Origin of the sequence: Pseudomonas sp. B21-040 (genome assembly GCF_024748695.1) — a bacterium.
Classification (GTDB): Bacteria; Pseudomonadota; Gammaproteobacteria; order Pseudomonadales; family Pseudomonadaceae; genus Aquipseudomonas.
In genome coordinates this window covers 5689111-5913859 of sequence record NZ_CP087176.1, presented here as the reverse complement: position 1 = coordinate 5913859, position 224749 = coordinate 5689111, and the positions used below count along the sequence as shown (strand labels likewise).

The following is a 224749-nucleotide window of genomic DNA, read 5'->3' as shown; positions in this document are numbered from 1 at the left end:
TACTGGACTTGCCATCGTTAAAGCCTTCCACGCGAGTTTCCGTCGCTGAATTGCTCAAGGTGCTGGCCGTGATGCCGGCGCAGGATCAGGCGCGGCGAGTGTTGCTGGACGTGGTGCTCAATGCCGCTGATGGCAATGTCGTGGGGGAACTCGGGGGCCGCTTGCGGGTGAAAACCTGGAGCTGGTTGGGCGATCAGGACCCGTCGTCGCGTCAGGGCGGGTTTGCCGGTTGGACCGCTGCTGGCGCGCCGATCTGGGCCGGTGGGCGCGGGACCAGTCAAATGGTGCTGCGCCATTACGGTCAGGCGTTGTCGTCGGTGTTGCCGGTTGATTGGCCCCTGGAGGCGGGGCGCTGCGTTGAAGTCGGGCTATTTTCTCGCTACCCGATCGGGCGCGTTCTGGCGGGTGATCGTGTTGTTGATTCGGGGCCATTGCAGGGCGACTATCGCGTTGAATTCAGCAACGGCAACCAACTCGATATTCACAGCGACGGCGAACTGTTTCTGCTCAAGGACAAGCTCGTCGCCCGTCTGGATCGTGAAGAGTACGTCGCTCGTGTCCTTCAGCGTGAAGCCAAACCGGAACCCCTCGAAGCCGCCAAAGCCCTGGCCATTGCCATCCGCACCTACTTGCTGCAAAACGCCACCCGCAACGGCGACTGCCTGAGTATCGACGACAGCAGCAGCCGTCAACGCGTCGCCCCGCGACCAGCCACCGCCGAATCGCGCCACATCGCCGCCTGGACCAGCGATCTGGTGCTGGCCGGCAGCACCGTCACCTACCACTCCGACCAACCCGGTCCGGACAAACTCTCCTGGACACACGCCGTCGAGCAAGCCAACGCCGGCCAACGCTTCGACGCCATTTTGCTGCACGCCTACCCACGCGCCAGTCTCAGCCGCTGGGACAACCCCGTCGCCTCCTGCGAAGCGCTGCCCGCCGCGCAAGACTGGCTGCAAAAGCAGCGTCGCGGCTGGCGCCTGCGCCTCGAAAGCGAAGTCGGCTACAACGAAGTCAGCACCTTCGCCGTCTGTCGCCTGGCCTTCGGCCGGCCCTATGTCGACCGCGAACGCCAGCGCATTTACGTGCGCGGCGTGCTGTCGCTGCAAGACCGCCTCGACCTGACTCACGAATACCTGCACCTGGCCTTCGAAGCACACCCCAACGGCCAGGATGAAACCTACATCGAAGGGCTCGCCCGCCACCTCTTGCTGGAATAGGCCATGAAACTCCGTTATCCACAGGTCCTCCTGTTCCTTTGTTCTTTTGGCGTACTGCCGACGATTTTCGCGGCCGCCGTCAACCTTGACACTCCCGTCGGAGGTTGGCGCACAGGCGCGGTTGAAGGCGAAGGTGAAAACTTCCGCCAGACCGTCAACTATCCCGCTTCGTCGGTGAACACCCCCGTAGGCCAGGCCAACACCGCGCGCATCAGCGGCCAGATCAAAGCCACGCCCAAGTCTGCGGAGCCTGGCCGATTGATCGTCAATGGCGTGAGCATGCCGCTGAAAATCGACCCGACGGGCCGCTTCGATCGCCCGTTCTCGTTTCCGAACGGCAGCAACAGCGTTGAAGTGCGCAGCCCTGATGGGCAGCAGCGGCATCGCACGCAGTTTCTCAATGCCAGTGGTGGCGCAACACCGGCCAAGTTGCGGGTGTTGTTGTCGTGGGACAGCGACGGCACCGACCTGGACTTGCACCTCATCACCCCGGATGGCGCGCACATCTGGTACGGCGACCGGGTCGCACCTAACGGCGCTGCGCTGGATGTTGACGTGACCACCGGCTACGGCCCGGAAATCTTTGCCATGCCGGCACCGATCAAGGGGCAGTATCTGGTGTATGTGAATTACTTTGGCGGCGGGTATCGCAGTGATGAAGAGGGGGAAGAAGATGCGGTTCAGCCGCTGACGACTGCGCAGGTGACGGTGATTACGGAGGAGGGGACGCCGAGCGAGAAGATGGAGACGTTTCTGGTGCCGATGCGGGCGGTGGGGGAGTTGACGTTGGTGAAGTCGTTTAGTTATCCGTGAGGGGGTAATTGAGCATTGCATAGCGTCCTTGGTAGAACTACAAGCCAGTCCATTAGTGGGGTTTTCAGGCCTGTTCCGTCATTGCGCGTCGTCCTTCATAGATGCGTCATCACTGGCCAATTCGCGCTCAATCTGTTCGATGCTGGGCAGGCTCGTTTGCAGTTCCGTCGGCAGAGACTCCACTAATTGGTATTCGGCCACGCCGATAGGGCGAGCGTTATCGCGCAAGGCATATTCGGCCACTATCTTGTTCTTGTTCTTGTTCTTGTTCTTGTTCTTGTTCTTGCTCTTGCATAGCAAAAGGCCGATGGTCGGGCCATCCTGTGGGTGCTTGAACTGAGCATCCACTGTAGTGAGGTAAAAACTCAGTTGCCCCAAATGCTCTGGCTTGAACTTGCCAGCCTTGAGTTCGATCACCACATAGCAACGAAGTTTTAGGTGATAAAACAGCAGGTCGATAAAGAATTCGTCACCGCCGACATCCAGCAGCACTTGCTGGCCGACGAAGGCAAAGCCCGCGCCTAGCTCCAGTAAGAACTCGGTGACATGCTTGACTAGAGCGTTTTCAATCTCGCGCTCCTGAGCATCAAGAGTCAGGCCGAGGAAGTCGAAGCGGTAAGGATCCTTCAGCGACTCGCGGGCCAGATCGGACTGCGGTTTGGGCAGGTGGCTATCGAAGTTACTGACTGCCTTGCCGCTACGCTCCAGCAGACGGGTCTCTATCTGCATCACCAAAATGTTGCGCGACCAGTTGTGCTCGATGGCTTGGGCTGCATACCAGCAGCGGGTTTCTGGGCTGGGCAATTTGTCCAGCAGCGCTAACTGGTGATACCAAGGCAATTGTGCAAGCACCTCTTGCACAAATTTGGCGTCCGGCCAGGCTTCAGCAAACGCGCGCATGTACTTGAGGTTGCGAGGGGGAAAACCTTTCATATCAGGAAAGGCTGTGCGCAAATCCTGAGCCAAGCGGTCGATCACCTTGGCTCCCCAACCTTGTTGTGCTTGCCGGGACAAAATACCTTGACCGATCTGCCAATAGAGCAGCACCAGTTCACGGTTCACCGCAAGAGTGGCGCGTTGTTGGGCACTATGGATGCGACCTTTGAGCTCGCTCAGCCAATCGCCATAACCTTCGGGTGGCATGCTCAGGCTGACAGGGGTGTCGCTCATGCGTTGTTCCTCGTGGCTTTTTTGGCGCGATTTCGTTGCGTTTGCCGGGATTCCGTGAAGAACCATAAAAAAAGCGCATGCGAATGGGGAGCAATCTGTCCGACTCAACCGGTGGGATGGTGAATCCAATGCTGGTTTGGCAGGGACGGTCGAAGATAAGTCAGCGCAATTATCCGGCGCAAGCAGGTTGGATTTTCCGGATGTTTCCTTCGATAGAAAGCTGCTTGCTTATTAACCCTCTATCGCCTGCTGGAAAAGAGTGCCAGCACTGCTGACGCTGGATAAGAGTTTTTCTACAGGCATTAAAAAGCCGGCTTGTGGCCGGCTTCTCGGGGACTGGCTTGGATCATTTTTGGTAAACCGCGCCAGCCTTCAAAACGTACACCCGGATCTTGCGTCCGGCTGTGGGACTTGGCGAGAAAGTCATCTGCCGTGTCGGTGCGATCAGAGCCGCGGGGCGGGTTGATGCGCAAATGTGGGGCGCAGCATACTGATTTTTTGGGGAAATTCCCAGTGTGGTGTGCGGGGTAGAGCGATTGCGGTGATGTGTAGCAGCTGGCGAAGCCTGCGTCCGACTGCGCAGCAGTCGTAAATCGATACCCGCGGTGAACCTGAAACATCGGGGTGAATGGTTGTACGACTGCTGCGCAGCCGGACGCAGGCTTCGCCAGCTGCTACAGGGGTTGTGTGTTTACAGGAACGGCACCGTCGGTCGACGTTTGTTCAGCGTCGACCACCAAAACACCCACCCCAACACCCTGATGTTCTGCTTATCAATCTGCTCGGCGCTGAAAATCTCATCCGGGTGCTCGGTTTTGTTGTAGCTGCGCAATCGCAGCGCATTCCCGGGCATGCGGTGCAGGTATTTGATGCGCAGCATCCCGTCATGGTCGAGGGCGTAAATTTCCCCATCAATCACCTTGGTCAGCCCACGGTCGATGGCGAGGGTGGAGCCGTCCTCAATCCTCGCGCCCATGCTATTACCGAGCATGTGAATGCCGATCGCGTCAGCATGGTTGATTTCCAGGGAGTCGAGGTGGCTTTTGGGCAGGCGGATAAATTGGCCGGTGTCTTCCACGATGTGGGTTTTGTGAGACCCCGGGGCGATGGGGGATTCTTTGTAGAGGGGCAGTTCGACGTCGCTCGGCTCGATGACCGTGTAGATGCCACGAATCGCCTGGGCGTCGAAGGTGTTGCCTGACTCGTCGAGCAGGCGCAGGTGTTTGGAGTCTTGTGGACCCTCACCGGTCTTGAGCCAGTCGCTGTTGACCGACAGCAGTCTGGACACCTCTTCCATGCGGTAGGCGGGCACGCCGCGGGTGTACCAGTTGTGGATGTTTTGCGCTTCCGTGTCGAAGAAAGCGGCAAATCCTGTCGTCGTTATGTTCGCTTTTTCGAGGAGCGCTTTAAACCGTGGGCCGCTAGTGTTCTTTTTCATAAACACGAGTCTACGGGCGCAGGGTGGGCGTTTGAATAAACGAACCGTTCAAATTTCGAGGGAAATTTACGACCGGATGTAAGACGTATTTTGAACAAATTAAACAAGAAAAAACCGTGGCGAGCGCGAGATAAACGTCCTGTTTAAAAACCACTTTGTGAGCGCGCACAAAAAACCCCGGATCAACCGGGGTTTTTTCTAGTCGTCAGTGGCGCAAGGCCAAAGGCGTCTTAGCCTTTGTAGGCTGCAACCGACTTGGTGATCGCGTCACGAGCGGCGTCTGCGCCAGCCCAGCCTTCGATCTTCACCCATTTGCCTTTTTCGAGATCTTTGTAGTTCGCGAAGAAGTGCTCGATCTGCTGGATCAGCAGCGGCGGCAGATCGGTGTATTCCTTCACATCGACGTACAGCTGGGACAGCTTGTCGTGCGGAACTGCGATAACTTTGGCATCGCCGCCGCCGTCGTCGGTCATGTTCAGGATGCCGACCGGACGGGCGCGGATTACCGAACCTGGAGCAACCGGGTAAGGGGTCACGACCAGCACGTCGAGGGGATCGCCGTCGTCAGCCAGGGTGTTCGGGATGTAACCGTAGTTGGCCGGGTAGAACATTGGGGTGGCCATGAAACGGTCAACGAACAGGCAATCGCTGTCTTTGTCGATTTCGTATTTGATCGGCGCGTGGTTGGCCGGAATCTCGATCGCGACATAGATGTCGTTCGGCAGGTCTTTGCCAGCCGGAATCTTGCTGTAGCTCATTGGGCGTTGCCCCCGTTAGTTGACCAGAAATACTTGGCCGGATTGACCAAAAAGTGGCGGCGATTATAGGCATATTCCGCCGATGACGCTATGTACCAGAGGTCGTGTAGACCTTAGTCGTGGTCCCGGTAGACCGGATCTTCAGCCAGAAGTTGCCGTAACCGGCTCAGCGGATCCTGCCGGTAGAAAAGCTTCAGTTGTTCATACACCTGTGGATAAGTCTCGTGCAGCAAATCCGGGGCGCTGAAGAAGTATTCACTGGTGACGGCAAAAAACTCGGCGGGGTTTTCTGCCGCGTACGGGTCGATGGCGGTTTCGGCATCCGGGTTGCGCTCCAGTTGCCCGTCGAGGTCATTGTAGGCCTCTTGCATCACCTTGGCCCATTCGCTGACCCGCATGTCGGGGTGCAGCGGCGGCAGGCCGTTGGCGACGCCGTTGAGCATGTCGAGTTTGTGCGCCAGTTCGTGGATCACCAGGTTGTAGCCTTCCCAGCCACCACTGGCCATTACGCCAGGCCAGGCGAGAATGATCGGCCCTTGCTGCCACGCCTCGCCACTGTGTTCGCCGTCCCACTCATGCTCCACGCCGCTGGCATCGCGATGGCGCTGGGGGCTGAGGAAGTCATCGGGGTAGAGGATGATTTCGTGAAAACCTTGATACCAGTTCAAGTCGCCCAGATTCAGCAGCGGCAATTGCGCTTGCGCTGCCAGCAACAGGCGTTGCTCCTGGTGCAGTTCGACGCCGGGCAGGGCGGTCAGGTGTTTGTCTTCGAGGAACAGCACGCAGGCTTCGCGCAACCACTGGTCTTCAGTGGCGCTGATGCCATCGAGGAAGCTCAAGTGCTGGCGCACCCGCTGCCACATGTCGTCGGCAATCGGGTGCTTGGCCAAGGTGCGCTGGCGGCGCCAGGCGCTAAGCGACCACATCGCAGTTCAGCGCGATTGGGCTTTGGACGCGGCGTTGGCGAGGCGGCTGCGGACCATGCCGATGATCATTGGAACCAGCGACAGCAGGATGATGCCCACCACCAGGAGCGACAGGTTTTTCTTGATGAACGGTACGTTGCCGAAGAAGTAACCGAGGGTCACCAGGCCGCCGACCCACAGGATCGTGCCGAAGACGCTGAAGAAAAAGAAACGCGGGTAAGGCATTTTCCCGACACCGGCGACGAACGGTGCAAAGGTGCGGATGATCGGCAGGAAGCGCGCCATCGTTACGGTTTTGCCGCCGTGCTTGTCATAGAACTCGTGGGTTTGTTGCAGGTAATCGCGGCGGAAAATTTTCGAGTTCGGGTTACTGAACAGCTTTTCGCCTGCCGTTCGACCGATGAGGTAGTTGGTGCTGTCACCGAGAATCGCCGCCAGCATCAGCAGGCCGCCGAGCAATACAGGGTCCATGCCGCCACCGGCTGCAACAGCACCCGCGATAAATAGCAGAGAGTCGCCTGGCAAGAACGGCATCACCACCAGGCCGGTTTCACAGAAAATCACCAAAAAGAGAATGGCGTAGATCCAGGCCCCGTAGTTGCTCACCAGCATGTCGAGGTAAACGTCGAGATGCAGCACGATGTCGATCGGGTTGAAATCCATATAAAGCACCTGTGGTGATGGCCCGGCTCTGCAGGCCTGTGCGGATGACTTGGTATTTAGACTACTGGTAGATGTAGTTTTTCTTACAAGCCGGAAAGGTCGCGATTATACGGACTGAAAAGTGAAAAGAGCGTTCAGTTTGTAGCGAGGGATGTCGCGGGGGGATGGATGGTTGATGCGGATTTTTTGTGGGAGCCAGGGAGGGCTCCCACAGTCGATCGGTGCGGTCAGAGTTCGTCGCTGATCGGCAGCACGTAGTTCTTGAACTCGGTGTCTTCCTTGAATCCGATGGATTCATAGGTTTTGCGCGCGACTTCGTTGTGGCTGCTGGTGGAAACACGCATGCGTACGGCATTGGTTTCCTTGGCCATCTTCTTCGCGGTGCGGATCAGGTTATCGGCCACCAACTGGCGGCGGGCATCTTCGGCGACATAGATGTCGTTGAGGATCCACACGCGTTTAAGCGAAAGGGACGAAAAACTCGGATACAGCTGACAGAAACCCATCAGTTTGTTGCTGTCGTCATCGGACAGCGCGAGATAAATCACCGATTCCTTGCGACGCAGGCGCTTTTCGAGAAAGGCACGCGACGAGTCCGGGTAAGGCAGGGATCCATAAAACTCACGATACTTCACGAACAGTGGGGCCAGAAGGTCCAGGTGCTCAAGGGTCGCTTGAATAATCCGCATGGTAGGTCTCGTCTTCAAATGGCTGTCTTACGTTGATGACGGCGATGGGAAACCCGGGCGGCCGTTCGTCGATCCTGCCTGAAACCGGCGCGCAAACGCAATGCGGAAACGGTTCAGGCATCAGGCTGACCCAACAGGAAGTTTCGTTTCAGGTCCGCGCGGGTGTCCGAATCCAAGGTCTGGAGTTGCGCTTCATCCTTTAAATTGACCCCCGACAACTGTCTGCGACAGGCCTCGCGCATCAAATACACCAAGCGGTGAGCGGCCATGCCATAACTCAGCCCTTCGAGCCGGACGTTGGAGATGCAATTGCGAAAAGCATCCGTCAGCCCGACCTTTGGATTGTAGGTGAAATATAAACCCAGGCTGTCTGGCGAGCTGAGTCCAGGGCGTTCGCCGATCAGGATCACCGTCATTTTCGCCCCCATCAGCTCACCGATTTCGTCGGCCACCGCGACGCGGCCCTGTTCCACCAGCATCACCGGCGATACGGACCAGCCTTCGGCCAGCACCTGTTCCTCCAGGCGCTGCAGAAACGGCAGGGTATGGCGATGAACGGCCAGTGCCGACAGCCCATCGGCCACCACGATGACCAGATCGACCCCGCCGGGATTGGCCGCCGCATAATTGCGTAGCGTCTGCGCCGACGGATCACTCAGTTTTCGGCCCAAATCAGGGCGTTGCAAATAGCTGTTGCGGTCTGCGGCGGCGCTGTGCAGCAACACACTGGCGCGTCCGATCTCAGCCAATTGCGTGCTGAGCCCCGCGTGGTCGAACGGCAAATGCACCGCGTCCCGCGCCTGCGCATGGGCGTACTGGAAATCCAGTTGAGCGCTGGTCGGCATGCTCGTGCCAGTGCGGCCCAAGGCAATGCGCGCCGGTGTCAGGCGGCGCAACTCCAGCAACGGGTTTTGTGGATCAACAGTTGGCTTATCCATAAAAGCACTCATCCCAGTTGCGCCATCGCTTGGCGGAAGGCCGGTGGCAGGCTGTCGCCGAAGTGAATCTTGCCGTCGGCCTGGGTAAAAATGCCCATTTTTGCCAGCCACTGTTCGAATTCCGGTGCTGGTTTCAGTCCCAGCGTCTGGCGGGCGTAGAGGGCATCGTGGAACGAGGTGGTCTGGTAGTTGAGCATGATGTCGTCGGAGCCGGGGATGCCCATGATGAAGTTGATCCCGGCCACACCCAGCAGGGTCAGCAGGGTGTCCATGTCGTCCTGGTCGGCCTCGGCGTGGTTGGTGTAACAGATATCGCAACCCATCGGCACGCCCAACAGCTTGCCGCAGAAGTGGTCTTCGAGGCCGGCACGAATGATCTGTTTGCCGTTGTAGAGGTATTCCGGGCCGATAAATCCTACAACCGTGTTCACCAGGAATGGCTTGAAATGTCGTGCCACCGCGTAGGCGCGGGTTTCACAGGTTTGCTGGTCGATACCGTGGTGGGCGTTGGCTGACAGCGCGCTGCCCTGCCCGGTTTCGAAATACATCAGGTTCTGGCCCAGTGTGCCGCGATTAAGGCTCAAGCCGGCGTCATAGCCTTCGCGTAAAACGTTCAGATTGATGCCAAAACTGGCGTTCGCCGCTTCGGTGCCGGCGATCGACTGGAACACCAGGTCCAGCGGAACACCGCGATTGATCGCCTCGATCGACGTGGTGACATGGGTCAGCACGCAGGCCTGGGTCGGGATTTCGTAGCGCTGGATGATCGCGTCGAGCATTTCCAGCATGGCGCAGATCGAGGCGATGCTGTCGGTGGCCGGGTTGATGCCGATCATCGCGTCGCCGTTGCCATACAGCAGGCCGTCGAGAATGCTCGCGGCAATACCGGCGGGCTCATCGGTGGGGTGGTTGGGTTGCAAGCGGGTGGATAACCGGCCACGCAAACCCAGGGTGCCGCGAAACTTCGTGACCACGCGGATCTTCTGTGCCACCAGGACCAGGTCCTGGACGCGCATGATTTTCGACACGGCGGCCACCATTTCCGGCGTCAGGCCGGGGGCGAGTGCACGCAGGCTCAGTTCATCGGCAGCGTCGCTGAGCAGCCAGTCGCGAAAACCGCCGACAGTGAGGTGGCTGACCACGGCGAAGGCGTGTGTGTCGTGAGTGTCGATGATCAGTCGGGTGACTTCATCGGCCTCGTAGGGAATCAGTACTTCCTGCAGGAAATGCGTCAGCGGGATGTCAGCCAGGGCCATCTGCGCAGCCACCCGCTCGCCATCATTGAGCGCAGCGACGCCCGCCAGGAAATCACCGGAGCGCGCCGGGCTGGCCTTGGCCATGACGTCCTTGAGGCTCTCGAAGCGATAGGTCAGAGCGCCGATGGAGTGGGCAAATGCGGCCATGGGACAGTGTCCTCCTGATTCTGAAATGATGACCTGTAGGAGCAAGGCTTGCCCGCGATGGCATCACCGCGGTGTAGCTGTCCGATCGCAGTGATGCCCTCTCGGGCAAGCCTTGCTCCTACAGGGCAGGGTTGTCGACCCCAAATAGGGCAGGCGCCGGGGGATTGGCCCGGCGCCGGTGCATCTCAAATACCTTCGAGCATCGCGTCGGCTGGCGCATCGGCGCGTTGCCTGGCGGTCAATTGGAAATACAGGTAGCCGGCCGCCATGAAGCCGAGAAACACACACCCGATCAGCGTGTTGAACCAGGCCATCGCTACCAGGCACACCACCGCCAGAAACAGCGCAATCCCCGGCACGATCGGATAGCCCGGCGCGCGGAAGGTGCGCTCCAGGTTCGGTTCGGTTTTACGCAGTTTGAACAGGCTCAGCATACTGATGATGTACATCACAATGGCACCGAATACCGACATGGTGATCATCGCCGCCGTCAGGGTCATGCCTTGCAGGTTGACCAGGCCATCGCTGTAAATCGCCGCAATACCGATCACGCCGCCGGCCAAAATGGCCCGGTGCGGGGTCTGGAAACGCGAGAGTTTGGCCAGGCTGCTTGGCAGATAACCGGCACGCGCCAGGGCGAAGAACTGACGGGAGTAACCGAGGATGATCCCGTGGAAGCTCGCCACCAGGCCGAACAGGCCAATCCAGACCAGCATGTGCATCCACGTGGAGTTGTTGCCGACCACGGCTTTCATCGCCTGCGGCAGCGGGTCGTTGATGTTCGACAGTTGGCGCCAGTCGCCGACGCCGCCGGCCATGACCATCACGCCGATGGCCAGGAACACCAGGGTCAGAATGCCGCTGACGTAAGCCTTGGGAATCGTGCGTTTCGGGTCCTTGGCCTCTTCGGCTGCCATTGCCGCGCCTTCAATTGCGAGGAAAAACCAGATCGCGAAGGGAATGGCGGCGAAGATGCCGGGAATGGACGCGATCGTGAACTCGTTGGACCCTGACCAGCCATTGAGCACAAAGTTACTGAAGCTGAAACCCGGCGCCACCACGCCCATGAACACCAGCAGTTCGGCGACCGCCAGCACGGTGACCACCAGTTCGAAGGTCGCAGCGATGCTGACCCCGAGGATGTTCAGGCCCATGAACACGAAATACGCACCAACCGCCGCGATTTTCGGATCAAGTTCCGGGTATTGCACGTTGAGGTAGGCGCCGATGGCCATGGCAATGGCCGGTGGCGCAAAGACGAATTCAATCAGGGTGGCGATGCCGGCGATCAATCCGCCTTTCTCACCAAACGCCCGCCGGCTGTAGGCAAAGGGCCCGCCAGCGTGGGGAATTGCGGTCGTCAGTTCAGTGAAACTGAAGATAAAGCAGGTGTACATCGTCGCCACCATCAGGGCGGTGACGAGAAACCCCAGTGTTCCTGCGGTGCCCCAGCCGTAACTCCAGCCGAAGTACTCGCCGGAAATCACCAGGCCGACGGCAATGCCCCATAGATGCAGGGTGCCGAGTGTGGGTTTGAGCTGTGTAGAAGAAGTCATAAGTCCTCGCTGTCTTTTTTATTGTTTGATCTTTTGGACTTGCGGTACGACGTTTCAGGTGAGAAGCGGGCACGCAAAGCCCGTGCCAGAGCGGCCAGGGCAATGTTCGGTGTGTTATTGAGGACGCCATCGCTGGCAAGCCATGCTCCTGTAGGAGCCGAGCTTGCTCGCGATGGCCGTTACGCGATATCGCGCCGGGTTAGAAGAAGCCCAGCGGATTGATGTCGTAGCTCACCAGCAGGTTTTTGGTCTGCTGATAGTGATCAAGCATCATCTTGTGGGTTTCACGGCCGACGCCGGACTTTTTGTAGCCACCGAACGCGGCATGCGCCGGGTACAGGTGGTAGCAGTTGGTCCACACACGACCGGCCTTGATGGCGCGGCCCATGCGGTAGGCGCGGTTGATGTCGCGGGTCCAGAGGCCGGCCCCCAGGCCGAACTCGGTGTCGTTGGCGATGGCCAAGGCTTCGGCTTCGTCCTTGAAGGTGGTGATGCTCACCACCGGGCCAAAGATTTCTTCCTGGAACACGCGCATTTTGTTGGTGCCCTTGAGCAGGGTCGGCTGGATGTAATACCCGGTCGCCAGGCTGCCCTCGAGTTTTTCTATCTTGCCGCCGGTCAGCAGCTCGGCGCCTTCGCCCTTGGCGATTTCCAGGTACGAAAGAATTTTGTCGAATTGCTGCTCGGATGCCTGGGCGCCGACCATGGTGTCGGTGTCCAGCGGGTCGCCACGTTTGATCGACAGGACTTTTTTCATCACGACTTTCATGAAGTCGTCGTAGATCGACTCTTGCACCAGCGCGCGGGACGGGCAGGTACAGACTTCGCCTTGGTTGAAGAAGGCGAGCACCAGGCCCTCAGCGGCTTTTTCGATGAAGGACGGTTCGGCCTTCATGATGTCTTCGAAGAAGATGTTCGGCGATTTGCCGCCCAGTTCCACGGTGGACGGAATGATGTTTTCGGCAGCGCATTTCATGATGTGCGAGCCGACCGGGGTCGAGCCGGTGAACGCGATCTTGGCGATGCGCTTGCTGGTGGCCAGCGCTTCGCCGGCCTCTTTGCCGAAGCCTTGCACGATGTTCAATACGCCGGGTGGCAGCAGGTCGCCGATCAGCTCGACCAGCACGGTAATGCCCAGCGGAGTCTGCTCGGCAGGCTTGAGCACTACGCAGTTACCGGCGGCCAGGGCCGGGGCGAGTTTCCAGGCGGCCATCAGGATCGGGAAGTTCCACGGGATGATCTGCCCGACTACGCCCAGCGGTTCATGGATGTGATAGGCCACGGTGTTGCCGTCGATCTCGGCGGCGCTGCCTTCTTGGGCGCGGATGCAACCGGCGAAGTAGCGGAAGTGGTCGGCAGCCAGTGGGATGTCGGCGTTGAGGGTTTCGCGAACGGCTTTGCCGTTGTCCCAGGATTCGGTGATTGCCAGCAGTTCCAGGTTTTGCTCGATGCGGTCGGCGATTTTCAGCAGCACCAGCGAGCGCGCCTGGGCGGACGTGGCGCCCCAGGCATCGGCGGCGGCATGTGCAGCGTCCAGGGCCTTGTCGATGTCTTCGGCGGTGGAACGTGGGAATTCGGCAATCGGTTGGCCATTCACTGGCGAGGTGTTGGTGAAGTACTGACCTTTGACAGGCGCGACGAACTCGCCGCCGATGTAGTTACCGTATTTGGCCTTGAACGAAACGATAGCGCCTTCAGTACCGGGGTGAGCGTAACGCATGATGTTGTCTCCTTGGCTTTTGTATTTATAAGAAGAGGCGCATGTGCGCTTGCTTTAAGCGTAGAGCAAGGGTCGGGCCAGCGCCTTGCATGTCAGGCAAATCAAGGCCTTGCGCGGTTTTTGTCGGACAGGCGGGCGGCGCCTGTGACGGTTTCGGTACAGCGTGCGTGACACTTTGTACCGCTAGTGGCACAGCCTGTGACTGACGGGTCTTGCCAGCATTGCAATGCAGGCTAGGCTGGAGGATGCTCGGACTCGCGCACTCTGTAGCAGCTGCCGAAGGCTGCGTCAGAGTGCGAAGCGCTCTCTTGGGTTTGGCACTGAAATACGGGATACCGGTTTACGACCGCTTCGCGGCCGGACGCAGCCTTCGGCAGCTGCTACACGGGGCGAGCCAGACCCTGCGGGGAGAATAATAAGAAATGCACGACAATCATTTGAGTCGCCATGCCCAGCAAGTCTTGACCGTTACCCAGGGCAAATCGCACCTGCGCGGTCCCGGCAGCGATCCGTCCATTGCCCGTTCCTGGCTGCGTTGTCTTGAGGACTATCACCTCGACCCGGCCTTGACCATGGCGCCGACGGTGCTGGAACACGGTCGAGTGCTGGAAAGCCGTGAACGCTTGCAGCAAGTGCTGCACATCGCCGGCAATGAAATGACCAGCCTCCACCAACAGCTTTCCGGCGCTGGCCATGCCGTGTTGCTGACCGACGCCCGTGGCGTGATCCTCAATTGCGTCACCGCGCCCGCCGAGCGCAAGATTTTCGAGCGCGCCGGCCTGTGGCTCGGCGCCGACTGGAGTGAAGCCTGCGAAGGCACCAACGGCATCGGCACCTGCCTGGTGGAGCGGCAGTCGCTGACCATCCATCAGGACGAACATTTTCGCGGACGCCATACCGGCCTGACCTGTTCGGCGAGCCCGGTGTTCGATCCCCATGGCGAACTGCTGGCGGTGCTCGACGTGTCTTCGGCGCGCCACGATGTCTCCCGGCAAAGCCAGTTTCACACCATGGCCCTGGTCAATCTGTCGGCGAAGATGATCGAGAGCTGCTATTTCCTGCGCTACTTCGACAATCAATGGTTGTTGCGCTTTCATTTGCAGGCCGAATCCGTCGGGCTGTTCAGCGAAGGGCTGCTGGCGTTCGACGGAGAAGGGCGGATCAGTGCAGTCAACCAGAGCGCGCTGAACTTGCTGGGGCATATTCGCGGCGGCTTGCTGGGTAAGCCGGTAGAGGCGTTTTTCGACTGTTCGCTGGATGAGCTGCTCGGCCGCGCGAGTGTCAACGCCAGTGCCAGTTGGCCGTTGCGCACCCGAGACGGGCGAAGTCTGTTTGCCGTTTTGCGCGGGCAGCCACGCAGCATTCCGGTGCCTGTTGTGCAAAGCCCGGTACTTGCCGAACGTGCGCCGCTATCAGGCATCTGTCTCGGTGATACGGCGTTGCAAGAGGATTTTCGCAAGTCACTGAGGGTGTTCGAGCGCGACGTGCCGCTGCTGATCAACGGCGAAACCGGTTCCGGCAAAGAGGCATTCGCCAAAGCCGTGCACCAGGCCAGTCAGCGCTCAGAAAAAGCCTTCGTCGCCCTTAACTGCGCGGCCATTCCTGAAAGCCTGATCGAGAGTGAGTTGTTTGGCTATCGCGGTGGCAGTTTCACCGGTGCGCGCAAGGAAGGCATGCGTGGCAAGTTGCAGCAGGCCGATGGCGGAACACTGTTCCTCGACGAAATCGGCGACATGCCCCTGGCCCTGCAGACTCGGCTATTGAGGGTGTTGGAGGATCGACAGGTGGTGCCGATTGGCGGGGAGCCGGAGGCGGTCAACGTACGAATCATCAGTGCTACGCACCGTAATCTGTTGGAACGGGTGCAGGACGGCGGCTTTCGTGAGGATTTGTATTACCGGCTCAATGGGCTGGAAGTTGCGTTACCGGCGCTAAGGGATCGCAGTGATAAATCCCAATTGCTCGACTTCTTGCTGGAACAAGAGACGGGCGGTGAAGCGGTGCAGATCGATGCGGCAGCGCGTCAGGCGTTGCTGGGCTTCAACTGGCCGGGGAATGTGCGGCAATTGCGTAACGTGTTGCGCACACTGGCCGCGCTGTGTGAGAACGGGAAGATCGGGTGGGAGGATTTGCCAGCGATGATTCGACAGGCGCGGCCGGCGCCGGTGATGACTGTTGAAGCATCGTCGGATCATCCGCTGGACGATGCCGAACGGGTGGCGTTGTTGAATGCGCTGGAACACACGCGTTGGCACATGACGCATACCGCCGAGCAGTTGGGGGTCAGCCGAAATACGCTTTATAGAAAGCTGCGTAAACACGGCATCGCCCGCTAAATCGCGTCGCCCCCCATCGAGGGTAAGCCCGCTTCCACAGGATTTTCGGTGACCTGTGGGGGTGGGCTTGCCCGCGATGGCGTCTGTGAGACCGAAACACAAGGTGCGATTTTTCCCTCCCTACGCTAACCTGCGGCCATGTTTTACGAGGTCGACTATGCACATTCATATTCTGGGTATCTGCGGCACCTTCATGGGTTCGATGGCGGTTCTGGCCAAGGAACTGGGCCATCACGTCACCGGCTCCGATGCCAACGTCTATCCGCCGATGAGCACACAGCTTGAAGCTCAAGGCATTGAGTTGACCCAAGGCTACGATCCTTCCCAGCTCGATCCGGCTCCGGATCTGGTGGTGATCGGCAACGCCATGTCACGCGGCAACCCGGCCGTCGAGTACGTACTGAACAAAGGCCTTCCTTACGTTTCCGGCCCGCAGTGGCTGGCCGATCACGTGCTGCAAGGTCGTTGGGTGCTGGCCGTTGCCGGTACTCACGGCAAAACCACCACTAGCAGCATGCTCGCCTGGGTGCTGGAGCACGCGGGCATGAGCCCCGGCTTCCTGATCGGCGGTGTTCCGCAGAATTTTTCGGTGTCGGCGCGTTTGGGCGGTACGCCGTTCTTTGTGATCGAAGCCGACGAATATGACAGTGCATTCTTCGACAAGCGTTCCAAGTTTGTTCACTACCGCCCGCGCACGGCGATCCTGAACAACCTTGAGTTCGATCATGCAGATATCTTCCCCGACCTGCCGGCTATCGAGCGACAGTTCCACCATCTGGTGCGGACCATTCCAAGCGAAGGCCTGGTGATCCATCCGACCACCGAACCGGCGTTGCAACGTGTCATCGACATGGGCTGCTGGACCCCGGTGCAAACCACCGGCGCGGGCGGCCAATGGCAGGTCAAGCTGCTCAGCGAAGACGGTTCGAAGTTTGAAGTGATGTTCGAAGGCGTCGCCCAAGGTGTGGTCGAGTGGGACATGACCGGCCAGCACAACGTCGCTAACGCATTGGCTACGTTGGCGGCGGCGCGTCACGTCGGCGTGGTGCCATCGATGGGCATTGCTGCATTGAGCGCGTTCAAAAGCGTCAAGCGCCGCATGGAAAAAGTCGCCGAAGTGCGCGGGATCACCATCTACGACGATTTCGCCCACCATCCGACCGCTATCGCCACCACCCTTGATGGCCTGCGCAAACGCATCGGCGACGCGCCGTTGATCGCGATCATCGAGCCGCGCTCCAACTCGATGAAGCTGGGCGCGCACCGAGACGGTTTGCCGGAAAGCGTGGTCGATGCCGATCAAGTGATCTGGTACGCACCCGCCAACCTCGGTTGGGACCTGGCCGGCACCGCCGCGCTGTGCACCGTGCCATCGATTGTCAGCGACTCGCTGGAAGGCATCATTGAGCGCGTGAAAAGCCAGGCGCAGCCCGGTACTCACGTCGTGATCATGAGCAACGGCGGCTTCGGCGGCCTGCACGGCAAACTCGCCGAGGCCCTGCGATGAGCAGTGGTCCGGATCGCGTCACGCTGGCCATGACCGGCGCTTCCGGCGCTCAGTACGGTTTGCGTTTGCTCGATTGTCTGATTCGTGAAGACCGCGAAGTGCACTTCCTGATTTCCAAGGCAGCGCAACTGGTGATGGCCACGGAAACCGACGTTACGCTGCCGGCCAAACCGCAGATGATGCAAGCCTTCCTCACTGAGTACACCGGTGCAGCGGCCGGGCAAATCAAGGTCTATGGCAAGGAAGACTGGATGTCGCCGGTGGCTTCGGGCTCCGGCGCGCCTGCGGCAATGGTGGTGGTGCCGTGCTCCACGGGGACGCTGTCGGCCATTGCGACCGGTGCCTGCAACAACCTGATCGAGCGTGCCGCCGACGTGACCCTGAAAGAGCGTCGCCAGTTGATTCTGGTTCCGCGTGAGGCGCCGTATTCGAGCATCCATCTGGAGCACATGCTCAAGCTGTCGAACATGGGCGTGACGATATTGCCGGCCTCGCCAGGCTTCTATCACCAGCCACAGACGATTGATGACCTGATCGATTTTGTCGTGGCGCGGATTCTCAATCTGTTGAACATCCCGCAAGACATGCTGCCACGCTGGGGCGAACACCATTTGAGCAGCGATGAATAAGCTGCTGATCATTCTGCTGGCATTGCAACTGACGGGCTGCGCCACCGCGCGCACCCTTGATGCGGCCAAACCCGGAGCACCCCTGGTGTATGCGGGGACGCGTCTGGATTTGTACGCCATGAACGGCGGATGCTGCGCCAAGGACCGCTTTGGTGCAGACGCGCCGAGCTATCCCGGCGTTGACCTGCCGGCCAGCGCGTTGCTCGACACGCTGCTGTTGCCGTTGTCGGTGCTGACGGTGATCGGGGTGAGTTTTCAGGCAACGGGCGGGTTGTAGCTAGAGGCTATTGTGGCGAGGGAGCAAGCTCCCTCGCCGCAGATTTGCGGATTATTTACCGAGCTTGCGCAACTCATCCGACTCCACAATCCGCACTCCATCCTGCTCTTCCAGCGCCAATCGCCACATCGCGCGCGCCAGTTGGCAGGCTTCGATACCGTGGTATTTGCCGGGGATCAGGCGTGACAGCGGACCGGCGATTTTCTCGCCCAGGCGTGGCGCGACACGATCACCCAGCAGCAGAGAAGGGCGGCAAATGGTCAGTTGCGGCCAGTCCTGCGCACGCAATGCGTGTTCCATCTCGCCTTTGACCCGGTTGTAGAAAACCGAGGATCTACGATCGGCGCCCAAGGCGCTGATCACGATCAGGTGGCGTGCGCCCATTTCCCGCGCACGCTTGGCAAACGCCACGACCATGTCCAGGTCAACCGCACGAAACGCGGGTTCCGAGCCAGCCTGCTTGATGGTAGTGCCGAGGCAGCAGTAGGCAATGTCGACGCGACCTTGCAGCTGTGGAAGAAACACCTCCGGATCGCCGACAGGGTTTTCCAGGTGCGGGTGTTTGGCGAGTGGACGGCGTGAAGGGGCCAAAACCCTTGAGATCGTTGGCTCATTGAGCAGGCGATCCAGCAGATGTTCACCGGTCAGCCCGGTAGCTCCGGCAATCAAGACATGCTGAGGCGTCAAGTACATAGTGTTTCTCCCTTGATACTGTTCAGCTTAGTTGCTCTTTGTATCCTTGCTGTCGATAGAGACACTTTGTAGTGCTTTTCGTGCCTGCTGCTTGCGTAACAACTGCCAGTGGGAGAGGACGGTTTTCGGCGCCCAGATCTGTGGCTCGGAGGCTTCGAAGCTGTCGGCCAGTTCGCGCTCGGCGACGGTGGCCTTGGCCAGTTTGAAGGCTTGCTCCAGGTCATCGGTCTGGTTCAATGCCTGGGCGAACAGTGCGTCGCCGAAGTAGGTGAAATTGGCTTCTTCGGCGCAGCCGAAGGACACACGGTCTGCCCGCGACGCGGTCATGATCAGGGTGCGCTCGTCCTTGAGGGCGGGAATGAAACCGCCGGAATAGCAGGACGAAATCACAATGATCTTGTCGCGATTTTTCAAGGGAGCAAGCACTGCGGCGAGTTCGTCGGCCGGCAGGTCGGCCAGCTCCATGCGCGGTTGATCGAGCACCAGTTGATGTTCGCTGGTGCCGTGGCTGGTCAGGTAAATGAAAATCAAGTCTTCCGGGCCGCTGCGCTCAGCCAGGGTAGCGGCAGCGCGGCGCAGGTTTTCCCGGGTAGCCATCGGGCGGTCCATTAGGTGGTCGCGGTGATTTACCAGGCGGATTTGCCCGAACGCGCCGAAGCGGCTGCTGAGCATGTTGCTGACGTAATCGGATTCGCGCAGGAACACGCTTTGCTTGCCGTCGCCGCCCAGGGTCAGGGTGTACAACTCGACGGCTGGAGTCGAGGCCGGCACGTTGAGCAGGGCGTCCTCGAGCAAGCGGCCTTGAGCCAGCAAGCCGAGCTCCAGGCTGTCAGGCAGCAGCTTGCCGTCGGCGTCACGTACGCGCTGGCCATTGAGCCATGTGCCGCTTTGCACGGTGCCGTCGGTGAGCACCAGCGTGCCGCGTCCCGAGTAACTGTCACTGTCAAATTGACCGGTGTAGAAGCTGCCGTCCGGCAGGTTTAATCGACCTTGGCCGGTGAAGCGCCAATCACTGAACTGGCCGGTGTAATGGCTGCTGTCGGAGCCGATCAACTCGCCCTTGCCGTTCAGGGATCCTTCCTTGAATTGACCGAGCCAGACATCGCCGTCGGCATTTTCGTAGCGGCCCTTGCCGTGCAGTTGATTGTTCTTGAAACCGCCGACATAGATGTCGCCGTCGGCGCTGTTGAAAGTCCCGTTGCCTTCCAGCTGACCGTTGACAAAGTGCCCGGTGAATTGATTGCCGCTGGCGTCGCCGCGCTGGCCTTCCCCGTTGGGTTTGCCGTGGGCGAACTGACCCTGGTACGAGCTGCCGTCATCGAGTTCGAGACGACCGAGCCCTGAATATTGATCGGCCTTGAATTCGCCGCGATAGCTCATGCCGTTTTCTTTGAGCGTGCCTTCACCCTCGCGCCGGCCGAGTTTGAAACCGCCGGTGTAGCTGCTGGCCGGTGTGGTCAGCGAGCCCTGGCCGTCGAACAGGCCCTGATTGAACAGCCCGCGATAGACCTCGCCATTGCTGCCATGCCATTCGCCCTGGCCGTGCCATTGCCCCTTGTCGAACTCGCCGGCGTACCAGCTGCCATTTGGATAGTCGATGCGGCCCTGGCCTTGCAGCAAACCATTGACCAGATCACCGCGATAGCGCCCGCCATCCGGCAGGCGGGCATCCGGGGGCAACAGCGATTCGCCGTCGCCGCAAGCAGTGAGCAAAAGGGTCAGGGCAAGGAGTGCAAGTGAGCGCATAGCGGGATCCGGGCAATTAGGCGAGCGAGTATGCCGCAGCTATGTGTCGTATATATAGAGAGGGGTGCGAAACAGCGTGAGCTGCTTCGCATCCGCGAGGGTTACACGAAACAGAGGGACAGGGGTTCTGCGATATAGGCCGGTTTGTCCGAGCCTTCTATCTCAAGGGTGGTAGTTGCTTTGAGCAGCCATTGACCGGGTTTTTTCTCGATGACGTCGGTCAAATCAACTTTGAGGCGCACTTTCGAATTGACCTTGACCGGTTGAATAAAACGCACGCTGTCGAGGCCGTAGTTGACCACCATCTTCACGCCTTCGGGCATGACGAGGATGTCTTCCATCAACTTCGGGATCAGTGACAGCGACAGGAATCCATGTGCGATGGTGCTGCCAAATGGCGTTTGCGCGGCTTTGACCGGGTCGACATGAATAAACTGATAGTCACCTGTGGCTTCTGCGAACAGGTTGATCCGCTCCTGATCGATGGTGAGCCATTCGGAACGTCCGAGTTCCTTGCCGACATAATCTTTGAGCTCTGCAACGGGAACCTGGGGCATTGAGACTCTCCTTGTGTTTCATCGGATTTATAGTTTTTCGGGTGGGGGGATTTGACCTCCCTGCGAACCACTGTAGATCAACATGGCCGATTGCTCCGGTCAACTGACCATGCTTTTGGCGAATGCCGATCCATAGCGTTGACGTGCTTATAATACGCGGCCCCTTTTTGGGTGGGGCGAGCGCGGGAGATGCCGGATGTTGTTACGTGGCCTGACCTGGCTGGTGCTGTTCCAATTGCTGGGCACAGCCATCAACCACTTGTTTTTACCGGTGCTGCCGGGGCCGATTGTCGGCTTACTGCTGTTGCTGGTGTATCTGATTTCACGCGGGCAAGTCGGCGAACCGCTGAGCCTGGCGGCCAGCAGCCTGCTGCGGTACTTGCCGTTGCTGCTGGTGCCGCCGGCCGTGGGCGTGATGGTGTATGCCAAGGATATTGCCGCCGATTTCTGGGCCATCGTCGGTGCGTTGGTGTTGTCGCTGCTGCTGTCCATGGCGTTTGCCGGGGTGCTGATGCAACGCATGGTCAAGCGCCATGCCCATCGCGGAGATGACCAATGACCCTTGATTGGCACGGCGCACTCGACTCGGTGATCCATCATCCGCTGTTCGGCATCGGTATTACATTGGGTGCTTATCAACTGGTGCTGGCGGCTTTTGAGAAAACCCGCTGGATCTTTTTGCAGCCAGTGCTGGTCTCCATGTTGGTGGTGATCGGTGTCCTGCTGACCTGCGGCCTGACCTACGCGGAGTACCGCAAGAGCACCGAGATCCTCAGCATCCTGCTCGGACCCGCAACGGTTGCACTGGCCGTGCCGCTGTACCTCAATCTGCGAAGGATTCGGCAGTTGTTCTGGCCGATATTTACTACGCTGGTGATAGGTGGCGTGGTGGCCACGGGCATGGGCGTGTTGCTGGGGTGGTGGTTCGGTGCCGAGCACATGATCCTGATGACCATGGCGCCGAAGTCGGTAACGTCGCCGATTGCCATGCTGGTGGCCGAGCAGATCGGTGGTGTCGCGGCGCTGGCGGCGGTGTTCGTGTTGATCACTGGCGTGATCGGTGCGATCTTCGGCCCTGGTCTGTTGACGCGGCTCGGTGTGCGCAGCCCGGAAGCGCGCGGCATGGCATTGGGAATGACGGCCCATGCGGTCGGCACTTCGGTAGCCCTGCAGGAAAGTGAAGAGTGCGGCGCCTTTGCGGCGCTGGCGATGAGTCTGATGGGTGTGGCCACAGCGGTGTTCCTGCCGTTGGCGGTGTCGATGGTGGTGTAAGGAAATGTCTATGAACTTACCGCTTTTCCCGCTGAACACGGTGCTGTTTCCTGGCTGCATCCTCGACTTGCAGATCTTCGAAGCGCGCTACCTGGACATGATCGGCCGCTGCATGAAACAGGGCGGCGGCTTCGGTGTGGTGTGCATCCTCGACGGCGAAGAAGTCGGCATCGCGCCGGCAGGGTATGCCTTGGTGGGGTGCGAAGCGCGGATCACCGATTTCAAACAGCAGGACAACGGCTTGCTGGGTATTCGGGTGCAGGGCGGGCGCCGTTTCCAGGTTTTGCGCACCGAGGTTCAGCGTGATCAGTTGACCGTCGCTGAAGTCGAATGGCTGGAAGACGAACCCGAGCAACCCTTGCAGGACGAGGACGCCGACCTGGTTGCGTTGCTCAAGGCCTTGGCCGAACACCCGATGGTCGAGGCCCTGAACATGGGGACCGAGGCAACCGGGCAGCAGTCGCTGGCCAATCAACTGGCGTACCTGCTGCCATTTGCCGAGGTCGACAAGATAGACCTGCTGCAACTCGACGATCCGCAGCAACGGCTGGATGCGATTCAGGCGTTGCTGGATGAGTTGCAGGGTGAGTTGTTTGCCTGATCAGTAGGCATACCGCAACAACGTATGTGGCAAATGCCGCAACACAAAGAACCCGAACAACGCCACCAGTACTGGCAGCACCAGCCACCAGACCTTGGGTGGCATGGCATTGAGTGGCGCCTTGCGCTGAGTCAGCCACAAGCTCGCCGCACACACGGCCGCCGCCAGCACCGCACCCGCCAGTACATCCGTCGGCCAATGCGCGCCCAGATACACCCGCGACAGGGAAATTGCCAGCGCGGGCAAGCAGCCCAGCAGCAACCAGGTCAGGCGCATCCGTGGCGGTTGCCCTCGGCCCGCCAGTACGGCGAGGGTCAGGAACAGCGCGAATGAGCCGGAGGCGTGACCGCTGGGCATGCTGTAACTGGTCAATGGATCACTCAACACTTCCGGGCGCAGGCGGGCGAAAAAGTGTTTGGTTGCGGTGTTGGCCAGCGCGGTGCAGAGCAGGGTGCTGCCGGCGAAAATCGCCTGGCGCCATTGCCGCGCAATCAGCAAAAGGCCGGTCAGCAGCGCGCTGAATACCAGCATGTTGCGAAATTCGCCAATCAGTGTGAAGACGACGGCGACTTCGTCGAGCATCGGGCCGCGGTGTTCCTGCACCAGGGTCATTACGCCTTGATCGAGTGCGGTCAGGTGCGGGTAGCCGATAAACAGTCCCACCAGAATCAGAAAACTCATGCCGGCAATCAGCGTCGTCGCCTGGCGATGGCGGCGCAGACTGCTGGTGACGCTCAAGCCCACCAAGACGGCAATACTGCCTGCGACGATCCCGGCTTCAGGCCAGAAACCTTCCGGCAGTGGCAGGCGAATCGCCGCCCCTGTGGCCCAACCGGGTAGCAAATAGGCAACACTCCAGCCAGCGGCGGCCAACACGCTGACTGCGGCAAAGCGCGGAAACGGCATGTCGAACATCCCGGCGACCATCGGCAGCATCGGTCGCAACGGCCCGATGAAGCGCCCGACCAGCAGGCTGGCGATGCCATAGCGTTGGAAATAGGACTCGGCGCCGGCGATCCACTCGGGGTGATGACGCAACCCCGGCAAACGACGGATATTCTGGTGGAAGTGCCGGCCGACGAAGTACGAAACAATGTCACCCAGCACACCGGCAACGAACCCCAGCAACAGCGTTTCACTCAGTGACAACGCACCGCTCCCGGCCAATACCGCCACAGCAAACAGCAACACTGTGCCGGGTACGATCAGTCCGGCAATCGCCAGGCATTCCACAAAAGCCACGATGAACACTGCTGCAGCCAGCCATTGCGGATTAGCCGCCAACCAGCCGGTCACGCTATCGAGCCATGGGCCCATAAAAAACAACTCCATCGAACGTTCAATTGGCCACAGGTGGGCAAATACAATTTAAGCAACACCACAGAATCCCTGTGGGAACTGCTTTGCATCAAGATTTCGCTACTGTCATGGCAGCAAAAAATAATCGCGACCTTCGACCTGTCCCCGGCGCAGAGGGTTGCGTGTGCAATACGGCGCGTAGGCCGCATCGACAAAGCGGTACATCAAGTGTTCATCGCGTCCGTGAGGGATGCCCAGGCGCGTGGTCTGGATGATGTGGGTGGGCGCCGGGCCGATGTCTTCGACCAGCAGCACGTCGTGGTCGAAGCGCTTGGCGTCCCAGACCGGCACCTTCAAACCCAGCGACTTGCAGAGCAATGTTTGCCCGGCACACAGCTTTTGCGAGGGACGAGGGCGGCCCTGTGCATCGGGGTTGTTCAGCAGCATTTGCGCCAGACTCGCCGGCCCGCTCAATTCATCGACCCATGGATAGGCCGATTTGATCAGCACCGCGTTGCCGGGGCCTTGGGCGCTGAAGTTCAGGGAATCGCCGCCGCGGGCGTAATACATATAGATGTGGCCGCCATCCAGAAACAAAGCCTTACGCTTTTCTGTGTAGCCAAGGGAGGCGTGACTGCCTTTTTCTTCGAAGTAATAGGCTTCGGTTTCGATAATTCGGGCGCTGAACCACAGGTCGCCCACTCGATGGCGGATGACTTTACCGAGTAGATCCTGGGCCAGCGTTTGCGCGTCGCGGTCGAAAAACGCATCCGGGAGCCCGATGGGCCGGCTCGCAGCGGACGCTCGAACAGTCAGGTTGGACATGATGAACGGCGTTTATCAGGGCTGATAGAGCGGTGATGATAACAATTTGCAGCTTAATCACGGCTGAACGTCGGCAAATTGCTCTTGATTTCGACCATCCGCCCGTCACCGCTGTTAGTCGGGGGACGCGACAGCTATAATCTGCCGCTTTACTCTTTACCAAGACCTTAGCAAAGACCACTCCAGACCATGACTGAGTCCGTTCTTGACTACATGACCCGCCTGGGCCGCGCTGCTCGCGAAGCCGCTCGCGTCATCGGCTGTGCCAGCACCGCGCAGAAAAACCGCGCCTTGCAAGCCGCCGCTGATGCGCTGGACGCTGCACGCGCCGAGTTGACGGCGGCCAATGAACTGGATTTGGCCGCTGGTCGGGCCAATGGTCTTGAACCGGCCCTGCTGGAGCGTCTGGCGCTGACCCCGGAACGCATCGACGGCATGATCGTCGGTTTGCGCCAGGTAGCTGCATTGCCGGACCCGGTAGGCGCGATCCGCGACATGAGTTTCCGTCCGTCGGGCATCCAGGTTGGAAAAATGCGCGTGCCGCTGGGCGTGATCGGGATCATCTACGAATCCCGTCCCAACGTGACCATCGATGCCGCCAGCCTGTGCCTCAAATCCGGCAATGCAACCATCCTGCGTGGCGGTTCCGAGGCGATCCACTCCAATCGCGCCATCGCCGCCTGCATCCAGCGCGGCCTGGCTGAAGCCGAACTGCCTGGCGCTGTGGTGCAAGTGGTCGAAACCACCGATCGTGCCGCCGTTGGCGCGCTGATTACCATGCCGGAATACGTCGATGTCATCGTGCCCCGTGGTGGCCGTGGCCTGATCGAGCGCGTCAGTCGTGACGCCCGCGTGCCTGTCATCAAGCACCTGGATGGTATTTGTCACGTCTACGTCAGCCCTCACGCCGATCTGGCGAAAGCCCAGCGCATTGCGTTCAACGCCAAGACCTACCGTTATGGCATTTGCGGCGCGATGGAAACGCTATTGGTCGATCAAAGCGTTGCCAAAGATTTCCTGCCATCGATGGCTGCCCAGTTCCGCGAAAAAGGCGTCGAGCTGCGCGGTTGCGAGCGCACGCGGGCGATTATCGATGCTGCGGCGGCGACCGAAGACGACTGGACCACCGAATACCTGGCACCGATTCTGTCGATCCGCGTGGTCGACGGCCTCGATCAGGCCATCGACCACATCAATCGGTACGGCTCCCATCACACCGACTCGATCGTCAGCGAAAACCTCGCTGATACCCGGCGTTTTGTGGCGCAAGTCGATTCATCGTCGGTCATGATCAACACGCCGACATGCTTCGCCGATGGCTTTGAATACGGATTGGGTGCCGAGATTGGCATTTCTACTGATAAGCTGCACGCCCGCGGCCCGGTGGGCCTCGAAGGTTTGACGTGCGAGAAGTACATCGTGGTCGGTGATGGCCAGTTGCGCGGCCAGGCGTCGGTCTGACTTGAGCGACCTCGCCCCGACAACCCCAGCCACCGCCGACACGCCTCAACCTCGGCGCATTGGCATGCTGGGCGGCACGTTCGACCCGGTGCACATCGGCCATTTGCGCAGTGCGCTGGAAGTCGCCGAGTCGCTGGCGCTCGATGAGTTGCGTCTGACACCCAGTGCCAGGCCTCCGCATCGTGATACGCCGCAAGTGTCGGCAAAAGACCGTCTGGCGATGGTCGAGTGCGCGGTGGCCGGTGTGGCGCCGTTGGTGGTGGACGCCCGCGAATTGCAGCGGGACAAACCGTCCTACACTATCGATACCCTGGAATTGATGCGTGCCGAACTGGCCGCGCAGGACCAGGTATTTCTACTTCTGGGCTGGGACGCATTTTGCGGCCTGCCCACTTGGCACCGCTGGGAAGAGTTGCTCCAGCATTGCCACATCCTGGTGCTGCAACGCCCGGATGCCGACAGCGAACCGCCGGATGCCTTGCGCAACCTGCTGGCAGCGCGCTCGGTGAGCGACCCGCTGGCCCTCAATGGGCCGAGCGGACAGATTGCATTCGTCTGGCAGACACCGCTCGCGGTATCCGCCACCCAGATCCGTCAACTGCTGGCCAGCGGTAAGTCGGTACGTTTCCTGGTGCCCGACGCGGTCCTGGCCTACATCGATGCGCACGGACTTTACCGTGCGTCGAACTGAAAAGAGGCGCGCTTCAAGGCACGTGACCACGTGTATCGAAGCCCCCGAACATACGAGCAAAACGAGTTTTATATGACTGACAAAGACGTAGCTAAAGTAAAGCGCAAAGGCACATTCAAGAGCGCCCCGCTGCCAGAAGTAGTTCCAACCGGCGCACCACTCGCTGGCGAAGAGCTGGTCAAGGTTGCCGTAGCGGCCCTGGAAGACGTCAAGGCCCAGGACATTCAGGCGATCGACGTTCGTGAAAAGCAGAGCATCACTGACTTCATGATCATCGCTACCGGTACCTCCAACCGCCAGATCGGCGCGATGCTGGACAAGGTCCGCGAAGCGGTCAAGGCTCAGGGTGTCAAGCCGCTGGGTGAAGAAGGCAAGGGCGACAGCGACTGGGTCCTGCTGGACATGGACGATGTCATCGTTCACATGATGACCGCCTCGGCTCGCCAGTTCTACGACCTGGAGCGTCTGTGGTCCGGCGCAGAGCAGAGCCGTGCTCTGAACGCGGCCCACCACAGCCCGGAAAACACCCACGAGCATTTCATCAAGCTCAACAAAGACCAGCAATAAGGGCCCGCTGTGCGACTGCGACTGATCGCCGTCGGTTCACGGATGCCCAAGTGGGTGGAAGAAGGCTGGCATGAATATGCCAAGCGTCTTCCGTCCGAGCTGGCGCTGGAACTGGTGGAAATACCGCTCAATACCCGTGGCAAGAACGCCGACGTGGCGCGCTTCATCCGTCAGGAAGGCGAAGCCATGCTGGCCAAAGTCGGGCCGAACGAGCGTATTGTCACTCTCGAAGTCCACGGCAAACCCTGGAGCACTGAGCAGCTGGCGGTCGAACTCGATCGCTGGCGCCTGGACTCGCGCACGGTCAACTTCATGGTCGGCGGCCCCGAAGGGCTGGCGCCGGAAGTCTGTGCCCGAGCCGATCAGCGCTGGTCATTGTCGCCGTTGACGTTGCCGCACCCATTGGTGCGAATTCTGATCGGCGAACAGCTGTACCGTGCCTGGACAGTCCTGTCCGGCCACCCATACCACAAGTAGTTCTGCCCTCATGTCTCAGCCGATTCGCATCAAGGACCACGAAAAAGACGCCCGTCTGGTGCGTGGTCGCGTCGTGTTCGGGGCAATTGCGGTCGTAACGCTGATCTGCGTACTGATTGCGCGGCTGTATTTCCTTCAGGTGATCCAGTACGAGTACCACTCGACCCTCTCGGAAAACAACCGCGTCCATGTGCAGCCGATTCCGCCCACGCGCGGGTTGATCTTCGACCGCAATGGCGTGGTAATCGCCGACAACCGACCCAGCTTCAGCCTGAGCATGACCCGCGAACGCTCTGGTGAATGGCAACAAGTGCTCGACGTGATCGTCCAGGTGCTGGAGTTGACTCCAGAGGATCGGATGATTTTCGAGAAGCGCATGCGGCAGGGGCGCCGGCCGTTCGAGCCAGTACCGATCCTGTTCGAGCTGACCGAAGAACAGATCGCCCGTATCGCGGTGAATCAGTTCCGTCTGCCGGGCGTGGAAGTGGTCGCGCAGCTGGTTCGTCACTATCCGCAGGGTGCGCATTTTGCGCACTCGGTAGGTTATATGGGGCGGATCAACGAGAAAGAGCTCAAGTCTCTGGATCCGGTGAGTTACAGCGGCACCCATCAAATTGGCAAAACCGGCATCGAACGCTTCTACGAACCCGAGCTGCACGGTCAGGTCGGTTACGAGGAAGTCGAAACCAACGCTCGGGGCCGCGTATTGCGCGTGCTCAAGCGTACCGATCCGATTCCTGGCAAGGACATCGTCCTGAGCCTGGACATCAAATTGCAGGAAGCCGCCGAGACCGCACTTGGCGGACGTCGTGGTGCCGTCGTGGCACTGGACCCAAAAACCGGTGAAGTGCTGGCGATGGTCAGTCAGCCGAGTTTCGATCCGAACCTGTTCGTCACCGGCATCAGCTCCAAGGCCTATTCCGAGCTGCGCGACTCCATCGACCGGCCGCTGTTCAACCGCGTGTTGCGCGGCCTGTACCCGCCGGGTTCGACCATCAAGCCGGCGGTGGCGATTGCCGGTCTGGATTCGGGGGTGGTCACCGCGTCGACCCGAGTCTTCGACCCCGGTTACTACATGCTGCCCAACTACGATCACAAATACCGTAACTGGAACCGTACGGGTGATGGTTACGTGGATCTGGACACGGCAATCATGCGGTCCAACGACACCTACTTCTATGATCTGGCCCACAAGCTGGGGATCGACCGGTTGTCGTCGTACCTGGGCAAATTCGGCATTGGCCAAAAGGTCTCGCTGGACATGTTCGAAGAGTCGCCGGGCCTGATGCCGTCCCGTGAATGGAAACGTGCGACCCGGCGCCAGGCGTGGTTCCCGGGTGAAACCCTGATTCTGGGGATCGGGCAGGGCTACATGCAATCCACGCCATTGCAGCTGGCCCAGGCCACTGCGCTGGTGGCCAACAAAGGCGTGTGGAACCGGCCGCACCTGGCCAAGACGGTTGAGGGCGTGAAGCCCAAGGATGAAAACCCGATGCCGGACATCGTCCTGCGCGATCCGTCCGACTGGACCAAGGTCAACCACGGTATGCAGCAAGTGATGCACGGCGCTCGCGGTACGGCGCGCAAGGCCTCGATCGGCGCGCAATACCGGATCGCCGGCAAAAGTGGTACGGCCCAGGTGGTCGCGATCAAGCAGGGCGAGAAGTACGACCGCTCCAAAGTGCAAGAACGCCACCGTGACCACGCCTTGTTTGTCGGCTTTGCGCCGGCCGACAACCCGCAAATCGTGGTGTCGGTCATGGTCGAGAACGGCGAGTCCGGTTCCGGGGTCGCCGCGCCTGTAGTGCGTCAAGTCATGGATGCCTGGCTCCTGGACCAGGACGGCCATCTCAAAGCCGAGTACGCCAGCCCTATCAGTGCGGAGGCTACGGCCCGTGAAGAATAATTTCGACCGCATGCTCTCCAGCGAGGATGTGATGCGTCGCCGTGCGACGCTGTTGCAGCGCCTGCACATCGATGGCCCTTTGTTGATTCTGCTGCTGACCCTCGCCGCCGGCAGTCTGTTCGTGCTGTATTCGGCCAGCGGAAAAAGCTGGGACCTGCTGGCCAAGCAAGCCACTTCGTTCGGCATCGGCCTGGTGTCGATGATCGTCATCGCGCAGTTCGAGCCGCGCTTCATGGCGCGTTGGGTGCCGGTCGGTTACGTGCTGGGTGTGCTCTTGCTGGTGGTGGTGGACGTCATGGGCCATAACGCCATGGGGGCCACGCGCTGGATCAACATTCCCGGCGTGATTCGCTTCCAGCCGTCGGAATTCATGAAAATCCTGATGCCGGCCACCATCGCCTGGTATTTGTCCAAGCGCACCTTGCCGCCGCAGCTCAAGCACGTAGCGGTCAGTCTGTTTCTGATTGGTTTGCCGTTCATCCTGATCGTGCGTCAGCCGGACCTTGGTACCTCGCTGCTGATCCTGGCAGGCGGTGCGTTCGTTCTGTTTATGGGTGGTTTGAAATGGCGCTGGATCATCAGCGTGCTGGCGGCGGCCGTACCGGTGGCCGTGGCGATGTGGTTTTTCATCATGCACGACTACCAGAAGCAGCGAATCCTGACCTTCCTTGACCCTGAGAGCGATCCGCTGGGCACTGGCTGGAACATCATTCAGTCCAAAGCTGCCATCGGTTCGGGTGGCGTGTTTGGCAAGGGCTGGCTGCTGGGCACCCAGTCGCACCTGGACTTCCTGCCGGAAAGCCACACCGACTTCATCATTGCGGTCATGGGTGAAGAGTTCGGGCTGGTCGGCATTTGTGCGCTGCTGCTGATTTACCTGCTGCTGATCGGTCGCGGGTTGGTGATCACCGCCCAGGCCCAGACATTGTTCGGAAAATTGCTTGCGGGCAGTTTGACCATGACGTTTTTTGTTTATGTTTTCGTCAACATCGGTATGGTCAGTGGCCTGTTGCCGGTGGTGGGGGTGCCGTTGCCGTTCATTAGCTACGGTGGAACTTCGCTGGTGACGCTGCTGTCAGCGTTTGGGGTTTTGATGTCGATCCATACCCATCGTAAGTGGATCGCACAGGTTTGAATAAGGTGAAGATTTCAATGCAAGTAATGCGTGGCTGGGCGACTCGATACGCGCCATGGGTCGGCCTGGTAAGCATCCTTGGCATAACGCAGGACGCGTTGGCCGGCGATTACGAAGGTTCACCCCAGGTGGCCGAATTCGTCGGTGAAATGACCCGCGACTACGGTTTCGCTGGCGAACAGCTGATGGGCGTGTTCCGCGAAGCCGAACGCAAGCAGTCGATCCTGGATGCGATCTCCAAGCCCGCCGAACGGGTCAAGCAATGGAACGAATACCGTCCAATGTTCATCACCGACGCGCGCATTGCCCGTGGTGTGGACTTCTGGCGTCAGCACGAAGCAGTGCTGGCGCGTGCCGAGCAGGAATATGGTGTGCCGGCCCAGGTGATTGTCTCGATCATCGGAGTTGAAACCTTTTTCGGCCGTAATACCGGTAATTACCGGGTGATCGACGCGTTATCGACATTGGGTTTCGACTATCCTCCCCGTGCCGAATTCTTCCGCAAGGAATTGCGTGAGTTCTTGCTGCTGGCCCGTGAAGAACAGGTCGATCCGTTGACCCTCAAAGGTTCCTACGCAGGCGCCATGGGCTTGCCGCAGTTCATGCCGAGCAGTTTTCGCGCGTATGCGGTGGATTTCGACGGTGATGGTCACATTAATATCTGGACCAATCCGGACGATGCCATTGGTAGCGTCGCCAGTTACTTCAAGCTTCACGGCTGGGTTGCCGGCGAACCGGTGGTCAGCCGCGCCGATGTACGAGGCGAGCAGGTGGACGAAGGGTTGACCACGGGCATCGAGCCGACTAAAACCGCAGGGGAGTTGCGGGCTCTAGGGTGGTCAAGTCATGATGCGCTGCGCGATGATATGCCGGTCACGGCTTTCCGCCTTGAAGGTGACAATGGCCCCGAGTACTGGATGGGCCTGAAGAATTTTTACGCAATCACGCGTTATAACCGCAGCGTGATGTACGCCATGGCCGTACATCAACTGTCTGAGCAACTGGTCCAAGCACGGGGCGTCAAGTAATGCGGGCATCGCCTATGGATAAACCCCTCAAGCTCATGGCTTTCGCCGCATTGGCGGTGCTGCTTGCCAGTTGCTCGACCAGTCGCGCGCCGGCTCAGAAATCCTCGTCCACTGCCGTGCGCGCTACGCCGGGGCTGGACATCAACCGCGCCCACAAAGATGGCGCGCCGTGGTGGGATGTCGACGTATCGCGCATCCCGGATGCCACGCCGACCCTGCACAGCGGTCCTTACAAGGCCAACCCGTACACGGTGCTGGGCAAGACCTATTTCCCGCTGCAAGAATCCAAGACCTACGTCGCCTCGGGCACGGCGTCCTGGTATGGCACCAAGTTTCACGGTCAGAACACCGCCAATGGCGAGGTGTATGACCTGTACGGCATGAGTGCCGCACACAAGACATTGCCACTGCCAAGTTACGTTCGGGTGACCAACCTGGACAACAACAAGAGCGTGATCCTGCGGGTCAACGACCGTGGGCCGTTCTATTCGGACCGCATCATCGACTTGTCCTATGCCGCTGCCAAAAAACTCGGTTACGCCGAAATCGGCACCGCGCGGGTCAAGGTCGAGGGTATCGACCCGCAACAGTGGTGGGCACAAAAAGGCCGTCCGGCGCCTTTGATGCTCAACGAGCCGCAAGTCGCGCAAAATAGCGCCCCGGTGATTACGGCCTCGGCCGGCACCGTCGAGCAATGGACGCCGCCACCGCAGCAACACGCCGCGGCCGTCGTGCCCGTTCAGCTTGATGCAAAAAAAAACGCTTCTGTACCAGCCTCTGGCCAGTATCTGCAGGTGGGCGCGTTCGCCAACCCGGACGCTGCAGAACTCCTGAGATCGAAGCTCAGCGGGATGGTGAGCGCTCCGGTGTTCATCAGCTCGATAGTGCGCAACCAACAGACACTGCATCGGGTGCGCCTGGGGCCGATCGGTTCTCCGGGTGAAATCCAGCAAGTGCAGAACAGTGTGCGCATGGCCAACCTCGGTTCGCCAAGTGTGGTAACAGAGTAAACGTAGGACTTGATTGACGGTTCATCTGCGGTTTTGGGGGGTGAACCAGGTTGTTGGCTCGATACAGAACAAAAGCCCGGCAAGGGTTACAGAGTGAGCAACTGAACACGCGATAACCCGTTAGAAGGTTATTTGATTAGTTTTGCCCCTGGGCAAGTTTCCATTAGCGATTTCGAGAGACGGATGAACATCACCACCTTTGCCAAACGCCTGTTCCTGCTAGTCCCGCTGCTTCTCTCACCTGCCGCTTTCGCGGTCGAGGTGATGCCGTCGCCACCACAACTGGCCGCCAAGGCCTATGTGCTCATGGATGCCAGCAGCGGCAACGTGCTGGTCGAGAACAACGGTGACCAGCGTCTGCCACCGGCCAGCCTGACCAAGCTGATGACCGCGTACATCGCGACCCTGGAAATCCGTCGTGGCCAGATCGGCGAAAACGACCCGGTGACCGTCAGCGAAAACGCCTGGCGTACCGGCGGTTCGCGGATGTTCATCAAGGTGGGTTCGCAGGTTACTGTCAGCGACCTGCTGCACGGCATCATCATTCAGTCGGGTAACGACGCCAGTGTTGCGCTCTCCGAGCACATCGCCGGCAGCGAAGATGCATTCGCTGACGTGATGAACAAAACCGTGGCCGACCTGGGCATGACCAACACCCACTTCATGAACCCGACTGGTCTACCGAACCCGGAGCACTACTCGTCGGCTCATGACATGGCGGTGCTGGCTCGCGCAATCATTCACGAAGACCCGGCTCACTACGCGATCTACTCGCAGAAAGAGTTCTTCTGGAACGGCATCAAGCAACCTAACCGCAACCTGCTGCTGTGGCGCGACAAGACCGTCGACGGTCTGAAAACCGGCCACACCGATGAAGCCGGCTACTGCATGGTGTCTTCGGCCGTACGTGATGGCATGCGCCTGATCGCGGTGGTGTTCGGCACCAACAGCGAAGTGGCTCGTGCCGCCGAAACCCAGAAGCTGCTGACTTACGGTTTCCGCTTCTTCGAAACCCAGACCTTCTATCAGAAAGGCGCCGAGCTGGCTCAAGCCCCTGTCTGGAAAGGCGCGACCAATCAAGTCAAGGCCGGCCTGGCTGAAGACCTGACCATGACCCTGCCAAAAGGCCAGCTGAAAAAGCTTGCTGCCAGCATGACCATGAACCCGCAACTGGTTGCGCCAATCGCCAAGGGCGACGTGATCGGTAAAGTCGAAGTGAAACTGGACGACAAGGTGGTGCACAGCGCCGATCTGATCGCTCTGGACGCGGTCGAGGAGGGTGGTATCTTCCGCCGCATGTGGGATAGCATCCGTCTATTCTTCTACAGCATGTTCAACTGATAGTGTGCTCCTGCAAGGCCCCGTGCTGATCCGGCGCGGGGTTTTGCTGTCGCCACGGCTTACGCTTACGAGGCCGTTACGCCATGACCGATACCGAAGTAAAGGCACCAAAGATCGAATTTCCCCAAGTTGATTATCCGGTTAAGGTGATCTGCGATACGGGCGTCGGCAACAAAGACAAGATCATTGAAATCGTCAAGAAATACGCGACCATCAACGATGAGCGTGTCGATGAGCGTCAAAGCAGCAACGGCAAATACACCACCATTCAGTTGCACATCGTCGCGACCGACCAGGACCAGCTGTACAACATCAACAGCTATCTGCGGGCGACCGGCTTCGTGCACATGGTGCTGTGATGTCTGGCACGCTGGGCTTTCGTGAGCTCGGCCAGATGGCTTACGAGCCGGTCTGGCATGCCATGCAACGCTTCACCAACGAACGCGGCACCGATGCCGCCGACGAGATCTGGCTGGTCGAGCACCCGCCGGTGTTCACCCAGGGGCAGGCTGGCAAGGCTGAGCATCTGCTGCTTCCCGGGGATATTCCGGTGGTGCAGGTCGATCGGGGCGGTCAGGTGACCTATCACGGCCCTGGCCAACTGGTGGCCTATCTGCTACTGGACGTACGCAAGCTGGGGTTTGGCGTGCGTGACCTGGTCAGCCGCATGGAGCAATGCCTGATCGAGTTACTGGCCAGCTACGGCGTTACTGCCGCCGCCAAGCCGGACGCACCGGGTGTCTACGTCAACGGGGCGAAAATCGCATCTCTGGGTCTGCGGATCCGCCACGGTTGTTCCTTTCATGGCCTGGCCCTGAACGTGGACATGAACCTGGAACCGTTTCGACGGATTAATCCCTGCGGCTACGCCGGGCTGGCGATGACCCAGCTGAGCGATCACGCAGGATCGATTGAATTTGCCGAGGTAAGTGCCCGGCTGCGCGCGCAGCTCGTCAAACACCTCGACTATGCTGAGCAGACGACCCTAACGGGCGGAATCGACTGATATGACTACTGATGCAGTGCAAACCATGATCCCGACGCTTGATGTCACCGAGCGTCCGGCCCCGCGTGCCAAGGTTGAAGCCGGCGTCAAGCTGCGCGGCGCCGAGAAGGTTGCACGTATCCCGGTGAAGATCATTCCGACCACCGAACTGCCAAAGAAACCCGACTGGATTCGTGTACGCATCCCGGTTTCCCCGGAAGTCGACCGCATCAAGGCCCTGTTGCGTAAACACAAGCTGCACAGCGTGTGCGAAGAAGCGTCCTGCCCGAACCTGGGCGAGTGCTTCTCCGGCGGTACCGCGACGTTCATGATCATGGGCGACATCTGCACCCGTCGCTGCCCGTTCTGCGACGTCGGCCACGGCCGTCCGAAACCTCTGGACGTGAACGAGCCGGAAAGCCTGGCCATCGCCATCGCCGACCTGAAATTGAAGTACGTGGTGATCACCTCGGTTGACCGCGACGACCTGCGTGACGGCGGTGCCCAGCACTTTGCCGACTGCATCCGCGAGATCCGCAAACTGTCGCCGAACGTGCAGCTCGAAACCCTGGTCCCGGATTACCGTGGCCGTATGGACGTGGCGCTGGAAATCACCGCGGCCGAGCCACCGGATGTGTTCAACCACAACCTGGAAACCGTGCCGCGTTTGTACAAAGCAGCGCGTCCGGGTTCGGATTACCAGTGGTCGCTGACCCTGCTGCAGCGTTTCAAGCAAATGATGCCGCACATTCCAACCAAGTCCGGCTTGATGCTGGGCCTGGGCGAAACCGACGAAGAAGTCATCGAAGTCATGAAGCGCATGCGCGAGCACGACATCGACATGCTGACGCTGGGCCAATACCTGCAACCGTCTCGCAGCCACTTGCCGGTGCAGCGTTTCGTGCACCCGGACACTTTCGCCTGGTTCGCCGAGGAAGGTTACAAGATGGGCTTCAAGAACGTCGCTTCCGGCCCGCTGGTACGTTCGTCGTACCACGCCGACGAGCAGGCGAAGCTGGTTAAAGCCGAGCTGATGTCGTCCCTGTAATTTGGCGATGACATAAAAGACGCCCGCATGGCTTTCCAGGCTTTGCGGGCGTTTTTTTGCCTGGCCTACGCCAGCCAGCGTTTTTTCCTGCAACCTGCGGGCGACTGACCCTCTTCTGTTTGTCCCCGTACCTGACTACTGTGTGCTGAAGTGTTCACGCAGGGAGATTCATGGATGACCGTTCGACCGACCCATACGCTGTATCCACATAAACCTGTTCCGGCGTTGCCGTCGCAAGGGCTGATCGGCGTCATTGCACCAGCAGGTCCCGCCGGGCTGGACACTGACAAAGCCATTGCCTGGATGCACGCTCGCGGTTATGCGTTGCGGGTGTATCCCGGGGTGTATGAAAAGGACGGTTACCTGGCCGGCAGTGACGAAGTGCGGCTCAATGATTTGCACGCGGCATTCGCCGACACCGAGGTCGACGCGATCATCTGCCTGCGGGGTGGTTACGGCACACCGCGTTTGCTCGACCGCATAGATTTCGAACTGCTGCAAAACAACGCCAAGCCGTTCATCGGCTACAGCGACATCACGGCGCTGCACGTGGCGATCAGCCGTTATGCCGGTTTCGTGACCTTTCATGGTCCGCTGCTCAATGCCGACTTGTTGGGCGACAAGCGAAAACCGACCGAGTCTTCGTTTTTCAACATGCTCCGTGGGCAGGTGAAGGCCGGCAGCGTGTTGGCTCATCCGGCGGCTTACCCGTTGACCACTATCGAACCCGGCGTCGCGCATGGGCGCTTGCTGGGGGGCAACCTGTCGATGATCGCCGCGACCATGGGCACGCCTTACGAGCTGGAGGCCGAGGGCGTCATCCTGTTGATCGAGGACATCAACGAGCCGTTGTATCGCATCGACCGGCTACTGACCCATCTGCGTCTGGCCGGAACGCTGGGCAAGCTGCGCGGGGTGCTGGTGGGAGATATCGCGGGGGTCGAGCCGGCGGCGCTGGAGCGGTTGCTCAAGCAGACGTTCGAGCCGTTGCGGATACCCGTGCTGGCCGGATGGCGCAGTGGGCATTGCGACCCGAACCTGACGCTGCCGATGGGGGCGTTGGTCAAGCTGGATGCGGGGAACAGGGTGTTGGTGTTGGAGCAGGATGTGGTGGTCAGGCGCTAGAGTTTCGTCGCCTGATGGTCAGTCATCGCGAGCAAGCTCCCACAGGTTTTGTGTCGTTCACAAATCCAATGTGCGAGCTTGCTCGCGAAGGCGGCAGTCGCCATACGGCTGACTAGCGGTTACGCAACCCTTCCAGCAACTTGTGCGTCGGATACCCGTCCGCCGGCCAGCCAAACGACTGCTGGGCGCTGCGGATTGCCTTGCGGGTGTTGGCGCCGATAATCCCGTCAGGGGTGCCCGCATCGTAGTTCTGGGCACTCAGCAGGCTTTGCAGTTCCATGCGCTCGGTACGGCTCAATGGCAAATCATCTTTCGGCCAAGTGCCGCTGATCAGCCCCGCACCATTGAAGCGTTCGGACAACAGACTCACCGCCAACGCATAGGACGACGAGTTGTTGTACTTGAGAATCGCGCGGAAGTTGTCGAGCACCAGAAATGCCGGGCCACGATAACCGGCCGGCAGCAGCAGGGCCGCAGAAAGGTGTTCAGAGCCTGGCGGGACCCGAGCGCCAGCGGGCAGCGAAACCCCCAGTTGCATCCACTCGGCGACACTTTTGCGAATCGTGCCATCGGCCAGAACGTAGTTGAAACTGCCTGGCAGTTGCACTTCGAAGCCCCATGGCTGGCCTTTCTGCCAGCCGGAGCTTTGCAGGTAATGCGCGGTCGAAGCGAGGGCGTCGGCGGGGCTGTTCCAGATGTCACGGCGCCCGTCACCATCGAAGTCGACCGCGTGGGTGTTGTAAGTCGTCGGGATGAACTGGGTCTGACCCATGGCGCCGGCCCAGGAACCGAGCATTTTCTCGGGGGTTATATCGCCCTGTTGCAGGATTTGCAGGGCGGCGATCAGTTGATCGTGGGCAAAGCCCGGGCGTCGGCCTTCATACGCCAGCGTCGCCAGGGAGTTGATGACCGACTTGCTGCCCTGGAACTGACCGAAGTTACTCTCCATGCCCCACACCGACACCAGTGCCTGGCGGTCGACGCCATAGCGCTGTTCGATGCTTTGCAGGATGGCCGCGTTTTCGCTGATCAGCGCTTGGCCTTTACGTACTCGCAGCGGAGAAAGGGCGCCGTCGAGGTATTCCCATACCGGGCGGGAAAACTCCGGTTGGCTGCGGTCGGCCCGGATCACGCTCGGGTCGAAGCTGACATCGGCAAAGGCGCGGTCGAACAGATCGGCGCGGATACCGGCGGCCAGCGCGTCTTTACGGAATCCCGCCTGCCATTCGGCGAACGTCTGGGTGGGCTGGATATCGAGGTTTTCACCGGTCGGCACCACGGGCGGAATGACCGCTGGGGCTGTCGCGACAGGCTGGGATTGCAGCGGTTGGGCGTCGGCGGCGGTTGGTTTTTCCGCGCAGGCGACAAGCAAAATGAGGCTGGAGGCAGCGATCAATTGGCGAACGGGCCAACGACGGGAAAGACAAAGGGGCATGCACAGGTCCAGGGCAATCGATTCAGGTGCAGACCTTAACATGTAGAAGGGGTGTTCTGCTTTAAGCAGCCAGAAAGTAAGAAGCCTCCCAGCTATTAGACTGGAAGGCTTCGCGGCGGTAGCTGCCTTTGCCCTTGCCGGCTCGTTCCTGACGGCTGCGGAACAGTGGCTGGGCGATGATGGATTTGGCCTTGTTGGGGCCATGCTTTGATGGCTTTTTGCTCATGATGATTTCTCGCAAGTGAGTGGGTTTTGCGGGGCAAATCATCGGCCGAAGTTGGGGTTCTGTCTAGTCCCCGGGACGTGTAGGACCTTTCGCTGATCACAGAACCTGTAGCAGCTGGCGAAGCCTGCGTCCGGCTGCGCAGCAGTCGCCAAATCAAGCAATGAGTTTCTTCAGGATGATAGTGGATTCAGAGTTTACGACTGCTGCGCAGCCGGACGCAGGCTTCGCCAGCTGCTACAAGGGCGTGTTTATTCGGCGGGTAAGGTCAGGCGTTGGCCGGCCATCAACAAAGACAGTCGACTGAGGCTCATCCATGGCGAACCCGCTGCTTGGCCTTTGATTTGCGCATCGATGCGCTGGGCCTCCAGCAGCAGCTGCGCCCAGCGTTGCGCCGAATAACGTTGCAGGGCCTTGCTCATCAGCGGTTTGCGTTTGTCCCAGATGGGCGGTCGAGCCTGGCTGAAGGCTTTGTCCAGTGGCACACCCTGGCTGTATTGCAGTGACAGGTTGGCCAGCAGGCGCAGTTCCCGGGCCAGCGCCCAGAGAATCACCGGAGGTTCGACACCCTCACCGCGCAGCCCTTCGAGCATGCGCAAGGCGTGGGCCGCTTCGCCATTGAGGATCGCGTCGGTCAGGCCGAATACGTCGAACCGCGCACTGTCGGCCACGGCGGCCTGTACGGTTTCGACGGTGATCTGCCCACCTTCGGCCATCAATTTCAGCTTTTCGATTTCCTGCGCGGCGGCAAGCAGGTTGCCCTCGACGCGGGCGGCAATCAATTCGACCGCGTCCTGGTTGGCCGACAACCCGGCCTGAGACAGGCGCTGGCGAATCCAGCTTGGCAACTGATTGGCATCCACCGGCCAGATTTGCACGAACTGCGTGTGCTGGCCTTCGACCAGCGCCTTGCCCCACTTGGTCTTCTGCGCACTGCCATCGAGCTTGGGCAAGCTGATCAGCAATATCGTGTCTTCGGCCGGGCGAGAGCAGTACTCGATGAACGCGGCGGCGCCTTTGTCACCGGGTTTACCGGAGGGCAGGCGCAGTTCCAGCAAGCGCTTTTCGGCGAACAACGACATGCTTGCACCGGCTTGCAACAACGTACCCCAGTCGAAACTGGCGTCGGCGGCAAAGACCTGACGTTCGTCAAAGCCTTGCTGGCGGGCGGCTGCACGAATGGCATCGGCCGCTTCCTGACACAGCAACGGGTCATCGCCGCTGATGATGTAGACGGGCGCGAGGGCACCTTGCAGGTGTTTACCGAGTTGGGCGGGGGCAAGTTTCATAAGAGAGGGCCAACGGGGCGCCGGAGCGCCCCGAAAGTCTTACTGTTGCGGGATCTGGACAGGCGACTGGCGCGGAGTATTCGCTTCAGCCTTCTGAGCGGCTTCCAGCGCCTGTGCTTCGGCCTTGGCCTTGGCTTCGGCAGTCTGTTGCAACTGATCCAGCTGGGTTGGCGTGATCTGCTGCAGGCGCAGCATCATGCGTTGAATCAGTTCGCGACGGGTTTCTACACGGGCTGAGGAGGCTTCCTGATCGGAACCCACCAGGTTGTTGCCGTCGTGCAAAAAGATCTTTTGTACCTGGATTTTATCGCTCAACAGTGGCATGTCATGTGCGCCACGAATGTCGTAGTTCAGGACGGTGGTTATTTCATACTCGCCAGTACGGCCGGCACCTGCGTAGCTGAGAATGCGCTGGCTTTCCTGCTCGTCGGTCAGCACCAATTTGTAAGGCGCGCCGATGTAGACCTTGACGCCGCTGCTTTCCAGCAGCTGACGCAGTTGCACCACGGTTTGGCCGTAGGCATTGCGGGCGCTCACGTCGAGCTCCTTGATCGCCAGTTCAGTGGTGCCGGTGCCGCGCAGCTGGAAACCGCAGGCGCTCAACAGGACCGCAAGGCCCATCACCAGCAGATTGCGTTTGATCATTTTGTTGCTCCCCTTGAAACCATGTGGGCCGATCTTGCGGCCCGAAAGGTTTTACTCGGCGCCGGGCATGGCCCGGCGCCTGATCCAATTAGCTGGCGACGATGTTGACCAGTTTCCCGGGCACGACGATCACTTTGCGAATAGTCAGGCCGTCGACAAAACGCAGCACGTTTTCATTGGCTCGTGCAGCGGCTTCGACTTCTTCGCGGGTGGCACTGGCCGGCATTTCGATGTGGCCACGCAGCTTGCCGTTGACCTGAATCACCAGCTGCAAGCTGTCTTGTACCAACGCGCTGTCATCCACCGCCGGCCAGCCGGCGTCGATCACAGGGGCAGCGTGGCCCAGTTGATTCCACAGCTCGTGGCTGATGTGCGGCGTGATTGGAGCCAGCAGCAGCGTCACGGTTTCCAGACCTTCGTGAATCAGAGCGCGATCCTGTTCGGTGGCTTGTGCAGCCTTTTCCAGCACGTTCATCAGCGTCATCACCTGGGCGATGGCGGTGTTGAATTTGTGATTCTGGCCGACGTCCTGGCTCGCTTGCTTGATAGCCAGGTGGATCGAGCGGCGAACGGCTTTCTGCTCGTCGTTCAGGGCGGCGATGTCCAGCTTGCCCGGCAGGCCCTGGGTGACGTGTGCTTGAGCCAGACGCCAGACGCGCTTGAGGAAACGGTGCGAACCTTCGACGCCGGAGTCAGACCATTCCGCACTCATGTCGGGTGGCGAGGCGAACATCATGAACAGGCGGCAGGTGTCTGCGCCGAACTGGTCGATCATCGACTGTGGGTCGACGCCGTTGTTCTTCGACTTGGCCATCTTCTCGGTGCCGCCGATTTCCACCGGCAAGCCGTCAGCTTTTAACTTGGCGCTGATAACCTTGGCCTTGCTGTCACGCTCAAGTTCGACGTCCGCCGGGTTGAACCAGGTGTAAGCGCCGTTGGCTTCGCGACGATAGTAAGTCTCGGCGATCACCATGCCCTGGGTCAGCAGGTTCTTGAACGGCTCGTTGGAGCTCACCAGGCCTTCGTCGCGCATCAGCTTGTGGAAGAAGCGTGCGTAGAGCAGGTGAAGAATCGCGTGCTCGATACCGCCGATGTACTGATCCACCGGCAGCCAGTGGTCAGCCGCGGTTTTTTCTACCAGGCCACCTTCATAGTGCGGCGAGGCGTAACGGGCGTAGTACCACGAGGACTCGACGAAGGTGTCCATGGTGTCGGTTTCACGCTTGGCAGGCTGGCCGCATTTCGGGCAGCTGCACTCGTAGAACTCGGGCATGCGCGCCAGTGGCGAACCCGCGCCGTCCGGCACGACGTCTTCCGGCAGTACCACAGGCAACTGGTCTTCCGGCACCGGCACATCACCGCAAGTGTTGCAGTGGATGATCGGGATCGGGCAGCCCCAGTAGCGCTGGCGGCTGATGCCCCAGTCGCGCAGGCGGAACTGGGTGCGTGAGGCGCCGAGGGTTTTCTTGATCAGCGCCACTTCAATGGCGTCGAACGCGCCTGCGAAGTCCAGACCGTCGAACTCGCCGGAGTTGATCAGCGTGCCGTGCTCGCCATAGGCGTCTTGCCATGGGGCAGGGTGGGTGTCGCCAGAGCTTGTGCGCACCACGGACTTGATCGGCAGGTTGTACTTGGTAGCGAACTCGAAATCACGTTCGTCGTGGGCCGGCACAGCCATGACCGCGCCATCGCCGTAGTGCATCAGCACATAGTTGGCGACCCACACCGGCAGTTTTTCACCGGTCAGCGGGTGCTCGACGAAAAGCGAGGTCGGCAGGCCTTTTTTCTCTTGAGTGGCGACGTCGGCTTCAGCCACGCTGCCGCCCTTGCATTCAGCGATGAACGCTTGCAGCTCAGGGTTGTTCTGTGCGGCCAGGGTCGCCAGGTGGTGTTCGGCAGCCACGGCAACGTAAGTCGCGCCCATCAGGGTGTCCGGACGGGTGGTGAAGACTTTCAGCGCGCCGGTTTCGCCGATGGAATCGACGTTGTACGGGAACTGCACTTCCATGCCGCGCGATTTGCCGATCCAGTTGCGCTGCATGGTCTTGACCTGTTCAGGCCAGCCCGGAAGGTCGTCGAGGCTTTCCAGCAGCTCATCCGCGTAAGCGGTGATCTTGAAGTAGTACATCGGGATTTCGCGCTTTTCGATCAGCGCGCCGGAACGCCAGCCGCGACCGTCGATCACCTGCTCGTTAGCCAGAACGGTCTGGTCGACCGGGTCCCAGTTCACGGTGCCGCTTTTCTTGTAAATCACGCCTTTTTCGAACAGGCGAGTGAACAGCCATTGTTCCCAGCGGTAGTAATCGGGCTTGCAGGTGGTCACTTCGCGCGACCAGTCCACTGCCAGGCCCAGGCTGCGCAGCTGGCTTTTCATGTAGGCGATGTTTTCGTAGGTCCACTTGGCGGGCGCTACGTTGTTCTTCATCGCGGCGTTTTCCGCCGGCATGCCGAAGGCGTCCCAACCCATGGGTTGCAGAACGTTTTTGCCTTGCATGCGCTGGTAGCGGGAGATCACGTCGCCGATGGTGTAGTTGCGCACGTGCCCCATGTGTAGTTTGCCGCTGGGGTAAGGGAACATCGACAGGCAGTAGAAAGTCTCCTTGCCTGGCTGTTCACTGACTTCAAAGGACTTTTGCTCGTCCCAGAATGACTGGGCGGCGACTTCGATTTCACGGGGCTGATATTGTTCGTGCATGGCTACTTTTGAACTGAATAGGGGTGGCCTAATCCTCTTCAATGCAACGCTGGACGGTGAACACGCCAAATCGGCGTTTCGGTGCCCAGACGAGCTGGAAGTGGAGTTACAGGAAGCGCCGTAGCATACATGACCGCGCTCTACCGAGGGAAACCCTGATTACTGCCGTGCGTCCTTCAAAAACAGCTGCGAGGGCCGTTGGTCGCGGCGTTCAGCCGGTTTGTCCATGGAAGCTAAGCTCTAAATGGGGAGTAGGTCTTATCTTCCAATGAGGTGAGGGATGGTTGAGTCACAGCAAAAAGTCACAAAACCGGAGTTGTACGAACGACTGATCGATCGTCTGGGAATGGCCCTGGATGCTGCAAAAACTGCAGGCCGGCTGCGCGATGAGCGTCCCTTGGAGCTGGAGTTGCGCGGCCTTAGCCCCGCAGAGTTTGAATTGGTCAAAGCCTATCTGGATCGCAGTGAACGTGAAACACACGGATGCTTGTCAGCAGCAGTGAAGCAACTCGACGCACCACGTTCGGCCAAAATCATCTGGCTCAAGGATAAAGTCCCGGGCAAGGACGCGGTAAAGGCCCGGTCCCTGCAATTCAAGTAACGGCTCCACGCCATGAAACGTGGTTTTTTAAAGCATAGTCTTCGCGCATTTCTTGTCGCATTGCGTCAACCCACTTAGGCTTCGGGCATCTCAGGAGATGCTCGATGCCTTTTCGTTATTTTGTGAAACAACTTTTGTTGCCTCCCGGCATTCTTTTGCTGTTGCTGGTTCTTGCGTGGTGGTTGCGCCGCTCAAGGCCAAGGCTTGCGGCTGCCTGCTTCGTATTGGGGGCCGGCGGCTTCTGGCTGATGAGCTTGCCGGTGATGGTGGAGTGGAGTGCCAGGGCGCTGGAGCGAAACCCACCGTTGGCGTTCGACGAATGGGCGACCCTGGCGCAGCGCGCGGACGCGATTGTGGTGTTGGGCTCTGGACGTGAACGTGGCGATATTGCCTGGGGGACTGACCAGCCAACCGGCATTGGCCTCGAGCGTGAGCGTTATGCCGCGCGGCTGGCCAAGGCGTCCGGTTTGCCGATTCTGACCAGTGGTGGCCTGCACTACGGCACGCCGCCGACTGAAGCGAAGATGATGGCGGACTCGCTGCTGGATGATTTCGGCGTGTCGGTGCGCTGGCAGGAAGGACGCAGCCGCACGACGTGGGAGAACGCGCAGTTCAGTGCCGAGGTGTTATTGCCCCAAGGGATCAAGCGGGTGGTGGTCGTGACCCATGCCTGGCACATGCCGCGATCTGTCTGGAGTTTCCAGAAGGCAGGATTTGAAGTGGTGCCCGCGCCGGTGGGCTTTTTAGGCGTGGACAATGCGCGACCGCTGGGTGGCTGGATGCCGGAATTCAAGTCGATCTGGCAATCCGGTCAATTGCTGAACGAGGCGGTGGGGCAGGTCGGGTATTCGATGTTTTACCGCTGAAGATCAAAAGATCGCAGCCTCGTTTCACTCGACAGCTCTTACAGGGGATTGCGTTCTCTGTAGGAGCTGTCGAGTGCAACGAGGCTGCGAATTTTTCAGGCGCCGCAATACTTAAACGGTTTTCGCCATCCGGCTGGCAACCAACGCCCAGCCAAACAACAGCACGCAAACAATGATCAGCGGCCACGAGCGCCATTGCAGGTACGGCGTCAGGTTGTGCATCGGTACGACTTCGCCGTACAGGATGCCGCGTTCGAACTGTGGGATCTGCGCAGTAATCTGGCCAAACGGGTTGATCAGGCCGGACACGCCATTGTTGGTGGCGCGGATCATCCAGCGGCCCGCCTCAAGCGCGCGCATCTGCGCCATCTGCAAATGTTGCAGCGGGCCGATGGAGGTGCCGAACCAGGTGTCATTGCTGATGGTCAGCAACAAATCGCTGCGAGCCGCGAGGCTGGCGGCGAATTCCGGGTAGACCACTTCGTAGCAGATGAACGGCGCAATCTGATAACCCTTGGCCTGCAGCATCGGCTGATCGGAGGGGCCTCGGGCGAAATCGGACATAGGCAGGTCGAAGAACGCGATCAGTCCGCGCAGCACATCCTGCAACGGCACGTATTCGCCGAACGGCACCAGTTTCTGCTTGAGGTAGGTGCCATCACCTTCGCCAACCACGGTGATGCCGTTGAAGAAGCGCTTCTCATGGCGTACTTCCATGCGCACCGGCACACCGGTAATCAGCGCGGATTTACGATCGGCGGCGAAATCGCCCATCATGTTCAGGTAGCCTTCGGCGGACGACTTGAGCACCGGAACGGCGGTTTCCGGCCAGATCAGCAGGTCGACGCGTTTGGAGGTAAAGCTCATGTCGCGGTACAGCTCCAGTTGCGCGTTAAGCTGCGCCGGGTCCCACTTCATGCTTTGTTCGATATTGCCTTGAATCGCCGCAACGCTCAGCGCTGGACCGGATGGGCTGGTCCAGGCGTGACCTTTGAGCGCAATGCCGACAGCCCAAGGGCCGATCAACAGCAACACACCGGCTGCGATGAAGCCTTTGCGACCTGTCTTGATCAGGCGCGAGGCGTTGTAAATCAGTGCCGCCGTCAACGCAAGGGTGAACGACACCAGCCACATCCCGCCCAGTGGCGCGAGCCCGGCCAGCGGGCCATTAAGCTGGCTGTAACCGGAGTAAAGCCACGGGAAACCGGTGAGGAACCAGCCGCGAAACGCTTCCTGACCGACCCACAACGCCGCAAAGGCCAAGGCATCGGCCAGCGGCGCTTCGTTGCGACGCAGCCAGCGCGCCCAGATCCAGGCAGGCAGGGCAAAGAACCAGGCAATCGCCGCGGTGAACGCCAGCATCAGCAAGCCGGCCAGCAATACCGAAGCGCCGCCGAAGTTGTGAATGCTGTAGTAGATCCAGCTGGTACCGGCGCCAAACAGGCCGAAACCAAAACACCAGCCACGGCCCAGCGCCTGACGAGGGTTCAGTTCCCGTAAACCGGCATAGAAGAAACCGACTGCCAACAACGCCAATGGCCAGATGTCGAACGGCGCCAGCGCCAGGGTGGTGAGTGCACCGGCCGCCACGGCCAGCAGGTTACCGGGCCAGCCGGGGCGGGTTACGCGGAGCATGTCAGTCCTTAACGGGCAATTGGAGTCAGGCGCAGCAAGTGAATTCGACGGCTGTCGGCGTTCAGGATGCGGAAACGATAAGGGCCGATTTCAGTGATTTCGTTGCGCTTTGGCAAGTGCCCGAACGCGCTCATCACCAAACCACCGACGGTATCAAACTCATCGTCGGAGAATTCACTGTCGAAGAACTCGTTGAAGTTTTCGATCGGCGTCAGGGCCTTGATCAGGAAGTCACCGCTGGGCAGCGGCTTGATGTAGCTGTCTTCTTCGACGTCGTGCTCGTCTTCGATGTCGCCGACGATTTGCTCCAGCACGTCTTCGATGGTCACCAGGCCAGCCACGCCGCCGTACTCGTCGATGACGATGGCCATGTGGTTGTGGTTGGCGCGAAACTCACGCAGCAGCACGTTAAGACGCTTGGACTCGGGCACGAAGGTAGCCGGGCGCAGCAGGTCCTTGATGTTGAAGCTGTCGCCGTTCTCCCTGAGGATCAATGGCAGCAAGTCCTTGGCCAGCAACACGCCCATCACGTCATCGTGGCTTTCGCCGATCACCGGGTAGCGGGAGTGGGCCGAGTCAACCACGGCAGGCAGGAACTCGCGAGGTGTCTGGGTCGCCTTGATGCTGACCATTTGCGAGCGCGGGACCATGATGTCCCGTACTTGCAGGTCTGCAACCTGGATGGCGCCCTCGACGATGGCCAGCGCTTCGCTGTCCAGCAACTTGTTCTGGTGTGCATCGCGCAGGAGCTCCAGCAGCTCCTGACGGTTTTTCGGCTCGTGGGCAAAAGCCTGGGTGAGCTTACCCAGCCAAGACTTCTGCCCGTTGCTCGATCGATCTTCGCTCATAGCGATTACTCTGAATCCTTTGTTGTAACGATAGGGGATGTTTCGGTTTCGTCGTCCGCATAAGGGTCGGGATAGCCCAACTCTGCAAGCAACGTTCGTTCCAGTGCTTCCATTTCTTCGGCTTCGTCGTCATCTATATGGTCGTAACCCAGCAGATGCAAGCAGCCGTGAATGACCAGATGTGCCCAATGGGCCTTGAGTGCCTTGCCTTGCTCGGCGGCTTCGCGCTCGACCACGGCCACGCAGATCACCAGATCGCCCAGCAACGGGATGTCCAGAAACTCGTCGGGCACATCGGCGGGGAACGACAGCACGTTGGTGGCGTAATCCTTTTGCCGCCAGGTGTGATTCAGTTCGCGGCCTTCTTCTTCATCGACCAGGCGAATGGTCATTTCCGAATCGGCAGTGCGCTGGCGCAGGGCCAGTTCGCACCATTGGCGGAACTCGGCTTCGCTGGGGGCAGACGCTTGTGTCGCTAGTTGCAGATCAAGCTCAAGCATCGCGGCGGTTGTCCTTCGGGGCTTCTTCGGTCACGCGATTTTCGAAGCGCTCGTAGGCTTCGACGATGCGCTGCACCAGTGGATGGCGCACAACGTCCTTGGGCATGAAATGGGTGAAGCTGATGCCCGGCACGTCTTTGAGCACCTCGATCACATGGTGCAGCCCGGACTTGGTGCCTTTCGGCAAGTCGACCTGGGTGATGTCGCCGGTGATGACCGCGGTGGACCCAAAGCCGATACGGGTCAGGAACATCTTCATCTGCTCGACGGTGGTGTTCTGGCTTTCGTCGAGGATGATGAAACTGTTGTTCAGCGTGCGACCGCGCATGTAAGCCAGCGGCGCAACTTCGATGACCTGGCGCTCGATCAGCTTGGCGACGTGTTCGAAGCCGAGCATTTCGTAGAGCGCGTCATAGAGCGGGCGCAGGTACGGGTCGATCTTCTGCGACAAGTCGCCGGGCAGGAAGCCAAGCTTTTCGCCCGCCTCAACCGCCGGGCGCACCAGCAGGATGCGGCGAATCTGTTCACGCTCCAGCGCGTCTACCGCGCAGGCAACGGCCAGGTAGGTCTTGCCGGTACCGGCAGGGCCAATGCCGAAATTGATGTCGTTACCGAGAATTTCCTTCACATAGCGCACTTGATTCAAGCCACGAGGGCGAATCATGCCTTTTTTGGTGCGCAGTGCGACGGAGGGTTCGGCAGGGGAGTGGTTATCCAGCTCTTCGACGGCCGATTCCTGCAGGAACAGGTGAACCATGTCCGGCGACAGCTCGGTACCTTTGGTTTCCCGGTACAGGCGGCGCAGGAGGTTTTCCGCGGAGGTGGTGTGTTTGGGCTCGCCGATCAATTCGAACTGGTTTCCGCGATTGCGGATCTCGATGGTCAGGCGCTGTTCGATCAAGCGCAAATGCTCGTCGAATTGCCCGCACAGATTGGCGAAGCGGCGAGCCTCAAAGGGCTCGAGGATGAAACGATGCGGTTCTATGGGTGCGTTCAAGGTCGTATTTAGCCGCCCTGGGGCAATTAAGATGAAATCAAGGATAACGCCAGTGGCTTGGGTGCGAAAGCTCTTAAATATCCCATTTTCAAACACCGCCCCGTAGGAGCAAAGCTTGCTCGCGATGGCTGTCTGGCATTCAACCTTTAAGTTGTCTGACTTGGCGCCATCGCGAGCAAGCTCGGCTTCTACAGTGATGCGCAGTGTTACTGGATCAGCGAGCCCCGCAGCGAGTGCGGTTGTGCGGCGTCAATGTGCACGTCGGCGAACTGTCCGATCAGCGTTGGATTGTCGCAGCGGAAGTTGACGATACGGTTATTCTCGGTCCGGCCTTGCAGCTCGCCGGGGTCTTTTTTCGAATAGTCGGTGACCAGAATCCGCTGGACCGAACCGACCATTTGTCGGCTGATCTCGAAACCTTGCTGGTTCAGGCGATGTTGCAGGGCATTCAGTCGCTCTTTTTTCAGCTCTTCCGGCGTCTCGTCGGCCAGGTCGGCCGCTGGGGTGCCCGGGCGCTGGCTGTAGACGAACGAGTAGGAAAAGTCGAAGCCGACGTCTTCGATCAGCTTCATCGTTTGTTCGAAGTCTTTCTCGGTTTCGCCCGGGAAGCCGACGATGAAGTCCGAACTGATGCAAATGCCCGGCACGGCGGCCCGCAGCTTGCGCAGTTTGGATTTGTATTCCAGCGCGGTGTGGTTCCGTTTCATTGCCGCGAGAATCCGGTCCGAACCCGACTGCACCGGCAAGTGCAGGTGTTTGACCAGTTCCGGCACATCGGCGTGGGCCTGGATCAGGCTGTCGGAGAACTCCAGCGGGTGCGACGTGGTGTAGCGAATCCGGTCGATGCCATCGACAGCGGCCACGACACGAATCAGCTCGGCCAGATCGGCCAGGCGACCGTCATGGGTGGTGCCGCGATAACCGTTGACGTTCTGACCCAGCAGCGTCACTTCGCGTACGCCGTTTTCGGCCAGGTGGATGATCTCGGCAATCACGTCGTCGAACGGGCGGCTGACTTCTTCACCGCGGGTGTACGGCACCACGCAGAACGTGCAGTACTTGCTGCAGCCTTCCATCACCGAGACATAGGCGCTCGGACCGTCGATGCGCGGTTCTGGCAAATGGTCGAATTTTTCGATTTCCGGGAACGAGACGTCGACTTGCGGCAGTTTGGTGGCGCGAGCAGCGTCGATCATTTCCGGCAGGCGGTGCAGGGTTTGCGGGCCGAACACCACGTCGACGTACGGGGCACGATCGCGGATGGCGGCGCCTTCCTGACTGGCCACGCAACCGCCGACGGCGATCACCATTTCAGGGTTGGCGAGTTTCAGTTCACGCCAGCGGCCGAGCTGGGAGTACACCCGGTCCTGGGCGCGTTCGCGAATGGAGCAGGTGTTGAGCAGGATCACGTCGGCATCTTCAGCGCGAGCAGTGACTTCCAGGGCCTGGTGTTCACCCAGCAAGTCGACCATGCGCGAGCTGTCGTACTCGTTCATCTGGCAACCGTGGGTTTCGATGTAAAGCTTCTTGGCCATGGATACAGTCATCACGTGATTCAAAGAACCGCGCATTATAGGGAACATGTCCCAAGGTTCCTACCGTTGTGCGTCCGGTGGCTATGCTATAGTTCGCGCCCTCATTTTTATCCCCGATGTGTTGCCCGCCCGCCATGACCAAACGTGAAGCCCCAATCTACAAGGTGATTTTCCTCAACCAGGGCCAGGTGTACGAAATGTATGCCAAGCAGATCTACCAAAGTGATCTGTGGGGGTTTCTGGAAGTGGAAGAGTTCGTCTTTGGCGAGCGCACGCAAGTGGTCGTCGATCCGAGCGAAGAGAAGCTCAAGGCTCAGTTTGAAGGCGTTGTGCGCAGCTTTGTGCCGATGCATTCGATTGTGCGCATCGATGAGGTAGAGCGTCTGGGTACGCCGAAAATCAGCGAAGCCCGTGGCGCGGTCGGCAATGTCATGCCGTTTCCGATGCCGATGCCTGAAAAGTAGGCATTGAAACCGAGGTGACACAATCGCGGGCAAGCCTTGCTCCTACAGGTTCACCACTGCTCTTGTAGGAGCAAGGCTTGCCCGCGATTGCGTCAGAGAGGTCGGTAAAGAAATCAGGGAAGAGGCGAAAACGGCGTACGCCCATCGGCGCTCTGCAATTCCATCAGGTATTTACGGAAAATTTGCCCCAGTACCTGGGTGGCGACTTCCAGCTCTTCGCGCGGCATTTTCTCAGTGACTTCGTCGGCGGTGTCCAGCGCCTCTTCAGCGCCGTTGACCGCCGCCATTTTCAGCAGAATGTAAGCCTGGACGTTATTGGCCGGCACACCTTCGCCATGGAAGAACATGGTGCCGAGTTTGAATTGCGCCTGGGCATGGCCTTGCAGCGAGGCTTTTTCGAAATAGCTGAGGGCTTTATTGAGGTCGCGTGGCGCGTTTTTGCCTTCGTAGTAGAACTCACCCAACTCGTATTGCGCTTGCGCATCCCCTTCATCCGACGCTTTTTGGCAGGCGGCGAGCGCTTGCGTCAGGTCTTGCGGCTGAGTATTGAGGGTGCAGCGACCCATCGCTGGGATTAACAACGAGTTGCCGCCTGCTTGTGCGAGCGCGAGCAGGGGCTGAAGGAGCAACAGGCAGCCCATTGCAAGGGCGCGGCCGGTGCGGTTCATGAGAATCGACTTACCTCTGAAGGGCGCGCGGACCCATCGAGGGGATCCAATAAGCGCGCATTATGAAATAAGCAGGGCCAACCTTACAAAGTCTTTACTCGTTTTTCTGCTGCGTGGGGAATATATCGCCCAATTTGCGGGGGATTATTAGCGCAAGCGTCGGAATAACAGTGCGGATGTAGGTGAAAGCTGACGTCGGCAGTCGCCAACGTCAGCAGCAAAACGTTATTTCAATGCGGCGAATGCACGCTCGGCAGCGTCCAGTGTCAGTTTCAACTCGGTTTCGCCATGAGCGATCGAGGTGAAGCCGGCTTCGAACGCGCTCGGCGCCAGGTAAACCCCGCCTTCGAGCATCAAGTGGAAGAAGCGGCCGAACAGGGCGGCATCGCTCGCCATCACGTCATCGAACGTCACGATATCGTCGGCGCCACTGAAATACAGGCCGAACATGCCACCGGCTTGCGTGGTCACGAACGGAATGCCCGCGGCATCGGCGCGTTGTTGCAGGCCGTCGAGCAGACGCGTGGTGTAGTCGGTCAGTTCGGCGTGGAAACCCGGACGGCTGATCAAGCGCAAAGTGGTCAGGCCGGCGGCCATGGCCAGCGGGTTGCCCGACAACGTGCCGGCCTGGTACACCGGGCCCAGCGGCGCAATGTGCTGCATGATTTCGCGTTTGCCGCCGAAGCAGCCAACGGGCATGCCGCCACCGATGATTTTGCCGAAGGTGCTCAGGTCCGGCGTTACGCCGTAGTAAGCCTGGGCTCCGCCGAGGGCAACGCGGAAACCAGTCATCACTTCGTCGAAAATCAGCACTACGCCGTGCTTGTCGCACAGTGTCCGCAGGCCTTCGAGGAAGCCTGGCGCTGGCGGTACGCAGTTCATGTTGCCGGCCACTGGCTCAACGATGATGCACGCCACGTCCTGGCCGACTTCGGCGAGCATGGTTTCTACCGCGTTGATGTCGTTGAACGGCAGGGTCAAGGTGTGTTTGGCAAAGGCTGCCGGCACGCCGGCCGAGCTCGGTACGCCTTGGGTCAGCGCGCCAGAGCCGGCCTTGACCAGCAGGCTGTCGGAGTGGCCGTGGTAGCAGCCTTCAAACTTGATGATGCTGTCGCGGCCGGTGAAGCCACGGGCCAGACGGATCGCGCTCATGGTCGCTTCGGTGCCGGAGCTGACCATACGCACCATTTCCATCGACGGCACGATCGAGCAGACCAGGTCTGCCATCTCGGTTTCCATCGCGGTCGGGGCGCCATAGGACAAACCGTGTGCCAGTTGTTTGCGCACCGCGTCCAGCACGTCCGGATGGCTATGGCCGAGAATCATCGGCCCCCAGGAGCCGACGTAATCCACATAGCGCTTGTCGTCTTCGTCGGTAACGTAGGCGCCTTCAGCGTGTTTGAAGAACAGCGGGGTGCCGCCGACGCTTTTGAACGCGCGCACAGGCGAGTTCACGCCACCGGGAATGTGTTTCTGGGCATTGGCAAACAGGGTTTCGGAACGAGACATGGTCGGGCTCTCAAATCAGATTTTAAGTAGTTCGTTAAAGGCGCGGGCACGGCGTGTCACTTCAGCCGCACTCTCGGCGCCGAACAGGCCGTGGACTACCGCCAGTAGATCAACCCCGTGGGCCACCAACGGGGCGGCGTTTTCCAGGGTGATGCCGCCAATCGCGCAGATTGGCAGGTGCAATGTGCGGCGAGCCTGGTCGAGCAAGTCAAGGCTGCAAGTGGGTGCGCCGGGTTTGGTGTTCGAATTGAAGAAGCGGCCGAAGGCGACGTAGCTCGCACCTTCTTTGGCGGCTTGTTCGGCCAGTTCGAGTTGCGCATGGCAGGTCGAACCGATGATTGCCTTGGAACCGAGCAGGGCGCGGGTCGGAGACAGCGGACCATCGGTCTGTCCCAGGTGCACACCCACGTTCAGGCGGGCAGCGAGTTCGGCGTCGTCGTTGATGATCAACTGGGTCTTGTAGCGATCGCACAGATCGCGCAGTGCTTCGGCTTCACGCAATCGGCGGGCCTCGTCACTGCTTTTGTCGCGGTACTGGAGCAAGGTGACGCCGCCTTCCAGCGCCGCCTCCACGTACGAAAGAAATTTACCGGCCAGCAACTGGCTATCGGTAATGGCGTACAGGCCACGTAGTTTCATCGGACAAGCCTCGGCGCTTTACGCATCAAAAGTTACGAACAGAAATCCAGAGGCAGGCGGCGCGGCACGAACTGGCCTTTGCCCAGTTGCTCCGCATCACGCAGGGTTCGCCATGTGTAGTTAAGCGCGGTCTGCACGGCGCTGGCGAGGTTTTCACCCAGGGCCAGACGACCGGCCAACGCGCTGGCCAGCGTGCAACCGGAACCGTGATAGCTGCCGGGCAAGCGCTGGCAGGTAAAGGTTTCGCGGTGGCCGTCGCGGCTGTAGAGGCGATTGTGGATTTCGTGTTCGTCGCCATGACCGCCGGTGATCAGCAGGTGTTTGACGAACGGCAACAGTTTTTCGGCGCATTCGTCGGCCGTGCCTTCTGGCAGTTCGGCGAGGATGCGCGCTTCGGGAAGGTTAGGGGTGGCGATGATGGACAGGGGCAGCAGGCGTTCGCGCATGGCGTAGCCGACTTCGTCCTTGCCCAGTCGTCCGCCACCGCCGGCGCGCAGCACCGGGTCGCAGACGACCGGCAGGTGCGGGTGCGCCTGAAGCAGTTCGACCACGGTGTCGACCATCTCCAGGGAACCGAGCATGCCCAGTTTGACGGCGGCGACTTCGGAGTCGTTGAGCACGGCATTGGCCTGGGCCAACACCCACTCACGGTCGAGGACGCGGAAGTCAGTGACGTTGACCGTGTCTTGCACGGTCAGGGCGGTGACGGCCGGGGCCGCATGGCAACCCTGCGCGAGCAAGGCTTCGATATCTGCCTGCAAGCCGGCGCCACCACTTGGATCGTGGCCGGAGAGACAGAGGACAACGGGGCGAGAGCTGTAGATATTCATGGTGCGCGAGCTTACCACCAGTCGACCAGCGAGTCATGAGACGGACTTGTAGCAGCTGGCGCAGCCTGCGTCCGGCTGCGCAGCAGTCGTAAACCCAGACAACGCGGTCAATCAGACAGACCGCGAATTCAGGTTTAACGACTGCTGCGCAGCCGGACGCAGGCTTCGCCAGCTGCTACAGGAATGTGTAAAACGGCCGATGCATTGATACAGCCTGACCAATCAAGCTGGTTTTGCGCAAAATTTGTCGCTGGAACGCCCGTGCTAGAGCCTCTGCGAAAAAAATTCAATGGTGTTCAATGGCCATCAACGGCTATGCTAGAGTGGATCCAAACCAATAACAGGTAATGCCGGTTTTACGTCTACTCAAAGGGAATGAGGGGCTTCCTGAGATAACCGGACAGGCCACGCTGGGGCTTAAATGCGCTATTTGCTGATGTTGCTGCTTTGCTTGCCCCTCATGGCGAGCGCCATCGAGTTCGATGAATCTACCCAGAGCCTTCCCCTGGGCCGAGTCATGCAGGTGTACGAAGACGCGGGCGGTCAGGCGACCATCGCCGATGTTCGTGCGCAAGCTGCAGCTGGAAACTTCAAACCCCACGATAAAGCCACCCTTAACGCCGGGTACTCGCGTTCAGTGTTCTGGCTGAAAATCGACCTGCATTACCGTCCGACCAACCCGTCAGTACAACGCACCTGGCTTCTTGAACTGGCCTATCCGCCGCTCGATCACCTTGATCTGTACTTGCCCGATGCCGGCGGTGACTATCGCTTGGCCCGGCAGACGGGCGATGCCTTGCCGTTTGCCACGCGTGAGATCCGCCAGAACAACTACCTGTTCGATTTGAACTTCACACCTGACCAGGCACAAACGGTGTACCTGCGCCTGCAAAGCGAAGGCTCCATCCAGGCACCGGTGACCTTGTGGTCGAGCACCGCTTTTCTCGAAGAGCAGCCCGTGCGGCTTTATGTGCTGGGGCTGATCTACGGCGTGTTGTTGGGGATGCTGGTTTACAACCTGTTCATCTACCTGAGCGTGCGTGACACCAGCTATCTCTATTACATCTTCTACATCGCCTCGTTCGGTCTGTACCAACTGTCGGTCAATGGCGCGGCCGTGGAGTATTTCTGGCCGGACAATCCTTGGTGGGCCAACGCGGCAACACCGTTCTTCATCGGCTGCGCCGGACTGTTCGGCAGTCAGTTTGCTCGAAGCTTCTTGCAGACCGGGTCCTATGGTCGCTGGCTCGATCGCTTGTTGCTGGCCTTGATTGCATTCAGCGCGACGGTGATCGGGTTGTCGTTGATGGCCAGCTATGCCCTGGCCTTGCGCCTGGCCACCGCCCTGGCCTTGTCCTTCACCGTGGTGATTTTTGCCGCCGGGCTGTGTGCCTGGTTGCGCGGCCTGCGTGTGGCGCGGTATTTCATCATTGCCTGGTCGGCGTTTTTGCTCGGTGGCATCGTCAACACGATGATGGTGCTGGGTTATCTGCCCAACGTGTTCCTGACCATGTATTCAAGCCAGATCGGCTCGGCGATTGAAGTCGCACTGCTGTCGCTGGCCTTGGCCGATCGCATCAACGCCATGCGCGAGCAGCAAGCACAAACGCTGTTTGATGCGGGGCAAAAGCTCGAAGTGTTGAACCAGCAATTGGCTCACAGTAACAAGCTCAAGGATGAATTCCTTGCCACCTTGACCCACGAATTGCGCACCCCCATGAACGGCGTGATCGGTTCGCTGGAGTTGATGCAGACCGTCGAGATGGACCCTGAGCTGGAGCAATACCAGCAAACCGCTGCCGGTTCGGCGCGGGACATGATGCGCATGGTCAACGGCATCCTGACGCTGACCGAATTGCAGGCCGGCAAGCTCAAGGCCACCCCGGCGGCGTTCAGCTTGCGGGGTGTGGTCGATGGCTTGCGGGCGCAGTTCGAGGGCAACGCATCGAGCAAGTCGCTGGATTTCAAAGTCGACGTCACGCCCGGACTGCCGGATCGCCTGCACGGCGACAGCGCAAAGCTGGCGCAATGCCTGGAATGCCTGCTGGACAACGCAATCAAGTTCACCCGGGTCGGCGGGCTGGCGCTACGGGTGACGGGCAAGCCGGTGGAAAACGGACGCCTGTCGTTGTCGTTTGCAGTGATCGACACAGGCATCGGTTTTACCGATCTGGGAGAGGCGACCATGTACCAGCGTTTCTTCCAGCTCGACGGTTCGATGACCCGCGAATATGGCGGTTTGGGCGTAGGGTTGGCGATTTGTCGGCAACTGGTCGAATTGCTCGGTGGGCGCCTGACTCACCGCTCCGAACCCGGCAGTGGCAGTCGTTTCCAGCTGGATGTCGACGTAGAAGTGACTGTCGTGGAACGCCCGGCCTTACCGTCGATGAATCGCGAGGTCCCGGGGTTGCGCTTGCCAAAGGATTGCAACGTGTTGCTGGTGGATGACAACAGCGTCAATCAGTTGGTGATGCGCGGCATGTTGCTCAAGCTCGGGTTCCGGGTGCGTTCGGCCGACAACGGTCTGGCCGCCCTCGACCAGTTGCAGCTTGAAACCTTTGATGCGGTGCTGGTCGATTGTCAGTTGCCACCGCTGGACGGTATCTCCCTGTGCTGCCAGATCCGCGCCTTGCCGGGCTGTGCTCATTTGCCGGTGTTCGTGGTGGCGCTGAGTGTTGATCGTGAACGCTGCCCGACCGGTGACATGATCGACTACCTGAATAAACCGGTGAAATTCGAGGACTTGCAGGCCGCGCTCTATCGTCGGGTGCTGTGTCCAAGGCAGGGCGAAAGCGCCGACAGTTAGGCGGATATGCCACTTTGTTCAGCCTCGGGGCAGTGCTTAACTGAACCCCTTGGCTGACCCAAAGGAGCCCCCGTCATGAACCTGCATCAGTTCGCTGAAACCCACGAAGTCACCAACCAGCCACCGTCGCTGGACGGTACCAACCTCTATCGCATCGACCTTCCGCTGCAGGAATGGTCGCGGCGTTTCGGGGCCGGTTGGGCCGAATCGCGGATCGACGCCTATGGCGCCTTGGCGGGCGGGCCACTGATGGACGCCGGGTTCCTGGCCAATCAGAACAAACCGGTGTTCGTCAGTCATGACCGTTATGGTCATCGCATCGACCTGGTGGAATTCCACCCGGCCTATCACCAATTGATGCGCACCGCCGTCGAACACGGGCTGACCTCGTTGCCCTGGGCGCATCCGCAGACAGGGGCGCATGTGGCCCGTGCGTCCATGAGTTATCTGCACAGCCAGGCCGAAGCCGGCAGTGGCTGCCCTTTGACCATGACCTTCGCCAGCGTTCCGGCGATGCGCCTGCAACCGGATCTGGCCGATCAATGGCTGCCGAAAATCCTCGCCACCGAATATGACCCGCGCAACGTTGGCATGGCGCACAAGGCCGGTGTGACCATCGGCATGGCCATGACCGAAAAGCAGGGCGGCACCGACGTGCGCGCCAACACCACCAAGGCCTATCCGGTGGGCGCCAGTGGTCCGGGGCAGGCTTACGAGTTGGTGGGGCACAAGTGGTTCTGCTCGGCACCGATGTGCGATGCCTTCCTGACCCTGGCGCAAACGGACAAGGGCCTGACCTGTTTCCTGCTGCCGCGCCACCGGCCGGACGATACGCGCAATCAGTTCTACATCCAGCGCTTGAAGAACAAATTGGGCAACTGCTCCAACGCCTCCAGCGAAGTGGAATTTCGCGGGGCGCTGGCCTGGATGGTCGGCGAAGAAGGGCGGGGTGTTCCGACCATCATTGAAATGGTGGCCATGACCCGCTTCGATTGCATGGTCGGTTCCAGCGCACTGATGCGCCAGGCCCTGACCCAGGCCAGTCACCACTGCGCCCACCGTACAGTCGGTGGCAAGGTGCTCAGTGAACAACCCTTGATGCAAAACGTGCTGGCCGATCTGGCGCTGGAAAGTGAAGCCGCCCTGGCTTTGAGCCTGCGCATGGGCAAGGCACTGGACCATCTGGACGATAGCCACGAAGCCAAATTCGCCCGGCTGGTTACCGCGGTGGGCAAGTACTGGATCTGCAAACGCGCGCCCGCCATGATCAACGAAGCGGCCGAATGCATGGGCGGCGCTGGCTATGTCGAAGAAAGCATCCTGCCGCGTCTGTACCGAGAGGCGCCGGTCAATTCGACGTGGGAAGGTTCCGGCAACGTGCAGTGCCTGGATGTGCTGCGAGCCTTGTCCAAAGAACCGGGTGTGCTTGATGTGCTGTTCAGTGAACTGGGCGACGGTCATGGCGATAAACGCTTGGCCGCGCACATCCAGCAATTGCAGGCGCAGTTCAAAGACACCAGCGACATTCAATACCGCGCCCGCCAGTTCACCGAAGACATTGCCTTGGGGCTTCAGGCCAAGCTGTTGCTGGAGGCGGGCAATGCGGCGGTCAGTGATGCGTTTATCGTCAGCCGGCTCGGTTCGGCCGGTCGGGTGTATGGCGCGTTGCCACGTGGGCTGGATGTGGAAGCAATCGTCGCCCGGTCGACCCCGCAGGGTTTTTGACCGTTGCAAAACCCTGTGGGAGCGGGCTTGCCCGCGAATGCGGTCTGACATTCAACATTAATGGTGTCTGACACACCGCTATCGCGGGCAAGCCCGCTCCCACAGGTTCTGCCTGTGCCTGACTATTGATGTATTGCCCAAACACGACTGTTCCCGTGAAGCGACGATGCAGGCAAGATGAAGGTCTGCAAGTCAGAACACAGGATGCTGATCGTGACCGAAGCTTTTATTATCGTTCAAACCGCCGAGCAAGCCGTGGACCGGCTTGCGCTCTTGCACAATCGTGCAACCACCGCGTTGAATCAGGCGCTCAAGCGATACCTGAAGGATCGTGTCGAGCCGGACGCCGAGCAGCGTGCGATGTTCCGTTATCCCGAACTGCGTCTGACTTATCACTGCCAGGGCGAAGTCCCGCAGACCACGCGCGCCTACGCCAAGGTTCAACTGCCCGGAACCTACAGCGTCACCGTCACCCATCCGGCCGCCTTCCGCAAATACCTGCTGGAACAGCTGGTGCCGTTGATGCACGACTTCACCGTGACCGTGGAAGTCGGTATCAGCCAGCAAAACATTCCTTACCCGTACGTGGTCGAGCAGGGCGATGAGCTGGCCGGTTCCGGCGTGACCGCTGCCGTGCTGGCGCGGGTGTTCCCGAGTACCGACCTGTCCGCTGCCACCGACGGCATTGCCGATGGCTTGTACGATTGGGAAAACACCGACCCGCTGCCGCTGGCGCTGTTCGACGCCGCGCGGGTGGACTTCTCCCTGCGCCGCCTGGTGCATTACACCGGCAGTGATTGGCGTCATGTGCAACCCTGGATCCTGCTGACCAACTACCACCGCTATGTTGACCAGTTCATCGTCCATGGCCTGGAGCAATTGCGCAGCGACCCGCGTTTTGTGCGCATGATCTTGCCGGGCAACGTGATCATCGAAAAGAGCATGGACCACGGCGAAGCATCGGCGATTGCCGCCGGTGTGGTGTGGCACCGTTACCAGATGCCGGCCTATCACCTGATCGCCAGCGATGGCCATGGCGTGACGCTGGTGAATATCGGCGTCGGCCCGTCCAACGCCAAGAACATCACCGACCACTTGGCGGTGCTGCGTCCGCATTGCTGGCTGATGATCGGTCACTGCGGCGGCTTGCGTCAGTCGCAGACCATTGGCGACTACGTGCTGGCTCACGCGTACATGCGCCGCGACGGGATTCTCGACCGGGTCGTGCCACCGAACATTCCGATACCGGCGCTGGCGGAAGTGCAGATGGCATTGCAGCAAGCGGCGGCCAACATCACCGGCGAGAAAGGTGACGAGCTGAAGAAACGCCTGCGCACTGGCACCGTACTGACTTACGACGACCGTAACTGGGAGCTGCGCTGGGCTCAGGAGCGTCCGTTGATCAACCTGTCTCGCGCCGTGGCGGTGGACATGGAAAGTGGCACTATCGCTGCCCAGGGTTATCGCTTGCGGGTGCCGTATGGCACGTTGCTCTGCGTCTCGGACAAGCCGCTGCACAGCGAAATCAAGTTGCCGGGCTCGGCCAACGCCTTCTATGAACGTGCGGTCAGCCAGCACTTGAAGATCGGCATCGAAGCGGTGGATCTGCTGCGTACCGAGCTCAACTCGCTGCACTCGCGCAAGCTGCGCAGCTTCGACGAGCCGCCGTTCCGCTAACGGTTGTCATGGTCATTTGGCGGTCAGGGCACTAGCATTAGCAGCCCTGACCGTTAGATGTTCCTTTCCCCATGCCTCGTCCACAACGTCCCGCACCTCGCCGTCCTGGCGCGAATACTCCTTCCTCAGCCCCGCGCCGTGTCGCCAAGGCGCCGCCGGCCGAGCCGAAGCTGATCCTGTTCAACAAACCGTTTGATGTGCTGACGCAATTCAGCGACGGCGAAGGGCGGGCGACGCTCAAGGATTACATCGAGATCCCGGGGATTTACCCGGCCGGACGCCTGGACCGCGACAGCGAAGGCTTGTTGCTGCTGACCAACGACGGTCAGTTGCAAGCCCGTATTGCCGATCCGAAACACAAACTGGCCAAGACGTATTGGGTGCAGGTAGAAGGCGAGCCGAGTGCCGAGCAGTTGCAGCGTTTGCGTGACGGCGTCGAACTTAACGACGGGATGACTTTGCCGGCCGAGGCGCGGCAACTGGAAGAACCGGAGCTGTGGCCACGCAACCCGCCGGTGCGCTTTCGCAAGAGTGTGCCGACAAGCTGGCTGGAGCTGGTGATTCGTGAAGGGCGCAATCGTCAGGTGCGGCGCATGACGGCAGCGGTCGGCTTGCCGACATTGCGTCTGGTGCGGGTCAGAATTGGCGACTGGACGATCGAAGGGCTCGATCAGGGCCAGTGGAAGGAAGTGCCGGCGCGTTTATAACGTGCCGGATTCAATCAGGCCGATCACCACGCTTTTGATCACGAACGCGGCCACGCCCAGACCCAGTACAAAGAACAGAATGAACGAGCCAAAGCGCCCGGCCTTGGACTTCTTCGCCAGATCCCAGACGATGAAACCCATGAAAATGATCAGAATGCTGACAAGGCCAGTCATCATCCACTCTTCAAATACTGCAGGATCCATCGAACATCTCCAGCGCGGGCGGGGCTAAAAGGGCGCGGGGAGTATACGCCTCGCTGGCTGCGTACAGTATTGACCTGCGGCGGTGTGTCGCAGCTATTCGTCGCCTGTGCCGGCCCCATCGCGGGCAAGCCATGCTCCTACGGGTTTGCATCTGCCACGAATCCGCACCAGATCTGTAGGAGCAAAGCTTGCTCGCGATAGCGTCTTCAGTTACGCAGATGAGTCAGGGGCAATTCAGTGCTGTTGAGTACCTGGTTCAGCACAAAGCTCGAACGAACGCTGGTGACCCCTTCAATCCGGGTCAGGTGCCCCAGCAGTAACTTCTGATAGTGATCCATGTCCGGCACCACCACCTTGAGCTGATAGTCGGCGTCCATCCCGGTCACCAGGCTGCATTCCAGCACTTGCGGCAATGTACGAATCGCCGCTTCGAAGTTCTCGAAGCGTTCCGGGGTGTGCCGGTCCATGCCGATCAGCACGTAAGCCGTCAGGCTCAAGCCGAGCATTTTACGGTCCAGCAGGGCGACCTGGCGGGTGATGTAGCCGTCGTCCTCCAGTTGCTTGACCCGGCGCGAGCAAGGCGAGGGGGACAAGCCGATGCGTTCGGCCAGCTCCTGGTTGGAGATGCGCGCATCACGCTGCAATTCCGCCAAAATGCTCAAGTCGTATCGGTCGAGTTTGCTCATCAATGAGGCCTTTGTCGTAACTATTGCGGCAGATTATCTATCCAAGGTTAAAAATTGCGCAAGTGATGTTTATTTGAGCAATCTTCGCAATCCTCTGCCGGCGCCCCAGGCCTATTCTTATCACCAGAATCACTGCTCGGACAAACAGTCCACAGCGGCTCGCCCAATCAGGCCAGCCGCGGCCGCCACCCCCACCGGGGATGTGCCGGCCCCCGAGCTGCACACTGTCCAGAAGACGGGGTGAGGTGAGCCGACGTCATAAGCGTCGAGCACGGACGAAGTTCTCAAAGGGAGGCCGACGGGTCTCCCTTTTCTTTTGCCTGCGATTTCTGCACAGCCCTCAATAAATAAGTTTCGCGACTGATAACCTGTTTCAGAACCGGCCTGAACTTTCCCAGTCTTACGTACAGGCCCTAACCCGTAGTGAGGAAAAGCATGAAGTCGCGCATCTGGCGTTTGGCCGGTGTTGGTTTGTTGTGTGTCGGAGTCACTGCGCAATCACTGGCCGATGATCAACAAAACCGTGGTCCCGAAGGCGGGCAGCATGAGGGCGGCGGTCATCAGGGCAACGGTCAGGGGCATGGCGGTAACAATCAGCCGCACCCGCAGAACAACGACATCATTCGTGGCGACAACAGCCGCCAGTTCGAGCACAACGGTCAGGGTCAAAATAACGGCCAGCGGGAAAATCAGAACCATCCTGCGCCGGACTTCAACAGCCGGGTTCGCTCGCCGCCACCGCCGCCGCAATTGCCAGCGAATGACCTGCCGATTGACCCGCCGATCCACAGCCGCCCCGACACCGTGCGCCAGACCCAGCCACCGCAGCGTGGTTACTATCAGGATGTGCCTCGGCGTAACGATTACAACCAGCACTGGAATGGTTACACCGGTGCGCCGACCAATGACAATCACTGGCAGGGCGGTCGTCCGCCGGGGCATGGCAATGGCTGGGGACCAGGGCCGCGATACCGTCCGGGTCAGGAAATTGATCGCTTTCCAGACCGCGAATACCGCGTGCCTTACCGTGGCATGGATTACTTCTATTCCGGCGGTTACTGGTATCGCCCGCTGGGGCCGCACTATGTCGTGGTGCAACCGCCGCGCGGGATTCGTGTCAGCTATTTGCCTGACTATGCCGAGCAAGTCTTGATTGGCGGGTCGATGCTGTTTCTGGCGGCCGGCTCGTATTACGCCTATCAGGAGAGCACTCAGGATTACATGGTGGTCGAGCCTCCGGTTGGAGGCCCGCAAGCGCAACAACCGGCCAGCAATAGTTATGACGTGGAGGCGTATCCGGCCAACGGGCAGTCGCCGGAGCAGATCAGTCGAGACGGTTACGAGTGCTACCAATACGCGGTGCAGCAGAGTGGCTTCGACCCGCGAACCGCTACCTACCAACCGGACTCAGCGGTGGTCCAGGCCTACCGACAAGCCGAGGGCAATTGCCTCGGCAGTCGCGGTTATCAGGTCACGTTCTGAGCCTTGGCGGCCAGCACCACTTCCTGCGGGTCGGCGTGCACCAGCACTTCGGCTTTCGGGTAGGCGGCATGAATCGCATCGGCCGCCTGGTCGCTGATGCCGTGGGCGACAGACAGCGTCAAACTTCCCGGCAACTCCAGGTGCAATTGCACGAACCACTGGTTGCCGGAAATCCGCGTGCGCAGGTCATGCGCCCCTAAAACCCCCGGCACACTGCAGGCCAGTTCGAGCATGTGCTGGCTGACTTCGGGCGGCAGTTCTTCATCCATCAACACCGTAAAACTTTCCCGTGCGATCTGAATCGCGCTCCACAGAATGTAGATGGCAATGCCCAGGCCAAACCACGCATCCAGCTGATGCCAGCCAAACCCGGCCAGCACCAGTGCCACCAGAATGCTGCCGTTGAGCAGCAGATCCGAACGGTAATGCAGCGAGTCCGCACGCACCGCGTTGGAGCCCGTCGCCTTGACCACCCGGTGTTGAAGCATCAGCAATGCCAGCGTCAGCACCAGGGAAAACACGATCACCCCGATGCTGATCCACGGCGCTTCCACCGGTACGGGATGCTGGAGCCGATCAAAGGCCTGCAGGGCGATCAGCACCGCACTGCCGCCAATGAACAGCGCCTGAGCCATGCCCGCCAGCGACTCGGCCTTGCCATGCCCGTAACGGTGATCGTCATCGGCCGGGCGCAAGGCGTAATGCACCGCCAGCAAGTTGAGCAGCGAGGTGACGCCGTCGAGCGTCGAGTCGGTCAATCCGGCGAGCATGCTCACCGAACCGCTCAACCACCAGGCGATGCCTTTGGCGACGATCAGCGTACAGGCCACCGCCACCGAGGCACGGGTCGCCAGCCGCAGCAGGCGGGCGTGTTCGGAGCTGGAATTCATAGGGGCGGCATTTTCCTTTGGGGGCATCGATTACGCGGCAGGTTGCAGGCCGAACATGGCCAGTTGCTGGGCGCTGCCCTTGTGTTGAATCAGGCGTGGGTCGTCCAGCGGAAAGCTGCGGCCCAATTCTGTTTCGAGAATAGTCTGCAACTTGTGATTATCGACCTTGCCGTCGGCGCCGATCGCTTCCTTGAGTTTTTCCGGTGCAACCTGCGCGGTCTTGCCCGGCTCGAAATAGATCGCCCCGGTGGCGAAGTCCACGGCAAAGGCGATCAGGCCGGGGATGATGTAGAACAGCAGGCCCACAGCATCCAGCGCCGCGACAGCCGGGTCGATCTTGCCGTCAATTTGCCCACGGCGATCGGGATAGAAAATCGAGCCGCACGCCGTAACCTGGGTCAGCAGGGTCGCGACCAATACACCGCCAATCAAGCGAAAGGGAACACGCATGGAAAAACTCCTGAGTCATCTGGAAAACGAAGCATCGTTGTTATGAATTAGGACCGCGACAAACACCGAGCAGTTCGTCGTTATACTCGCCGCTCTGTTTGGGAGCCAGCATGAATTCTTTGCCGATTGATGAAGTTTTACCCGCCCTGCGTGAAGCCTTGGCGACACGCCACGAAGCCGTGCTCGAAGCACCGCCCGGTGCCGGTAAAACCACGCGCGTGCCCTTGGCCTTGCTCAATGAGCCCTGGCTGGCCGGGCAGACCATCCTGATGCTTGAACCGCGTCGTTTGGCGGCGCGGGCGGCGGCAGAGCGCTTGGCCAGTGAGTTGGGCGAGAAGGTCGGTGAAACCGTCGGCTATCGGATTCGGCTGGACAGCAAAGTCGGGCCCAACACCCGCATCGAAGTGGTCACCGAAGGCATCCTCACGCGGCGCCTGCAAGATGACCCGGCGCTGGAAGGCGTGGGTTTGCTGATCTTCGACGAATTCCACGAACGTAGCCTCGACGCTGACCTGGCGTTGGCCCTGAGCCTGAATGGCCGGGAGTTGTTTCGCGACGATCAACCGCTGAAAATCCTCTTGATGTCCGCAACCCTGGAAGGCGAACGCCTGGCCGGGTTGCTGGACGACGCGCCGATCCTGCGCAGTGAAGGGCGCATGTACCCGGTGGCGATGCGCTGGGGCCGGCCGTTTCAGTCAGGTGAGTTCATCGAGCCGCGCCTGGTGCAAACCGTCCTCGAGGCCTTGAACGATGAAACCGGTAGCCTTCTGGTGTTCCTGCCGGGGCAAGCGGAAATCCGTCGAGTCCATCAACAATTGGCCGATGCGCTGGGCGACAACACGCCGGTGCTGCTTTGCCCATTGCACGGCGAACTGGACCTGGCCGCGCAGCGAGCCGCGATCGACCCGGCACCCGCAGGCAAACGCAAAGTGGTGCTGGCGACCAACATCGCCGAGACCAGCCTGACGATCGATGGCGTGCGCGTGGTCATTGATGCCGGGTTGGCGCGAGTGCCGCGTTTCGACCCCGGCAGCGGCATGACCCGCCTCGATACCCAGCGCATTTCCAAAGCCAGTGCCACTCAACGCGCAGGCCGGGCCGGGCGGTTGGAGCCGGGCGTGTGTTATCGCCTGTGGTCGCAGGATCAACACGAACAACTGGCGGCGTATGCCAGTGCGGAAATTCTCTCGGCCGATCTCGCGGGCCTGGCGTTGCAACTGGGGCGCTGGGGCGTGACACCGGGTCAGTTGGTTTGGCTGGATGTACCGCCGGCCGCTGCTTATGCACAGGCGCAGGATTTGCTGGATCGTCTGGGCGCGCTGGATGGCGACGCATTGACCCGTCACGGTCAGGCCATGGCCGAACTGCCGGCGCATCCGCGCATCGCGCATTTGCTGTTGCGCGGGCAGGCGCTCGGTTTGGCCGACATGGCCTGCGATGTCGCGGCATTGCTCGGCGAGCGAGATATCTTGCGCGGTGCCGGGGCGGATCTGCACAGTCGTCTGGTGTTGTTGTCCGGCGAAGAGCGAGCCGCGCGGGGGGCGCAGGGCGGTGTTCAGCGCGCCCGGCAACTGGCGCGGCAATATCGTGGTTATTTGCGCGGCAAAGCGTCGGAACCGGTCAGCGATCCCGATCATTCACGCTGGCTCGGTGCGTTGCTGGCGCTGGCCTATCCCGACCGCGTGGCCCAGCAACGACGGGCCGGTGGCGCGGAATATCGCCTGGCCAACGGCCGTGCGGCGCTGTTCGCCGAAGCGGACAGTTTGATGAAGCAACCGTGGCTGGTGATCGCCGATCTCGGCAGTCGTCAGGGCCAGCGTGAAGAGCGAATTTATCTGGCGGCGGATTTCGATCCGGCACTGTTCGACACGGTGCTCGCCGAGCAAGTGCGCAACGTCGATCAACTGGATTGGGACGAGCGCGAAGGCGTGTTGCGCGCCGAGCGTCAGCGCAGGGTGGGTGAGTTGATCCTCAGCCGCGAACCGTTGACCGGCCTTGATGAAACCGCTCGCAGCCAGGCTTTGGTGAACCTGGTGCGGCGCAAAGGCCTGGAGCTGTTGCCATGGACGCCGGAGCTGCGTCAGTGGCAGGCGCGGGTCGCGTTGTTGCGCCAGTTGGACCTTGCCGGCAAGGGCGACAGTGAGTGGCCGGATGTCAGCGACGTCGCCCTGCTGACAAATCTTGAACAGTGGCTGATGCCGTATCTGGGCAAAGTCTCGCGACTGAGTCATTTCGCCAATCTGGACTTGTCGAGCATCGTCCACAACCTGCTGCCGTGGCCGCTGCCGCAACGGCTGGATGAGCAGGCGCCGCATCATCTGAGCGTACCGTCGGGTTCTTCGATTCGTCTGGACTACAGCGAACAGCCACCGATTCTGGCGGTGCGTTTGCAGGAACTGTTTGGCCTGGCCGAGACACCGCGCATTGCCGGTGGCCGGCAAGTGGTCAAGCTGCACCTGCTGTCGCCTGCGCGGCGCCCGGTGCAGGTGACGCAGGATTTGGCGAACTTCTGGCGCAGCACCTATGCCGATGTGAAGAAGGATTTGAAGGGGCGGTATCCGAAGCACTATTGGCCGGACGATCCGCTGGTGGCCGAAGCGACGGCGCGGATCAAACCCCGTAAGTAACGTTTACTCTGATCGTTCCCACGCTCTGCGTGGGAACGCCGCCATGGACGCTCTGCGTCCGCCTTTGTGACGCGGAGCGTCACGGGATCCATTCCCACGCGGAGCGTGGGAACGATCAAATAACGATCAAGGTTTGGTCTGGGCCTTGGCGGTCAATTGCTCCCGGCAATAATCGGCAAACAACTGCGCCGGTTTGGTCAGTTGCCCGCGCTTGAGCCACGCCGCCACCAGCCCTGAGCCGGTGACGTCTTCGACGATGTCCACGCACACCACTTTCTGGCCGTCGTAGGTGCACTCCGAATGCGGCCGCGTGACCAGGATCGAAAAGCCGAACCCTTGGCCGACCATGCCCCGGACCATCTCGATTGACGGTGAGCTGAAGGCAATGTTCGGCGACAGGTTCAATTCTTCGAAGAGGCTGACGAAGTAGGTCCGGCTCGGTTGCACATCCAGCAGAATCATCGGCTCCAGGCACAGATCGCGCAGCGACACTTGCTTGAGCTGGGCAAAGCGATGATCCGCCGGCAGCAGCGCATAAGGTCGCTGCGCCGGCATCAGCGGTTCGGTCTGGATGGTGGCGTCGAGGTCGTGCTCGTACAGGATTGCCAGGTCGAAGGTGCCCGACGTCAGGCCTTGTACCAGCTCTTGCTGCTCGCCGTCGCGGATGCGGATTTTCACCCCCGGATACAGCGCCGAGAACCCGGCAATCAATTGCGGCAGGTACAGCGGCGCGACCGTTTCGAAGCAGCCGATATCGATTTGCCCGGCCACCACGTCGTTGTCGGCCAGGGCGTTCTGTTCGAACTCCTTGGCCATGCGCAGCAGCTCCTGAGCCTTGCGGTAGAAGCGCGCACCGCTCGGGGTCAAGGACACGCCCTGGGCGTGATGACGGATCAGCAGTTGCACGCCGAAGCTGTCTTCCAGGCCTTTGATCGCCGTGGAAATCGCCGGCTGGGCGATGTACAGCTTGCGCGAGGCCTCGGCGACGCTGCCGCATTCGACGGTGGTGATGAAGTATTTCAGTTGACGCAAGTTGTAGGCAGCCACGGCAAACCTCGGGGTGGATGATCCAGGCATCCAGGCAATATTCGCGCCGACTGCGTCCGTTCTGACGACGGTGTTGTTGTGCCTGAACAATAACCACATACCGCGCCACGGGGGAGGTTGGCTGCCCAGTTTTTTCATGGTCTGCGAAAACATTTTTACTATTTTTCGTGGACACGGGGCTGGGCCACCATCCAATCACAAGAAAAGCCCCTGGAGCATCTGAACGTGTTCGAGCTTGCATATTGGCAACACAAAGCCGCTGCGCTGCAGTTTCCCGACCGGGCCGTGATCGACGGCAAACTTCGTGCTGCGCAGTCCGGCCAGACGTTCGCCGCGATCAACCCCGCCACTGGCCAATGCCTGGCCAACGTCACCGCGTGCGGCGACGAAGAGGTCAACGCTGCGGTCAGCAATGCACGACAGGTGTTCGACGCCGGCACGTGGTCGGCGCGTTCGCCCATTGAGCGCAAGCAAGTGCTGCTGCGCCTGGCTGACCTGATCATGACCCACCGCGAAGAACTGGCGCTGCTGGACTCGCTGAACATGGGCAAACCGGTGATGGACGCCTACAACATCGACGTGCCGGGCGCCGCCGGGGTGTTTCGCTGGTACGCCGAAAGCCTCGACAAACTTTACGATCAGGTGGCTCCCAGCGCGCAAAACGTCCTGGCGACCATCACCCGTGAAGCACTGGGCGTGGTCGCTGCCGTGGTGCCGTGGAATTTCCCGCTGGACATGGCCGCGTGGAAACTCGCGCCGGCCTTGGCCGCTGGCAATTCGGTGATTCTCAAACCCGCCGAGCAATCACCGTTCTCTGCGTTGCGCCTGGCCGAACTGGCGCTCGAAGCAGGCTTGCCGGCAGGCGTGTTGAACGTGCTGCCCGGCCTCGGCGAGCAGACCGGCAAAGCCCTCGGTTTGCACCCGGACGTGGATTGCCTGGTGTTCACCGGTTCCACCGAAGTCGGCAAATACTTCATGCAGTATTCCGCGCAATCGAACCTGAAACAGGTGTGGCTGGAGTGCGGTGGCAAGAGCGCGAACCTGGTGTTCGCCGATTGTCAGGACCTTGACCTGGCCGCCGAGAAAGCCGCATTCGGGATCTTCTTCAATCAGGGCGAAGTCTGCTCGGCCAACTCGCGATTGCTGGTGGAGCGTTCGATTCATGACGAATTTGTCGAGCGCCTCATGGCGCAGGCCGAACGCTGGCTGCCGGGTGATCCGCTGGACCCGGCGAGCGGCGCCGGAGCGATTGTCGACAGCCGCCAGACCGCGCGCATCATGAAGTTCATCCAGCAAGCCGAACGTCAGGGTGCGACTAAGGTGTGCGGTGGCCGGCAGTCGATTTTCAACGGTTCAGACAACTTCATTCAACCAACGATTTTTACGGGCGTGAGCCCGGACATGCCGCTGTTTCGCGACGAGGTGTTCGGCCCGGTGCTGGCCGTCACGGCGTTCGATGACGAGGCACACGCCTTGCAACTGGCCAACGACAGCGTCTACGGTCTGGCCGCTTCGCTGTGGACCGACGACCTCAATCGCGCCCACCGTGTGGCGCGGCAATTGCGAGCGGGCACCGTGTCGGTCAACAGCGTCGATGCGCTGGACGTGACCGTGCCTTTCGGTGGCGGCAAACAGTCGGGCTTCGGCCGTGATTTGTCGCTGCACTCATTCGATAAATACACCCAGTTGAAAACCACCTGGTTTCAGCTGCGCTCATAACAGCCGCTAATAACAAAACGGAGAACTGGCGATGACATCACCACGTGAAACCCGCGACTACCAGGCCGCCGACGCTGCGCACCACATCCACGCATTCGTCGATCAAAAGGCACTCAATGACGAAGGACCCCGGGTGATGGTGCGTGGCGAGCGCCTGCACCTGTGGGACAACGACGGTCGGCGTTATCTGGACGGCATGTCCGGGTTGTGGTGCACCAACCTTGGTTACGGGCGCAAGGATCTGGCGGCGGCGGCGACTCAGCAGCTTGAACAACTGCCGTACTACAACATGTTTTTCCACACCACCCACCCACAGGTCATCGAGCTGTCGGAGCTGCTGTTCAGCCTGCTGCCGGGGCACTACAGCCACGCGATCTACACCAACTCCGGCTCCGAGGCCAACGAGGTGTTGATTCGCACCGTGCGCCGTTACTGGACGATCCTCGGCAAGCCCGAGAAGAAAGTCATGATCGGGCGCTGGAACGGTTACCACGGTTCGACCCTGGCCGCGACGGCGCTCGGTGGCATGAAGTTCATGCACGAAATGGGCGGCATGCTTCCCGACATCGAACACATCGATGAACCGTACTTTTTCGCCCACGAAGGTAACCTGACGCCGGCTGAATTTGGCCTGCGGGCCGCGCAGCAACTGGAAGCGAAGATTCTCGAACTGGGCGCCGACAAGGTCGCAGGTTTCATCGCCGAACCGTTCCAGGGCGCGGGCGGGATGATCTTTCCGCCAGAGAGCTACTGGCCGGAAATCCAGCGTATCTGCCGCAAGTACGACGTGCTGTTGTGCGCCGACGAAGTGATCGGCGGCTTTGGTCGCACCGGCGAATGGTTCGCCCATGAACACTTCGGTTTCGAGCCGGACACCTTGTCCATCGCCAAGGGCCTGACTTCGGGTTACATCCCCATGGGCGGGCTGATCCTGTCGAAGAAAATGGCCCAGGTGCTGGTGGAGCAGGGCGGGGTATTCGCCCACGGCCTGACCTATTCCGGGCACCCGGTGGCGGCGGCGGTGGCGATAGCCAACCTCAAGGCGTTGCGCGATGAAGGGGTGGTGACGCGGGTCAAGGATGACATCGGCCCGTACCTGCAACAGTGCTTGCGCGAGGTGTTCGGCAATCACCCGTTGGTGGGCGATATTCAAGGCGTCGGCATGGTCGCGGCGTTGCAATTGGCCGAGGACAAAACCAGCCGCAAGCGCTTTGCCAACGAGAACGACATCGCCTGGCGTTGCCGCACGATCGGCTTTGAAGAGGGCGTGATTATTCGCTCGACGCTGGGGCGGATGATCATGGCTCCAGCGTTGATTGCCACTCGGGAAGAGGTTGATGAGTTGGTGGGTAAAACCCTGAAAGCGGTGGATCGCACGGCTCAGGAATACGGCCGGCTCTGATATTGCCGGAAGGTCCTGCGGACCTTATCGCGGGCAAGCCCGCTCCCACAGAAATGTGTGTCGGTTGCGAAAATTTGGTACGGCACAGGACCTGTGGGAGCGGGCTTGCCCGCGATAGCTATTGTCCAATCGCTAGACTTTTTCAGTCTTGCACCCTCCTTGGGCATCCCCGCCCGCAATGCCCTTTGACCGTGCGCACTACCCAGTTTTTTCATCACTCCCAACGACATATTTCCTGATTTTCCTATTCCCGGCCTTGGGCCAACATCGACTTCGCCAGTCAGCCGAACGCTGCTCACCAAGAGGTCCATCAGAGACCACCGGTAGCCGCTTCAATCAGGCTCCTGGCCGTACTGCCCATCAAAACTAAATCAACAGCTTTGGGAGTGCTCCATGATCAAGTCCTTGCTTACCCGTTTCGCTCATCCCCTGGCGGTCACCGCCATTGCCGCCACGGTCGCGACCAGTGCCCAGGCCGGCACCCTGTCCATCGGCCATACCACGTGGGTCGGTTACGGCACCCTCTACCTCGCCCAGGACCTGGGCTACTTCAAGGAAAACGGTTTGACCGTTGAATTGCCCGTCGTCGAAGAAGCGTCGATGTACATGGCCGCCCAAGCCTCGGGCGAATTGTCGGGCTCGGCGTCGACCATCGACGAAGTGCTGAAATACCGTCCGCAATTCTGCTTCAAAGCGGTCGCCGCACTGGATGACAGCCATGGTGGCGACGGCGTGCTGGTGGGCAAGGACGTCAAGAGTTTGCAGGAGCTCAAAGGCAAGGCGGTGGCGGTGAACGAAGGGTCGACCTCGCAGTTCTGGTTGTCGTATCTGCTGAAAAAACACGGCATGACCATGAGCGACATCACCGTGCAGAACATGACAGCTGACGACGCCGCGACCGCGTTCATCGCCGGTCGCGTGCCGGCCGCCGTGACCTGGGAGCCGCATCTCTCGATGGTCCGTGACAAGCAGCAAGGCAAGGTGTTGATCGACAGCAGCAGCACGCCGGGCGTGATTGTCGACGTGGTTGCGCTGAACTGCTCGGTCATCGAGAAGCAGCCAGAAGACGTAAAAGCCTTGGTCGCCGGGTTGTACAAAGCGGTGAAATACACCCAGGAACACCCAGAAGAAGCCTACAAAATCATGGCCAAAGGCGTCGGCGGTTACCTCGCCGATCCGAAGGAACTGGCCGCCGCCGCGCAAGGCGTGCGCTTCTACGATCAGGCCATGAGCGAAAAACTGCTCGGCTCGCCAGGCAAGCCGGGCGACAGCGCACCGTTGATCAAACTGGCCAACGAAACCGCCAGTGAATTGCAGGGCAAGCCCTACAACGTCAGCAATGACGACCTGATCGACAACCGTTTCGTCAGCCCGCTGTAGGAGGTTTGCATGTTCAAGCGCAATTCATGGCTGAGCCGCTGCATCACGCCCAAGACTGGCCTGCCGGTGCAGGTCATCTGGAGCGCGAGCGGTCTGGCCTGGGTTCTATTGATCGGTCTGTGGGCCGGGTTGTCTTACGGTGGCGTGGTGCCGGGGATGTTCCTGCCGACGCCGGGCGCGGTGGTTGAGGCCGCCGTGCGCCTGAGTCGCGACGGCACACTCGGTCTGCATGTGTGGGCCAGCCTCGAAGTGGTGGTGGTCGGTTTTGTTGTCTCGTCGCTGGTGGCGGTGCCGCTGGGGTTGTTGATGGGCAGCTTCCGCATCGTTCAGGCCTTCCTTGAACCGATGGTCAATTTCATCCGCTACCTGCCGGTGACCTCGTTCGTGCCGCTGTTCATTTTGTGGATTGGTATCGGCCTGGAGCAACGAGTCTCGGTGATCATCTTTGGTGTGTTCTTCCAGCAACTGGTGATGATCGCGGACGTGTCCAAGGGCATCTCCAAGGACCTGATCAATGCGTCCTATACCCTCGGTTCCAATCGTCGCGATGCGGTGCTGCATGTGATCGCCCCGGCGTCGTTGCCGGGTGTGCTCGACACCTTGCGCGTGACCATGGGCTGGGCCTGGACCTACCTGGTGGTCGCTGAGCTGGTCGCCGCTTCCAGTGGCCTGGGTTACTTGAGCCTCAAAGCCATGCGTGGCTTTCAAGTGGATGTGATTTTCCTGGCAATCGCGATCATCGGCCTGTTGGGCCTGGTCACCGATCAACTGTTTCGTTTCCTACGTCTGAGGATCGCCGCATGGGCTCAGTAAGCGCCGTCAACCCTCGCTTCGTCACACCCTCGGCCGCGCCGGTACAGGCCGCCCCAAGGCTGCAAGTGGACAAGGTCAGCCTGCGCTATCAGAAACCTGACGGTGGCATGTTCACCGCACTGGAGCAGGTGTCGTTCGAGGTGCCGGATCAACAATTCGCCGTGCTGGTCGGGCCTTCGGGTTGCGGCAAGTCGAGTCTGCTGTACCTCACCGCCGGCCTCAACGAACCCACGGAAGGCGAGATCTACGTCGGTGGCCAGCAAGTTCAGGGGCCGGGCGCGGATCGCGGCATGGTGTTCCAGAGCTACACGTTGTTCCCGTGGCTGACGGTTCGCCAGAACGTCGAGTTCGGTCTCAAACGTCGCAGCATGGCGGCGGCACAGCGCAAGGAAATCGTCGACTACTACGTCAATGAAGTCGGCCTCACCGGGTTTGCCGACAACTACGCCAAGCAGTTGTCCGGCGGCATGATGCAGCGTGTGGCGATTGCCCGGGCGCTGGCCAATGATCCGCAGATCCTGCTGATGGATGAACCGTTCGGCGCGCTCGACAGCCAGACCCGCCTGCAAATGCAGCAGCTGTTGCTGCGGGTTTGGGGTAACAGCAAGAAGACCGTGTTGTTCGTGACCCACGATATCGACGAGGCGGTTCTGCTCGGCGACCGGGTCTACGTGATGGGCGCCAGGCCTGGGCGGATCAAGCAGATTCTCGACGTGCCGATCGAACGCCCACGGACTCTGGACATGGTCATGGAGCGCTCGTTCATCGACATGAAGCGCAAGATCTTCGGGCTGCTGCATGACGATCTGGAAGAGGTTCATTGAACCTGCGCGATCCCTGTGGGAGCGGGCTTGCCCGCGATTGCATTCTGTCAGTTGGCATGTATTTAACCTGACACACCGCTATCGCGGGTAAGCCCGGCTCCTACAGGTTTTGCATTGTCAGTTGGCGGGCAAAAGGAACCTTGCGATCACCGGCAAGTGATCGGAGATGCGCAACGTATCGTCCTGCCTCACCGTTGCTTCGACCCGTTTGATGCTCGGGCTGTAGAACAGGTAGTCGACCGTCCGGTCCGGGCCGCTCAAGCCTGGATCATTCGGGTAATGCGTCAGCCACTGTGCCCGATCGACGCCGCTGGCTTCGTTGTTGGTCGGAATCATCGGGTACTTGTCCCACAGCACATGCAGTGCACTGTCGGCGGAGTAGGGGGTGCGTTGCTCGTCGGGCAATCGGCGAAATTGCCCCAGCGGCAGCAGGTTGAAGTCGCCACCAATCAGCCATGGCGTGCCACGGCTTTCGAACTTGTCGAGGACTTTGGCGACGGCTGTCACTTGGGCTTGCAGTGTTTCGTCGGGCTGGGTGGCGCGGTCCAGATGGGTATTGAGCAGTGCCATCTGCCCGCCGTCGTTCAGCGGCAGATAAGTGACCAACACGGCGTTTTTCGGTTTGAATTGTCGGCTGATGAAATTGGCCGGTTCGACCGGCAATTGCAGGCGTTCGGCGTGTTCGATCTGGTAACGGCTGAGCGTTGCCAGTTGCCGACCGACACTGCCGGAGATGTGTGGGTCAGGCACGAAGTCGGCCTTCCAGTCGAAGGCACGGGCGCTGCACGGGTACAGGTCGGCGACCCGTTCTTGCAGGAGCTTGAACTGGTTCTGGTAATCGCTGGCCTTGGCGCCGTCATCGAGTTCCTGCAACAACACAACGTCGGGGTTTTCGTCGCGAATCACCCGCGCCACTTCATCGAGGCTGAAGGCCATGTCTTCAGGGGTGGGGCTTTCGTCATCGCCCTGGGCCAGATCGTTCCAGAACACATAGCGCTTGCCCGCCAGGTACTGAACGTTCCAGGTCATCACTTTCAAGGCCTGGCCGGGCACCAGCGTCGGTGCATGGGCATTGCAACTGACCGGCAATACTTCCTTGGCGTCGGGGCGCCACGTCAGGTTGTAGATCAGCAGTGCGAAAAAGCCGATGACTGTCAAAAGGCTTAGCAGGGTGTAGCGCAGTAGACGGGGCATGGCTCGGCTTATAGCGTTACAAAAGATGGCCCGAGCATAACCGAGCGTCGGACGTAAGCCCAAGGGCCAAACGCAATAGCCGTAACACGCACCTGTAGCAGCTGGCGAAGCCTGCGTCCGGCTGCGTAGCAGTCGTCATCCAGCGCGTGCGGTTTACCTGATGCACCGTGGGCACCGATTTTACGACTGCTGCGCAGCCGGACGCAGGCTTCGCCAGCTGCTACAGGGGTGTCAGTCAGAGTGGCCGGTCAATCTGCTCGGGTGCATCGCCGATCAGCATGAACAAACGGAACAGCACCACGCTGGTGAACAGTTGCAGGAAGCTGTGAGCACTGTCGATCAGCAGGGAAATCACCGGGTTCTGTGGCTCCGGGTACACCGCGAGGGTGGCACCCTTGAGCAGCCACAACGGGGCCATCACGCACAGGATGCACACCAGAATGCGCATGAAATGGCCGCGGGTCAGGCGCAGGCTTTCTTTCATGGCCGCCAGTGGGGCCATGCCGCGCAGCACCAGCAAATACTCGCCGAACGCCAACGTCACCATCAGCCAGATGCCCGGCAGGAAATACAGCGAAAGGCCGAGCAGAATCAGCAGGGTATTGAGCGCCGTCAGCAGGGCGAAGCGCGGCCACAAGTAGGCGGACCTCGCCAGCAGGTCGCGATTGCGCGGGGATTCGCCCCGGCTGCGGGCGTCGAGAAACAGGATCAGGGCGGCGGTGTACAGCGGATAAACCAGCAAGCCGACGATCACGCTGACGCCGGGAAAACTGTCCGGTTCGGTGGAGTGGTCGACCACTTGTTGCAGCAGCGCCTCGAAGATCACCAGCGGCAGGCACAGTTGCACGATCTGGCCCAGATTGCGCTTGAAGAAATACAAGGAGTCACGCAGCACGTCGAACGGATTCATCAGTCGGTATCGCAGGTTGGAAGCAGTGGTCCACTTTAACCGATGAAACACTTGGAAACGCAAACGTAAACGTTAGGTAAAGCTCATTGAAACAACTTGTTTCAGCCTCCATTAAGGTCGAGCACCTTATCCTCTTTGGAAAAGGACAACGATTTCCCCGGCAATCTACGAGGTCGCCATGAACAGCGAAGAACAAACCCTGATCGATGGACTGTTTTCCCGGCTGCAACAGGCCGAAACGGATTCAGCCCCGCGCGACGCCCAAGCCGAGGCGCGGATCAAGGAGCACCTGACTCGCCAGCCCGCGGCCGGCTATTTCATGACCCAGGCCATTCTGGTTCAAGAAGCCGCCATCAAGAGCCTCGACGAACAGAACAAACAACTGACCCGGCAAGTGCAGCAATTGCAGGCCGAACTGCAATCGGCCAAGGCACAGACAGCGGCCCCGGCCCCGAGCAGTGGTGGCTTTTTGTCGAGCATCTTCGGCAGCAGCGCCCGTGATCCGCAGCCGGCCCCGACCCAGAGCGCACCGCCGTCCACCGGTGGCTGGCGTGAACCGGCACGGCCATCGTTCAACTCACAAGCGCCACAGCAGAACTTTGGTACCGCACCACCCCAACAAAATTACGCCCCTCAGCAGCAAGCGCCGGCGGCGGGCAGCGGTTTTCTCGGCGGTGCGCTGAAAACGGCGGCGGGCGTGGCGGGTGGCGTGATGCTGGCACAAGGCATCAGCAGCCTGTTCCATCACAATCAGCAACCGGAAGTGGTTGAAGTCATCAAGGAAGAGCCAGCCCAGGTCAATGACCAAGGCAACAATGGCTGGGGCGATGACCAGCGCATGGCCGACAACTCCAACGATCAGGGCGGTTTTGCCAACACTGACTACAGCGATGACGACTCATCGTTCTTCGGCAGCGACGACGACTCCTTCGTCTGATATGCCATTCGTCCGGGGCGCGACCGTGCCCCGGGCCGATTATTCGCGGAACAATCCTTCGGGCTGGCATACTGGGCAACTTTTCGGGCCAGGTGCCTGATCTCGCCTGCGCGCCTGTGCGCCAAGAGGAAGCCCGCGGTGAAAAAAATCGCAGTGTTCGCCGATGTTCAAAACCTCTATTACACCGTGCGTCAGGCCTACGGTTGCCACTTCAACTACGCCGCGTTGTGGGCTGATATCAGCAAACAGGGCGAGATCGTCGAGGCCTATGCCTACGCGATCGATCGCGGTGACAGCAAGCAGCAACAGTTTCAGCAGATCCTGCGCAATCTCGGTTTCACCGTGAAGCTCAAGCCCTATATCCAGCGCAGCGACGGCTCGGCCAAGGGCGACTGGGACGTAGGCATCACCCTCGACATCATGGACGCCGCCGATCATGTCGACGAAGTGGTGCTGGCCTCCGGTGACGGTGATTTCGACATGCTGCTGGAACGCATCATCAGCAAACACGGGGTGCAAGCGGTGGCCTATGGCGTACCGGGCCTGACCGCCAACTCGCTGATCCGCGCCGCCAGTCGTTATGTGCCGATCGAAGGCGCCTTGCTGCTCAAGAATTGATTTTTACGGAGTTGAAACAGGTTTGGAACGCATCGCAGTCATCGACTTTGAAACCACCGGGATCTCCCCGAGCAGCAGCTGCCGGGCCACGGAAATTGCCGTGGTCATCCTTGAAGAGGGGCGCATCGTCGAGCGTTACCAAAGCTTGATGAATGCGGGCGTGCGCGTCCCGGCGTTCATCGAGCAACTGACCGGCATCAGCAACGCCATGCTGCGCACCGCGCCGTCGGCGGAGCAGGTGATGAACGAGGTGAACGAGTTCGTCGGCTGCACTCCGTTGCTCGCGCACAATGCGGCGTTCGACCAGAAGTTCTGGGACTTCGAACTGGGGCGGATCAAACGTACGCGTTTGCAGAACTTTGCCTGCTCGCTGCTGCTGGCCCGGCGCCTGATGCCCGCCGCGCCGAACCATAAGCTCGGCACGCTCACCACATTTGCCAACCTGCCCGATACGGGCAAGGCTCACCGGGCCATGGCTGATGCCGAGATGGCCGCGAATCTGACGACGCACTTGATGGAAGAATTGCAGCGCAGGCATGGGCTGCGTGAGTTGTCCCATGATTTGCTGTGCGGCTTGCAGAAAGTGCCGGCGGCGAAGATCAACGAACACCTCAAGCGCCATCGCGGATTCTAATACCACCGCAAACTCCCCTGTCCCTGATCGTTCCCCTGTAGGAGCCGAGCTGAACTGGTCAAGTAATCTCGGACACCGATTACGGTGTTTATGCCGCTTTTTGCTCCATGGCTATTGGCGACAGGTAGTCGTTATAGCTATGGAGTCTGGTGCGGTTGTAGTACATGAAGAAGCGCACGATATCGGTTTTGGCTTCCTCGATCAGGCTGTAACCGCCACGAGGCACCCACTCTGACTTGAGCGTGCCGAAAAAGCGTTCTGTCGGCGCATTATCCCAGCACTGCCCGCGATGACTCATGCTTTGCAAAATGTCGTGTTGCAGCAGCTCTTCTTGAAACTTGCGACTGGTGTACTGACATCCCTGATCTGAGTGAAACATCAGCCCAGGAGGACACGTTCGTACCTCTGTCGCCATACGCAGCGCTTTGCTGACCAAGTTGGCGTCATTGACCAGAGAAAATGCCCAGCCAATAACCCTTCGGGCATACAGATCGATCACGATGGCCAGATGAACCCAACGTTTGCCCACCATCAAACTGGTGACGTCGCCACACCAAACCTGATCGATTGCAGTCGGTTTGAAGTTGCGCTTGAGCCGATTGGGCGCGACAAATGCTTCCACTCCTTTGGATCTGAAAGGGTGAGGCTGGCGTTGTTTACTGACGATATTGGCCTCTCTCATCAGCGCTCTGACAAGACTCCTTCCAGCTGTAATGCTTTGGGATTTCAGGCCTTTACTGATCATTCTGGAGCCCATGGCTTCGCGGCTTTCGCTGTGCAGCTCAACTACTTTCAGCTTGAGCTCTTCGCGTTTGCGCCTCGGTTTGGCGCGTCGCTGAATCCACTCATAAAAGCTGCTGCGCTTCACACCGAAAACACGACACACCACAGCCGTCGGGAATGACTCTCTTAGCTCTGCGATCATCGAAAACGATCGGGATCCGACATCAAGAGAGCGGTAGCCTTTTTTAGGATATCGGCTTCCATCTCCATGCGCTTGATCTTGGCTTTTAGTTCCTGGATCTGGCGCTGATCTTCGGTGATTGCCTTGGTGCCTTTGACTGGCTGCCCTTCACGTTCCTTACGAACCTGATCGACCCAGCGCCGTAAAGCGGTGGGCCCGATATCCAGCGATGCACAAACATCTGAAACCGGGCAGTTATCATCAAGCACCATGCTGGCAGCATGAAGCTTGAACTCGCGCGTATAGACCTTTCTTTCGTTCATGGAGCCTCCAAGTTGGCGAAATCATATCGCCCTTAAGAGGTGTCCGAAATTATTAGGCCAGTTCAAGCTTGCTCGCGATGGCGGCATGTCAGTCACCCTCAATGTTGACTGTTAAACCGCCATCGCGAGCAAGCTCAGCTCCTACAGCCATTGCCTTCGATGTGCCCCAGCGGCACGCGCTTCTCTATCGCACTCGACAACACAATCGACGTCTTGCTGAAGCCAAACGTGGCAATCCGGTTGATCAACTCCTCCAGCTCCGGCATCGAGCCCACCGCCGCTTGCATGATCACGCACGGATCGCCGGTCACCCGGTGGCATTCGGTCAGTTGCGGGATTTTGATCAGGTCGTCGTAGGCCTTTTGATTGCCATGCTGGTTCAAGCGCAGCTCGATGACGCACTGGATCGGCAAGCCGAGCTTGGCCATGTCGACTTTTGCCTGATAACCGGTGATCACACCGCTGGCTTCCAGCTTGGCCACACGCTCGGCCACGGCCGGGGCGGACAGGTTGACCTTGCGCGCGAGGTCGGCGTAGGACGCACGACCGTTTTCCAGCAGGGCACTGAGCAGCATGCGGTCGTATTTGTCCATGGTCGTCTTCCTGAAAAGTGACTGACTTTCGAAAGCACGGTTTATATCGATAACCACCGTTCTTTGAAAAGTGTACCGGCGCTATAAACAGGTTTTGTAACTTATTTTTAGCCGTTGGCCTTTCTAGAATAGCGGTTCTCTTGTCTTTGCCTGCGAGCGCACCATGCCTGGCCTTCGTCGCTTTCCCTTACCGTTGATCGCTGCCTTTTTCGCCTTGTACGTGATTTGGGGCTCGACGTACCTGGTGATTCGCATCGGCGTGGAATACTGGCCGCCGCTGTTGCTCGCCGGGGTCCGCTTCGTGATCGCCGGGTCGTTGATGTACGCCTTCCTGCGCTGGCGCGGGGCGCCGGCACCCACCTGGGCGCAGTGGAAAGCGGCGGGGATCATCGGGATCTTGCTGCTCAGCTGCGGCAACGGCGCGGTCAGCGTGGCGGAGCACACGGGCGTGGCCTCTGGTGTCGCGGCGTTGGCGGTAGCGACGGTGCCGCTGTTTACCTTGCTGTGCGGCTATTTCTGGGGCGCGCGTAATACACGTCTGGAATGGGCCGGGATTGTGCTCGGACTGATCGGCATCGCCATGCTCAACCTCGGCTCCAATCTGCAATCGAGTCCGTTGGGCGCGGCATTGCTGATATTTGCCGCTGCCTCCTGGGCTTTCGGCTCGGTGTGGAGCAAACATTTGCCGTTGCCCCAGGGTGCCATGGCCAGTGCCGTGGAAATGCTGGTGGGCGGCGTGGTGTTGCTGATCGGCAGCGCGGTCAGCGGTGAGCATCTGCAGGGCATGCCGCCAATTGAAGGCTGGGCGGCGCTGGCGTACCTGACCGTCTTCGGTTCGATCATCGCGTTCAACGCCTACATGTACCTGCTGAAAAATGTGCGTCCGGCGGCTGCCACCAGTTATGCCTACGTCAATCCGGCGGTGGCGGTGTTGTTGGGGATCGTGTTTGTCGGCGAGACCATAGGGATCGAAGAAGGGCTGGCGATGCTGGTGATCATCAGCGCCGTGGTGTTGATCGGTTTGCCGCAGTGGCGTCGTACGCCTGTGCAGCCGACTGTAGCCGCGCCGACAGAATCGCGAGTGAATTAGGGTAAACTGCGCGCCATTGCATCTTGTTTTGCACACTTGTTTTGAAAAACCCGCGCTGAATTTTCCTACGGTACTCCCATGACTTTCGCCACCCTTGGCCTGATCGAACCCTTGCTGCGCTCTCTCGAGACGCTCGGCTACCAGACCCCGACGCCGGTTCAGGCGCAAGCCATTCCGGCGGTGCTGGCCGGTCGCGACCTGATGGCCGCCGCTCAGACCGGCACCGGCAAGACCGCCGGTTTTGCGCTGCCGCTTCTGCAATTGCTGGCCATGGAAGGGCCGAAAGTCACCGCGAACTCGGTGCGCGCACTGATTCTGGTGCCGACCCGTGAGCTGGCGGAACAGGTTCACGAAGCCGTGAGCCAGTACGCCGAGAATCTGCCGTTGCGCACTTACGCGGTGTACGGCGGTGTCAGCATCAACCCGCAAATGATGAAACTGCGCAGCGGCGTCGATCTGCTGGTGGCGACGCCGGGCCGTTTGCTCGACCTGTTTCGTCAGAACGCGCTGAAGTTCAATCAGCTGCAAACCCTGGTGCTGGACGAAGCGGATCGCATGCTCGATCTGGGCTTTTCCGAGGAGCTGGGGAACATTTTCAAGGCGCTGCCGAAGAAGCGTCAGACGCTGTTGTTCTCGGCGACGTTCTCCGATGCGATCCGCACGCTGGCCGGGCAAATGCTCAACGACCCGCTGAGCATCGAAGTCAGCCCGCGTAACGTGGCCGCCAACACGGTGAAACAGTGGGTCGTGACGGTAGACAAGAAGCGCAAGCCGGAGTTGTTCATTCACTTGCTGCGCAAGGGCAAGTGGAAGCAAGTGCTGGTGTTCGCCAAGACCCGTAACGGTGTGGACGCACTGGTGGAAAAACTTCAGGGACTGGGCGTCAATGCCGACGGCATTCACGGCGACAAACCACAGGCAACGCGCCAGCGCGCACTGGACCGTTTCAAGGCCAGCGAAGTACAGATCCTGGTGGCGACGGACGTCGCGGCCCGTGGTCTGGACATCGAAGACTTGCCGCTGGTGGTCAACTTCGACCTGCCGATCGTGGCCGAAGACTACATCCACCGCATCGGTCGTACCGGCCGTGCGGGCGCCACTGGGCAGGCCATTTCGTTGGTATGTGCCGATGAAGTGAATTTGCTGTCGGCCATCGAGACGTTGACCCGTCAGACATTGCCTCGGCAAGTGGAGCACGACTTCGAACCAGAACACCGCGTGCCGGACACCGATGCCAGCGGTCAGGTCGTCAAGAAGCCGAAAAAACCGAAGAAGCCAAAGACCTCCGGTGGCGGCAAGCGCAACCTGGGCAAGTGGGTTGAGAGCGGGGATGCTTCGGCGCCGGAGCCTTCGATCAAACCTGTGCGTAAAGTGCCGGTGTTCAACACCGGGCCGCGTAAGCGTAAGCCTTAACAGCTGTGGCGAGGTGATCGTTCCCACGCTCCGCGTGGGAATGCCTCAATGGACGCTCTGCGTCCGCTGTTGGGACGCAGAGCGTCCCGGGCTGCGTTACCACGCCCCGCGTGGGAACGATTATCCGTGGCGGTGTTTCAACCACTCCACCATCCCCATCCCCGCCGCACGCCCGCTGGCGAAACACGCGGTCAGCAGGTAGCCGCCCGTCGGCGCTTCCCAGTCCAGCATCTCCCCCGCGCAGAACACGCCAGGCATTTGCTTGAGCATCAATCGCTCATCCATTGACTCGAACAACACACCGCCAGCACTGCTGATGGCTTCGTCCAGTGGACGGGTTTTTACCAGCGTCAGTGGCAACGCCTTGATCGCTTTGGCCAGCAGCGCCGTGTCGCTGAAGCAGTCGGCCGGGGTCTGTTCACGCAGTAACGCTGCTTTGACCCCATCAATGCCCAGCTGACTGTGCAGGTGTTTGGCCATCGAGCGTGAACCGCGAGGTTTGCTCAGTGCCGCCTGCACTTTATCCACAGGCCTGCCGGGCAGCAGGTCGAGATGAATAGTTGCGCAGCCGTGCTGGTTGATGGCATCGCGAATCGGTGCCGAGAGGGCGTAGATCAAACTGCCTTCAATCCCGGTGGCGGTGATCACGCATTCGCCGAGCCGTGGAACGTCGTCATTGAGGCCGATGGCGATGTTTTTCAGCGGGGCGCCGGCGAATTTACTGACCATCAGTTCGCTCCAGGCCTGCACCTCGAAGCCGCAATTACTCGGTTGCAATGGCGCCAATCCTACGCCGCGCTGATCCAGTGGCAGCATCCAGGCACCGTCCGAACCCAGGCGCGACCAACTGCCGCCACCGAGGGCCAGCAGCGTGGCGTCCGGCGCCAGGTTTTTTTCACCCTCGGGACTTGAGACTCTCAGGCTGCCATCGGTATTCCAGCCGAGCCAGCGGTGGCGGGTGTGGATAACTACGCCGGCGTCTCGCAGGCGTTTGAGCCAGGCCCGCAACAGCGGCGCGGCTTTCATGTCGGTCGGAAACACCCGGCCGGAACTGCCGACAAAGGTTTCGATACCCAGGTCATGAATCCATTGGCACAGCGCGTCGGCGCCAAAGGAGCGCAGCAGCGGTGCAATCTGCGGGGCGCGCTCGGCGTAGCGCGAAAGAAACGCCGGATAGGCTTCGGAGTGGGTGATGTTCATGCCGCCGACACCGGCCAGCAGGAATTTTCGTCCCACTGAAGGCATGCCGTCGTAGAGGTCGACCTTGATCCCGGCCTGGCTCAGGACTTCCGCCGCCATCAGGCCGGCAGGGCCACCGCCGATGATGGCGACTTGAGGGGAGGGTGGATTCGACGGCTGGGTCATGATGAGCGCTGCAGTGTGGCGGAATAGCCGCGCATTCTAGCAGTACCCAATTACTGTGGGAGTGGCGGTGCGGCGATCCGACTTGCCCGCGATAGCGGAGTGTCAGTCAACAAAGACTTTGAATTTGCCGGCCTCATCGCGGGCAAGCCCGCTCCCACAGTTGATCTTCGATGGTTTCAGAAGAGCTGTTCAAAAAACAATCATCAAGTTGTAGCCCATGCCTGGTATGGGCTGCAGGCCCTTTCACTCAGGTTATCCACAGGCAGTTCCACAGGCATTGTGGGTAAAGGCTCACGACTCAGTGACAACCTGATGACTGCCAGACCCGTTGAGCGCTGTGATGCAGGATGCCGTGCCGGCGTGCCAGGGCTTTGCGGTCCTTGCTGTAACCGCCGCCAATCACTCCGACCACCGGAATATCCCGGCCCAGGCAATGGCGCATCACGCTTTCATCTCGCGCCGCCACGCCTTCGTCCGTCAGCTTCAAGTAACCCAGTGCGTCGTCCTTATGCACATCGACCCCTGCGTCATACAGCACCAGGTCCGGTTGATAGAGCGGCAGCAAATAGTTGAGCGCATCGTCGACCACGTTCAGGTAGTCGGCATCGCCCATGCCTTTGGGCAGCGGGATGTCCCAGTCACTTTCGGCTTTGCGTGCAGGAAAATTCTTTTCGCAATGCAGGGAAACCGTCACTGCGTCCGGGGTGTTGTGCAGGATACGTGCAGTTCCGTCGCCCTGATGCACGTCGCAGTCAAAGATCAGCACCCGATTCACTCGGCCACTTTCCAGCAGGTAACGGCTGATCACCGCCAGGTCGTTGAAAATGCAGAACCCGGCCGGGTAGTCGTAATGGGCGTGATGCGTGCCGCCCGCCAGGTGACAGGCCAGACCGTGCTCCAGCGCCTGTTCCGCCGCCAGCAATGAACCGCCTACCGCGCGCACCGTGCGTCGCGCCAGGGCTTCGCTCCAGGGCAGGCCGAGGCGACGTTGGTCTTCACGGGACAACTCGCCACTCATGTAGCGTTCGATATAGGCAGTGTCATGGGCGAGGGCGAGTATGTCCGAGGGGCAGAGCTGCGGGCGCAACAGATCGGCGTCCTTGGTCAGGCCGCTGTCCACCAGGTGATCGCGCAGCAGGCGAAACTTGTCCATGGGGAAGCGGTGATCCGCCGGGAACTCGGGGCTGTAGTCTTCGTGATAAATCAGCGGCAGCGGCATGATGATTTCATACAGGAATGAGAGAAGGATCCTACCAGCGATGTAGACTTGCGGCATGGAAACAGGGGGGCACCATGGAGCCAATACTGCAACTCGAAAGTGCGCGACTGCTGTTGCGGCAGTGGCGCGATGAGGATTTGCCGGAATTTGCGGCGATGTGCGCCGACCCGCAGGTGATGCGATATTTTCCGGCACCGTTGAGCCGTCTGGAAAGTGCCTCGCTGATCGGGCGTATTCGCGGGCATTTTGCCGAGCATGGTTTCGGCCTGTGGGCACTGCAACGCAAAGACACTGGCCAATTCATCGGATTTACCGGGCTGGGTGTGGTGGGCTTCGACGCACCATTTACCCCCGCGACCGAAATCGGCTGGCGCCTGGCCCGTGAACATTGGGGCCTGGGGTATGCCAGTGAAGCGGCATGGACCGCTCTGCGTTGCGGGTTTGACCGGTTGGCGCTGACCGAGGTCGTGTCCTTCACCGCCAAAAACAACACGCCCTCCGAGAAAGTCATGCAGGCCATCGGCATGCACCATGATTCAGCCGATGACTTTGAGCATCCCAGGCTCGCGGCCGATCATCCCTTGCGTCACCATGTGCTTTACCGCATCACCCGTGAACAATGGCTGCAAACCTTGCATGGATAAGCCGGCGCGCACGTTTACAATGGCGCCCATGGGGCCTGTCCCGAAAGTGTATCGACCGTGCCAGCCAAGACTGCGCGGCAATGTTTTGTGTGAGGAGAGTCTGAATGAGCCAAGTGTTGGATGATCTGGTCGACCTGCTGACCCTGGAACCGATCGAAGAAAACCTGTTCCGCGGCCGCAGCCAGGACCTGGGTTTTCGCCAGTTGTTCGGCGGTCAGGTGATCGGTCAGTCGCTGTCGGCAGCCAGTCAGACGGTTGAAGCAGCCCGGCATGTGCATTCCATGCACGGGTATTTCCTGCGACCGGGCGATTCCGCGTTGCCCGTGGTTTATCAAGTGGACCGGGTGCGCGATGGCGGCAGTTTCAGCACGCGCCGGGTGACGGCGATCCAGAAGGGCAATCCGATTTTCACCTGCAGCGCCTCGTTCCAGTACGACGAAGAAGGCTTCCAGCACCAGACCGAAATGCCACAAGTGGTCGGCCCGGAAAATCTGCCGACGGAGCTGGAAATCACCAAGAGGCACGCGCACCTGATCCCCGAGCACATGCGCGAAAAGCTGCTGTGCCCGAAACCGATCGAATTCCGTCCGGTGACCGAAAAAGATCCCTACAACCCACTGCCATCCGATCCGATCAAGTACGTCTGGTTTCGCGCCGACGGTGCGCTGGCTGACTCGCCGGCGCTGCACAAATACCTGCTGGCCTATGCCTCGGACTTCGGTCTGTTGGTCACCTCGATGCAACCTCATGGCAAATCGGTCTGGCACAAAGACATGCAGGTCGCCAGCCTCGATCACGCGCTGTGGTTCCATCAGGACCTGCGCGCAGATGACTGGTTGCTCTACGCGATGGACAGCCCTTGGGCCGGTAATTCCCGTGGCTTCAACCGTGGCAGCGTGTTCAACCGTGCAGGACAACTGGTGGCCTCGGTCACGCAGGAAGGCCTGATTCGTCATCGCAAGGATTGGGCATGAGCCTGGCCGAGGTGCGTCACTGGGTGTTCGACATGGACGGCACCCTGACGGTGGCCGTGCATGACTTCGCGGCGATTCGCGTGGCGTTGGCGATCCCGGCTGAAGACGACATCCTGACCCACCTCGCCGCACTGCCGGCCGATGAAGCGGCGGCTAAACATGCGTGGCTGCTGGAGCATGAACGTGATCTGGCGCTGGGTTCGAAGCCGGCGCCGGGTGCCGTGGAGCTGGTGCGAGAATTGGCCGGGCGCGGCTATCGCCTGGGGATTCTCACGCGCAATGCCCGGGAGTTGGCGCATGTGACGCTGGAGGCGATTGGCCTGGCCGACTGCTTCGCGGTGGAGGATGTGCTGGGGCGTGATGAAGCGCCGCCCAAGCCGCATCCCGGTGGTTTGCTGAAACTGGCCGAGGCCTGGAAGGTGCCCGCTAGCGAAATGGTGATGGTCGGTGATTACCGCTTTGATCTCGATTGCGGGCGAGCGGCAGGGGCACGGACGGTGTTGGTGAATCTGCCGGATAACCCGTGGCCGGAACTGACGGACTGGCATGCGGCGGATTGTGTGGTGTTGCGGCAGATGCTGTTGGCTTGAGGGCCTCTTCGCGAGCAGGCGCCTGCTAAAAATCTACGGTGGGAGCCGGGCTTGACCGCGATGGCGTCAGCTCAGGCCCCCCTACACTCACTGCCCAAACAACGCCTTGATCCCCTCCGGCGAAGTCAACATTTCATCCCCGTTATGCCCGACGCCTGGCACTTCAACCAGTCGCTGGTTCACTCCTCGCGGATTGCGACGCAGCAGATAATCAAAGTAAAAGTGCCCACGAGCCAGGCGATTCGCGCCTTGGGCCTCTGCTTCACACCCCTTGTCCAGTGCAGGCTGTTGCGGGTCGATGTCTTGCTGCCCGAGCAGATAAGTCACGTCACGTTTGACGTAATTGCCTTCAATCTGCGGTGACGTTTGCCCACTGCCATAGAGGGGTAAATCTATCAGACCATACTTCCAGCGATTGAACCCCGGACAGTTCGCGTGGTTGAACACCACGGGCCGACGCTCATCGAAATACGCGTACGAGGAAGGGTTGGCGACAACATAGCGAACCTTAATGCCTGCGGCCGACAGCTCCGGTTGCTCGTGAGCGAGCAATGCATAACGCTGGACGACCTGGGCGCCACCGGAATGTCCGGCGATGACGATCTCTTTCAAGTCCGGAAACTGCTGGCGATCACTGACCCTCGCGATGATTTGATCCAGCGCCGCATAGGAACTCACCGCAAAGGGCGCGGTGGACATCCCGCCCGCCATCCAGTCATTGCCCTGCCAGCGCAACACAGTGTCTGCCACGGGATGCAGTGCTACGTCGGTTTCATTGAGAAATTGCGGGGCGATCACCAGCGTGGATGCACTTTGGCCCGCCCACTCTGCCGCTTGCTCGGCGCTTTGCCGATAGGTTTCTGCGTTGCGCAAGCGACCATGGAGGATGATCAGCACACGTTCGATTTTCGCCGGAGCCGGGCCGATGCCCACCGCCATCTCGCCTTCTTTGAGCAACAGCCGACCGGGGCTTACTGCCTTGACCGCATGCTCGGCGGCCTGGGTTGTTGCACAGGTAAACAGTAGAGCTAACAGCCACTTATTCATTTACAAATTTTTCGCCGCAAAGGTATCGCACTGGCCCACCTGGCCTTGCGCAAATCCGGTTTTGAACCAGCGCACCCTTTGCGCTGATGTGCCATGGGTAAACGAGTCCGGCACCACGCGACCCTGACCTTGCTGCTGCAAGCGGTCGTCGCCGATGGCGTTGGCGGCGTTCAAGGCTTCTTCGATGTCGCCCGGTTCCAGCCAGTTCAGACGTTTCTGCGCGTTGTTGGCCCACACCCCGGCCAGGCAATCCGCTTGCAGTTCCTGGCGCACGAGCAAGCCGCCATCGCCTTCCATTTGCCGGCCTTGGGCACGGGCTGCCTGAATTTTCGCTGAAACGCCGAGCAAGGTCTGAACGTGATGTCCGACTTCGTGAGCAATCACGTAGGCCTGCGCGAAGTCACCGGCGGCGGAAAAGCGTTGCGACATTTCCTGGAAGAACGCCATGTCCAGGTAGACCTTCTGGTCCGCCGGGCAATAGAACGGGCCGGTTGCCGACGTCGCCAGACCGCAGGCGGAGTTGACGCGATTGCTGAACAGCACCAGCGTCGGGTCCTTATATTGCCGACCTGCCTGCTGGAAAATCTGACCCCACGTGTCTTCGGTGTCACCGAGGATCGAGCGGACGAATTCGGCGCCCTCATCGTTTGCCGGTGGCGCCTTGCGGGTCTGGTTAGTGGCTGGCGCCGATTGCTCGCTCATTTGACCCGTGAGTTGTCCGAGGATTTGTAGCGGATCCTGGCCCGTGATCCAGCCGATGCCGACAATCAGAATGATCGCGGTCAGGCTCAAGCCCTTGCCGCCACCGAAACGCACTCCGCCCCCACCGCCACCGCCGGCATCATCGCCACGGGCATCGACCACGTTGTCGCTGCGTCGGCCTTTTTTCCATAGCATGTGGGAATCCTCTGATTGTCCGTGGGGGTGAGTGTTGCTGGTGTGAGGGAGCGGCGCCAGTCCGATCGTCCGGGTTTCGGCTATTCCCGGCGTTCGCCTGCAGTATTCCAGACTTGTATGAACGTGGACTCCCCATCGAATTCCGTCAGGTGCCGGGTTTTTATCGAATGAACCTGGCGATCGACGAGTTCCAGATTTCGCATTACCGGGTTCATCTTCTAGAATCAGGCAAATTGTGTGTGGAACCTCCCATGGCCGGCAGTCAGATCGAACGTGTTTTCAGCGTGCTGGAAAGCCTTACCAGTGACCCGCGCGGACTGCCGATGCAGACCCTGGCGGAACAACTGGACATCCCGAAAAGCGCGACCCATCGCTTGCTCGCCGAGCTGATTCGGTTGGGCTATGTGCGACAGAATCCAGAGAACCTGCGCTATCACCTGACCACTAAATTGATCGCGATGGGGTTTCGTTATCTCTCGGGCAGCGGCGCCGATATCGTGCAGCCAGTGCTGGATCGCCTCGCGCAGGAGACCGGTGAACTGGTGCGCCTGGGCGTCATTGAAGGCGAGCGGCAGATCTGGATCGCCAAGTCGCAAGGTGCCCGGTCCGGCCTGCGTTACGACCCGGACATGGGCCGCGATGCGCCGTTGTTCTACACCGCATCGGGCCACGCCTGGCTGGCGTGCATGAGCGATGCCGAGGCGTTGTCGCTGGTAGAACGCCAGGGCGGGGAGCGGCCCAAAGACCTGGGGCCGAATGCGCCGCGTTCCAACATTGAACTGCTGGAGCGCTTGCGTCTGGCGCGTGAGCAGGGTTATGCCTGGGTTGAAGAGAGTTCGGCGGTGGGCACCTCGGCGATTGCTGCCGTGGTGCGCCATCCGAGCGAGGGGCGGGTGATGGGGGTGCTGAGCATCGCCGGGCCGAGCGCACGTATGCCGGGTGCTCGGTTGCATGAGTTGGCGCCGCTGTTGTTGAGGTATACCGAGGAGTTGTCGGCGGCGAGCCTTGCTTCAGAGTTGTTCAGCTGATTCGAACACACCACCCATCCATTGTGGGAGCTTGCTCGCGATGGCGGAGTGTCAGTCGACATCAATGTTGAATGATGAATGGCTATCGCGAGCAAGCCCGCTCCCACAGTGAAACCGTGCGATGTTCGAACACTTTCGGCCTATGCTTGTATTGGAATCTGGAACCAGGTTCTAAATTATTGGAATTCGCCAGGCACAAGGGAACCCCATGACCGTCAGCACTCCGCTCTCCGGCGTAAACCAGCCCTTCAAAGGGATTTTGCTGATCGTCGTCGCCACGTTCCTCTTCTCCAGTCACGACGCCCTGTCCAAATACCTCTCCGGTTTCTATCCGATCGTCATGGTGGTTTGGGCGCGCTATGTGGTTCACACCTTGTTGATGGCGGGGATTTTCCTGCCGCAATCCGGATTGCGCGTACTGCGAACCAAGCGGCCATGGCTGCAAGTGATGCGGGCGTTGTGCCTGTTGGGCACCAGTCTGTTTTTCACCACCGGTTTGCAATACATCCCGTTGGCCGAAGCCACGGCGGTCAACTTTCTTGCGCCGGTATTGGTCACCGCGCTGTCGGTGCCGTTGCTGAAGGAACACGTCACCCGCGGCCAATGGATCGCGGTAATTTGTGGATTTAGCGGCGTGTTGATCATCGTCCACCCCGGCGGTGATCTGTTCACGCCAGCGGTGCTGCTGCCGCTCTGCTCGGCGCTGTTCTTCTGCTTCTATCAATTGCTCACCCGCAAGCTCAGCAACATCGACAGCCCGACCACCAGCAACTTCTTCGCCGGACTGTGCAACACCCTGGTGATGAGCGCGCTGGTGCCGTTCTTCTGGCAAGTGCCGAGCCTAGGGCATGGCTTGATGATGGTCGCGTTGGGCGCGTGCGGGATGACGGCTCACTTGTTCCTGACCCAGGCGTTTCGCTACGCTGCGCCGGCGTTGCTGGCGCCGTTCGGTTATTGCCAGATTGTGTTTGCCGGTCTGCTGGGCTGGCTGCTGTTTGCCCACACACCGACCCTGACTACGGTGATCGGGATCGCGGTGATTTGCTGCAGCGGATTGGCGGCGGCGTGGCAACAGAGTCGCCGATAAACAGCTATCGATGAACGACCTGTGGGGGCGAGCCTGCTCGCGAAGGCGTCAAGTCAGTCAACGTTAATGTTGAATGACAGAACGCTTTCGCGAGCAGGCTCGCTCCCACAGGGATTGTGATTAGCTTTTTTATTTGGTGACGGCAGGAATCTTGCGCGGCGCCATGAAGTACATCCAGGTCAGCGCGATGAAGTACATCGCCGGGATCAGGGTGAACAACACGGTGTAGTTATTGTTGGTGACGGTCAGGATATGGCCGACCAACTGCGTCATGAACATCCCGCCGATGGCTGCGCACATGCCGCCAAAACCAAACACCGTGCTCATCATGTGCTTGGGCGTGTAGTCCATCACCAGGCTCCAGATGTTTGCAGTCCAGGCCTGGTGAGCACCGATGGCCAGGGAGATGGCGGCCACTGCGACCCACAGATTGCTGGCGCCGGCCGCCATGACCACGCCGACGATGCAGCAGGCGAACAGGAACATGGACATCAACCGCGCCTTGATCGGGTTGATACCGCGACCGATCAGGAACGAGGAGAGGATCCCGCCGCCGACGCTGCCGAAGTCAGCGGTCAGGTAAATGATGATCAGCGGAATGCCCATCTGGGTCACGTTGATTCCCAGGTTGTATTGCTGATTGAGGAACGGCGGCAGCCAGTACAGGTAGAACCAGAACACCGGCGCGGTCATCGAGTAGGCGAGGGCGAAGGCCCAGGTGCCACGCATGCGCAGGATTTTCGAGAACGGCACGCGGGCTTGTTCCGGCTCGACTTCTTTCTGGATGTAGTCCAGTTCCGACTGTTTGACGCTCGGGTGATCTTCCGGGTTGAAGTACTTCAAGCCCCAGAACAGCAACCAGATCCCGCCCAGTGCCGACATGCACAGGAACGCGGCTTGCCAGCCCCAGACATGCAGGATCAGCGGCAGCAACATCGGGGTGAACATCGCACCGACGTTGGTCCCGGCGTTGAAGATGCCGGTGGCCACGGCGCGTTCACCGGCCGGGAACCACAGGCGGGTGGTTTTCACGCAGGCGGGGTAGTTGGCGGCTTCGGTCAAACCAAGGATGAAACGGCAGACCATGAAGCCGACGGCTGAAGTGGCCAGGCCGTGGGCACCGGTGGCGACGCTCCAGAGCAGCACCGCGCAGAAGAACACGCGCTTGACACCGACCCGGTCGATCAAGCGGCCCTGCAACACGAAACCGATGGCGTAACCGACCTGGAACCAGAAGTTGATGTTGGCGTAGTCCATCGCCGTCCAGCTCATTTCCTTGGCGAGGATGGGCTGCATGACGCCCAGGGCGGCGCGGTCGATGTAGTTCAGGGTTGTCGCGAAGAACACCAGCGCCAGCATGCCCCAACGGGTTTTGCCGACCGCCATGGCGCCGCGGATTTTGTCGCCGATGCCGCCGGCAGTGACGCTCATGGCCGGAGCCATGCGTGAGCTTTGGGAAGGAATCATGTAGGCCACCGATTGTTTTTATGTGGTGTTCTGGGTCTTTTGTAACCGAGTCCGATGTTTCATGACCGGGCTCAATGTGGAGTTGATGTTGCGCAGTGGACAAAAAATCGTCAATTCGCCAAAGGCCATTGTGTTCGATAATCGCACGCAAAACTAACCGGATAGTACACTTTGAATTGCTGTTCGATTCTGCCAGGCCAATAATTCCCCTCAAGTTAAACGCGGACCCTGTAGCAGCTGGCGAAGCCTGCGTTCGGCTGCGAAGCAGTCGCATGCGGTTTATCTGTAAGACCGCATCGCCCGATTTCACGACTGCTGCGCAGCCGAACGCAGGCTTCGCCAGCTGCTACATAAAGCGAAGCGTGCGATATCGATAACAAGAGTGTCTCCACCACCGGGAGTCGAAATATGCAGCGTTCCATTGCCACCGTTTCCTTGAGCGGTACCCTGCCGGAAAAGCTCGAAGCCATTGCCGCCGCCGGTTTTGACGGAGTGGAGATTTTCGAGAATGACCTTCTTTACTACGACGGTAGCCCACGGGAAATCAAACAGATGTGCGCCGATCTCGGGATCGCGATCACACTGTTTCAACCCTTCCGGGATTTCGAAGGCTGCCGCCGTGACCGCCTGTCACGCAACCTCGAGCGGGCCGAGCGCAAATTCGACTTGATGCAGGAGCTGGGCACTGACCTGGTGCTGGTGTGCAGTAACGCCTCGGCTGATTCGGTCGGTGATGAACAGATCCTGGTCGACGATTTGCGCCTGCTGGCCGAACGTGCTGGCGCGCGTGGTCTGCGAATCGGTTACGAAGCCCTGGCCTGGGGCCGGCATGTGAACACTTATCAACAGGTGTGGAACATCGTTCGCCAGGCGGATCACCCTAGCCTCGGCGTCTTGCTGGACAGCTTTCACACGCTGTCGCTCAAGGGCGATCCGAGCGCCATCGCCGAAATTCCGGGCGACAAGATTTTCTTCGTGCAAATGGCCGATGCACCCATCCTGGCCATGGACGTGTTGGAGTGGAGCCGGCATTTCCGCTGCTTCCCTGGCCAGGGTGAATTCGACCTGCCGGGCTTTCTTGCGCCGATCATCCAGAGCGGTTACACCGGGCCGCTGTCACTGGAAATCTTCAACGATGGTTTCCGTGCCGCGCCGCCTCGGGCCAATGCCGCCGACGGTTTGCGTTCGCTGCTGTACCTGGAGGAGAAAACCCGTCAGCGTCTGGAGCAGCAAACCAAGCCCTCGGCCAACCTCGACATTTTGTTCGAGACGCCAAAGGCCAGCGAATACAACGGCATCGAGTTTCTCGAGTTTGCAGTGGACGAAAGCCTCGGTGCCAAGCTCTCGCATTGGCTGGAACGGTTGGGTTTCGTCAAGGCCGGGCAGCATCGCTCCAAGAGCGTTAGCCTACTGCGTCAGGGCGATATCAACCTGATCCTCAACTCCGAACCGTATTCGTTTGCCCATAGTTTTTTCGAAGCCCATGGCCCGTCGTTGTGCGCGACGGCCGTGCGGGTCAAGGACAGCGCCAGTGCGCTGGCCCGGGCCGTGGCCTACAAAGGTCAGCCGTATCGCGGGCTGGTGGGCCCCAACGAATTGGAACTGGCGGCGGTTCGAGCCCCGGATGGCAGCCTGATCTATCTGGTGGATCAAGACGCCGATGTCTATGGCACCGATTTCCATCTGTTCCCCGACGCCGTGGCCAGCGGCGGCCTCAAGCGTATCGACCATATGGCCATGGCATTGCCGGCCGACAGCCTCGACAGTTGGGTGCTGTTTTATAAGAGCCTGCTGGACTTTGAAGCTGACGATGAAGTGGTGCTGCCCGACCCTTACGGCCTGGTAAAAAGCCGTGCGCTGCGCAGCCGCGACAGTTCGATCCGTTTGCCGCTGAACATTTCCGAGAACCGCAACACCGCCATCTCACACGCGCTGTCGAGTTATCGCGGCTCCGGTGTGCATCACATCGCGTTCGATTGCGACGATATCTTTGCGCAAGTCAGCCGGGCCAAGGAGGCGGGTGTGCCGTTGCTGGACATCCCGCTCAATTACTACGATGACCTCGCCGCACGGTTTGATTTCGATGACGAGTTCCTCAGCGAACTGGCGTATTACAACGTCTTGTACGACCGCGATGCTCAGGGCGGCGAACTGTTTCATGTGTACACCGAGCCGTTTGAAGGGCGGTTCTTCTTTGAAATCATTCAACGCAAGAACGGCTACGCGGGGTACGGCGCAGCGAACGTGGCGGTGCGACTGGCGGCGATGGCCAAATCTCGCAGCGGTGCGATCCGTCAGGCCAAGTTGTAGGAAAATCGTAAGCGCCGATACAAACCGCTGCCACGCGGCTTCCTTCACTGTGCGCAGCGGCCCATAATCGCCAGCCTGTGCAGTGATGGCCGTGAGCCCGTAATGACAATGACTTCAGAACGCTCCGCAGTGCCCGACGATGTGATCGTCGAGCCGCGCAAGGGCCGCAAAAACAACCCGGAAAAGACCCGCGAAAACATCCTTCAAGAGGCGATTGTCGAGTTCGTCCAGCAGGGGCTTTCCGGTGCTCGCGTCGATGCAATCGCCGAGCGCATTCACACCTCCAAGCGCATGATCTACTACTACTTCGGCAGCAAGGAGCAGCTGTACGTTGAGGTGCTGGAAAAACTCTACGGAGACATTCGCAGCACCGAAAACCGCTTGCACCTGACCGAACTGGCGCCGGTCGAGGCGATCCGGCGCCTGGTGGAGTTCACCTTCGATCACCATGATCGCAATGTCGATTTCGTGCGCATTGTGAGCATCGAGAACATTCACAATGCCGAGTATGTGAAGCGCTCCGATGCGATCAAGGCGATGAACAACACGATCCTCGATTCACTGGGCGAAATTTTGCGTCGTGGCGCCGAAGAAGGTCTATTCCGCGCGGGGCTCGTGCCGCTGGATGTGCATTTGCTGATCAGTTCGTTCTGCTTCTATCGCGTGTCGAACCGCCATACCTTTGGTGAGATTTTTCAGATCGACCTGCCGGACGACGCCATCAAGCAGCGTCATCGCGAGATGATTTGCGAGTCGGTGTTGCGCTATCTGCAGGCCTGACCTTGTGTGAGGGGGTTATCCCCCTTCAACCCTTCATGCTCTGAAAGTGCGCCAGCATTCGCTGCGCATCCGGCACTACGTTGCTGAACAATTCAAATGCCTTCACGGCCTGAAACACTGCCATGTTGCCGCCATCCAGGGTCCGGCAACCGAGGGCTCGGGCGTTGCGCAGCAGTTCGGTTTCCAGCGGAAAGTACACGATCTCGGCCACCCACAATTCGGCGCGAAGCAACTCCGCCGGCACGGGCATGCCCGGGAGTTTTTTCATGCCCATGGGTGTGGTGTTCACCAAGCCGTCAGCCAGGCCCAAAGTGCTCGGCAAATCATGCCCGGCCACCGCGCGACCGGCCCCGAAATGTTGATTGAGGTTGTCCGCCAAGGCCTGCGCGCGGCTGATCTCCACATCGAAAATGCTCAACAGCTGTACACCTTCGCTCAATAGCGCGTGGGCCACCGCCGCGCCTGCACCGCCGGCACCCATTTGTACGACACGCTCACGGGCAACGTCCTTCAGGCCACGGCGAAAACCCTCGGCGAACCCCAGGCAATCAGTGTTGTGGCCGATTCGTTTGCCATCTTTCAAGACCACGGTATTCACCGCGCCAATGCCGCGGGCTTCTGGTGACAGTTCGTCGAGCAGCGGGATGATCGTCTGTTTGCACGGGAAGGTGATGTTGAGCCCGGTGAAATTCATCCGTTCGGCCGCCAACAGCAAATCGGGCAGGGCGCTGCTGTCGAGCTTCAACTGATCCAGATCGATCAAACGGTAGAGATAACGCATGCCCTGCGCGTCGCCTTCATGCTCGTGCAGTGCCGGTGTGCGGGAGGCTTGAATCCCGGCGCCGATCAGCCCGGCCAGTACGCTGTTGTGCTGAGTCATCGCTTTCATCCCTTCAATTTCAGACTGAAATGTTCCAGTGCCAGGCGATAGCCGTGGCTGCCGAAACCGGCCATGACCGCGGTGGCGATGGCCGAGACGAACGAGTGATGCCGGAACGACTCGCGGGCGTGGACGTTCGACAGGTGAACTTCGATCACCGGCAGTTCGCTGGCAACGAGAGCGTCGCGGATCGCCACCGAGGTGTGAGTCCAGGCGGCCGGGTTGATCACAATCCCGGCGCAACGCCCACGAGCGGCATGAATCCAGTCGAGCAATTCGCCTTCGTGGTTGGTCTGGCGAAATTCCACGACCAAGCCGAACTCTTCGGCGGCGCGGCCGCACAGCGCCGAGATATCCGCCAGGGTTTCGTGGCCATAAGTTGCCGGTTCACGGGTGCCGAGCAGGTTCAGGTTCGGGCCGTTGAGCACCAGAACGATAGGGGGCATGGGAAGTCTCCACTTATTATTTTTGGAATCGGCTGGTGTCATCAGCCTGTGGAGATAAATTGTACTAGCTGGTTAATTTGGTCAATTAAAGAGGCGGGTTGGTCGTGTTTTGTGTGCGGTGATCGGACAGTGGCGACGATCAGCGCGGCAGATGTTCGACCAGAAAGTCGATAAACGCCCTCAACCGAAGCGGCATGTGCCGGCTTTGCGGATACAGCAACGTGAACGGCCGCGAACGCCTGCCGAAAGGCTTGAGCACCTCCACCAGAGAGCCATCGGCCAATTCGTTTTCGACGATAAACCGGTACGTCTGAAACAGTCCCGCCCCATGTCTGGCCAGGGTAACGCCACCCAGCACATCGTCCGAGCAACTGAAACTGCCCTCGGCCAAAATCTCTCGCGGCACGCCATTGTCATTGAACAGCCAGGCAATTCGCCGGCCGCTGCTGGGCAATTCGTATTGAATGCATTCGTGTTGCGCCAACTCATCCAGCGTTTGTGGAACGCCAGCGCGCTTGAGGTACTCGGGACTGGCAATCATCACCAGTTCGGCGTCTTCCAGGTGACGGGCGATCAAGCCGGAGTCGGGGATGGCCCGCACGCGAATCGCCATGTCATAGCCTTCGCCGACGAAGTCGATGTTGCGATTGCTGATGTGCGACTCGACCTTTACATCGGGAAAGCGCGCCCGAAATTCCGGCAGCAACGGCAGAATTCTGTGGTGCGCATAGGTCGTTGGAATGCTGATACGCAACGTGCCGGACGGTTGCTGCTGTTGGCCCATGACCTCGCGCTGAGCCTCGATCAATTGCGCCAGCGCCTGACGACATTCTTCGTAATAACGGCGGCCGCTGTCAGTCAACTTCACGCTGCGGGTGGTGCGCGCGAATAAGCGCACGCCCAGGCGTTCTTCCATGCGCGACACCGAACGGCTGACGGCGGCCGGCGTCACACCTGCCACCAGCGCGGCGGCGGTAAAGCTCCCGGCTTCCGCTGCGAGGCAAAACAGTTCGATGCTGCCCAACTGAAGATCATCGAAGACTCGCTGCATGATTGATTACACCGGGGATCAAATGAGGACTGAATGCCGACACTGTAGATGAAATCACCGCCGCAGTGCTTTACTGGCGTTTCATCCAGATTTGATTACCGGACAGGAGCAGCATCATGCCTTTCGTCAGCGTGCGTATTACCCGTGAAGGCGTTACCCGTGAGCAGAAAGCCCAGGTCATCGCTGAAATTACCGAAACCCTGCAGCGTGTCCTCGGCAAGCCTCCGGAAGTGACCCATATCGTGATCGAAGAGGTGGATACCGATAACTGGGGGCATGCGGGGCTGACCGTTACCGAGCATAGAAAGCAGTCGTAATGATGGGGTGCAACTCAAGACAGCCGTCCTCGTGACGGCTTTTTTGTGGGTGTGGTGAAAGGATTGCTTACTATTTTGGGCGGCAATCGACAAGTCGAAAAGCTCTCGGAAGCTAGTCTCAATCCTGAATTGTTCATCAAGCAATCAGCGCCAGTTATCGGGTTCTTCAAGGAGTGGAGAATCTTTGCAATCTATAACCTAACGGATGGGTTAGCATGAACGTATGCCGCTACAAAGGCTTGTCATTGGTCATCATGCTGCGCGACGAACATTGTCCGCCTCATGTCCATGTAGATGCAGGAACATGGGGCGCACGCTTCAAATTCAGTTTCTGGCACAACGGCGTCGAACTCTGGGATGTCGTTCCTCTTTCACAGCGGCCACCTTCAGCGGTACTGGAAGGATTACGACAGGCGCTTCGGCAGCCTGCGCATTTACGGAGAGCTCGTGGCATCTGGTGGAGCAGACTGCATACAGCGTGCCTGGACAATCAGTTGTGGGATTGGGAGGGCAATGAAGTGGTCGTGATGAAACGAATCGCCAGCACGACATACATGATTGGCTCGGCCTGTTACGAGCCTGAGGCGAACAAGACTCTGTTGGCCCTGGTGGGGGCTGCGGAGGGAGTGGAAATTGAATTATGAAAACGATAAAGGCGAAAAACCAGGCGGATAGCCCCGTCACTGAAGCTGCACTGGAGCAGGCGCTTCAGCGAGGCGAGTTGAGTCGTCGTAGCGGATTGAATGCGACTGCAGTGGCTTGGTCAGGACATTGCCTGGTCATCAGCTTTGAGGACGGCAGCGGCGTGCTCCTTCCGGTGAAGAGTTACCCGGAATTTGATGGCTTTGACGCTGGAGAATTCGCTGATTTGAAGGTTGGCTTTTCGGGAACCGCTTTGTGCCATGAAGGCAGGGATTTACAGGTCTCCATTGCCGGGTTGATTTCGGCGAGCAAGTCGCTGATGGACATGGCCTCTTCAGTCGTCGCCTCACGCAATGGTCGTCAGAGTAGCGCTGCCAAAAGCGAGGCTGCACGGGCCAATGGCAAAAAGGGCGGTCGTCCGCGCAAGGTCGACGCGGCTCTTTGATCCGCCCACAAAAAAGCCGTCGTGATGACGGCTTGTTTGTATCGGCTGCAATCAACGACGGGTCAACAACACCCCGGATTCCATGTGATGGGTCCACGGGAACTGATCGAACATTGCGCACTGAGTGATGCGGTGCGTGTCGTGCAACTGGGCGATGTTCGCCGCCAGGGTTTCCGGGTTGCAGGAAATGTAGAGGATATTGTCGAAGCGTCGAGTCAACTCGCAGGTGTCCGGGTCCATGCCGGCGCGGGGCGGGTCGACGAATACGCTGCCGAACTCATAGCTCTTGAGGTCGATGCCATGCAAGCGACGGAAAGGGCGGACTTCGTTCAGCGCTTCAGTCAGCTCTTCGGCAGACAAACGCACCAGCGTGACGTTATCCACCGCGTTTTCGCTGAGGTTGCTCAACGCCGCGTTGACCGAGGTCTTGCTGATTTCGGTGGCCAGTACTTTGCGTACACGGGTCGCGAGCGGCAGGGTGAAGTTGCCGTTGCCGCAATAGAGCTCCAGCAAATCGTCCGCGCGGTCGCCCAGTGCGTCGTAAGCCCAGTTGAGCATCTTCTGATTGACGGTGCCGTTGGGCTGGGTGAACGCACCTTCCGGTTGGCGGTAGCTGAAGGTACGACCGCCGACTTCCAGTTTCTCGACCACATAATCGTGACCGATCACTTCGCGCTTGCCCTTGGAGCGGCCGATGATGCTGACGTTCAGGTCGGCGGCCAGTTTCGTTGCCGCCGCATGCCAGTGTTCGTCCAGCGGACGGTGATAGCACAGGGTGATCATCGCATCGCCGGCCAGGGTAGTCAGGAACTCCACCTGGAACAGCTTATGGCTCAGGGGCGCACTGGCTATCCAGGCCGCCTTCAGCTGGGGCATCAATTCATTGATGCGCAGGCTGGCAATCGGGAATTCTTCGATCAGGATCGGCGTGCGCTTGTCTTCCTGGGAAAACATCGCGTAGTGCCGCTCACCGCCTTCACGCCACAGGCGGAATTCGGCGCGCAGGCGGAAGTTTTGCAGCGGCGAGTCGAAGACGGCCGGTTCAGGTGCATCGAACGGGGCCAGCAGGTCACGCAGGCGCGTGACCTTTTCTTCGAGCTGAACGGCGTAGGCCTGGGAATCAAAAGTCATGCGTTGAACCAACCCAGCTTGATCACGAACAGAATCGACAGGATCACCAGCGCCGGGTTCAGTTCACGGCCGCGACCGGACATCAACTTGATGGCGGTCCACGAGATGAAACCGAAGGCGATGCCGTTGGCGATGGAATAAGTGAACGGCATGGCCAGCGCAGTGATCACCACCGGTGCGGCAACGGTAATGTCGTCCCAGTCTATTTCGGCCAGGCCGGAGGTCATCAATACGGCGACGAACAGCAGTGCCGGTGCCGTGGCAAACGCCGGAACGCTGGCCGCCAGTGGCGAGAAGAACAGCGCCAGCAGAAACAGAATCGCGACCACGACGGCCGTCAGGCCGGTGCGGCCACCGGCACTCACGCCGGCTGCGGATTCGATGTAGCTGGTCGTGGTCGAGGTGCCCAGCAGCGAACCGGCCATGGCCGCGGTGCTGTCGGCGATCAGGGCGCGACCCATTTTCGGCATGTGGCCGTCCTTGCCCATCAGGCCGGCACGCTTGGCAACGCCGATCAGGGTGCCGGAGTTGTCGAACAGGTCGACGAACAGGAAGGCAAAAATCACGCTGACCAGACCGATGTCCAGTGCGCCTTTGATGTCCAGTTGCATGAAGGTCGGGGCCAGCGACGGTGGCATCGACATTACGCCGCCGAACGGGGTGAAGCCCATTACGATCGAAACGATGGTGACCACCAGAATGCCGATCAGTACTGCGCCGCGCACGGCCAGGGCTTCAAGGGCAACGATCAGGGCAAAACCCAGGGTCGCAAGGATCGGGGCGGGTTGTTTCAGGTCACCGAGGCCGACCATGGTCGCCGGGTTGCTGACCACGATACCTGCGTTATGCAGGGCGATCAGTGCCAGGAACAGGCCGATACCAGCGGCAATCGCCGAGCGCAGCGGCAGCGGGATGCTATTGATGATCCATTCACGGATGCGGAAGATCGACAGCAGGAAGAAGCACACCGCCGAAATAAACACCGCACCCAGCGCCACTTGCCAGGTGTGGCCCATGTGCAGGACCACGGTGTAGGTGAAGAAGGCGTTCAAGCCCATGCCCGGCGCGAGCGCAATCGGGTAGTTGGCGATCAGGCCCATGATCGTGGAGCCAATGGCGGCGGCCAGACAGGTAGCGACGAACACCGCGCCCTTGTCCATGCCGGTCTCGCCGAGGATGCTCGGGTTGACGAATAGAATGTAGGCCATGGCCAAGAAAGTCGTGACGCCCGCCAGAATCTCGGTCCGCACGTTGGTGTTGTGAGCCTTGAGTTGAAACAGCCTTTCCAGCATGTCTGCTCCCCGTGGCGCGCCGGGCGCCGTGAATGTATCGACCTCAACAGCAAAGCACAGACCGCTGAACGCGCCTGGGAAATTACTGTGGGCCGGAAAAAGCCGCGCATCATACCAGCAGCGTGGGGTTATGGCTGCTTATGGCTGTGATCGTCGTCGATGTTTTGCCGTCAAGCGAAGTGAGCCATACTGCGCGCCGGTTTTGGGGGGCACTATGTATTGCATGAAAACGCGTGTAATCGCTGTCATTGGTGTCATGGCTGCCTTGCTTTTGGGAGCACAAAGCGCCTTGGCCGCAATGGCGCCACCGTTGAGCCAGTTGAAGGTGCTGAAGGTCGAATCACCCGGTTGTGGCTTTGAAGACATCGCCGAGGGGCAGGATCAGACGCGCTGCGACCACAGCGGGCCGAACATCAAAGTCTACGTGCTGGAAATCGGCTACGGACGAGAGGCCCATGTCGCATTGGACGGGTTTGAAGTGAACGGCACTCGCACGCCGGTCTGCGCTTTTGATACCGGTAATCTGACTGAGTGCACCGTGGGGCGAAAAACCGTCGGTTATCTGTACATTCTGGATCTGGCCGGCAAGCAGGATGGCGTCTTCACCTTTAGCAATACCTCGATCAACGCGCCGGGCAATACGATGTCGACACAGCTCTACATCAAATAACGGCCGCAAGTAACGGCTGCGCCCGAAAGCTGACTACGCTTTAAAGATCACCCTGTGGACTGTCCCCATGACCTTTAGAGCTTTGATTACCCTCGCCGAGGGCATCGATGACCTGCAAACAGTGACCCTCGTCGATGTGCTGCGCCGCGCCAAGGTTGAAGTGGTAGTGGCCAGCATCGAGGGGCGGCGCATGCTCACCTGCGCCCGTGGCACCCGGCTGACGGCCGATGCCATGCTCGTGGACTTGCTGGCCCAGCCGTTCGACCTCATCGCCTTGCCCGGCGGCGCCGTGGGCGCGCAACACTTGGCGGCGCACCAACCCCTGCAACAATTGATCAAGGATCATGCCGCCGCCGGACGCCTGTTCGCGGGCATCGCCGAAGCCCCGGCGGTCGCGTTGCAACACTTTGGCGTATTGCGCCAGCGACGCATGACCTGCCTGCCGTCGGCCAGCCATCAATTGTCAGGTTGCAACTTCGTCGATCAACCAGTGGTGGTCGACGGCAACTGCATAACCGCCCAGGGTTCCGGGGCCGCGCTGGCATTTGCCTTGACGCTGGTGGAACAACTCTGCGGCAAAGCCACGCGAACGGCGGTGGCGGGGGAGTTGTTGGTTTAGAGGTTCAGACCTTCACTTCTTCCACCGGCACATGCATGCGGTCACGGTTGGCCAAGGTCGGGAACAGTTTCACCCAGGTCCCGGTCACCACCAATGTGCCGATCCCGCCCATGACCACTGCCGGCACGGTGCCGAACCAGTGGGCGGTCAGGCCGGATTCGAATTCGCCCAGCTGGTTCGAAGCGCCGATGAACAAACCGTTGACGGCGCTGACCCGGCCGCGCATTTCGTCCGGTGTTTCCAATTGCACGAACGAGGCGCGGATCACCATGCTGATCATGTCTGCCGCGCCCAGCACCACCAGCACCGCGAGTGAGAACCAGAACGAAGTCGAGAGACCGAACGCGATGGTGGCCACGCCGAACACCCCGACAGCCGTGAACATCACGCGTCCGACGTTGCGTTCAACCGCAAATCGCGCCAGGAACAGCGACATCAACAGCGCTCCGACTGCCGGCGCGGAACGCAGCAGGCCTAGCCCCCACGGGCCGGTCAGCAGGATGTCTTTGGCGAACACCGGCAGCAATGCTGTGGCGCCACCGAGCAAGACCGCAAACAGATCCAGAGAAATCGCCCCGAGAATGTCCGGGCGACTGCGAATGAAGCGGATGCCCGCCAGCAGCGAGTCCAGGGTTGCCTTGCCCTTGTTCAATGGCGTTTGCCGGGCCGGCAGGTTGAGCATCAGCACGCACGCAATGATGTAGAGGATCACCGTCGGGCCATACACCCAGACGCTGCCGAAGGCATAGAGCAACCCCCCGAGCGCCGGGGCGACGATGGTGGCGGACTGCTGCGCCGATTGTGCGGCGGCCACCGCGCGAGGAAACAGCGCACTGGGCACGATGCTCGGCAACAGGGCTTGAGTGGTGGGCATTTCGAAAGATCGCGCGGCACCCAGCAGAAACGCGAGGATGAAGATCATTTCCCGGGTGACATGATCGGTCGCGCTGCCAATGGCCAGGGACAAGGCGATCAGCGCTTGCAAGGACTGACAGATCGCAGCGACTTTGCGCCGGTCATAGCGGTCGGCGACATGCCCGGTGTGCAGCATGAACAGCACGCGCGGTGCGAACTCCACCAAGCCGACCAAGCCCAGGTCGAGCACGTTGCCGGTCAGTTGGTAGAGGTTCCAGCCAATGGCCACGGTGAGCATCTGAAAACCACTGGCGGTAAACACCCGGGCCAGCCAGAACGCAAGGAAAGGGCGATGATGACGTAACAGCAAGGGCGCTTGGCTGGGCATCTGGAGGCAAATCTGGAGAGTGGAGCGGCGAGATTATCACCAAGCTGTAACAGGAAGTTGCCACGAGCGAAAAAATCGTTAGCCAGACATCGATTTCATTCACCTTTGGCTATCTATGACCATGGAATGTATTTCAGCCCGTGACCAATACCATGAGGCAACTTGTCACGCGGCAAAAGACCACGCGGTTCATCAACAGAATTGGGACTACTCTTTCAACGTTGATTGACCCAGATCAAAACTCCCCAGGGAATTGATCCGGCGGCCAGCCAGAATGCCTGCGTTGCGATGCTTGTAAAAAAAAGAACGAATTTGAATTCGCCGCACTCCATACCCGTGGGAACCGTGGATGCAGGCTTCCAGCCAGCAGCCGTATTACCTGACAGAGGATGACTTATGTTCGGTTTAGAGGCACTTGATCTCGCCCGAATTCAGTTCGCGTTTACCATCTCGTTTCACATTCTGTTCCCGGCCATCACGATCGGCCTGGCGAGTTACCTGGCGGTGCTCGAAGGCCTGTGGCTGAAAACCCATAACGATACCTACCGCGACCTGTATCACTTCTGGTCGAAGATCTTTGCCGTCAACTTCGGCATGGGCGTGGTCTCCGGGCTGGTCATGGCGTATCAGTTCGGCACCAATTGGAGTCGCTTCTCGGACTTCGCCGGTTCGGTGACCGGGCCATTGCTGACGTACGAAGTCCTGACGGCTTTCTTCCTCGAAGCGGGTTTCCTTGGGGTCATGTTGTTTGGCTGGAACAAGGTCGGACGCAAACTGCACTTCTTCGCCACGGTCATGGTGGCCATCGGCACGCTGATCTCGACGTTCTGGATTTTGGCATCCAACAGCTGGATGCAAACGCCTCAGGGTTTCGAAATCGTTAATGGCCAGGTGATTCCAACCGACTGGCTGGCGGTGATTTTCAACCCCTCGTTCCCCTATCGCCTGATGCACATGGCGACCGCAGCGTTTGTGGCCACGGCGTTTTTCGTCGGCTCCTCGGCGGCCTGGCATTTGCTGCGCGGCAAGGACAACCCGGCGATCCGCACCATGCTCTCGATGGCCATGTGGATGGCCTTGATCGTGGCGCCGATTCAAGCCGTCATCGGTGATTTCCACGGCCTCAATACGCTCAAGCATCAACCGGCGAAAATCGCTGCGATTGAAGGCCACTGGGAAAACAAGGGTGATGAGCCGACCCCACTGATCCTGTTCGGCTGGCCGGACATGAAAGAAGAAAGAACCAAATTTGTCGTCGAGATTCCGTACCTGGGCAGCCTGATTCTTACTCACTCGCTGGACAAGCAGGTGCCGGCGCTCAAGGAGTTCCCGCCTGAAGACCGGCCGAATTCGACGATTGTGTTCTGGTCGTTCCGGATCATGGTCGGCTTGGGCATGCTGATGATCTTCACCGGTTTGTGGAGCCTGTGGCTGCGCAAACGCGACAAGCTTTACACCTCGCGACCGTTCCTTTACCTGGCGTTGTGGATGGGCCCGTCCGGTCTGATCGCCATCCTCGCGGGTTGGTTTACCACGGAAATCGGCCGCCAGCCTTGGGTGGTTTACGGTCTGATGCGCACGGCGGATGCCTCCTCCAACCATAGCTTCGTGCAGATGAGCATCACGTTGATTCTGTTCGTCGTGGTCTATTTCGCGCTGTTCGGTGCCGGCCTGGGCTACATGATGCGACTGGTGCGCAAAGGGCCGAAGATCGACGAAGGCAAGGAAACCAACGACGGTGGTCCTGGCCAGAAACGCACGCCGGCACGTCCCCTGTCTGCCGCTGACGACAGCGTTGAAAGCGACCACAGCCACAGCCTGACCAAGGAGATTTGAGTCATGGGTATTGATCTTCCGCTGATCTGGGCCGTGATCATCATCTTCGGCATCATGATGTACGTGGTGATGGACGGCTTCGACCTGGGCATCGGGATTCTCTTCCCGTTCATCCCGGGCAAGACCGACCGCGACGTCATGATGAACACCGTTGCACCGGTGTGGGACGGAAACGAAACCTGGCTGGTACTGGGCGGCGCGGCATTGTTTGGCGCCTTCCCGCTGGCGTATTCGGTGGTGCTTTCGGCGTTGTACCTGCCGCTGATCCTGATGCTGATCGGGTTGATTTTCCGTGGTGTGGCCTTTGAATTTCGCTTCAAGGCCAGGGACGACAAACGCCATCTCTGGGACAAGGCATTTATCGGTGGGTCCGTCACCGCGACCTTCTTCCAGGGCGTGGCGTTGGGGGCTTTCATTGATGGGTTGCCGGTGGTCAATCGCCAGTTTGCCGGTGGTTCGCTGGACTGGCTGACACCGTTCACCCTGTTTTGCGGTGTGGCGCTCGTGGTGGCTTATGCGCTACTCGGCTGCACCTGGCTGATCATGAAGACCGAAGGCAAGCTGCAAGAGCAAATGCACGACCTGGCACGGCCGCTGGCTTTCGTGGTGTTGGCGGTGATCGGTATCGTCAGCATCTGGACGCCCTTGGCCCACGCCGAAATCGCCGCACGCTGGTTCACGTTGCCCAACCTGTTCTGGTTTATGCCTGTGCCGATTCTGGTGCTGGTGACCATGTACGGTTTGATCCGCGCCGTCGCCCGCAATGCGCACTACACGCCATTCCTGCTGACGCTGGTGCTGATCTTCCTCGGCTACAGTGGTTTGGGCATCAGCCTGTGGCCGAACATCGTGCCTCCGTCGATCTCGATCTGGGACGCCGCCGCACCCCCGCAAAGCCAAGGCTTCATGCTGGTGGGCACGTTATTCATCATCCCGTTCATCCTGGGCTACACCTTCTGGAGCTACTACGTGTTCCGCGGCAAGGTGACCCACGAAGACGGTTATCACTAGCACTGTGGGCGAGCTTGCTCCGGGCGGCGTTCCGACGATGGCGCCCTCACCGGCGCCATCGACCTGACTGAGGATCGATGCAATGAACGGCAAACATTCCCTGCACGACATTGAAGAAGCCGAAAAAAAGCCGCTGTGGCAGCGGCTTGGATGGCTGGCCCTGATCTGGGTCGGTAGCGTCGCAGCCCTGTTTATTGTGGCGAGCCTGATGCGCATGTTCATGAATGCTGCGGGGCTGACCACACACTGAAGATCCCATCCCGTTGCCTTGGAGGCACGGACTTGCAACCCTCCCGCGTGGAGGGTTTTTTTTGCCCGCGCTTATTTGCGGGCTTTGAGAATCACGAATTTTGGGGTGGCGGCCACTTGCTCGACGCCACGGAACAGTCGGGCGAGCTTGCTGTGGTAACCCAGGTGACGGTTGCCGACGATGTACAGCGCGCCACCGACCACCAGCGCTTCACGGGCTTGCTGGAACATGCGCCAGGCGAGGAAGTCGCCGACGACTTGTTGCTGGTGGAAGGGCGGATTGCACAGCACTACGTCCAGGGATTGCGGTTCTTGCCCCGCCAGGCCATCGCCTGCCCGCACTACGACCGCTCTGTCACCCAGCGCCGCGTGCCAGTTTTCGGCGGCCGATTGCACCGCCATGAACGACTCGTCCACCAACGTGTACTGCGCCTCAGGGTTTTGCAGCGCACTGGCAATGGCCAACACGCCATTACCACACCCGAGGTCGGCCACTCGCGCGGTGCCAAGGTTTTTCGGCAAGTGCGGCAGAAAGGCCCGCGTGCCGATGTCCAGGCCTTCGCGGCAGAACACATTGGCATGGTTGAGCAGCTCAATGGCCGGGTCATCGAGTTGGTAGCGCGAAGGGTAGGGGGACACGGCAGGCGCTTTTGCTTCAGGTGTGGCGATCAATAGCCGGGCCTTTTTCACCGCCAGGGAGGCTTGCACCGGGCCGATGTAGCGTTCCAGCAGATCACCGGCAGCACGTGGCAGATGCTTGATCATCGCCGCCGCAATCACCTGCGCGCCCGGCGCCAGTTGGCTTTGCAGGCGAATCAATTGTTCCTCCAGCAACGCCAGGGTTTTCGGTACGCGGATCAATACCCGGTCAAACGGGCCACTGAGCACTTCGCTGGCAGGCACATGGGGCACCGCGTCAAACGCCTGGCCGTTACGGATCAGGTTTTTCTCCAGTCCCTGAAAGGCCAGGAATGAGTCGCCGCTGCTGATGACCCGGACCTTGCCCGCGAGGCTGGCAGCCAGCGCGCCAAAACTGTCGTTGAGCACCAATACCCGAGTCTCGGCCGTGGGGTGTTGTTCGGCCAGATGGTTGAGCAGGTATTCGTCAGCCGCATCGAAAGCTTGCAGCGGTTCGTTCTGCTGCTCTGGCTGACGGATCAGATCGAGTTGGGCGAAGGGCGTTTCGAGCAGGGGCATGAGGCGGGGCTCTGGGTAGTCAACGGGTGTGGTGTCCCGCTGCCGAAGGCGTTGTAGCGGGCGGGACCGTCCGAGTGCACATCGACGAGATGTTAAACACGTCATCACTCAGGGGGGACCGCAAATGGTACTTTTTTTTCGGTTGGATTACTCGCGGGTTTTCCATGAACCGGGTGGATTCAGATGGCGCCCGTCCTCACCGCCTTTATCACCGCTGCAATCTTGTTGTTCACGCCAAACTTCTGGATCGCGCTGCGCACATGGAAATTGATGGTGCGTTCGCTGATGCTGAGAATTCTGGAGCATTCATAGGCGGTCTTGCCGTCGGCCGACAATTTCAGGATTTCGACTTCACGCGTCGACAAATGAGGTGTGCAGGCTGCCGGCAGGCGATGCCGCAGTTTTTGAGCCGCGAGATCATGCATATGGTGGTTGATGAAAATGACGTAACCCAGATGTCCATACAGTTCCTCGGCAGTGATCGGGGTGCTGCTTCTGGCCAGGCTAAACATACTGCGCAGACCGCTACCGTCGTGTAACGATTGTGACCAGCCATACTGCAAGCCTTGTTTTTTTTGCGCCTGTCTCAACTGAGGAGCCTTTGAAAAGACCTCATCCTCCCAAAGAATTGGCAGCTCTGATTGATTGCAATGAGCTAGTATTGGATCTATGTCACCAAAATGTTCATGTTCATACTTCGTGTTCCAATCGGGCGGATAATTGTTAAAACTTACCGTGTCGCAATTAAGTCCATCCGCGGAGGATGTAATTGAAAAAGCACAGAAATTGAAGCCAAGACACTGGATCAGATCGAGTGAGATTTCATAGGCGGATTTAATTTCCTTGGCGTCGTATATCTGTCGTAACTGCGACTCCTTCCACATTTTCATTGCGGTAACTCCATGCGAACATCTTGGGGGTGCATGTTTGGATCCGAGATCCAGCACGTGCCGAGTGTAGGAGTAATCCTACATAAGTGCTGCAATTTTTTGCTCTTGAAAACTATCGGAAGTGCATATCTGGTTCTTAGCTTTGGGAGGCGCAGATAAAACTATCTAGCATGGTGGATGTAATTCTATTTATTGTTTTTTGTACAAGTTTTTGTATGTCATATACGATGTATAAGCAGTTGTACAACTCAGTGCGACTAACAGCGGATCTCATTTCTAAAGACACTACAAATTATCAGTGTTTACATCATCTGCTTTGCGCGACACTGGCGGTATCAGTTCAATGGAGCGACCCATGACCGCCAGTGCCGAAAAGTTCACTCGCCAAACCTTGCTCGACGTCCAGCCGTTGACCCCGAATCTCTTTACCCTGCGGGTTACCCGGGATCCGGGCTTTCGTTTCAGGGCGGGGCAGTTTGCCCGGCTAGGCGTTACCAAGGCGGATGGCGGTACGGTCTGGCGTGCCTATTCGATGGTGTCCTCACCGTATGACGAGTTTCTCGAGTTCTTCTCCATTGTGGTGCCAGGCGGGGAGTTCACCAGCGAGCTGAGTCGCCTGGACGTTGGCGATACCTTACTGGTCGACCGCCAGGCCTTTGGTTATTTGACCCCTGACCGCTTTGTCGATGGGCGTGACCTCTGGTTGTTATCCACAGGCACCGGCATTGCTCCGTTTCTGTCGATCCTGCAGGACTTCGAAGTGTGGGAGAAATTCGAGCGCATTCTCCTCGTCTATAGCGTACGCGAAGCCCGGGAACTGGCTTATCAGGCGCTGATCGCCGAGTTGGGGCAACGCGATTATCTGGCCGAATACGCCCACAAGTTGCAGTTCATCGCCACCGTCACTCGCGAGCAACACCCTGGCGCCCTGAATGGACGGATCACTACGCTGATCGAAAATGGCGAGCTGGAACGGGCAGCAGGCGTGGCGCTGACGGCCGAGCATTCGCGGGTCATGTTGTGTGGTAATCCGCAGATGATCGATGACACGCGTAAATTGCTCAAACAGCGTGACATGCACTTGAGCCTCAGTCGACGACCCGGCCAAGTGGCTGTGGAAAACTTCTGGTAAAAAAAAACGGCGCCCCAACAGACTGTGTGAAAACCTAGCAATCTGCGCAAAGCTCAAAGAAAATGCTCCGTATCGAAAGATACGGAGCATTTTTCGTTATGGCTTACATCCAAGGTGAGTCCCGTAGCCAGACCAGTCTGTTCCCGGTCTCGCTGGAAGAACTGATCCCCGAGGATCATCTCGTTCGGGTTATTGACCTGTACGTCGCCAAGCTGGATCTGGTGCAACTGGGCTTTGATAAAGCGCTGCCCAAAAGCACAGGTCGTCCTTCTTATGATCCTGCCGATCAGCTCAAGCTCTACCTCTATGGCTATTTTCAGCGGATTCGCTCATCGCGGCGTCTCGAAGCCGAGTGCCAGCGCAACATCGAAGTGATGTGGCTGATCAACCGGCTTAAGCCCGACTTCAAGACCATCGCCGACTTTCGCAAAAACAACAAATCCGCCTTTGTGGCGACGTGCGGTGCCTTCGTCCGGTTTTGCCGCATGGCCGGTCTGATCGCAGGAGACTTGGTGGCCATCGACGGCAGCAAGTTTCAGGCAGTCGCTTCCTCGCGGCGCCATATGAACCTCAAGCAACTCAAGCGTCAGGAAGAAAAACTGGATAAGCGCATCGCTCAGTATCTGGCCGAACTGGATGAGGCTGACAGGCTCGATGCGGGAGAGGTGATTGATCGCGGCGCGATCAAAACAGCACTGGTGCAGCTTAAAGTTCGCCAGCAGGACAATCAGAGCTGCCAAGCGCTGATGAACTCGATGGGCCTGGAGCAGTTCAACACCCACGAAAGCGATGCCCGAATGATGCGCACGCCCAAGGGGCCGCGTGTGTCCTATAACGTGCAGAGCGCCGTGGATGCCAAGCATTGCCTGATTCTGCATCATGAGGTTACCCAGGATGGCGACGACCGCAAGCAACTCGAACCAATGGCTAAAGCCGCCAAAGAACAGCTGGAACAAGATGCCCTGACCGTGACTGCCGATGCCGGCTACTCCAACGGCCAGCAGTTTCAGGCCTGCGAGGAGGCTGCGATTACCGTTTATGTGCCGCCCAACCGCTCGGTCAATCCTGGTGGTGAGGACTTTTTTGAGCGCAAAGACTTTATCTACGAAGCCGAACACGATCGTTATCAGTGCCCGGCAGGCAAGTGGTTAACGCTCAAACAGCGCCACAAGGGCGATCGGATCTATCAGGCAGATGTCAGCGACTGCGCCGCCTGCCCGCTCAAATCCCAATGCACTGGCGCTCAGCGCCGCTACGTCTCACGCCACGCCCATGAAGAAGCCTTTGAGCGAATGGAGCAACGAATGCTGGCCCATCCGCAGATGATGGCCAACCGAAGATCCATTGTTGAGCACCCCTTCGGCAACCTGAAGCAATGGCTGTTTGGCAATGCTCGCTTCCTGTTGCGTCAACTGGAGGGCGCGAGAGCGGAAATGGCCTTGGCAGTGAGTGCCTACAACCTAAAACGCGCAATTAGTGTGCTCGGGGCCCGCCAATTGATGGCGTTAATGGGCTGAAAGGCTTTTTTCGCCTGTCGCCCGCACCAAAACAAACGCCCCGAACAAGTCGGGGCGTTTGTTGGGCCGGCCTTCAGCGCGTTTTCACACAGTCTGCCAAAGGCGCCGTTTCTTGTTGCAGCCAGCCTGTCAGGGCCGATTGTTCTGGGCTTTGAGAAGGTCGCGGATTTCGCTCAACAACTCTTCTTCCTTGCTCGGAACCGGCGGCAGTGTCGGGGCGGCGGCCTCTTCGCGCTTCAGTTGGTTGATCGCTTTGATCCCCATGAAAATCGCGAGCGCGACAATGACGAAGTCAATCATGCTCTGGATAAATTTGCCGTAGGCCATCACCACGGCCGGGGCGTTGCCTTCGGCGGCCTTAAGCGTAATGGCCAGATCACTGAAGTCGACCCCGCCGATCAACAGGCCAATGGGCGGCATGACCACGTCACCGACAAACGACGTAACGATCTTGCCGAAGGCCGCGCCGACGATGATACCGACCGCCATGTCGATCACATTACCTTTGACCGCGAAGGCCTTGAACTCACTTATCACGCCCATAGGTTATTTCCTTGTTACAGATGAGGTTGGTGAACGCAGTGTAAATCAGCAAAACGACTCGTGCTCGAAACACCTAATTACAATGCTCGATGTAATTGACCTGTTTGCCGGCAATTAAAAGGCAAAGTGCCAGCAGTCGCGCGCAAAATACGCGTTAAGTAACTGATTGGCGACATAAAATTCTGAATCGTCACGTTGCGATATTTCTATTTAAGTTTTACCGCTTCGGTCCCTAGCCTCTGGTCCACGCACTGGGAGTGCGTCTTGAAAACAGAGGAACCTGATATGACTTCGACCATCGGCCTGGGGACTTTTCCCCATCGGCGTACCTTTGGCGTTTTAACCGCCACTCTACTGTCCTTCTCCGTCCATGCTGCAACACTGACCCGCGATAACGGTGCTGCCGTGGGGGATAACCAGAACTCACAAACCGCGGGTGCCACTGGCCCGGTGCTGTTGCAGGACGTGCAACTGATCCAGAAGCTGCAGCGCTTTGACCGTGAGCGCATTCCTGAGCGTGTGGTGCATGCTCGTGGCACCGGGGCCCATGGCACGTTCACCGTGACCAATGACCTGAGCGACCTGACCAAGGCGAAAGTGTTTGCTGGTGGCCAGAGCACACCGGTGTTCGTGCGTTTCTCCGCCGTTGTTCATGGCAACCATTCGCCGGAAACCCTGCGCGACCCTCGCGGTTTCGCCACCAAGTTCTACACCACCGACGGCAACTGGGACCTGGTGGGCAACAATTTCCCGACCTTCTTCATCCGTGACGCGATCAAATTTCCAGACATGGTCCATGCGTTTAAACCAGACCCTCGCACCAACCTCGACGATGATTCGCGGCGTTTCGACTTCTTCTCCCATGTCCCGGAAGCCACTCGCACCCTGACCGAGTTGTATTCCAACTCTGGTACTCCCGCCAGTTATCGGGAAATGGATGGCAACGGTGTGCACGCCTACAAGTTAGTTAACGCCAAAGGCGATGTGCACTACGTGAAGTTTCACTGGAAGAGTTTGCAGGGGATTAATAATCTCGATCCAAAGTCCGTGACAGAAGTTCAAGGTAAAGATTACAGTCATATGACAAATGACTTGGTTGCGCATATTAACAAGGGCGACTTTCCGAAGTGGGACTTGTACGTTCAGGTTGTAAAATCACAAGATCTGTACAAGTTTGATTTCGATCCATTGGACGCGACCAAGATCTGGTCCGGAGTTCCTGAACGAAAAGTTGGACAAATGGTCTTGAATCGTAATCCTTCGAATGTCTTCCAGGAAACCGAACAAGTCGCCATGGCCCCCGCCAATCTTGTTCCCGGTATCGAGCCTTCGGAAGATCGCTTATTGCAAGGGCGAGTGTTTTCCTACGCCGATACGCAACTCTATCGTCTGGGCGCCAATGCGCTGCAGTTGCCGATCAATGCGCCAAAAGTTGCCGTGAATAACGGTAATCAGGACGGCGCGATGAACATCGGTCAAAGCAGTACAGGCGTGAATTATCAGCCGAGTCGTCTAATGCCCCGCGAAGAACCGCAAGCCGCGCGCTACAGCCAATCGGCGCTGACGGGCAGCACCCAGCAGGCGAAGATCCAGCGCGAGCAAAACTTCAAGCAGGCTGGTGATCTGTATCGCTCCTTCAGCAAAAAAGAGCGAAATGACCTGATCGAGAGTTTTGGCGGTTCGCTCGCGACAACCGATGACGAGAGCAAGCACATCATCCTGTCGTTCCTCTACAAGGCCGACCCGGAATACGGGACGGGCGTGACCAAGGTGGCCAAGGGTGACCTGAGCCGGGTCAAGGCGCTGGCGGCCAACCTGGTCGACTGACCGCGTTTGCCTGAAAAGCGGGACCTCAGGTGAGGTCCCGTCGAGCCAAGGAGATTGCGATGCGTGATTATCTGTTTCTGGTGCTGGCGTTGCTTTCGACCAGTGCCTTTTCCTCCACAAGTGACGATGCGGCCGAGCTGTCTGCTCAATTGCAGGATTACTACTTCGACGCCGCCCGCCGTGGTGATGTGCCAATGCTCGACACGTTCATCGAGGCTGGATACTCGCTCGATACCCGCGATGGCAAGGGTTATACCGCGTTGATACTGGCGGCCTATCACGGCCAGACCGGCGCAGTCGATCGCTTGCTCGCCGCCGGCGCGGATGCCTGTGCTCAGGACCAGCGAGGCAACACGGCATTGATGGGGGCGATTTTCAAAGGCGAAGTGCAAATCGCCCGGACCTTGTTGTCGGCCGGTTGCAGTCCGGACCAGCGCAACGGTGCGGGGCAGACTGCGGCGATGTACGCCGGATTGTTCAAACGTGCCGAGCTGCTCGATGCACTCAAGGCCAAAGGCGCGGACCTGAACGCCGAAGATCCGTTAGGCAACAGCGCCACGCGTCTGGCCAGCGGCGAAATCCGTACCGCCGCGCCGCGCTGATCGGTGTCAGCTGAGCTATCATCGCGGTTTTTGCCGGGAGTTCAGATGGCCAAGGCCAAGCGCATGTACGGCTGCACCGAGTGTGGCTCAACCTTCCCCAAGTGGGCCGGCCAATGCGGCGAGTGCGGGGCCTGGAACACGCTGACCGAAACCATGGTGGAAAGCGGTGGCGCCGCCGCCCCGAGCGGTCGCACTGGCTGGACCGGTCAGCAGGCCCAGATCAAGACACTGGCCGAAGTCAGTGTCGAAGAAATACCGCGGTTTTCCACAGCCTCCAGTGAACTCGATCGGGTGCTGGGCGGTGGCCTGGTCGACGGTTCGGTAGTGCTGATCGGCGGTGACCCTGGCATCGGTAAGTCGACCATCCTGTTGCAAACCTTGTGCAACCTCGCCAAAAGCATGCCGGCGCTGTACGTCACCGGCGAAGAATCGCAGCAACAAGTGGCCATGCGCGCCCGCCGGCTGGGTTTGCCGCAGGACCAACTGCGGGTGATGACCGAAACCTGCATCGAAACCATCATCGCCACGGCCCGGGTGGAAAAACCCAAGGTCATGGTGATCGACTCGATCCAGACGATCTTCACCGAACAACTGCAATCGGCACCGGGCGGTGTCTCGCAGGTTCGCGAGAGCGCAGCGCTGCTGGTGCGTTATGCCAAGCAAAGCGGCACGGCGATTTTCCTGGTCGGCCACGTGACCAAAGAAGGTGCGCTGGCCGGTCCGCGCGTGCTGGAGCACATGGTCGACACCGTTCTGTATTTCGAAGGCGAATCCGATGGGCGTCTGCGTTTACTGCGGGCGGTGAAAAACCGTTTTGGCGCAGTTAACGAATTGGGTGTGTTCGGCATGACCGACAAGGGCTTGAAAGAAGTCTCCAATCCCTCGGCGATTTTTCTCACCCGCGCTCAGGAAGAAGTTCCGGGCAGTGTGGTCATGGCGACGTGGGAAGGCACACGACCGATGCTGGTGGAAGTCCAGGCCTTGGTGGACGACAGTCATTTGGCCAACCCGCGCCGGGTAACACTGGGGCTGGATCAGAATCGCCTGGCGATGCTGCTCGCGGTTTTACACCGTCATGGCGGCATTCCGACCCACGATCAGGACGTATTCCTCAATGTGGTGGGCGGGGTGAAGGTGCTGGAAACAGCATCAGACCTGGCGTTGATGGCGGCCGTCATGTCCAGTTTGCGTAACCGGCCACTGCCGCATGATCTGTTGGTGTTTGGCGAAGTCGGCCTGTCGGGCGAAGTGCGCCCGGTGCCAAGCGGTCAGGAACGCCTGAAAGAAGCCGCCAAGCACGGCTTCAAGCGCGCCATCGTGCCCAAGGGCAATGCGCCGAAAGAATCACCGCCGGGGTTGCAGATAATTGCAGTGACCCGTCTGGAACAGGCACTGGACGCGTTGTTCGAGTAACCCGCAATTCCTGTAGGAGCCGGGGGTGAATTCAGATCTCGATCAACGCCCCCAGCTCACGTTCCAGCTCTTGCGAGTCTCCCACGTTGAGTTCAATCAACCGCCGCAGGCGTTCAATCGATTCCAGGCTGATGTGTTTGCAGACGAAGCCAAGCTGGCCATGATCATCGTGGGTCAGTTGCACATCCATCTTGATGGCAACGTCATCGGTGAGGTGAATATCGACCAGGAAATGCCACTCTCGATTACCCAGCCACGGCTCGGGCTTCTCGATCAGCAGTCCCTTGAGCGACAGGTCGATCAGCTTCACCGGCCAGATGTATTCCCCTTGGCTCAACTCGGTTTTGGCATCGAACGCGATACGTTTGAAGCGGCGGCGATCGGCGGCGTGCTCGCTCATGGCGTAATCCTCGAAAAGGTACGCTGACTATAGACCCGCAATATCAAAGCCTGCCAGCGCAGACAGGCGTTTAGACCAATGTTGGGGTATGGCCTTTGCCGTCAGGAGAGCTAAACTCGGGGTGGCTTTCTTTCTTGTCCACTCTGGCTGGAATCATAAAATGAAAAATAATAATAGCCTGCTAAGCCACTTACCCTGGCTGCTGCTGGCAATCGTCGGTGCGTGCGCACTTGGGGTAGTGGCACTGCGCCGCGGAGAGGCAATCAACGCCTTGTGGATTGTGGTCGCGGCGGTGGCCATTTATCTGGTTGCGTATCGCTACTACAGTCTGTTCATCGCTAATAATGTGATGCAACTTGACCCGCGACGGGCGACCCCCGCCGTACTCAATAATGATGGTCTGGACTACGTGCCGACCAACAAACACATTCTTTTCGGCCACCACTTCGCGGCCATCGCAGGCGCTGGTCCTCTGGTCGGTCCGGTATTGGCGGCGCAGATGGGTTACCTGCCGGGTACTCTGTGGATAATCGCGGGCGTGGTGCTGGCCGGTTCTGTTCAGGACTTCATGGTGTTGTTCATGTCGACCCGCCGCAACGGTCGGTCCCTGGGCGACATGGTCCGTGAAGAAATGGGCCGCATCCCGGGCACCATCGCACTGTTTGGCTGCTTCCTGATCATGATCATCATCCTCGCGGTGCTGGCACTGATCGTCGTGAAAGCCCTGGCTGAAAGCCCTTGGGGCATTTTCACGGTGATGGCGACCATCCCGATCGCGATGTTCATGGGCATCTATATGCGCTACATCCGCCCGGGCCGCATCGGTGAAATCTCCGTGGTCGGCGTGTTGCTGCTGCTCGGTTCGATCTGGCTGGGCGGGCAGATTGCCGCTGACCCGGTCTGGGCCAAGGCGTTCAGCTTCACCGGCATCCAGATTACCTGGATGTTGATCGGCTACGGTTTTGTGGCCGCCGTGTTACCGGTGTGGCTGATTCTGGCCCCGCGTGACTACCTGTCGACCTTCCTGAAAATCGGCACCATCGTCGCCCTCGCGATCGGCATTCTGGTGACCATGCCCGAGCTGAAAATGCCCGCGCTGACCCAGTTCATCGACGGCACCGGCCCGGTGTGGAAGGGCGGTCTGTTCCCGTTCCTGTTCATCACCATCGCCTGTGGCGCGGTCTCGGGTTTCCACGCGCTGATCTCTTCCGGCACCACGCCGAAACTGCTGGATAACGAAACCAACGCCCGTTACATCGGTTACGGCGGCATGCTGATGGAGTCCTTCGTGGCGATCATGGCCATGGTTGCGGCCTCGGTGATCGAACCAGGCGTGTACTTCGCGATGAACAGTCCGGCGGCCGTGGTCGGCGGTGATGTGGTAGCGGTGGCGCAAGCGGTCAGCGGCTGGGGTTTTGCCATTACCCCGGAAGCCCTGCAAGCCGTGGCCCATGACATCGGCGAAACCACCATCCTGGCCCGTGCCGGTGGTGCGCCGACCCTGGCGGTCGGTATCGCGCAGATCCTGCACAGTGTCCTGCCGGGTGAAAACACCATGGCGTTCTGGTACCACTTTGCGATCCTGTTCGAAGCGCTGTTCATCCTGACGGCTGTCGACGCCGGTACCCGTGCCGGTCGTTTCATGCTCCAGGATTTGCTGGGCTCTTTCGTGCCGGCGCTGAAACGTACGGAATCCTGGACCGCCAACCTGATCGCCACCGCCGGTTGTGTAGCGATGTGGGGTTGGTTGCTGTATCAGGGCGTCATCGATCCGTTGGGAGGCATCAACACCTTGTGGCCGCTGTTCGGCATCTCCAACCAGATGCTGGCCGGTATCGCGCTGATGCTCGGCACCGTTGTGCTGATCAAAATGAAACGCCAGCGCTACATCTGGGTGACGTTGGTGCCAGCGGTCTGGCTGCTGATCTGCACCACCACCGCAGGCTTCATCAAGCTGTTCGACGCCAACCCGGCGATCGGCTTTCTGTCGCTGGCCAAGAAGTACAGCGATGCGCTGGCCAACGGTCAGATCCTCGCCCCGGCCAAGGACATCACGCAGATGCAGCACGTGATCTTCAATGCCTACACCAACGCTACGCTGACGGCGCTGTTCCTGTTCGTGGTATTCAGCATCCTGTTCTATGCACTCAAGGTCGGCATTGCCTCCTGGGGTAAAAAAGAGCGCACGGATAAAGAATCACCATTCCACGCTCTGCCTGACGCGTAATCGAGGATTGCAAACATGTTCAATGACCTGAGTCGCCTCGGTAAATACCTCGGTCAGGCCGCGCGCCTGATGGTCGGCATGCCCGACTACGACACCTACGTCGAGCATATGCAAACCAAACACCCGGACAAACCGGTGATGAGCTACGAGATGTTCTTCCGCGAACGTCAGGAAGCGCGTTACGGTGGCAAGGGTGGGCCGAAGTGCTGTTGATCCGACAGCCAGATTGATGCAACCCCTGTGGGAGCGGGCTTGCCCGCGATGACGGACTATCAGTCAGCATTGATGTTGAATGGTAAATCGCTATCGCGGGCAAGCCCGCTCCCACATTTGTTTTTGTGTTCACTTTTTATTTTATGAAGCAGGAGATTCAGTTTGTCCTCTCCCATCCCCGTCACGATCCTCAGCGGCTTCCTTGGCGCCGGCAAGACCACGCTGTTGCGTCACCTGTTGAAAGCAGAGCACGGCCTGAAAATAGCCGTGATCGAAAACGAATTCAGTGATGCCGGTATCGATACCCAACTGTTGGGCGACGAGCCGGTACAAGTCATGACGCTGTCCAACGGCTGCGTCTGCTGCACCATCCACACCGACCTGACCAAGGCGCTGTACCTGTTGCTCGAACGCCTGGACAGCGGCGACATCGCCTTCGATCGCCTGGTGATCGAATGCACTGGCTTGGCGGACCCGGCTCCGGTGGCGCAAACGTTCTTCATCGACGAAGAACTGCGTGAACGCTACCTCCTCGACGGCATCATCACCCTGGTCGACGCGGCGCATGCCGACACGCACCTGGCTCAAACCATTGCCCAGGCGCAAATCGGTTTCGCAGACCGCTTGCTGGTGAGCAAGCGCGATCTGGTGGATGAGCCGACGTTCATCGCATTGAGTGAACGGCTGACCCGTATCAACCGGCGTGCGCCGATCCGCGTGGTCGATCACGGCCAGATCGATCTGGCCGAATTGCTCGACGTGCGCGGTTTTAATCTGAATGCCGACCTTGGCGGTGGCGTGAGTCTGCGTCCGGTAAGCAAGGCGCCATCCATCGACCGTATCTCCAGCCTGGTGCTGCGCACCGACAAACCGCTGGATATCGACAAGCTCAGCGAGTTCATGAATGAATTGCTCGAAGAGCATGGCAAGCAACTGCTGCGCTACAAAGGTGTATTGAACATCCTCGGTGAGTCTCGGCGCATGGTGTTTCAGGGGGTGCTGAAACTGTATGGTTTCGATTGGGATACCGAGTGGGCAGACGATGAGGCCCGCGAAAGCGTGATCGTGTTTATTGCCGATGACTTGCCGCAAGAGAAGATTCGCGAAGGATTTGCACGGGTGGCAGCGCAGTAGTGTGCAGAATTTGGGTTGTTTTCAGGTGAGGCGGCGGTGATCACCGCCTCACCCCGACTATGCCCCTCCCGGTTTTGAGTCGGGAGGGGACGTCCGCCGCGGCTCAGCGGTATTGAATGCCTGGATCGTCAGACCTCATCGGGGCTGCTGACGTAAGGGGCATTTCTTTCCAGGATGTGCAGATTGAAAGCCAAGGGGGAACCCCCTTTGTCTGCGACATAAAGATAGGTTGAATCATGCTCTTTGTGTTGATGTAGAAGTCCAGACTCCTTCGGCTGCAGATAAATACTGAGCGATTCACTTTTTATAGTATCAAGGGTCAGCATGTTTCCGCGTTCGTCTCTCAGCGCAAAGATGTTCGAGTCATCAGAAGGGAATGCCCCAAGTAATCCGTTGTCACTCATGCTGAGACATTTTCCATAATAATCTCCTGCTGTTCGGACATAGAGCCTGTAATGACGTTGCGTATGCCTGAAATAAAGCTGTAGGCGAGGTTTGGCGTCTACCGGGACATCGGGGCGAAAACCAATTAAGTGTGAATCATCCCGGCTTTGACGCTTTCCGGTGAAAAATCCACCGCTGGCAAGTCCTGAGTTGACTATTGCCCGTTTGCCAAGTGCGATGTCCAGGAAATTCAATAACGTTGTTTCTGTGCCAAAGGTTGCGGTGAAAGATAGTTGTCGGTCGGTTTTCATTTCAGGCAGTCCATGCTTGATTTTAGTTCGTCCATGTTGATTTTTTTGCATTCAATATTGGCAAGTCGGGAGAATGACTCAGAGAGTGCCTCGGGTCAGTATTTCAAGTTTGAAGTCCAGAGGCTGTGCTGTGACTTTGCCTGTGCAAACCAGGCCGCCTACCGCTGTATTGCCCCGTACGCTGAGCGTCCGGCCGCCCCGCGTCTGAATCCTGAGTGTCGGAGTGTCGTTGTCGATCTGGTCGAGGGTTATGATGTTTCCGTTTTTATCTAGCAAGTTAAAGGTTGTCTGGTCATGGTCAGGGCGGAAGGCGCTGATGAAATCTTTGTCTTCATTGCTCAGTGCATACCGGTGATACGGGCCGTCAGTGATCAGATAAATGGAGTAATAGTCGTCGATGCAATGAAACTCGAATTTTAGCTGCTTGGGTGCAGTGTTTGCTTTAACGCAAAGATAACTGGATACGTCCATGTTGGCTTCAAAAGACCATGTGTCAAAATCAAGTTTTTTGATGCGTGTTGTTTTACCGTGGGTGATACCTGGTAAATGCAAGTTGCCATGGCTGGTTGTCATTGTGGCAATAAAGGACCGCTCTTTGTTTTGGCTCATGTTGTTCATTCCCTGTGTGTGGTTTTAATTTGTAAAGTTTGCCGAAGTTGTCGGCTGGTTATTAAGCTAACAGTCGAGGGACGAGAATGAGTAGTTGTTTTTGGACTTTGATGTTTCAGTAGTTTTCAATTAAAGAAGTGTCGAAGTTTGCAGGGGTGCAAAAATAACAGGCAAAAAAAACCCGGCTGTCAGGCCGGGTTTATTCAAGCTGCTGCTATCAAGCGCCGTAAACCGGCAACTTCTTGCAGATGGCCTTGACCTTCTCACGAACGGCGTCGATCACCGCTTCGTTGTTCAGGTCAGCCAGGATGTCGCAGATCCAGCCGGCCAGTTCCTTGCACTCGGCTTCCTTGAAGCCGCGAGTGGTCACAGCCGGAGTGCCGAAGCGCAGGCCGGAGGTGACGAACGGGGAGCGTGGATCATTTGGTACGGAGTTCTTGTTCACGGTAATGAATGCTTTGCCCAGAGCGGCGTCGGCGTCTTTACCGGAGATTTCCTGCTTGATCAGTGACAGCAGGAACAGGTGGTTTTCAGTACCGCCGGAAACGACGTCGAAACCGCGTTCGATGAACACGCCGGCCATGGCCTTGGCGTTTTTCACCACTTGTTGCTGGTAGGTCTTGAACTCAGGCTGCAGTGCTTCCTTGAAGCAGATCGCTTTAGCGGCGATCACGTGCTCCAGCGGGCCACCCTGGGCGCCCGGGAATACCGCGGAGTTCAGCTTCTTCTCGATGTCGGCATTGGCGCGAGCCAGGATCAGGCCGCCACGTGGACCGCGCAGGGTCTTGTGCGTGGTGGTGGTCACGACGTCAGCGAATGGCACCGGGTTCGGGTAGACGCCAGCGGCGACCAGACCGGCCACGTGGGCCATGTCGACGAACAAGTAGGCGCCAACCTTGTCGGCGATTGCACGGAAGCGCGGGAAGTCGAGGATCTGCGAGTAAGCAGAGAAACCGGCCACGATCATTTTCGGCTTGTGCTCAACTGCCAGGCGCTCGACTTCGTCGTAGTCGATCAGGCCGTTGGCGTCGATGCCGTACTGGATGGCGTTGTACAGCTTGCCGGAGGACGAAACGCTGGCGCCGTGGGTCAGGTGACCACCGTGGGCCAGGCTCATGCCCAGGATGGTGTCGCCGGCTTGCAGCAGTGCCAGGTAAACCGCGCTGTTGGCTTGCGAACCGGCGTGTGGCTGAACGTTGGCGTAATCGGCGCCGAACAGTTCTTTTGCACGGTCGATGGCCAACTGCTCAACGACGTCGACGTACTCGCAACCACCGTAGTAGCGCTTGCCCGGGTAGCCTTCGGCGTACTTGTTGGTCAGAACCGAGCCTTGAGCCTCCATCACCGCTGGGCTGGTGTAGTTTTCCGAAGCGATCAGCTCGATGTGTTCTTCCTGGCGCTGAGCTTCTTGCTCCATGGCGGCAAAAAGATCGGCGTCGTACTTGGCAATAGTCAAATCACGGCTGAACATGGCGGTCCTCAAGGATCGGGGGCAGAAAAGGGGGGCATTCTAACCCAACGGGTTTTGGATGGCATATGAAACGACATCATGTCGCAGACAAGTGGGCTTCATGAAGGGATCAGCGGTGATCATGCAGGCCTCATCGCGGGCAAGCCCGCTCCCACAAGTTCTCGGGTGTACATAAAATGCGCGAACACTGAAGGTCCACTGTGGGAGGGAGCTTGCTCGCGATGGGGTCATCAGCCTCTCAGCAGGACTTCAGTCGAGCATGAAGAGGGCATCATTGCTGAACTGTGCTTCAAAGCGGCTGGGTGGCATCGGCCGGCCGAACAGATAGCCCTGAACCTCATCGCAACCATGCTCGCGCAGGAAGTCGAGTTGCTCTTGGGTTTCCACGCCCTCGGCGATCACCGCCAGGTTCAGGCTGTGTGCCATGGCGATGATCGCCCGGGCAATTTGCGCATCCTGTTCACCGGACGGCAGGCCATCGACAAACGTGCGGTCGATTTTCAGAACGTCGATCGGGAACTGCTTGAGATAGTTGAGCGATGAGTAGCCGGTGCCGAAGTCATCGACCGCAATGCTCAGACCTAGGTTTTTCAACCCGGCGAGAATCTGCATCGCCTCGCTGACTTCGCGCATCAGGATACTTTCGGTCAGCTCCAGCTCCAGGCACGCCGGCGGCAGGCCGGTTTCCTTGAGGATGGTGGCGATCCGCGTGCCCAACTGGCCGTCGGAGAACTGCCGCGCCGAGATGTTCACCGATACTTTTGGCACGCGGACTTTCGTCTGGTGCCAGGTCTTGAGCTGGCGGCACGCTTCGCCGATGACCCAGTCGCCGACATCCACCACCAGGCCGAGCTCTTCGAGCACCGGAATGAAATCCCCCGGCGGCACCAGCCCGCGTCGTGGATGACTCCAGCGCAACAGGGCTTCGGCACCGGTCAAGCGTTTGCCGTCGCCGCTGAATTGCGGCTGGTAATACAGCACGAATTCGTTCTGTTCCAGGGCGTGTCGCAGATCACTTTCCAGCTCCAGGCGTTCCAGTGCGCTGGCGTTCATGTCCGCCTGATAAAACTGGAAGTTGTTCTTGCCGCGTTCCTTGGCGTGGTACATCGCCGTGTCGGCATTTTTCATCAATTGGCTAAGTTCATTGCCGTCCTGCGGGCTCAGGGCGATGCCGATACTGGCCGTGACGAAGAACTCGCGGCCCTCCAGTACAAAGGGTTTCACCAGGCTGGCCAGAATCTGTTCCGCCACGTGGATCGCCCGGTTCAGCGCGATTTCGCGGTTGACCCGGGGTTGCAGCAGCAAGGTGAATTCGTCGCCACCCATGCGGGCCACGGTGTCGTCATCATCGACGCAGCCGAGCAGGCGCGTGGCCATTTCCTTGAGCATGCGGTCGCCGGCGGCGTGGCCGAGGGAATCGTTGATCGGCTTGAAACGGTCGAGGTCGAGGAACATCAGCACCACCCATGACTTCTGCCGGTCCGCCGATTGCAGCGCCGTGTGCAGGCGATCCTGGAACAGCGTGCGGTTGGGAAGATGAGTCAGGGCGTCGTAGTAGGCGAGGCGGTGAATCCGCTGTTCACTGGCCTTGCGCTCGCTGATGTCGCTGAAGAAGCACACATAACTGGCCAGGTCGCCTTCGTCGTCCAGCACCGCCGTGATTCCGACCCAGGCCGGGTAGTGTTCGCCGTTGCGGCGCTTGAGCCAGACTTCGCCTTCCCACGTACTGTTCTGATGCAGTTGCTTGAGCACGTAGCGCAGATGAGCGTCCTGCTGCTCGTCGACAGTCAGCATGTTCGGTAACTGGTCGAGCACTTGTTCCACGGCATAGCCGCTGACGCGACTGAACGCTTCGTTGGCCTGAACGATGTAACCGGCCGGGTCGGTGATCAGAATCGCCGAGGTCGAGTGTTCAAATACCGTGGCCGCCATGCGCAGGTCTTTCTCGGCGCGGCGTTGCTGGCTGATGTCACGACCGACCCCCAGCACGCCTTCAAACGCGCCGTGTTCGTCCCAGACCAGCACCAGTCGCAACTCGATGGGAATCTTGCGGCCATCGGCGCGCAGGCAATCGAACAGGAACAGTTGGGTCTGCACCTGGCTGCGCAACAGCGCCAGTTGCTCGGGTTTATCCAGCGCTTTGCTGACCCGGTCCATCAGGTGGAAGATGCCGGTCAATTGTTGCGGGTTGGCGACGATCGATTGCCAGCCGTTCTGGAAGATCCACTCTGCGTCATAACCCAGCACGGCTTGCACCGAGGGGCTGACGTAGTTGAGCGACAGTTTGCTGTCGGTGGAGAAAATCACGTCGCTGATGCTTTCGGCGAGCATCCGGTAACGCTGTTCGCTGTCGCGCAACGATTCACTGGCTTCGATCTGATCGGTGATGTCCTTCGCCACCCCGATGATGCGCGTGACCTGATTGTGCTTGTCCCGTGCCAGGGCCTGTTCACGAATCTCGAACCGCCGCCATTTGCCATCACGATGACGGAAGCGCAGTTGGCACTGCATCAATTGGCTGTAACCCGCCTGACGCTGGATCTGGCGCGAGCGATGGTAGAAATCGGCATCCTCGGGGTGCAGCAGGATTTCCCAGAAATACTCACCCATCTGATGCAGTTCGGTAGGGTCGTATCCGAGGGTCTGGCCGAGGTGGTGGTTGCTGAAAATCATCCGCTGGCTGATTACGTCCTGCACGTACAGGTGATCCGGCACGGTGCGCACCACATCGGACCAGAACCCTTCGCGTTCCAGCAGTGACAGCTCGATCAGCTTGCGGCTGGTGATGTCGGTAATGCTCAGGATCACCGCTTTATAGTCGTTCTGATCGACCGGCAGGCGCAGGACCAGCCACAAGTGCTGATCGCGGTCGTTGGCACCCTGCAGTTTGATTTCCAGCTCAAGCTGTCGCTGCTGGTTAAACACCGCTTCGAGCACTTGATTGCCAATGGCCGTGCCGTTCTGTGCATTGCCGTCGATCAACAGGTTCCAGGCCTGCCCGCAAGCGTTGACGTTGAGCAGTTGCAGGGCAACCTGGTTGACCTCGGTGATGCGCAACTCCTGAAGCAGTTGCCGGCGTTGTTCCGGGCGCTCAAGCCAGGCCTGCAATTGTTCGTTGCTCTGCAACTGCGCCTTGTCGAAAGCGCCCTTGAGCCCCGATACGTCGAGTACACAGAGTGCAACGCCGGTGCCTTCGAAAATGTCCTGGTAGCGTCGACGCCCCTCATTCAACTGGCGTTGGCGGCGGCGCATGTTCAGCAGCGCAATGAACGGTAGCAGCGAAAACGCCAGGCCCAGCAGGCATTTGCCAATGAACGCCGGCAGCAGCTCTTCGAGCACCCGTTGCCGATCGAACAACCCGCGCATTTGCCAGTCGCTGCTGCTCAACGGCACGGTCAGCACACTGCTGGCCAATTCATCCGGCGTCAGCACGGCTGGCGTGCTGGAGGGCACGGCATCATCGCGGCTGATGATCTGGCGATTAATGCGGTTTTCCACCAGCCACAGCGGACGGATGCCGGCCTCGCTCTGTTTGGTCAGCGTCGATAAAAAGGTCGGTGTCAGGCGCAGGGCCCAATAGCCTCGGGAGCTGCCGCTGGCTTGATGCAGCAGTAGATGCACCACCGAACCGTCATCGGCGTTGCTGAAGTAGTGGGCCTGGGCATGACTGCGCCGGACCAGTTCACTCAGGTAGTCGGCGTCCTGACTGTCATCGGCGCTGTCGTTGAGGATTTTCCCGGAGGGGCTGAGCAACGCCAGGCTGCGTAGTTCCGGTAATGACTGTTGCAGCTTGCGCAGTAACGCCCGCTGTTCGTCGGCGCTTTGCGGTTGTTCGACGATCGGTAGCAGGTTGAGGGCGATTTGCGCGTTGAGCGCCATGTTCAGGCTGACTTGCGCAGCCAGGTCGGCGGTGTAATCGATGGTGTATTGGCGCTGGTGTTTCTGGGTTTCGCGAAGTTGATCCAGCAACTGCCAGAACAGCAGGGCGAGCAGCAACAGAACAAGTGTCGCCAGCGCGCCTTTCAGGGTTCCACGCAGGGGCGAGCCGGTCGCAGGACTGGGAGCGCTCACGAAAGCTGGCGGAGTGGCATTAGACAAACTGGAATCCTGCGGTTTGACTGGACTGGCGCGACGTGCACTATAAGCCTGACGCCCGAAGGGCGGCTAGCATGCCTTGAGTTGTGGCTAAGTGCCAGCCCCTGTCGGCTGGACTGCCTTCCGTCAATCAGGTAGCTTTGCCGGTTACGCGGGAGCGTTCCAGCTCCTAGACTCAGACTTTTTCAGCGTGCACGTATTGATCGCCATCAATCGGACGACGCGCACAGTCTGGCCAGGCTTCGCCTGCGCTCCAATCATTCATCTGTCACTGACCCAAGGTTCTCCATGGCTCAATAACGCTATCTGCCCTATTAACTTTTAGTCACGTTTACGACTCTGCGGTCAATCCCGCACAGCCAATGGCTTTCCAGTCTCTCCAGTATGTTTTTTCTCTAAATCCTGCCTCGACTCAGGAGTTTTAGTTAGCTTTTGCTCATTTTGGTCAAATTTAGGCTCCAAAACTTAACTTTTTCGAAATGTTCCTGTGATCGCTTCTTGCCAGGTATCGCGCGCAGATTTCCTGTTATGAGGCAGCAATAAAGATCTTCTTATATAAGAGGCTCATTACTTTTCAGGGCGATTCACCAACCTGGCTTCCGCGACGCTATTGAGAAAATTCTAGCGGTGCAGGTGAAGTGATCACGGACGTCTAGGGTAGACTCGGGCTTTTGCATGCCTTTCTAGGAGCAGTTGCGTGAAGACGGAAAATCATTCCCAGACGGCCGCCTTTTTGTGGTCCATTGCCGATCTGTTGCGCGGTGACTTCAAGCAGTCGCAGTACGGCCGCATCATCCTGCCTTTTACCTTGTTAAGGCGGATGGAGTGCGTGCTTACGCCGACCAAGGATGAGGTGATTAAACAGACCTTCGCCCAGGAAGGCCGCCCCGACACCGTGCGCTAGATGATACTGCTGCGCGCGGCCGGTCAGCAGTTTTTCAACGCCTCGCCGCTGACCCTCGGCACGCTGTCCGACACGCAAACCGCCGCCGACTTGATGAGCTACGTGCAGGCCTTCAGCAAGGACGCGCGCGAAATTTTCGAGCACTTCCACTTCGAGGATTTCGTTCAGCAGCTGGAAACCGCCAACCTGCTGTACCAGGTGGTGCAGCGTTTCGCCGCCACGGATCTGAGCCCCGAGTTCATCAGTAACTTCGGCATGGGCATCATCTTTGAAGAGCTGATCCGCAAGTTCGCGGAAAGCTCCAACGAAACCGCCGGGGAGCACTTCACCCCGCGCGACATCGTGCACCTCACCACCTCGCTAGTGATCACCAACCAGGACCACAAGCTCGCGCCCAACAGCATCGTCACCATCTATGACCCAACCGCCGACACCGGCGGCTTTCTGTCTGAGGGTGATGAGTACATCCAGTCCATCAGCGAAAAGGTCAGCGTTTCTCTGCACGGCCAGGAGCTTAACCCCGAGTCCTACGCCATCTGCAAGGCGGACATGCTGATCAAGGGCCAGGATGTGGCCAGCATCAAGCTCGGCAACACCCTGTCCAACGACCAACTGGCCGACAAGCGCTTCGACTTTATGTTGAGCAACCCGCCGTTCGGCGTGGAATGGAAGAAGGTGCAAAAGCAGATCACCGACGAGCACAGCCACAAGGGTTTCGACGGCCGTTTCGGCCCCGGCCTGCCGCGCGTATCCGACGGTTCGCTCCTGTTCCTCCTGCACCTGGTCAGCAAGATGCGTGACCCGCGCGACGGTGGCTCGCGCATCGGCATCATCCTCAACGGCTCGCCGCTGTTTACCGGCGGCGCGGGTTCCGGCGAGTCGGAGATTCGTCGCTACCTGTTGCAGAACGATCTGGTTGAAGCCATCGTCGCGTTGCCCACCGACATGTTCTACAACACCGGCATCGCCACATATGTGTGGATACTCAGCAACCACAAGGTTGCTGCGCGTCAGGGCAAGGTGCAGCTGATTGATGGCAGCCAGCACTACGCCAAAATGCGTAAGTCGCTGGGCAGCAAACGCCAATACATCACCGAAGATCAAATGAGTGAGCTGGTGCGCCTGTATGGCAGCTTCGAGCAAACCACGCAGAGCAAGATCTTCCCCATCGACGCCTTCGGCTACCGGCGTATCACCGTCGAACGCCCTCTGCGCCTGAACTTCCAAACCAGTGCCGAGCGCATCGCTAAAGTGCTGGAAGAAAAAGCCCTGCAGAAGCTCGACAGCGCCGCCCAGCAGCAGCTGCTGGCCGCCTTGCAAGCGATGGACGCCAGCCAGCTGCACAGCAACCGCGAGCACTTCAGCAAGCTGCTGAAAAAAGCCCTCGCTGCTTACAACGTCAGCCTCAGCGCGCCGGAACTCAAAGCCTTGATGAGCTCCTTAAGCGAGCGCGACCCCGAAGCGGATATCTGCATGAGCAAGGGCCAGCCGGAAGCGGACGCCGGCCTGCGTGATAACGAGAACGTGCCACTGGGCGAGTCGGTGTACGACTACTTCCAGCGCGAAGTCATCCCCCATGTGCCGGATGCCTGGATCGACGAAAGCAAAACCGATGCGCAGGACGCCGAGGTCGGTATCGTCGGCTTCGATATTCCCTTTAACCGCCACTTCTATGTGTTTCAACCGCCGCGTCCGCTGGTCGAGATCGACCGCGACCTGAAAGCCTGCACCGACCGCATCAAGCAGATGATCGAGGGGCTGTCGGCATGAGTTTTTCAGCGTATCCGGGGTACAAGGATTCGGAGGTGGAATGGTTAGGGTCTGTTCCGGACGATTGGGTTGTCCGGAAAGTGTCTGTCGATTTTTCGGCGACTAAAGGACCTCGAGGCGCTTTACTTACTAAAGAATATTGTCATGAAAATTCTGGCGAATATCCCGTATATAGCGGTCAGACTGTTGAGGCCGATGCCGAATTGACCCACGTGCCGACGCAAGACTGCCCCACCTCTATATCGGCACAAACCCTGTGCAGGCAATGTTTTTCGAGGACTCAGACTGGGTCAGTGACATCTCGGAAACTGGGTCAATTCGGCGTCAGCGCCAACACTCCAGCGTTCATTCCTCTTCGTCGAGACTGCTAAATCGTTGTGGCCTTGGAATGGAAGCATTGCCGCGTAAGGCCGCTTTGATCGACTCGGCCGCCCGTTCAAGGCTTTCTTGATCGGCCGCGTATACCGCCTCTACCTGCCTATCCCTGGCTCCTCGTTTGACCTCGAGTATGTCCTCGACGCTGGAGTTTTCCGAAAACTTATTGTCGTCGCTCATAAAGCTAACTCGTTCAGAGGTTGTTGGCCGAATTTATCAACTGATCCTAATGCACATTCTGCTGACGACCAAGGGCGGTATAACCTCAATGACCGAACGGATGTAAAACCAGGGAAAGAAGAGGGCAGGTACCGGGCGAAGTGCTTTTTGGAACGACTGCATTCTTGTCTGTCCGTTGCCGACAGGGAGCTGCGTCACAATGGTAGCGAATCAGTTTTTGAAGCGAGTGCTTAGCAGCGGATATGGCGTGCAGATAGCGACCCAGAGGTGAGTTTGCCGCCACGGCGTGTGGGGTCGTGGCGTTAGTTTTGCGGAACACCACCGGCGGAACTCATCAGGATCGTTAGCGAAGTCTTAGGCCCATTGGAAAGCGCTAGCGATGAAGTAGCGGTTCTTACGCTTCCGGAATACCTATAGAACCGAATAAAGTGGGCAATACCTCAGCCGCGTTTCCAATTAGCATGAGCTCGTTCTCCACCGAGCGCCAAATCCATCAGGTTCACATGAATCACGGTAGCTCGGCGCCAAGCTAAGCGTGACCTTCGCCCTGGACTGCTGCGACCGCGAGGCTATCGGCTGGGTGGCCAGCCCGACTGGTTACAGTGGCGACGATATCCGCGACTTGATGCTGGAGGCGGTGGAAAAACGCTTCGGTGAAGAACCACCTGCCACCCCGGTGCAATGGCTGAGCGATAACGGCTCCGCCTACATCGCTGAGCAGACACGCCAGTTTGCCCGACAGATCGGCTTGCACCCGGTGACCACACCGGTACGCAGCCCGCAGAGCAACGGCATGGCCGAGAGCTTCGTCAAAACGCTCAAGCGCGACTACGTCGCGCACATGCCCAAACCAGATCGAGAAACAGCGTTACGCAACCTGACGATTGCCATTGAGCACTACAACGAGGAGCATCCGCACAGCGCGCTGAAATACCGTTCACCACGGGAATTTAGGCGCCTCGCAGCGGCATCAATTTAACAGGGTTTTGGTGACCGGTTTGATAGGGGCCAGTCCACGCTCTAGCGGGGTTATCTATTGGCTCGAAGGGCGAAATTACAGACAATGCAGGCAGGCTCATTCCCAAGCCTGGCTTTCGTAATGCTATTGAAAAGATCTTGGCAACTCAAAGAGGTCCTTAATCTGTTCCGTACGATCAAACATCATCATTGCCGCTGCCCCAGTGTCGGTCGACTGTGGTTGATCCAACCCCAAGTTTGCGGGCGATTTCCGCCTTTGTGAATCCTTGGGATTGCAAGGACTGAATGGCTTTCCGGTTGGTTTCGGTCCGCTTACCTCGCACCCCTTTGCTGGCCGCATAGTCAGGCTCGCTCCGCAATTTTCCCGCCAAGATATATTCCTTGAACTGGCGGTCAAAGCCTGTTTGATACTCCTGCAGATTCACTCCAGCGGAGCGGGCTTCTGCCGCAAAAATCACCAAGCTGGGTTTGATGCCAAAGCACCCGCACAGAGATCTGAGCTTCTCTACGGAGATGCTCTGTGTCCCGCGTTCAACACTAGCAAGATAATCGCGGCTCACCGCAGACGCGCAGTCTTCTCTGTTGAGCCCGGACGCGACCCGAATCTCTCTCAAAACCTGCCCGAGAGCTTCTCGATGTTCCATCTCTATACCGCACGGCCACAAAGCAAGCATGAGGCCATGTTTTGACACCCTGTATCGTGTGGCGATAGCATGCATTCGTAGGGTGTGTGACTTACAGATTTCGAAATTTAACCAAACCACCCGATATCATGGGGTCGCTCCATAGCGCTCTGACTAAAGTAGCGCTGGCGGTCAGGCCGTGACCAGTAGGGTCGGTTATTCGCAATGGTGTACTCAGTGATCTACGTGCTTCACCCCGCTAGGCGGACGACACTCGCAAGCTCGCAATGTGAAGTGGAAGGCCCTTGCTTTCTGGCCACCATTTCTTCAATCCAAACTGGTAAGCGGGATCGCGCTGCGATTGTCCGCTGCGCTTATGAGCTTCAGAGCTATCTCAATCTTGCTACCGACGTGATTGTTGAAGGGATACAGATGTTATGCCCGCCCAATTTGACTGGTCGAACTGCCTGGAGCTTGGAGGATCTGCTACAGATTGACTGTTTCAGAGGCGTCGAAACTGAGGACTCAGCAGTTGTGTATAGAACCTCGATAGGCACCTACAAACTGGGGAAACTCGATCTGCGCAGAAAAAAGACGTGCCATGTCTGGTATTCGAAACAGCGTCTCAGTGCTTACATCCCTCAAGCCTCCAATCGAGTTTTGGATATGAGCGAGCCACATCTTTATGCCGCTTTCCCGTGATGACCGGCCAGATCACGCCATTTCTCGCTGACAAAATAATGACCGATGCGAGCATTTTAAATTGCCGGAGCAAGTATTTTTGAGGCTGGGAAGGTGGCGGTAAATCTGGGGCTGGGGAAAACCCAAGCGCCGGCAGAGTACCGCTAGTTGAGCGCTAGCGACTGCGCAATATCGGCAACACCGATCATGTTCTGCGAAACTGAAATAGAGGCCAAACAAGTTCGCCGCGTCCTACGGGCCGCTGAGTGAGGAGGTCCAGTCTGATGAGGGTATGGTGAGAAGTCCGCTCCCAGAGGCGAGCTTATGTCTTTCCCGACTAACAGGAAATGACCGTCGCAATGGGTAGTTAGACTTCCGTCTGTTTCCGCCATTTCCAGCGCATCATCAACATAAGTTGGAGTCCTCACAGAACATAGGTTCTACAGCCAACCAAGTTCCTAATACCGGCGGTAGCGGTCCGAATTTTTCGTCTAGCCGAGTTAACTCGACCCTCCGATGCTCCTCTAGCTTGCCGGCGAGCCAAATGTAACTGGGCGCGGGGTAGTGGCGCAGAAGTCCCTCGGCGCGAAGCCGCATCTTCTCAGGTAAAGTGACGTCTCTAACGATATCACGCAGAAACGCTTCTGTTTGGACAACGCTGCGGGTACGTTCATGGACCATTGTCATGTTACAAATCGCTCCTTTGGTACCGGTCAGAGGAATTATAAGCGGACCACCCTGAAAAAGAGGCATCGGTTAACGGCGCCGGCTTGATCGGCGCCGGGCAGAACCTGAACCTCACAGCCAGCAATGCATTGAACAACCTGCGGGCGGATCCTCGCGCAGCAGGCGCTGAACATCACCGCCGGCCAGGTGGATAGCTTTCGAAGCCCGGGAGTTGGTATGGGTCAATGGCATACCTGACATGGCAAGTAATCAACGGTCAGTCCTTTGAGAGGGGGAAGTCCACCATTTTACACATCCAACGGCGCAACGTCGGTGGACTGCTTTTGGCCGATTCTGTTGAAAAAGTCGGATTTTCAGCCTGAGTAAAATCAAGCACAGCTACCACCGGATAGCCTACTCACCACTTTGTGTGGTTTCTCGGCCCTTCGTTGACCTTTGCTGCGTCGTTATTGGGTTAATTTGAGGTTTTTGGCTTAGTGCAGGCGCACCTATCCCGTGACTGGTGGCCCTTGAGATGTCAGTTTGGCCAGCCGACGTAGGTTCTGCACTGTGGCTGCCAGCGTGAACTCATCGGTCGCGCCACTCATGCCACGTAGTCGCAAGCGATCCAATTTCAGGATGCGCTTGAGGTGGGCAAACAACATTTCGACCTTCTTACGTTCATGGCGAGAGCGCACGTACTCCGGCGTCGCTGCGATGCGTCGAGCGACATCACGAGCGGCTTCATGAACGCTGCGAGCGATCTTGCGAAACGACGTGTTCGGGCAGCACTTGGCTTTCATCGGACACGTCGCGCAGTCGGTCTGTCTGGAGCGGAAGATGATGGTGTTGGCTTTGGTGACGTGCGAACGCTCGTTCTTGAAGGCTCGCCATTCACTGCGTAATACGTTGCCAGCTGGGCAGCGGTATTCCTCGGCCTCTTCATTCCAGTGGAAATCGTTACTCGAAAAACTGTCGTTCTTGCGCTCGGTTTTGTCCCATACCGGCACATGCGGCTCGATGTCTTTTTCCTCCACCATCCAGGCCAACATCGGCGCTGTACCGTAAGCGGTATCGCCGATGAGGCGATCCGGCTTGATGTCGAACTGCGCTTCGACCCGGTCGATCATGGTCTTTGTACTCTCGACCTCAGCCGTGCGATGAGCCGGTGTGGGTTCCACATCCATGATGACGCCGTGCTCGGTATCGATCAGATAATTCGTAGAGTAAGCGTAGAACGCTGGGCCGCCTGGAGCTGCGGTCCAGCGGGCTTGAGGATCAGTCAGCGATAGGCGCTTCGGCAGCGTTTCGGCCAAAGCCTCTTCATCGAGCGCCTCAAGATACTCACGTACAGCGCGGGTGCTAAAGGCCGGATCGCTCCAGTTGATCGGCTCATCGCCCGGTACGCCGCGTTGCCGGCTGGCATCCGCCTTGATGATGCTGGCGTCCACGGCAAAGCCTTCGCCCTTGACCAACCCAGCGTCCATGCAACGACGCAGCACCTCGTTGAACAGCCAGCGAAACAGATCGCTGTCCCGAAAACGGCCGTGTCGATTTTTGGAAAAGGTCGAGTGATTGGGGACTTCATCTTCAAGGCTCAACCGGCAGAACCAGCGATACGCCAGGTTCAAATGGGCCTCTTCGCACAACCGGCGCTCTGAGCGAATGCCGTAGCAATAACCCACGATCAGCATGCGGATCATCAATTCAGGATCAATCGACGGGCGCCCAATCGGGCTGTAGAAGTCGGCGAGGTGATGGCGCAAATCACTCAGATCGAGACACCGATCAATGCTGCGCAGAAGGTGATTGGCTGGGATGTGATCTTCAAGGTTGAACGAGTAAAACAGTCGCTCCTGCCCACTCGATAACTGTCCCATCATGCTGTGTGATCCCCCGCCGGCCAATGCAGCAATTTTGCCGCAGCCCAGACATGGGAGCTACTTTTTCAACAGAATCGGCCACGAGCGGCCCTTCACCAATGGCTGCTTTGCGACCGTCTACGCACTGTTTGATGCCTATATTGATGACGCCAACCTCGAATTGACCCAGGTACTGAAGCAAGACTGACCCACCTTCAAATCTACAGAAAATCAGCAAAGACGATGGTTCGCAAGGAATTGACTGGGTCAGTGACATCTCGCAGCACCCCCCGAGGATCAACTCGGCATCGGCGCCAACACACTGTCACCAGCAAGCCGACCACAGTCAGCAGTACAATGTCTCGTGCTGGTGGACAGGTCGACGTATCTAACACTTCCAGCGAACCCAGTATTTCGGGGGATTGATATCTACCATTTGCTGTTCAACTCAGTCACCCGTTAGCCTGTTTTTCAGCTTCCTATTGTTTTCCTCAGGTGCTCAGCAATGACGCAGAGCATTATCCAGATCAGCTATCAGGTCTTCCTCGTGCTCGAGGCCAATCGAGATCCGGATCAATCCCTCGGACACCCCTGCTTTACTGCGCAGAACCTGCGGCACACCCGATTGTGTGGTCGAAGCTGGATGACAAACCAGGGACTCAGTGCCTCCGAGACTGACAGCCGACTTGAAAAGATGCAGGGCGTTAATAAAGCGGAAGGCCCGTTCGCGACCGCCGTCCAGTACGAACGAGAAGGTTGAGCCAGGGCCCGTGCATTGCCGGCGGTAGACCTCCTGATAGCTGCCATCCTCAATAAGCTCTGGATGCAGAACGACGACTTTCTGGTGGGGGTTGCTGGCCAGCCAGCGAGCGATCACGGTGCCGGTTCTTGCGGCCTCTTTCATGCGCAGGACGAGCGTTTCCATCGAGCGGGAGATCATCCATGAGGAATGTGGATCGAGTTGCGAACCGAACGAGCTGCGAACGCTGCGTATTTTGCTGATCAGCTCTTTGGTGCCCGTGATGCCTCCGGCAACAAGGTCACTGTGTCCACCCACATACTTGGTCAGCGAATATACGCATAGGTCGACACCGTGTTTAATTGGCTTCTGGAAGATAGGCCCGAGCAGGGTGTTATCGCAGACAATGATTGGCCGGTAGCTATGGCGCGTTTCGAAAGCGTCTATTTCCTTGCGCAACCCCTCTAGGTCGATCAGTGAGTTGGTCGGGTTAGCCGGAGTCTCGATATAGCAAATTCTGACTGGCCCCTTGCAGGCAGCAGTTTCCAGTGCATTTGCAATGGATTGCATGGACAGGCCGTCGTCAAAACCATGAGAACCGATGCCCCAAACCGAGAGAATCTTGCTAATCAGAGTCTCAGTACCACCGTACAGCGGCGCCGATTGTACCAGTTGATCCCCAGGGCGCAGGAACGCAAACAAAACAGCACTGATGGCGGACATTCCACTGGATGTAATTGCGGCGGCTTCTGAGCCATCCAGCAGCGCGAGGCGATCTTCGACGATTTCGAGGTTGGGATGATTGAAACGGCTGTAGACCAGGCCGGCTGATGAGTCCTGCGGAATCGGTTTACGACCTGACACTACATCGAAGAATTCTGCACCTTCCTCGGCCGAGCGAAATGCAAAGGTGGAGGTCAGGAACACCGGTGGTTTGACTGCGCCTTCCGAGAGGAACGGATCGTAACCATAAGACATCATCAGTGTCTCAGGGTGCAACGCATGGCTTCCGATAGTTTTTTTGTGATAGTTGGAATAAGACATAAGCCACCCCTTTCTGAGTTTGCTATCAAGACTCATCGCTCATAAACGTACCAACCTCGCCGGTATCGTTTCTGAGCCTGTTTGTGATGGAAAGAGTGTATTCAGAAGGGGGAGCATGAATTTTTCAAAATTTGTCAGGTTTTTCGTGGAATGGGAAATATCATTCTCCAAAACGGTCGATTTCGTTAAATCCCTATATGCGAAAGCGTATTTGGTTGGAGTGGCGATCTGAAGGTACTAAGAATTCCTCTGGGCGATGGCCGTCCAACAATAGAACGTTGTTTTGGAAGGTCTATCGCTTTGGGTAATCGACCCGCTCCCTGAGCGGTAGCAGCAGAATGGGGGGGGCAGGGCACGGGCCTATAACAGGGACATTGCAATCCTGCCAGAGATCGCTTTGTGGCAGATGCATCTGCCACGTAGAGCAGATTATCGAGGCAAAGGCAGCGCCGTCGTGAACTTGATCTGCTCCATGGCGAAGCTTGATGTGATGTTGGAAAGCCCGTCGACGCTCGTAATCAGCTTCTTGTAGAACGTGTCATAGGCGGCAATGTCACTGACCACAACGCGCAACATATAGTCCCATTCCCCCGACATCCGATAGAACGCCATCACTTCCTCGAACTGCGACACCGTCTTGGCGAATATGTCCAGCCAGACCTTGTCATGACGCTGTGTCTTGACCTGCACCAGCACCGATAGCCCAAGGCCCAGCAAGACGGGGTCCAGCAAGGCTACTTTGGCCCTGATATAGCCCTCTTTCTCGAGTTTCTTGATCCGCTTCCAGCAGGGGGTCGTTGAAAGGTTAACGGCTTCAGCCAGATCTTTGATAGGCATGTCGGCATCGCGTTGCAGGAGGGAGAGGATATGGCGATCAAAGCTATCCATTTTTCTTCTTATCTTTGAGTTTGTAGAAAATTTTTCTAAAAAATAGCCTAAGAACTGAAAAAATGGAAATTAATTTTCGAGTGAGCGGCAGTAGGATTTACACCATAAAAAACGTGCCCAGAGCCCCTCAAAAATGAAGAAGATCATCGCCACCCTCGCCGCGCCTCAGGCGATAGGTCCTTACTCCCAAGCAATAAAATGTGCAGACACACTTTATGTTTCCGGTCAGATCGCGTTGGACCCACAGTGCATGCAGATGGTCGAAGGTATCGAAGCGCAGATCCGACAAGCTTTTGCCAACCTGGGTGCGATTCTCGAAGAAGCCACAATGGGCTTCGCCAATGTGGTCAAACTGAATATCTATTTAACTGACTTGAGTCATTTCGCGTTGGTCAATTCTGTAATGGAGGAACTGTTCGCCAAACCCTATCCGGCGCGAGCAGCGATAGGCGTGAATAACCTGCCGCGTGCTGCGCTGGTGGAAGTGGACGCGATCGCCGTGGCCACCTGCTGAGGCGATGGGAACTTTATGAACGATTGGATCCGTACAGCCATCAGCCGTATCTCCCGCGATCTGCTGCGCTCCGCCGATACCCACATCCACAAGCTGGAAATTCCAGGGTTGAAGGGTATCGACATTTACCTCAAGGACGAGAGCACACATCCAACGGGCAGTCTCAAACATCGGCTGGCGCGCTCGCTTTTTCTACATGCCATTTGCAGTGGCAAGATCCGAGAAGGCACCCATGTGGTCGAGGCATCCTCGGGCAGCACCGCTGTGTCCGAAGCCTACTTCGCCAAAATGCTTGGCCTGCGTTTCACTGCCGTCATGCCGCGCAACACCGCGAGCAAAAAAATAGAGCAGGTCGAGCTGCTCGGCGGGCACTGTTACTTCGTTGATCATTCGTCAGAGGTCTATGCCCAGGCGCAGCGCCTGGCGCGCGAAAGCGACGGGCACTACATGGATCAGTTTACCTACGCCGAGCGGGCAACGGATTGGCGCGGCAACAACAATATTGCCGACAGCATCTTCCAGCAGATGACCGGCGAGGCGCACCCCATTCCCCGCGCGGTTGTCATGAGCGCAGGGACTGGCGGCACCACCGCCACCATCGGCCGTTACATCCGCTACAAGGGTCATGACACTCAACTGATCGTGGTGGACCCCGAGAACTCGGTTTTCTATGACAGCTATCGAACAGGCGACTCAAGTCTTACCGGCAGCCAAGGCAGTCGTATCGAAGGCATCGGTCGTCCCCAGGTCGAGCCGTCCTTCCTGCCAGAAGTGATCGACGACATGCTCAAAATCCCTGACGCAGCCAGCATCGCCACCCTTTATTGGCTGGAAAGGGTGCTCGGCAGGAAGGCAGGAGGGTCCACCGGTACCAACATGTGGGGCGCACTGAAAGTCGCATCGAGGATGCAGGAGCAAGGCCTGCAGGGTTCAATCGTGACCCTGATGTGCGATGGCGGCGAACGCTATCTGGACACCTATTACGACCGCGACTGGGTCGCTCGCCACATCGGCGACATCACACCCTATGCGAAACAACTCGATTGCTACCTTTAATACACGTGAGTCACGACTGACTATGAACCAGAACAAGAGCAACTTTTCGACCCAAGTGATTCACGCTGGCGAACAGTCGACCTATGCCGACAACACAATCTTCCCGGCGATCGTCACCTCCAGTTCGTTCATCAAGCGCAGCCTCGACGACAACCCAGACTACGCTTACGGGCGAGTAGGCAACCCAACCCGACATTCTTATGAGAGCTGCATTGCGCAGTTGGAACACGGGTTCGGTGCCGTGGCCTGCGCTTCGGGTCTGGCTGCTACCGCCACCGTGCTTGAGCTACTGCCCAAGGACTCCCATGTAATCGTGATGGCGGGCGTCTATGGAGGCACCTTCCGCCTGATGGAAGACTACCGAAGCAAGACGTCCGGGCTCACCACCACTTACGTCGACCTCAATGACCTTGAGGCACTGGCCGCTAGCCGCCGCGACAATACCCGGCTGATCTGGATCGAGACACCGACCAACCCTCTGCTGCAACTGGTGGACATCCCGTGTGTGACAGAGTTTGCCCGTGCACACGGCATCCTGACCTGCGTCGACAACACCTTCTGCTCACCCTGGAACCAGCGTCCAGTCGAGTACGGCGTCGACCTGGTGATGCACTCGGCGAGTAAATACATTGGTGGGCACTCCGACCTAATCGGGGGTGTCGTGGTGGCCGCCGATGAGCAACTGTTCACCCGCCTGCGCGGCATCAGTATGGCCATTGGAGCAGTCCAGGGGCCGTTCGACTGCTACCTCGCCCTGCGTGGGCTCAAAACCCTCGACGTACGCATGGAGCGCCAGTGCAGCAATGCGCTAACGATCGCCCGCTTTCTCAGCCAGCACCCGCAGGTCGAGGCCGTGTATTACCCGGGGCTGGAAAGCCATCCGCAGCACGAACTGTGCAAACGCCAAATGCGTTCTGGTGGCGCGGTGGTTTCACTGAAACTCAAGGCCGACCGCAAGGCGATGGCACCGTTCATTGAGCAGCTGTCGATCTTTGTGCTGGCCGATTCCCTGGGCGGGGTGGAGAGCATGATCAACCACTCCTACAGCATGTCGCACAACTCGTTGAGCCATGAACAGAAAATCAGGCTGGGCATCAGCGAGAACCTGATCCGACTCTCCATCGGCCTGGAACATGTCGACGATCTAATCGCCGACTTGAATGCCGGCTTTGTGCGGCTACCCATGACCAACGTTGAATAACAGAAATTCCCACTCCAACCACAAGAGGCTTTCGAAGTCCCCTGCACCGACGATTCATGAAAACTGGCGTTCCGTTTATCAAACAATAAGGTCTATAAAATGCAAACGAACCGCATGCTCAAAAAACACTGGAAAACCGCAGTACTGGCACTGACGCTGGCAACCAGCTTCTCTGCTGCAGCTGATCAACTCAGCGATATCAAAGCCAAGGGTGAATTAGTCTGTGGGGTGCTCGGCACCGACGAGCCGTTCAGCTACATCAAGGACCCCGCGTCGCGCGAGATCGTCGGGTACGACGTCGACATGTGCAATGCCATTGCCGCGAACATCGGGGTCAAACCGGTACTCAAGCAATTGACCGTCGCTGCACGTATTCCTGAATTACAACAAGGCCGTGTCGATCTTCTGGCGGCGTCCCTGACCCATAACAAAGAACGGGAAGCATTGATCAACTTCTCTCTTTCGACCTTTATTACAGGTCAGAAAGTCATGGTCAAGGCCGACAGTGGGATCACTCAACTCGACCAACTGGCCGGCAAGAAAATCTTGACGATCAAAGGCTCCACCATGGAGCAGAGCATCCGCGCGAAGATCGCTGACGCCCAGATCGTATCGTTCGACAGCAACCCTCAAGCCCTGCTCGCCTTGCAACAAGGCAAAGGCCTGGGTTACGCCAATGACGAGACCTCATTGGCCGGCAACTTCGCCAAGCTGGGTGATGCGGCAAAAGATTTTCGGATTCTCCCAACACCCCTGTCCGCCGAGCACATTGCGCTGGGCCTGAGAAAAGAAGAACCCGCCTTCCAGGAACAGGTGAACAAGACGCTGCGCGATCTGGAGTCGTCCGGCAAGGCTGACAAGCTCTTCACCAAGTGGTTTGGTCCTGAGACTAACATGAAGTTCGCCAGTCGCTCCTTCAAGATCGACACCGACCAAATCAACTAACTTCATTGAGGGCCCGACCTCAGGGTCGGGCCACGGGCCTAGTTATGAATACGTTTGATTTATCGGTTGTGCTCTCGGGGCAGTATCACGACTGGCTCATCAGTGGCTTCCTGCTATCCATCCAACTCGCTTTGATCTCGCTGGCCATCGCCCTACCGCTGGCAATCGTCATCGCTGTATTGCGAATGGCCCCTTACGCTGCACTGCGGGCAATCGCGATCACGTATGTGGAAGCCATACGCAACGTCCCGCTGCTGGCACACATGCTGTTCTGGTATTTCGGCGCACCGGAGCTGCTGCCAACCCCGATCAAGAGCTGGATCTACGACCACAATATCGAAGCGGTCAGCGCGGTTATCGCCCTGGTGCTGTACACCGCGGCGTATATGTCCGAGGACATCCGCAGCGGCTTGCGTTCCATTCCCAGGGAACAAATGGAAGCTGGCCGGACCCTGGGCTTTGGCTTCCTCAGCACCATGCGCCTGGTCATCCTCCCGCAGTCACTGCGGGTGACAGTGCCGCCGCTGATAAGCCAGACACTTAACCTGTGGAAGAACACCAGCATCGCCATGGTGATCGGCGTCGCTGAAATGATGTATCAGGCCCAGCAGGTGGAAAGCTCCACATTCCGGGGTTTTGAATCGTACGCCGTTACCACGGTAGGTTATGTCGGCGTCTCGATCATCATCACGCTGCTGTCCAGTTGGTACCAGCAACGCTATCCCGTCCGGAGTGCCTGACGATGCTCGATATCATCCACAACTACGGGCTTTTCTACCTGATTGGCCAATACCCGAACGGCCCCTTGGGCGGTTTGTTAATGACGCTGATCCTGGCAGCGATGGCCTTGGTATTGGCCTTCCCTGTTGGGGTACTGCTTGCGCTCTGCCGCATCAGCCCTTACCGGTTGTTGCGTCTGCCGGTCACGGGGCTTGTGTACGTACTGCGCGGAACGCCATTGCTGATGGTGATTTTCTGGGCCTATTTCCTGCTACCGACCTTGACCGGTCAACGCACTGACCAATTTGGCACCATGCTGGCTGCCCTGGTGATTTTTGATGGGGTCTACCTCGCCGAAATCATTCGCGCCGGGATTCTCGGACTGCCTCGCGGGCAAATGGAAAGCTCCCGTTCACTCGGCTTTTCGTACCTGGCTACGATGCGCCTGGTGATCGTGCCCCAGGCCTTTCGCAACATGCTGCCCTCGCTGGTGAATCAGTTCGTCTCCACCATCAAGGAGACCTCGCTGGGTTACATCATCAGCCTCTCGGAAGTGTCATTCGTTGCCTCACAGATCAGCGCTCAACTGCTCACCAAGCCGGTCCAGGTCTATGCCGTACTCGGCCTCACTTACTTCGTCATGTGCTTCAGCCTGTCTCGCTTCGCCTTCTGGCTGGAACGACGTCTCGCTGTGCGAACTGCAAAGGTTTAACACCATGATCAAACTGAAAAACGTTAACAAGTGGTACGGCAGTTACCATGCCCTGGCTGACATCAACGAAACCGTCGCCAAGGGTGAAGTGGTCGTGGTCTGCGGTCCGTCCGGCTCCGGCAAGTCAACGATGATTCGCACGCTCAATCGGCTGGAAGCTATCCAGAGTGGGAATATCTTTATTGATGGCGTGGATATCTATGATCGCTCCGTCAGCGTGAACGCCTTGCGCAGCGGTATTGGCTTCGTGTTCCAGCAGTTCAATCTGTTTCCCCACCTCACCGTGCTGGAGAACTGCACGCTGGCACCGCGTCGCCTGCGCAAGCTGGGCGCCAAGGAAGCGGACGATCTGGCCATGAGTTTGTTGGACCGCGTGGGGCTGGCTCACAAGGCATGCGCTTTCCCATCCGAGTTATCGGGTGGCCAGCAGCAGCGCGTGGCCATCGCCAGGGCATTGGCAATGAACCCGCCGGTGATGCTGTTCGATGAACCCACTTCCGCGTTGGACCCAGAGATGGTCGGCGAAGTGCTCCAAGCAATGAAAAGCCTGGCCAAAGAAGGCATGACCATGGTGTGCGTTACCCACGAGATGGGTTTCGCACGCGAAGTGGCCGATCGAGTGATCTTCATGGATCAAGGCCAGGTGCTCGAACGAGCCACACCCGAGTCTTTCTTCCTGCGTCCTGAGCATCCTCGCGCCCAGCGATTCCTGTCCGATATCCGCTCGCCCTGGGCCGAGAGTGGTATGGCGCAAGCTTGCTGAATAGAGTAGAGGGGCAGGCTCGGTAGCTGCCCCCCTTGAAAATGGAGGCAATGACCATGCAATTTCATATTGAGCCTTTCTTCGATGCCCAGAGTTGTACTTACAGTTATCTGGTCAGCGACCCGGTGACCCGGCGCTGCGCGATCATCGATCCGGTGCTCGATTACGATGCCGCCGCCGGGCGTATCACGTATTCAAGTGCTGGGCGCCTTATTGAGCATGTAAGGGCCCACGCTCTCACGCTGGAGTGGATTCTGGAAACCCACGTGCATGCTGACCACCTCTCGGCTGCACGCTACCTCAAGCATCAACTGGGCGGGCAGATCGGTATTGGCGATCGCATTCCTCAGGTACAGAAGACCTTTGCCGCCCTGTTCGACGCCGAAGATGACTTGTCCCTGGACCGCAGTCAGTTCGACCGCTTGTTCGCCGACAACGAGACGTTCCATATCGGCGCCCTGTCCATCCGCGTGTTGCACACGCCTGGCCATACCCCGGCCTGCGTGACGTACCTGATCGAAGATTGCGCGTTTGTCGGTGACACGTTGTTCATGCCCGATAGTGGCACTGCCCGCTGCGATTTTCCCGGTGGTGATGCACACCAGCTATACCGCTCGATTGGCCGGCTGCTCGAGCTGCCGGGCAGCACGCGGTTGTTCATGTGCCACGACTACAAGGCGCCCGGTCGCGACGTTTATTGCCACCAGACCACGGTGAATGAGGAGCGCGCGCACAACATTCATGTGGGCAAAGGCATCGCCGAGGCTGAATTCGTAGCTCTGCGCACGGCACGCGACAGGACCCTGAACCAGCCCAGGCTGCTGCTGCCGTCAGTGCAGATCAATATGCGAGCCGGTGAGATACCTGCAGCCAGGGCCAACGGCATCAGCTATTTGAAGATACCGCTCAATATGCTCTGAAGGATTGAGTTCAGGCAGAGCGAAATGGATAACCTTTTTACGAGTTTCAATGGCATGCAAATCACCACCCACAGCAAAAATTTTGCAACAACCGGTCAATTGACCCCAGGAGATTTGAACGAAGCCGCCAAACTGGGGTTTCGCTCAATCATCTGTAACCGACCGGATTGTGAAGGTGGCGCGGATCAACCTGCCAGCGCAGCCATACACGCCGAAGCCAAACGGCTAGACCTTGAGTTTGCTTATTTCCCGGTTCACCCCGACACCATCAGCGACAACGATGTACAGCACTTTGCCGCCCTGCTGGACAACCTGCCGGCACCGGTATTGGCTTTCTGTCGCACCGGTAATCGTTCTACCAAGCTCTACCACAAAGCGTCGGCGTGTGCCGCACGTAGCGAAGTTGCCGCTAGCTGCCCCGATATCACCGCTGACGTCGTGGTCATTGGTGGAGGATCGGCAGGCATTGGGATCGTGGCAAGCTTGCTCAAGCGTGCGCCCGACATACAAATCACGCTCATCGAACCCAACGACAAGCATTACTACCAACCCGCCTGGACGCTGGTCGGGGGAGGGGCTTATGACGTGCGCAAGACAGTCAGACCCATGACGCAGGTTATCCCCCGTGGCGTAACCTGGATCAAGGCGGCAGTGGTCAAGGCCCTGCCCGAAGGAAAACGTCTAGAGCTGAGTAACGGCAAAAGCGTCGCTTATCAAAATCTTATCGTCTGTCCCGGGCTTAGGCTTGCCTGGGAGAAAATCGAAGGGTTGGAGCAAACCCTGGGCAAGAACGGGGTCACATCCAACTACCGCTATGACCTTTGCGCTTACACCTGGCAACTGGTGCAGGGATTACGCAAAGGCAAGGCCCTCTTCTCCCAACCCAGCATGCCGATCAAATGTGCCGGTGCTCCGCAAAAGGCTCTGTACCTTTCCTGTGATCACTGGCAAAAGTCAGGCGTTCTGCAGAACATGCAGGTCGAGTTCAATCTCGCTGGCGCAGTGCTGTTCGGCGTACCGGCCTTCGTTCCCCCCCTGATGAAATACATCGAGAAGTATCAAGCACAGTTGGTCTTCGGCTCGAACCTGGTCAAAGTTGACGGCCCCAGCCGGACAGCCTGGTTTGAAAGCAAGGACGAATACGGCGCAGTCATTCGCCTGGCCAAGACCTTCGACATGCTCCATGTCGTCCCCGCACAGGTCTCCCCCGATTTCATCCGCACAAGCCTTCTGGCAGACGACGCCGGGTGGTGTGAAGTGGATCCAGGGACTCTACAACACAGCCGCTATCCGGACGTATTTGCGCTCGGTGATGTGTGCTCCACCAGTAACGCCAAGACTGCGGCCGCTGCACGCAAGCAAATCGTCGTCGTCGCCGAGAACCTCATGGCAATACGCGGCAACCAACCCATGCCGCTGCGCTACGACGGCTATGGGTCATGTCCGCTGACCGTCGAAAAAGGCAAAGTTGTGCTGGCAGAGTTCGGCTACGGCGGGAAACTGCTGCCCACATTTCCCCTGGATGCAACGGTTGCCCGAAAGAGTGCATGGTTCCTCAAGGCCCGGTTCCTGCCCTGGTTCTACTGGAGCGGCATGCTCAAAGGCCGTGAGTGGTTGACCAGTCTCTCCAAGGTTGAGTGAGGCGCGAGCATGCTACTGAGTGGAATATTTGGGATCGCCATCGGCATCATTCTCGGCCTGACAGGCGCAGGGGGGGGAATTCTGGCAGTACCGGCGCTAGTGATCGGTCTGGGATGGTCAATGACGGAATCGGCCCCCGTTGCGTTGTTTGCCGTCAGCGCGGCGGCCGCTGTCGGGGCCATGGATGGTCTGAGGAAAGGCCTGGTACGTTATCGGGCTGCCCTGCTGATGGCATTGTTGGGGGCGGTGTTCTCGCGTTTGGGCGTACATGTTGCCCATCTGCTGCCCAACACCGTACTGACGTCCCTGTTCAGCATGATCATGGTCATTGTGGCGATACGCATGATTCGGCAGGCGAGCGGCCTCTCGGCTAAGGGCGCCGATATTCAGCAGTGCTGGCAAGAAAAGAATTGCATGATCAACCCTCAGACAGGCCGACTGCGCTGGACACCGAAATGCTCAGCAAGCCTTGCCGTGGTCGGCTCACTTTCAGGGCTGCTGACCGGGATGCTGGGTGTGGGAGGCGGATTCTTGATCGTGCCTGCGTTTCAACAGCTTTCAGACATCCGTATGCATGGCATCGTCGCGACTTCACTCATGACTATCGCCCTGATCTCGGCTATTGCGGTGGCAAGCGCCGTTCATGCAGGAGCCCACATAACGATCACGGGCGGGGTTTTTATCGCTGCGAGTGTGAGCGGAATGCTATTGGGAAGAGTCCTCTCACCCAGGATTCCCGCCAAATCGATACAACTGGGTTTTTCCGCCGTATGCCTGGTGGTTGCGGGCTACCTGATGCTCAAAACCTGGATATAGAAAACCTGGGACTGAGCATAGGTCGACCTAACTGGCCCCCGCCATTCTGTTGTCCAGGGCACTGGCAAGACTCAACGCCTCAACGCTCAATGCCTTGCAAAAGGCGTCAACGAAAACCGAGGAGGGTCGAAAATCAGGCCTTATTAGCATGACGCGATAGGGAATGGACACGTTGATGGGTCGAATGACCAATCCTCTGCCTGACTCTTGCACGGCGCTCAATGGGTTGATGATCGCCACGCCCAATTGTTGCCTGACCATGGCACAGACCGACGCAGCATTGGTGGTTTCGATCACGGTATGCCGATCCACACCTGCATGAAGAAAGTGCTGATCGAGCTTCTGTCGGTAAATGTCCAGGCCCGACAGGTTGATGAAATTGACACCGCGAAAGTCCTCCATTGCCAGCAGTGGCTTGATTAACAAAGGATGCCCCTCAGGCAGTATGCAGACCATGTCGGCACAAAAGAGCAATTCCCCTCGGGTGCCCCTTGGCACCTGTTCACTTTCGGTCAAGCCAAGGTCGTGACGCTGTGCGCTGAGAGACTCCTCGAGCAAGGGCGATTCTTGCGCGGTGATACTCAAGCCTATGCCCGAGTGCTGCTGGTGAAACTGCTTGCAGACGACGGGCAATAGCGTCTGAGAGAACAACGGCAGACAGGTGATGCTGAGTTGCCCATGTTCGAAACGCCGGATCGATTGCGCAACGCTATTGATTCTCTCAAGCCCGATGAAGGAGCGTTCGACTTCTTCGAGTAACAGCATTGCCTGAGCTGTCGGTACCAGCCTGCCGCCCTCCCGATCAAACAAACGCAAACCTGAAAGACTTTCAAGCCGGGCCAGTTCCCGGCTGAGCGTCGGTTGGGAGGTCAACAATAAACGCGCCGCTCCCGTGACGCTGCCTGCTTGCATGATCGCTCGGAAAACTTCGATATGCCGCAACGAGACCTTCATACCCAACCTTCACTGATCGTTTGAAGCCCATATCAAAACTGAATCGATAACTAAAAAAAAGATATTTTATTGAATGTTCTGCAATCGGCATGATGGTCTCCACACTCAACGATCAGATCGACTATCTCTATGCCCAACCAGCCCGACTTCGAGCAGTTATCCGCTATTGCCACAGAACATGGCACCCCGTTCTGGTGTTATGACGCACAGACCATCAAGGCACGCGTCGATCAACTGGCGTGCTTCGAGACTGTTCGATTCGCACAAAAAGCCTGCTCCAACCTGCACATCCTGCGCTTGATACGAGAGCAAGGCGTTCGGGTCGATGCCGTCTCGCTGGGTGAAATCGAGCGGGCACTCTTGGCAGGTTTCAGCCCGGCCGGCACACCAGCAGGCATCGTGTTTACCTGTGATCTGTTCGACGATGTGACTCTACGCCGCGTGGTTGAGCTGAATATCGAGGTGAATACCGGGTCGATCGACATGCTCCGCCAACTGGGCGAACGCTCCAGGGGCCATCGCGTCTGGTTACGGATCAACCCGGGGTTCGGCCATGGTCACAGCCGCAAGACCAATACCGGTGGTGAAAACAGCAAGCACGGCATCTGGCATGACCAGGTTCACGAAGCGCTCGACCTCATTCGGCAGTTCGGGCTGAAGCTGGTGGGATTACACATGCATATCGGCTCGGGGGTGGATTATGCGCATCTGGAGCAAGTGGGCAATGCAATGACCTCTGCGGTGAAAATGCTCGACCACGATATCGAAGCCTTTTCCATCGGTGGCGGGCTGTCCACGCCCTATCGCGAAGGCGATGAGCCGGTAGACATCCAGCGTTATTCCAACGCATGGCGCCAGGCCAGGCAGGACATCGAAGCATTTCTTGGTCATCCGGTACGGATGGAGATCGAGCCCGGCCGGTTTCTGGTGGCCGAATCAGGTTGTCTGGTGACCGAAGTCCGCGCAGTCAAAAAAGTCGGGAGCCGACACTTCATTTTGGTGAACGCGGGCTTCAATGACCTGATGCGCCCGGCCCTCTATGGCGCCTATCACCACATGACCTTGCTGGATGCCGAGGGGACGCCCATCCATCGCCCTGAACACGACTACGTGGTGGGTGGCCCCCTGTGCGAATCGGGCGATATCTTTACGCAGGATGAACACGGTGTGACACCTCGCCTGCTACCCGAGGCGCAGGTTGGCGACTTGCTGATCATGCATGACACAGGTGCGTACGGCGCCTCCATGTCATCCAATTACAACAGCCGCCCCCTGTTGCCGGAAGTATTGATCGAGCAAGGACAAGCCAGATTGATTAGACGACCACAGCCATTATCGGACTTGCTGGCCTTAGAGTTGGGCCTTTAAGGGCCGGATGGCCTGCGTCAAAACCAAGTGATGAAACAGTCCTACAATTTCCTAAATCGTCAATGAGGACAACTTGCTATGCAATCGAAAGCGCATTGGGAGCAGGTATATTCGAGTAAGCCTGCGGATGCTGTCAGCTGGTTCCAGCAGCACGCCACCAACTCGTTGCGACTAATTCAAAAAACGGGCGCCTCCTTTTCGGCATCGATCATTGACGTTGGTGGCGGGGCGTCGACACTGGTTGATGACCTGATAGAAAACGGCTTTACCCAGCTGGCTGTTCTTGACCTCTCTGCTTCGGCGCTTGCCACAGCAAAACACCGCTTGGGCGGTAAGGCAGAAAAAGTCATTTGGATTGAAGGGGATGTCACTCGAGTATCGCTTGCACCTCAGACTTATGATGTCTGGCACGACCGGGCCGTGTTCCACTTTCTCACCGGTGCGGATGAGCGACAGGCGTATCTCGAAAAAGTACTGACATCTGTAAAGCCCGGTGGATACGTAATTGTTGCAACTTTTGCAGAAGATGGGCCTACCCAGTGCAGCGGTTTACCTGTGAGGCGTTATAGCGCGCACGAATTGCACTCAGAGTTTGGAGCACCTTTCGAATTGCTCGGGCATGAAAAGGAAGAACATCACACCCCGGTCGGAACCGTCCAGAAATTTGTGTACTGCTACTGCCGAAAACTTCGCTGAGATCGAATCATCGACAGCACATTAAGCGCCGTCAATTCACCAATCGAGAGCCATATTAGAAAGCTGCCTGTTGGCGCCAACGCCGAATTGACCCACGTGCTGACCCAAGACTACCGCACCTTTAAATCGGCACAATTCCAGTAAAGGTAGTGGTTCGCGAGGAGTCTGAACGGGTCAATGATATCTCGGCAACCGGGTCAGTTTTCAACCGGTGTTGACAAAGATGTGAGCTTTTAATTTCTCGAAATTTTGGCTGTCCATTGCAGTACCTCTCCTCTTAGGCTGTTTTACTGCACCAATGAATGTGTCCCTTCCTGATCCAGAAATGAGAGCGACACCCTGTAGTTCTCCAGATGGACGGATGTAGGGTAGGTCTATTTTCAGAATCCACAGATAGAGTCCAACTCTGCCTTGCCGACTTAATCAGAGCTACCTCAAGAACATCCCCACAGCCACACGGGCACATGAATCCAGCTGACCAGCTTTCTCCATCATCAATCAGATGTATCAACTGATTCGAGCGGATGTATTTCGGCAGAGTGTCGCCTTCGATTCGATAAGTCCGGAGCTCCGTTTCAAACCATCTGGAGATAACCTTCCGAACTGCAGCCCAAACTCGAGACAGCCAGGTCATTTTTCGACTCTCAGAGAGGGTAGACCCAGTAGAGGTTCGCTTAGGCCAGAACCCAGTGTTAGCGATTCTTCGGCGGCAAAGTCAGCTTCTGAAAAGTACTCGAACTCCTTCTCAGCCAGACTGAACATGGTTCGTGCACAGTGACTATTTCCATCTAGGCGATATGGGTAAAGCCTAGCTATCAGCTCCTGAACAACCATGCTTGCGGCCTGCATGTTAACGGTGATCACTGACGGGGCTTGCTCTAGACTGCCTGGCATATAGCCCGCCTTCACCTGTTCTGCATGGGCCGCAGGATCCCGTCGAGATAACTCTTCCGCTCTCAGGGACGCAGGTGTATAGACCTTGCGGTCGAGCAAGGTCGACCCACCAGGTTGCACGTAGTCGACCCGACCATGGACATCAAGAATTGCGAGCTTGCCATTTTTGTCTCGGCGCACCGGAATAACTACTCCAACATCCAAGAGCGGCATCATGAACGCGGCGCCAATTGCATCGCAGATAAAGCGCCCCTCTTCACTGTCTACGCAACAGAACAGAATATCGGCCTCGGCCACAGCAAGAACAGCCTGCCTTGTAGCGACTGAAGTCGGTACGCAGTGCAAACGCATGTCGGGTCGAAAGCCATCCACGGCCCTACGGAGCACGTTAACTTTCAACTGACTAGTAAGAGCATCAGTGAGGGTAGAGTTGATGATCCGATTGAGATTCCGATCTTCGACCTGGTCGAAATCAACGACCACCATTCCACCGAAGCCAATACGCGCGAGCTGCTCTGCAGCAATGCTGCCAGTGCCTGAGTAGCCAATTACCGCTGCAGTAAGCCTGCCCAACTCTGATCGCATTTGTTCTGAAAAAGCCATTGGGCGCTGCAATGGCTGGTCGTCATCACTCCAGAAGAGATGGATATCGTCCCCATACACCGCTACCAAATTGATCGGTTCCATCTGATGGTTACAGTCATATGTCCGGGCTTTGATGGCCCCTCCCGGCACTATGATCGCGCTCCCATGGACCACATCTGAATGATCACCTTGCTCGAGATTGGCAAACACTTGAGGTATGACCAAGGCATCAGATTCCGAGTCCGCAAGCGAGAAATCGTAGAATCCTCCAGGGTGGGAATGAATTAGCACGAGTGAAAGTCCTTCAGGTTCCGCTAGGTCGAGCGCCTCAAGCAGGCTTCTTCCAGACCATTCAAGATGGTCATGAACTCGAGTGCACTGGCCATAAGGAACTAGCACTGCCTTCTTACACAATAACTTCAGCCTTTTCTCTGTCTGCATACGCTTGCAGAGTAAAATTGCCGATGCTTCCAGGCCGTCAGGTGGAAGAAGGTGTTGTTGAAGGCGCGCATGCAGCGCGCCTGTCAATATCAACGTCGTGTTAGCACTCATTGCCCTAGCTCCCGGGCAATGGACTCGTCTACCAGCCCCATGTGGGAGATCACAGAGTCGCGTACGGGAGACCACTGCCCTGGATTTCTGTGGCGAGACCAGCGTTGGAATTCATCTCCATTAACCACTTGGCGATGTTCAGTTTGCGCAATCTGGCCACCGCTTTCCAAAGTGAGCGGCGGGTTGCAATAGAACATGTCGATCTCTGCGGCTGGGTAGTTCTGCGGAATTTCTATAGCTAGGCAGGTGCTGGATTGGAGATATCCCTGCGGCACTGGGTAGTCCCGGATCAGCAACCAACGTCTGCCATCATCAACTGTTTCCCAAGCCAGTCCCCGAGCATCCAGATAGGTCTCGTCTTTAGCCAGCAATACAAAATTCCGCCGCATGGAACACGCGACTTCGCCGTTATTGATCGTGTCAGAGAGGAGCTGAAGGCGCTCGATGCCAGGCTTCGTCAGGTCAATGCTGTCCGTCAATCCGACTTCGCGCTTGGGCTCACCACGCACCTTCAGACGAATGATCCACCCTTGGTCCGGATCGATCCCTGCCAAGATCAGAGCATCGCGAACGATAATCTGCGGCTCGGACGACTCGACGATTACCCCGTGTACATCCAGTTTCCATTTGCGCCGGCGGGTGTAAATACGCTCAACCCCTGGAGCCAGGAGATCAACAACATCTCCCTTATCCAGTTGCAATTCAGGCTCATCGCGTCGTTCCAGCCACAATTCCATCGTTACTGGCACACGACCAACCTTACGAACGTCCTCTGCGCTGAGCGGGCCTGCCCAGGCAAAGCGTTCGTCGTTCAGCATGAAGTAGAAAACCCCATCTGCTTGCATCGCTAGAAACTCCGCTACCTGTTCGTTGCGAGGTAACGGGATGGTTTCGTCGAGACCAAGCTCTTCGGTCGGCCCGTGTTCAGGCCAGCTTAAAAGTGCGTACTCTGTAGCTGGCTGCAAGTCAGCCGCAGCCAGAATCTGGCGAGCTGTAGGTGTCCAGTCGTGAACACGGACAAGCTCTCCATTAATCTTTACTACGGCGGAGCGGCCTGCGTTCGACTGGTGAGATGGGGCGAGAGGAAGGTTGGTGGTCATTGCCTTGTTCTCCATCTAGGTACTTTTTTGTTCGGTGGGACCGAACGATAGAGCCACAATGCTCCACCAAGCCGTATCTGTCAACAGGTACGATTTCGTTCGTTATAATGGTATAGTGGTCGACCCACTTACGAAGGAGGCACCCGTGGCATCACCCCTTGGAGAAAAAATTAACTCTAGGAGGCGGGATCTAGGAATGTCGCTCGAGCAGTTGGCGGCTCTTACCGAGTCGAGCAAAAGCTACTTGTGGGAGCTAGAGAATCGCGACAAGCCAAATCCGTCCTTAGACAAGGTGACCAAAATTGCAATGGCGTTGGGTCTATCGCCAGAATCGTTGCTAGGCTCTTCCTCTCCAGATTTGGCAGTAGAGGCGGACAAAGAGTTCTTCCGCAAATACCAAGATCTGGACGATAAGGACAAAGAGCGGCTTCGGAAAATGGTCGACGATTGGTGGAGCTGACTTAGCATGTCCATTACCCCTAAAAGCGAAGCGATTCGTATATCTCGAGTTTTGGAGCAGGTGTTGGGGGTGGAGCGCTTTCCAGTCGATGTGAGAGCGTTAGCGCTCGAGTGGTCGTCGCGGACCTGTCCTGATCAACCAATTCTGGCTATCAAAACAGTTCCACTACCTTCGTTCGAGGGGATGCTAGCCAAGAGTCCGAAAGGCGATGGGTGGATGATTGGCGTTAACGAGGACGTTGAGTCGGAAGGCCGGATTCGCTTCACCATTGCCCACGAGTTTGGGCACTACATGCTACATCGCGAACGCCAATCTAGCTTCAATTGCTCAAATCAAGACATGCACTCCTGGGATCCCCATGGACGGGATATTGAGGTTGAAGCCGATACCTTCGCATCGTATTTGCTGATGCCGCTCAACGATTTCCGGGCACAGGTAGATGGGCATCCGTTCTCGATGGACTTGCTTCGTCACTGCGCAGATCGATACGGTGTTTCAGTCACCGCTGCTGCCTTGAAATGGCGTGAGGTAGCACCTGGTAGGGTCATCGTCCTATCAGCCAAAGACGGTTTCCTTGACTGGTCCTGCTCAAACGAGCGGGCATTCCGATCTGGTGCTTACTTTGCCACTCGGAACGAAACCATTGAACCTCCTGCTCAGTCAGTACTGAACAATGCGGTGCGATCAGCGACTGGATCGTCCGGTATCATTCCGGCGAGCGCCTGGCTTTCGCGAGAATCAGCAGAGCTTGAAATTGAAGAGCATGCCTTTGTGATCGAGGGCAGTGGATTTAATTACACGCTAGGTGTTTTGATCCTACCTGACATCGAAAGACATCTCACGGACGAAGATGAGCTGCTAACGCCGTTAACTGGAACTCCCGCGTTTCGATAAAGGTATAGGCTTTACCTGCTATAAGCGAATGAGCGCTTCGGGTCGTGAACTACCGGTCGACACTACGAGGTCACTGACCAAACTGCAGATGTGAAGGTGGTCAACTCCTGGTCAGCTGGAATGCTAACGGCTGGTCAAGTACGTGCAATTGCGCAATCAGGTCTTCTTTTGAAGCTGTGAAACCGGCCGCTCCAACATAGATTGTGTTAGCCCGTGCATATCGGCATTGGCTTGCCAGATCAAAAACCGGCTATGCATATCTCGAACAGCAGCTAACAGCTTCTGATTGTTCGCTGTCAGTTTCTCAATGTGCTCGTTGGCTGCCTGAATATCGCTAATCCAGCCCGGTTTCAGCTTCTGAGCCTTCAATGCCGCTTTGCAATTCTTCATCGCTAAATCCACGGCAGGTAGATTCATCAGGGACTGGCGAGCACGACTGATACCCAGTTTTTCTTTGCAGGCCTCAACGAGCAAAGGCCAGGTCAGCTTCGGCTCTGACCATTCCTCAATCAGCTTAATGATGCGCTTCTCATCCTTTGGCGTTAAATGCCCCATCGTCACCCTCAATCTCATCCAGCAAAGCCAGGACGTCATCTAACGATGATAACGCCTCTTGCGCCTGGTGTTCTTCAATGACTTTGACTTCGATCAGACCCGACATCGCGGCGGCGTTCTTGGTCAGCGTCCAACCGTTATCGGCGTTCCACACGATGGCACCCTTTTCGAGTCCGGGGTTTTCCAGCGTTTGGATGAGCTCCTCGCACTTAAAGAGCTTCTCACCCAGTTTTTTGGCCCACTCCGATGCCCCAAACACACCCCGAGACCGCGCATCCAGGGCTTTATCGAGGCGGCGTTTAAGGTCGTCGCGTTCTTCCTTGAGGTTGCCAAGCTTCACGTCATCCCCTTTGACGCAGCCGAGCCGCCCGCAGTCCAAGCAGGCGCCCATTTTCGGGCAGGGCTCGGCCGCGAAGTTGTGCACACAAACGCCGAGATGGGTTTGATGAATAATGCGGTCCTGCTCACCCTCGCGCAGTTCCCTCACCTCAACCAGGTTCAGCGGCTGATTGGTTTTGATCTTGTCCAGGCGCTGAGCAGCGGTGCTGTGCTTCGTTTTGGGGTGGTAAGCTGCAACCCTTTGGGTGCGATCCTCGATGGTCTCATGGTTGTAGACTGATCCCATCGTCGTGCGTCCGGAGAAGGCGTCAATTAGGAGCTGCGACAGACCGGCCTGGTGCATTGCCGTGTTCAATTCGTGCCGAAACGCGTGCGTGTTGACCTTGACACCGGGGTAGCCCCAACGCTCGAACAGGCTTTTCATTTTTGGGTGGTTCAAACTGCCTAATTGCGCATTCATTCGGTTAGGGTCCGCTGCGATCTCCACGCCAAACCCGTGTGTCGCAACGGTGTTACCTGAGTCTTCAGCCATTGCTCCAGTGCGCACGGTAAACAAGGCATCACGGTACTTCACCCGAGCTTTGCCCTCCGTGTACGGCGTGGTGTATGGAAAATTCTTTGGAAGATACTTCTCCCGCAACAGCACATTGAGCTTGCGCAGCGTGATCACACTCCGGTCGTCAAACTCATAACCCCGGACTCCATGCTTGCCTTTAACATATTTGCGCTTTCCTGCGCTGGAATCCCACCCGCCACGGATCTCGGCCAATAGGGTTCGGGCGGCGGGGCTGAGCGCCTTTTGCTTCTCCATGCTTTTCAGATTGGCATTGAACACGCCTCGCGATCCGGTGTCCCTATTAACGGTGAGTTTCAGTGCGGCACAGGCTTCGGCATATGTCAGCGGCTCATCAGGTCCCTTGGGCGGCAGTCCTTCATGAGGCGGAAACTCATCTGGATGGTCTTCCAGCCAGGCCGCGTAAGCCCGCGCATCATCGGTGATCGGTTTCAGTAACGTGATGACCCGCTCGACGACCGGCTCCATCTCAGGCTTAACAACGGGCTTAAGGGTCACCTGGTTCATCTTTTCCGCGTACCAGCGCAGGAACATGCGCCGATTGCCTTGGGTATCCTCTTTGAATACCAAGCACTTCAATTCAACATCCGCCAATTCACCCACGCGACTGGGTGCACTCAGCAATAGCGCACAGGCGGATGTCACCACGATATCGAGGGGCCTGGTCAAATCGTTATTGAACACTTCCCCGAGGGCTTTGATCGCTTCAGGGGCGGGCAGCTTCTGTTCTCGATCCGTTTTTTGCTGCTTGAGCGTGCCACGCTGCCTCGACGTCAGCGGAGAGGTCCATCGAAAATCTGACCTGAGCAGTTTTTTGTCCCGCATCAGGGTGATGATGGCTTCAAGTGACTTACTGTGAATGTATGCGTTATTGCCTTTTGTCCAGTGAAGGTCCATGTGGTAGCACGCTTTATTACAGACAGCGGCGGATACCCGCGTCACATCCCGCGTGCTTTTCACCTCGTAGAGGGCGACTTCCAGCGCCCTCAGGGCGCTCACCCAGTCATTCAGAGTCTTTTTCTGCAAATACACCCTTCGGTACACCAGTATGGCTTTGGCAAACTCAGTGAAGGGTGCCTGCATCGCCTTTGGGGCATTTCTGGTCGATCCTAACGCTGTGAAGCTACAGCTTGTGAGGCCATGCGGGTGCCAACTGCTGTCTTCCCAGCGGATACTCTCGTTCACTCGATTGGGAATGCCTTTGGGCAGGGTATCTTTTGCCCATTCGATAAACGCCGCGAGGTGAGCCTCTGCAGCCAGTTGGCTCCTGGGCTTAAAATCAACAATGTTATTTGTCGGTTCAGAATCAAGCGCATCGGTCATTCCTCTGTTCTCCTTGAGTCCGATGATCGGCGCATGGCCTCACAATCCAAAATGACCTTCCGGCAAGCCAGGATGGCCCGATCCCAGAGCACACCGGTCGTTTTATCTGTGTCAATGGTTTGCGCCCGACGACGTTCCAATCGCTCAAGGACCGCACGGTGATTGGCGTCCAGAAGGGGTTGGAATTTTGCGCATGCGTAACAGGTAAACGGCGCATCTAGATGGCAGGCGGCAGTGGCACCGCATACTGCCACATCCTCGATTTGTCGATCCGCTCGATCTCCGTTTTTCGCTGAGGCGCGATCCGTGACGATGATTCCGGTGAACGCATTCACAACCAAGGCCAGATGGTCGCTCATCTTCGCGTCGATCAACGCCATTAACTCCGCCGACACCTGTCGGTACTTTCGCACTATCTGAGTATCGTTGTGCATCAATGCGCGGGCCATCGTCCACTCATCCAGCCCCGCATTGGAAAGGTCCGTGCCGAGGGTGTGCCTGAACCGGTGCCCCCGCGTCATTTTCAGCGGCTGATGGGTGCGAGGCGAAATCGGAAAGCCCTCCATCCGCTCGATGCGAGCAAGCCATGGCCTGACCGTGCCTGGTCCGACATGAAAGGTCGGCTCCGGCGCGTCTTCGAGGCTTTTTTGAAGGGGGCTATCGAGCAAAACAGGGGGATTCAGCCGCTCCCAAAGTTCTGTTTTATCATCCAGCTTCCGGCGAAAGAGGGGCACATTCTCAATGGCTACATTCCAGCCGGCACCGTCTGGATACGCTTGCCAGAGTTGCGCCAAAACCATAGCCTTGTAAGCCTGCACGGTGTTAAAGAAGTCCTCATCCAGACTGAATGTTTCGGACTTTGCTCGCCAACCCGCCTCGTCGCCTTTTTGCTTTGCCCGGTGAAACCTGACCTTGCAGCCCTGATCGCTCTTGGTGAAATCACCAAAAACCATCATTCTCACCTGAGCGCCACGTTGCCCATAAATCATCAATAAGCGCAGGTAAAGGTACTGCTCGGGATCTAACTGACCGTGACAAAACTGCTCATGTATCCATTGATGCAGCGCGTCCTGCTCCACCTGCGTGAACGGGCCTTGTTTGGGGTCCAGGCTGAGGACCACATCGTTGCTGGAACGCTTTTTCCTGGGTAGTGCTTGGTAGGCACCGATCAGGGGTTGCGACGGGCGCTGTTCGAGGGATTCGCAGTCGTGCCAAAACGCCATTAAAGTGGCAATGGAACTAAACTCACTTTCGTTCAAGCGCTCCCGCAGAGCGATCAGGTGATCCTCGTTGAGCGGGTCAATCCCGGCCTGAGCAGCACGCGACAACCCACTGGCGGCGTTAGCAACCGTGCCTGCTGCCATATCGGCCATTCGGTACGCCAGGGTGGCGTGCAACCAGGGCTGCCAATCCGGCGAGACGCAGGCAATGGCCGCTTCCCAGTTGACTGATTGATTAGCCGATTTATCCGGTTTCCACATCGGTTCTGCGGGTGTGAACACCTCCCCACATTTCGCCAGGCGAGGCGTGTTCAGCCATGCATCGAGGCTGTCCTTCGTGGGAGCCTGAAGTGCTTCGACGGCGATGTTCACTCTGAACCTCCTTGTGTCGTGCCAGCCTTCTGGCGGTTGGCCGTAAACCGCTCGGCCCGTTTCTGTATCGCTTTGTCTGCCTCTTCCTTCCAGAATTTCGCGCCGTAGAGGCCGGGCATGTTCGATTCGGGACTCCAGCCGAACATCCATGTGAGGGTCTTTTGAACTTGCGTGGTGCGATCCTCCGGCGTGAGCGCTGCCAGTTCCTCACGCATGCTATCCAGCATCGTGTAGACCGCGTCATGCCTCAAAATATGCGGGTGCACATGAGCCAGTTCCGGCGCTACTTCTCGAATCCGGGGCAGAACGCCATCCACTGCCTTGATTGTCAGAGGTCCGCCCTCATTTCGCTTGTGCGCCACCAGCAAAAACGGATGCCTTCTCGCTCGCGATGCGCCGCTACGGGGCTTTCTGTGGCGATATTTCGATTCGTATTCAGCGATTGCGTCATACAGGTCATCGGTCATCACCAGCATGCGCTCGTGGGTTTTAAATTGTGGGGCCATCGTTCGTGGATCGAGGCTCTCATCCTCCAGGTTGACCACCGCTAGTTGGCGACTGTGCCAGCGAATATCGCTGGTCTTGATCAGTAGCATCTCGGAGCGGCGCAGCCCCATATCCAGACCGAGCAGCAAAATGATGTAATTACGTAATCGAATAGCTGGATCAGCGAAGGGATTGATCGGACTGTCAGGGTGCAGAATCTCCAACAATAGAGTTCGCTCCTGGCTTGTCAGCCCCCTCATTTCATCGATTCGCGTTTGTTTCCACGCAGGGCTGGCCGCTTTGATCTTGCGGTTGATGCGCCTCTTCAGATCGTCAACAGCCTCATACCGTGTTGAGTGATCACCCAGCTTGTCATAGAGGAAGGCGATATAGTCGCGTACCGCCTCGATTCGCTGCTGCGCATGGGATTTGCCAACGGATTTGTAGGCAGTCGGATGCAAACGCATCCCCGCATACTTCATGGCCAAGGTTTGCTTGCTAAACCCCGCGTCCGATACAAACCTAGAAAGCTCACTGTCTGTCAGGTATTGGCTGTGAGGGCGCTGTTCGAGGTGAGAAATCAGATCAATGGAGGAAAAAGCTAGAAACTCCTCAAACACAGCCAGATGCTCAAGGTACTTCTTGGTCGTTTCGAGGGCTCTGCCCGGGTGCTCCACGGTGATGTATAGGTTGGGGTAGTAGACCGGGATGTAGTCTTGCACCAGCAGCTTTCTTCGAGCAGCATTCACCACCTGCTCTATGACCTGGAAACCCATGTTGCTCCCTCATAAAACATAACTTTTCTAAGTATAGTCAGGGGCATCGGCTGGTCAGCGCAAAACCTAACGTTTTACTTTCCCGAATTTAAGCGCTGTCGCTACCATTCAAGCACTAAAAACACAGGATTAAAGGCGAATCAAATCATGTCAAAAAGTGACAAAGCAGGCAAAACAGGCTCTTACGTCTTCACCATGCATCGGCTCGGCAAAGTTGTTCCGCCGAAGCGGGAAATCCTGAAAAACATTTCTCTGTCGTTCTTCCCTGGCGCCAAGATCGGCGTACTCGGCCTCAACGGTTCGGGTAAGTCCACGTTGCTGAAAATCATGGCCGGCGTCGACACCGAGTTCGAAGGCGAAGCCCGTCCGATGCCGGAACTGAACATCGGCTACCTGCCACAGGAACCGATCCTGGACCCGACCAAAACCGTGCGTGAAGTGGTTGAGGAAGCGGTCAGCGTGATCAAGAACGCCCAGGCGCGCCTGGACGAGGTCTACGCGGCTTACGCTGAAGAAGATGCCGACTTTGACAAGCTGGCGGCTGAACAGGCCAAGCTCGAAGCCATTCTGCAGGCCAGCGACGGTCACAACCTTGAGCGTCAACTGGAAGTCGCCGCCGATGCGCTGCGCCTGCCAGCATGGGACGCGAAAGTCGAATTCCTGTCCGGTGGTGAAAAGCGTCGCGTGGCCCTGTGCCGCCTGCTGCTGTCCGCTCCGGACATGCTGCTGCTCGACGAACCAACCAACCACCTGGACGCCGATTCCGTCGCCTGGCTGGAGCACTTCCTGCACGATTTCCCGGGTACCGTGGTTGCGATCACGCACGACCGTTACTTCCTGGACAACGTCGCCGGCTGGATTCTGGAACTCGACCGCGGTGCCGGCATCCCGTACGAAGGCAACTATTCGGGTTGGCTTGAAGCCAAGTCCAATCGTCTGGCTGCCGAATCCAAGCAGCAGTCGGCCCACGAAAAAGCCATGAAGGAAGAACTGGAGTGGGTGCGCCAAGGCGCCAAGGCCCGCCAGTCCAAATCCAAGGCTCGTCTGCAACGCTTCGAAGAAATGCAATCGCAGGAATTCCAGAAGCGCAGCGAAACCAACGAGATCTACATCCCGGCCGGTCCGCGCCTGGGCGACAAGGTCATCGAATTCAAGAACGTTTCCAAGGGGTATGGCGATCGCGTGCTGATCGACAACCTGTCGTTCTCCATGCCTAAAGGCGCCATCGTTGGCGTGATCGGTGGTAACGGTGCCGGTAAATCGACCCTGTTCCGCATGCTGATGGGCAAGGAAACACCGGATTCGGGCAGCATCGAAGTCGGCGAAACCGTGCAACTGGCGTGCGTCGATCAGAGCCGCGAAGACCTGGACGGCAGCAAGACTGTGTTCCAGCAAATCTCCGACGGTTCCGACCAGATCCGCATCGGCAACTACGAGATCCCGTCACGTACTTACGTGGGGCGTTTCAACTTCAAGGGCGGCGATCAGCAGAAGTTCGTCAAGGACCTGTCCGGTGGTGAGCGCGGTCGCTTGCACCTGGCCCTGACCCTGAAGGAGGGCGGCAACGTCCTGCTGCTCGACGAACCGTCCAACGACCTCGACGTTGAAACCCTGCGTTCCCTGGAAGAAGCACTGCTGGACTTCCCGGGCGCCGCCATTGTGATCTCTCACGATCGGTGGTTCCTTGACCGCGTCGCGACTCACATCCTGGCGTACGAAGACGACTCGCAAGCGGTGTTCTTCGAAGGCAACTACACCGAATACGAAGCCGATCGCAAAAAGCGTCTCGGCGAAGCAGCTGCCCAGCCGCATCGTGTACGGCACAAAAAACTGGCCTGATACCGGGTCGGTTGCATGAAAAACGGAGCCTTCGGGGCTCCGTTTTTTTATGCGTTTTTCAGTGGGATCGCGGTGAATTCATCGCAGGAAAGCCCGCTCCCACGGGAATGTGGATTGCCCGGGATACGCAAAGCTTCACGGACACTGTGGGAGCGGGCTTGCCCGCGAAGACGGTGTACCTGATGGTGCAAGACTTGAGTTGTGAATCCCCATTCAGGTGCAAAAAAGCTAAAAAACCAGATTAATTTATATCCTGCGCACCATTTAATTTCATAAATGCGACGTTATGCGCTGTTCTCGTGCATGAATCGTTTGTTACAGTCCGGCTCAATCTCCTCCAACGACAATAAATTTGCCGAGACTTTTCCATGATCGAATCCGTCGAATCCTTCCTTGCGCGCCTGAAAAAACGCGACCCGGATCAACCCGAGTTTCACCAAGCGGTTGAAGAGGTCTTGCGTAGCCTGTGGCCGTTTCTCGAAGCCAATCCGCACTATCTGACCTCCGGCATTCTGGAGCGTATTTGTGAGCCGGAGCGGGCGGTTGTTTTTCGGGTTTCCTGGGTCGACGATCAGGGCAAGGTGCAGGTCAATCGCGGGTTCCGCGTCCAGATGAACAGCGCGATCGGCCCGTACAAGGGTGGCTTGCGCTTCCATCCCTCGGTGAATCTGGGCGTGCTGAAGTTCCTCGCTTTCGAGCAGACGTTCAAAAACTCCCTGACTTCACTGCCAATGGGCGGTGGCAAGGGCGGTTCGGATTTCGACCCTAAGGGCAAAAGCGACGCCGAAGTCATGCGCTTCTGCCAGGCGTTCATGAGCGAGTTGTACCGCCACATCGGTGCCGATGTGGATGTGCCGGCCGGTGACATTGGTGTCGGCGCCCGGGAGATCGGCTTCCTGTTCGGCCAGTACAAGCGCCTGAGTAACCAGTTCACCAGCGTGCTGACCGGTAAAGGCCCGAGCTATGGCGGCAGTCTGATTCGCCCGGAAGCCACCGGTTTTGGTTGTGTCTACTTCGCCGAAGAGATGCTCAAGCGTCGCGGATTGACGGTCGAGGGCAAACGCGTGGCGATCTCCGGCTCCGGCAACGTCGCGCAATACGCTGCACGCAAGGTGATGGACCTTGGGGGCAAGGTTATTTCGCTGTCTGATTCCGAAGGCACGCTGTACTGCGAAAGCGGTTTGACCGAAGAGCAGTGGCTGGCCGTGCTGGAGCTGAAAAACGTCCAGCGCGGTCGTATCCGCGAACTGGCCAGCCGTTTTGGTCTGGAATTCCGTGGCGGCGAACTCCCGTGGTCCCTGAGCTGTGACATCGCACTGCCGTGCGCGACACAAAACGAGCTCGATGCCGAGGCCGCTCGCACCTTGTTGCGTAACGGCTGCATGTGCGTGGCGGAAGGCGCGAACATGCCGACGACCCTTGAGGCCGTGGACGTGTTCATTGAAGCAGACATTTTGTTCGCGCCAGGCAAGGCGTCGAATGCCGGCGGCGTTGCCGTGAGCGGGCTGGAAATGTCGCAGAACGCCATGCGCCTGTTGTGGACCGGCGGTGAAGTGGACAACAAGCTCCACGCGATCATGCAGTCGATCCATCACGCCTGCGTGCATTACGGCGAAGAGAACGGGCGGGTCAATTACGTAAAAGGTGCGAACATCGCCGGCTTCGTTAAAGTCGCCGACGCCATGCTTGCCCAAGGCGTGGTTTAAGCCGGTTCGATGCGGATAACTTCAATGAATTGATCTCCGGCGGGGCGTTGCCACAGCACTTCATCTTGCAGTGGTGCACCCAGCAACGCGCGCCCCAGTGGCGAGTCCCAATTGATCAGGCCATGCGCGGCATCGGCCTGATCCTCGCCGACCAATTGCACACGGTGTTCGGTGTCGTGTTCGTCGGCGTAAGTGACCCAGCTGCCGATCTGCACTTTTACCGTCGAGGTGGCGAGCGGCACGACTTGAGCGCTGCTCAGGCGTTGTTTGAAGTAGCGCAGGTCCCGTTCCAGATCTGCCACGCGCTGTTTGTCGGCCTGTTCGCCCTTGGCGGACTGCTCGGCATGCAGGGCTTGCAGTACAGCGACCTTGCCCTGTAACAGGCTCAAGCCTTGGGGCGTGACGTAATTGGGCTGCGCACTGACCTGCCGTTCGACCGGCTGATCGGCTTGCGCGGCAGCGTTATCTTCGTTGACGAATGCGCGGCTCATGGTGATCTCCCGTTATAGGGTTTGGGCCATGGTTGCAGGCTTTTAGTTTCGGTGGATGTCTGTGTACGACTCATGGCGAGCGATGGGCGCGGACGAGGCTGTTCAATGGGCTATCAGTCAGTATTGATGATGAATGGTAAATCGCTATCGCGGGCAAGCCCGCTCTCACAGGGATTTACGTCAATAGTGATACCACTTCACCTCTAGCATCACTTCATTCTCGGGTGTGGCGAGGTGACTGAAGTCGCGCTGGGCACTCAGGCGCAGGCCCAGGTTACGCGACAGTTCCCACTGCTGATTCAGGCTAATGTTTCGGCGCACTTCGCCATTGGTGAAGAAGTCGCCTTTGGTCTCCAGGCTGAAATTGCCCAGCGGGTTGTTCCACAGTACACCGGTGTTGAAGCCCGCCGCCGGGGCGATGAAAGCGGCGAAGTCGTTATTGTGTTCAACGCGCACGGTGCCCAAGGCAAAGCCGAGCAGGTCGTCACCCAGTTGCCAGGTGCCGCCGCCACCGCCATTGACGTGGCTGACCAGGGTTTCGTCGTCATGCTTGCCCGGCACGCGCTCCAGACCGCCGGTCACCTGCCACGACAGCGGTTGCAGCAGCTCGTTGCGCGGGGTCAGTGAGCGAATCGTTGCCAGGTCTAGCTGCTGAAACTGCCATTGATTGCCTTCGTACTGGCGCAGTTTCATTTGCAGGATTTCGATCTGTGCGCCGAGCGGGAAGCTTTCGGCGTTGTCGTTGAGATCGTGATAGGCCATGCGCAGGCCGTACTCGCCAAATGCTTTATCGCCCCGGGTGCCGATGCCGGCCTGCCAGGTGCGCGATTCATGGCCGTCCTCGGGCAGGCCGGGTCGCGGGATGTCCAGTTCCGGTGCGGGGTTCTGGTTGATCGCCCGCAGCAGTTCGAAACTGCGTTGCGCCCGCGCCGGGTCGCGTTCCTGGCCGTTGGCGCGGTAGCGTTCCAAGCGATAAGCGGCGTCGATGATCAGCGCCTGGCGGTCTTTGGGTTGAGCCTTGAAGGCGGGGGCCTGCAACTGTTTCTGATCCGCGCTGACGTTCAGCACCCATTGCTGTTCATCAGCGTTCAGCGGTTCGGCGCGACTCAACAATTCACGCTCGCGGGACGGGCGATACGTTATCGACTCGACCAGCCCGGCTTCCTTGACCGCTTTGACGGTGTCGGTGGGGATGGCGGTCAGCGGGAATTGCTCGGTCAGGCGCAGGCTCGGTCGCGCCACCTGCAGCAATTCGAGCAGGCGATAGGAGCAGTTTTCGTCGAAGAAGAAGTAATCGAACTTGATCTGTTTCAACTCCCAGACGTGCTCGACCATGCGTGCGGTTTCTGGCTGGGTCAGGTTCAGCCGGTATTCCCACAGGTCGCGGTTCTCCAGACTGCGGTATTCCGAGAGCTTCTCCTGATACGGCACCAGCGCAAACAGGCCCGGGTAACCGCCCATCAAGCCTTTCCAGGCGTAAAGGATGCTGTTGTCCGAACCTTCGATGTAGGCACCAAAATTGATGGCATAACTGAGCAGGGCGGTATGGTCGCTCTGCACGTCTTTCTGGTCGATGCGCAATAACGTGTGGCCAAACATTGAAGACGGACTGTTCAAGTACGCCGCCGGGAAAATCATCACCGCGCTGTCGGGCGAGACGTCCTTGAACCATTGCTTGAACTCGGCGCAGTCCAGTGTCGGCAGGTCGGTCAGCTTGAGCTGGGCTTTCAACCAGCGCGTGCGGGCCGGGTAAACGCATTGGGCGTGTTGTTCGCCGGCACTGGCCGGGGCGTACAGCGCTTGCACGGTCGCGGCCAGTTCATGGTCGGGATGTTCGTTGCCATCAGGCGCAAGAAAGAACTTCTGGTCGCTGACATAGCTGCGCCAGCCGCCAAGCTTGGCGGTTTCGTAGTGGCCCAGGGAAATCCAGAAGGGGTCATTGGCCAGTTGCTGCAAACGTTGATTGTCCAGATGTGGCGCGGCGGACAACGGGGCACAGACACAGAGCGCCAGCCAGGCAAGGCGTTTGAGCATAGTGAGCAACTTAAAGTCGAAAAAAACAAAGACCCAAAGAGGGGCGGGCCAAAAAATAAATCCGCTCCCCGAAAGGAGCGGGCGGTTCGAGCTTAAGCTTGAGTGGCGTACTTGGCCAGACGCGGATCGCTCTTCAGAACGGCCAGGGTGTTGGTATGCACGTCTTCAGCGGTCACGTCAGCCTTGCTGAAAATTTGCTGGAAGTGTTCGTGAGTCACCGCAGCGAAATGTGCACGGTCTTCCGGCGCCACGCCCAGTACCACGGCGTAAGTGGTTAGCGCTTCGCCCTGACCTTTGGCCATGTCTTCGGACAGCTCGTTCATCATGCCATTCATGGCAATCCAGGATTTACCGCCGTAGGTCAGCGATGCATTCGTTGCGCAGCCGTTGGTGCCGGAGGTCATACCGAAGGTTGCGTTGCCGGAGGTGCCGTTGGTGGTGGAGGCCATGAAGTGAGCCGGGGTGCCACGCTGACCTTCGAACAGCATGTTGCCCCAACCGCAATCCGGGCCGCCTGGCGCTTGCGCCATGGCGTTGAGGGATACAGCGGTGAAGAGAGTACCGAGAAGAATCCGTTTCATAGCTATGTTCTCTTTGTGTGCATACCGATGGACTAGGGGGTTCTGGCCCATTCTGGCGCCAGTGGGCCGGTTATTTATCCAGCCGCGCAGTTTGGAGTTTAGGCAGGATCACGGGGTTCCGTGATTTTTTGCAAAACATTCGTTGAAATCATTGGTTTAGCCCCGGCCCGCCTGGGGATGGCCCTTTGACTATGCTTTGGCTGGAGGTGCGCCTTGCAAGTGAGGTATGGGCAGCGCCAGAATGCCGCTATCTGCCCCGCCTGATGTAAGGAAGCCCGATGCCTGATCCTGTTGCTGCCAGCTTGCGTCTAGCGCCTGAAGCGCTGACCCGTCCGTTTTCCGCTGAACAGTTCAGCTTCTCTACCACCAATGATCTGGAGCCCTTTCGCGGTGTGCTTGGCCAGGAACGTGCGGTTGAAGCCTTGCAGTTCGGTGTGGCCATGCCACGCCCCGGTTACAACGTCTTTGTCATGGGCGAGCCCGGTACCGGCCGGTTTTCTTTCGTCAAACGCTACCTGAAGGCCGAAGGCAAACGCCTGCAGACCCCGGCGGACTGGGTCTACGTCAACAATTTTGATGAGCCGCGCGAGCCGCGCGCCCTGGAATTGCCGTCGGGCACCGCGGGTGCTTTCATCGGCGACATCAACGGCTTGATCGATAACTTGCTGGCGACCTTTCCGGCGGTGTTCGAACACCCGTCCTACCAGCAGAAGAAAAGCGCCATCGACCGCGCCTTCAATCAGCGCTATGACAAGGCTCTGGATGTCATCGAGCGCCTGGCCCTGGAAAAAGAAGTCGCCCTGTATCGCGACGCCAGCAACATCGCGTTTACCCCGATGAGCGAAGGCAAGGCGCTGGATGAAGCGGAATTCGCCCAGTTGCCGGAAGCCGATCGCGAACGTTTCCACGAAGATATTTCCGTCCTGGAGGAGCGCCTGAACGAGGAACTCGCCAGCCTGCCGCAATGGAAGCGTGAGTCGAGCAATCAACTGCGCCACCTCAACGAAGAAACCATCACCCTGGCCTTGCAGCCGCTGTTGTCGCCGTTGTCGGAGAAGTACGCCGAGAACGCGGCGGTGTGCGGTTACCTGCAAGCGATGCAGGTTTATTTGCTGAAAACGGTTGTCGAGCAACTGGTCGACGACAGCAAAACCGACGCCATTGCCCGCAAGTTGCTGGAAGAGCAATACGCACCAAGCCTGGTGGTCGGGCATTCGGCCAGCGGCGGTGCGCCGGTGGTGTTCGAGCCGCACCCGACGTACGAAAACCTGTTTGGCCGGATTGAATACAGCACCGATCAGGGCGCGTTGTACACCACCTATCGGCAGCTGCGTCCGGGTGCCTTGCACCGGGCCAACGGCGGCTTCCTGATCCTTGAAGCGGAAAAAATGCTCAGTGAGCCGTTCGTGTGGGATGCGCTAAAGCGCGCCCTGCAATCGCGCAAGCTGAAAATGGAATCGCCGCTGGGTGAGCTGGGTCGACTGGCCACCGTGACCCTGACGCCGCAACACATTCCGTTGGCGGTCAAAGTCGTCATCATCGGTGCCCGCCAGCTGTATTACACGCTGCAAGACCTCGATCCGGACTTCCAGGAAATGTTCCGCGTCCTGGTGGACTTCGACGAAGACATCCCGATGGTCGACGAGAGCCTGGAGCAGTTTGCCCAGTTGCTCAAAACCCGCACCTCCGAAGAAGGCATGGCCCCATTGACGGCCGATGCGGTGGCGCGTCTGGCCACGTACAGCGCACGCCTGGCCGAGCATCAGGGGCGCTTGTCGGCGCGTATCGGTGATCTGTTCCAACTGGTCAGCGAGGCGGACTTCATTCGCCACCTGGCCGGCGATGAAATGACCGACGCCGGGCACATAGAGCGTGCGCTCAAGGCCAAGGCCACGCGTACCGGGCGCGTTTCAGCGCGGATTCTCGACGACATGCTGGCCGGTATCATCCTGATCGACACCGATGGCGCGGCGGTCGGCAAGTGCAACGGGCTGACGGTGCTGGAAGTCGGCGACTCGGCCTTCGGTGTGCCCGCGCGGATTTCCGCCACGGTGTATCCAGGTGGCAGTGGCATCGTCGACATCGAGCGCGAAGTTAACCTCGGCCAGCCGATTCACTCAAAAGGCGTGATGATCCTCACCGGGTATCTGGGCAGTCGTTACGCCCAGGAGTTCCCGCTGGCCATTTCCGCGAGCATCGCCCTGGAACAGTCCTACGGGTATGTCGATGGTGACAGTGCGTCGCTGGGCGAGGCGTGCACGCTGATTTCGGCCTTGTCGAAAACACCGCTCAAGCAGTGCTTTGCGATCACCGGGTCCATCAACCAGTTCGGCGAAGTGCAGGCCGTGGGCGGGGTCAACGAGAAGATCGAAGGTTTCTTCCGGCTTTGCGAAGCGCGCGGGCTGACCGGCCATCAAGGGGCGATCATTCCGCAGGCGAACGTTGCCACGCTGATGCTCGACGAGAAAGTGCTGGCCGCCGTGCGCGCGGGGCAGTTCCATGTCTACGCGGTGCGTCAGGCGGACGAAGCCTTGAGCCTGTTGGTGGGCGAACCGGCAGGTGCGCCGGATGAAAATGGCGAATTCCCCGAAGGCAGCGTCAATGCGCGGGTGGTGGAGCGTCTGCGGGTGATTGCCGAGATGATCAGCGAGGAAGACCTCAAGGAAGCCGAGAAAGAGATGGCGCAGGAGGCGTTGGCCGAAACAAAACCAGCGTGACGCGGTTTTGAGCTGAGTTCATACACCTCCTGTGGGAGCCGAGCTTGCTCGCGATGAGGCACTGACATTCAACATCTTTGTTGGTTGAAAGTCCGCTATCGCGAGCAAGCTCGGCTCCCACAATTTTTTGTGGTGTATGCCGAAAGTGCCATCACTCTGGCGTCAATCTTCACACAATGACCATTCGGCGCCTTCTGGTCTCGCCTGGCGTGCTAGTCAAACTTTTCTTCTATTCTCTGGTTCAGGGATATCGACAGTAATCACAGGATCGAGACAGCCTTCCCGTGGGGGGCTGAATACCGGATCTACCGAGGGTCGCCGCCATGTCGCGCAACCTCTGCCTTACCCGTCAATGCCTGGGCCTTGTCACCCGTATCGAATGTGCTATCCGCCCTCTGGCGGGAGATACGGGCATGTGGACCCTGCTCTTCGCCGCCGGAATGGCTGGCGAGCAACCCTCGGCCATCAAGGCGCAAGGCCCGTTTCATGGCCCTTTCGTGGCTGAATCCATCCTCGACACCATCGTTGAAAGCTTGACCCTGCACGGCTACGAACTGGCCGACGATCCACAAATCTGGTGCCTGCACCTGCAAGCCCAACTGCGGGAAATCAATGGTGGCCGTTGCCGCAATCTCGGCGGGTTCGAGTATCGGCCCGATCACTGAGCGGCTTATTGATCAAGCTGGCTCATATCAGCCTTGGCCAGTTTGACTTCGAAACCGTACTGCACGGTGGCGAGGTCGGTTCGCTGATAACTTTCCAGTTGTGTGGGCTGGCCATAGAAGTAGTGCACGTCAAATAACGCCGGGCCATCGGCACTGGCGTCGTGCGTGACCGCAAGAATCTCCTTCAGGTAGTTCCCGCTGTCATCCTTGGTGAAAAATCGCCAGTCCTGCGCAGGAAACAACTTCACATCCACCATCAGCGCATTGCCTTTGAGCTCCAGGCCCTTGGGTAATTTGCGGGTGTCGAGCGTCTGTTTGTCGACGGTGGCCAGAAACAACGGCATGGAGCCCACTGCGAAGGCCGGTGTTTGCGTAAACAGGTTCAGGTCATAGGTGATCGTGCCGCGCAGAGGGTCGACCTGGTAAGCCTCTGGTGGCAGTTCGATCGGTTCATCGCGTTTGCCGTTACTGTCCGCGGTAAAAAAACTGACCGGGCTATCGCCGGGGCTGAAAGAGTTGCCAAGCAATTCGTCATTGAAGCTTCTAGGGTGAGTGAACTCGATACGCGCTGCGCTCGGGTCCTCCACCGACTGATTGACGTTGATGCTTTTTTTCAGCTGTTCCTCACTCAGTGTCGCGCCCTTGAGCCAGTTCGGTACCTGATCGTCGTACACCACCACCGGCAAGGTCAGCGGCTGAATGGTTTTTGCCGTGGTATGCGTGTCGAAGCTCAGTACCGTCAGCTTCAGGTCCTTGCGGGTTACGGTGACGCTCGAGAAGTCCAGCAGGCTGACTTCAAGGGTCTCGATCGGCCCGTTGAAATACACCTTGGAATAGTGCTGGCCCTGCTGCTTCTCGAACGTGCGCTGTTCTTCATCGAGCTGATGTTCGAACGCCTCGCTCCAGGCCTTTTGTTGCTGCATTTTCGCCAGTTGTTTTTGATAGAAGGCAATTTGCGTGGCGGTTTCGTTGATCGAGCCGGCCCGCGAGAGAAATTGCCCGGTGGTGTCTTTGGCCTGGACAATCAGGGGGTTCAGCGGCGTTTCACCGACTTCGGGGGCCACTGGCGCGCTGTTGGTGTATTCGATCTCGGCGTAGTTCTTTTCAAGCTTCAACAGGGTCACGCTGAGGTTGTCGTTGGTGCGGGTCTGGCCAACGTCCTTTTTGCTCAGGTCGAAGCTATAGAGCCGGTGCGGTGCGATCACTTCGACTTTGCCTTGCAGGCTCACCGGTTGCGGCTGGTTTTTTTTGTCGACATCCAGGCCTTCGATGAAAGGGTAAGTCACCGTCAGGTCATCGGGGTTGGTCAGGTTGGAACTCGACGGGCTGAGTTGAATGCCGGGATCGGTTTCCGACCATTCGGGCTGGAAGGGGATGACTCGTTTGTTGCTCAGTGTCACCGACTGCCATTCCAGGCCATGGGGGAACAGGAACGCTGCCGGAATACTGAAATTGAAGGGGAACACCGGTTGCAGGTCGGTCAGGTAATCGGAGCTGGAATCCTTGTGCAGCACAAACAGGCCATTGATGTAGGTGTCGACCAGGGCCTGGGGCGTGGGGTAGTGCTTGAGCACGGCGAGGGCATCTTCGCCGTATTCGGTTTCCACCGGTTTGCTGTCGAGTTTGAGCTGCGCACGTTCAAGCAGCAGGAGTGAACCGCCGAGTTCGGAGACCGCGTCCTTGAGTTTCGGGTCCTGGATCTTATCCAGTGACTGCTCGAACTGCGCGGTTTTTTCCTCGAGGCTGACCTGATGCTTATCCTCGCCGGGCGAGCAGCCGCTCATCAGCAGAATCAGGCAGATACCGGCACTCGATAAAGGCAATCGCACATCCATTTTCCAGTCTTCCTGTCCGATGTCGCTGAGCGGTCAATAGTCTGGACACTAGCAGAAAAACTTTGTGACACACGCGCAGGTGGCGGATTTCTCGACGGTTTCTGGCTGCTTCTGGGTATAGACAGGTGGCTGATATACTCGCCGCCATTTCCAACCCTGTGTGAGATTCAATGGAACGCTTTATCGAAAACGCAATGTACGCCTCCCGCTGGCTGCTGGCGCCAATTTACTTCGGACTGTCCCTCGGGCTACTGGCTCTGGCGCTGAAGTTCTTTCAGGAAGTTTTCCACGTTATCCCTAACGTATTCTCGATGGCGGAGTCGGATCTGATTCTGGTGCTGCTGTCGCTGATCGACATGGCGCTGGTGGGCGGTTTGCTGGTGATGGTGATGATTTCCGGTTACGAGAACTTCGTGTCTGAACTGGACATCGACGAACACAAGGAAAAGCTCAACTGGCTGGGCACCATGGATTCATCTTCACTGAAGATGAAAGTGGCGGCTTCTATCGTGGCGATTTCCTCTATCCACCTGCTGCGGATCTTCATGGATGCCAAGAACGTCGATCCCGAGCATTTGAAGTGGTACGTGATCATTCACATGACGTTCGTGATATCGGCGTTCGCCATGGGCTACCTGGACAAGCTGACCAAGCACTGATTAGCCCAACCCCTGTAGGAGCAAGGCTTGCCTGCGATGGCTGCACCTCGGTCTGACGATAAACAGCGGTGATGCCATCGCGGGCAAGCCATGCTCCTAGAGGGGTTATTCGGTCGAACCGGACGGGCGGTGTCGTTTCTGGCTTGTACTTTGATGCGCCGAAGCCTATCCCTGTAAGTAGTCTCGGCTCGTCACTGTAGGGGTGCCTCCATGAACCTTGTTGAATTACGTGCTTATGCCATCGCAGGGAAAATCGATGAGCTGAACCTGATCTCCATGGAAGGCGGGATCTACTTGCTGGAAGCACGCATGCATGGCGCAGCGTATCCCTTGAGTGATGCCCATGACCAAATGTTCAATCTGCGTTCGGTCGAGCATGCGCGTCAGATACTCCATGACTTCCCCACATTGCCATTCAACCTTGTGCATACCCTGGTTCATGATGAAATGTGCGGGCTTGTTTCCAATGCAGAGGAAAACCTGAAGGTGCAACTCGCCTTCCAGAGCGCATGGCACCACTGAGGTCCTAATCAACGCTACGGCATCTGTGCTAGTCTGCTGGCCCTTTTGGTTCCGGGCGCTCCGGGACGCGCTGTGCACGCACGGCAAGTTCCCGAGCCGTCCGCACAGCGGAGCAGTGTCATGTCCGAAGTAAATCTGTCCACCGACGAAACCCGCGTCAGCTACGGTATTGGCCGTCAGCTGGGCGACCAACTGCGCGACAACCCGCCACCGGGCGTTAGCCTGGACGCGATCCTGGCTGGCCTGACCGATGCCTTCGCCGGCAAGGAAAGCCGTGTTGGCCAGGAAGAAATGTCCGCGAGCTTCAAGGTGATCCGCGAAATCATGCAGGCCGAAGCGGCTGCCAAAGCTGAAGCGGCTGCTGGCGAAGGCCTGGCTTTCCTGGCTGAAAACGCCAAGCGTGATGGCATCACCACCCTGGCTTCCGGCCTGCAATTCGAAGTATTGACTGCCGGTGAAGGCGCCAAGCCAACCCGTGAAGATCAAGTGCGTACTCACTACCACGGCACCCTGATCGACGGCACTGTGTTCGACAGCTCCTACGAGCGCGGCCAGCCTGCAGAGTTCCCGGTTGGCGGCGTGATCGCTGGCTGGACCGAAGCCCTGCAACTGATGAACGCCGGTAGCAAATGGCGTCTGTACGTGCCGAGCGAACTGGCTTACGGCGCTCAAGGCGTTGGCAGCATTCCGCCGCACAGCGTACTGGTATTCGACGTCGAACTGCTCGACGTTCTGTAATCCCCCCTGTAGGAGCCTGGCTTGCCCGCGATGGCATCAACTCGTTTTCAAGGCGAAACCAAATCGTCTGTATCGCGAGCAAGCTTTGCTCCTACAAGGATTTTCGGAGTTTTTCATATCTCGATCCTGTGGTGCAGTTCACTGCTGGGGCGCAACGCCCGGGCATAGCAGAACAGAAACAGATTACGCACCAGTTCCTTTAGCACCAGTGGCTCGCTGGAACTCAGGCCATTGACGTCCAGGTCACCCTGATCCTGCAGTTCATTCAGCGCTTCTTCTTCAAGTACCGCACAGACTTCCCCGGTTTCCCGATGCAGGATCCTGAGGTAAGGGTGTGGGCGGTCGAGCCAGGCATCGATTAAGTAAGTCATGAGTCTCATCTCCATTGACGGATTTCAATGAGAATAATTCTTATTCATCAAATAGCAAGGGCCTATTGGCGGATCGGGATTTTTTCTGGGTAAAGACTGCGCAAGGTCAAACGGCTGGCGTTTGGCTATATCTCGTGTTTGCGGATTGAAACGGGGGAGGGCGAAGCACCATCCCACGCAGGGCGCGGGATGGAATACAGCAGGTTCAGACTTTTCTGACGAACTCGGATTTGAGCTTCATCGGGCCGATGCCGTCGATCTTGCAGTCGATGTCGTGGTCGCCATCACACAGGCGGATGTTCTTGACCTTGGTGCCGACCTTGACCACCAGCGACGTGCCTTTGACCTTGAGGTCCTTGATCACGGTGATGGTGTCGCCGTCCTGCAGGACGTTGCCGACCGAATCCTTTTTCACCGTGTCATCGGACGCCACGTCAGCTTCACCGCTGGCAGACCATTCGTGCGCGCACTCGGGGCAGATCAGCTGTGCGCCGTCTTCATAGGTGTATTCGGAATTGCATTTTGGGCAGGGTGGCAACGTGCTCACTAAAGCTCCTTGGATTCAGGATCGCTAAAAAGCGCACATTATATAGGGTTTTTGGCGGATGGTGGGGCAGCGCGATCTTTGTAGGAGCCGGGCTTGCCCGCGATGGCATCACCACGGTTTATCGTTAGACCGGGTTGATGCCATCGCGGGCAAGCCAGGCTCCTACAGGAGCCGGGTTCTAACAGGTGGGATCAGTGCGTGCGGGCGACCGCAAATTCGCTCAATTCGACCAGTGCATCGCGGTATTCGCTGGCAGGCAGTGCGTCGAGGCACTTGATAGCCCGGGCCACGTAATCACGAGCCAGTTGCGCGGTATATTCCAGCGAACCAGACGCTTCTACCGCTTCGCGGATGCTTTCCAGGTCTTCGATGCCGCCTTTCTGGATCGCCTTGCGCACCAGCGCAGCTTGCTCTGGCGTGCCTTCGCGCATGGTGAAGATCAGCGGCAGGGTTGGCTTGCCTTCGGCCAGATCGTCACCGACGTTCTTGCCCAGGGTTTCGGCATCGCCCTTGTAGTCCAGCAGGTCGTCCACCAGCTGGAAAGCCACGCCCAGGTGGTCGCCAAAGGTGCGCAGTGCTTCAGCCTGTTCCGACGTGGCTTCGCAAAGAGCGGCGGCGCTGTGGGTCGACGCTTCGAAGAGCATCGCAGTCTTGCCGCGGATGACTTCCATGTAGGTTTCTTCAGTGGTGCTGGCGTCACGGACCTTCGACAGCTGCAACACTTCGCCTTCGGCGATGATGCGGGTCGCTTGCGAAAGGATCTTCATGACCGGCATGGAGCCCAGTTCGACCATCATTTCGAAGGAGCGCGAATAGAGGAAGTCGCCAACCAGCACGCTCGGTGCGTTGCCCCACATGGCGTTTGCCGTCGAGCGGCCACGGCGCATGCCTGACATGTCGACCACGTCGTCGTGCAGCAGGGTCGCGGTGTGCAGGAATTCGATGGTTGCCGCCAGCAGGCGCAGGTCATCGCCTTCACGGCCTAGCGCCTTGCCACACAGCAACACTAATAAAGGACGAAGGCGTTTACCGCCAGCCGAGGTAATGTAATCGCCGATTTTCGATACCAACGGCACTCGGGAAGTCAGCTGCTTCTTGATGATGCCGTCGACGGCGCTAAAATCGTCCGCCACCGCGCGGTAGAAAGCTTGGGGTTGCATCAGCGACAGTTGCTCCAGAAGGGTTGCGCGGCATGCTAGGACCCACGTCGGCGGGTGTCAAGGCACGATAGACGGCCTCTTGCATCGCTCCGGCAGCTTGCGTACAATCGCGCACCCTGAACTTCCTGGGCAGCACCTGCCTTACGCAATTGCAAACAGGCCTTCCAGCCCTATGCAGCCATGCCAGCCAATACCTCTTCTTATAAAGAGCTGGGTGAGCAGGATTATCGGAGAAATACCATGTCGTACGCAGTAATTGTTACTGGTGGCAAGCAATACAAGGTCGCCCCAGGTGAATACCTGAAGATCGAAAAACTGGAAATCGCTACCGGCGAATCCGTTACTTTTGATCGCGTTCTGTTGGTCGCCAATGGCGATGACGTGAACATCGGCGCTCCAGTTGTTGCTGGCGCTACCGTTGTGGCTGAAGTGATCTCCCAAGGTCGTCACGATAAAGTCCGCATCATCAAGTTCCGTCGTCGTAAGCACCACATGAAGCGTATGGGCCACCGCCAGTGGTACACCGAGATCAAAATCACCGGTATTCAGGCTTAATTTCAGCCTAATTCCTCACTAGGAGAATTGACTCATGGCACACAAAAAAGCTGGTGGTAGTACCCGTAACGGTCGCGACTCAGAAGCCAAACGCCTTGGCGTGAAGATGTATGGCGGCCAGGTTATCATTCCGGGCAACATCATCGTGCGTCAGCGCGGCACCCAATTCCACGCCGGTTACGGTGTTGGCATGGGTAAAGATCACACTCTGTTCGCGAAAATCGACGGCGTGATCAAGTTTGAAGTAAAAGGCGCTTTCAACCGCCGTTACGTAAGCATTGTCCCGAAGACTGACGTCGTCGCGGCATAATTACGTGGTTGCTGGAAAAGCCCTGTCTTGCGACGGGGCTTTTTCGTTTGTGGGGTGAGTCTCTTGCAAAGCTGTTTGTGATGGGCTCCAGCGCAGGTTTTTGCGGTCGTTGAATGAGGTCGCTGCGCTCATTTTTGCAAGAGTCTTATGTCTAGATTTTTTCGGCTCGTCCGTATGGCGAGAGGCGTTTTGTTATGAAGTTTGTTGATGAAGTATCGATTCGAGTAAAGGCTGGTGACGGCGGTAACGGTTGCATGAGCTTCCGTCGCGAAAAATTCATTGAAAACGGCGGCCCGAACGGCGGTGATGGTGGTGATGGCGGCTCGGTCTACATGATCGCCGACGAAAACCTCAACACCCTGGTCGACTACCGTTACACCCGTCACTTCGATGCCGAGCGCGGTTCCAACGGTGGTAGCACCGACTGCACTGGCAAAAAAGGTGAAGAGCTGGTGCTGCGCGTACCGGTTGGCACCACTGTCATCGATGCGGCCACTCAAGAAGTGATCGGCGACCTGACCAAGGCTGGTCAGAAGCTGCTGGTGGCTCACGGTGGCTGGCACGGTCTGGGTAACACCCGTTTCAAATCCAGTACCAACCGCGCTCCGCGTCAGACCACTCCGGGTAAGCCGGGTGAGGCGCGTGATCTCAAGCTGGAAATGAAAGTACTGGCTGACGTCGGTCTGCTGGGCTTGCCGAATGCCGGTAAAAGTACCTTTATCCGCTCGGTATCGGCCGCCAAGCCGAAAGTCGCCGACTACCCGTTCACCACGTTGGTGCCGAACCTGGGTGTGGTCAGCGTCGATCGCTGGAAGAGCTTCGTGGTTGCGGACATTCCGGGGCTGATCGAAGGTGCTTCCGATGGCGCCGGCCTGGGGATTCGTTTCCTCAAGCACTTGTCGCGTACCCGTTTGCTGCTGCACCTCGTGGACATGGCGCCACTGGATGACACCAGTGCGCCGGATGCTGCTGAAGTAATCGTCAGCGAGTTGACCAAGTTCAGTCCGTCCCTGGCTGAGCGTGATCGCTGGCTGGTGCTGAACAAGTGCGACCAGATCCTTGAAGAAGAGCACGATGCTCGCGTCAAGGAAATCGTTGATCGCCTGGAGTGGACCGGTCCGGTTTACGTGATCTCGGCCATCTCCAAGCTGGGCACTGAGCGTCTGTGTCACGACATCATGCGTTATATGGAAGACCGTGCTGATCGCCTGGCTGCCGACCCGGCCTACAAGGAAGAGTTGGCTGAGCTCGATCAGCGCATCGAAGACGAAGCGCGTGCTCAACTGCAGGCCCTGGATGACCAGCGTGCCCTGCGTCGTAGCGGCGTGAAGTCGGTCCATGACATCGGCGACGATGATTGGGATGAAGAAGATGTGGATGACGAAGACGGTCCGGAAATCATTTACGTGCGTGACTGATTCGGTAGGAGCCGGGCTTGCCCGCGATGGCGGTTTATCTGTCTGATCGCGGTGTTATCATCGCTGGCAGACCGGCTCTCTAAGCGCCGCTCAATTGAGCGGCGTTTTAGTATCTGGAAATCGGTAGTTGGTCACGAATAGCCACGAATAACGTCACGGGCAGTGCCAGGTCGCGCTGTCCTCAAGCTAAGGTTGAAGATGATGCGGAGCAAGGTGACAGGTGCGCAGCGTTGGGTCGTGAAGATCGGCAGCGCTTTGCTGACGGCGGACGGCAAAGGCCTGGATCGCGCGGCAATGGGTGTCTGGGTCGAGCAGATGGTGGCGTTGCATGAGGCTGGCGTCGAACTGGTGTTGGTGTCTTCCGGGGCTGTGGCTGCCGGCATGAGCCGCTTGGGCTGGAGCGTACGACCCAGTGCGATGCATGAATTGCAGGCTGCCGCTGCCATCGGTCAGATGGGGTTGGTGCAGGCTTGGGAGTCGAGCTTTGCCGAGCATGGCCGGCATACCGCGCAGATTCTCCTGACGCACGATGACTTGTCTGATCGCAAGCGCTACCTGAATGCCCGCAGCACCTTGCGTGCGTTGGTGGAGTTGAAGGTGATCCCGGTGATCAACGAAAACGACACCGTGGTGACGGACGAAATCCGTTTTGGCGACAACGACACACTGGCTGCGCTGGTTGCCAACCTGGTCGAGGCCGACTTGCTGGTGATCCTTACGGATCGCGATGGCATGTTCGATGCTGACCCGCGCAACAACCCTGATGCCAACCTGATTTACGAGGCGCGCGCCGATGATCCGGCGCTGGACGCGGTGGCTGGCGGTACCGGCGGCGCGTTGGGGCGTGGCGGCATGCAAACCAAGCTGCGTGCTGCGCGTCTGGCGGCTCGCTCCGGGGCGCATACCATCATCGTCGGCGGGCGCATTGAGCGCGTGCTGGATCGCTTGAAGGCGGGCGAGCGCATCGGCACCTTGCTATCGCCTGAGCGCGGCATGCTGGCGGCGCGCAAGCAGTGGCTGGCCGGACATTTGCAGACCCGCGGCACGCTGGTGTTGGATGCGGGTGCCGTGACGGCGCTGTCCCAGGGCAATAAAAGTTTGCTGCCGGTGGGCGTGAAGCTGGTGCAAGGCAGCTTCCGCCGTGGCGAAATGGTGGTGTGCGTGGCGCCGGACGGTCGTGAAATTGCTCGCGGCCTGGCCAATTACAGTGCCTTGGAGGCACAAAAAATTATCGGTCAGTCGTCTGAGGCGATTGTCGGTCTGTTGGGTTATATGGCTGAGCCGGAACTGGTTCACCGCGATAACCTGATTCTGGTCTGAAGGAATATCTGAATGCGCGTGGCAAAAGGATTATTGGGGCTGCTGCTGGCAATCCCGCTGCTGGCTTCGGCTGAGGAAATTGGCCAGGTGTCGACGGTGTTCAAATTCGTCGGCCCGAACGACCGCATCGTCGTCGAGGCGTTTGATGACCCCAAGGTTGAAGGCGTGACCTGCTACCTCTCGCGCGCCAAGACCGGCGGCGTGAAGGGTGGTCTGGGTTTGGCTGAAGACCGTGCGGAGGCGTCTATCGCTTGCCGTCAGGTCGGGCCCATCAGCTTCAAGGGTGAGCTGAAAGATGGTGATGAGGTGTTCAAGGAGCGCACATCGCTGGTGTTCAAGACCATGCAGGTGGTGCGTTTCCTCGACAAGAAGCGCAATACGCTGGTGTATCTGGTTTATAGCGATCGTTTGATCGAGGGTAGCCCCCAGAACGCGGTGACGGCGATTCCAATTCTGCCCTGGGCGCACGCTCAGTAAGCTAGCGAAGACCCAAATAGTGGGAGTGAGCCTGCTCGCGATAGCGGTGTAACAGTCGACATCAGTGTTGAATGTTGCACCGCTATCGCGAGCAGGCTCACTCCTGCTTTTTTGTGTTGTGTCTGCCAAATCGCAGGCAATAAAAAACCGACCCTGAGGTCGGTTTTTCAACAAGCTTATCGCTTATGCGGCAACAGCAAGGTTCAGAGCCTTGACGTGACCGTTCAGGCGGCTCTTATGACGAGCAGCCTTGTTCTTGTGGATGATGCCTTTATCGGCCATACGGTCGATAACTGGCACGGCCAGAACGTAAGCAGCTTGAGCTTTAGCAGCGTCTTTTGCGTCGATGGCCTTAACTACATTCTTGATGTAGGTACGAACCATGGAACGCAGGCTGGCGTTGTGGCTGCGACGCTTCTCAGCCTGTTTTGCACGTTTTTTGGCGGAAGGTGTGTTGGCCACCGTCGAGCTCCTCGAAAGACTTTTTAGGAAATAGCAAACAAAATAGGCCGCGAATCATGCCGATGAGTTGATGTCTTGTCAAGGGCGGTTGAGACGTTCCGCTAAGTGGTAGGTGTAAAGAGGCGGGATATTTATTTCCGGCGCTTGACCTGTAAACTCGCGAGCTTTGGCTCTGTGCTGTTGCGGCGCGGAGTATCGCATAAGTAGGCGCTTTGTTCGCCTGCTGTTTATCGACAGGCACAAACTCTTTCAATGAATCTGCTCAAATCGTTGGCCGCCGTCAGCTCTATCACGATGATTTCCCGGGTTTTGGGGTTCGTTCGTGACACGCTCATCGCACGTATATTTGGTGCCGGGATGGCGACAGACGCCTTCTTTATCGCCTTCAAACTGCCCAACCTGCTGCGGCGGATCTTCGCCGAGGGGGCTTTTTCCCAGGCATTCGTGCCGATTCTGGCCGAATACAAAAGCCAGCAAGGTGAGGAGGCGACGCGAACGTTCATTGCCTACGTGTCGGGCCTGCTGACGCTGGTGCTGGCGCTGGTCACGGCGTTGGGCATGCTGGCTGCGCCCTGGGTGATCTGGGCGACCGCGCCGGGTTTTACCGATACACCGGAAAAATTCGAGCTGACGACCAGCCTGTTGCGGGTGACTTTTCCCTACATCCTGTTGATTTCCCTTTCGTCCCTGGCCGGGGCGATCCTCAATACCTACAACCGTTTTTCGGTGCCGGCCTTCGTGCCGACGCTGCTCAACGTCAGCATGATCGTCTTTTCAGTGTTCCTGACCCCGTACTTCGATCCGCCGGTCATGGCGCTGGGGTGGGCAGTTCTGGTGGGTGGTCTGGCGCAATTGCTCTATCAACTGCCGCACCTGAAAAAAATCGGTTTGCTGGTATTGCCACGCCTGAACCTGCGTGACAGTGGCGTCTGGCGGGTCATGAAACAAATGCTGCCCGCGATTCTCGGCGTATCGGTCAGCCAGATTTCGCTGATCATCAACACTATTTTCGCGTCGTTCCTGGTGGCCGGTTCCGTGTCCTGGATGTATTACGCCGACCGCTTGATGGAGTTGCCGTCCGGCGTTTTGGGTGTGGCGTTGGGCACGATTTTGCTGCCGACCCTGGCCAAAACCTACGCCAGCAAGGACCGTCACGAGTATTCGCGCATTCTCGACTGGGGCCTGCGCCTGTGCTTCGTACTGGTGTTGCCGTGTTCCCTGGCGTTGGGAATTCTTGCCGAGCCGCTGACCGTTTCCCTGTTCCAATACGGGCAGTTCAGCGCTTTCGATGCGTCCATGACGCAACGGGCGCTGATCGCCTACTCGGTCGGATTGCTCGGAATTATCGTGATTAAGGTGCTGGCACCGGGGTTTTATGCGCAACAAAACATCCGCACGCCGGTAAAAATCGCAATTTTCACCCTGGTGGTCACACAGCTGTTCAACCTGATGCTGATAGGTCCTCTGGCCCACGCCGGCTTGGCCCTCGCCATCAGCGCGGGTGCGTGTATCAACGCGAGTTTGTTGTTTTATCAACTGCGCAAGCAGCAGATGTACCAACCGCAGCCGGGCTGGGCGAAGTTCGGCTTCAAGCTGGTGATTGCCGTGCTGGTGATGTCTGCCGTGTTGTTGCTCGGCATGCATTTCATGCCAGCGTGGGATCAAGGGCATATGCTTGAGCGGTTCCTGCGCCTGGGCGCTTTGGTCGCGGCCGGCATCGTTAGCTATTTCGGGATGTTGCTTCTGATGGGCTTCCGTTTGCGCGACTTCAATCGCAAGGCGCTGAGCTGAGGTCGCGACCTCGATAAACACGGGCGAGCCGGCAGTTTTGTCGGCTCGATCACTTTGGTTACGGTGTTGCCTGTCGTCGGCCGCCGGGTGTGGTTATAATCGACCACTTTATGAGCAAGAAGCGCGTTATGCAGCTGGTTCGAGGCCTCCACAATCTGCGCCCCCAGCATCGGGGCTGTGTCGCCACTATTGGCAACTTTGACGGTGTTCACCGTGGTCACCAGGCTATCCTGGCAAGGCTGCGTGAGCGCGCGCTCGAGTTGGGCGTGCCCAGCTGCGTGGTGATTTTTGAGCCGCAGCCGCGAGAATTCTTCGCCCCGGACACGGCTCCGGCCCGTCTGGCCCGGCTGCGGGACAAACTGCAGCTGCTGGCCGACGAAGGTGTCGACCGCGTCCTGTGCCTGGCCTTCAATCAGCGGCTGAGCAAGCTCAGCGCCAGTGAATTCGTTGATACCATTCTGGTGGACGGCCTTGGCGTCCAGCACCTGGAAGTCGGCGACGACTTCCGGTTCGGCTGTGACCGGGTAGGGGACTTCGATTTCCTGCAACAAGCCGGCAGTGTTCAGGGCTTTACCGTCGAAGCGGCGCAAACCGTCGAGCTGGACGGCATTCGCGTCAGCAGCACCCAGGTCCGTAATGCCCTGGCCGCAGCTGATTTTGCCTTGGCCGAGCGACTGCTCGGGCGGCCGTTCCAGATTACCGGGCGGGTGCTGCACGGCCAGAAGCTGGCGCGCCAGTTGGGAACGCCCACGGCCAACATACAACTCAAGCGCCGTCGCGTTCCGCTTTCCGGGGTTTACCTGGTCAACGTCGACATCGACGGCAAGACCTGGCCAGGTGTCGCCAATATCGGCGTGCGGCCAACGGTTCAAGGTGATGGCAAGGCCCACCTCGAAGTGCATCTTTTAGATTTTGCCGGCGATCTGTATGACCGGCGTTTGACGGTGGTCTTCCACCACAAGCTGCGTGAAGAGCAGCGTTTCGCCTCTCTGGAGGCGCTTAAGACGGCGATCAATGCGGATGTCGCCGCCGCCCGTGCCCTGTCGCACCTAGCGCCAATCGCTAATGAAGAGCCTTAAATGACCGACTATAAAGCCACGCTAAACCTTCCGGACACCGCCTTCCCAATGAAGGCCGGCCTGCCACAGCGCGAACCGCAGATTCTGCAGCGTTGGGACAGTATTGGCCTGTACGGTAAGTTGCGCGAAATTGGCAAGGATCGTCCGAAGTTCGTCCTGCACGACGGTCCTCCGTACGCCAACGGCACGATTCACATCGGTCATGCGCTGAACAAGATTCTCAAGGACATGATCATTCGCTCGAAGACCCTGTCGGGTTTCGACGCACCTTATGTGCCGGGCTGGGACTGCCACGGTCTGCCGATCGAGCATAAAGTCGAAGTGACCCACGGCAAGAACCTGGGCGCGGACAAAACCCGCGAACTGTGCCGTGCCTACGCCACCGAGCAGATCGAAGGCCAGAAATCCGAATTCATCCGTCTGGGCGTGTTGGGCGACTTCGCCAACCCGTACAAGACCATGGACTTCAAGAACGAAGCCGGTGAAATCCGTGCCCTGGCAGAAATCGTCAAGGGCGGCTTCGTGTTCAAGGGCCTCAAGCCTGTGAACTGGTGCTTTGACTGCGGTTCGGCCCTGGCCGAAGCGGAAGTCGAGTACGAGAACAAGAAATCCTCGACCATCGACGTGGCCTTCCCGATTGCCGACGAAGCTGAGCTGGCTGCCGCGTTCGGCCTGCCGTCGCTGGCCAAACCGGCTTCGATCGTGATCTGGACCACCACCCCATGGACCATCCCGGCCAACCAGGCGCTGAACGTTCATCCAGAGTTCAATTACGCCCTGGTCGACGTCGGCGACAAACTGCTGGTGCTGGCTGAAGAGCTGGTCGAGTCGTGCCTGGCCCGTTACAGCCTGCAAGGCTCGGTCATCGCGACCACCACCGGCAAAGAGCTGGAACTGATCAATTTCCGTCACCCGTTCTACGACCGTTTGTCGCCAGTTTACCTGGCCGAATACGTTGAACTGGGCGCCGGCACCGGTGTGGTTCACTCCGCGCCAGCGTACGGCGTGGACGACTTCGTGACCTGCAAGAAGTACGGCATGGTCAACGACGACATCCTCAATCCGGTGCAGAGCAACGGTGTTTACGCGACCTCGCTGGAGTTTTTCGGCGGCCAGTTCATCTGGAAAGCCAACCCGGCCATCGTCGACAAACTGACTGAAGTCGGTGCGCTGCTGCACACCACCATCATCGAACACAGCTACATGCACTGCTGGCGTCACAAGACCCCGTTGATCTACCGCGCCACCGCGCAGTGGTTCATCGGCATGGACAAAGAGCCTGCGACCGGCGAGACCCTGCGCAAGCGGGCGATCAAAGCCATCGAAGACACCAAGTTTGTTCCGGCCTGGGGCCAGGCGCGCCTGCATTCAATGATCGCCAATCGTCCGGACTGGTGCATTTCCCGTCAGCGCAACTGGGGCGTGCCGATCCCGTTCTTCCTGAACAAGGAAAGCGGCGAGCTGCACCCACGTACCGCCGAGCTGATGGAAGAAGTCGCCAAGCGCGTCGAAGTCGAAGGCATCGAAGCCTGGTTCAAGATGGACGCCGCCGAGTTGCTCGGTGACGAAGCGCCGCAGTACGACAAGATCAGCGACACCCTGGACGTCTGGTTCGATTCGGGCACCACGCATTGGCACGTTCTGCGCGGTTCGCACCCGATGGGCCACGAAACTGGTCCACGTGCCGACCTGTATTTGGAAGGCTCGGACCAACACCGTGGCTGGTTCCACTCGTCCCTGCTGACCGGTTGCGCCATCGACAACCACGCGCCGTACCGCGAGCTGTTGACCCACGGCTTCACCGTCGATGAGTCCGGCCGCAAGATGTCCAAATCGCTGGGCAACGTGATCGCGCCGCAAAAGGTCAACGACACCCTGGGCGCCGACATCATGCGTCTGTGGGTGGCTTCCACCGACTACTCCGGTGAAATGGCGGTTTCCGAGCAGATTCTGCAACGCAGCGCGGACGCCTACCGGCGTATCCGTAACACCGCGCGCTTCCTGCTCTCCAACCTGACCGGTTTCAACCCGGCCACCGACATCCTGCCCGCTGAAGAAATGCTCGCGCTGGACCGTTGGGCCGTGGACCGCACCTTGCTGCTGCAACGCGAGTTGCAAGAGCACTATGGCGAATATCGCTTCTGGAACGTCTACTCCAAGATCCACAACTTCTGCGTGCAGGAGCTGGGCGGTTTCTACCTCGACATCATCAAGGACCGTCAGTACACCACTGGCGCCAACAGCAAGGCTCGCCGTTCGGCGCAAACCGCGCTGTATCACATCTCCGAAGCGCTGGTGCGCTGGATCGCACCGATCCTCGCCTTCACCGCTGACGAACTGTGGGAATACCTGCCGGGCGAGCGTAACGAATCCGTGATGCTCAACACCTGGTACGAAGGTTTGACCGAGTTGCCGGAAGGCTTCGAGCTGGGTCGCGCCTACTGGGATCGCATCATGGAAGTGAAGGTTGCAGTCAACAAGGAAATGGAAATCCAGCGCGCGGCCAAGGCCGTCGGTGGCAACCTGCAAGCCGAAGTGACGCTGTTCGCCGAAGAAGCGCTGAGCGCCGACCTGGCCAAGTTGAGCAACGAATTGCGCTTCGTATTGATTACTTCGACCGCCACCGTTGCGCCGTTTATCAAGGCACCAGGGGACGCGGTAGTCACCGAAGTCAGCGGCTTGAAGCTGCAAGTGGTCAAGTCGAGCCACGCCAAGTGCGCCCGTTGCTGGCACTGCCGTGAAGACGTCGGCGTGAACCCGGAGCATCCGGAAATCTGCGGTCGTTGTGTCGACAACATCAGCGGCGATGGCGAGGTCCGTCACTATGCCTAATGCCGTTGGCCGCTTTGGGCGGCTGGGCTGGCTCTGGTTGAGTTTGCTGGTCCTGGTCATCGACCAGGCCAGCAAGTTCCACTTCGAAAGCTCGCTCACCATGTACCAGCAAATCGTGGTGATCCCCGATTATTTCAGCTGGACCCTGGCCTACAACACCGGTGCCGCGTTCAGCTTTCTGGCCGACAGCTCGGGTTGGCAGCGCTGGTTGTTTGCCCTGATCGCAGTGGTGGTCAGTGCGGTGCTGGTGGTGTGGCTCAAGCGTCTGGGGCGCAATGAAACCTGGCTGGCGATTGCGCTGGCCCTGGTTTTGGGTGGTGCGCTGGGCAACCTGTACGACCGCATTGCCTTGGGTCATGTGATCGATTTCATCCTGGTGCACTGGCAGAACCGCTGGTATTTCCCGGCGTTCAACTTTGCCGACAGCGCTATTACTGTCGGTGCCGTGATGCTGGCACTGGATATGTTCAAAAGTAAAAAGACCGGAGAAGCCGTTCATGACTGAACAGGTATTGGCTGAACAACGCATCCGCCAGAACACGGAAGTCACCTTGCACTTTGCACTGCGCCTGGAGAATGGCGATACCGTCGACAGCACCTTCGACAAAGCCCCGGCGACCTTCAAGGTCGGCGACGGCAACCTGTTGCCAGGTTTCGAAGCGGCACTGTTCGGCTTCAAGGCTGGCGACAAGCGCACGCTGACGATTGCGCCGGAAAACGCTTTCGGCCAGCCAAACCCGCAGAACGTACAGATCATTCCGCGTTCGCAGTTCAAGGACATGGACCTGTCGCCGGGTTTGCTGGTGATCTTCAACGATGCGGCGAATACTGAGTTACCCGGCGTGGTGCAGGAATTCGATGACGAGCAAGTGACCATCGACTTCAACCACCCGCTGGCCGGTAAGACATTGACGTTTGACGTAGAAATCATCAGCGTCAGATCGTTGTAACTGACCGAACACGGTCACCTGTAGGAGCAGAGCTTGCTCGCGAAGGCGTCACCACATTCAGCATCAATGTTGACTGACACACCGCTTTCGCGAGCAAGCTCAGCTCCTACAATGTTTTAATTTCTTGCGCGCAAGACACGAGGCACAGCATGCAAATCAAACTCGCCAACCCCCGTGGCTTCTGCGCCGGCGTGGACCGCGCAATCGAAATCGTCAACCGCGCCCTGGAAGTGTTCGGGCCGCCGATCTACGTGCGCCACGAAGTGGTTCACAACAAATTTGTCGTCGAAGACCTGCGTGCTCGTGGGGCGATCTTTGTCGAAGAGCTGGATCAGGTGCCGGACGACGTCATTGTGATCTTCAGTGCCCACGGCGTTTCCCAGGCCGTGCGTACCGAGGCTTCGGGTCGTGGATTGAAAGTATTCGATGCGACCTGTCCGCTGGTGACCAAAGTGCACATCGAAGTTGCGCGATACAGCCGTGATGGCCGTGAATGCATCCTCATCGGCCACGCCGGTCATCCGGAAGTCGAAGGGACCATGGGCCAGTACGATGGCAGCAATGGCGGCGCGATTTACCTGGTCGAAGACGAGAAAGACGTCGCCGCGTTGCAAGTGCACAACCCTGAAAAACTCGCCTTCGTGACCCAGACCACCCTGTCCATGGACGACACCAGCCGCGTGATCGACGCGTTGCGTGCGCGCTTCCCGGCGATCGGTGGTCCGCGCAAGGATGACATCTGCTACGCCACGCAAAACCGTCAGGACGCCGTGAAGCAACTGGCTGACGAGTGCGACGTGGTGCTGGTGGTCGGTAGCCCGAACAGTTCCAACTCCAATCGCTTGCGTGAACTGGCCGAGCGCATGGCCACTCCGGCTTACCTGATCGACGGCGCTGAAGACCTGCAAAAGAGCTGGTTTGACGGTGTCGAGCGTATCGGCATTACCGCTGGTGCCTCTGCTCCTGAAGTATTGGTGCGTGGTGTGATCCAGCAATTGCAGGCCTGGGGTGCGACCGGTGCCGATGAGCTGGCAGGTCGTGAAGAGAACATCACGTTCTCCATGCCTAAAGAGCTGCGCGTGCGTTCGGTGCTTTAAAACGCTTCCCTCCCGGACATAGCGCCTGCTCAGCCTTAACGCTGCGCAGGCTGATGCGACCTGTAGCCGCCAGCACCACCTGGAGCTGGCTGACCGGTTCGCGGGCTGCACAAACGTGCAATGTCCCCGCTTGAAAGGCCCGCCCGGGCATCTGTGGTTCGCCTGCCCCATTGAATCGAACGTATTGCCTGACCGGCCAATTGCCGACAATCGGCACCCGAGCGCCACTCTCGCGCTCAACCAGCAGCGGATTGCTGCTGTCCTCCGGCCCTTTGCCACTGATGTCCAGAATGATCCGCCAGCCTTGTCCCCAGTCCCCGTTGATCCCATGAACTATAACGGTCTGGTGGCGTGTGATGGCGATTGTCCTCGCGTTGCGTAGACCGCTGGCCAGCGCCTGTGCTGCCTGCTCCCGGTGGTTCGATTCAGTGAGTGATGCGAACGCCGGACTGACCAACAGCAGAACAATTGCGGCAATTGCCAGTCCCATAAACAGTTCGATCAGGCTGAAGCCCTGTTGATGCATGGCATTTCCCTCCCTGGAGCGTTGTGTACCGCGCATTCCTTGCGCGAGTCATAGCCAAACAACCTGCCTGCGCCGGTCGAATGTTCTAGCGTGTAGAGGCAGGTATAGCCGACGGCAACGGAGGGCATCGATGGATCATCGTACAAAAGGTTTCACGCTGATCGAGTTGTTGGTCACGCTCGCGGTGTTTCTGATCCTGGTGACCCTGGCCGTGCCCGCGTTTACCCGTTCGGTACAAACCACGAGGGCCGACACTGAGGTCGGCGACCTTCAACGGGGACTCAATTTCGCCCGACTGGAGGCCATCGACCGAGGCATCACCACCCGGGTTCGTCCAACGGCCGGCGGTAGCGTATGGACCGGTGAGTTGACGGTTTATGACGGTACCGGCACGCCGGCCAATGTATTGCGGGTTGTTCCAGCGATGAGCAGTGGCGCCACTCTGACGCTAACCTCAGGTGTGACCGCTCTGGACTTCAACAATCTGGGCGGTTTGTCGACGCCGTCCACCGCCGTGGTCATCAACTATGTACTGGGGACGCAAAGCAGGACGCTGAACGTGTGTTTGAACGGACGAATTCTATTGGGTGGAAGTTGCGGATGAGGGTATGGAGCAAGCGTGCACAGGAGGGCATGACGCTGATCGAAGTCTTGGTTGCGTTGTTGATACTGACAGTGGGGCTACTGGGGGCTGCGGCGATTCAGCTCAATGCGCTGAAGTACACCGACAGTTCACGGATGACGAGTCAGGCCAGTTTTATCGCCTACGACATGATGGATCGCATCCGCGCCAACGCCGCTGCCGATTACACGGTCGCGCCACCGACCTCGGGCAACCTGAGTGTCGCGCGGGACCAGGACCTCTACGATTTCACCACCAACATCATCAATTTCGGCGGCCCGACGGCTACCGGCAGCGTGGCACTGAACCAGCGGGTCTACACCATCACCATCAATTGGGATGACTCGCGCGCCGCCAATTCCGCCAACTCGCGCCGCAGTTTCGTGCTGACCAGTCGCGCCACCGTCGACCCGGTTTCCACGCCATGAGCCGCTGCAGCCGAGGGTTCGGCCTGATCGAGTTGCTGATCGCGCTGGCATTGAGCCTGATCGTGGTACTGGGTGTGGCGCAGATTTTCATCGCAGCGAAAAATACCTACGTCAGCCAGAACGTCTCCGCCGGCATGCAGGAGGACGCGCGTTTTGTGTTGAGCAAAATGATTCAGGAAATCCGTATGGTCGGCATGTTCGGCTGTCTGGGCGCCATCACTGACGCCACTTCGGCAGGTGATTTCAACGCGAGTCAGATAACCCCCATCAATTGGGATAACGCGAGCCTCAAGCTGACCCTGGTGACGGCGGATGTCGGCGGCACGGGCGCAGTGCCGACCTGGACAGTGGTGTCTGACTGCCGAAACTCGGCGACCGCGTACACAGGCGTGCGGACACCTGCGACGGGGTTTCTGGCGTTTCCGATACGGCGATGGGTCTACAGCTTCAGCAATAACCAGATCCTGATGGGGACCGGCGCCGGCACGCCAACCCAGTTCGTGCTGGTGAACAACGTAAGTGCGTTTAACGTGAGCTTTGGCCTCGCCAGTTCGGCCGCCGATGTCGCGGCCTCCAGTTACAGCAGTAATCCGTCGGATCCGGCACGCATTCGCAGCGTGCGGCTGAGCCTGACCCTCACTGACCCGAACAACCGGGTGCGCAATCAAACCTTCAGCGTGGTTGCCGCCTTGCGCAACCGCTTGCCATGAGGGCCGCTGCCATGACGTCTTACGCTCAGCGCGGCATGGCGCTGCTGGTCAGCCTGGTGTTTCTGCTATTGCTGACGCTGATCGGCCTTTCTTCGATGCAGAACGCCACCCTGCAGGAGAAAATGGCCGGCAGCGTGAGTTTGCGCAACCAGTCGTTCCAGGGCGCCGAAGCGGCGTTGCGCGTGGGTGAAAGTGCAGTGCAACTCGACACCTATTCTCTGCCGGTTTGCAGCCAGTGCGCACCGCCGCCCGAGGCCACGGTCATCACTGCCGCCGGTCTCAACTCCAGCTCCGGGGTGACGTGGGTCGCTTCCGGCAGTGGTTTTTACGGGGTGCAAAACATTGGCACCACGCTCACCGCCGTCAATGTGCCGAGCAATACCTCCGCGACGCTTTACCGGGTGACCGCCGTCGGCATCGCGGGCAACTCGCGCAGCGTCGTGGAGAGTATTTATGCGAAGTACTGAAAGGCTTGCCAGGGTTTGGCGGCTGCTGTGTGGCGCAGTGTTCGGGTTGTATCTATCAGCCCCGGTCTACGCCTTCACGCCTTCGGATTCACCGCTGTTAAGCGCCGCGGCAGTCGCGCCGAACGTGATGTTGTTGATCGACGATTCGGGCAGCATGAACAGCATCATTTATGCCGCCGGGTTCGATCCCACGGTCACTGGACGGACCCCCGCCAGGCAGTGCAATTATTTCGCCGGGCTGTGTTCGAACGGGAGCGATATCGTCGGTGATTCAATCTTCCTTTCCAGCCTGCCGCAGTCCGGATGTTCCGGTGGCGGCTACGCGTTTTACAACAACAGCGTGGCGCCGCTGTGCCTGAAGTTGCCCGACCCGGTCGGTAATGAAAATACTCGGTACTCCGACGATTACCTGTCTTATCTGGTGGGGCTGGCCAACGGCAGCAACCGCGACTTCACCACAGGCTCGATTCCCAACGATTACCGCATGAACGTGGCGCGAAATGTGTCCACAGCCCTGGTGAGCAGCAACCGCGGATTGCGCATGGGCCTGGCGACCTTCAATCCGGCCAATAACAACAACTCTGGCAATGGTGGTTTCATCGCCCGGTCGGTCAGCGACCTGTCGGTAGTGAGCGGCAGCGTCACGCAGTCTCAGGCCGATACCAATTACAACAACCTGATCGCCTCCATCAATGGTTTGAGTGCCGTGGCCAACACGCCATTGGCGGAAACCTATTACGAAGTCACCCGGTATTTCCGGGGGCTGGCGCCTTACTACAACTCGACGCCCACCACTTACACCAGCCCGATCCAGTACCGCTGCCAGAAAAACTACGGCGTAGTCATCACCGATGGCCTGCCGACATTTGATCGGACCTTTCCGGCCAACGACCCCTTGGCAAAAACTTCACTGCCGAACTGGGATGGCGTGAACAACGATGGCAACAACCCCGAAGGTGATCGCGAAGGGGACACCCTTTACCTCGACGACATCGCCAAGTTCGCTTTTGACATCGACATGCGCTCCACCGGCACCGACGCGGCGGGCAAGAGCTGGAACGCCGTGGATTTCCCGAAGCAGAACATGAATACCTACACCGTAGGTTTTACCGCCGCGAATCAGATGTTGTCGGACGCGGCCGGTTATGGGCAGGGCAAGTACTATCAGGCGACCGATAGCACAGGGCTCAACAGCGCCTTGTCGTCGGCATTGAGCGACATCACCTCCAAGGCCGGTTCCGGCGGTAGTGGTGTCTCCAGTGGCACGACCCTGGCCAGTGGTTCGAGCTACTTCCAGACCAGTTATGACCCGAAAGACTGGCGCGGCACCGTCAAGTCCTTCGGTTTTAATTCGGCGGGCGCGGTGAATACTTCGGCCGTGCTGTGGACAACTGACACGACCATCGTCCCGGGTGCCACGGCTCCCACCTACCAATCCTGGAACACCCTGAACAACGCTGCCGTCACGCTGACCTACAGCAGCTTTTCCCCGGCGCAGCAGACGTCGTTGAATCAAGGCTTGCCCACCGGCATCACCGGCAATGATCTGGTCGAGTGGAGCAAAGGCATCAACAAAACCGGGCTGAAGGTACGCAGCGTATTGCTCGGAGACATCATCAACTCACCTCTGGTGCTGGCGTCCCCGACGGAAAAAACCGCCTCCGATCTGGCCGGGGACACCACTTACAGCACTTACCTGAACACCAAGGCCGCCACCATGAATTCCAGCTTGGTGGTGAACGCCAACGACGGCTTTGTGAATGTCATCAACTCGGCCACCGGTGCCCGGCGTTATGCCTACATGCCTTCCAGCGTTTTGCCATCGCTGCGTTACATCGCCGATCCGACTTATATCAACGGCGTGAGCCACAAGTTTCTGGTCGACGGTCAGGTCGGCGTGTTCGACGCCCAGCTCGGCGGCGCCTGGAAAACCCTGGCCATCGGCGGCACCGGGGCGGGCGGCAAAACCTTTTATGCCCTGCAATTGTTCGATGCAGCGGCGGGGAACGTCTTTAAAGCGCTGTGGGAAATGACTGCGCCTGCCATAGCCAGTACGGCGAACGTTTTCAATGATCTGGGTTATGCCTATGCGCGGCCGGAGGTGGCACGCTTGGCCGATGGTCGATGGGCGGCGTTTATTTCCAACGGCTACGGCAGCAACTCCGGAGTCGCGGCGCTGTACGTGGTGGATGTTCGTGACGGTTCGCTGATCAGGAAAGTCGTGGTCGACAGCAGCGAAACCAACAATGGCCTGTCTTCGGTGAAACTCCGGGTCAACTCGCAGAACGTGGTACAGGCCGCTTATGGCGGAGACTTGAAGGGGCGGCTGTGGAAATTCGATCTGAGTGCCACGGCGCCCGATAGCTGGGGCGTGGCCTTTTCAGGTAAGCCGCTGTTTACCACTGCGGGCGGCTCCACTCAGCCCATCACGGCGCAGCCATTGCTGGCGGACAATTCACTGGGCGGCAAGGAGGTGTTTTTTGGTACCGGAAAGTTCAACGAGACCGCCGACAAGACCAACAAGGATCTGCAGGCGTTTTATGCGGTGTGGGATGCGGACGGAGGATCGGGTCAAATCACTGTCTCCAGTTTGCAGGCCCAGGCGGTGACGGGGGTGTTCTCGGGCAGCACCGGTCAATTCATCACCACCACTCAGAACGACGTAACTTACCCGGCGGAGAAAGGCTGGTATTTGCCATTGGTGTACAACAACGCGCTGCTCGGCGAACGGGTGCTCAATCAGGCAAGCCTGGTGCTGGGACGAATCATTTTCACCACGGCAGGTGTCGATACCACGGACCCGTGCGCCAGTTTCGGTACCGGCAAACTGGTCGAGCTGGAGGCATTCAGCGGTAAGATGCTCAACTATGCGGTTCTCGATACCAATGGCGACGGCGTGGTAGACAGCACCGATGCGGTGTCGAGCGGGGTGATTTTTACCGGTGGCATTCCGACCCTGAACGCCATCGTCAACGGAGCAACCCGTAAAATCGTGAACGATTCCAGTGGCGGTATCACCACGCTGGTGGAAAAATCCGGCGGCGGCAGCCGTCGCATCATGTGGCGCCAAATACAGTAAGTGAGAATTGAGGCATGCGTAGATCCAACCGAGGTTTCACCCTGATCGAAATCATGATCGTGATTGCGATCATCGGCATCGTCATGACCATCGCCGCCCCGAGCATTACCGAGTACCTGAAGAAGGGCCGGCGCAGCGAAGTCGCCGGGCTGCTATCCGAACAGGCGCAGATCCTTGAACGGTTCTACTCCAAGAACAATGTCTACACCAATGCGACCGGCCTGAGCGCTGGAAACGACTACTACACCATCACCCCGACCCTTGCCGATCAGACTTTCCTGCTGACAGCGGTGCGCAAGGCTGGTACCAGCATGGCAACCGACAAGTGCGGGGATTTCACCCTCACCAATACCGGTGTCAGGAGCATGGTCAGCGCGACAGCCGGTTTGACCACCAAGGATTGCTGGGGGCGTTGAAATCTTCTTTCGGGTGTCTTTTGCGCCCTCTGTCTATTTAACGGTTGGATCTGAACATGACCAGGCAAAAGCAAGTGGTGATTGTCGGCGGCGGCGTGATTGGGCTGCTGACGGCGTTCAATCTCGCGTCCGAAGTGCACAGTGTCGTGCTGCTGGATCGCTCGAACGTCGGGCAGGAGTCTTCATGGGCGGGGGGCGGGATTGTTTCGCCGCTGTACCCGTGGCGCTACAGCCCGGCGGTCACGGCGTTGGCGCATTGGTCACAGGATTTTTATCCACAGCTTGGTGAGCGACTGTTCGCCGCGACGGGTGTTGATCCTGAAGTTCATACCACCGGCCTGTACTGGCTCGATCTGGATGATGAGGCCGAGGCACTGGCGTGGGCCAGGCGCGAGAATCGTCCGCTGCGTGCTGTGGATATCTCGGCCGTGCACGACGCGGTGCCGGTGATGGGCGCAGGTTTTTCGCGGGCAATCCATATGGCCGATGTGGCCAATGTGCGCAATCCGAGGCTGGTGAAGTCGTTGAAGGCTGCATTGCAGGCACTGCCGAATGTGACGATTCATGAACAGTGCGAAGTCAGCGGGTTTATCCGTGACGGCGATAAAGTCGTCGGAGTGCAGAGTTCGGCGGGCGCGATTCGCGGTGATCAGGTGGTCCTGACGGCAGGTGCCTGGAGTGGTGATCTGCTGAAAAGTCTTGGGCTGGTGCTGCCGGTCGAGCCGGTGAAAGGGCAGATGATTCTCTACAAGTGCGCGGCGGATTTCCTGCCGAGCATGGTGCTGGCCAAGGGGCGCTATGCCATTCCCCGGCGCGACGGTCATATCTTGATCGGCAGCACGCTGGAGCATGAAGGCTACGACAAGACGCCGACAGAGGCTGCATTGGAAAGCCTGAAAGCGTCAGCAGTCGAGTTGATTCCTGCGCTGGCGGACGCTGAGATCGTAGGGCATTGGGCCGGATTACGGCCAGGCTCGCCTGAAGGCATTCCCTACATCGGTCGGGTGCCAGGGTTCGATGGGCTCTGGCTCAATTGTGGGCATTACCGCAATGGCCTGGTGCTGGCGCCGGCGTCGTGTCAGTTGTTGGCCGATGTGATGCTGGATCGCAAGCCGATCATTGATCCTGAGCCCTATGCTCCCATCGGGCGGATTTAATCGCGGCCGATGAAGAGGCCCTCAATCCAGTCCGAATTTCTTCAGTCGGTAACGCATCGACCGAAATGACAGGCTCAACCGCTGAGCCGCCGCCGTGCGGTTCCAGCGGGTTTCCTCCAGCGCCTGGAGGATGAGTTTGCGTTCGACGTTTTCCAGATAGTGTTCAAGATTATCGATCTGCGTCAGGTCCGGCACGCCGGTCTCTGCCGTGCAATTGCCTTCGGCCAGGCGCAGGTCGCTGGCTTCGATCTGCTTGTTTTCACACAGGGTGTAAGCCCGTTCGAGCACGTTCTCCAGTTCCCGCACGTTACCCGGGAATCGGTAGCTTTTCAGTGCCTCCAGGGCCAGAGGGTGGAGCTTTGCGGCAGGTTGGCCGCTGCTGGCTGCCAAGCGCTTGAGCACGTGGCTGGCCAGTGGTTCGATGTCGTCACGGCGTTCGCGCAAGGGCGGAACCGGCAGCTCGATCACGTTGAGCCGGTAATACAAATCCTGACGAAAACGTTCTGCAAAGACTTCGGCATCAAGGTCTTTGTGGGTGGCGCAAAGGATGCGCACATCGACCACCGTTTCCTGTGATTCGCCGATGCTGCGAACCGCTTTCTCCTGAATCGCGCGCAGCAGTTTGACCTGCATCGCCAAAGGTAGATCCGCGACTTCGTCGAGAAACAACGTTCCGCCATGGGCTGCCTGGAACAACCCTCGCTTGTCTTCGATGGCGCCACTGAAACTGCCTTTGCGATGGCCGAAGAACTCGCTCTCCATCAGCTCTGACGGAATCGCCCCGCAGTTGACCGGGACAAATGGATGATGGGCTCGCGGTCCTTGCTCGTGAATCAGCCGTGCGACCAACTCCTTGCCACTGCCGGATTCGCCGCTGATGTACACCGGTGCCTGGCTGCGGGCGAGTTTGTCGATGTGTTTGCGCAGACTGCGCATAGGCAGTGAGTCACCCAGCAGGCGACGATCACTGGCCGTACTGGCTCCGCCCGGTGCAGGCAGGCGCAGGGCACTGGTGACCAGTTCCCGCAGGCGAGTGAGGTCGACCGGTTTCGTCAGGAAGTCGAAGGCGCCAGCCTTGAGCGCGTTGATCGCAGTTTCGAGACTGCCGTAGGCGGTGATCATCGCCACCGGCACTTGCGGATAACGCTGCTGGATATGCTGCACCAGTTCGAGGCCGGTGCCGTCAGGCAAGCGCATGTCGGTCAGGCACAGGTCGAATGTTTCCCGGGCCAGCAAGGCTTGGGCATCGCCCACGTTACGGGCACTGAAGGTATCGAGTTTCATCCGTCCGAGGGTGATTTCGAGGAGTTCGCGGATATCGGGTTCGTCGTCGACGATCAGGACTTTTGGCCGTGGGCTCATGTTCAACTTTGTTTCCGTCCGTGAGCAAAAGTGATGCGAAAGCAGCCGCCGCCTTGGCGTGGTTGGAAGTCTAGGCGGGCCTGGTTGCTTTCGCACAGCTCACGGGACAGATAGAGCCCCAGGCCTGTGCCTTGGCTACTGGTGGTAAAGAACGGTTCGAACAAATGCACCTGCTGGTCCGGTGCCACGCCGGGCCCATCGTCCAGCACTTCCAGTATGGGCAACTGGCTGTCGACATCGACAAACAGCTCAAGCCAGACCTGGGCTTCGTCGTGATTGAGGGCGCTATGGCGCCAGGCATTGCGCAACAAATTGTCCAGAATCTGGGTGAGCTGGTTCGGGTCCATCAAGGTGTTGAAGTCGCCTGGCCCGGTACGCAGGTGAATGTGCTGACCCAGAGGGGCACCCTCACGGGTTTCGGTGACGAATCGTTCCAGCCACGGCTTCAGATCGAGCCGTTGCGGTACTGTTTGCTGGCGGCGGGACAGTTGCAGGACGTTTTCGATAACCCGATTCATTCGCGCTGAGTGATCTTGAATAATCTGGGTCAGACGCCGATCCACGCCATTGAGTTCCTCGGATTCGCGCAGCAATTGCGCGGCATGACTGATGGCACCCAGTGGGTTGCGGATTTCATGGGCAATACCTGCCGTCAGTCGACCGAGGGCGGCGAGTTTCAACTGCTGTGCCTGTTGTGCGACCTGAGCGAGGTCCTCGAGAAACACCAGGGTCTGATGGTTTGGGCTCTGGTCCAGAGCGATGAAACTGGGTTGCAGTTCCAGGCCACTGCGGGCGTTTTTCAGGCTTTGCGGGCGCAACGTCGGATTGTTGAGCCAGAGCTGAAGACGTTCGACCAGTGCGGGTGAAAAGTCGTCGATCCGATGTCCATCGAGTGCTTTATGCCCCAGCAAGGTCAAGGCGCTGTGATTGGCCAGTTGCACACGTCGTTGTTCATCCAGCACCAGAATGCCGGTGCGCATGCGTTGCAGGATCAGCGCATTGAGTGCTTCGAGGCCTACCACTTCGCTGGCTCGCTGTTCGGCGAGGTGTTCGCTGACCTCCAGTCGCCTGGTCAAGCCTTGTACCAGCCATGCTGCGGCAAAGCACAGTGCGCCGAGCGTGCTGACTTGCAGGTAGTCGTTGGGGCTGGTCGGGTGGCTGAAGCTCAGGAGGAAACTCAAGCCGACGATCCCCAGTGCGCCGACAGCGGCTATCAACAGGCCGGTACGTCCACGCAGCAGGGCATTGCTGATGGCCACCGACACGATCAATAGATTGCCGATGGCGCTGGCCACGCCGCCTGCGGCGTAGAACAAACCACAGAGCAGCAAGACGTCGACCAGTGCCAGACTGAAGAGCTGTGCTGGTTTTTGGGTGTTTTCCAGAAACACCACCAGCAGAATATTCAGCACCAGGTACAACCAGCTGCCATTGCGCAGCAGGTCGTCTCTGGCGAACGTCAGTAACTGGTTGTCCAGGTTGCTGGTAGTCAGCAACACCAAGGTGATGCCGACGCTTAAGCGATAGAGGTGATAAAGGCGCAGCAGCCGCTGAGCCTGTTTGCCGCCGGGACTGGACGTCTCAGCGACCACTCGGGCCCGGGCCTTGCTCAAGGTGAGCCTGGCTGCAATACCATTGCTGTTGAAGACTCAGCGCACGGTCGCGAGGCAGGTGCACGCCACAATGGGCGCAGCGGACCATGGGGGCGGCCTCCAGCTCAGGGGAGGACTTGGGGGCGGAAGCCGAGCCCTTGAATTTGCGCCAGAACCATACCGCAGCGGCAATCAGGGCGATCCAGAACAGTAAACGAAGCATGATGAGCTGCTATTTGGCGAGTGATTCAGCAGTTTAGCCAAGGACATGCCGAGCGCACAGCCTAATAATCACGCCCACAAAAAAGGAGCCTCGCAAGGCTCCTTTTGTACAACCTGAGGTGTCAGTCGAACACGCCAAAGGTCATGTAGCTGAACCAGGAACGGTCGCTGTTGTTGCCTTCGGCCTCGTGATTCTCTTCTTCGATCGCGTCGCCATTTCCGTCTTTAGGCTTCAGCTCGCTCGGAATTGCGTCCTTGGCGTCCTGGAACTGTCGCTGCACGTCCTGGTTGGCGCGGGTTTCGCCCGGCGGCAGCGGTGGGCTGGATTCGATCAGGCCCAGCGTGGCCTTGCTCAACCACGAACGGTTGTCGGCTTCGGCGACCGAAGGCTTGAACTGACCGTCTTCCAGGCTTGGGTGGTTCGGGTAGTTGAGCTTCAGGGTTTCAAGGCTGGTGGCCGCCAGCTCGTCCAGGTGCATGCGCATGTAGGCTTCAGTCATGACCGCCAGGCCGTCACCGACCGAAGGCGTCTCCTGGAAGTTTTCTACCACGTAACGGCCACGGTTTGCGGCGGCGACATAGGCCTGACGGGTCAGGTAATAGTCGGCAACGTGAATCTCGTAGGCCGCCAGCAGGTTACGCAGGTAAATCATGCGCTGCTTGGCGTCTGGCGAGTAACGGCTGTTCGGGAAGCGGCTGGTCAGCTGGGCGAACTCGTTGTAGGAGTCGCGGGCAGCGCCCGGGTCACGCTTGGTCATGTCCAGCGGCAGGAAACGCGACAGCAGGCCAACGTCCTGATCAAAGGAAGTCAGACCTTTCAGGTAGTAGGCGTAATCCACGTTCGGGTGCTGCGGGTGCAGACGAATGAAACGCTCGGCAGCAGACTTTGCAGCTTCTGGCTCGGTGTTCTTGTAGTTGGCGTAGATGAGCTCGAGTTGAGCCTGATCAGCGTAGCGACCGAACGGATAACGCGATTCCAGAGCCTTCAGCTTCGCGATGGCGCTGGTATAGCTACTATTGTCGAGATCTTGCTGAGCCTGCTGGTACAGCTCGACTTCGCTAAGGTTTTCGTCTACGACTTCCTTCGATGAGCAAGCAGCGGTCAATGCGAGGATGGCGATCAGCAGCAGGTGTTTCACTTGCATGGCGGCTTGCGTCCCTATGACGGCCGCTGTCTTGGGCGAGGCCGTCCTGTTATGATGAGCGCCCCGTTGAATAGCCTCGGGGCAAAAGACGCCGTATTTAACCACAAGCGCGCAGCCGAAACCAAAGGCTGTGCCGACGCCTAGTCTGAGCATGTCCGATAAAATTGAACTTCGCGCAGAGGTGCCGTCCGAATTGGGCGGCCAACGCCTCGATCAAGTCGCCGCACAATTATTCGCTGAGCACTCGCGCTCGCGCCTTTCCGCCTGGATCAAAGACGGCCGCCTGACTGTGGATGGGGCGGTTATCCGCCCGCGAGACATCGTTCACGGTGGCGCCATTCTTGAACTGACTGCCGAGCAGGAAGCTCAGGGCGAATGGATCGCTCAAGACATCGAGCTGGACATCGTCTATGAAGATGACGACATCCTGGTGATCAACAAGCCTGCGGGCCTGGTGGTGCATCCGGCTGCCGGTCACGCTGATGGCACCTTGCTCAACGCCTTGCTGCATCACGTGCCGGACATTATCAATGTGCCCCGCGCCGGTATCGTGCATCGCCTGGACAAGGACACCACCGGTCTGATGGTGGTGGCCAAGACCATTCAAGCGCAGACACAGCTTGTCACGCAATTGCAGAGCCGCAGCGTAAGCCGGATCTACGAATGCATCGTGATCGGTGTGGTGACGGCGGGTGGCAAGATCAACGCGCCCATCGGTCGTCACGGTCAGCAACGCCAGCGCATGGCCGTGATGGAAGGGGGCAAGCAAGCCGTCAGCCATTACCGCGTGCTCGAGCGTTTCCGCTCCCACACCCACGTTCGGGTGAAGCTGGAAACCGGTCGTACCCACCAGATTCGTGTGCACATGGCTCACATCAACTTCCCGTTGGTCGGAGACCCTGCCTACGGCGGTCGCTTCCGCATCCCGCCGGCAGCTAACCCGACCATGGTCGAATCGTTGAAGGCGTTCCCGCGCCAGGCCCTGCATGCACGGTTCCTGGAGCTGGATCACCCGACTACTGGCGTGCGCATGAGCTGGGAATCGCCACTGCCGGACGATTTCGTCTGGTTGCTGACCCTGCTCAAGCAAGACCGTGAGGCGTTCATCGGATGAGTGACTGGCTGATTCCCGACTGGCCTGCGCCTACCGGGGTGAAAGCCTGTGTGACCACCCGTGCGGGCGGCGTCAGTCTGGCGCCGTTCGACAGCCTCAATCTCGGCGATCACGTCGATGACAGCCCTGAAGCTGTTGCCGAAAATCGCCGTCGCCTGACCGATCACTTCTCTATTCAACCGGCCTGGTTGCAGCAGGTTCACGGCATCGTCGTGGCTCATGCAGACCCAAGCCAGGTCGCCACGGCTGACGCCAGCTGGACGGCAACACCCGGCATCGCCTGCACGGCGATGACCGCCGACTGTTTACCTGCGCTGTTTTGCGACCGCGCCGGCACTCGCGTGGCGGCGGCCCATGCCGGTTGGCGTGGATTGGCGGCGGGTGTGCTCGAAGCGACGCTCGACAGCCTGGACGTGCCGCCCGCCGACGTACTGGTCTGGCTTGGCCCGGCCATCGGCCCGCAAGCCTTTGAAGTCGGCCCGGAAGTGCGCGAAACCTTCGTTGAGCAATTGCCGGAAGCCGCCAAAGCCTTTGTGCCGAGTGCCAATGCTGGCAAATTTATGGCTGACATCTATGAGCTGGCGCGTTTGCGTCTGGCTACTCGCGGTGTCACGGCTGTTTATGGTGGCGGTTTCTGCACCGTGACCGATCCGCGCTTCTTTTCTTATCGTCGCAGTCCTCGCACGGGTCGCTTTGCCTCCCTTATCTGGCTCGAACGCTAAACTTCTCTGATCTGCATCAACTGATCGACGCTTGAAACTCCCAGAATCGACCGCATCTATAACGGTATCTGGCAGGTTTCTTCATTCAGGATGTTTTATAGGTCCGGCCTGCTCAAAAGGAAGGTGACCCATGCGTATAGATCGTTTAACCAGCAAATTGCAGTTAGCACTATCCGACGCCCAATCTCTGGCCGTCGGCCTTGACCATTCCGGCATTGAACCGGCGCACTTGATGCAAGCCATGCTTGAACAGCAGGGTGGTTCGATCAAACCCCTGCTGATGCAGGTCGGTTTCGACGTCAACAGTTTGCGCAAAGAGCTGACCAAAGAGCTCGATCAACTGCCGAAAATCCAGAACCCGACCGGCGACGTGAACATGTCGCAGGACTTGGCGCGCCTGCTCAATCAGGCTGATCGCCTGGCCCAACAGAAGGGCGATCAGTTCATCTCCAGCGAACTGGTGCTGCTGGCCGCCATGGACGAGAACAGCAAGCTCGGCAAATTGCTGCTGGGTCAGGGCGTGAGCAAGAAAGCCCTGGAAAACGCGATCAACAACCTGCGTGGTGGCGAAGCGGTCAACGATGCCAACCACGAGGAATCGCGCCAGGCGCTGGATAAGTACACCGTCGACCTGACCAAGCGCGCCGAAGAAGGCAAGCTCGACCCAGTGATCGGCCGAGACGACGAAATTCGCCGGACCATTCAGGTCCTGCAACGTCGCACCAAGAACAACCCGGTACTGATCGGTGAACCTGGCGTGGGTAAAACCGCCATTGCCGAAGGTCTGGCCCAGCGCATCATTAATGGTGAAGTGCCGGATGGCCTGAAGGGCAAGCGCCTGCTGTCCCTCGACATGGGGGCGCTGATTGCCGGTGCCAAGTATCGCGGTGAGTTTGAAGAGCGCCTGAAATCGCTGCTCAACGAGCTGTCGAAGCAGGAAGGGCAGATCATTCTGTTCATCGACGAACTGCACACCATGGTCGGCGCCGGTAAAGGCGAAGGCTCGATGGATGCGGGCAATATGCTCAAGCCTGCGCTGGCTCGCGGTGAACTGCATTGCGTCGGTGCGACCACGCTCAATGAGTACCGCCAATATATAGAGAAGGACGCAGCCCTTGAGCGGCGCTTCCAGAAAGTACTGGTGGACGAACCGAGCGAGGAAGACACCATCGCCATTCTGCGTGGCCTGAAAGAGCGTTACGAGGTTCACCACAAAGTGGCGATTACCGACGGCGCGATCATCGCTGCGGCCAAGCTCAGTCATCGCTACATCACCGACCGCCAGTTGCCGGACAAGGCCATCGACCTGATCGACGAAGCGGCCAGCCGTATTCGTATGGAGATCGACTCCAAGCCGGAAGTACTGGATCGTCTGGAGCGTCGCCTGATTCAGTTGAAGGTGGAATCCCAGGCGCTGAAAAAAGAAAGCGATGAAGCGGCGATGAAACGCCTGGAAAAACTCCAGGAAGAAATCGCGCGTCATGAGCGTGAATACTCGGACCTCGAAGAAATCTGGAACTCGGAAAAAGCCGAAGTCCAGGGCTCTGCGCAGATCCAGCAGAAAATCGAACAGTCCCGTCAGGAACTGGAAGCCGCGCGCCGTAAAGGTGACCTGAACCGCATGGCCGAGCTGCAGTACGGGGTGATCCCGGACCTGGAGCGCAGCCTGCAAATGGTCGATCAGCACGGTAAAAGCGAGAACCAGTTGCTGCGCAGCAAGGTGACCGAAGAAGAGATCGCTGAAGTCGTGTCGAAGTGGACCGGCATTCCGGTGTCGAAAATGCTCGAAGGCGAGCGCGACAAGCTGATGAAGATGGAAAGCCTGTTGCACCAGCGTGTGATCGGTCAGGACGAAGCCGTGGTCGCGGTCTCCAACGCCGTGCGGCGTTCCCGGGCCGGGTTGTCCGACCCGAATCGCCCGAGCGGTTCGTTCATGTTCCTCGGCCCGACCGGTGTCGGTAAAACCGAGCTGTGCAAGGCGTTGGCCGAGTTCCTCTTTGATACGGAAGAGGCCATGGTGCGAATCGACATGTCCGAGTTCATGGAGAAACATTCCGTGGCCCGACTGATCGGTGCGCCACCAGGATACGTAGGCTACGAGGAGGGCGGTTACCTGACCGAGGCGGTGCGTCGCAAGCCTTACTCGGTGATCCTCCTGGATGAGGTCGAGAAGGCCCACCCGGATGTGTTCAACATCTTGCTGCAAGTGCTGGAAGATGGTCGCTTGACCGACAGCCATGGCCGCACGGTGGACTTCAAGAATACCGTGATCGTCATGACCTCCAACCTGGGCTCGGTGCAGATCCAGGAACTGGTCGGTGATCGTGAGGCGCAGCGTGCGGCGGTGATGGATGCGATTTCCAGCCACTTCCGGCCGGAGTTCATTAACCGGGTCGACGAAGTGGTGATCTTCGAGCCACTGGCGCGGGATCAGATCGCGGGCATTACCGAGATCCAGTTGGGTCGCCTGCGCAGTCGCCTGACCGAGCGCGAGCTCAAGCTTGAACTGAGCCCTGAGGCCATGGATAAGCTGATTGCGGTGGGTTACGACCCTGTGTACGGCGCACGTCCGCTCAAACGAGCGATTCAGCGCTGGATCGAGAACCCGCTGGCTCAGTTGATTCTGTCGGGTCGCTTCATGCCCGGCGATACCGCCAAGGGTGTGGTGGAAAACGACGAAATCGTATTCGTCTGATCCATCCTGGCAACAAAACTGACGAGGCCTCGCATTGCGAGGCCTTTTTTTCGCCAGGCTGTTGAACTCTAAGGAAAAGGCTTGTAAAGTGCGCCCCGCAGTAAGTCACCCGGAAGGGTTTCTGCTCCCCAAGCGGAAATCTGAAATAAGTTGCAAATCATTAACTTGAAAGCAATTTAGGGGGTTGACAGAGGTGCTTAAGATTGTAGAATAGCGCGCCTCAGACACACGAACGCAGCGATGCGAACGGGTCGAAGAGAACGCAAAAAGCTTCACCGTTGTAAATTGAAATATGTAGTTCCGTGATAGCTCAGTCGGTAGAGCAAATGACTGTTAATCATTGGGTCCCAGGTTCGAGTCCTGGTCACGGAGCCAATTTCAAACCGGGGTATAGCGCAGTCCGGTAGCGCGCCTGCTTTGGGAGCAGGATGTCAGGAGTTCGAATCCCCTTACCCCGACCATTTTTGGGTCGTTAGCTCAGTTGGTAGAGCAGTTGGCTTTTAACCAATTGGTCGTAGGTTCGAATCCCACACGACCCACCATTTTTGAAACCAGTTAACGCTGGAATCGAATCTTAAGATCAGAGGCCAAAAGCGCTGATCGAAGAAGGCGACTTGCAAAGGTCGCCTTTTTTTTACCGGGGTATAGCGCAGTCCGGTAGCGCGCCTGCTTTGGGAGCAGGATGTCAGGAGTTCGAATCCCCTTACCCCGACCATATTAAAAATCCTCGTATCGAAAGATACGGGGATTTTTTTTGTCTGCCGTTTTTTTGTCTGCCGAAAAGGCAATTCCCTTCAGGTCATCGTACAACTTGCCGATAGCCAAGCGACGGGGTCCTGCCGTAACTGCCCCTTATCCAAGTCATTACAAGAAAAAGGGCGTTCGTTATGTTGCTTCGTCAGTTGAATATTGCTCCTCGAGCAGCGCTGGGGTTTGCCCTGATCGCTGTGTTGGTCGCTTTGCTCGGCGTATTTGCGCTGGGGCAGATGTCGAGCATTCGCGACAGTGAGGTGGCAGTGGAGAAGCAATGGCTGCCGAGTATTCGTGGTGGGGACGAGATCCGCGAGTTGATGCTGCGCATTCGTACCATTTCGTTGCGCATGGCCCTGGACCAAGACCCGAAAAACATTCCGGTCTACCGCGGACAAATGGACACCCGAGACAAAGAACTGAGCGAGAAAATCGCGACTTACGACAAGTTGGTCGACACCCCCGAAGGCCAAGCCTTGTATGACCAGTTCAAAACCACTTTCGCGGCCTATCGCACAGGCATTGCCCAGTCTTTCACCCTTGCCGAGCAAGGTCGCCATGACGAACTGACCAAACTGTTGTTGATCGACATGAAAACCGTGGTCGACGGCTCCGGCAAGCAGCTTAATGACTTGGCCGACCTGTTCGCCAAACAAGTTGCAACTGAGAGTGAGAAGTCCGCAGCGCATTACGACACGTCGCGAACGATCGTCAGCCTGTTCATCGCATTGGCGGCGCTGGCCACCGTCGGCCTGGCCATGTTGCTGACCCGCAGCATCGTCCGTCCATTGAACGAAGCCCTGACCGCAGCGGAAAGTGTGGCACGAGGCGATCTGACCCGGCCTATCGAAACCCATGGCAATGACGAAGTCAGCCGCTTGCTCAAAGCCCTGGCGACGATGCAGCGCAATTTGCGCGAAACCCTGCAAGCCATCAGCGGTTCGGCCACGCAACTGGCCACCGCGGCGGATGAGTTGAACGCCGTCACGCTTAATAGCACTCAAGGTCTGCAACAACAGAACAACGAGATTGAGCAGGCCGCCACAGCGGTCAATCAAATGACCATCGCCGTGGAAGAAGTTGCGCGCAACGCGGTGTCGACCTCCGATGCCACCCGTCAGTCCAGCGAATCGGCGCATCTGGGGCAGGAGCGGGTCAGCGAAACCGCGAGTGCCATCAGCGCCTTGGCCAATGACGTGCAGCATACCGGTGAGTTGGTGCAGTCCTTGGCCAACCAGTCTCAGGACATCGGCAAAGTGCTGGATGTGATTCGGGCTATCGCCGAGCAAACCAACCTGTTGGCGCTCAACGCGGCGATTGAGGCGGCGCGCGCGGGTGAAAGCGGACGCGGTTTTGCGGTCGTGGCCGATGAAGTGCGTGCGCTGGCGCATCGCACGCAGCAATCGACCCAGGAAATCGAGCAAATGGTCCAAGGCATGCGCAATGGTTCGAGCCTGGCGCTGGACTCGATGAACGCCAGTGCTTCCCGTGCTGCCAGCACGCGGGTCCTGGCGGAGCGGGCAGGTGACGCGCTGCAGACCATCACTGCCTCGGTCCATGAAATTCACGAACGTAATCTGGTGATCGCCAGCGCCGCCGAAGAACAAGCGCAAGTGGCCCGCGAAGTGGACCGCAACCTGGTGAACATTCGTGATCTGTCGGTGCGTTCCGCCACCGGCGCCGATCAGACCAGCGCCTCCAGTCATGAGTTGTCAAAATTGGCCAACGCTCTGCAGGGCTTGGTACAGCGCTTCCAGGTGTAAATCCGCCAGACAAAAAAGCCCCGCTTCTCGTTGGAGAGCGGGGCTGGGTACTCGAAGGCTTAGGCGCCGTCTTGGTCTTTCAGGTGCTCGAACAAGCCTTTTGGCATTTTCTTGCCGTTCGCTTCGAAGTTGGCTTTCACGTTGTCGTAAGCCTCTTTCTCGTCGATGAAGCCATCGTGGTTGGTGTCGATCTTGTCGAAGTTGGACTTCGGCGCAACTTTCTGGAATTCCGCGCGGGATACCTTGCCGTCGCCATCGGTGTCGGTCTTGGCCATCGACGCATCGCCACACTTGCCTTCACCACATTTGCCCTCAGGGGTTTTCACCACCTGTTCGGCCGAAGCCAGCAGATAGCCTTGAGTCAGCGGCTGCGAAGCGAATACGGTGCCGGTCAACATCATGCCACCGGCCAAAACAGCGCCAAGCAAACCGATAGTGTTTTTGGTGGTACGGGACATTTCAAATCTCCTGGGTTGCGCGACACAACCGTTCGATAAAGGACGCCACGTGAGTGCGGCGATAACCAGTGCAGGCGGGGTGCCTTGCTCGGGTGTGGCCATTTAGCGGGATGGGTGTATCGCTACTGTGTCGCGCAAGGGGGGAGTTTGTAAGCGAAGGGGCAAATCGCGGGGGCAGATACAGTGAGACACAGAAGTGTTCGCCGGTTAGACCGAGGCGCCTGCATCGCGGGTAAGCCGCGCTCCTACATTGGATCTGCGTCGTGCACAGATCCAATGTGGGAGCGTGGCTTGCCCGCGATGAGGCCCTGGCTGACGCCGGAAACTTTAGTGCAGCTTGAGCCGAGGCTCAGTCCCGCGACCAATCTTGCTGCCCAGCATCAGCATCGCCGTGCGGAACGCGCCATACAGCGCCATCTGGTGCATGCGGTACAGCGACACGTAAAACATCCGCGCCAGCCAGCCTTCCAGCATCACGCTGCCGGTCAGGTTACCCATCAAGTTACCCACAGCCGAAAAACGCGACAGCGAGATCAATGAGCCGTAATCGGTGTACTTGTACGTCGGCAATGCCTTGCCTTCGATACGCAGCTTCAGCGATTTGGCCAGCAACGAAGCTTGCTGGTGCGCTGCCTGTGCTCGCGGCGGCACATTACGGTCAGTGCCCGGTTGCGGGCAGGCCGCGCAGTCACCGAAGGCGAAGATGTTCTCGTCGCGCGTGGTTTGCAGGGTCGGCAGTACCTGCAGTTGATTGATGCGGTTGGTTTCCAGGCCGTCGATGTCCTTGAGGAAACCCGGTGCGCGAATGCCCGCCGCCCAGACTTTCAGGCTGGCGTTGATCACTTTGCCATCGGCGGTGATCAGGCTGTCGGCCGTCACTTCACTGACCGCCGCATTGGTCATCACATTGACCCCGAGTTTCTCCAGGGTTTTATGCACAGGCCCACCGATACGTTCCGGCAGGGCGGGCAACACCCGTGGGCCGGCTTCGATCAGGGTGATGTGCATGTTTTCCGGTTTGATCCGGTCCAGGCCATAAGCGGCCAGCTCGTGAGCGGCGTTGTGCAGCTCGGCGGCCAGTTCCACGCCCGTGGCACCGGCGCCGACGATGGCCACGCTGATCTGTTCGACCTTGTCGGTTTGCCCGGCATGGGCACGCAGATAGTGGTTAAGCAGTTGCTGGTGGAAACGTTCGGCCTGTTTTCGGGTATCGAGGAACAGGCAGTGCTGCGCCGCGCCCTGAGTGCCGAAATCGTTGGTGGTGCTGCCGACGGAGATCACCAGCGAGTCGTAGGGCACTTCGCGGGCAGGGACCAATTCCAGGCCGGCCTCGTCATAGGTGGCGGCTAGCTGGATTTTTTTCTGCGTGCGGTCAAGCCCGCTCATGCGCCCCAGCTGGAACTCGAAGTGGTTCCATTTTGCCTGGGCAACATAATTGAGTTCGTCTTCGGAAGAGTTCAGCGACCCGGCCGCCACTTCATGCAGTAACGGCTTCCAGATGTGGGTCAGGTTCGCGTCGACCAGCATCACACTGGCCGTGCCACGCTTGCCCAGAGTCTTACCCAGACGGGTAGCCAACTCCAGACCGCCGGCGCCGCCGCCGACAATAACAATACGATGGGACATGGGGATAACTCGCAAGGCTAAAAGAAATCGGTGCAATTACCCGAGCGAGCGCGATGCGGCTCATAGCGTCAGGTAACTGATAAGTCGGCTCAAAAGGCCCAGACCAATGGTCACTGCCAACACCACCACCAGGAGCATCCACGGCCGGAAAGGCCGGCGCTCGACTCGGTGCTGGGACAGGTGCAGGTACTCTTCGACATGCTTCTGGTCGTCTGGGTTCAAGCGGCTGGTCATATAGGCCTCGTCAGTAGACGTTGCTGAATGTGTAGAAGCTACAGGCTGAGTTAACGAACGTTGAACGGAGCATAGCCGCTGTCCGGGATGGGCTCGACGCTCACCGTGTCGTCCAGTCGAATGATGCCACTTTGTAACACTCGGACGGTGATTCCGCCATGGCCGCGCACGGCCTGAAAGGTCCCGGGGCCGAGGTTGTGTTCAAGGCGCGCGCAGGGCTGGCACCAACCAGTGGTTTCAAAAATGGCCTGGCCGATTTTGAAGCGTCGGCCCTTGAGGCTGAACAGGTTGATGCCGCTGACCACCAGGTTGCGCCGTAGGTCCTGCGGCAATACCGGTTGATCGTCGGGCCGGCCCATCAGCGAACTGATGGCGGCCAGGTGTTCCCATTGAATCAACGTCACCTGCCGCGCATTGCGCGCTCCGGGCCGGGCGTGATCGCCGGTCAAACCGGCTTCAAACCGCGCCTCCACAGCATCGAGTGCGATCATCGGCGAGCGTGATTGCGGGCGCACGCCGATCCAGCGTACGCGGCCGGTTTGCGGGACCTGCGCGATCAATTCCTGCAGTGGGCTCACAGGCTGATGCCGACATCGAAGACGATGCTGCGACCCAGGTTGCTGCGCAGGAAATCCGGGGCTTCGGGGTGCGCGAACAGCACCCGGGCGAATGTCGGGCCGACCAGCGATAACGAGCGCCAGCCTTGGCGCAAATATTCGGTCGGGGGTGGAAAGTGGCTATTGAGGTCCAGCACTTCGCGCTTGAGGCTGGCGAAGGCGATGATGTCGAGCTCCCCCAGGTCCATGCCACGTTCTTTGTAGTTGTGCGCTTTTTTGCGCAAGGTCGGCGCCAGTCTCAGCAAAAATTCATTGGCGGGGATGCGTTTGGGTTTGGCTTCACGTCGTACTAACTGACTCAACGAAAACGCGCTGCGGCGACGTTGCAACTCGTCGCGCCATTCGTCGTTCAGGCGCCGGCCCTCATCGAGCACGAAGAACACTTCGAAATTCGCCTCGCGAAACAGCACGTCCGGCGGCTCGCCGGCCGGGGCGAATTCGTCGGCGCGGTAGGGAATGTTCAAGCCTTGCAGCAGGCGCTGGCATACCCAACGCTCCCGCTCCCATTTGCGGGCATTGGAGAGGAACGCGTTGGCTTGCTCGGCCGCGATGGTCAGCAGGCGTAAATAATCTGAGTCATCCATAGGCCCAAGCTTAGCGTTCAAATGCGACAAGCAGAAAGCGTTTACCGGCAATGGACGTCACTGGGCAGTCTGAAAGGGCGGTGTAGACTGATGGCCATCATGCAGAAGCGATAGGACAAGGGGATGAATGTGAAATATTGGCCGGTGTTGCTGCTCGGATTTCTGCCCTTGTGGGCCCAGGCGCTGGAAGTGGGCGAGCGGCTGGCGCCCTGGACCTTGCTCGATCAGTACGACCAGGCGTTTACACTGGATAATCAGACCAAGACTCAGACGCTGCTGGTGGCGCGAAGTATGGATGCCGCCAAACTGGTAGAGGCTGCGCTGCAAGGCCAGCCAAAAGGCTATCTGGAGGCGCGGCACGTCGTATTTTTAGCGGACATTCAGCGCATGCCACGGTTGATCGCGAAGATGGTTGCCATTCCGGCCATGCGTGATTACTCCTACCGGGTAATGCTGGACCGTGAGGGGCGTGTGGCGCCGCGCTACCCTGGGGCTGAGGACAAAGTACTGTGGTTGCAACTCAAGGACGGCCAATTGTTGGCACAACACGAATATGCCACGGCCGCGCAACTGCATGAGGCGCTAGAGAAGGCCCGGCCATGATCGGCGCCGAGCTGCTGTCACCCGAAACGCTGACAGTCGGCTGGCTGATCTTTGTGCCCATCGTGCTCTGGGCCATCTGGCGTGCGCCTTGGGTTGAGCTGTTCACCGACAGCCGCCGCCAGCATTTGCTGTTTGGCACCGTGTTCGCGCTGTTTATGCTGTGGCTGGTGCGACGGGATTTCGACACCGGCGTGTCTTATCACTTCATCGGCATGACGGCCGTGACCTTGTTGCTGGATTGGCCGTTGGCAATCGTCGGCGGCTTGATTGCGCAGTTCGGACTGGTGCTGCTCGGACGTCAGGACCTGGTCGCTATCGGCGTAAACGGGGCGTTGCTGATTTTGCTGCCCGTGTGGGTTACCGAGTGCATCGCCATCCTGGTGGAGCGCGCACAACCGCGTAATCCCTTTGTGTATATCTTCTGTTCCGGTTTTTTTGCCGCCGCGCTGTCGGCGTTGTTGTGCCTGCTGCTGGCGCTGTTTGTGTTGTGGTACGACGAACGCTTTGCCATGCCGTATTGGCTGGAAGATTTTGTCGGCTATCTGTGGCTGCTGATTTTTCCGGAAGCGTTCATCAACGGCATGCTGGTCAGCGCACTGGTGGTGTTTTGCCCCGAGTGGCTGGAGACGTTCAACCGCACACGCTATCTTTCAGCACCCTGGAATGACGACGATCCGAAGTCTTGATCCGCATCAAATCTTTCTGACGCGGGTGAACTCATGCTCGGCAAAACCTTCAGGAGCATGGGCATGAGTGTTTACGAATGGGCACGGCAGGAGTTGCGTCAGAGTCTGGATGGGGCGCAGGAGGTGGGATTTGATCCGGGCTTGAGCTTGCGCGCCCTGCTCAGTGCCGTGGTGCAGCAGAGTAAAGCGGTGCGCAGTGCCGAAGACCTGGCCGACGAGTTGCGTTTTCTCGCGGAAAACCTCGATGACGGCCAGGACTACGGTTTTACGCGGCCTTGAACATCAGTGGCGCGGTTCGAAATCTTCGCTGAACATTTCGTCTTCGGCGTCCGGGCTGACGGGAATCTTGTGTTCTTCCGATGCCCACGCCCCGAGGTCGATCAGTTTGCAGCGATCCGAGCAGAACGGCCGGAAGGTGCTCTCGGCACTCCATTCAACAGGAGCGCCACAGGTTGGGCATTGGACGGTTGGGGTCTGGCTCATGACTGGCCTCCACGCAAAGTAAGGTAAAAGTGATGCAGGCGTTCGACCTCGCTGTGCAGCCAGGCGAGGTCACGGTCGTTGACCACGACGTCGTCGGCATGGCTCACGCGGTCCTGGCGGCTGGACTGGGCCTTGAGGATCGCCTGGACCTGTTGCTCGCTGGTCTGGTCACGCTGCAAGGTGCGTTCGATCTGTAGTTTTTCAGGGGCATCGATCACCAGGACACGTTGGGTCATGGCGTACTGCCCGGATTCGATCAGCAGCGGTGAAACCAGAATCGCGTAAGGCGATTGTGCCTTGGCTAGATTGTGAGCAATTTCTTCACCGATCAACGGATGCAACAAGCCTTCGAGCCACCGGCGTTCCTCCGGCACTTCAAAAATCAAGCTGCGCAGAGCCGCGCGATCCAGTTGCCCGTCGGCTTGCAGCACACCGGGGCCGAAGTGTTCGGCGATGGCGGCCAGCGCCGGGCGACCCGGTTCCACCACCCAGCGCGCCGCGTGATCGGCGTCCACGACATGGATGCCCAGGTCGATGAAGTGCTGGGCAGCGGCGCTTTTGCCGCTGCCGATGCCGCCGGTCAGGCCAAGAATCCAGGGTTTTTCCACAGGGGTATTCATTTCAAACCGACAAACTGCCAATAGAAGTCGGTTATTTGACCACCCCAGAGCAAGGCAATCCAGCCGGCAATCGCCAGATAGGGGCCGAAGGGGATCGGCGTCGATGTATTCGCATTGCGCAAGCGCAGCAAAATCACGCCGACGAATACCCCCGCGAGCGATGACAGCAGAATCGTCAGAGGCAAAATCTGCCAGCCGCCCCAGGCCCCCAGCATGGCCAGCAACTTGAAATCACCGTGGCCAATCCCGTCTTTGCCGGTGAGCAGCTTGAACAGCCAGTACACCGTCCACAACACCATGTACCCGGCCACTGCTCCCCACAGGGCTTCATGCAATGACACGAAAACCCCGAAGCTGTTGACGATCAACCCGAGCCACAACAGCGGCAGCACCAACACGTCCGGCAGCAATTGGTGCTCGGCGTCGATCAGGCTCATCGCCAGCAATCCCCAACTCAGGACCAGTACCGTGCCGGCCTGCCAACCGAAACCGAAATGCCAGGCGATAAACGCCGAGAGCAGGCTGCAGGCCAGTTCAGTCAGCGGGTAGCGCTTGCTGATCGGTGCGCTGCAGTTTGAACACCGCCCCCTTAAAAACAGGTAACTGAGCACCGGAACGTTTTCCCATGGGCGAATTCGATGGTCGCAATGCGGGCAATGGGAATGGGGCAGCATCAAATTGTAGGGCGGGCCTGGTGCTTCGGCGGGGACACCGAGCACGTCATGGGCCTGCAACCGCCATTCGCGGTTGAGCATTTTCGGCAGGCGCCAGACCACCACATTGAGGAAACTGCCCACCAGCAGACCTACAACCAGTGCAATGGCCACGAACGCCAGCGGATAAACAGTCAGGATTTCATTCAAGGGCATGTCAGATCGCTGAGCCGAGTTGGAAGATGGGCAGGTACATTGCAACCACCAGGCCTCCGACGATAACACCGAGCACGACCATGATGAACGGCTCCATCAGGCTGGTGAGGTTATCGACCATGTTGTCCACTTCGTCCTCATAGAAACTCGCGACTTTGTCGAGCATGTCATCCAGTGCGCCGGACTCTTCGCCAATCGCTGTCATCTGAATCGCCATGTTGGGGAAGATGCCCGAGGTGCGCATGGAGAAGTTCAACTGCATGCCGGTCGACACGTCCTGCCTGATCCGCAGCACCGCACGCTTGAACACAATGTTGCCAGTGGCGCCGGCCACGGACTCCAGCGCTTCGACCAGCGGGACACCTGCGGCAAAGGTGGTCGACAGCGTACGGGCGTAACGGGCCACGGCAGATTTGTACATCAGCGTGCCAATCAGCGGCAGCTTCAACAGCCAGGTGTCCGTCCAGTCGCGAAACCCGGGGGACTTCCTGAAAGCGTGGCGCACACCGAAAATGCCCGCGATCAACCCGCCGAGCAGCGCCCACCACCACTGCTGCATGAACGCCGAAAGGCCGATGACCATCACGGTGAACGCCGGCAGTTCAGCGCCAAACCCTTTGAACACCGACTCGAACTGGGGCACCACCTTGACCAGCAGAATCCCCGTGACAATGATCGCGACAAACACCACCGCGAGCGGGTAGGTCATGGCTTTCTTGATCTTGGCCTTGAGGCTTTCGCTCTTTTCCTTGTAGGTGGCCACCCGTTCCAACAGGGTATCGAGAGCGCCAGCCTGCTCGCCGGCGTCCACCAGGTTGCAGTAGAGCTCATCGAAATACTGCGGCTTCTTGCGCAGGGACGCGGCGAAGCTGTTACCGGCCGCGACTTCCTGTTTCACCTCGTCCACCAGTTTGCGCATGGCCGGGTTATCGAAGCCTTCGCCGATAATGTCGAATGACTGCAGCAGCGGCACGCCCGCTTTCATCATGGTCGCCATCTGCCGGGTGAACAGGGCAATATCCTGGGTCTTGATGCGTTTGCCGACGCTGAAAATCGAGGCGGATTTCTTGCGTATCTTGCCGGGATTGATGCCTTGCTTGCGCAGTTGGGCCTTGATCAACGCCGGGTTCTGGCCGCTCAACTCGCCTGTCATTCGGGTGCCTTTGCGGTCTGTGCCTTCCCAGGCATAGACGCTGATTTTTGCTGCTTTGACCGCCATGTTCAGTCCTTGGTGACCCGGTTGATTTCTTCAAGGCTAGTGACGCCTTGCATGGCCTTGAGCAGGCCCGAGGTGCGCAAGTCGTTGAAACCGTCCTTGCGCATCTGGCTGTCGATTTGCAGTGAGTTGCCCTCGGCCATGATCAGCCGTTGCAGGTCCTTGGTGTTCTTCACCACTTCATAAATCCCGACGCGCCCTTTGTAGCCGTTGTTGCACTGATCGCAACCGACCGGCTCATAGATCGCGAATGAGCCGATGCGTTCCTCGGGAAAACCTTCCTTGAGCAGCGTTTCACGAGGGACGTCGATGGATTGCTTGCAGTGGTTGCACAATTTGCGCGCCAGACGCTGGGCGATGATCAGGGTGACCGAGGTGGCGATGTTGAAGCCCTGAATGCCCATGTTATGCAGACGGGTCAAGGTTTCGGCGGCGCTGTTGGTGTGCAGGGTGGACAGCACCAGATGCCCGGTCTGCGCGGCTTTGATGGCGATTTCGGCGGTTTCCAGATCGCGGATTTCGCCCACCATGATCACGTCCGGGTCCTGGCGCAGGAACGAACGCAGCGCCTGGGCGAAATCCAGCCCCTGCTTGGGATTGACGTTGACCTGGTTGATGCCTTCCATGTTGATCTCCACCGGGTCTTCGGCGGTGGAAATATTGATGTCCACGGTGTTGAGGATATTCAAGCCGGTGTAGAGCGACACGGTCTTGCCCGAGCCGGTGGGCCCGGTGACCAGAATCATGCCCTGTGGCTGCTTCAGGGCGGCCATGTACAAGTCTTTCTGGTCGGACTCGTAGCCGAGGGCATCAATGCCCATTTGCGCGCTGGACGGGTCGAGGATCCGGATCACCACTTTCTCGCCCCATAGCGTCGGCAGGGTATTGACCCGGAAATCAATCGACTTGCTCTTGGACAGGCGCATTTTTATCCGCCCGTCCTGAGGTTTGCGGCGCTCGGAAATGTCGAGGCTGGCCATGACTTTGAGCCGCGCCGCAATGCGGTTGGCCAATTGAGTGGGCGGCTTGGCCACTTCGCGCAACATGCCGTCGGTGCGCATCCGCACCCGGTATGTTTTTTCATAGGGCTCGAAGTGCAGGTCGGACGAGCCGCTCTTGATCGCGTCGAGCAGCATTTTGTGGACGAAACGCACGACGGGCGCATCGTCGGCATCCTGCCCGGCGATAGCGTCCTTTTTGTTGTCATCGACCGACTCGATGTCCAGCCCGTCGAGATCGACATCTGCCATGTCTTCCAGGCCGCTGGCATGGCTGTCGAAGAATTTCTCGATGGCATCGCTGAGCTTGTCGTCCTCCACCAGGATGGCTTCGGTGTTCAGCCCGGTGCTGAACTGGATGTCATTGATCGCCTGATGATTGGTCGGGTCGGAAATCCCCACGAACAACTTGTTGCCGCGTCGCCAGAGAGGCAGCGCATGGTGCTGGCGGATCAGCTTTTCGCTGACCAGTCCTTTGGGCTGGGTTTCCTTGTCCAGGCAATAGAGGTCCAGCAGCGCCATGCCGAAATGCTCCGAGGCAATCTCGGCGATCTGTCGACTCTTCGCCAGATTGTTCTGTACCAGGTAACTGACCAGGGAAATCTTGTTGCGTTGGGCTTGCTGATACGCCTGTTGCGCGCTTTTGTCAGTGAGCAGCTCGGCCAGGACCAATTGCTTGGCCAGACCGCTTAGGGCGATGTCGTTCATGGGGATACCGGACACAGACAGTTCAAGACTTATAGCCTAGTCAAGGCGCTGAACCAAACCAGCGGCGTTGAGGTGACAAAAAGTGTCAGATAGTGCGGTTGCAGGGGGCTCGAAAGCCCTTCGGCTCGACTTCGCGCCCCGCCAGCAGGGGCTCTGGCGCTTGGCATGGGCTGTGCTGATGCTCTTGCAGATCATGAGATTTCAACTCATGCATGGAGCGTGTCTATGAAGACTCAGAAAGGTTTTACCCTGATCGAACTGCTGATCGTGGTGGCGATCATCGGGATTCTGGCGACGTTTGCGTTGCCGATGTATTCCAAATATCAGGCTCGGGCGAAAGTGACGGCAGGCTTGGCCGAGATTTCCGCCATGAAGGTTCCGTATGAAGATGTGATCAACCAGGGGACTGCGCCAACGGTGGCCAACGTGGCGCCGGCGGGCAATGCCACCACCAGCAATTGCACGGTCGCAGTGACAGGTACGGTTGCCACGGGTGCCGGCACCATCACGTGCACGATCTTGAATGCACCGGGGCCTGTGTTGAGCAAGACCATCACATTGACCCGTGATGCCACTAATGGCTGGGCGTGTACCAGCACTGCTCAACAAGACTACGTGCCTAAAGGCTGCACGGGTTCCGCTACGTAAACGCTGAGATCCGGCACAGCCCCGCTTCTAAGGACACGGGGCTTTTTTTGCTTGCGAATGTCTCGCAGACACAGAAAAAAAGCCAAAAAATTCAGCGTGTTAGGAACTTTGTGAAAACCCGCATGTTGCATGCAGAGATTTACCAGGTCATGCATTTTGCATGATTTCGAAAATGGGTCGAATTTATAAGTTATTGATTTATAAGAATTTGTTAGTTGTTTCAAAGTTGGCACAGCGTTCGCAATATCCCCAGTAACCCTGCTGAGAAGACAACCAGCAGACTTTCTAGAAAAACAGGAGTTACTCGTATGAAGAAGTTCGCTATCGCTGCCGCTACTGCTACCGCGCTGACCCTGACCCTGGCCAACGCAGCATTCGCGCAGACCACCACCACTCAAGCCCCTTTGACATTGGCTTCTGGTGAGGCTGCCAAGGTCGAGGAAGCTACTTCCGATACCTGGATCACCACCAAAGTTAAAAGCGACCTGCTGACTGAAAAAGGTATTCCTGGCACCGACATCAAAGTCGAAACCAACAAAGGTGTTGTGTCCCTGTCGTCCACGGTTGCCGTGACTGATTCTCAGAAAGCCACCGCTGTGGCGATCACCAAGAAAATCAAAGGCGTCAAAGCGGTCTCCGCTGACGGCCTGAAAGCCGAGTAAGGCAAGACTTCTCGCCTGGACCGGGAGAAGGTGTGGCAGACGGGCTGAGCAATACGCCTGCCGCTTCTTGGGAGTTCATGCGAACGGCCATAAGGATGTGGCCATTACAGGCCTCCGACATTCGTGTCGGGGGCCTGTTCTATATGGGCAACACAAAACAACTGTGGGAGCGAGCTTGCTCGCGATGAGGGCATAACATTCAACATCCAGGTTGACTGTTAGACCGCCATCGCGAGCAAGCTCGCTTGTATGTTTAGACTTGAAGGGGTGGGGATTTAATTGCCGCGTTTGCTGGTGATTTGGGTCAGGCGATTGCCTTCAAAACGCAGGAACTGGTACATCCCGCCGTTGGGCCCGTAGGTCCATTCCTCCACCTGGAACTCTTCACGTCGATTGGCACTGCGTTTGTACCCGAGCAAATCGCGGCTGACAGGTTCTCCACACTTTTGCAGCACTTCGCTGGACCTGTCGCCGACGCTGATCAATTGACTGCCACAGCGCAAGGTGTCGGCTGCGGAGACTTGGCTGGCGCCCATCACCAGCACCAGGCCTGAGAGCAATCGCCTGACCTTCACTCGGCGTCCAGATGCATCGGCGTCACCACCCGGCCATCACTTTCTGCTTCGCCAAGGCTGGCGTCGATGAAGTACACGCGGTCATCGGCCAACTGGCCCTTGTCGACCAGATAATCCTTGATGCTGCTGGCGCGGTCCTGACCCAACTGACGCAACAGCACATCGCTGGTACTCCAGAACTTGATCACGTCCGCACGCATTTTCGCGGTGCGATCTTCCTTGCCCAGGTCCTTCCATTCGGCGGGTGGCTGGGTCTTCAGGCGGGTGCGGTAGATGCCTTCCAGCAGCGGGCCTTTCTCGTTGTCCGGAACATCCAGCAATGAGGCCTGTGCTGGCACCTTGTCGCCACGACGCTGGAGCATTTTGTAGTAGTTGTACTGGTATTCCCGCTCCAGGCGTTGCTCGGCGATCAGCGGGCCATCGCTGCTCGCCGCCGCCGTGCCTTCGATTTCCAGGCGCAGGGCCGGGCGTTCCTTCAGGGCGTTGGACAGTTTGACCAATGCCGCTTCGGCATCCTTGCCCAGGTCGCTTGAACCCGGCGCGAATGACACGCTGCCCAAGTCTTCGGAACCGCCGCCACTGACCAGCCCGCCAATCATTTTGAACGGCGCAGCGGCTGCCTTGACGATCAGGTTGCGCAGGGTTTGCCAGATAATCGGCATGACACTGAACTGCGGATTATTGAGGTCACCGGTGACGGGCAATTCGATGGAAATCTTGCCGTCGACATCCTTGAGCAAAGCGATCGCCAGCTTCAGTGGCAGGCTCACGGCATCCGGGCTGTCGACTTTTTCCCCTAGCTGCAATTGCTCGACCACCACTTTGTTTTCGGCCTTGAGCTGACCTTTGGTAATCAGGTAATGCACGTCGAGATTGAGCCGGCCCTTGCGGATGCGATACCCGGCAAATTTGCCGGAGTAAGGGGTGAGCGTGGTCAGCTCAACGCGTTTGAAACTGGTGGCGATGTCGAGGCTGGCCATCGGGTCGAATGGATTGACTGCGCCCTTGATCGTCACGGGTGCATAACGATCTACCTTGCCTTTCACATCAACGCTGGCCGGTTTTGGCTGACGGCTGTCGATGGTGCCGATCTGCCCGTTGAGCTGTTGCACAGCGGTGGCGAAGTTCGGGGTCAGGCTGAAGTCGGCGAAGTTGGCCGAACCGTCATTGATGGCAATGCCGCCGATGTGGATGCCCAGTGGTTTGCCGTTGCCGGCCGGTTTGGCCGCGGTGGTTTTCGCGCCGGTGTCGGGCGGTTGCGGGATCAACAAGTCATCAATGTTGGTGGTGCGATCTTCATTGATCATGAAGCGCACATAGGGCTGGAACAGGTTGACCTTGTCGATCGACAGGCTGTCACCGTGTTGATAGTTCAGGCCTTCGACCACCACCTGCTGCCACTTGAGAAAGTCCCGGGTTTTCAGGGTGTCGAGGGTGTGCAACTGATCGACCTGAGCGCGACCGGTGACGCTGAACGCCAGAGGCTCGGTGCTTTTCAGATCGACTGCCAGATCACTGCCGAGCATGCCGCTGCGCAGTTCCAGGCGAATGAACGGGGTGATGTATGACTGGGCGACACGCAGGTCGATGTCTTTGGTCTGCATCTTCAGTTTGGCGCTGATCGGGGCGAGATTGACCACGCCGTCTGCCAACACCTTGCCCTGCTTGCCCAGGCCGGTGTCGAGCTTGAGATTGAAAGGCGAGCCATTGAGGCTGTCGAAGTTCTGCAGGTCCAGGTTCAACGGGCCCACTTCCAGCGCGACGGCGGGTTGCGCCTTGCGGTCGGCCAGGTGCACCTGGTAATCGCGCAGTTGCACGTCTTTGAGCAGCACTTGCCACGGTTTGCTCGGTGGCGCAGGTTCCGGTTTCGGTGAGTCGGCAGCCGCGGGTGTAGTGGCCGGTTCGGCCTTGGCTTTGGCAGCGGGTTTGGATGGCTGGCTGGCGAACAGTTTTTGCCAGTCAAGTTGCCCGTCGACTTCGAGGGCGGCCCAGGTTTCCAGTTTGTGGCTGCGGACTTTGCCGACCACCACTTGTTGCTTGGCCAGGTCCACGGTGGTGTCGCTGATGTCCAATCGTTCGAGCTTCGCCAGCGGCCGCCCGTCCGGAGCCTTGATCGCGAAAGGCGCGACGCTGACAGCGACATTGCTCAACAGCAGTTCGGTTTCCTTGGACAGATTGAGCTTGTAGTCGGTGCTGAGGCTCATGATGCCGCTTTCGAGGTCCAGGGGGACTGCGTCGCGGACATAGGGCCAGAAGGCTTTCATCTTGCCATCGGTGATTTTCAGCTTACCTTCGGAGGCGAGCGGGATCAGGCTGAAGTTGCCGGTCCAGTCGATCTGTCCGCCGTTGGGGCCGATGGCCACCAAGGTCATGTCGGCGCTGTCTTCGGGCAGGGTGCTGAGGTTTTTCAGCTCGAAGTCGAGTTTGTCGTAGAGAAACTCGATGGGTTCGCTGGGCCGGGCATCTTCAAAGTGCAAGGCGCCGCCCGCCAGCTGGATCCGCTCGATGCGCAGTGGAAACGGCTTGGCATCCGGGTCGGCGGGGGTGGGTTCGCTTGCTGGCAGTTTGAACAGCCCAAGCAGATTGAGCTTGCCGTCCTTGCCGAAGAGGATTTCAGTCTTGAGTTTGTCCAGTTCGATATCGGACAGATGCACGGCCTTGGTCCAGAGGCTGTCGATTTGCAGGTTGGCGTACAGGCGTTCGAAGCCGATCTGTTCCTTGCCCGGCTCGCCGATGACCAGGCCCCAAAGGGTCACTTCAAGGCTGAACGGGTTGAGTTCGATACGCTGGAGGTGGGCGGGCACCGTGGCGTAGTTGGCCAATTGTTGGTTGGCAACCCGCAAGGCGATGCCCGGTAAAATCAGAAACCCCAGCAAGCTGTAGAGAGCCAGAGCAGTCAACAAGGCGCCGATAGCGCGAATCAATCCTTTGGGCATGTGCGGCTTCATCTGTCTGAATCGGAGTGCCTTGGAGTATGGCATGCGATTGCAGTTCCGAAGTAACCACGCTTTGCAGGATTTGTCTGAAATGCTGCCTGGGTTTCAGAGCTGCAGGATCAATGTTTTTAGCGGTGGTTGCTGATCCATCGACGGGAAATCAGCGCCCGGTGTCATCACTGTCCATTCGCGCACCGGTCGCCCGGCTTTCTCGGCGCAACGCAATACCTGTTCACGCCAGTCGTCCATGGTGACCTTTGCCAGGTTGTTGCAGCAGATCAGCACGCCATTGTCGGCGGTGGTCAGCAGTGCGGGTTTGAGCAGGCTCTGGTAGTCGCGCAGCAGGTCGACGGTGCCGAAGGCGCTCTTGGCCCAGGCGGGCGGGTCGAGCAGCACCAGGTCGTATTGACGCTGTTCCAGGCGTTGATAACTCGGCAACTTCTGCCCACGGCGTTGACTGATCGGCAGCCCTGCCAGTTGGCGGATCGCCGGGAAGTAATCGGACTGGATGAACTCCATGGCGGGCAATTGCGGATTGAGCAGCCCATTCTCACAGCCGACCGCCAGATTGCCCTCGGCGAAATCGAGGTTGCACACCTCGCGGGCACCACCGGCCGCTGCACTCAGCCCCACGCCACAGGTGTAGGCAAACAGGTTGAGCACGCTTTTGTTCTGGCTGTGTGCTTTGACCCAGCCACGGGTGTT

At 58.6% G+C, this 224749-nt stretch carries 210 protein-coding genes, 4 tRNA genes and 3 pseudogenes (2 of these 217 running past the window's edge); 119 read left to right on the top strand and 98 right to left on the bottom strand.

What is annotated here, in order from left to right; genetic code table 11:
* Positions 1-1220 carry the 3' portion of a DUF2300 domain-containing protein gene (locus tag LOY55_RS27080; RefSeq protein WP_223525619.1) on the top strand. Its footprint begins 400 nt before the window's first position, so 1220 of the gene's 1620 nt are visible here — the last part of the coding sequence; its start codon lies beyond the left edge, outside the window; the stop codon is at positions 1218-1220.
* Between the two features lie 3 nt (positions 1221-1223).
* A complete protein-coding gene (locus LOY55_RS27075; protein WP_223525618.1) occupies positions 1224-2033 on the top strand; it encodes a YfaP family protein in 810 nt (269 codons plus the stop codon).
* Positions 2034-2111: 78 nt separating this feature from the next.
* On the opposite strand, the gene LOY55_RS27070 is transcribed toward LOY55_RS27075, so the two are convergent.
* The 10 genes from LOY55_RS27070 to LOY55_RS27025 all read right to left on the bottom strand — a co-directional run bounded on the left by LOY55_RS27070 (position 2112) and on the right by LOY55_RS27025 (position 13294).
* Positions 2112-3203: a YhcG family protein gene (locus LOY55_RS27070; protein WP_258667124.1), complete on the bottom strand. Its 1092-nt coding sequence runs from the start codon at positions 3201-3203 to the stop codon at positions 2112-2114.
* Between the two features lie 691 nt (positions 3204-3894).
* On the bottom strand, positions 3895-4641 hold the full coding sequence (locus LOY55_RS27065) for a S24 family peptidase (protein WP_046028760.1): 747 nt from the start codon (positions 4639-4641) through the stop codon (positions 3895-3897).
* A gap of 230 nt (positions 4642-4871) precedes the next feature.
* The gene (ppa, locus tag LOY55_RS27060; RefSeq protein ID WP_008052339.1) at positions 4872-5399 is read right to left on the bottom strand and encodes an inorganic diphosphatase; all 528 of its coding nucleotides are present in this window, start codon (positions 5397-5399) and stop codon (positions 4872-4874) included.
* A gap of 113 nt (positions 5400-5512) precedes the next feature.
* Positions 5513-6325 (bottom strand): zinc-dependent peptidase, encoded by an 813-nt coding sequence (locus LOY55_RS27055; RefSeq protein WP_109786359.1) that lies wholly within the window; start codon positions 6323-6325, stop codon positions 5513-5515.
* A gap of 6 nt (positions 6326-6331) precedes the next feature.
* Complete coding sequence (locus LOY55_RS27050; RefSeq protein WP_223525616.1) at positions 6332-6988, bottom strand: DedA family protein; 657 nt, start codon at positions 6986-6988, stop codon at positions 6332-6334.
* A gap of 227 nt (positions 6989-7215) precedes the next feature.
* The gene (locus LOY55_RS27045; RefSeq protein ID WP_046028751.1) at positions 7216-7677 is read right to left on the bottom strand and encodes an N-acetyltransferase; all 462 of its coding nucleotides are present in this window, start codon (positions 7675-7677) and stop codon (positions 7216-7218) included.
* 113 nt (positions 7678-7790) lie between these two features.
* On the bottom strand, positions 7791-8615 hold the full coding sequence (gene eutC / locus LOY55_RS27040) for an ethanolamine ammonia-lyase subunit EutC (RefSeq protein ID WP_223525615.1): 825 nt from the start codon (positions 8613-8615) through the stop codon (positions 7791-7793).
* 8 nt (positions 8616-8623) lie between these two features.
* The gene (locus tag LOY55_RS27035) at positions 8624-10018 is read right to left on the bottom strand and encodes an ethanolamine ammonia-lyase subunit EutB (protein WP_223525614.1); all 1395 of its coding nucleotides are present in this window, start codon (positions 10016-10018) and stop codon (positions 8624-8626) included.
* Between the two features lie 185 nt (positions 10019-10203).
* Positions 10204-11574: an ethanolamine permease gene (gene eat, locus LOY55_RS27030; protein WP_109786355.1), complete on the bottom strand. Its 1371-nt coding sequence runs from the start codon at positions 11572-11574 to the stop codon at positions 10204-10206.
* Positions 11575-11773: 199 nt separating this feature from the next.
* A complete protein-coding gene (locus tag LOY55_RS27025; protein ID WP_077431199.1) occupies positions 11774-13294 on the bottom strand; it encodes an aldehyde dehydrogenase family protein in 1521 nt (506 codons plus the stop codon).
* Positions 13295-13716: 422 nt separating this feature from the next.
* Between LOY55_RS27025 and LOY55_RS27020 the strand changes: the two genes are divergently transcribed.
* The 4 genes from LOY55_RS27020 (at position 13717) to LOY55_RS27005 (ending at position 18043) form a co-directional block, all read left to right on the top strand.
* On the top strand, positions 13717-15630 hold the full coding sequence (locus LOY55_RS27020) for a sigma-54-dependent Fis family transcriptional regulator (protein WP_223525613.1): 1914 nt from the start codon (positions 13717-13719) through the stop codon (positions 15628-15630).
* A gap of 157 nt (positions 15631-15787) precedes the next feature.
* On the top strand, positions 15788-17137 hold the full coding sequence (mpl, locus tag LOY55_RS27015) for a UDP-N-acetylmuramate:L-alanyl-gamma-D-glutamyl-meso-diaminopimelate ligase (protein ID WP_046028742.1): 1350 nt from the start codon (positions 15788-15790) through the stop codon (positions 17135-17137).
* The gene (ubiX, locus tag LOY55_RS27010; protein WP_046028741.1) at positions 17134-17766 is read left to right on the top strand and encodes a flavin prenyltransferase UbiX; all 633 of its coding nucleotides are present in this window, start codon (positions 17134-17136) and stop codon (positions 17764-17766) included. The genes mpl and ubiX overlap by 4 nt, the downstream gene beginning before the upstream one ends.
* Entirely contained in the window at positions 17759-18043 is a 285-nt protein-coding gene (locus tag LOY55_RS27005) for a YceK/YidQ family lipoprotein (protein ID WP_223525612.1), read from the top strand. The genes ubiX and LOY55_RS27005 overlap by 8 nt, the downstream gene beginning before the upstream one ends.
* Positions 18044-18094: 51 nt before the next feature.
* Here the strand turns inward: LOY55_RS27005 and LOY55_RS27000 are convergent, their stop codons facing one another.
* The 3 genes from LOY55_RS27000 to LOY55_RS26990 all read right to left on the bottom strand — a co-directional run bounded on the left by LOY55_RS27000 (position 18095) and on the right by LOY55_RS26990 (position 21039).
* Positions 18095-18736, bottom strand: a complete 642-nt coding sequence (locus LOY55_RS27000) for an oxidoreductase (RefSeq protein WP_109786353.1) — start codon at positions 18734-18736, stop codon at positions 18095-18097.
* A gap of 27 nt (positions 18737-18763) precedes the next feature.
* Complete coding sequence (locus LOY55_RS26995; protein ID WP_109786352.1) at positions 18764-20482, bottom strand: C13 family peptidase; 1719 nt, start codon at positions 20480-20482, stop codon at positions 18764-18766.
* Between the two features lie 101 nt (positions 20483-20583).
* Entirely contained in the window at positions 20584-21039 is a 456-nt protein-coding gene (locus LOY55_RS26990; RefSeq protein ID WP_046028734.1) for a MaoC family dehydratase, read from the bottom strand.
* A gap of 196 nt (positions 21040-21235) precedes the next feature.
* Here LOY55_RS26990 and LOY55_RS26985 point away from each other — a divergent pair, with 196 nt between their 5' ends.
* Genes LOY55_RS26985 through LOY55_RS26975 form a run of 3 tightly spaced genes read left to right on the top strand, consistent with a single transcriptional unit; the run spans position 21236 to position 22912 of the window.
* Positions 21236-21598 (top strand): CidA/LrgA family protein, encoded by a 363-nt coding sequence (locus LOY55_RS26985; protein ID WP_046028732.1) that lies wholly within the window; start codon positions 21236-21238, stop codon positions 21596-21598.
* Positions 21595-22311, top strand: a complete 717-nt coding sequence (locus LOY55_RS26980; protein WP_046028731.1) for an LrgB family protein — start codon at positions 21595-21597, stop codon at positions 22309-22311. Before LOY55_RS26985 ends, LOY55_RS26980 begins: the two co-directional genes overlap by 4 nt.
* A gap of 10 nt (positions 22312-22321) precedes the next feature.
* On the top strand, positions 22322-22912 hold the full coding sequence (locus LOY55_RS26975) for an LON peptidase substrate-binding domain-containing protein (protein WP_046028730.1): 591 nt from the start codon (positions 22322-22324) through the stop codon (positions 22910-22912).
* Here LOY55_RS26975 and LOY55_RS26970 read toward each other — a convergent pair whose 3' ends face one another.
* Both LOY55_RS26970 and LOY55_RS26965 read right to left on the bottom strand, forming a co-directional pair.
* A complete protein-coding gene (locus LOY55_RS26970; protein WP_223525611.1) occupies positions 22913-24229 on the bottom strand; it encodes a bifunctional DedA family/phosphatase PAP2 family protein in 1317 nt (438 codons plus the stop codon).
* A gap of 108 nt (positions 24230-24337) precedes the next feature.
* A complete protein-coding gene (locus LOY55_RS26965; protein ID WP_223525610.1) occupies positions 24338-25036 on the bottom strand; it encodes a DNA-3-methyladenine glycosylase in 699 nt (232 codons plus the stop codon).
* Between the two features lie 189 nt (positions 25037-25225).
* Between LOY55_RS26965 and LOY55_RS26960 the strand changes: the two genes are divergently transcribed.
* The 13 genes from LOY55_RS26960 (at position 25226) to LOY55_RS26900 (ending at position 37810) form a co-directional block, all read left to right on the top strand.
* Positions 25226-26497: a glutamate-5-semialdehyde dehydrogenase gene (locus tag LOY55_RS26960; RefSeq protein WP_077431203.1), complete on the top strand. Its 1272-nt coding sequence runs from the start codon at positions 25226-25228 to the stop codon at positions 26495-26497.
* Positions 26466-27188, top strand: coding sequence for a nicotinate-nucleotide adenylyltransferase (gene nadD, locus LOY55_RS26955; RefSeq protein ID WP_077431204.1), 723 nt, complete (start codon positions 26466-26468; stop codon positions 27186-27188). The genes LOY55_RS26960 and nadD overlap by 32 nt, the downstream gene beginning before the upstream one ends.
* 72 nt (positions 27189-27260) lie before the next feature.
* On the top strand, positions 27261-27755 hold the full coding sequence (rsfS, locus tag LOY55_RS26950) for a ribosome silencing factor (protein WP_258667123.1): 495 nt from the start codon (positions 27261-27263) through the stop codon (positions 27753-27755).
* Positions 27756-27764: 9 nt separating this feature from the next.
* On the top strand, positions 27765-28232 hold the full coding sequence (rlmH, locus tag LOY55_RS26945) for a 23S rRNA (pseudouridine(1915)-N(3))-methyltransferase RlmH (protein WP_003185785.1): 468 nt from the start codon (positions 27765-27767) through the stop codon (positions 28230-28232).
* Between the two features lie 10 nt (positions 28233-28242).
* The gene (mrdA, locus tag LOY55_RS26940) at positions 28243-30138 is read left to right on the top strand and encodes a penicillin-binding protein 2 (protein ID WP_223525609.1); all 1896 of its coding nucleotides are present in this window, start codon (positions 28243-28245) and stop codon (positions 30136-30138) included.
* Between the two features lie 31 nt (positions 30139-30169).
* Positions 30170-31273 carry a rod shape-determining protein RodA gene (gene rodA, locus LOY55_RS26935; RefSeq protein ID WP_046028876.1) on the top strand — a complete coding sequence of 368 codons (1104 nt, stop codon included), beginning with the start codon at positions 30170-30172 and terminating at the stop codon, positions 31271-31273.
* 17 nt (positions 31274-31290) lie between these two features.
* Positions 31291-32301, top strand: coding sequence for a lytic murein transglycosylase B (gene mltB / locus LOY55_RS26930; RefSeq protein ID WP_046028723.1), 1011 nt, complete (start codon positions 31291-31293; stop codon positions 32299-32301).
* Positions 32301-33311: a septal ring lytic transglycosylase RlpA family protein gene (locus LOY55_RS26925; RefSeq protein WP_109786350.1), complete on the top strand. Its 1011-nt coding sequence runs from the start codon at positions 32301-32303 to the stop codon at positions 33309-33311. The genes mltB and LOY55_RS26925 overlap by 1 nt, the downstream gene beginning before the upstream one ends.
* A gap of 183 nt (positions 33312-33494) precedes the next feature.
* Entirely contained in the window at positions 33495-34652 is a 1158-nt protein-coding gene (locus LOY55_RS26920) for a D-alanyl-D-alanine carboxypeptidase family protein (protein ID WP_046028721.1), read from the top strand.
* Positions 34653-34735: 83 nt separating this feature from the next.
* A complete protein-coding gene (locus tag LOY55_RS26915; protein ID WP_046028720.1) occupies positions 34736-35011 on the top strand; it encodes a DUF493 domain-containing protein in 276 nt (91 codons plus the stop codon).
* A complete protein-coding gene (lipB, locus tag LOY55_RS26910; RefSeq protein WP_046028719.1) occupies positions 35011-35658 on the top strand; it encodes a lipoyl(octanoyl) transferase LipB in 648 nt (215 codons plus the stop codon). The genes LOY55_RS26915 and lipB overlap by 1 nt, the downstream gene beginning before the upstream one ends.
* Position 35659: 1 nt before the next feature.
* Positions 35660-36685 carry a lipoyl synthase gene (gene lipA, locus LOY55_RS26905; protein WP_109786349.1) on the top strand — a complete coding sequence of 342 codons (1026 nt, stop codon included), beginning with the start codon at positions 35660-35662 and terminating at the stop codon, positions 36683-36685.
* Positions 36686-36859: 174 nt separating this feature from the next.
* Complete coding sequence (locus LOY55_RS26900) at positions 36860-37810, top strand: LD-carboxypeptidase (RefSeq protein ID WP_223525608.1); 951 nt, start codon at positions 36860-36862, stop codon at positions 37808-37810.
* A 112-nt stretch (positions 37811-37922) separates the two neighbouring features.
* On the opposite strand, the gene LOY55_RS26895 is transcribed toward LOY55_RS26900, so the two are convergent.
* From LOY55_RS26895 to leuS, 5 genes are all read right to left on the bottom strand, one after another.
* A complete protein-coding gene (locus tag LOY55_RS26895; RefSeq protein ID WP_109786347.1) occupies positions 37923-39245 on the bottom strand; it encodes a lytic murein transglycosylase in 1323 nt (440 codons plus the stop codon).
* A gap of 61 nt (positions 39246-39306) precedes the next feature.
* A complete protein-coding gene (gene arfA, locus LOY55_RS26890; protein WP_003176285.1) occupies positions 39307-39471 on the bottom strand; it encodes an alternative ribosome rescue factor ArfA in 165 nt (54 codons plus the stop codon).
* 248 nt (positions 39472-39719) lie between these two features.
* Positions 39720-40757: a DNA polymerase III subunit delta gene (gene holA, locus LOY55_RS26885; RefSeq protein WP_223525607.1), complete on the bottom strand. Its 1038-nt coding sequence runs from the start codon at positions 40755-40757 to the stop codon at positions 39720-39722.
* Positions 40758-40796: 39 nt separating this feature from the next.
* On the bottom strand, positions 40797-41402 hold the full coding sequence (gene lptE, locus LOY55_RS26880) for an LPS assembly lipoprotein LptE (protein ID WP_109786345.1): 606 nt from the start codon (positions 41400-41402) through the stop codon (positions 40797-40799).
* A gap of 88 nt (positions 41403-41490) precedes the next feature.
* The gene (leuS, locus tag LOY55_RS26875) at positions 41491-44097 is read right to left on the bottom strand and encodes a leucine--tRNA ligase (protein WP_223525606.1); all 2607 of its coding nucleotides are present in this window, start codon (positions 44095-44097) and stop codon (positions 41491-41493) included.
* A gap of 280 nt (positions 44098-44377) precedes the next feature.
* On the opposite strand from leuS, the gene LOY55_RS26870 reads away from it, so the two are divergent.
* A complete protein-coding gene (locus tag LOY55_RS26870) occupies positions 44378-44698 on the top strand; it encodes a hypothetical protein (RefSeq protein ID WP_046028713.1) in 321 nt (106 codons plus the stop codon).
* 104 nt (positions 44699-44802) lie between these two features.
* On the top strand, positions 44803-45564 hold the full coding sequence (locus LOY55_RS26865; protein WP_223525605.1) for a YdcF family protein: 762 nt from the start codon (positions 44803-44805) through the stop codon (positions 45562-45564).
* Between the two features lie 111 nt (positions 45565-45675).
* Here LOY55_RS26865 and lnt read toward each other — a convergent pair whose 3' ends face one another.
* The 5 genes from lnt to miaB all read right to left on the bottom strand — a co-directional run bounded on the left by lnt (position 45676) and on the right by miaB (position 51079).
* Positions 45676-47199 carry an apolipoprotein N-acyltransferase gene (gene lnt, locus LOY55_RS26860; RefSeq protein ID WP_223525604.1) on the bottom strand — a complete coding sequence of 508 codons (1524 nt, stop codon included), beginning with the start codon at positions 47197-47199 and terminating at the stop codon, positions 45676-45678.
* Between the two features lie 8 nt (positions 47200-47207).
* Entirely contained in the window at positions 47208-48047 is an 840-nt protein-coding gene (locus tag LOY55_RS26855; protein ID WP_046028710.1) for an HlyC/CorC family transporter, read from the bottom strand.
* A gap of 5 nt (positions 48048-48052) precedes the next feature.
* Entirely contained in the window at positions 48053-48547 is a 495-nt protein-coding gene (ybeY, locus tag LOY55_RS26850) for an rRNA maturation RNase YbeY (RefSeq protein WP_109786341.1), read from the bottom strand.
* Entirely contained in the window at positions 48540-49544 is a 1005-nt protein-coding gene (locus LOY55_RS26845; protein WP_046028708.1) for a PhoH family protein, read from the bottom strand. The genes ybeY and LOY55_RS26845 overlap by 8 nt, the downstream gene beginning before the upstream one ends.
* Before the next feature lie 206 nt (positions 49545-49750).
* Positions 49751-51079, bottom strand: coding sequence for a tRNA (N6-isopentenyl adenosine(37)-C2)-methylthiotransferase MiaB (miaB, locus tag LOY55_RS26840; protein WP_019581336.1), 1329 nt, complete (start codon positions 51077-51079; stop codon positions 49751-49753).
* A 134-nt stretch (positions 51080-51213) separates the two neighbouring features.
* On the opposite strand from miaB, the gene LOY55_RS26835 reads away from it, so the two are divergent.
* Positions 51214-51543 carry a DUF1820 family protein gene (locus LOY55_RS26835; RefSeq protein WP_007894425.1) on the top strand — a complete coding sequence of 110 codons (330 nt, stop codon included), beginning with the start codon at positions 51214-51216 and terminating at the stop codon, positions 51541-51543.
* A 113-nt stretch (positions 51544-51656) separates the two neighbouring features.
* Here LOY55_RS26835 and LOY55_RS26830 read toward each other — a convergent pair whose 3' ends face one another.
* From LOY55_RS26830 to LOY55_RS26815, 4 genes are all read right to left on the bottom strand, one after another.
* The gene (locus tag LOY55_RS26830) at positions 51657-52211 is read right to left on the bottom strand and encodes a tetratricopeptide repeat protein (protein ID WP_077431210.1); all 555 of its coding nucleotides are present in this window, start codon (positions 52209-52211) and stop codon (positions 51657-51659) included.
* A 225-nt stretch (positions 52212-52436) separates the two neighbouring features.
* On the bottom strand, positions 52437-53720 hold the full coding sequence (hemL, locus tag LOY55_RS26825; protein WP_046028706.1) for a glutamate-1-semialdehyde 2,1-aminomutase: 1284 nt from the start codon (positions 53718-53720) through the stop codon (positions 52437-52439).
* Positions 53721-53735: 15 nt separating this feature from the next.
* Positions 53736-54359: a thiamine phosphate synthase gene (gene thiE / locus LOY55_RS26820; protein ID WP_223525603.1), complete on the bottom strand. Its 624-nt coding sequence runs from the start codon at positions 54357-54359 to the stop codon at positions 53736-53738.
* A 32-nt stretch (positions 54360-54391) separates the two neighbouring features.
* A complete protein-coding gene (locus tag LOY55_RS26815) occupies positions 54392-55189 on the bottom strand; it encodes a hydroxymethylpyrimidine/phosphomethylpyrimidine kinase (RefSeq protein ID WP_109786339.1) in 798 nt (265 codons plus the stop codon).
* A gap of 421 nt (positions 55190-55610) precedes the next feature.
* On the opposite strand from LOY55_RS26815, the gene LOY55_RS26810 reads away from it, so the two are divergent.
* From LOY55_RS26810 to LOY55_RS26795, 4 genes are all read left to right on the top strand, one after another.
* Positions 55611-57995, top strand: coding sequence for a hybrid sensor histidine kinase/response regulator (locus tag LOY55_RS26810; protein WP_223525602.1), 2385 nt, complete (start codon positions 55611-55613; stop codon positions 57993-57995).
* Positions 57996-58070: 75 nt separating this feature from the next.
* Positions 58071-59720 carry an acyl-CoA dehydrogenase family protein gene (locus LOY55_RS26805; RefSeq protein WP_223525601.1) on the top strand — a complete coding sequence of 550 codons (1650 nt, stop codon included), beginning with the start codon at positions 58071-58073 and terminating at the stop codon, positions 59718-59720.
* A 177-nt stretch (positions 59721-59897) separates the two neighbouring features.
* Positions 59898-61397, top strand: coding sequence for an AMP nucleosidase (amn, locus tag LOY55_RS26800; RefSeq protein ID WP_175648968.1), 1500 nt, complete (start codon positions 59898-59900; stop codon positions 61395-61397).
* A 71-nt stretch (positions 61398-61468) separates the two neighbouring features.
* Entirely contained in the window at positions 61469-62104 is a 636-nt protein-coding gene (locus LOY55_RS26795; RefSeq protein WP_223525600.1) for a pseudouridine synthase, read from the top strand.
* Here the strand turns inward: LOY55_RS26795 and LOY55_RS26790 are convergent.
* Both LOY55_RS26790 and LOY55_RS26785 read right to left on the bottom strand, forming a co-directional pair.
* Positions 62099-62308 carry a DUF2788 domain-containing protein gene (locus LOY55_RS26790; protein WP_007937369.1) on the bottom strand — a complete coding sequence of 70 codons (210 nt, stop codon included), beginning with the start codon at positions 62306-62308 and terminating at the stop codon, positions 62099-62101. The two genes, LOY55_RS26795 and LOY55_RS26790, sit on opposite strands and share 6 nt — an antisense overlap.
* Before the next feature lie 206 nt (positions 62309-62514).
* The gene (locus tag LOY55_RS26785; protein WP_030129517.1) at positions 62515-62994 is read right to left on the bottom strand and encodes an Lrp/AsnC family transcriptional regulator; all 480 of its coding nucleotides are present in this window, start codon (positions 62992-62994) and stop codon (positions 62515-62517) included.
* A gap of 435 nt (positions 62995-63429) precedes the next feature.
* On the opposite strand from LOY55_RS26785, the gene LOY55_RS26780 reads away from it, so the two are divergent.
* A complete protein-coding gene (locus LOY55_RS26780) occupies positions 63430-64476 on the top strand; it encodes a DUF6515 family protein (RefSeq protein ID WP_109786336.1) in 1047 nt (348 codons plus the stop codon).
* On the opposite strand, the gene LOY55_RS26775 is transcribed toward LOY55_RS26780, so the two are convergent.
* A complete protein-coding gene (locus tag LOY55_RS26775) occupies positions 64461-65366 on the bottom strand; it encodes a cation diffusion facilitator family transporter (protein WP_077431215.1) in 906 nt (301 codons plus the stop codon). The two genes, LOY55_RS26780 and LOY55_RS26775, sit on opposite strands and share 16 nt — an antisense overlap.
* Positions 65367-65396: 30 nt before the next feature.
* A complete protein-coding gene (locus LOY55_RS26770; RefSeq protein WP_046028688.1) occupies positions 65397-65816 on the bottom strand; it encodes a hypothetical protein in 420 nt (139 codons plus the stop codon).
* A 110-nt stretch (positions 65817-65926) separates the two neighbouring features.
* On the opposite strand from LOY55_RS26770, the gene hrpB reads away from it, so the two are divergent.
* Positions 65927-68443 (top strand): ATP-dependent helicase HrpB, encoded by a 2517-nt coding sequence (gene hrpB / locus LOY55_RS26765; RefSeq protein WP_109786335.1) that lies wholly within the window; start codon positions 65927-65929, stop codon positions 68441-68443.
* Between the two features lie 126 nt (positions 68444-68569).
* Here hrpB and LOY55_RS26760 read toward each other — a convergent pair whose 3' ends face one another.
* The gene (locus LOY55_RS26760; RefSeq protein WP_046028870.1) at positions 68570-69490 is read right to left on the bottom strand and encodes a LysR substrate-binding domain-containing protein; all 921 of its coding nucleotides are present in this window, start codon (positions 69488-69490) and stop codon (positions 68570-68572) included.
* A gap of 225 nt (positions 69491-69715) precedes the next feature.
* Between LOY55_RS26760 and LOY55_RS26755 the strand changes: the two genes are divergently transcribed.
* From LOY55_RS26755 to LOY55_RS26735, 5 genes are all read left to right on the top strand, one after another.
* Complete coding sequence (locus LOY55_RS26755) at positions 69716-71209, top strand: aldehyde dehydrogenase (RefSeq protein ID WP_223525573.1); 1494 nt, start codon at positions 69716-69718, stop codon at positions 71207-71209.
* Positions 71210-71240: 31 nt separating this feature from the next.
* A complete protein-coding gene (locus LOY55_RS26750) occupies positions 71241-72611 on the top strand; it encodes an aspartate aminotransferase family protein (protein ID WP_109786332.1) in 1371 nt (456 codons plus the stop codon).
* Between the two features lie 393 nt (positions 72612-73004).
* Entirely contained in the window at positions 73005-73991 is a 987-nt protein-coding gene (locus LOY55_RS26745; RefSeq protein ID WP_046028681.1) for an ABC transporter substrate-binding protein, read from the top strand.
* Positions 73992-74000: 9 nt separating this feature from the next.
* Complete coding sequence (locus tag LOY55_RS26740; RefSeq protein WP_046028679.1) at positions 74001-74804, top strand: ABC transporter permease; 804 nt, start codon at positions 74001-74003, stop codon at positions 74802-74804.
* On the top strand, positions 74792-75628 hold the full coding sequence (locus LOY55_RS26735; RefSeq protein WP_223525572.1) for an ABC transporter ATP-binding protein: 837 nt from the start codon (positions 74792-74794) through the stop codon (positions 75626-75628). Before LOY55_RS26740 ends, LOY55_RS26735 begins: the two co-directional genes overlap by 13 nt.
* 117 nt (positions 75629-75745) lie before the next feature.
* On the opposite strand, the gene LOY55_RS26730 is transcribed toward LOY55_RS26735, so the two are convergent.
* Positions 75746-76822 carry an endonuclease/exonuclease/phosphatase family protein gene (locus tag LOY55_RS26730; RefSeq protein ID WP_223525571.1) on the bottom strand — a complete coding sequence of 359 codons (1077 nt, stop codon included), beginning with the start codon at positions 76820-76822 and terminating at the stop codon, positions 75746-75748.
* 235 nt (positions 76823-77057) lie between these two features.
* A complete protein-coding gene (locus tag LOY55_RS26725) occupies positions 77058-77732 on the bottom strand; it encodes a YciC family protein (RefSeq protein ID WP_046028868.1) in 675 nt (224 codons plus the stop codon).
* A 178-nt stretch (positions 77733-77910) separates the two neighbouring features.
* Here LOY55_RS26725 and LOY55_RS26720 point away from each other — a divergent pair, with 178 nt between their 5' ends.
* From LOY55_RS26720 to LOY55_RS26710, 3 genes are all read left to right on the top strand, one after another.
* The gene (locus tag LOY55_RS26720) at positions 77911-78669 is read left to right on the top strand and encodes a DUF2076 domain-containing protein (RefSeq protein ID WP_223525570.1); all 759 of its coding nucleotides are present in this window, start codon (positions 77911-77913) and stop codon (positions 78667-78669) included.
* A gap of 138 nt (positions 78670-78807) precedes the next feature.
* Entirely contained in the window at positions 78808-79287 is a 480-nt protein-coding gene (locus LOY55_RS26715; RefSeq protein WP_007946629.1) for an NYN domain-containing protein, read from the top strand.
* Between the two features lie 22 nt (positions 79288-79309).
* Entirely contained in the window at positions 79310-79921 is a 612-nt protein-coding gene (locus tag LOY55_RS26710) for a PolC-type DNA polymerase III (RefSeq protein WP_046028672.1), read from the top strand.
* 88 nt (positions 79922-80009) lie between these two features.
* Here the strand turns inward: LOY55_RS26710 and LOY55_RS26705 are convergent, their stop codons facing one another.
* The 3 genes from LOY55_RS26705 to LOY55_RS26695 form a co-directional block, all read right to left on the bottom strand.
* On the bottom strand, positions 80010-80846 hold the full coding sequence (locus LOY55_RS26705) for an IS3 family transposase (protein ID WP_223525384.1): 837 nt from the start codon (positions 80844-80846) through the stop codon (positions 80010-80012).
* On the bottom strand, positions 80843-81148 hold the full coding sequence (locus LOY55_RS26700; RefSeq protein WP_046033372.1) for an IS3 family transposase: 306 nt from the start codon (positions 81146-81148) through the stop codon (positions 80843-80845). The genes LOY55_RS26705 and LOY55_RS26700 overlap by 4 nt, the downstream gene beginning before the upstream one ends.
* Before the next feature lie 134 nt (positions 81149-81282).
* Positions 81283-81741: an Lrp/AsnC family transcriptional regulator gene (locus LOY55_RS26695; protein ID WP_109786329.1), complete on the bottom strand. Its 459-nt coding sequence runs from the start codon at positions 81739-81741 to the stop codon at positions 81283-81285.
* Between the two features lie 163 nt (positions 81742-81904).
* On the opposite strand from LOY55_RS26695, the gene yedA reads away from it, so the two are divergent.
* Entirely contained in the window at positions 81905-82831 is a 927-nt protein-coding gene (yedA, locus tag LOY55_RS26690; RefSeq protein WP_223522709.1) for a drug/metabolite exporter YedA, read from the top strand.
* Between the two features lie 78 nt (positions 82832-82909).
* Positions 82910-84244, top strand: coding sequence for a DEAD/DEAH box helicase (locus tag LOY55_RS26685; protein WP_223522710.1), 1335 nt, complete (start codon positions 82910-82912; stop codon positions 84242-84244).
* A 120-nt stretch (positions 84245-84364) separates the two neighbouring features.
* On the opposite strand, the gene LOY55_RS26680 is transcribed toward LOY55_RS26685, so the two are convergent.
* Entirely contained in the window at positions 84365-85609 is a 1245-nt protein-coding gene (locus tag LOY55_RS26680; RefSeq protein ID WP_258667119.1) for a TIGR03862 family flavoprotein, read from the bottom strand.
* A gap of 298 nt (positions 85610-85907) precedes the next feature.
* Positions 85908-86828 (bottom strand): histone deacetylase, encoded by a 921-nt coding sequence (locus LOY55_RS26675; RefSeq protein ID WP_109786324.1) that lies wholly within the window; start codon positions 86826-86828, stop codon positions 85908-85910.
* Positions 86829-86902: 74 nt separating this feature from the next.
* On the opposite strand from LOY55_RS26675, the gene LOY55_RS26670 reads away from it, so the two are divergent.
* The 3 genes from LOY55_RS26670 (at position 86903) to LOY55_RS26660 (ending at position 89036) form a co-directional block, all read left to right on the top strand.
* Positions 86903-87472: a GNAT family N-acetyltransferase gene (locus LOY55_RS26670; protein ID WP_046028662.1), complete on the top strand. Its 570-nt coding sequence runs from the start codon at positions 86903-86905 to the stop codon at positions 87470-87472.
* A 104-nt stretch (positions 87473-87576) separates the two neighbouring features.
* A complete protein-coding gene (gene tesB, locus LOY55_RS26665; RefSeq protein WP_077431226.1) occupies positions 87577-88446 on the top strand; it encodes an acyl-CoA thioesterase II in 870 nt (289 codons plus the stop codon).
* Complete coding sequence (locus tag LOY55_RS26660) at positions 88443-89036, top strand: HAD family hydrolase (protein ID WP_223522712.1); 594 nt, start codon at positions 88443-88445, stop codon at positions 89034-89036. The genes tesB and LOY55_RS26660 overlap by 4 nt, the downstream gene beginning before the upstream one ends.
* An 87-nt stretch (positions 89037-89123) precedes the next feature.
* Here the strand turns inward: LOY55_RS26660 and LOY55_RS26655 are convergent, their stop codons facing one another.
* Together LOY55_RS26655 and LOY55_RS26650 are read right to left on the bottom strand one after the other, a co-directional pair.
* On the bottom strand, positions 89124-90083 hold the full coding sequence (locus LOY55_RS26655) for an alpha/beta hydrolase (RefSeq protein WP_223522713.1): 960 nt from the start codon (positions 90081-90083) through the stop codon (positions 89124-89126).
* Positions 90084-90980: a neutral zinc metallopeptidase gene (locus LOY55_RS26650; protein WP_223522714.1), complete on the bottom strand. Its 897-nt coding sequence runs from the start codon at positions 90978-90980 to the stop codon at positions 90084-90086.
* A 251-nt stretch (positions 90981-91231) separates the two neighbouring features.
* Between LOY55_RS26650 and LOY55_RS26645 the strand changes: the two genes are divergently transcribed.
* Together LOY55_RS26645 and LOY55_RS26640 are read left to right on the top strand one after the other, a co-directional pair.
* Entirely contained in the window at positions 91232-92008 is a 777-nt protein-coding gene (locus LOY55_RS26645) for an IclR family transcriptional regulator (RefSeq protein WP_077431228.1), read from the top strand.
* A gap of 208 nt (positions 92009-92216) precedes the next feature.
* Positions 92217-93095, top strand: coding sequence for a DMT family transporter (locus tag LOY55_RS26640; protein WP_046028645.1), 879 nt, complete (start codon positions 92217-92219; stop codon positions 93093-93095).
* Positions 93096-93224: 129 nt separating this feature from the next.
* Here the strand turns inward: LOY55_RS26640 and LOY55_RS26635 are convergent, their stop codons facing one another.
* Positions 93225-94562 (bottom strand): MFS transporter, encoded by a 1338-nt coding sequence (locus LOY55_RS26635; protein ID WP_109786323.1) that lies wholly within the window; start codon positions 94560-94562, stop codon positions 93225-93227.
* 408 nt (positions 94563-94970) lie between these two features.
* Between LOY55_RS26635 and quiC the strand changes: the two genes are divergently transcribed.
* Positions 94971-96872, top strand: a complete 1902-nt coding sequence (gene quiC, locus LOY55_RS26630) for a 3-dehydroshikimate dehydratase QuiC (RefSeq protein ID WP_046028641.1) — start codon at positions 94971-94973, stop codon at positions 96870-96872.
* A 102-nt stretch (positions 96873-96974) separates the two neighbouring features.
* Positions 96975-97652: a TetR/AcrR family transcriptional regulator gene (locus LOY55_RS26625; protein ID WP_046028640.1), complete on the top strand. Its 678-nt coding sequence runs from the start codon at positions 96975-96977 to the stop codon at positions 97650-97652.
* 25 nt (positions 97653-97677) lie between these two features.
* On the opposite strand, the gene LOY55_RS26620 is transcribed toward LOY55_RS26625, so the two are convergent.
* From LOY55_RS26620 to LOY55_RS26610, 3 genes are all read right to left on the bottom strand, one after another.
* Complete coding sequence (locus tag LOY55_RS26620; RefSeq protein ID WP_046028866.1) at positions 97678-98532, bottom strand: shikimate dehydrogenase; 855 nt, start codon at positions 98530-98532, stop codon at positions 97678-97680.
* Between the two features lie 5 nt (positions 98533-98537).
* Positions 98538-98978: a type II 3-dehydroquinate dehydratase gene (gene aroQ / locus LOY55_RS26615; RefSeq protein WP_046028638.1), complete on the bottom strand. Its 441-nt coding sequence runs from the start codon at positions 98976-98978 to the stop codon at positions 98538-98540.
* Between the two features lie 139 nt (positions 98979-99117).
* Positions 99118-100029 carry a LysR family transcriptional regulator gene (locus LOY55_RS26610; protein WP_046028632.1) on the bottom strand — a complete coding sequence of 304 codons (912 nt, stop codon included), beginning with the start codon at positions 100027-100029 and terminating at the stop codon, positions 99118-99120.
* A gap of 116 nt (positions 100030-100145) precedes the next feature.
* Here LOY55_RS26610 and LOY55_RS26605 point away from each other — a divergent pair, with 116 nt between their 5' ends.
* The 3 genes from LOY55_RS26605 to LOY55_RS26595 all read left to right on the top strand — a co-directional run bounded on the left by LOY55_RS26605 (position 100146) and on the right by LOY55_RS26595 (position 101433).
* Complete coding sequence (locus LOY55_RS26605) at positions 100146-100346, top strand: 4-oxalocrotonate tautomerase family protein (RefSeq protein WP_046028630.1); 201 nt, start codon at positions 100146-100148, stop codon at positions 100344-100346.
* A 215-nt stretch (positions 100347-100561) separates the two neighbouring features.
* Complete coding sequence (locus LOY55_RS26600) at positions 100562-100990, top strand: DUF4160 domain-containing protein (protein WP_109786319.1); 429 nt, start codon at positions 100562-100564, stop codon at positions 100988-100990.
* Complete coding sequence (locus LOY55_RS26595; protein ID WP_046028627.1) at positions 100987-101433, top strand: DUF2442 domain-containing protein; 447 nt, start codon at positions 100987-100989, stop codon at positions 101431-101433. Before LOY55_RS26600 ends, LOY55_RS26595 begins: the two co-directional genes overlap by 4 nt.
* Positions 101434-101484: 51 nt before the next feature.
* On the opposite strand, the gene trmA is transcribed toward LOY55_RS26595, so the two are convergent.
* Entirely contained in the window at positions 101485-102564 is a 1080-nt protein-coding gene (gene trmA, locus LOY55_RS26590) for a tRNA (uridine(54)-C5)-methyltransferase TrmA (RefSeq protein WP_046028626.1), read from the bottom strand.
* Positions 102561-103856, bottom strand: coding sequence for an NCS2 family permease (locus LOY55_RS26585; RefSeq protein WP_046028625.1), 1296 nt, complete (start codon positions 103854-103856; stop codon positions 102561-102563). Before LOY55_RS26585 ends, trmA begins: the two co-directional genes overlap by 4 nt.
* A 214-nt stretch (positions 103857-104070) precedes the next feature.
* Between LOY55_RS26585 and LOY55_RS26580 the strand changes: the two genes are divergently transcribed.
* Positions 104071-104526, top strand: a complete 456-nt coding sequence (locus LOY55_RS26580; protein WP_408981007.1) for a DUF4879 domain-containing protein — start codon at positions 104071-104073, stop codon at positions 104524-104526.
* Between the two features lie 67 nt (positions 104527-104593).
* Positions 104594-105145: a DJ-1 family glyoxalase III gene (locus LOY55_RS26575; RefSeq protein WP_223522715.1), complete on the top strand. Its 552-nt coding sequence runs from the start codon at positions 104594-104596 to the stop codon at positions 105143-105145.
* Between the two features lie 4 nt (positions 105146-105149).
* On the opposite strand, the gene LOY55_RS26570 is transcribed toward LOY55_RS26575, so the two are convergent.
* Entirely contained in the window at positions 105150-106388 is a 1239-nt protein-coding gene (locus LOY55_RS26570; protein WP_046028617.1) for an MFS transporter, read from the bottom strand.
* A 396-nt stretch (positions 106389-106784) separates the two neighbouring features.
* Here LOY55_RS26570 and LOY55_RS26565 point away from each other — a divergent pair, with 396 nt between their 5' ends.
* The 3 genes from LOY55_RS26565 (at position 106785) to LOY55_RS26555 (ending at position 109485) form a co-directional block, all read left to right on the top strand.
* Positions 106785-108224, top strand: a complete 1440-nt coding sequence (locus tag LOY55_RS26565) for a cytochrome ubiquinol oxidase subunit I (protein WP_223522716.1) — start codon at positions 106785-106787, stop codon at positions 108222-108224.
* 3 nt (positions 108225-108227) lie between these two features.
* On the top strand, positions 108228-109235 hold the full coding sequence (cydB, locus tag LOY55_RS26560) for a cytochrome d ubiquinol oxidase subunit II (protein ID WP_109786316.1): 1008 nt from the start codon (positions 108228-108230) through the stop codon (positions 109233-109235).
* Positions 109236-109317: 82 nt separating this feature from the next.
* Entirely contained in the window at positions 109318-109485 is a 168-nt protein-coding gene (locus LOY55_RS26555; protein WP_077431231.1) for a DUF2474 domain-containing protein, read from the top strand.
* Between the two features lie 71 nt (positions 109486-109556).
* Here the strand turns inward: LOY55_RS26555 and LOY55_RS26550 are convergent, their stop codons facing one another.
* Complete coding sequence (locus LOY55_RS26550; RefSeq protein ID WP_223522717.1) at positions 109557-110681, bottom strand: class I SAM-dependent methyltransferase; 1125 nt, start codon at positions 110679-110681, stop codon at positions 109557-109559.
* Positions 110682-110860: 179 nt separating this feature from the next.
* Positions 110861-111571, bottom strand: a complete 711-nt coding sequence (locus LOY55_RS26545; protein ID WP_109786314.1) for an autoinducer binding domain-containing protein — start codon at positions 111569-111571, stop codon at positions 110861-110863.
* A 355-nt stretch (positions 111572-111926) separates the two neighbouring features.
* On the opposite strand from LOY55_RS26545, the gene LOY55_RS26540 reads away from it, so the two are divergent.
* Entirely contained in the window at positions 111927-112703 is a 777-nt protein-coding gene (locus LOY55_RS26540; RefSeq protein ID WP_046028606.1) for a ferredoxin--NADP reductase, read from the top strand.
* Between the two features lie 98 nt (positions 112704-112801).
* Positions 112802-114220 carry an IS1182 family transposase gene (locus tag LOY55_RS26535; protein ID WP_223525272.1) on the top strand — a complete coding sequence of 473 codons (1419 nt, stop codon included), beginning with the start codon at positions 112802-112804 and terminating at the stop codon, positions 114218-114220.
* A 129-nt stretch (positions 114221-114349) separates the two neighbouring features.
* Here the strand turns inward: LOY55_RS26535 and mscL are convergent, their stop codons facing one another.
* Positions 114350-114763 carry a large-conductance mechanosensitive channel protein MscL gene (gene mscL, locus LOY55_RS26530; protein ID WP_077431233.1) on the bottom strand — a complete coding sequence of 138 codons (414 nt, stop codon included), beginning with the start codon at positions 114761-114763 and terminating at the stop codon, positions 114350-114352.
* A gap of 285 nt (positions 114764-115048) precedes the next feature.
* Between mscL and katB the strand changes: the two genes are divergently transcribed.
* The 3 genes from katB to radA are packed head-to-tail and all read left to right on the top strand — an operon-like array spanning position 115049 to position 118605.
* Positions 115049-116590 carry a catalase KatB gene (gene katB, locus LOY55_RS26525; protein WP_223522718.1) on the top strand — a complete coding sequence of 514 codons (1542 nt, stop codon included), beginning with the start codon at positions 115049-115051 and terminating at the stop codon, positions 116588-116590.
* Positions 116591-116649: 59 nt separating this feature from the next.
* Entirely contained in the window at positions 116650-117192 is a 543-nt protein-coding gene (locus LOY55_RS26520) for an ankyrin repeat domain-containing protein (RefSeq protein ID WP_109786312.1), read from the top strand.
* Between the two features lie 45 nt (positions 117193-117237).
* On the top strand, positions 117238-118605 hold the full coding sequence (gene radA / locus LOY55_RS26515; protein ID WP_008028888.1) for a DNA repair protein RadA: 1368 nt from the start codon (positions 117238-117240) through the stop codon (positions 118603-118605).
* A gap of 31 nt (positions 118606-118636) precedes the next feature.
* On the opposite strand, the gene LOY55_RS26510 is transcribed toward radA, so the two are convergent.
* A complete protein-coding gene (locus LOY55_RS26510) occupies positions 118637-119005 on the bottom strand; it encodes a PilZ domain-containing protein (protein ID WP_046028598.1) in 369 nt (122 codons plus the stop codon).
* A 160-nt stretch (positions 119006-119165) separates the two neighbouring features.
* Here LOY55_RS26510 and LOY55_RS26505 point away from each other — a divergent pair, with 160 nt between their 5' ends.
* From LOY55_RS26505 to yjiA, 3 genes are all read left to right on the top strand, one after another.
* A complete protein-coding gene (locus tag LOY55_RS26505; RefSeq protein WP_046028595.1) occupies positions 119166-121232 on the top strand; it encodes a carbon starvation CstA family protein in 2067 nt (688 codons plus the stop codon).
* Between the two features lie 15 nt (positions 121233-121247).
* Complete coding sequence (locus tag LOY55_RS26500) at positions 121248-121445, top strand: YbdD/YjiX family protein (protein WP_003228401.1); 198 nt, start codon at positions 121248-121250, stop codon at positions 121443-121445.
* A gap of 162 nt (positions 121446-121607) precedes the next feature.
* A complete protein-coding gene (gene yjiA / locus LOY55_RS26495; RefSeq protein WP_109786311.1) occupies positions 121608-122579 on the top strand; it encodes a GTPase in 972 nt (323 codons plus the stop codon).
* A 128-nt stretch (positions 122580-122707) separates the two neighbouring features.
* Here the strand turns inward: yjiA and LOY55_RS26490 are convergent, their stop codons facing one another.
* The 4 genes from LOY55_RS26490 to LOY55_RS26475 all read right to left on the bottom strand — a co-directional run bounded on the left by LOY55_RS26490 (position 122708) and on the right by LOY55_RS26475 (position 129452).
* Entirely contained in the window at positions 122708-123274 is a 567-nt protein-coding gene (locus LOY55_RS26490) for a hypothetical protein (protein ID WP_223522720.1), read from the bottom strand.
* 78 nt (positions 123275-123352) lie between these two features.
* The gene (locus LOY55_RS26485) at positions 123353-123883 is read right to left on the bottom strand and encodes a hypothetical protein (protein WP_109786309.1); all 531 of its coding nucleotides are present in this window, start codon (positions 123881-123883) and stop codon (positions 123353-123355) included.
* 217 nt (positions 123884-124100) lie between these two features.
* Positions 124101-125354, bottom strand: a complete 1254-nt coding sequence (glyA, locus tag LOY55_RS26480) for a serine hydroxymethyltransferase (RefSeq protein ID WP_109786308.1) — start codon at positions 125352-125354, stop codon at positions 124101-124103.
* A gap of 249 nt (positions 125355-125603) precedes the next feature.
* Positions 125604-129452, bottom strand: a complete 3849-nt coding sequence (locus LOY55_RS26475; RefSeq protein WP_258667116.1) for a bifunctional diguanylate cyclase/phosphodiesterase — start codon at positions 129450-129452, stop codon at positions 125604-125606.
* A 694-nt stretch (positions 129453-130146) separates the two neighbouring features.
* Between LOY55_RS26475 and LOY55_RS26470 the strand changes: the two are divergent.
* Positions 130147-132123: pseudogene (locus LOY55_RS26470) on the top strand (N-6 DNA methylase).
* 345 nt (positions 132124-132468) lie between these two features.
* Here the strand turns inward: LOY55_RS26470 and LOY55_RS26465 are convergent.
* Complete coding sequence (locus LOY55_RS26465) at positions 132469-132678, bottom strand: hypothetical protein (protein ID WP_258667115.1); 210 nt, start codon at positions 132676-132678, stop codon at positions 132469-132471.
* Positions 132679-133198: 520 nt separating this feature from the next.
* Between LOY55_RS26465 and LOY55_RS26460 the strand changes: the two are divergent.
* Positions 133199-133657: pseudogene (locus LOY55_RS26460) on the top strand (integrase core domain-containing protein); the annotation flags it as partial.
* Between the two features lie 175 nt (positions 133658-133832).
* On the opposite strand, the gene LOY55_RS26455 reads toward LOY55_RS26460, so the two are convergent.
* The 5 genes from LOY55_RS26455 to LOY55_RS26440 all read right to left on the bottom strand — a co-directional run bounded on the left by LOY55_RS26455 (position 133833) and on the right by LOY55_RS26440 (position 140159).
* A complete protein-coding gene (locus tag LOY55_RS26455; protein WP_258667114.1) occupies positions 133833-134300 on the bottom strand; it encodes a helix-turn-helix domain-containing protein in 468 nt (155 codons plus the stop codon).
* A 1065-nt stretch (positions 134301-135365) separates the two neighbouring features.
* Positions 135366-135641 (bottom strand): BPSL0761 family protein, encoded by a 276-nt coding sequence (locus LOY55_RS31060; RefSeq protein ID WP_309475417.1) that lies wholly within the window; start codon positions 135639-135641, stop codon positions 135366-135368.
* A 494-nt stretch (positions 135642-136135) separates the two neighbouring features.
* Positions 136136-137509 carry a transposase gene (locus LOY55_RS26450; protein ID WP_258666107.1) on the bottom strand — a complete coding sequence of 458 codons (1374 nt, stop codon included), beginning with the start codon at positions 137507-137509 and terminating at the stop codon, positions 136136-136138.
* Between the two features lie 478 nt (positions 137510-137987).
* Positions 137988-139271, bottom strand: a complete 1284-nt coding sequence (locus LOY55_RS26445; protein ID WP_223524397.1) for a cystathionine gamma-synthase family protein — start codon at positions 139269-139271, stop codon at positions 137988-137990.
* Positions 139272-139700: 429 nt separating this feature from the next.
* A complete protein-coding gene (locus tag LOY55_RS26440) occupies positions 139701-140159 on the bottom strand; it encodes an Lrp/AsnC family transcriptional regulator (protein WP_258667113.1) in 459 nt (152 codons plus the stop codon).
* Positions 140160-140292: 133 nt separating this feature from the next.
* On the opposite strand from LOY55_RS26440, the gene LOY55_RS26435 reads away from it, so the two are divergent.
* From LOY55_RS26435 to LOY55_RS26390, 11 genes and pseudogenes are all read left to right on the top strand, one after another.
* A complete protein-coding gene (locus LOY55_RS26435; RefSeq protein ID WP_223524391.1) occupies positions 140293-140673 on the top strand; it encodes a Rid family detoxifying hydrolase in 381 nt (126 codons plus the stop codon).
* Positions 140674-140688: 15 nt separating this feature from the next.
* Positions 140689-141729, top strand: coding sequence for a PLP-dependent cysteine synthase family protein (locus LOY55_RS26430; RefSeq protein ID WP_258667112.1), 1041 nt, complete (start codon positions 140689-140691; stop codon positions 141727-141729).
* 22 nt (positions 141730-141751) lie between these two features.
* Entirely contained in the window at positions 141752-142930 is a 1179-nt protein-coding gene (locus LOY55_RS26425; RefSeq protein ID WP_258667111.1) for a PLP-dependent aspartate aminotransferase family protein, read from the top strand.
* 99 nt (positions 142931-143029) lie between these two features.
* Positions 143030-143875 carry an ABC transporter substrate-binding protein gene (locus LOY55_RS26420; RefSeq protein WP_109787609.1) on the top strand — a complete coding sequence of 282 codons (846 nt, stop codon included), beginning with the start codon at positions 143030-143032 and terminating at the stop codon, positions 143873-143875.
* Between the two features lie 44 nt (positions 143876-143919).
* Positions 143920-144615, top strand: coding sequence for an amino acid ABC transporter permease (locus LOY55_RS26415; RefSeq protein ID WP_109787608.1), 696 nt, complete (start codon positions 143920-143922; stop codon positions 144613-144615).
* A 2-nt stretch (positions 144616-144617) separates the two neighbouring features.
* Positions 144618-145307, top strand: a complete 690-nt coding sequence (locus tag LOY55_RS26410) for an amino acid ABC transporter permease (RefSeq protein ID WP_408980966.1) — start codon at positions 144618-144620, stop codon at positions 145305-145307.
* Between the two features lie 4 nt (positions 145308-145311).
* Positions 145312-146070: an amino acid ABC transporter ATP-binding protein gene (locus tag LOY55_RS26405; protein ID WP_223524383.1), complete on the top strand. Its 759-nt coding sequence runs from the start codon at positions 145312-145314 to the stop codon at positions 146068-146070.
* Between the two features lie 56 nt (positions 146071-146126).
* Positions 146127-146990, top strand: coding sequence for an MBL fold metallo-hydrolase (locus LOY55_RS26400; RefSeq protein WP_258667110.1), 864 nt, complete (start codon positions 146127-146129; stop codon positions 146988-146990).
* Between the two features lie 24 nt (positions 146991-147014).
* Positions 147015-147368 (top strand): annotated as a pseudogene (locus tag LOY55_RS31055) (TIGR01244 family sulfur transferase); the annotation flags it as partial.
* Positions 147369-147413: 45 nt separating this feature from the next.
* On the top strand, positions 147414-148631 hold the full coding sequence (locus tag LOY55_RS26395) for an FAD/NAD(P)-binding oxidoreductase (protein WP_309475416.1): 1218 nt from the start codon (positions 147414-147416) through the stop codon (positions 148629-148631).
* A gap of 9 nt (positions 148632-148640) precedes the next feature.
* On the top strand, positions 148641-149447 hold the full coding sequence (locus tag LOY55_RS26390; RefSeq protein WP_258667108.1) for a sulfite exporter TauE/SafE family protein: 807 nt from the start codon (positions 148641-148643) through the stop codon (positions 149445-149447).
* 27 nt (positions 149448-149474) lie between these two features.
* Here the strand turns inward: LOY55_RS26390 and LOY55_RS26385 are convergent, their stop codons facing one another.
* Entirely contained in the window at positions 149475-150401 is a 927-nt protein-coding gene (locus LOY55_RS26385) for a LysR family transcriptional regulator (RefSeq protein WP_258667107.1), read from the bottom strand.
* Between the two features lie 129 nt (positions 150402-150530).
* On the opposite strand from LOY55_RS26385, the gene lysA reads away from it, so the two are divergent.
* Both lysA and LOY55_RS26375 read left to right on the top strand, forming a co-directional pair.
* Entirely contained in the window at positions 150531-151769 is a 1239-nt protein-coding gene (gene lysA / locus LOY55_RS26380) for a diaminopimelate decarboxylase (RefSeq protein WP_408980965.1), read from the top strand.
* 78 nt (positions 151770-151847) lie between these two features.
* Positions 151848-152465, top strand: a complete 618-nt coding sequence (locus LOY55_RS26375) for a class I SAM-dependent methyltransferase (protein WP_258667106.1) — start codon at positions 151848-151850, stop codon at positions 152463-152465.
* A gap of 277 nt (positions 152466-152742) precedes the next feature.
* Here LOY55_RS26375 and LOY55_RS31300 read toward each other — a convergent pair whose 3' ends face one another.
* Genes LOY55_RS31300 through LOY55_RS26365 form a run of 3 tightly spaced genes read right to left on the bottom strand, consistent with a single transcriptional unit; the run spans position 152743 to position 155596 of the window.
* Complete coding sequence (locus LOY55_RS31300) at positions 152743-153099, bottom strand: DUF6527 family protein (protein WP_408980964.1); 357 nt, start codon at positions 153097-153099, stop codon at positions 152743-152745.
* A complete protein-coding gene (locus LOY55_RS26370) occupies positions 153096-154496 on the bottom strand; it encodes a ThiF family adenylyltransferase (RefSeq protein ID WP_258667105.1) in 1401 nt (466 codons plus the stop codon). The genes LOY55_RS31300 and LOY55_RS26370 overlap by 4 nt, the downstream gene beginning before the upstream one ends.
* The gene (locus LOY55_RS26365) at positions 154493-155596 is read right to left on the bottom strand and encodes a multiubiquitin domain-containing protein (protein WP_258667103.1); all 1104 of its coding nucleotides are present in this window, start codon (positions 155594-155596) and stop codon (positions 154493-154495) included. The genes LOY55_RS26370 and LOY55_RS26365 overlap by 4 nt, the downstream gene beginning before the upstream one ends.
* Positions 155597-155741: 145 nt before the next feature.
* Here LOY55_RS26365 and LOY55_RS26360 point away from each other — a divergent pair, with 145 nt between their 5' ends.
* On the top strand, positions 155742-156056 hold the full coding sequence (locus LOY55_RS26360; RefSeq protein WP_258667102.1) for a helix-turn-helix domain-containing protein: 315 nt from the start codon (positions 155742-155744) through the stop codon (positions 156054-156056).
* Positions 156057-156062: 6 nt separating this feature from the next.
* Entirely contained in the window at positions 156063-156950 is an 888-nt protein-coding gene (locus LOY55_RS26355) for an ImmA/IrrE family metallo-endopeptidase (protein WP_258667101.1), read from the top strand.
* A 156-nt stretch (positions 156951-157106) separates the two neighbouring features.
* Here LOY55_RS26355 and LOY55_RS26350 read toward each other — a convergent pair whose 3' ends face one another.
* From LOY55_RS26350 to LOY55_RS26335, 4 genes are read right to left on the bottom strand one after another with little or no spacing between them, the layout of a single operon-like run.
* The gene (locus tag LOY55_RS26350) at positions 157107-157505 is read right to left on the bottom strand and encodes a hypothetical protein (protein ID WP_016779401.1); all 399 of its coding nucleotides are present in this window, start codon (positions 157503-157505) and stop codon (positions 157107-157109) included.
* Positions 157480-159741, bottom strand: a complete 2262-nt coding sequence (locus LOY55_RS26345) for a hypothetical protein (RefSeq protein ID WP_258667100.1) — start codon at positions 159739-159741, stop codon at positions 157480-157482. Before LOY55_RS26345 ends, LOY55_RS26350 begins: the two co-directional genes overlap by 26 nt.
* Entirely contained in the window at positions 159738-161333 is a 1596-nt protein-coding gene (locus LOY55_RS26340) for a site-specific integrase (RefSeq protein WP_258667099.1), read from the bottom strand. The genes LOY55_RS26345 and LOY55_RS26340 overlap by 4 nt, the downstream gene beginning before the upstream one ends.
* Positions 161330-162595 carry a site-specific integrase gene (locus LOY55_RS26335; protein ID WP_258667098.1) on the bottom strand — a complete coding sequence of 422 codons (1266 nt, stop codon included), beginning with the start codon at positions 162593-162595 and terminating at the stop codon, positions 161330-161332. Before LOY55_RS26335 ends, LOY55_RS26340 begins: the two co-directional genes overlap by 4 nt.
* A gap of 147 nt (positions 162596-162742) precedes the next feature.
* On the opposite strand from LOY55_RS26335, the gene ettA reads away from it, so the two are divergent.
* Together ettA and gdhA are read left to right on the top strand one after the other, a co-directional pair.
* Complete coding sequence (ettA, locus tag LOY55_RS26330; RefSeq protein WP_258667097.1) at positions 162743-164434, top strand: energy-dependent translational throttle protein EttA; 1692 nt, start codon at positions 162743-162745, stop codon at positions 164432-164434.
* 368 nt (positions 164435-164802) lie between these two features.
* The gene (gene gdhA, locus LOY55_RS26325) at positions 164803-166140 is read left to right on the top strand and encodes an NADP-specific glutamate dehydrogenase (protein WP_223522722.1); all 1338 of its coding nucleotides are present in this window, start codon (positions 164803-164805) and stop codon (positions 166138-166140) included.
* On the opposite strand, the gene LOY55_RS26320 is transcribed toward gdhA, so the two are convergent.
* The 3 genes from LOY55_RS26320 to LOY55_RS26310 all read right to left on the bottom strand — a co-directional run bounded on the left by LOY55_RS26320 (position 166137) and on the right by LOY55_RS26310 (position 169246).
* Complete coding sequence (locus LOY55_RS26320; RefSeq protein ID WP_109786305.1) at positions 166137-166631, bottom strand: GreA/GreB family elongation factor; 495 nt, start codon at positions 166629-166631, stop codon at positions 166137-166139. The genes gdhA and LOY55_RS26320 overlap by 4 nt on opposite strands.
* 180 nt (positions 166632-166811) lie before the next feature.
* Entirely contained in the window at positions 166812-168665 is a 1854-nt protein-coding gene (locus LOY55_RS26315) for a DUF4105 domain-containing protein (RefSeq protein WP_223522723.1), read from the bottom strand.
* Between the two features lie 92 nt (positions 168666-168757).
* The gene (locus LOY55_RS26310; protein WP_109786303.1) at positions 168758-169246 is read right to left on the bottom strand and encodes a DUF3015 domain-containing protein; all 489 of its coding nucleotides are present in this window, start codon (positions 169244-169246) and stop codon (positions 168758-168760) included.
* Between the two features lie 278 nt (positions 169247-169524).
* Here LOY55_RS26310 and LOY55_RS26305 point away from each other — a divergent pair, with 278 nt between their 5' ends.
* On the top strand, positions 169525-171963 hold the full coding sequence (locus tag LOY55_RS26305) for a Lon protease family protein (RefSeq protein WP_109786302.1): 2439 nt from the start codon (positions 169525-169527) through the stop codon (positions 171961-171963).
* A 323-nt stretch (positions 171964-172286) separates the two neighbouring features.
* Positions 172287-172628, top strand: coding sequence for a hypothetical protein (locus LOY55_RS26300; RefSeq protein ID WP_046028575.1), 342 nt, complete (start codon positions 172287-172289; stop codon positions 172626-172628).
* Positions 172629-172633: 5 nt separating this feature from the next.
* On the opposite strand, the gene LOY55_RS26295 is transcribed toward LOY55_RS26300, so the two are convergent.
* On the bottom strand, positions 172634-174463 hold the full coding sequence (locus LOY55_RS26295; RefSeq protein ID WP_223522725.1) for a hypothetical protein: 1830 nt from the start codon (positions 174461-174463) through the stop codon (positions 172634-172636).
* A gap of 170 nt (positions 174464-174633) precedes the next feature.
* Between LOY55_RS26295 and LOY55_RS26290 the strand changes: the two genes are divergently transcribed.
* From LOY55_RS26290 to LOY55_RS26280, 3 genes are all read left to right on the top strand, one after another.
* A complete protein-coding gene (locus LOY55_RS26290) occupies positions 174634-175122 on the top strand; it encodes a TIGR00645 family protein (protein WP_046028571.1) in 489 nt (162 codons plus the stop codon).
* A 210-nt stretch (positions 175123-175332) separates the two neighbouring features.
* Positions 175333-175644: a DUF6482 family protein gene (locus LOY55_RS26285; protein ID WP_046028569.1), complete on the top strand. Its 312-nt coding sequence runs from the start codon at positions 175333-175335 to the stop codon at positions 175642-175644.
* A 120-nt stretch (positions 175645-175764) separates the two neighbouring features.
* On the top strand, positions 175765-176382 hold the full coding sequence (locus LOY55_RS26280) for an FKBP-type peptidyl-prolyl cis-trans isomerase (RefSeq protein WP_008028844.1): 618 nt from the start codon (positions 175765-175767) through the stop codon (positions 176380-176382).
* Positions 176383-176495: 113 nt separating this feature from the next.
* Here LOY55_RS26280 and LOY55_RS26275 read toward each other — a convergent pair whose 3' ends face one another.
* The 3 genes from LOY55_RS26275 to LOY55_RS26265 form a co-directional block, all read right to left on the bottom strand.
* Positions 176496-176753: a hypothetical protein gene (locus LOY55_RS26275; RefSeq protein WP_046028565.1), complete on the bottom strand. Its 258-nt coding sequence runs from the start codon at positions 176751-176753 to the stop codon at positions 176496-176498.
* 205 nt (positions 176754-176958) lie between these two features.
* Positions 176959-177300, bottom strand: a complete 342-nt coding sequence (locus LOY55_RS26270) for a zinc ribbon domain-containing protein YjdM (protein ID WP_046028563.1) — start codon at positions 177298-177300, stop codon at positions 176959-176961.
* A 191-nt stretch (positions 177301-177491) separates the two neighbouring features.
* Positions 177492-178460 carry a polyprenyl synthetase family protein gene (locus tag LOY55_RS26265; protein WP_046028560.1) on the bottom strand — a complete coding sequence of 323 codons (969 nt, stop codon included), beginning with the start codon at positions 178458-178460 and terminating at the stop codon, positions 177492-177494.
* A gap of 240 nt (positions 178461-178700) precedes the next feature.
* Here LOY55_RS26265 and rplU point away from each other — a divergent pair, with 240 nt between their 5' ends.
* The 5 genes from rplU (at position 178701) to LOY55_RS26240 (ending at position 182540) form a co-directional block, all read left to right on the top strand.
* Positions 178701-179015, top strand: a complete 315-nt coding sequence (rplU, locus tag LOY55_RS26260) for a 50S ribosomal protein L21 (RefSeq protein ID WP_003176051.1) — start codon at positions 178701-178703, stop codon at positions 179013-179015.
* Positions 179016-179049: 34 nt separating this feature from the next.
* The gene (rpmA, locus tag LOY55_RS26255; protein WP_007943982.1) at positions 179050-179325 is read left to right on the top strand and encodes a 50S ribosomal protein L27; all 276 of its coding nucleotides are present in this window, start codon (positions 179050-179052) and stop codon (positions 179323-179325) included.
* Positions 179326-179519: 194 nt separating this feature from the next.
* On the top strand, positions 179520-180743 hold the full coding sequence (cgtA, locus tag LOY55_RS26250; RefSeq protein WP_027924200.1) for an Obg family GTPase CgtA: 1224 nt from the start codon (positions 179520-179522) through the stop codon (positions 180741-180743).
* A gap of 201 nt (positions 180744-180944) precedes the next feature.
* Positions 180945-182063, top strand: a complete 1119-nt coding sequence (proB, locus tag LOY55_RS26245; protein WP_109634973.1) for a glutamate 5-kinase — start codon at positions 180945-180947, stop codon at positions 182061-182063.
* 12 nt (positions 182064-182075) lie between these two features.
* The gene (locus LOY55_RS26240) at positions 182076-182540 is read left to right on the top strand and encodes a CreA family protein (protein ID WP_046028557.1); all 465 of its coding nucleotides are present in this window, start codon (positions 182076-182078) and stop codon (positions 182538-182540) included.
* Between the two features lie 183 nt (positions 182541-182723).
* Here LOY55_RS26240 and rpsT read toward each other — a convergent pair whose 3' ends face one another.
* Entirely contained in the window at positions 182724-183002 is a 279-nt protein-coding gene (rpsT, locus tag LOY55_RS26235) for a 30S ribosomal protein S20 (RefSeq protein WP_007942340.1), read from the bottom strand.
* Between the two features lie 252 nt (positions 183003-183254).
* Between rpsT and murJ the strand changes: the two genes are divergently transcribed.
* From murJ to ispH, 6 genes are all read left to right on the top strand, one after another.
* On the top strand, positions 183255-184793 hold the full coding sequence (gene murJ, locus LOY55_RS26230) for a murein biosynthesis integral membrane protein MurJ (protein ID WP_046028555.1): 1539 nt from the start codon (positions 183255-183257) through the stop codon (positions 184791-184793).
* 128 nt (positions 184794-184921) lie between these two features.
* Positions 184922-185872 (top strand): bifunctional riboflavin kinase/FAD synthetase, encoded by a 951-nt coding sequence (gene ribF, locus LOY55_RS26225; protein WP_046028554.1) that lies wholly within the window; start codon positions 184922-184924, stop codon positions 185870-185872.
* Positions 185873-188704 carry an isoleucine--tRNA ligase gene (gene ileS / locus LOY55_RS26220; RefSeq protein ID WP_046028553.1) on the top strand — a complete coding sequence of 944 codons (2832 nt, stop codon included), beginning with the start codon at positions 185873-185875 and terminating at the stop codon, positions 188702-188704.
* Complete coding sequence (gene lspA / locus LOY55_RS26215) at positions 188697-189209, top strand: signal peptidase II (protein WP_046028552.1); 513 nt, start codon at positions 188697-188699, stop codon at positions 189207-189209. The genes ileS and lspA overlap by 8 nt, the downstream gene beginning before the upstream one ends.
* 7 nt (positions 189210-189216) lie before the next feature.
* Positions 189217-189654 carry an FKBP-type peptidyl-prolyl cis-trans isomerase gene (gene fkpB / locus LOY55_RS26210; RefSeq protein WP_175649033.1) on the top strand — a complete coding sequence of 146 codons (438 nt, stop codon included), beginning with the start codon at positions 189217-189219 and terminating at the stop codon, positions 189652-189654.
* Positions 189655-189803: 149 nt separating this feature from the next.
* Positions 189804-190751 (top strand): 4-hydroxy-3-methylbut-2-enyl diphosphate reductase, encoded by a 948-nt coding sequence (ispH, locus tag LOY55_RS26205; RefSeq protein ID WP_046028548.1) that lies wholly within the window; start codon positions 189804-189806, stop codon positions 190749-190751.
* On the opposite strand, the gene LOY55_RS26200 is transcribed toward ispH, so the two are convergent.
* Positions 190720-191277, bottom strand: a complete 558-nt coding sequence (locus tag LOY55_RS26200) for a GspH/FimT family pseudopilin (RefSeq protein WP_109786298.1) — start codon at positions 191275-191277, stop codon at positions 190720-190722. The genes ispH and LOY55_RS26200 overlap by 32 nt on opposite strands.
* Before the next feature lie 130 nt (positions 191278-191407).
* Here LOY55_RS26200 and LOY55_RS26195 point away from each other — a divergent pair, with 130 nt between their 5' ends.
* From LOY55_RS26195 to thiO, 7 genes are read left to right on the top strand one after another with little or no spacing between them, the layout of a single operon-like run.
* A complete protein-coding gene (locus LOY55_RS26195; RefSeq protein WP_223522726.1) occupies positions 191408-191881 on the top strand; it encodes a GspH/FimT family pseudopilin in 474 nt (157 codons plus the stop codon).
* Positions 191878-192327 carry a type IV pilus modification protein PilV gene (gene pilV / locus LOY55_RS26190; RefSeq protein ID WP_046028543.1) on the top strand — a complete coding sequence of 150 codons (450 nt, stop codon included), beginning with the start codon at positions 191878-191880 and terminating at the stop codon, positions 192325-192327. The genes LOY55_RS26195 and pilV overlap by 4 nt, the downstream gene beginning before the upstream one ends.
* On the top strand, positions 192324-193037 hold the full coding sequence (locus LOY55_RS26185) for a PilW family protein (protein WP_258667092.1): 714 nt from the start codon (positions 192324-192326) through the stop codon (positions 193035-193037). Before pilV ends, LOY55_RS26185 begins: the two co-directional genes overlap by 4 nt.
* The gene (locus LOY55_RS26180) at positions 193034-193504 is read left to right on the top strand and encodes a PilX N-terminal domain-containing pilus assembly protein (protein WP_109786295.1); all 471 of its coding nucleotides are present in this window, start codon (positions 193034-193036) and stop codon (positions 193502-193504) included. Before LOY55_RS26185 ends, LOY55_RS26180 begins: the two co-directional genes overlap by 4 nt.
* Positions 193491-196583 (top strand): pilus assembly protein, encoded by a 3093-nt coding sequence (locus tag LOY55_RS26175; RefSeq protein WP_223522729.1) that lies wholly within the window; start codon positions 193491-193493, stop codon positions 196581-196583. The genes LOY55_RS26180 and LOY55_RS26175 overlap by 14 nt, the downstream gene beginning before the upstream one ends.
* A gap of 14 nt (positions 196584-196597) precedes the next feature.
* Positions 196598-196999 (top strand): type IV pilin protein, encoded by a 402-nt coding sequence (locus LOY55_RS26170; RefSeq protein WP_223522730.1) that lies wholly within the window; start codon positions 196598-196600, stop codon positions 196997-196999.
* Between the two features lie 56 nt (positions 197000-197055).
* Positions 197056-198156: a glycine oxidase ThiO gene (gene thiO, locus LOY55_RS26165; protein ID WP_223522731.1), complete on the top strand. Its 1101-nt coding sequence runs from the start codon at positions 197056-197058 to the stop codon at positions 198154-198156.
* A gap of 21 nt (positions 198157-198177) precedes the next feature.
* On the opposite strand, the gene LOY55_RS26160 is transcribed toward thiO, so the two are convergent.
* The 4 genes from LOY55_RS26160 to LOY55_RS26145 form a co-directional block, all read right to left on the bottom strand.
* The gene (locus tag LOY55_RS26160) at positions 198178-199518 is read right to left on the bottom strand and encodes a sigma-54 dependent transcriptional regulator (RefSeq protein WP_109786291.1); all 1341 of its coding nucleotides are present in this window, start codon (positions 199516-199518) and stop codon (positions 198178-198180) included.
* A gap of 2 nt (positions 199519-199520) precedes the next feature.
* A complete protein-coding gene (locus tag LOY55_RS26155) occupies positions 199521-201110 on the bottom strand; it encodes a PAS domain-containing sensor histidine kinase (protein ID WP_223522747.1) in 1590 nt (529 codons plus the stop codon).
* Positions 201100-201333 carry a PP0621 family protein gene (locus LOY55_RS26150; protein ID WP_046028530.1) on the bottom strand — a complete coding sequence of 78 codons (234 nt, stop codon included), beginning with the start codon at positions 201331-201333 and terminating at the stop codon, positions 201100-201102. Before LOY55_RS26150 ends, LOY55_RS26155 begins: the two co-directional genes overlap by 11 nt.
* Positions 201334-201454: 121 nt before the next feature.
* On the bottom strand, positions 201455-202477 hold the full coding sequence (locus LOY55_RS26145; protein ID WP_046028529.1) for an outer membrane protein assembly factor BamD: 1023 nt from the start codon (positions 202475-202477) through the stop codon (positions 201455-201457).
* 151 nt (positions 202478-202628) lie between these two features.
* Between LOY55_RS26145 and rluD the strand changes: the two genes are divergently transcribed.
* The 8 genes from rluD (at position 202629) to LOY55_RS26105 (ending at position 209521) form a co-directional block, all read left to right on the top strand.
* Complete coding sequence (gene rluD, locus LOY55_RS26140; RefSeq protein ID WP_046028527.1) at positions 202629-203591, top strand: 23S rRNA pseudouridine(1911/1915/1917) synthase RluD; 963 nt, start codon at positions 202629-202631, stop codon at positions 203589-203591.
* Positions 203588-204313 carry a peptidoglycan editing factor PgeF gene (gene pgeF, locus LOY55_RS26135; protein WP_223522732.1) on the top strand — a complete coding sequence of 242 codons (726 nt, stop codon included), beginning with the start codon at positions 203588-203590 and terminating at the stop codon, positions 204311-204313. The genes rluD and pgeF overlap by 4 nt, the downstream gene beginning before the upstream one ends.
* Positions 204314-204443: 130 nt before the next feature.
* Positions 204444-207008: an ATP-dependent chaperone ClpB gene (gene clpB, locus LOY55_RS26130; RefSeq protein ID WP_109786288.1), complete on the top strand. Its 2565-nt coding sequence runs from the start codon at positions 204444-204446 to the stop codon at positions 207006-207008.
* 299 nt (positions 207009-207307) lie between these two features.
* Positions 207308-207383, top strand: a tRNA-Asn gene (locus tag LOY55_RS26125).
* A 9-nt stretch (positions 207384-207392) separates the two neighbouring features.
* A tRNA-Pro gene (locus LOY55_RS26120) sits at positions 207393-207469 on the top strand.
* Positions 207470-207474: 5 nt separating this feature from the next.
* A tRNA-Lys gene (locus LOY55_RS26115) sits at positions 207475-207550 on the top strand.
* A 96-nt stretch (positions 207551-207646) separates the two neighbouring features.
* Positions 207647-207723, top strand: a tRNA-Pro gene (locus LOY55_RS26110).
* Between the two features lie 172 nt (positions 207724-207895).
* On the top strand, positions 207896-209521 hold the full coding sequence (locus LOY55_RS26105) for a methyl-accepting chemotaxis protein (protein WP_223522733.1): 1626 nt from the start codon (positions 207896-207898) through the stop codon (positions 209519-209521).
* A gap of 59 nt (positions 209522-209580) precedes the next feature.
* On the opposite strand, the gene LOY55_RS26100 is transcribed toward LOY55_RS26105, so the two are convergent.
* The 5 genes from LOY55_RS26100 to LOY55_RS26080 form a co-directional block, all read right to left on the bottom strand.
* Entirely contained in the window at positions 209581-209979 is a 399-nt protein-coding gene (locus LOY55_RS26100; RefSeq protein ID WP_077431244.1) for a hypothetical protein, read from the bottom strand.
* Between the two features lie 327 nt (positions 209980-210306).
* Positions 210307-211605: an NAD(P)/FAD-dependent oxidoreductase gene (locus LOY55_RS26095; RefSeq protein WP_046028521.1), complete on the bottom strand. Its 1299-nt coding sequence runs from the start codon at positions 211603-211605 to the stop codon at positions 210307-210309.
* A 60-nt stretch (positions 211606-211665) separates the two neighbouring features.
* Positions 211666-211839, bottom strand: coding sequence for a DUF3094 domain-containing protein (locus LOY55_RS26090; RefSeq protein ID WP_032830895.1), 174 nt, complete (start codon positions 211837-211839; stop codon positions 211666-211668).
* A gap of 50 nt (positions 211840-211889) precedes the next feature.
* Positions 211890-212417, bottom strand: coding sequence for an MOSC domain-containing protein (locus LOY55_RS26085; protein ID WP_046028520.1), 528 nt, complete (start codon positions 212415-212417; stop codon positions 211890-211892).
* Positions 212414-213040 (bottom strand): DUF1780 domain-containing protein, encoded by a 627-nt coding sequence (locus LOY55_RS26080; protein ID WP_109786285.1) that lies wholly within the window; start codon positions 213038-213040, stop codon positions 212414-212416. Before LOY55_RS26080 ends, LOY55_RS26085 begins: the two co-directional genes overlap by 4 nt.
* Before the next feature lie 129 nt (positions 213041-213169).
* Here LOY55_RS26080 and LOY55_RS26075 point away from each other — a divergent pair, with 129 nt between their 5' ends.
* From LOY55_RS26075 to LOY55_RS26065, 3 genes are all read left to right on the top strand, one after another.
* Positions 213170-213643: an FAD/FMN-containing dehydrogenase gene (locus LOY55_RS26075; RefSeq protein WP_077432188.1), complete on the top strand. Its 474-nt coding sequence runs from the start codon at positions 213170-213172 to the stop codon at positions 213641-213643.
* Positions 213640-214329: an energy-coupling factor ABC transporter permease gene (locus LOY55_RS26070; protein ID WP_077431246.1), complete on the top strand. Its 690-nt coding sequence runs from the start codon at positions 213640-213642 to the stop codon at positions 214327-214329. Before LOY55_RS26075 ends, LOY55_RS26070 begins: the two co-directional genes overlap by 4 nt.
* A 63-nt stretch (positions 214330-214392) precedes the next feature.
* Positions 214393-214608 (top strand): hypothetical protein, encoded by a 216-nt coding sequence (locus LOY55_RS26065; RefSeq protein WP_046028516.1) that lies wholly within the window; start codon positions 214393-214395, stop codon positions 214606-214608.
* Positions 214609-214611: 3 nt separating this feature from the next.
* Here LOY55_RS26065 and yacG read toward each other — a convergent pair whose 3' ends face one another.
* Genes yacG through pilB form a run of 5 tightly spaced genes read right to left on the bottom strand, consistent with a single transcriptional unit; the run spans position 214612 to position 219223 of the window.
* Positions 214612-214812, bottom strand: coding sequence for a DNA gyrase inhibitor YacG (gene yacG / locus LOY55_RS26060; RefSeq protein WP_046028515.1), 201 nt, complete (start codon positions 214810-214812; stop codon positions 214612-214614).
* On the bottom strand, positions 214809-215432 hold the full coding sequence (coaE, locus tag LOY55_RS26055) for a dephospho-CoA kinase (protein WP_046028514.1): 624 nt from the start codon (positions 215430-215432) through the stop codon (positions 214809-214811). The genes yacG and coaE overlap by 4 nt, the downstream gene beginning before the upstream one ends.
* Entirely contained in the window at positions 215429-216301 is an 873-nt protein-coding gene (locus LOY55_RS26050) for an A24 family peptidase (protein WP_223522735.1), read from the bottom strand. Before LOY55_RS26050 ends, coaE begins: the two co-directional genes overlap by 4 nt.
* A gap of 1 nt (position 216302) precedes the next feature.
* Positions 216303-217520 carry a type II secretion system F family protein gene (locus LOY55_RS26045; protein WP_223522736.1) on the bottom strand — a complete coding sequence of 406 codons (1218 nt, stop codon included), beginning with the start codon at positions 217518-217520 and terminating at the stop codon, positions 216303-216305.
* Between the two features lie 2 nt (positions 217521-217522).
* Positions 217523-219223: a type IV-A pilus assembly ATPase PilB gene (pilB, locus tag LOY55_RS26040; protein ID WP_223522737.1), complete on the bottom strand. Its 1701-nt coding sequence runs from the start codon at positions 219221-219223 to the stop codon at positions 217523-217525.
* Positions 219224-219448: 225 nt separating this feature from the next.
* Here pilB and LOY55_RS26035 point away from each other — a divergent pair, with 225 nt between their 5' ends.
* Both LOY55_RS26035 and LOY55_RS26030 read left to right on the top strand, forming a co-directional pair.
* Positions 219449-219871, top strand: coding sequence for a pilin (locus LOY55_RS26035; protein WP_109786282.1), 423 nt, complete (start codon positions 219449-219451; stop codon positions 219869-219871).
* 308 nt (positions 219872-220179) lie between these two features.
* Entirely contained in the window at positions 220180-220533 is a 354-nt protein-coding gene (locus tag LOY55_RS26030) for a BON domain-containing protein (protein ID WP_077431250.1), read from the top strand.
* Positions 220534-220808: 275 nt separating this feature from the next.
* On the opposite strand, the gene LOY55_RS26025 is transcribed toward LOY55_RS26030, so the two are convergent.
* The 3 genes in view from LOY55_RS26025 to LOY55_RS26015 are tightly spaced (at most 60 nt apart) and all read right to left on the bottom strand, a layout consistent with a single transcriptional unit that may run on beyond the window.
* The gene (locus LOY55_RS26025) at positions 220809-221069 is read right to left on the bottom strand and encodes a DUF2845 domain-containing protein (RefSeq protein ID WP_109786361.1); all 261 of its coding nucleotides are present in this window, start codon (positions 221067-221069) and stop codon (positions 220809-220811) included.
* Between the two features lie 35 nt (positions 221070-221104).
* Positions 221105-224089 (bottom strand): DUF748 domain-containing protein, encoded by a 2985-nt coding sequence (locus LOY55_RS26020; protein WP_258667091.1) that lies wholly within the window; start codon positions 224087-224089, stop codon positions 221105-221107.
* Positions 224090-224149: 60 nt separating this feature from the next.
* Positions 224150-224749: the 3' portion of a class I SAM-dependent rRNA methyltransferase gene (locus tag LOY55_RS26015; RefSeq protein WP_223522739.1), read on the bottom strand. The gene runs 417 nt beyond the window's last position; the window shows 600 of its 1017 coding nt (coding positions 418-1017); its start codon lies off the right edge, out of view; it ends in the stop codon at positions 224150-224152.

What these genes read in the sequence shown, in the direction of transcription:
- LOY55_RS27075 (WP_223525618.1), top strand. Translation starts at nt 1,224, where the DNA reads ATGAAACTCCGTTATCCACAGGTCCTCCTGTTCCTTTGTTCTTTTGGC.
- ileS (WP_046028553.1), top strand. Translation starts at nt 185,873, where the DNA reads ATGACCGACTATAAAGCCACGCTAAACCTTCCGGACACCGCCTTCCCA.
- LOY55_RS26960 (WP_077431203.1), top strand. Translation starts at nt 25,226, where the DNA reads ATGACTGAGTCCGTTCTTGACTACATGACCCGCCTGGGCCGCGCTGCT.
- ribF (WP_046028554.1), top strand. Translation starts at nt 184,922, where the DNA reads ATGCAGCTGGTTCGAGGCCTCCACAATCTGCGCCCCCAGCATCGGGGC.
- LOY55_RS26465 (WP_258667115.1), bottom strand. Translation starts at nt 132,678, where the DNA reads ATGAGCGACGACAATAAGTTTTCGGAAAACTCCAGCGTCGAGGACATA.
- LOY55_RS27000 (WP_109786353.1), bottom strand. Translation starts at nt 18,736, where the DNA reads ATGTACTTGACGCCTCAGCATGTCTTGATTGCCGGAGCTACCGGGCTG.
- LOY55_RS26305 (WP_109786302.1), top strand. Translation starts at nt 169,525, where the DNA reads ATGCCTGATCCTGTTGCTGCCAGCTTGCGTCTAGCGCCTGAAGCGCTG.
- LOY55_RS26990 (WP_046028734.1), bottom strand. Translation starts at nt 21,039, where the DNA reads ATGCCCCAGGTTCCCGTTGCAGAGCTCAAAGATTATGTCGGCAAGGAA.
- yedA (WP_223522709.1), top strand. Translation starts at nt 81,905, where the DNA reads ATGCCTGGCCTTCGTCGCTTTCCCTTACCGTTGATCGCTGCCTTTTTC.
- LOY55_RS26275 (WP_046028565.1), bottom strand. Translation starts at nt 176,753, where the DNA reads ATGACTTACTTAATCGATGCCTGGCTCGACCGCCCACACCCTTACCTC.
- LOY55_RS26200 (WP_109786298.1), bottom strand. Translation starts at nt 191,277, where the DNA reads ATGCATCAACAGGGCTTCAGCCTGATCGAACTGTTTATGGGACTGGCA.
- LOY55_RS26160 (WP_109786291.1), bottom strand. Translation starts at nt 199,518, where the DNA reads ATGAGCCCACGGCCAAAAGTCCTGATCGTCGACGACGAACCCGATATC.
- ybeY (WP_109786341.1), bottom strand. Translation starts at nt 48,547, where the DNA reads ATGCTTGAGCTTGATCTGCAACTAGCGACACAAGCGTCTGCCCCCAGC.
- LOY55_RS26725 (WP_046028868.1), bottom strand. Translation starts at nt 77,732, where the DNA reads ATGAATCCGTTCGACGTGCTGCGTGACTCCTTGTATTTCTTCAAGCGC.
- LOY55_RS26700 (WP_046033372.1), bottom strand. Translation starts at nt 81,148, where the DNA reads ATGAACGAAAGAAAGGTCTATACGCGCGAGTTCAAGCTTCATGCTGCC.
- LOY55_RS26980 (WP_046028731.1), top strand. Translation starts at nt 21,595, where the DNA reads ATGACCCTTGATTGGCACGGCGCACTCGACTCGGTGATCCATCATCCG.
- LOY55_RS26975 (WP_046028730.1), top strand. Translation starts at nt 22,322, where the DNA reads ATGAACTTACCGCTTTTCCCGCTGAACACGGTGCTGTTTCCTGGCTGC.
- LOY55_RS26965 (WP_223525610.1), bottom strand. Translation starts at nt 25,036, where the DNA reads ATGTCCAACCTGACTGTTCGAGCGTCCGCTGCGAGCCGGCCCATCGGG.
- LOY55_RS26635 (WP_109786323.1), bottom strand. Translation starts at nt 94,562, where the DNA reads ATGATTCCTTCCCAAAGCTCACGCATGGCTCCGGCCATGAGCGTCACT.
- LOY55_RS26620 (WP_046028866.1), bottom strand. Translation starts at nt 98,532, where the DNA reads ATGACTCAGCACAACAGCGTACTGGCCGGGCTGATCGGCGCCGGGATT.
- LOY55_RS26770 (WP_046028688.1), bottom strand. Translation starts at nt 65,816, where the DNA reads ATGCGTGTTCCCTTTCGCTTGATTGGCGGTGTATTGGTCGCGACCCTG.
- LOY55_RS31060 (WP_309475417.1), bottom strand. Translation starts at nt 135,641, where the DNA reads ATGGTCCATGAACGTACCCGCAGCGTTGTCCAAACAGAAGCGTTTCTG.
- LOY55_RS26545 (WP_109786314.1), bottom strand. Translation starts at nt 111,571, where the DNA reads ATGAAAATGTGGAAGGAGTCGCAGTTACGACAGATATACGACGCCAAG.
- LOY55_RS26415 (WP_109787608.1), top strand. Translation starts at nt 143,920, where the DNA reads ATGAATACGTTTGATTTATCGGTTGTGCTCTCGGGGCAGTATCACGAC.
- lptE (WP_109786345.1), bottom strand. Translation starts at nt 41,402, where the DNA reads ATGATCAAACGCAATCTGCTGGTGATGGGCCTTGCGGTCCTGTTGAGC.
- LOY55_RS26870 (WP_046028713.1), top strand. Translation starts at nt 44,378, where the DNA reads ATGGTTGAGTCACAGCAAAAAGTCACAAAACCGGAGTTGTACGAACGA.
- lysA (WP_408980965.1), top strand. Translation starts at nt 150,531, where the DNA reads ATGCCCAACCAGCCCGACTTCGAGCAGTTATCCGCTATTGCCACAGAA.
- LOY55_RS26175 (WP_223522729.1), top strand. Translation starts at nt 193,491, where the DNA reads ATGCGAAGTACTGAAAGGCTTGCCAGGGTTTGGCGGCTGCTGTGTGGC.
- LOY55_RS26500 (WP_003228401.1), top strand. Translation starts at nt 121,248, where the DNA reads ATGTTCAATGACCTGAGTCGCCTCGGTAAATACCTCGGTCAGGCCGCG.
- LOY55_RS26045 (WP_223522736.1), bottom strand. Translation starts at nt 217,520, where the DNA reads ATGGCGGTCAAAGCAGCAAAAATCAGCGTCTATGCCTGGGAAGGCACA.
- trmA (WP_046028626.1), bottom strand. Translation starts at nt 102,564, where the DNA reads ATGACTTTTGATTCCCAGGCCTACGCCGTTCAGCTCGAAGAAAAGGTC.
- LOY55_RS26080 (WP_109786285.1), bottom strand. Translation starts at nt 213,040, where the DNA reads ATGGATGACTCAGATTATTTACGCCTGCTGACCATCGCGGCCGAGCAA.
- LOY55_RS26520 (WP_109786312.1), top strand. Translation starts at nt 116,650, where the DNA reads ATGCGTGATTATCTGTTTCTGGTGCTGGCGTTGCTTTCGACCAGTGCC.
- LOY55_RS26595 (WP_046028627.1), top strand. Translation starts at nt 100,987, where the DNA reads ATGAAAACGATAAAGGCGAAAAACCAGGCGGATAGCCCCGTCACTGAA.
- lipB (WP_046028719.1), top strand. Translation starts at nt 35,011, where the DNA reads ATGTCTGGCACGCTGGGCTTTCGTGAGCTCGGCCAGATGGCTTACGAG.
- amn (WP_175648968.1), top strand. Translation starts at nt 59,898, where the DNA reads ATGAAGGTCTGCAAGTCAGAACACAGGATGCTGATCGTGACCGAAGCT.
- LOY55_RS26105 (WP_223522733.1), top strand. Translation starts at nt 207,896, where the DNA reads ATGTTGCTTCGTCAGTTGAATATTGCTCCTCGAGCAGCGCTGGGGTTT.
- radA (WP_008028888.1), top strand. Translation starts at nt 117,238, where the DNA reads ATGGCCAAGGCCAAGCGCATGTACGGCTGCACCGAGTGTGGCTCAACC.
- LOY55_RS26835 (WP_007894425.1), top strand. Translation starts at nt 51,214, where the DNA reads ATGACCAAACGTGAAGCCCCAATCTACAAGGTGATTTTCCTCAACCAG.
- LOY55_RS26335 (WP_258667098.1), bottom strand. Translation starts at nt 162,595, where the DNA reads ATGGGTTTCCAGGTCATAGAGCAGGTGGTGAATGCTGCTCGAAGAAAG.
- cgtA (WP_027924200.1), top strand. Translation starts at nt 179,520, where the DNA reads ATGAAGTTTGTTGATGAAGTATCGATTCGAGTAAAGGCTGGTGACGGC.
- LOY55_RS26575 (WP_223522715.1), top strand. Translation starts at nt 104,594, where the DNA reads ATGACCTTTAGAGCTTTGATTACCCTCGCCGAGGGCATCGATGACCTG.
- holA (WP_223525607.1), bottom strand. Translation starts at nt 40,757, where the DNA reads ATGAAACTTGCCCCCGCCCAACTCGGTAAACACCTGCAAGGTGCCCTC.
- LOY55_RS26195 (WP_223522726.1), top strand. Translation starts at nt 191,408, where the DNA reads ATGGATCATCGTACAAAAGGTTTCACGCTGATCGAGTTGTTGGTCACG.
- LOY55_RS26440 (WP_258667113.1), bottom strand. Translation starts at nt 140,159, where the DNA reads ATGGATAGCTTTGATCGCCATATCCTCTCCCTCCTGCAACGCGATGCC.
- LOY55_RS26050 (WP_223522735.1), bottom strand. Translation starts at nt 216,301, where the DNA reads ATGCCCTTGAATGAAATCCTGACTGTTTATCCGCTGGCGTTCGTGGCC.
- mpl (WP_046028742.1), top strand. Translation starts at nt 15,788, where the DNA reads ATGCACATTCATATTCTGGGTATCTGCGGCACCTTCATGGGTTCGATG.
- LOY55_RS26555 (WP_077431231.1), top strand. Translation starts at nt 109,318, where the DNA reads ATGAACGGCAAACATTCCCTGCACGACATTGAAGAAGCCGAAAAAAAG.
- LOY55_RS26345 (WP_258667100.1), bottom strand. Translation starts at nt 159,741, where the DNA reads ATGACCGATGCGCTTGATTCTGAACCGACAAATAACATTGTTGATTTT.
- rplU (WP_003176051.1), top strand. Translation starts at nt 178,701, where the DNA reads ATGTCGTACGCAGTAATTGTTACTGGTGGCAAGCAATACAAGGTCGCC.
- LOY55_RS26920 (WP_046028721.1), top strand. Translation starts at nt 33,495, where the DNA reads ATGAACATCACCACCTTTGCCAAACGCCTGTTCCTGCTAGTCCCGCTG.
- LOY55_RS26410 (WP_408980966.1), top strand. Translation starts at nt 144,618, where the DNA reads ATGCTCGATATCATCCACAACTACGGGCTTTTCTACCTGATTGGCCAA.
- LOY55_RS26145 (WP_046028529.1), bottom strand. Translation starts at nt 202,477, where the DNA reads ATGCAAGTGAAACACCTGCTGCTGATCGCCATCCTCGCATTGACCGCT.
- LOY55_RS26405 (WP_223524383.1), top strand. Translation starts at nt 145,312, where the DNA reads ATGATCAAACTGAAAAACGTTAACAAGTGGTACGGCAGTTACCATGCC.
- LOY55_RS26030 (WP_077431250.1), top strand. Translation starts at nt 220,180, where the DNA reads ATGAAGAAGTTCGCTATCGCTGCCGCTACTGCTACCGCGCTGACCCTG.
- clpB (WP_109786288.1), top strand. Translation starts at nt 204,444, where the DNA reads ATGCGTATAGATCGTTTAACCAGCAAATTGCAGTTAGCACTATCCGAC.
- LOY55_RS26035 (WP_109786282.1), top strand. Translation starts at nt 219,449, where the DNA reads ATGAAGACTCAGAAAGGTTTTACCCTGATCGAACTGCTGATCGTGGTG.
- ppa (WP_008052339.1), bottom strand. Translation starts at nt 5,399, where the DNA reads ATGAGCTACAGCAAGATTCCGGCTGGCAAAGACCTGCCGAACGACATC.
- LOY55_RS26680 (WP_258667119.1), bottom strand. Translation starts at nt 85,609, where the DNA reads ATGACCCAGCCGTCGAATCCACCCTCCCCTCAAGTCGCCATCATCGGC.
- LOY55_RS26455 (WP_258667114.1), bottom strand. Translation starts at nt 134,300, where the DNA reads ATGGAACATCGAGAAGCTCTCGGGCAGGTTTTGAGAGAGATTCGGGTC.
- LOY55_RS26350 (WP_016779401.1), bottom strand. Translation starts at nt 157,505, where the DNA reads ATGGGGCATTTAACGCCAAAGGATGAGAAGCGCATCATTAAGCTGATT.
- LOY55_RS26320 (WP_109786305.1), bottom strand. Translation starts at nt 166,631, where the DNA reads ATGAGCCGCGCATTCGTCAACGAAGATAACGCTGCCGCGCAAGCCGAT.
- rluD (WP_046028527.1), top strand. Translation starts at nt 202,629, where the DNA reads ATGTCCGATAAAATTGAACTTCGCGCAGAGGTGCCGTCCGAATTGGGC.
- LOY55_RS26025 (WP_109786361.1), bottom strand. Translation starts at nt 221,069, where the DNA reads ATGGGCGCCAGCCAAGTCTCCGCAGCCGACACCTTGCGCTGTGGCAGT.
- LOY55_RS26065 (WP_046028516.1), top strand. Translation starts at nt 214,393, where the DNA reads ATGAGTGTTTACGAATGGGCACGGCAGGAGTTGCGTCAGAGTCTGGAT.
- tesB (WP_077431226.1), top strand. Translation starts at nt 87,577, where the DNA reads ATGAGCCAAGTGTTGGATGATCTGGTCGACCTGCTGACCCTGGAACCG.
- LOY55_RS26505 (WP_046028595.1), top strand. Translation starts at nt 119,166, where the DNA reads ATGAAAAATAATAATAGCCTGCTAAGCCACTTACCCTGGCTGCTGCTG.
- LOY55_RS26675 (WP_109786324.1), bottom strand. Translation starts at nt 86,828, where the DNA reads ATGCCGCTGCCGCTGATTTATCACGAAGACTACAGCCCCGAGTTCCCG.
- LOY55_RS26855 (WP_046028710.1), bottom strand. Translation starts at nt 48,047, where the DNA reads ATGAGCGAAGATCGATCGAGCAACGGGCAGAAGTCTTGGCTGGGTAAG.
- hrpB (WP_109786335.1), top strand. Translation starts at nt 65,927, where the DNA reads ATGAATTCTTTGCCGATTGATGAAGTTTTACCCGCCCTGCGTGAAGCC.
- LOY55_RS27055 (WP_109786359.1), bottom strand. Translation starts at nt 6,325, where the DNA reads ATGTGGTCGCTTAGCGCCTGGCGCCGCCAGCGCACCTTGGCCAAGCAC.
- LOY55_RS26985 (WP_046028732.1), top strand. Translation starts at nt 21,236, where the DNA reads ATGTTGTTACGTGGCCTGACCTGGCTGGTGCTGTTCCAATTGCTGGGC.
- rpmA (WP_007943982.1), top strand. Translation starts at nt 179,050, where the DNA reads ATGGCACACAAAAAAGCTGGTGGTAGTACCCGTAACGGTCGCGACTCA.
- LOY55_RS26650 (WP_223522714.1), bottom strand. Translation starts at nt 90,980, where the DNA reads ATGCTATGGAAAAAAGGCCGACGCAGCGACAACGTGGTCGATGCCCGT.
- LOY55_RS26550 (WP_223522717.1), bottom strand. Translation starts at nt 110,681, where the DNA reads ATGCCCCTGCTCGAAACGCCCTTCGCCCAACTCGATCTGATCCGTCAG.
- mrdA (WP_223525609.1), top strand. Translation starts at nt 28,243, where the DNA reads ATGTCTCAGCCGATTCGCATCAAGGACCACGAAAAAGACGCCCGTCTG.
- LOY55_RS27045 (WP_046028751.1), bottom strand. Translation starts at nt 7,677, where the DNA reads ATGCGGATTATTCAAGCGACCCTTGAGCACCTGGACCTTCTGGCCCCA.
- yacG (WP_046028515.1), bottom strand. Translation starts at nt 214,812, where the DNA reads ATGAGCCAGACCCCAACCGTCCAATGCCCAACCTGTGGCGCTCCTGTT.
- LOY55_RS27035 (WP_223525614.1), bottom strand. Translation starts at nt 10,018, where the DNA reads ATGGCCGCATTTGCCCACTCCATCGGCGCTCTGACCTATCGCTTCGAG.
- LOY55_RS26780 (WP_109786336.1), top strand. Translation starts at nt 63,430, where the DNA reads ATGAAGTCGCGCATCTGGCGTTTGGCCGGTGTTGGTTTGTTGTGTGTC.
- LOY55_RS26435 (WP_223524391.1), top strand. Translation starts at nt 140,293, where the DNA reads ATGAAGAAGATCATCGCCACCCTCGCCGCGCCTCAGGCGATAGGTCCT.
- LOY55_RS26020 (WP_258667091.1), bottom strand. Translation starts at nt 224,089, where the DNA reads ATGCCATACTCCAAGGCACTCCGATTCAGACAGATGAAGCCGCACATG.
- LOY55_RS26280 (WP_008028844.1), top strand. Translation starts at nt 175,765, where the DNA reads ATGTCCGAAGTAAATCTGTCCACCGACGAAACCCGCGTCAGCTACGGT.
- LOY55_RS26750 (WP_109786332.1), top strand. Translation starts at nt 71,241, where the DNA reads ATGACATCACCACGTGAAACCCGCGACTACCAGGCCGCCGACGCTGCG.
- LOY55_RS26685 (WP_223522710.1), top strand. Translation starts at nt 82,910, where the DNA reads ATGACTTTCGCCACCCTTGGCCTGATCGAACCCTTGCTGCGCTCTCTC.
- LOY55_RS26925 (WP_109786350.1), top strand. Translation starts at nt 32,301, where the DNA reads ATGCGGGCATCGCCTATGGATAAACCCCTCAAGCTCATGGCTTTCGCC.
- LOY55_RS26735 (WP_223525572.1), top strand. Translation starts at nt 74,792, where the DNA reads ATGGGCTCAGTAAGCGCCGTCAACCCTCGCTTCGTCACACCCTCGGCC.
- LOY55_RS26295 (WP_223522725.1), bottom strand. Translation starts at nt 174,463, where the DNA reads ATGGATGTGCGATTGCCTTTATCGAGTGCCGGTATCTGCCTGATTCTG.
- LOY55_RS26490 (WP_223522720.1), bottom strand. Translation starts at nt 123,274, where the DNA reads ATGAAAACCGACCGACAACTATCTTTCACCGCAACCTTTGGCACAGAA.
- katB (WP_223522718.1), top strand. Translation starts at nt 115,049, where the DNA reads ATGACTTCGACCATCGGCCTGGGGACTTTTCCCCATCGGCGTACCTTT.
- pilB (WP_223522737.1), bottom strand. Translation starts at nt 219,223, where the DNA reads ATGAACGACATCGCCCTAAGCGGTCTGGCCAAGCAATTGGTCCTGGCC.
- glyA (WP_109786308.1), bottom strand. Translation starts at nt 125,354, where the DNA reads ATGTTCAGCCGTGATTTGACTATTGCCAAGTACGACGCCGATCTTTTT.
- LOY55_RS26510 (WP_046028598.1), bottom strand. Translation starts at nt 119,005, where the DNA reads ATGAGCGAGCACGCCGCCGATCGCCGCCGCTTCAAACGTATCGCGTTC.
- LOY55_RS26565 (WP_223522716.1), top strand. Translation starts at nt 106,785, where the DNA reads ATGTTCGGTTTAGAGGCACTTGATCTCGCCCGAATTCAGTTCGCGTTT.
- LOY55_RS26895 (WP_109786347.1), bottom strand. Translation starts at nt 39,245, where the DNA reads ATGCCCCTTTGTCTTTCCCGTCGTTGGCCCGTTCGCCAATTGATCGCT.
- LOY55_RS26695 (WP_109786329.1), bottom strand. Translation starts at nt 81,741, where the DNA reads ATGGACAAATACGACCGCATGCTGCTCAGTGCCCTGCTGGAAAACGGT.
- LOY55_RS26265 (WP_046028560.1), bottom strand. Translation starts at nt 178,460, where the DNA reads ATGCAACCCCAAGCTTTCTACCGCGCGGTGGCGGACGATTTTAGCGCC.
- LOY55_RS26900 (WP_223525608.1), top strand. Translation starts at nt 36,860, where the DNA reads ATGACCGTTCGACCGACCCATACGCTGTATCCACATAAACCTGTTCCG.
- LOY55_RS26745 (WP_046028681.1), top strand. Translation starts at nt 73,005, where the DNA reads ATGATCAAGTCCTTGCTTACCCGTTTCGCTCATCCCCTGGCGGTCACC.
- miaB (WP_019581336.1), bottom strand. Translation starts at nt 51,079, where the DNA reads ATGGCCAAGAAGCTTTACATCGAAACCCACGGTTGCCAGATGAACGAG.
- LOY55_RS26485 (WP_109786309.1), bottom strand. Translation starts at nt 123,883, where the DNA reads ATGAGCCAAAACAAAGAGCGGTCCTTTATTGCCACAATGACAACCAGC.
- LOY55_RS26445 (WP_223524397.1), bottom strand. Translation starts at nt 139,271, where the DNA reads ATGTCTTATTCCAACTATCACAAAAAAACTATCGGAAGCCATGCGTTG.
- coaE (WP_046028514.1), bottom strand. Translation starts at nt 215,432, where the DNA reads ATGAATACCCCTGTGGAAAAACCCTGGATTCTTGGCCTGACCGGCGGC.
- LOY55_RS27070 (WP_258667124.1), bottom strand. Translation starts at nt 3,203, where the DNA reads ATGAGCGACACCCCTGTCAGCCTGAGCATGCCACCCGAAGGTTATGGC.
- LOY55_RS27065 (WP_046028760.1), bottom strand. Translation starts at nt 4,641, where the DNA reads ATGAAAAAGAACACTAGCGGCCCACGGTTTAAAGCGCTCCTCGAAAAA.
- LOY55_RS26645 (WP_077431228.1), top strand. Translation starts at nt 91,232, where the DNA reads ATGGCCGGCAGTCAGATCGAACGTGTTTTCAGCGTGCTGGAAAGCCTT.
- LOY55_RS26285 (WP_046028569.1), top strand. Translation starts at nt 175,333, where the DNA reads ATGAACCTTGTTGAATTACGTGCTTATGCCATCGCAGGGAAAATCGAT.
- LOY55_RS26720 (WP_223525570.1), top strand. Translation starts at nt 77,911, where the DNA reads ATGAACAGCGAAGAACAAACCCTGATCGATGGACTGTTTTCCCGGCTG.
- LOY55_RS26995 (WP_109786352.1), bottom strand. Translation starts at nt 20,482, where the DNA reads ATGCGCTCACTTGCACTCCTTGCCCTGACCCTTTTGCTCACTGCTTGC.
- LOY55_RS26865 (WP_223525605.1), top strand. Translation starts at nt 44,803, where the DNA reads ATGCCTTTTCGTTATTTTGTGAAACAACTTTTGTTGCCTCCCGGCATT.
- LOY55_RS26915 (WP_046028720.1), top strand. Translation starts at nt 34,736, where the DNA reads ATGACCGATACCGAAGTAAAGGCACCAAAGATCGAATTTCCCCAAGTT.
- mscL (WP_077431233.1), bottom strand. Translation starts at nt 114,763, where the DNA reads ATGGGCGTGATAAGTGAGTTCAAGGCCTTCGCGGTCAAAGGTAATGTG.
- pilV (WP_046028543.1), top strand. Translation starts at nt 191,878, where the DNA reads ATGAGGGTATGGAGCAAGCGTGCACAGGAGGGCATGACGCTGATCGAA.
- LOY55_RS27050 (WP_223525616.1), bottom strand. Translation starts at nt 6,988, where the DNA reads ATGGATTTCAACCCGATCGACATCGTGCTGCATCTCGACGTTTACCTC.
- rsfS (WP_258667123.1), top strand. Translation starts at nt 27,261, where the DNA reads ATGACTGACAAAGACGTAGCTAAAGTAAAGCGCAAAGGCACATTCAAG.
- LOY55_RS26970 (WP_223525611.1), bottom strand. Translation starts at nt 24,229, where the DNA reads ATGGGCCCATGGCTCGATAGCGTGACCGGCTGGTTGGCGGCTAATCCG.
- LOY55_RS26450 (WP_258666107.1), bottom strand. Translation starts at nt 137,509, where the DNA reads ATGATGGGACAGTTATCGAGTGGGCAGGAGCGACTGTTTTACTCGTTC.
- LOY55_RS26585 (WP_046028625.1), bottom strand. Translation starts at nt 103,856, where the DNA reads ATGCTGGAAAGGCTGTTTCAACTCAAGGCTCACAACACCAACGTGCGG.
- cydB (WP_109786316.1), top strand. Translation starts at nt 108,228, where the DNA reads ATGGGTATTGATCTTCCGCTGATCTGGGCCGTGATCATCATCTTCGGC.
- eutC (WP_223525615.1), bottom strand. Translation starts at nt 8,615, where the DNA reads ATGGATAAGCCAACTGTTGATCCACAAAACCCGTTGCTGGAGTTGCGC.
- ubiX (WP_046028741.1), top strand. Translation starts at nt 17,134, where the DNA reads ATGAGCAGTGGTCCGGATCGCGTCACGCTGGCCATGACCGGCGCTTCC.
- pgeF (WP_223522732.1), top strand. Translation starts at nt 203,588, where the DNA reads ATGAGTGACTGGCTGATTCCCGACTGGCCTGCGCCTACCGGGGTGAAA.
- nadD (WP_077431204.1), top strand. Translation starts at nt 26,466, where the DNA reads ATGGCCAGTTGCGCGGCCAGGCGTCGGTCTGACTTGAGCGACCTCGCC.
- gdhA (WP_223522722.1), top strand. Translation starts at nt 164,803, where the DNA reads ATGATCGAATCCGTCGAATCCTTCCTTGCGCGCCTGAAAAAACGCGAC.
- LOY55_RS26535 (WP_223525272.1), top strand. Translation starts at nt 112,802, where the DNA reads ATGGCTTACATCCAAGGTGAGTCCCGTAGCCAGACCAGTCTGTTCCCG.
- LOY55_RS26600 (WP_109786319.1), top strand. Translation starts at nt 100,562, where the DNA reads ATGAACGTATGCCGCTACAAAGGCTTGTCATTGGTCATCATGCTGCGC.
- LOY55_RS26425 (WP_258667111.1), top strand. Translation starts at nt 141,752, where the DNA reads ATGAACCAGAACAAGAGCAACTTTTCGACCCAAGTGATTCACGCTGGC.
- LOY55_RS26070 (WP_077431246.1), top strand. Translation starts at nt 213,640, where the DNA reads ATGATCGGCGCCGAGCTGCTGTCACCCGAAACGCTGACAGTCGGCTGG.
- ettA (WP_258667097.1), top strand. Translation starts at nt 162,743, where the DNA reads ATGTCAAAAAGTGACAAAGCAGGCAAAACAGGCTCTTACGTCTTCACC.
- LOY55_RS26100 (WP_077431244.1), bottom strand. Translation starts at nt 209,979, where the DNA reads ATGTCCCGTACCACCAAAAACACTATCGGTTTGCTTGGCGCTGTTTTG.
- LOY55_RS26815 (WP_109786339.1), bottom strand. Translation starts at nt 55,189, where the DNA reads ATGAATATCTACAGCTCTCGCCCCGTTGTCCTCTGTCTCTCCGGCCAC.
- LOY55_RS27020 (WP_223525613.1), top strand. Translation starts at nt 13,717, where the DNA reads ATGCACGACAATCATTTGAGTCGCCATGCCCAGCAAGTCTTGACCGTT.
- LOY55_RS26355 (WP_258667101.1), top strand. Translation starts at nt 156,063, where the DNA reads ATGTCCATTACCCCTAAAAGCGAAGCGATTCGTATATCTCGAGTTTTG.
- LOY55_RS26385 (WP_258667107.1), bottom strand. Translation starts at nt 150,401, where the DNA reads ATGAAGGTCTCGTTGCGGCATATCGAAGTTTTCCGAGCGATCATGCAA.
- LOY55_RS26430 (WP_258667112.1), top strand. Translation starts at nt 140,689, where the DNA reads ATGAACGATTGGATCCGTACAGCCATCAGCCGTATCTCCCGCGATCTG.
- LOY55_RS26365 (WP_258667103.1), bottom strand. Translation starts at nt 155,596, where the DNA reads ATGACCACCAACCTTCCTCTCGCCCCATCTCACCAGTCGAACGCAGGC.
- LOY55_RS26420 (WP_109787609.1), top strand. Translation starts at nt 143,030, where the DNA reads ATGCAAACGAACCGCATGCTCAAAAAACACTGGAAAACCGCAGTACTG.
- proB (WP_109634973.1), top strand. Translation starts at nt 180,945, where the DNA reads ATGCGGAGCAAGGTGACAGGTGCGCAGCGTTGGGTCGTGAAGATCGGC.
- hemL (WP_046028706.1), bottom strand. Translation starts at nt 53,720, where the DNA reads ATGTCTCGTTCCGAAACCCTGTTTGCCAATGCCCAGAAACACATTCCC.
- LOY55_RS26810 (WP_223525602.1), top strand. Translation starts at nt 55,611, where the DNA reads ATGCGCTATTTGCTGATGTTGCTGCTTTGCTTGCCCCTCATGGCGAGC.
- LOY55_RS26095 (WP_046028521.1), bottom strand. Translation starts at nt 211,605, where the DNA reads ATGTCCCATCGTATTGTTATTGTCGGCGGCGGCGCCGGCGGTCTGGAG.
- LOY55_RS26670 (WP_046028662.1), top strand. Translation starts at nt 86,903, where the DNA reads ATGGAGCCAATACTGCAACTCGAAAGTGCGCGACTGCTGTTGCGGCAG.
- thiO (WP_223522731.1), top strand. Translation starts at nt 197,056, where the DNA reads ATGACCAGGCAAAAGCAAGTGGTGATTGTCGGCGGCGGCGTGATTGGG.
- LOY55_RS27005 (WP_223525612.1), top strand. Translation starts at nt 17,759, where the DNA reads ATGAATAAGCTGCTGATCATTCTGCTGGCATTGCAACTGACGGGCTGC.
- LOY55_RS26605 (WP_046028630.1), top strand. Translation starts at nt 100,146, where the DNA reads ATGCCTTTCGTCAGCGTGCGTATTACCCGTGAAGGCGTTACCCGTGAG.
- LOY55_RS26180 (WP_109786295.1), top strand. Translation starts at nt 193,034, where the DNA reads ATGAGGGCCGCTGCCATGACGTCTTACGCTCAGCGCGGCATGGCGCTG.
- LOY55_RS26775 (WP_077431215.1), bottom strand. Translation starts at nt 65,366, where the DNA reads ATGAATTCCAGCTCCGAACACGCCCGCCTGCTGCGGCTGGCGACCCGT.
- aroQ (WP_046028638.1), bottom strand. Translation starts at nt 98,978, where the DNA reads ATGCCCCCTATCGTTCTGGTGCTCAACGGCCCGAACCTGAACCTGCTC.
- LOY55_RS26610 (WP_046028632.1), bottom strand. Translation starts at nt 100,029, where the DNA reads ATGCAGCGAGTCTTCGATGATCTTCAGTTGGGCAGCATCGAACTGTTT.
- LOY55_RS26290 (WP_046028571.1), top strand. Translation starts at nt 174,634, where the DNA reads ATGGAACGCTTTATCGAAAACGCAATGTACGCCTCCCGCTGGCTGCTG.
- arfA (WP_003176285.1), bottom strand. Translation starts at nt 39,471, where the DNA reads ATGAGCAAAAAGCCATCAAAGCATGGCCCCAACAAGGCCAAATCCATC.
- LOY55_RS26830 (WP_077431210.1), bottom strand. Translation starts at nt 52,211, where the DNA reads ATGAACCGCACCGGCCGCGCCCTTGCAATGGGCTGCCTGTTGCTCCTT.
- LOY55_RS26570 (WP_046028617.1), bottom strand. Translation starts at nt 106,388, where the DNA reads ATGCCCAGCCAAGCGCCCTTGCTGTTACGTCATCATCGCCCTTTCCTT.
- LOY55_RS26785 (WP_030129517.1), bottom strand. Translation starts at nt 62,994, where the DNA reads ATGAGCAAACTCGACCGATACGACTTGAGCATTTTGGCGGAATTGCAG.
- lipA (WP_109786349.1), top strand. Translation starts at nt 35,660, where the DNA reads ATGACTACTGATGCAGTGCAAACCATGATCCCGACGCTTGATGTCACC.
- thiE (WP_223525603.1), bottom strand. Translation starts at nt 54,359, where the DNA reads ATGAAACTACGTGGCCTGTACGCCATTACCGATAGCCAGTTGCTGGCC.
- ispH (WP_046028548.1), top strand. Translation starts at nt 189,804, where the DNA reads ATGCAAATCAAACTCGCCAACCCCCGTGGCTTCTGCGCCGGCGTGGAC.
- mltB (WP_046028723.1), top strand. Translation starts at nt 31,291, where the DNA reads ATGCAAGTAATGCGTGGCTGGGCGACTCGATACGCGCCATGGGTCGGC.
- LOY55_RS26090 (WP_032830895.1), bottom strand. Translation starts at nt 211,839, where the DNA reads ATGACCAGCCGCTTGAACCCAGACGACCAGAAGCATGTCGAAGAGTAC.
- LOY55_RS26370 (WP_258667105.1), bottom strand. Translation starts at nt 154,496, where the DNA reads ATGAGTGCTAACACGACGTTGATATTGACAGGCGCGCTGCATGCGCGC.
- eat (WP_109786355.1), bottom strand. Translation starts at nt 11,574, where the DNA reads ATGACTTCTTCTACACAGCTCAAACCCACACTCGGCACCCTGCATCTA.
- LOY55_RS26315 (WP_223522723.1), bottom strand. Translation starts at nt 168,665, where the DNA reads ATGCTCAAACGCCTTGCCTGGCTGGCGCTCTGTGTCTGTGCCCCGTTG.
- LOY55_RS26400 (WP_258667110.1), top strand. Translation starts at nt 146,127, where the DNA reads ATGCAATTTCATATTGAGCCTTTCTTCGATGCCCAGAGTTGTACTTAC.
- LOY55_RS26185 (WP_258667092.1), top strand. Translation starts at nt 192,324, where the DNA reads ATGAGCCGCTGCAGCCGAGGGTTCGGCCTGATCGAGTTGCTGATCGCG.
- LOY55_RS26730 (WP_223525571.1), bottom strand. Translation starts at nt 76,822, where the DNA reads ATGCCCCGTCTACTGCGCTACACCCTGCTAAGCCTTTTGACAGTCATC.
- LOY55_RS26375 (WP_258667106.1), top strand. Translation starts at nt 151,848, where the DNA reads ATGCAATCGAAAGCGCATTGGGAGCAGGTATATTCGAGTAAGCCTGCG.
- LOY55_RS26705 (WP_223525384.1), bottom strand. Translation starts at nt 80,846, where the DNA reads ATGATCGCAGAGCTAAGAGAGTCATTCCCGACGGCTGTGGTGTGTCGT.
- LOY55_RS26300 (WP_046028575.1), top strand. Translation starts at nt 172,287, where the DNA reads ATGTCGCGCAACCTCTGCCTTACCCGTCAATGCCTGGGCCTTGTCACC.
- LOY55_RS26170 (WP_223522730.1), top strand. Translation starts at nt 196,598, where the DNA reads ATGCGTAGATCCAACCGAGGTTTCACCCTGATCGAAATCATGATCGTG.
- LOY55_RS26655 (WP_223522713.1), bottom strand. Translation starts at nt 90,083, where the DNA reads ATGAATAAGTGGCTGTTAGCTCTACTGTTTACCTGTGCAACAACCCAG.
- LOY55_RS27025 (WP_077431199.1), bottom strand. Translation starts at nt 13,294, where the DNA reads ATGCGTTACGCTCACCCCGGTACTGAAGGCGCTATCGTTTCGTTCAAG.
- LOY55_RS26625 (WP_046028640.1), top strand. Translation starts at nt 96,975, where the DNA reads ATGACAATGACTTCAGAACGCTCCGCAGTGCCCGACGATGTGATCGTC.
- LOY55_RS26805 (WP_223525601.1), top strand. Translation starts at nt 58,071, where the DNA reads ATGAACCTGCATCAGTTCGCTGAAACCCACGAAGTCACCAACCAGCCA.
- LOY55_RS26660 (WP_223522712.1), top strand. Translation starts at nt 88,443, where the DNA reads ATGAGCCTGGCCGAGGTGCGTCACTGGGTGTTCGACATGGACGGCACC.
- LOY55_RS31300 (WP_408980964.1), bottom strand. Translation starts at nt 153,099, where the DNA reads ATGACCTGGCTGTCTCGAGTTTGGGCTGCAGTTCGGAAGGTTATCTCC.
- LOY55_RS26790 (WP_007937369.1), bottom strand. Translation starts at nt 62,308, where the DNA reads ATGGATCCTGCAGTATTTGAAGAGTGGATGATGACTGGCCTTGTCAGC.
- murJ (WP_046028555.1), top strand. Translation starts at nt 183,255, where the DNA reads ATGAATCTGCTCAAATCGTTGGCCGCCGTCAGCTCTATCACGATGATT.
- LOY55_RS26740 (WP_046028679.1), top strand. Translation starts at nt 74,001, where the DNA reads ATGTTCAAGCGCAATTCATGGCTGAGCCGCTGCATCACGCCCAAGACT.
- LOY55_RS26390 (WP_258667108.1), top strand. Translation starts at nt 148,641, where the DNA reads ATGCTACTGAGTGGAATATTTGGGATCGCCATCGGCATCATTCTCGGC.
- rodA (WP_046028876.1), top strand. Translation starts at nt 30,170, where the DNA reads ATGCGTCGCCGTGCGACGCTGTTGCAGCGCCTGCACATCGATGGCCCT.
- quiC (WP_046028641.1), top strand. Translation starts at nt 94,971, where the DNA reads ATGCAGCGTTCCATTGCCACCGTTTCCTTGAGCGGTACCCTGCCGGAA.
- LOY55_RS26640 (WP_046028645.1), top strand. Translation starts at nt 92,217, where the DNA reads ATGACCGTCAGCACTCCGCTCTCCGGCGTAAACCAGCCCTTCAAAGGG.
- LOY55_RS26580 (WP_408981007.1), top strand. Translation starts at nt 104,071, where the DNA reads ATGTATTGCATGAAAACGCGTGTAATCGCTGTCATTGGTGTCATGGCT.
- LOY55_RS26310 (WP_109786303.1), bottom strand. Translation starts at nt 169,246, where the DNA reads ATGAAACGGATTCTTCTCGGTACTCTCTTCACCGCTGTATCCCTCAAC.
- LOY55_RS26540 (WP_046028606.1), top strand. Translation starts at nt 111,927, where the DNA reads ATGACCGCCAGTGCCGAAAAGTTCACTCGCCAAACCTTGCTCGACGTC.
- lspA (WP_046028552.1), top strand. Translation starts at nt 188,697, where the DNA reads ATGCCTAATGCCGTTGGCCGCTTTGGGCGGCTGGGCTGGCTCTGGTTG.
- LOY55_RS26240 (WP_046028557.1), top strand. Translation starts at nt 182,076, where the DNA reads ATGCGCGTGGCAAAAGGATTATTGGGGCTGCTGCTGGCAATCCCGCTG.
- LOY55_RS26150 (WP_046028530.1), bottom strand. Translation starts at nt 201,333, where the DNA reads ATGCTTCGTTTACTGTTCTGGATCGCCCTGATTGCCGCTGCGGTATGG.
- lnt (WP_223525604.1), bottom strand. Translation starts at nt 47,199, where the DNA reads ATGCTCCGCGTAACCCGCCCCGGCTGGCCCGGTAACCTGCTGGCCGTG.
- leuS (WP_223525606.1), bottom strand. Translation starts at nt 44,097, where the DNA reads ATGCACGAACAATATCAGCCCCGTGAAATCGAAGTCGCCGCCCAGTCA.
- LOY55_RS26795 (WP_223525600.1), top strand. Translation starts at nt 61,469, where the DNA reads ATGCCTCGTCCACAACGTCCCGCACCTCGCCGTCCTGGCGCGAATACT.